Annotated in this window: 182 protein-coding genes and 1 other RNA gene (1 of these 183 running past the window's edge); 75 read left to right on the top strand and 108 right to left on the bottom strand. The window is 62.2% G+C overall.

Annotated elements, in window-relative coordinates:
* Nucleotides 1–51: 51 nt before the first annotated feature.
* A complete protein-coding gene (gene trxB / locus ACJRW5_RS03475) occupies nt 52–999 on the bottom strand; it encodes a thioredoxin-disulfide reductase (RefSeq protein ID WP_484569125.1) in 948 nt (315 codons plus the stop codon).
* Between the two features lie 238 nt (nt 1,000–1,237).
* On the opposite strand from trxB, the gene ACJRW5_RS03470 reads away from it, so the two are divergent.
* The 3 genes from ACJRW5_RS03470 (at nt 1,238) to ACJRW5_RS03460 (ending at nt 5,351) form a co-directional block, all read left to right on the top strand.
* Complete coding sequence (locus tag ACJRW5_RS03470; protein WP_484569124.1) at nt 1,238–3,208, top strand: sensor domain-containing diguanylate cyclase; 1,971 nt, start codon at nt 1,238–1,240, stop codon at nt 3,206–3,208.
* A 68-nt stretch (nt 3,209–3,276) separates the two neighbouring features.
* Nucleotides 3,277–4,029, top strand: a complete 753-nt coding sequence (cysZ, locus tag ACJRW5_RS03465) for a sulfate transporter CysZ (protein ID WP_484569123.1) — start codon at nt 3,277–3,279, stop codon at nt 4,027–4,029.
* 110 nt (nt 4,030–4,139) lie between these two features.
* A complete protein-coding gene (locus ACJRW5_RS03460; RefSeq protein WP_484569122.1) occupies nt 4,140–5,351 on the top strand; it encodes a glycosyltransferase family 4 protein in 1,212 nt (403 codons plus the stop codon).
* A gap of 148 nt (nt 5,352–5,499) precedes the next feature.
* Here the strand turns inward: ACJRW5_RS03460 and ACJRW5_RS03455 are convergent, their stop codons facing one another.
* From ACJRW5_RS03455 to rluD, 4 genes are all read right to left on the bottom strand, one after another.
* Nucleotides 5,500–6,609: an NADH:flavin oxidoreductase gene (locus ACJRW5_RS03455; RefSeq protein WP_484569121.1), complete on the bottom strand. Its 1,110-nt coding sequence runs from the start codon at nt 6,607–6,609 to the stop codon at nt 5,500–5,502.
* 24 nt (nt 6,610–6,633) lie between these two features.
* Nucleotides 6,634–7,227, bottom strand: coding sequence for a TetR/AcrR family transcriptional regulator (locus ACJRW5_RS03450; RefSeq protein WP_484569120.1), 594 nt, complete (start codon nt 7,225–7,227; stop codon nt 6,634–6,636).
* A 285-nt stretch (nt 7,228–7,512) separates the two neighbouring features.
* Nucleotides 7,513–8,244, bottom strand: coding sequence for a peptidoglycan editing factor PgeF (gene pgeF / locus ACJRW5_RS03445; protein ID WP_484569119.1), 732 nt, complete (start codon nt 8,242–8,244; stop codon nt 7,513–7,515).
* Nucleotides 8,241–9,215, bottom strand: coding sequence for a 23S rRNA pseudouridine(1911/1915/1917) synthase RluD (gene rluD / locus ACJRW5_RS03440; RefSeq protein ID WP_484569118.1), 975 nt, complete (start codon nt 9,213–9,215; stop codon nt 8,241–8,243). The genes pgeF and rluD overlap by 4 nt, the downstream gene beginning before the upstream one ends.
* Before the next feature lie 138 nt (nt 9,216–9,353).
* Between rluD and ACJRW5_RS03435 the strand changes: the two genes are divergently transcribed.
* From ACJRW5_RS03435 to ACJRW5_RS03420, 4 genes are all read left to right on the top strand, one after another.
* Nucleotides 9,354–10,346 (top strand): outer membrane protein assembly factor BamD, encoded by a 993-nt coding sequence (locus tag ACJRW5_RS03435; RefSeq protein WP_484569117.1) that lies wholly within the window; start codon nt 9,354–9,356, stop codon nt 10,344–10,346.
* A gap of 139 nt (nt 10,347–10,485) precedes the next feature.
* Nucleotides 10,486–10,722, top strand: a complete 237-nt coding sequence (locus tag ACJRW5_RS03430) for a PP0621 family protein (RefSeq protein ID WP_484569116.1) — start codon at nt 10,486–10,488, stop codon at nt 10,720–10,722.
* The gene (locus ACJRW5_RS03425; protein WP_484569115.1) at nt 10,712–12,304 is read left to right on the top strand and encodes a sensor histidine kinase; all 1,593 of its coding nucleotides are present in this window, start codon (nt 10,712–10,714) and stop codon (nt 12,302–12,304) included. The genes ACJRW5_RS03430 and ACJRW5_RS03425 overlap by 11 nt, the downstream gene beginning before the upstream one ends.
* 2 nt (nt 12,305–12,306) lie before the next feature.
* The gene (locus ACJRW5_RS03420; RefSeq protein WP_484569114.1) at nt 12,307–13,647 is read left to right on the top strand and encodes a sigma-54-dependent transcriptional regulator; all 1,341 of its coding nucleotides are present in this window, start codon (nt 12,307–12,309) and stop codon (nt 13,645–13,647) included.
* A gap of 75 nt (nt 13,648–13,722) precedes the next feature.
* Here ACJRW5_RS03420 and thiO read toward each other — a convergent pair whose 3' ends face one another.
* Nucleotides 13,723–14,820, bottom strand: coding sequence for a glycine oxidase ThiO (thiO, locus tag ACJRW5_RS03415; protein ID WP_484569113.1), 1,098 nt, complete (start codon nt 14,818–14,820; stop codon nt 13,723–13,725).
* Nucleotides 14,821–14,929: 109 nt separating this feature from the next.
* Here thiO and ACJRW5_RS03410 point away from each other — a divergent pair, with 109 nt between their 5' ends.
* From ACJRW5_RS03410 to ACJRW5_RS03380, 7 genes are all read left to right on the top strand, one after another.
* Entirely contained in the window at nt 14,930–15,451 is a 522-nt protein-coding gene (locus tag ACJRW5_RS03410; protein WP_484569112.1) for a GspH/FimT family pseudopilin, read from the top strand.
* Between the two features lie 96 nt (nt 15,452–15,547).
* Nucleotides 15,548–16,036, top strand: a complete 489-nt coding sequence (locus tag ACJRW5_RS03405) for a GspH/FimT family pseudopilin (RefSeq protein WP_484569111.1) — start codon at nt 15,548–15,550, stop codon at nt 16,034–16,036.
* On the top strand, nt 16,033–16,494 hold the full coding sequence (gene pilV, locus ACJRW5_RS03400) for a type IV pilus modification protein PilV (protein WP_484569110.1): 462 nt from the start codon (nt 16,033–16,035) through the stop codon (nt 16,492–16,494). The genes ACJRW5_RS03405 and pilV overlap by 4 nt, the downstream gene beginning before the upstream one ends.
* Nucleotides 16,491–17,525, top strand: coding sequence for a PilW family protein (locus ACJRW5_RS03395; protein WP_484569109.1), 1,035 nt, complete (start codon nt 16,491–16,493; stop codon nt 17,523–17,525). Before pilV ends, ACJRW5_RS03395 begins: the two co-directional genes overlap by 4 nt.
* A complete protein-coding gene (locus tag ACJRW5_RS03390; RefSeq protein ID WP_484569108.1) occupies nt 17,522–18,001 on the top strand; it encodes a pilus assembly PilX family protein in 480 nt (159 codons plus the stop codon). The genes ACJRW5_RS03395 and ACJRW5_RS03390 overlap by 4 nt, the downstream gene beginning before the upstream one ends.
* A 38-nt stretch (nt 18,002–18,039) precedes the next feature.
* Nucleotides 18,040–21,840 carry a pilus assembly protein gene (locus tag ACJRW5_RS03385; RefSeq protein ID WP_484569107.1) on the top strand — a complete coding sequence of 1,267 codons (3,801 nt, stop codon included), beginning with the start codon at nt 18,040–18,042 and terminating at the stop codon, nt 21,838–21,840.
* Nucleotides 21,840–22,298, top strand: a complete 459-nt coding sequence (locus tag ACJRW5_RS03380; RefSeq protein WP_484569106.1) for a type IV pilin protein — start codon at nt 21,840–21,842, stop codon at nt 22,296–22,298. The genes ACJRW5_RS03385 and ACJRW5_RS03380 overlap by 1 nt, the downstream gene beginning before the upstream one ends.
* A gap of 51 nt (nt 22,299–22,349) precedes the next feature.
* On the opposite strand, the gene ispH is transcribed toward ACJRW5_RS03380, so the two are convergent.
* From ispH to murJ, 6 genes are all read right to left on the bottom strand, one after another.
* Nucleotides 22,350–23,294: a 4-hydroxy-3-methylbut-2-enyl diphosphate reductase gene (ispH, locus tag ACJRW5_RS03375; protein ID WP_484569105.1), complete on the bottom strand. Its 945-nt coding sequence runs from the start codon at nt 23,292–23,294 to the stop codon at nt 22,350–22,352.
* 138 nt (nt 23,295–23,432) lie between these two features.
* Nucleotides 23,433–23,870 carry an FKBP-type peptidyl-prolyl cis-trans isomerase gene (locus ACJRW5_RS03370; protein WP_484569104.1) on the bottom strand — a complete coding sequence of 146 codons (438 nt, stop codon included), beginning with the start codon at nt 23,868–23,870 and terminating at the stop codon, nt 23,433–23,435.
* Nucleotides 23,867–24,370, bottom strand: a complete 504-nt coding sequence (gene lspA, locus ACJRW5_RS03365) for a signal peptidase II (protein WP_484569103.1) — start codon at nt 24,368–24,370, stop codon at nt 23,867–23,869. Before lspA ends, ACJRW5_RS03370 begins: the two co-directional genes overlap by 4 nt.
* 138 nt (nt 24,371–24,508) lie before the next feature.
* Entirely contained in the window at nt 24,509–27,343 is a 2,835-nt protein-coding gene (ileS, locus tag ACJRW5_RS03360) for an isoleucine--tRNA ligase (RefSeq protein WP_484569102.1), read from the bottom strand.
* Nucleotides 27,340–28,290 carry a bifunctional riboflavin kinase/FAD synthetase gene (ribF, locus tag ACJRW5_RS03355; protein WP_484569101.1) on the bottom strand — a complete coding sequence of 317 codons (951 nt, stop codon included), beginning with the start codon at nt 28,288–28,290 and terminating at the stop codon, nt 27,340–27,342. Before ribF ends, ileS begins: the two co-directional genes overlap by 4 nt.
* 61 nt (nt 28,291–28,351) lie before the next feature.
* Nucleotides 28,352–29,887, bottom strand: a complete 1,536-nt coding sequence (gene murJ / locus ACJRW5_RS03350; RefSeq protein ID WP_484569100.1) for a murein biosynthesis integral membrane protein MurJ — start codon at nt 29,885–29,887, stop codon at nt 28,352–28,354.
* 189 nt (nt 29,888–30,076) lie between these two features.
* Between murJ and rpsT the strand changes: the two genes are divergently transcribed.
* Nucleotides 30,077–30,355, top strand: a complete 279-nt coding sequence (gene rpsT / locus ACJRW5_RS03345; protein ID WP_003243036.1) for a 30S ribosomal protein S20 — start codon at nt 30,077–30,079, stop codon at nt 30,353–30,355.
* Between the two features lie 197 nt (nt 30,356–30,552).
* Here the strand turns inward: rpsT and ACJRW5_RS03340 are convergent, their stop codons facing one another.
* The gene (locus ACJRW5_RS03340; RefSeq protein WP_037046718.1) at nt 30,553–30,840 is read right to left on the bottom strand and encodes a PA4642 family protein; all 288 of its coding nucleotides are present in this window, start codon (nt 30,838–30,840) and stop codon (nt 30,553–30,555) included.
* Between the two features lie 172 nt (nt 30,841–31,012).
* On the opposite strand from ACJRW5_RS03340, the gene dauA reads away from it, so the two are divergent.
* Entirely contained in the window at nt 31,013–32,752 is a 1,740-nt protein-coding gene (gene dauA / locus ACJRW5_RS03335) for a C4-dicarboxylic acid transporter DauA (protein WP_484569099.1), read from the top strand.
* Nucleotides 32,753–32,823: 71 nt separating this feature from the next.
* Here the strand turns inward: dauA and ACJRW5_RS03330 are convergent, their stop codons facing one another.
* A complete protein-coding gene (locus tag ACJRW5_RS03330; protein WP_484569098.1) occupies nt 32,824–33,381 on the bottom strand; it encodes a hypoxanthine-guanine phosphoribosyltransferase in 558 nt (185 codons plus the stop codon).
* Between the two features lie 239 nt (nt 33,382–33,620).
* Here ACJRW5_RS03330 and upp point away from each other — a divergent pair, with 239 nt between their 5' ends.
* Nucleotides 33,621–34,259, top strand: a complete 639-nt coding sequence (gene upp, locus ACJRW5_RS03325; RefSeq protein WP_484569097.1) for a uracil phosphoribosyltransferase — start codon at nt 33,621–33,623, stop codon at nt 34,257–34,259.
* A 1-nt stretch (nt 34,260) separates the two neighbouring features.
* Nucleotides 34,261–35,523: a uracil-xanthine permease family protein gene (locus ACJRW5_RS03320; RefSeq protein ID WP_484569096.1), complete on the top strand. Its 1,263-nt coding sequence runs from the start codon at nt 34,261–34,263 to the stop codon at nt 35,521–35,523.
* Between the two features lie 68 nt (nt 35,524–35,591).
* On the opposite strand, the gene ACJRW5_RS03315 is transcribed toward ACJRW5_RS03320, so the two are convergent.
* Both ACJRW5_RS03315 and ACJRW5_RS03310 read right to left on the bottom strand, forming a co-directional pair.
* Nucleotides 35,592–36,605 (bottom strand): DUF481 domain-containing protein, encoded by a 1,014-nt coding sequence (locus ACJRW5_RS03315; protein ID WP_484569095.1) that lies wholly within the window; start codon nt 36,603–36,605, stop codon nt 35,592–35,594.
* Between the two features lie 145 nt (nt 36,606–36,750).
* Nucleotides 36,751–37,743, bottom strand: coding sequence for a DUF481 domain-containing protein (locus ACJRW5_RS03310; RefSeq protein ID WP_484569094.1), 993 nt, complete (start codon nt 37,741–37,743; stop codon nt 36,751–36,753).
* 16 nt (nt 37,744–37,759) lie between these two features.
* Here ACJRW5_RS03310 and ACJRW5_RS03305 point away from each other — a divergent pair, with 16 nt between their 5' ends.
* Nucleotides 37,760–38,134 (top strand): MGMT family protein, encoded by a 375-nt coding sequence (locus tag ACJRW5_RS03305; RefSeq protein ID WP_484569093.1) that lies wholly within the window; start codon nt 37,760–37,762, stop codon nt 38,132–38,134.
* 43 nt (nt 38,135–38,177) lie between these two features.
* Complete coding sequence (locus ACJRW5_RS03300; RefSeq protein WP_484569092.1) at nt 38,178–39,974, top strand: AmpG family muropeptide MFS transporter; 1,797 nt, start codon at nt 38,178–38,180, stop codon at nt 39,972–39,974.
* 57 nt (nt 39,975–40,031) lie between these two features.
* Here the strand turns inward: ACJRW5_RS03300 and ACJRW5_RS03295 are convergent, their stop codons facing one another.
* Nucleotides 40,032–40,859, bottom strand: coding sequence for a mechanosensitive ion channel family protein (locus tag ACJRW5_RS03295; protein WP_484569091.1), 828 nt, complete (start codon nt 40,857–40,859; stop codon nt 40,032–40,034).
* A 102-nt stretch (nt 40,860–40,961) separates the two neighbouring features.
* On the bottom strand, nt 40,962–41,441 hold the full coding sequence (locus ACJRW5_RS03290) for a YajQ family cyclic di-GMP-binding protein (protein ID WP_484569090.1): 480 nt from the start codon (nt 41,439–41,441) through the stop codon (nt 40,962–40,964).
* Between the two features lie 138 nt (nt 41,442–41,579).
* Between ACJRW5_RS03290 and ACJRW5_RS03285 the strand changes: the two genes are divergently transcribed.
* The 4 genes from ACJRW5_RS03285 to ACJRW5_RS03270 all read left to right on the top strand — a co-directional run bounded on the left by ACJRW5_RS03285 (nt 41,580) and on the right by ACJRW5_RS03270 (nt 46,124).
* Nucleotides 41,580–42,542 carry a GGDEF domain-containing response regulator gene (locus ACJRW5_RS03285; RefSeq protein ID WP_484569089.1) on the top strand — a complete coding sequence of 321 codons (963 nt, stop codon included), beginning with the start codon at nt 41,580–41,582 and terminating at the stop codon, nt 42,540–42,542.
* Nucleotides 42,539–43,450 carry a putative 2-dehydropantoate 2-reductase gene (locus tag ACJRW5_RS03280; RefSeq protein WP_484569088.1) on the top strand — a complete coding sequence of 304 codons (912 nt, stop codon included), beginning with the start codon at nt 42,539–42,541 and terminating at the stop codon, nt 43,448–43,450. The genes ACJRW5_RS03285 and ACJRW5_RS03280 overlap by 4 nt, the downstream gene beginning before the upstream one ends.
* Before the next feature lie 76 nt (nt 43,451–43,526).
* Nucleotides 43,527–45,545 carry an ATP-binding protein gene (locus ACJRW5_RS03275; protein WP_484569087.1) on the top strand — a complete coding sequence of 673 codons (2,019 nt, stop codon included), beginning with the start codon at nt 43,527–43,529 and terminating at the stop codon, nt 45,543–45,545.
* A gap of 3 nt (nt 45,546–45,548) precedes the next feature.
* Nucleotides 45,549–46,124 carry a cob(I)yrinic acid a,c-diamide adenosyltransferase gene (locus tag ACJRW5_RS03270; protein ID WP_484569086.1) on the top strand — a complete coding sequence of 192 codons (576 nt, stop codon included), beginning with the start codon at nt 45,549–45,551 and terminating at the stop codon, nt 46,122–46,124.
* 202 nt (nt 46,125–46,326) lie between these two features.
* Here ACJRW5_RS03270 and ACJRW5_RS03265 read toward each other — a convergent pair whose 3' ends face one another.
* From ACJRW5_RS03265 to ACJRW5_RS03245, 5 genes are all read right to left on the bottom strand, one after another.
* Complete coding sequence (locus ACJRW5_RS03265; RefSeq protein ID WP_484569085.1) at nt 46,327–47,268, bottom strand: Nudix family hydrolase; 942 nt, start codon at nt 47,266–47,268, stop codon at nt 46,327–46,329.
* Nucleotides 47,265–47,897: a glutathione S-transferase family protein gene (locus ACJRW5_RS03260; protein ID WP_484569084.1), complete on the bottom strand. Its 633-nt coding sequence runs from the start codon at nt 47,895–47,897 to the stop codon at nt 47,265–47,267. The genes ACJRW5_RS03265 and ACJRW5_RS03260 overlap by 4 nt, the downstream gene beginning before the upstream one ends.
* A 123-nt stretch (nt 47,898–48,020) precedes the next feature.
* Nucleotides 48,021–49,238, bottom strand: coding sequence for a bifunctional glutamate N-acetyltransferase/amino-acid acetyltransferase ArgJ (gene argJ, locus ACJRW5_RS03255; protein ID WP_484569083.1), 1,218 nt, complete (start codon nt 49,236–49,238; stop codon nt 48,021–48,023).
* A 304-nt stretch (nt 49,239–49,542) separates the two neighbouring features.
* Entirely contained in the window at nt 49,543–52,278 is a 2,736-nt protein-coding gene (secA, locus tag ACJRW5_RS03250) for a preprotein translocase subunit SecA (protein ID WP_484569082.1), read from the bottom strand.
* A gap of 239 nt (nt 52,279–52,517) precedes the next feature.
* Entirely contained in the window at nt 52,518–53,438 is a 921-nt protein-coding gene (locus ACJRW5_RS03245) for a M23 family metallopeptidase (protein ID WP_484569081.1), read from the bottom strand.
* Between the two features lie 77 nt (nt 53,439–53,515).
* Between ACJRW5_RS03245 and ACJRW5_RS03240 the strand changes: the two genes are divergently transcribed.
* Nucleotides 53,516–53,971: a DciA family protein gene (locus tag ACJRW5_RS03240; protein ID WP_484569080.1), complete on the top strand. Its 456-nt coding sequence runs from the start codon at nt 53,516–53,518 to the stop codon at nt 53,969–53,971.
* A 178-nt stretch (nt 53,972–54,149) separates the two neighbouring features.
* Here ACJRW5_RS03240 and lpxC read toward each other — a convergent pair whose 3' ends face one another.
* The 18 genes from lpxC to rsmI form a co-directional block, all read right to left on the bottom strand.
* Nucleotides 54,150–55,061 carry a UDP-3-O-acyl-N-acetylglucosamine deacetylase gene (lpxC, locus tag ACJRW5_RS03235; protein WP_484569079.1) on the bottom strand — a complete coding sequence of 304 codons (912 nt, stop codon included), beginning with the start codon at nt 55,059–55,061 and terminating at the stop codon, nt 54,150–54,152.
* Between the two features lie 111 nt (nt 55,062–55,172).
* A complete protein-coding gene (gene ftsZ / locus ACJRW5_RS03230) occupies nt 55,173–56,369 on the bottom strand; it encodes a cell division protein FtsZ (protein ID WP_484569078.1) in 1,197 nt (398 codons plus the stop codon).
* 42 nt (nt 56,370–56,411) lie between these two features.
* The gene (gene ftsA, locus ACJRW5_RS03225; protein WP_484569077.1) at nt 56,412–57,659 is read right to left on the bottom strand and encodes a cell division protein FtsA; all 1,248 of its coding nucleotides are present in this window, start codon (nt 57,657–57,659) and stop codon (nt 56,412–56,414) included.
* A gap of 16 nt (nt 57,660–57,675) precedes the next feature.
* Nucleotides 57,676–58,542, bottom strand: a complete 867-nt coding sequence (locus tag ACJRW5_RS03220) for a cell division protein FtsQ/DivIB (RefSeq protein WP_484569076.1) — start codon at nt 58,540–58,542, stop codon at nt 57,676–57,678.
* Between the two features lie 3 nt (nt 58,543–58,545).
* The gene (locus tag ACJRW5_RS03215; protein WP_484569075.1) at nt 58,546–59,487 is read right to left on the bottom strand and encodes a D-alanine--D-alanine ligase; all 942 of its coding nucleotides are present in this window, start codon (nt 59,485–59,487) and stop codon (nt 58,546–58,548) included.
* Nucleotides 59,484–60,884 carry a UDP-N-acetylmuramate--L-alanine ligase gene (gene murC, locus ACJRW5_RS03210; RefSeq protein ID WP_484569148.1) on the bottom strand — a complete coding sequence of 467 codons (1,401 nt, stop codon included), beginning with the start codon at nt 60,882–60,884 and terminating at the stop codon, nt 59,484–59,486. Before murC ends, ACJRW5_RS03215 begins: the two co-directional genes overlap by 4 nt.
* Nucleotides 60,885–60,918: 34 nt before the next feature.
* The gene (murG, locus tag ACJRW5_RS03205) at nt 60,919–61,989 is read right to left on the bottom strand and encodes an undecaprenyldiphospho-muramoylpentapeptide beta-N-acetylglucosaminyltransferase (RefSeq protein WP_484569074.1); all 1,071 of its coding nucleotides are present in this window, start codon (nt 61,987–61,989) and stop codon (nt 60,919–60,921) included.
* The gene (gene ftsW / locus ACJRW5_RS03200; RefSeq protein ID WP_484569073.1) at nt 61,979–63,196 is read right to left on the bottom strand and encodes a putative lipid II flippase FtsW; all 1,218 of its coding nucleotides are present in this window, start codon (nt 63,194–63,196) and stop codon (nt 61,979–61,981) included. The genes murG and ftsW overlap by 11 nt, the downstream gene beginning before the upstream one ends.
* On the bottom strand, nt 63,193–64,542 hold the full coding sequence (murD, locus tag ACJRW5_RS03195) for a UDP-N-acetylmuramoyl-L-alanine--D-glutamate ligase (RefSeq protein ID WP_484569072.1): 1,350 nt from the start codon (nt 64,540–64,542) through the stop codon (nt 63,193–63,195). The genes ftsW and murD overlap by 4 nt, the downstream gene beginning before the upstream one ends.
* Nucleotides 64,543–64,548: 6 nt before the next feature.
* Entirely contained in the window at nt 64,549–65,631 is a 1,083-nt protein-coding gene (gene mraY / locus ACJRW5_RS03190) for a phospho-N-acetylmuramoyl-pentapeptide-transferase (protein ID WP_484569071.1), read from the bottom strand.
* Nucleotides 65,632–67,002, bottom strand: coding sequence for a UDP-N-acetylmuramoyl-tripeptide--D-alanyl-D-alanine ligase (locus ACJRW5_RS03185; protein ID WP_484569070.1), 1,371 nt, complete (start codon nt 67,000–67,002; stop codon nt 65,632–65,634).
* Nucleotides 66,995–68,458, bottom strand: a complete 1,464-nt coding sequence (locus ACJRW5_RS03180) for a UDP-N-acetylmuramoyl-L-alanyl-D-glutamate--2,6-diaminopimelate ligase (RefSeq protein WP_484569069.1) — start codon at nt 68,456–68,458, stop codon at nt 66,995–66,997. The genes ACJRW5_RS03185 and ACJRW5_RS03180 overlap by 8 nt, the downstream gene beginning before the upstream one ends.
* On the bottom strand, nt 68,458–70,188 hold the full coding sequence (locus tag ACJRW5_RS03175; RefSeq protein ID WP_484569068.1) for a peptidoglycan D,D-transpeptidase FtsI family protein: 1,731 nt from the start codon (nt 70,186–70,188) through the stop codon (nt 68,458–68,460). The genes ACJRW5_RS03180 and ACJRW5_RS03175 overlap by 1 nt, the downstream gene beginning before the upstream one ends.
* Nucleotides 70,185–70,478, bottom strand: a complete 294-nt coding sequence (ftsL, locus tag ACJRW5_RS03170; protein WP_484569067.1) for a cell division protein FtsL — start codon at nt 70,476–70,478, stop codon at nt 70,185–70,187. Before ftsL ends, ACJRW5_RS03175 begins: the two co-directional genes overlap by 4 nt.
* Nucleotides 70,475–71,419, bottom strand: a complete 945-nt coding sequence (gene rsmH / locus ACJRW5_RS03165) for a 16S rRNA (cytosine(1402)-N(4))-methyltransferase RsmH (protein ID WP_484569066.1) — start codon at nt 71,417–71,419, stop codon at nt 70,475–70,477. Before rsmH ends, ftsL begins: the two co-directional genes overlap by 4 nt.
* Before the next feature lie 2 nt (nt 71,420–71,421).
* Nucleotides 71,422–71,877 (bottom strand): division/cell wall cluster transcriptional repressor MraZ, encoded by a 456-nt coding sequence (mraZ, locus tag ACJRW5_RS03160; RefSeq protein ID WP_047587012.1) that lies wholly within the window; start codon nt 71,875–71,877, stop codon nt 71,422–71,424.
* A 308-nt stretch (nt 71,878–72,185) separates the two neighbouring features.
* An RNA gene (rnpB, locus tag ACJRW5_RS03155) (RNase P RNA component class A) lies at nt 72,186–72,544 on the bottom strand.
* A 47-nt stretch (nt 72,545–72,591) separates the two neighbouring features.
* Complete coding sequence (gene rsmI, locus ACJRW5_RS03150) at nt 72,592–73,491, bottom strand: 16S rRNA (cytidine(1402)-2'-O)-methyltransferase (RefSeq protein WP_484569065.1); 900 nt, start codon at nt 73,489–73,491, stop codon at nt 72,592–72,594.
* An 89-nt stretch (nt 73,492–73,580) separates the two neighbouring features.
* Here rsmI and ACJRW5_RS03145 point away from each other — a divergent pair, with 89 nt between their 5' ends.
* Genes ACJRW5_RS03145 through ACJRW5_RS03130 form a run of 4 tightly spaced genes read left to right on the top strand, consistent with a single transcriptional unit; the run spans nt 73,581 to nt 76,894 of the window.
* Nucleotides 73,581–75,389, top strand: coding sequence for a penicillin-binding protein activator (locus tag ACJRW5_RS03145; RefSeq protein ID WP_484569064.1), 1,809 nt, complete (start codon nt 73,581–73,583; stop codon nt 75,387–75,389).
* Nucleotides 75,386–75,745, top strand: a complete 360-nt coding sequence (locus tag ACJRW5_RS03140) for a YraN family protein (protein WP_484569063.1) — start codon at nt 75,386–75,388, stop codon at nt 75,743–75,745. The genes ACJRW5_RS03145 and ACJRW5_RS03140 overlap by 4 nt, the downstream gene beginning before the upstream one ends.
* A 25-nt stretch (nt 75,746–75,770) precedes the next feature.
* A complete protein-coding gene (locus ACJRW5_RS03135; protein ID WP_484569062.1) occupies nt 75,771–76,364 on the top strand; it encodes a phosphoheptose isomerase in 594 nt (197 codons plus the stop codon).
* Nucleotides 76,361–76,894 (top strand): BON domain-containing protein, encoded by a 534-nt coding sequence (locus ACJRW5_RS03130; protein ID WP_484569061.1) that lies wholly within the window; start codon nt 76,361–76,363, stop codon nt 76,892–76,894. The genes ACJRW5_RS03135 and ACJRW5_RS03130 overlap by 4 nt, the downstream gene beginning before the upstream one ends.
* Nucleotides 76,895–76,943: 49 nt before the next feature.
* Here ACJRW5_RS03130 and ACJRW5_RS03125 read toward each other — a convergent pair whose 3' ends face one another.
* The 7 genes from ACJRW5_RS03125 to rplM form a co-directional block, all read right to left on the bottom strand.
* Nucleotides 76,944–77,351, bottom strand: a complete 408-nt coding sequence (locus tag ACJRW5_RS03125) for a ClpXP protease specificity-enhancing factor (protein WP_484569060.1) — start codon at nt 77,349–77,351, stop codon at nt 76,944–76,946.
* Nucleotides 77,352–77,365: 14 nt separating this feature from the next.
* Nucleotides 77,366–77,983: a glutathione S-transferase N-terminal domain-containing protein gene (locus ACJRW5_RS03120; RefSeq protein ID WP_484569059.1), complete on the bottom strand. Its 618-nt coding sequence runs from the start codon at nt 77,981–77,983 to the stop codon at nt 77,366–77,368.
* Nucleotides 77,984–78,198: 215 nt separating this feature from the next.
* Complete coding sequence (locus ACJRW5_RS03115; protein ID WP_484569058.1) at nt 78,199–78,981, bottom strand: cytochrome c1; 783 nt, start codon at nt 78,979–78,981, stop codon at nt 78,199–78,201.
* On the bottom strand, nt 78,981–80,192 hold the full coding sequence (locus ACJRW5_RS03110) for a cytochrome b (protein WP_484569057.1): 1,212 nt from the start codon (nt 80,190–80,192) through the stop codon (nt 78,981–78,983). The genes ACJRW5_RS03115 and ACJRW5_RS03110 overlap by 1 nt, the downstream gene beginning before the upstream one ends.
* Nucleotides 80,192–80,785 carry a ubiquinol-cytochrome c reductase iron-sulfur subunit gene (petA, locus tag ACJRW5_RS03105; RefSeq protein ID WP_484569056.1) on the bottom strand — a complete coding sequence of 198 codons (594 nt, stop codon included), beginning with the start codon at nt 80,783–80,785 and terminating at the stop codon, nt 80,192–80,194. The genes ACJRW5_RS03110 and petA overlap by 1 nt, the downstream gene beginning before the upstream one ends.
* 254 nt (nt 80,786–81,039) lie before the next feature.
* Complete coding sequence (gene rpsI / locus ACJRW5_RS03100; protein WP_161864970.1) at nt 81,040–81,432, bottom strand: 30S ribosomal protein S9; 393 nt, start codon at nt 81,430–81,432, stop codon at nt 81,040–81,042.
* Nucleotides 81,433–81,446: 14 nt separating this feature from the next.
* On the bottom strand, nt 81,447–81,875 hold the full coding sequence (gene rplM, locus ACJRW5_RS03095) for a 50S ribosomal protein L13 (RefSeq protein WP_003242947.1): 429 nt from the start codon (nt 81,873–81,875) through the stop codon (nt 81,447–81,449).
* A 247-nt stretch (nt 81,876–82,122) separates the two neighbouring features.
* Here rplM and ACJRW5_RS03090 point away from each other — a divergent pair, with 247 nt between their 5' ends.
* Nucleotides 82,123–83,160 (top strand): NADP(H)-dependent aldo-keto reductase, encoded by a 1,038-nt coding sequence (locus tag ACJRW5_RS03090; protein WP_484569055.1) that lies wholly within the window; start codon nt 82,123–82,125, stop codon nt 83,158–83,160.
* Between the two features lie 269 nt (nt 83,161–83,429).
* Here the strand turns inward: ACJRW5_RS03090 and ACJRW5_RS03085 are convergent, their stop codons facing one another.
* Nucleotides 83,430–84,569 carry an acyl-CoA dehydrogenase family protein gene (locus tag ACJRW5_RS03085; protein WP_484569054.1) on the bottom strand — a complete coding sequence of 380 codons (1,140 nt, stop codon included), beginning with the start codon at nt 84,567–84,569 and terminating at the stop codon, nt 83,430–83,432.
* 243 nt (nt 84,570–84,812) lie between these two features.
* Here ACJRW5_RS03085 and ACJRW5_RS03080 point away from each other — a divergent pair, with 243 nt between their 5' ends.
* Nucleotides 84,813–85,718, top strand: a complete 906-nt coding sequence (locus ACJRW5_RS03080) for a GlxA family transcriptional regulator (protein ID WP_484569147.1) — start codon at nt 84,813–84,815, stop codon at nt 85,716–85,718.
* A 122-nt stretch (nt 85,719–85,840) separates the two neighbouring features.
* Entirely contained in the window at nt 85,841–86,803 is a 963-nt protein-coding gene (locus ACJRW5_RS03075) for a hypothetical protein (RefSeq protein ID WP_484569053.1), read from the top strand.
* Between the two features lie 55 nt (nt 86,804–86,858).
* Here the strand turns inward: ACJRW5_RS03075 and zapE are convergent, their stop codons facing one another.
* From zapE to ACJRW5_RS03060, 3 genes are all read right to left on the bottom strand, one after another.
* Nucleotides 86,859–87,953 carry a cell division protein ZapE gene (gene zapE, locus ACJRW5_RS03070; protein WP_484569052.1) on the bottom strand — a complete coding sequence of 365 codons (1,095 nt, stop codon included), beginning with the start codon at nt 87,951–87,953 and terminating at the stop codon, nt 86,859–86,861.
* 114 nt (nt 87,954–88,067) lie between these two features.
* Nucleotides 88,068–89,414 (bottom strand): tryptophan--tRNA ligase, encoded by a 1,347-nt coding sequence (locus tag ACJRW5_RS03065; RefSeq protein ID WP_484569051.1) that lies wholly within the window; start codon nt 89,412–89,414, stop codon nt 88,068–88,070.
* A gap of 135 nt (nt 89,415–89,549) precedes the next feature.
* Nucleotides 89,550–90,179, bottom strand: coding sequence for an alpha/beta hydrolase (locus ACJRW5_RS03060; RefSeq protein WP_484569050.1), 630 nt, complete (start codon nt 90,177–90,179; stop codon nt 89,550–89,552).
* A gap of 265 nt (nt 90,180–90,444) precedes the next feature.
* Here ACJRW5_RS03060 and ACJRW5_RS03055 point away from each other — a divergent pair, with 265 nt between their 5' ends.
* Complete coding sequence (locus ACJRW5_RS03055) at nt 90,445–90,876, top strand: Z-ring associated ZapG family protein (RefSeq protein ID WP_484569049.1); 432 nt, start codon at nt 90,445–90,447, stop codon at nt 90,874–90,876.
* A 140-nt stretch (nt 90,877–91,016) separates the two neighbouring features.
* Here ACJRW5_RS03055 and cysN read toward each other — a convergent pair whose 3' ends face one another.
* The 3 genes from cysN to ACJRW5_RS03040 form a co-directional block, all read right to left on the bottom strand.
* A complete protein-coding gene (cysN, locus tag ACJRW5_RS03050; RefSeq protein WP_484569048.1) occupies nt 91,017–92,912 on the bottom strand; it encodes a sulfate adenylyltransferase subunit CysN in 1,896 nt (631 codons plus the stop codon).
* Between the two features lie 12 nt (nt 92,913–92,924).
* On the bottom strand, nt 92,925–93,842 hold the full coding sequence (gene cysD / locus ACJRW5_RS03045; protein ID WP_484569047.1) for a sulfate adenylyltransferase subunit CysD: 918 nt from the start codon (nt 93,840–93,842) through the stop codon (nt 92,925–92,927).
* Nucleotides 93,843–93,975: 133 nt separating this feature from the next.
* Nucleotides 93,976–94,734, bottom strand: coding sequence for a Nif3-like dinuclear metal center hexameric protein (locus tag ACJRW5_RS03040; protein WP_484569046.1), 759 nt, complete (start codon nt 94,732–94,734; stop codon nt 93,976–93,978).
* A gap of 110 nt (nt 94,735–94,844) precedes the next feature.
* Here ACJRW5_RS03040 and algW point away from each other — a divergent pair, with 110 nt between their 5' ends.
* The 3 genes from algW to ACJRW5_RS03025 all read left to right on the top strand — a co-directional run bounded on the left by algW (nt 94,845) and on the right by ACJRW5_RS03025 (nt 98,930).
* A complete protein-coding gene (gene algW, locus ACJRW5_RS03035) occupies nt 94,845–95,987 on the top strand; it encodes a Do family serine endopeptidase AlgW (protein ID WP_484569045.1) in 1,143 nt (380 codons plus the stop codon).
* Between the two features lie 88 nt (nt 95,988–96,075).
* Nucleotides 96,076–98,181 (top strand): TonB-dependent siderophore receptor, encoded by a 2,106-nt coding sequence (locus ACJRW5_RS03030; protein WP_484569044.1) that lies wholly within the window; start codon nt 96,076–96,078, stop codon nt 98,179–98,181.
* A gap of 23 nt (nt 98,182–98,204) precedes the next feature.
* The gene (locus tag ACJRW5_RS03025; RefSeq protein ID WP_484569043.1) at nt 98,205–98,930 is read left to right on the top strand and encodes a DUF4198 domain-containing protein; all 726 of its coding nucleotides are present in this window, start codon (nt 98,205–98,207) and stop codon (nt 98,928–98,930) included.
* 61 nt (nt 98,931–98,991) lie between these two features.
* Here ACJRW5_RS03025 and hisC read toward each other — a convergent pair whose 3' ends face one another.
* The 10 genes from hisC to ACJRW5_RS02975 all read right to left on the bottom strand — a co-directional run bounded on the left by hisC (nt 98,992) and on the right by ACJRW5_RS02975 (nt 106,987).
* A complete protein-coding gene (gene hisC, locus ACJRW5_RS03020) occupies nt 98,992–100,044 on the bottom strand; it encodes a histidinol-phosphate transaminase (protein ID WP_484569042.1) in 1,053 nt (350 codons plus the stop codon).
* A 128-nt stretch (nt 100,045–100,172) separates the two neighbouring features.
* Nucleotides 100,173–101,480: a histidinol dehydrogenase gene (hisD, locus tag ACJRW5_RS03015; protein WP_484569041.1), complete on the bottom strand. Its 1,308-nt coding sequence runs from the start codon at nt 101,478–101,480 to the stop codon at nt 100,173–100,175.
* Between the two features lie 135 nt (nt 101,481–101,615).
* Nucleotides 101,616–102,251, bottom strand: coding sequence for an ATP phosphoribosyltransferase (hisG, locus tag ACJRW5_RS03010; RefSeq protein ID WP_484569040.1), 636 nt, complete (start codon nt 102,249–102,251; stop codon nt 101,616–101,618).
* Nucleotides 102,252–102,313: 62 nt separating this feature from the next.
* The gene (murA, locus tag ACJRW5_RS03005) at nt 102,314–103,579 is read right to left on the bottom strand and encodes a UDP-N-acetylglucosamine 1-carboxyvinyltransferase (protein WP_484569039.1); all 1,266 of its coding nucleotides are present in this window, start codon (nt 103,577–103,579) and stop codon (nt 102,314–102,316) included.
* Between the two features lie 22 nt (nt 103,580–103,601).
* Nucleotides 103,602–103,841 carry a BolA family protein gene (locus ACJRW5_RS03000; protein WP_484569038.1) on the bottom strand — a complete coding sequence of 80 codons (240 nt, stop codon included), beginning with the start codon at nt 103,839–103,841 and terminating at the stop codon, nt 103,602–103,604.
* Between the two features lie 120 nt (nt 103,842–103,961).
* Nucleotides 103,962–104,267, bottom strand: coding sequence for an STAS domain-containing protein (locus ACJRW5_RS02995; RefSeq protein WP_484569037.1), 306 nt, complete (start codon nt 104,265–104,267; stop codon nt 103,962–103,964).
* Nucleotides 104,264–104,896 carry an MlaC/ttg2D family ABC transporter substrate-binding protein gene (locus tag ACJRW5_RS02990; protein WP_484569146.1) on the bottom strand — a complete coding sequence of 211 codons (633 nt, stop codon included), beginning with the start codon at nt 104,894–104,896 and terminating at the stop codon, nt 104,264–104,266. The genes ACJRW5_RS02995 and ACJRW5_RS02990 overlap by 4 nt, the downstream gene beginning before the upstream one ends.
* Nucleotides 104,897–104,910: 14 nt before the next feature.
* On the bottom strand, nt 104,911–105,381 hold the full coding sequence (mlaD, locus tag ACJRW5_RS02985; protein WP_484569036.1) for an outer membrane lipid asymmetry maintenance protein MlaD: 471 nt from the start codon (nt 105,379–105,381) through the stop codon (nt 104,911–104,913).
* Complete coding sequence (gene mlaE / locus ACJRW5_RS02980; RefSeq protein ID WP_484569035.1) at nt 105,381–106,178, bottom strand: lipid asymmetry maintenance ABC transporter permease subunit MlaE; 798 nt, start codon at nt 106,176–106,178, stop codon at nt 105,381–105,383. Before mlaE ends, mlaD begins: the two co-directional genes overlap by 1 nt.
* Nucleotides 106,178–106,987: an ATP-binding cassette domain-containing protein gene (locus ACJRW5_RS02975; RefSeq protein WP_484569034.1), complete on the bottom strand. Its 810-nt coding sequence runs from the start codon at nt 106,985–106,987 to the stop codon at nt 106,178–106,180. The genes mlaE and ACJRW5_RS02975 overlap by 1 nt, the downstream gene beginning before the upstream one ends.
* 241 nt (nt 106,988–107,228) lie before the next feature.
* Here ACJRW5_RS02975 and ACJRW5_RS02970 point away from each other — a divergent pair, with 241 nt between their 5' ends.
* The 10 genes from ACJRW5_RS02970 to ACJRW5_RS02925 all read left to right on the top strand — a co-directional run bounded on the left by ACJRW5_RS02970 (nt 107,229) and on the right by ACJRW5_RS02925 (nt 114,206).
* Entirely contained in the window at nt 107,229–108,203 is a 975-nt protein-coding gene (locus ACJRW5_RS02970; protein WP_484569033.1) for a KpsF/GutQ family sugar-phosphate isomerase, read from the top strand.
* Nucleotides 108,203–108,724: a KdsC family phosphatase gene (locus ACJRW5_RS02965; protein WP_484569032.1), complete on the top strand. Its 522-nt coding sequence runs from the start codon at nt 108,203–108,205 to the stop codon at nt 108,722–108,724. Before ACJRW5_RS02970 ends, ACJRW5_RS02965 begins: the two co-directional genes overlap by 1 nt.
* Nucleotides 108,725–108,731: 7 nt before the next feature.
* Nucleotides 108,732–109,298: an LPS export ABC transporter periplasmic protein LptC gene (lptC, locus tag ACJRW5_RS02960; protein ID WP_484569031.1), complete on the top strand. Its 567-nt coding sequence runs from the start codon at nt 108,732–108,734 to the stop codon at nt 109,296–109,298.
* Entirely contained in the window at nt 109,285–109,827 is a 543-nt protein-coding gene (lptA, locus tag ACJRW5_RS02955; RefSeq protein WP_484569030.1) for a lipopolysaccharide transport periplasmic protein LptA, read from the top strand. The genes lptC and lptA overlap by 14 nt, the downstream gene beginning before the upstream one ends.
* Nucleotides 109,827–110,552, top strand: a complete 726-nt coding sequence (gene lptB, locus ACJRW5_RS02950) for an LPS export ABC transporter ATP-binding protein (RefSeq protein WP_484569029.1) — start codon at nt 109,827–109,829, stop codon at nt 110,550–110,552. Before lptA ends, lptB begins: the two co-directional genes overlap by 1 nt.
* 134 nt (nt 110,553–110,686) lie before the next feature.
* Nucleotides 110,687–112,180: an RNA polymerase factor sigma-54 gene (locus ACJRW5_RS02945; RefSeq protein ID WP_484569028.1), complete on the top strand. Its 1,494-nt coding sequence runs from the start codon at nt 110,687–110,689 to the stop codon at nt 112,178–112,180.
* A 93-nt stretch (nt 112,181–112,273) separates the two neighbouring features.
* The gene (gene hpf, locus ACJRW5_RS02940) at nt 112,274–112,582 is read left to right on the top strand and encodes a ribosome hibernation-promoting factor, HPF/YfiA family (RefSeq protein ID WP_003242873.1); all 309 of its coding nucleotides are present in this window, start codon (nt 112,274–112,276) and stop codon (nt 112,580–112,582) included.
* A 12-nt stretch (nt 112,583–112,594) separates the two neighbouring features.
* A complete protein-coding gene (gene ptsN / locus ACJRW5_RS02935; RefSeq protein WP_484569027.1) occupies nt 112,595–113,059 on the top strand; it encodes a PTS IIA-like nitrogen regulatory protein PtsN in 465 nt (154 codons plus the stop codon).
* Nucleotides 113,060–113,061: 2 nt separating this feature from the next.
* The gene (gene rapZ / locus ACJRW5_RS02930; RefSeq protein ID WP_484569026.1) at nt 113,062–113,919 is read left to right on the top strand and encodes an RNase adapter RapZ; all 858 of its coding nucleotides are present in this window, start codon (nt 113,062–113,064) and stop codon (nt 113,917–113,919) included.
* A gap of 14 nt (nt 113,920–113,933) precedes the next feature.
* Nucleotides 113,934–114,206 (top strand): HPr family phosphocarrier protein, encoded by a 273-nt coding sequence (locus ACJRW5_RS02925; protein WP_484569025.1) that lies wholly within the window; start codon nt 113,934–113,936, stop codon nt 114,204–114,206.
* Nucleotides 114,207–114,272: 66 nt separating this feature from the next.
* Here the strand turns inward: ACJRW5_RS02925 and ACJRW5_RS02920 are convergent, their stop codons facing one another.
* The 6 genes from ACJRW5_RS02920 to pmbA all read right to left on the bottom strand — a co-directional run bounded on the left by ACJRW5_RS02920 (nt 114,273) and on the right by pmbA (nt 119,538).
* Complete coding sequence (locus ACJRW5_RS02920; RefSeq protein ID WP_484569024.1) at nt 114,273–115,175, bottom strand: ZIP family metal transporter; 903 nt, start codon at nt 115,173–115,175, stop codon at nt 114,273–114,275.
* Between the two features lie 20 nt (nt 115,176–115,195).
* Entirely contained in the window at nt 115,196–115,807 is a 612-nt protein-coding gene (locus ACJRW5_RS02915) for a superoxide dismutase (protein ID WP_484569023.1), read from the bottom strand.
* Between the two features lie 13 nt (nt 115,808–115,820).
* Nucleotides 115,821–116,255 carry a tetratricopeptide repeat protein gene (locus tag ACJRW5_RS02910; protein WP_484569022.1) on the bottom strand — a complete coding sequence of 145 codons (435 nt, stop codon included), beginning with the start codon at nt 116,253–116,255 and terminating at the stop codon, nt 115,821–115,823.
* Between the two features lie 27 nt (nt 116,256–116,282).
* Complete coding sequence (gene fumC, locus ACJRW5_RS02905; RefSeq protein WP_484569145.1) at nt 116,283–117,659, bottom strand: class II fumarate hydratase FumC; 1,377 nt, start codon at nt 117,657–117,659, stop codon at nt 116,283–116,285.
* A 4-nt stretch (nt 117,660–117,663) separates the two neighbouring features.
* Nucleotides 117,664–118,056 (bottom strand): FagA protein, encoded by a 393-nt coding sequence (locus ACJRW5_RS02900; RefSeq protein WP_484569021.1) that lies wholly within the window; start codon nt 118,054–118,056, stop codon nt 117,664–117,666.
* A 135-nt stretch (nt 118,057–118,191) separates the two neighbouring features.
* The gene (pmbA, locus tag ACJRW5_RS02895) at nt 118,192–119,538 is read right to left on the bottom strand and encodes a metalloprotease PmbA (RefSeq protein WP_484569020.1); all 1,347 of its coding nucleotides are present in this window, start codon (nt 119,536–119,538) and stop codon (nt 118,192–118,194) included.
* A 116-nt stretch (nt 119,539–119,654) separates the two neighbouring features.
* Between pmbA and yjgA the strand changes: the two genes are divergently transcribed.
* Nucleotides 119,655–120,173: a ribosome biogenesis factor YjgA gene (gene yjgA / locus ACJRW5_RS02890; protein WP_484569019.1), complete on the top strand. Its 519-nt coding sequence runs from the start codon at nt 119,655–119,657 to the stop codon at nt 120,171–120,173.
* Nucleotides 120,174–120,353: 180 nt separating this feature from the next.
* Here the strand turns inward: yjgA and tldD are convergent, their stop codons facing one another.
* The 8 genes from tldD to mreB form a co-directional block, all read right to left on the bottom strand.
* Entirely contained in the window at nt 120,354–121,796 is a 1,443-nt protein-coding gene (gene tldD, locus ACJRW5_RS02885) for a metalloprotease TldD (RefSeq protein WP_484569018.1), read from the bottom strand.
* A gap of 2 nt (nt 121,797–121,798) precedes the next feature.
* A complete protein-coding gene (locus ACJRW5_RS02880; protein ID WP_484569017.1) occupies nt 121,799–122,647 on the bottom strand; it encodes a carbon-nitrogen hydrolase family protein in 849 nt (282 codons plus the stop codon).
* Between the two features lie 49 nt (nt 122,648–122,696).
* Nucleotides 122,697–126,515 carry a YhdP family protein gene (locus tag ACJRW5_RS02875; RefSeq protein ID WP_484569016.1) on the bottom strand — a complete coding sequence of 1,273 codons (3,819 nt, stop codon included), beginning with the start codon at nt 126,513–126,515 and terminating at the stop codon, nt 122,697–122,699.
* A gap of 17 nt (nt 126,516–126,532) precedes the next feature.
* Nucleotides 126,533–127,990, bottom strand: coding sequence for a ribonuclease G (rng, locus tag ACJRW5_RS02870; RefSeq protein WP_484569015.1), 1,458 nt, complete (start codon nt 127,988–127,990; stop codon nt 126,533–126,535).
* 50 nt (nt 127,991–128,040) lie between these two features.
* Nucleotides 128,041–128,637, bottom strand: a complete 597-nt coding sequence (locus tag ACJRW5_RS02865; RefSeq protein WP_484569014.1) for a Maf family protein — start codon at nt 128,635–128,637, stop codon at nt 128,041–128,043.
* A 49-nt stretch (nt 128,638–128,686) separates the two neighbouring features.
* Nucleotides 128,687–129,166: a rod shape-determining protein MreD gene (gene mreD / locus ACJRW5_RS02860; RefSeq protein ID WP_484569013.1), complete on the bottom strand. Its 480-nt coding sequence runs from the start codon at nt 129,164–129,166 to the stop codon at nt 128,687–128,689.
* Entirely contained in the window at nt 129,166–130,128 is a 963-nt protein-coding gene (mreC, locus tag ACJRW5_RS02855; protein ID WP_484569144.1) for a rod shape-determining protein MreC, read from the bottom strand. Before mreC ends, mreD begins: the two co-directional genes overlap by 1 nt.
* A 152-nt stretch (nt 130,129–130,280) precedes the next feature.
* A complete protein-coding gene (mreB, locus tag ACJRW5_RS02850) occupies nt 130,281–131,318 on the bottom strand; it encodes a rod shape-determining protein MreB (RefSeq protein ID WP_013714086.1) in 1,038 nt (345 codons plus the stop codon).
* A 264-nt stretch (nt 131,319–131,582) separates the two neighbouring features.
* On the opposite strand from mreB, the gene gatC reads away from it, so the two are divergent.
* The 6 genes from gatC (at nt 131,583) to ACJRW5_RS02820 (ending at nt 136,846) form a co-directional block, all read left to right on the top strand.
* Nucleotides 131,583–131,870, top strand: coding sequence for an Asp-tRNA(Asn)/Glu-tRNA(Gln) amidotransferase subunit GatC (gatC, locus tag ACJRW5_RS02845; protein ID WP_484569012.1), 288 nt, complete (start codon nt 131,583–131,585; stop codon nt 131,868–131,870).
* Between the two features lie 14 nt (nt 131,871–131,884).
* Nucleotides 131,885–133,336 (top strand): Asp-tRNA(Asn)/Glu-tRNA(Gln) amidotransferase subunit GatA, encoded by a 1,452-nt coding sequence (gene gatA / locus ACJRW5_RS02840; protein WP_484569011.1) that lies wholly within the window; start codon nt 131,885–131,887, stop codon nt 133,334–133,336.
* Between the two features lie 11 nt (nt 133,337–133,347).
* Complete coding sequence (gene gatB / locus ACJRW5_RS02835) at nt 133,348–134,796, top strand: Asp-tRNA(Asn)/Glu-tRNA(Gln) amidotransferase subunit GatB (protein ID WP_484569010.1); 1,449 nt, start codon at nt 133,348–133,350, stop codon at nt 134,794–134,796.
* Between the two features lie 61 nt (nt 134,797–134,857).
* The gene (locus ACJRW5_RS02830) at nt 134,858–135,277 is read left to right on the top strand and encodes a septal ring lytic transglycosylase RlpA family protein (RefSeq protein WP_484569009.1); all 420 of its coding nucleotides are present in this window, start codon (nt 134,858–134,860) and stop codon (nt 135,275–135,277) included.
* A 91-nt stretch (nt 135,278–135,368) separates the two neighbouring features.
* Nucleotides 135,369–136,463 carry a calcium/sodium antiporter gene (locus tag ACJRW5_RS02825; protein ID WP_484569008.1) on the top strand — a complete coding sequence of 365 codons (1,095 nt, stop codon included), beginning with the start codon at nt 135,369–135,371 and terminating at the stop codon, nt 136,461–136,463.
* A gap of 2 nt (nt 136,464–136,465) precedes the next feature.
* Entirely contained in the window at nt 136,466–136,846 is a 381-nt protein-coding gene (locus tag ACJRW5_RS02820; RefSeq protein WP_484569007.1) for a carboxymuconolactone decarboxylase family protein, read from the top strand.
* A 47-nt stretch (nt 136,847–136,893) separates the two neighbouring features.
* Here the strand turns inward: ACJRW5_RS02820 and ACJRW5_RS02815 are convergent, their stop codons facing one another.
* From ACJRW5_RS02815 to ACJRW5_RS02805, 3 genes are all read right to left on the bottom strand, one after another.
* A complete protein-coding gene (locus ACJRW5_RS02815) occupies nt 136,894–137,835 on the bottom strand; it encodes an AEC family transporter (RefSeq protein WP_484569006.1) in 942 nt (313 codons plus the stop codon).
* Nucleotides 137,836–137,990: 155 nt separating this feature from the next.
* Nucleotides 137,991–138,551 (bottom strand): response regulator transcription factor, encoded by a 561-nt coding sequence (locus ACJRW5_RS02810; RefSeq protein WP_484569005.1) that lies wholly within the window; start codon nt 138,549–138,551, stop codon nt 137,991–137,993.
* Between the two features lie 15 nt (nt 138,552–138,566).
* Nucleotides 138,567–139,820 carry an ATP-binding protein gene (locus tag ACJRW5_RS02805; RefSeq protein ID WP_484569004.1) on the bottom strand — a complete coding sequence of 418 codons (1,254 nt, stop codon included), beginning with the start codon at nt 139,818–139,820 and terminating at the stop codon, nt 138,567–138,569.
* Nucleotides 139,821–140,014: 194 nt separating this feature from the next.
* On the opposite strand from ACJRW5_RS02805, the gene ACJRW5_RS02800 reads away from it, so the two are divergent.
* The 7 genes from ACJRW5_RS02800 (at nt 140,015) to ACJRW5_RS02770 (ending at nt 148,434) form a co-directional block, all read left to right on the top strand.
* Nucleotides 140,015–140,728: an SIMPL domain-containing protein gene (locus ACJRW5_RS02800; protein WP_484569003.1), complete on the top strand. Its 714-nt coding sequence runs from the start codon at nt 140,015–140,017 to the stop codon at nt 140,726–140,728.
* Between the two features lie 221 nt (nt 140,729–140,949).
* Complete coding sequence (locus ACJRW5_RS02795; protein ID WP_484569143.1) at nt 140,950–142,548, top strand: ABC transporter substrate-binding protein; 1,599 nt, start codon at nt 140,950–140,952, stop codon at nt 142,546–142,548.
* 41 nt (nt 142,549–142,589) lie between these two features.
* The gene (locus tag ACJRW5_RS02790) at nt 142,590–144,188 is read left to right on the top strand and encodes an ABC transporter substrate-binding protein (RefSeq protein WP_484569002.1); all 1,599 of its coding nucleotides are present in this window, start codon (nt 142,590–142,592) and stop codon (nt 144,186–144,188) included.
* A 143-nt stretch (nt 144,189–144,331) separates the two neighbouring features.
* A complete protein-coding gene (locus tag ACJRW5_RS02785; protein ID WP_484569001.1) occupies nt 144,332–145,342 on the top strand; it encodes an ABC transporter permease subunit in 1,011 nt (336 codons plus the stop codon).
* 117 nt (nt 145,343–145,459) lie between these two features.
* Complete coding sequence (locus ACJRW5_RS02780; protein ID WP_484569000.1) at nt 145,460–146,362, top strand: ABC transporter permease subunit; 903 nt, start codon at nt 145,460–145,462, stop codon at nt 146,360–146,362.
* 138 nt (nt 146,363–146,500) lie between these two features.
* Nucleotides 146,501–147,463 (top strand): ABC transporter ATP-binding protein, encoded by a 963-nt coding sequence (locus tag ACJRW5_RS02775; RefSeq protein WP_484568999.1) that lies wholly within the window; start codon nt 146,501–146,503, stop codon nt 147,461–147,463.
* Nucleotides 147,463–148,434: a peptide ABC transporter ATP-binding protein gene (locus tag ACJRW5_RS02770; RefSeq protein ID WP_484568998.1), complete on the top strand. Its 972-nt coding sequence runs from the start codon at nt 147,463–147,465 to the stop codon at nt 148,432–148,434. The genes ACJRW5_RS02775 and ACJRW5_RS02770 overlap by 1 nt, the downstream gene beginning before the upstream one ends.
* A 12-nt stretch (nt 148,435–148,446) precedes the next feature.
* Here ACJRW5_RS02770 and ACJRW5_RS02765 read toward each other — a convergent pair whose 3' ends face one another.
* Complete coding sequence (locus tag ACJRW5_RS02765; RefSeq protein WP_484568997.1) at nt 148,447–149,619, bottom strand: HD domain-containing phosphohydrolase; 1,173 nt, start codon at nt 149,617–149,619, stop codon at nt 148,447–148,449.
* 172 nt (nt 149,620–149,791) lie between these two features.
* Between ACJRW5_RS02765 and ada the strand changes: the two genes are divergently transcribed.
* The 5 genes from ada to ypfJ all read left to right on the top strand — a co-directional run bounded on the left by ada (nt 149,792) and on the right by ypfJ (nt 155,166).
* Nucleotides 149,792–150,820, top strand: coding sequence for a bifunctional DNA-binding transcriptional regulator/O6-methylguanine-DNA methyltransferase Ada (ada, locus tag ACJRW5_RS02760; protein ID WP_484568996.1), 1,029 nt, complete (start codon nt 149,792–149,794; stop codon nt 150,818–150,820).
* A gap of 346 nt (nt 150,821–151,166) precedes the next feature.
* The gene (locus ACJRW5_RS02755; RefSeq protein WP_484568995.1) at nt 151,167–152,459 is read left to right on the top strand and encodes an NCS2 family permease; all 1,293 of its coding nucleotides are present in this window, start codon (nt 151,167–151,169) and stop codon (nt 152,457–152,459) included.
* A 152-nt stretch (nt 152,460–152,611) separates the two neighbouring features.
* Nucleotides 152,612–153,700: a tRNA (uridine(54)-C5)-methyltransferase TrmA gene (gene trmA / locus ACJRW5_RS02750; protein ID WP_484568994.1), complete on the top strand. Its 1,089-nt coding sequence runs from the start codon at nt 152,612–152,614 to the stop codon at nt 153,698–153,700.
* Between the two features lie 117 nt (nt 153,701–153,817).
* On the top strand, nt 153,818–154,252 hold the full coding sequence (locus ACJRW5_RS02745; protein ID WP_484568993.1) for a DUF411 domain-containing protein: 435 nt from the start codon (nt 153,818–153,820) through the stop codon (nt 154,250–154,252).
* 53 nt (nt 154,253–154,305) lie between these two features.
* The gene (gene ypfJ, locus ACJRW5_RS02740; RefSeq protein WP_484568992.1) at nt 154,306–155,166 is read left to right on the top strand and encodes a KPN_02809 family neutral zinc metallopeptidase; all 861 of its coding nucleotides are present in this window, start codon (nt 154,306–154,308) and stop codon (nt 155,164–155,166) included.
* A gap of 12 nt (nt 155,167–155,178) precedes the next feature.
* Here the strand turns inward: ypfJ and ACJRW5_RS02735 are convergent, their stop codons facing one another.
* Entirely contained in the window at nt 155,179–156,348 is a 1,170-nt protein-coding gene (locus ACJRW5_RS02735; RefSeq protein ID WP_484568991.1) for a multidrug effflux MFS transporter, read from the bottom strand.
* A 174-nt stretch (nt 156,349–156,522) separates the two neighbouring features.
* Between ACJRW5_RS02735 and ACJRW5_RS02730 the strand changes: the two genes are divergently transcribed.
* On the top strand, nt 156,523–157,143 hold the full coding sequence (locus tag ACJRW5_RS02730) for a TetR family transcriptional regulator (protein WP_484568990.1): 621 nt from the start codon (nt 156,523–156,525) through the stop codon (nt 157,141–157,143).
* Between the two features lie 2 nt (nt 157,144–157,145).
* On the opposite strand, the gene ACJRW5_RS02725 is transcribed toward ACJRW5_RS02730, so the two are convergent.
* Complete coding sequence (locus tag ACJRW5_RS02725) at nt 157,146–157,343, bottom strand: heavy-metal-associated domain-containing protein (protein WP_484568989.1); 198 nt, start codon at nt 157,341–157,343, stop codon at nt 157,146–157,148.
* A gap of 114 nt (nt 157,344–157,457) precedes the next feature.
* Here ACJRW5_RS02725 and ACJRW5_RS02720 point away from each other — a divergent pair, with 114 nt between their 5' ends.
* From ACJRW5_RS02720 to cueR, 3 genes are all read left to right on the top strand, one after another.
* Nucleotides 157,458–157,850 carry a hypothetical protein gene (locus ACJRW5_RS02720; protein WP_484568988.1) on the top strand — a complete coding sequence of 131 codons (393 nt, stop codon included), beginning with the start codon at nt 157,458–157,460 and terminating at the stop codon, nt 157,848–157,850.
* A gap of 64 nt (nt 157,851–157,914) precedes the next feature.
* Nucleotides 157,915–160,284 carry a heavy metal translocating P-type ATPase gene (locus ACJRW5_RS02715; protein WP_484568987.1) on the top strand — a complete coding sequence of 790 codons (2,370 nt, stop codon included), beginning with the start codon at nt 157,915–157,917 and terminating at the stop codon, nt 160,282–160,284.
* Nucleotides 160,281–160,712: a Cu(I)-responsive transcriptional regulator gene (cueR, locus tag ACJRW5_RS02710; protein ID WP_484568986.1), complete on the top strand. Its 432-nt coding sequence runs from the start codon at nt 160,281–160,283 to the stop codon at nt 160,710–160,712. Before ACJRW5_RS02715 ends, cueR begins: the two co-directional genes overlap by 4 nt.
* An 85-nt stretch (nt 160,713–160,797) precedes the next feature.
* On the opposite strand, the gene ACJRW5_RS02705 is transcribed toward cueR, so the two are convergent.
* Nucleotides 160,798–161,685, bottom strand: a complete 888-nt coding sequence (locus ACJRW5_RS02705; RefSeq protein WP_484568985.1) for a PA4780 family RIO1-like protein kinase — start codon at nt 161,683–161,685, stop codon at nt 160,798–160,800.
* Between the two features lie 279 nt (nt 161,686–161,964).
* Entirely contained in the window at nt 161,965–162,852 is an 888-nt protein-coding gene (locus ACJRW5_RS02700) for a LysR family transcriptional regulator (protein WP_484568984.1), read from the bottom strand.
* Between the two features lie 100 nt (nt 162,853–162,952).
* Between ACJRW5_RS02700 and ACJRW5_RS02695 the strand changes: the two genes are divergently transcribed.
* Nucleotides 162,953–163,594, top strand: coding sequence for an NAD(P)-dependent oxidoreductase (locus ACJRW5_RS02695; RefSeq protein ID WP_484568983.1), 642 nt, complete (start codon nt 162,953–162,955; stop codon nt 163,592–163,594).
* A 62-nt stretch (nt 163,595–163,656) separates the two neighbouring features.
* Nucleotides 163,657–163,947: a DUF2218 domain-containing protein gene (locus tag ACJRW5_RS02690; protein ID WP_484568982.1), complete on the top strand. Its 291-nt coding sequence runs from the start codon at nt 163,657–163,659 to the stop codon at nt 163,945–163,947.
* Nucleotides 163,948–163,952: 5 nt separating this feature from the next.
* Here ACJRW5_RS02690 and ACJRW5_RS02685 read toward each other — a convergent pair whose 3' ends face one another.
* Nucleotides 163,953–164,696: a 5-oxoprolinase subunit PxpA gene (locus ACJRW5_RS02685; protein WP_484568981.1), complete on the bottom strand. Its 744-nt coding sequence runs from the start codon at nt 164,694–164,696 to the stop codon at nt 163,953–163,955.
* Nucleotides 164,697–164,920: 224 nt separating this feature from the next.
* On the opposite strand from ACJRW5_RS02685, the gene ACJRW5_RS02680 reads away from it, so the two are divergent.
* Nucleotides 164,921–167,152, top strand: a complete 2,232-nt coding sequence (locus tag ACJRW5_RS02680; RefSeq protein WP_484568980.1) for a TonB-dependent receptor domain-containing protein — start codon at nt 164,921–164,923, stop codon at nt 167,150–167,152.
* 109 nt (nt 167,153–167,261) lie between these two features.
* Here ACJRW5_RS02680 and ACJRW5_RS02675 read toward each other — a convergent pair whose 3' ends face one another.
* The 10 genes from ACJRW5_RS02675 to ACJRW5_RS02630 all read right to left on the bottom strand — a co-directional run bounded on the left by ACJRW5_RS02675 (nt 167,262) and on the right by ACJRW5_RS02630 (nt 181,246).
* Nucleotides 167,262–168,425, bottom strand: a complete 1,164-nt coding sequence (locus ACJRW5_RS02675; protein ID WP_484568979.1) for a type III PLP-dependent enzyme — start codon at nt 168,423–168,425, stop codon at nt 167,262–167,264.
* Between the two features lie 377 nt (nt 168,426–168,802).
* Nucleotides 168,803–169,081: a DUF2218 domain-containing protein gene (locus tag ACJRW5_RS02670; protein WP_484568978.1), complete on the bottom strand. Its 279-nt coding sequence runs from the start codon at nt 169,079–169,081 to the stop codon at nt 168,803–168,805.
* Nucleotides 169,065–169,868 carry an ABC transporter ATP-binding protein gene (locus ACJRW5_RS02665; RefSeq protein WP_484568977.1) on the bottom strand — a complete coding sequence of 268 codons (804 nt, stop codon included), beginning with the start codon at nt 169,866–169,868 and terminating at the stop codon, nt 169,065–169,067. The genes ACJRW5_RS02670 and ACJRW5_RS02665 overlap by 17 nt, the downstream gene beginning before the upstream one ends.
* Nucleotides 169,865–170,917 (bottom strand): FecCD family ABC transporter permease, encoded by a 1,053-nt coding sequence (locus ACJRW5_RS02660; protein WP_484568976.1) that lies wholly within the window; start codon nt 170,915–170,917, stop codon nt 169,865–169,867. Before ACJRW5_RS02660 ends, ACJRW5_RS02665 begins: the two co-directional genes overlap by 4 nt.
* Complete coding sequence (locus ACJRW5_RS02655; RefSeq protein ID WP_484568975.1) at nt 170,914–172,017, bottom strand: ABC transporter substrate-binding protein; 1,104 nt, start codon at nt 172,015–172,017, stop codon at nt 170,914–170,916. Before ACJRW5_RS02655 ends, ACJRW5_RS02660 begins: the two co-directional genes overlap by 4 nt.
* Nucleotides 172,017–173,969 carry a TonB-dependent receptor domain-containing protein gene (locus ACJRW5_RS02650; RefSeq protein ID WP_484568974.1) on the bottom strand — a complete coding sequence of 651 codons (1,953 nt, stop codon included), beginning with the start codon at nt 173,967–173,969 and terminating at the stop codon, nt 172,017–172,019. Before ACJRW5_RS02650 ends, ACJRW5_RS02655 begins: the two co-directional genes overlap by 1 nt.
* Nucleotides 173,970–174,057: 88 nt before the next feature.
* The gene (locus ACJRW5_RS02645; RefSeq protein WP_484568973.1) at nt 174,058–175,392 is read right to left on the bottom strand and encodes a histidine kinase sensor domain-containing protein; all 1,335 of its coding nucleotides are present in this window, start codon (nt 175,390–175,392) and stop codon (nt 174,058–174,060) included.
* The gene (locus ACJRW5_RS02640; protein ID WP_484568972.1) at nt 175,389–176,084 is read right to left on the bottom strand and encodes a response regulator transcription factor; all 696 of its coding nucleotides are present in this window, start codon (nt 176,082–176,084) and stop codon (nt 175,389–175,391) included. Before ACJRW5_RS02640 ends, ACJRW5_RS02645 begins: the two co-directional genes overlap by 4 nt.
* A 135-nt stretch (nt 176,085–176,219) precedes the next feature.
* Nucleotides 176,220–178,754, bottom strand: a complete 2,535-nt coding sequence (locus ACJRW5_RS02635; RefSeq protein WP_484568971.1) for a PepSY domain-containing protein — start codon at nt 178,752–178,754, stop codon at nt 176,220–176,222.
* Between the two features lie 164 nt (nt 178,755–178,918).
* On the bottom strand, nt 178,919–181,246 hold the full coding sequence (locus ACJRW5_RS02630) for a TonB-dependent receptor (protein ID WP_484568970.1): 2,328 nt from the start codon (nt 181,244–181,246) through the stop codon (nt 178,919–178,921).
* 177 nt (nt 181,247–181,423) lie between these two features.
* Between ACJRW5_RS02630 and ACJRW5_RS02625 the strand changes: the two genes are divergently transcribed.
* The 3 genes from ACJRW5_RS02625 (at nt 181,424) to ACJRW5_RS02615 (ending at nt 184,509) form a co-directional block, all read left to right on the top strand.
* Nucleotides 181,424–182,104, top strand: a complete 681-nt coding sequence (locus tag ACJRW5_RS02625; protein WP_484568969.1) for a Fe2+-dependent dioxygenase — start codon at nt 181,424–181,426, stop codon at nt 182,102–182,104.
* On the top strand, nt 182,101–182,829 hold the full coding sequence (locus tag ACJRW5_RS02620) for a tetratricopeptide repeat protein (RefSeq protein WP_484568968.1): 729 nt from the start codon (nt 182,101–182,103) through the stop codon (nt 182,827–182,829). The genes ACJRW5_RS02625 and ACJRW5_RS02620 overlap by 4 nt, the downstream gene beginning before the upstream one ends.
* Before the next feature lie 96 nt (nt 182,830–182,925).
* Nucleotides 182,926–184,509 (top strand): peptide chain release factor 3, encoded by a 1,584-nt coding sequence (locus ACJRW5_RS02615; protein WP_484568967.1) that lies wholly within the window; start codon nt 182,926–182,928, stop codon nt 184,507–184,509.
* A 35-nt stretch (nt 184,510–184,544) separates the two neighbouring features.
* Here ACJRW5_RS02615 and ACJRW5_RS02610 read toward each other — a convergent pair whose 3' ends face one another.
* From ACJRW5_RS02610 to urtA, 10 genes are all read right to left on the bottom strand, one after another.
* The gene (locus ACJRW5_RS02610; RefSeq protein WP_484568966.1) at nt 184,545–186,959 is read right to left on the bottom strand and encodes a membrane-bound PQQ-dependent dehydrogenase, glucose/quinate/shikimate family; all 2,415 of its coding nucleotides are present in this window, start codon (nt 186,957–186,959) and stop codon (nt 184,545–184,547) included.
* A 134-nt stretch (nt 186,960–187,093) separates the two neighbouring features.
* Nucleotides 187,094–188,116 carry an AAA family ATPase gene (locus ACJRW5_RS02605; protein WP_484568965.1) on the bottom strand — a complete coding sequence of 341 codons (1,023 nt, stop codon included), beginning with the start codon at nt 188,114–188,116 and terminating at the stop codon, nt 187,094–187,096.
* 122 nt (nt 188,117–188,238) lie between these two features.
* On the bottom strand, nt 188,239–189,279 hold the full coding sequence (locus ACJRW5_RS02600; RefSeq protein ID WP_484568964.1) for an aliphatic amidase: 1,041 nt from the start codon (nt 189,277–189,279) through the stop codon (nt 188,239–188,241).
* A gap of 192 nt (nt 189,280–189,471) precedes the next feature.
* Nucleotides 189,472–189,819, bottom strand: a complete 348-nt coding sequence (locus ACJRW5_RS02595; protein WP_484568963.1) for an FmdB family zinc ribbon protein — start codon at nt 189,817–189,819, stop codon at nt 189,472–189,474.
* 61 nt (nt 189,820–189,880) lie between these two features.
* Complete coding sequence (gene fmdA / locus ACJRW5_RS02590) at nt 189,881–191,110, bottom strand: formamidase (protein WP_484568962.1); 1,230 nt, start codon at nt 191,108–191,110, stop codon at nt 189,881–189,883.
* Between the two features lie 277 nt (nt 191,111–191,387).
* A complete protein-coding gene (urtE, locus tag ACJRW5_RS02585) occupies nt 191,388–192,077 on the bottom strand; it encodes an urea ABC transporter ATP-binding subunit UrtE (protein WP_484568961.1) in 690 nt (229 codons plus the stop codon).
* Between the two features lie 98 nt (nt 192,078–192,175).
* Nucleotides 192,176–192,937 (bottom strand): urea ABC transporter ATP-binding protein UrtD, encoded by a 762-nt coding sequence (gene urtD, locus ACJRW5_RS02580; protein WP_484568960.1) that lies wholly within the window; start codon nt 192,935–192,937, stop codon nt 192,176–192,178.
* Nucleotides 192,934–194,109, bottom strand: coding sequence for an urea ABC transporter permease subunit UrtC (urtC, locus tag ACJRW5_RS02575; protein ID WP_484568959.1), 1,176 nt, complete (start codon nt 194,107–194,109; stop codon nt 192,934–192,936). The genes urtD and urtC overlap by 4 nt, the downstream gene beginning before the upstream one ends.
* Before the next feature lie 163 nt (nt 194,110–194,272).
* Complete coding sequence (gene urtB / locus ACJRW5_RS02570) at nt 194,273–195,190, bottom strand: urea ABC transporter permease subunit UrtB (protein ID WP_484568958.1); 918 nt, start codon at nt 195,188–195,190, stop codon at nt 194,273–194,275.
* Between the two features lie 100 nt (nt 195,191–195,290).
* A protein-coding gene (gene urtA, locus ACJRW5_RS02565) for an urea ABC transporter substrate-binding protein (RefSeq protein ID WP_484568957.1) crosses the window boundary here: on the bottom strand, nt 195,291–196,485 show its 3' portion. It continues 38 nt past the right edge of the window; the window shows 1,195 of its 1,233 coding nt (coding positions 39–1,233); its start codon lies beyond the right edge, outside the window; the stop codon is at nt 195,291–195,293.

Below are 196,485 nucleotides of genomic sequence, written 5' to 3'. Positions count from 1 at the left end.
AATAAAAAGCCCCGTCATCTCGCGATAACAGGGCTTGATCCACAACAGGACTCAAAGCCCGTCGAGATAGCGCTCCACATCCAACGCCGCCATGCAGCCAGCACCGGCCGAAGTGATCGCCTGACGATAGACCGAATCGGCCACGTCTCCGGCGGCGAATACGCCGGGGATATTGGTTGCGGTGGCATTGCCCTCACGACCGCCGTCGACCACCAGGTAGCCATCCTTCAGCGTCAACTGACCTTCGAAGAGCCTGGTATTGGGCGTATGGCCAATGGCGACGAACAAGCCGTCCACCTTCAGCTCGCGATAGGCCCCGCCGTACTGCTTGAGACGTACACCGGTGACACCGCTGGCATCGCCCAGTACTTCGTCGACTTCAGCATTGAGCTGCAACTCGATCTTGCCCTCGGCAATACGCGCACGCAGTTTGTCCTGCAGGATTTTCTCGGCACGGAAGGTCTCGCGGCGGTGGATCAGCGTCACCTTGCTGGCGATATTGGCCAGATACAGCGCCTCCTCGACGGCGGTATTGCCACCGCCGACTACCGCCACCTCACGACCGCGGTAGAAGAAGCCATCGCAGGTCGCGCACGCCGAAACACCGCGCCCCATGAACGCCTCTTCGCTGGGCAGCCCCAGATAACGTGCACTGGCGCCGGTAGCGATGATCAGCGCGTCGCAACTGTAGGTGGCACTGTCACCCACCAGGGTGAAGGGCTTGCCGGCCAGATCGACGGCGTTGATGTGGTCGAAGACCACCTCCGTCTCGAAGCGCTCGGCATGCTCCTGCATGCGCTGCATCAGGACCGGGCCGGTCAGGCCATGAGGGTCGCCTGGCCAGTTATCCACCTCGGTGGTGGTGGTCAGCTGCCCACCAGCCTGGATGCCCGTGATCAGCAGCGGCTTGAGGTTGGCGCGTGCGGCGTACACGGCGGCGCTGTAGCCGGCGGGTCCCGAGCCCAGGATGATGACGCGGGCGTGACGAACGGCAGACATCTGCAACTCCTTGCCGGCTCGTCGCGCCGGCAGCAATAAAAACGGGACTTTCGAAGCGCTAGGGGAAGGCTTGTAAAGACTGAAAGCCCCGCAAAAAAGAAAGTGGCCTCAGACTATCGGCCAGCTTGCGACGGCGGAAATACCCATCGCCAATCCCTCGGATAGAGAGCGCCTATCGCCCCGGCAACGAGCCAGGTCCTCACTATACTGAGGCGGTAGCGACGAGGACGAAGCCCTGATGAGCCTGCGCAAACGCCTGTTCTCACTCTTTGCGCCGTTGCTGGTAGCGACCCTTCTGATCGTTCAGCTCCTGTCGGACCAACTGCTGCTACGCCGCTTCGACCAGCAGGACCAACAGGCGCTCTGGGATGCAGCCAGCAAGGCACAGCACATCCTGCTCGATCATATCGAGCAGGCTTCACAGCTGCTGCGCAGCTACGGCTGGTGGGACCAGAGTTATGACGTCGCCCTGGCCCGCAGCCCGCTGGACCAGTATCTGCAACAGGATCTCGATGCAGCCGAACTGGAGAACTACGACTTCGACTTCATGGCCATGTTCGACGCCCAAGGCCGCCTGCTGCTCGAGCGTTGGGCTCAGCTGGACACCGACGACCTCCTGCTACTGGGCTCAGCCGAGGCCCAGACCCGCGCCGACCTGCGCAGCGAGCTGTACACGCGCAGCGCGCAGATGGGCATCCTCAGCCCGAATGGCGACCCCGAGTTCACGACCGCCCAGTTCCTGTTGATTCGCGGTGTGCCAGTGCTGCTTTTGAGCAGCGCTATCAGCAACAACGGGGGCGAAGCACCGGCCGCAGGCACCTTTGTCGCCGGGCGTTTCTTCAACCCTTCACGCATGGCAACGCTGGGCCATCAGTTCACCGGCGAAGTCGAATTCCTTCCGGCGCCAGCAGACACAGAAGGCTGGCAGCACGAACATGGCAGCGAGGCACTCAGCGTCAAGATCAGCCCGCGACAGTTGCTGCCGGACAATCGCCAGCGCCTGATACTGCAGCTCGACACTCACCAGCACGCACCGGAACTGGCACTGCGCATTACCACGCAGCGCAGCAGTTACAGCGGCGGACGTGACGCCCTGCACTTCTTCCTGGCAATCAGTTTTTCCATCGTCCTCGGTGCGGCAGTGGCGGTCTATGCTGGCCTCGAATTCTGGCTGCTCAGGCGTCTCGAAGCGCTCAACCGTGAAGTCGACGGTATCGGCGACCAGGACAGACTGCCAAGGCTTACGGACCTGGGCCGCGATGAACTGGGCCAGTTGGGCAGCGCCCTGAATCGTATGCTCGAGCGCCTGGAACAGAGCGAGGAGCGTGACCGTGCCATTCTCGAGTCGATCCAGGATGGCTACTTCGAGGTGGACGAGAACGGCTGCTTCCAGCGGGTCAACAGCGCCATGAGCAAGCTGCTCGGTTACAGCAGCGAGGAACTGCTGGGCAGCCCGTTCACCCGGCTGCTGCTGCGTATCCATATCGCAAAGGCTTTGCAGTATTTCCACAATGCCCGCGACGACATCAGCCTGCGCACCCTCACCACGCCACTGCGCCGCAAGAATCGCAGCCTTGGCGACTTCGAGGCGCGCCTGTCGGTCATTCATGGCAGCGACGGCCAGTTCGCTGGCTATCGTGGCATTCTCCGCGATGTCAGCGCGCAAGCCTCGCAACAGCGCAAGCTGCACACCCTGGCCTACCACGACACGCTGACCGGTCTTGGCAACCGCAAGGCATTTCTCGAGCAGTTGCGCCAGGAGGTTGCCAACGCTCTGAACCAGAGCACCCAGCTGGCGCTGTTCTTCATCGATCTGGACCACTTCAAGCAGGTCAATGACCATTTTGGCCATGATGTCGGCGACGAATTACTGCGAGCCATCGCCCTGCGTCTGCAACACGCACTGCGCCAGCCGGACCGCCTCTACCGCCTTGGTGGCGATGAATTCACCCTGCTGGTTGCCGACACCTGCGTCGAGACCGCGCAGGTCGTCGGCGAACGCCTGATCAGCGCCCTGCAGAAGCCCTTCGAAATCGCCGGCCACTGCATCGACTTCGTCACACCGAGCATCGGCATCGCCCTCTGCCCGGTCAACGGCCAGGATCCGACCACACTGATCAAAGCGGCCGACAGCGCCATGTATCTGGCCAAGCGGCAACGCAACCACATCGTGATGGCGCAGATTGCGCAGAGCGCACCCCAGGAGTGAGCCACTGAACTTTCACCCCCGCACTGAAATCGGTATGGTCGCGCTCATTCATCATTCTGGAGTCTTCCATGCCAGCCGTTCCTGTACTGTCCGGCCCGCAATACCTGCGTGAAGGCCTGAAACTGATTCTGAGCCCCGGCCTGCGCCTGTTCGTGTTGTTACCGCTGGCGGTCAACCTGATCCTGTTCGCCACCATGATTGGCTTCGCCGTGCAGCAGTTCAGCGGCTGGGTCGATACCTTCATGCCCAGCCTGCCGAGCTGGTTGAGCTTTCTGCAGTACATTCTCTGGCCGTTGTTCGTGGTGCTGGTGCTGCTGATGGTGTTCTTCACCTTCACCATGCTGGCCAATATCATCGCCGCGCCGTTCAACGGTTTTCTCGCGGAGAAGGTGGAAGTGGTAGCGCGCGGCAAGGACCACTTCCCCCCCTTCAGCTGGGCTGAGCTGGCCGCGATGGTGCCACGGACCATGGGCCGCGAGATGCGCAAGCTGGGCTACTTCCTGCCCCGCGCCATTGGCCTGCTGATTCTCAGTTTCATCCCGGTGGTGAACCTGATAGCTGCGCCACTGTGGCTGTTGTTCGGTGTCTGGATGATGGCGATCCAGTACATCGACTACCCCGCCGACAACAACAAGATGAGCTGGCAGGACATGCTTGCCTGGTTGCGCGAGAAACGCTGGCAGAGCCTGAGCTTCGGCGGCATCACCTACGCCGCATTGCTGGTGCCGGGGCTGAACATTCTGATGATGCCGGCGGCGGTGGCAGGGGCCACGCTGTTCTGGGTCCGCGAACGCGGCGAGCAGCCACTGGCAGAACGCTGAACCTGGCGAGCGGACTGGCGTGCGCGTGCTAGGGCACGCCCCGCGCGCCTGACACACAAGCGCAACCAAAGCGTCATATCCACTACATGACCTGAGCAGAGACTGCGTGCATGAACGTATCTTCTCTGCACATAGCGCTGATCAGCGAAACCTTCCCGCCGGAAATCAATGGCGTCGCCAACACCCTCGGTCGTCTGGTCGATGGTTTGCGCTGCCGCGGCCATCGCGTACAACTGATACGCCCGCGGCAGGACACCGATCCAGCAGCGGTAGCCGAGGCCGATCTGCTACTTACGCGAGGCTGGCCGCTACCGGGGTATCCAGGCCTGCAATGGGGCCAGTCCTCACTGCACAAGCTGCTGCGCCGCTGGAAGAGGCAGCGCCCGGATGTGCTCTACATCGCCACCGAAGGGCCACTGGGGCTTTCTGCCCTGCGCGCAGCCAGGCGCCTGGCCATTCCGGTTATCAGCGGCTTTCACACCAATTTCCAGCAGTACACCGGCCACTACGGCGTCGGCCTGCTGACCCGGGCGATGACCAACTATCTGCGCTGGTTCCACAACCGCACGCAGATGACTCTGGTGCCGAGCAGCGGGCAAAAGGTCGAGTTGGAACGTCGCGACTTCGAACGACTGGCCCTGCTCGCCCGTGGCGTCGACAGTCAGCTTTTTCACCCCCGCAAGCGCAGTGACGCCCTGCGCGAAAGCTGGGGCCTGGGGCCTGACGACCTGGCCGTACTGCATGTTGGCCGGCTGGCGGCGGAAAAGAACCTGAGCCTGCTGGTGAAGGCCTATCAGGCACTGCAAAAGGCTCAGCCAGAGCGACGTATGCGCCTGATCCTGGTAGGAGATGGCCCGCTACGCGGCAGCCTTCAGGAGCAACTGCCTGACGCCCTGTTCTGCGGCTTGCAGCGTGGCGAGGCGTTAGCCACGCACTACGCTTGCGGCGATCTGTTCCTGTTTCCCAGCCTGTCGGAGACTTTCGGCAACGTCGTGCTCGAGGCACTGGCCTCGAGTCTGGGGGTGGTGGCATTCGACCAGGCCGCCGCTGCCCAGCACATTCACCACGGCCACAACGGCATGCTTGCCCGCCCGGCCGATGAAGCTGGATTCTGCGAAGCCGCCTGTGAACTGCTTGAAGATGGGGAGACTCTCCGTCGCATCCGCCTCAATGCCCGTCGCCACGCCAGTCACCTTGGATGGGACGGCATCGTGACGCAGTTCGAACAACACTTGCGCAGCGTCATGCGGCCAGAACCTCAGGACTGCGAAGTCGCCACAGCGGATGCAATGCGCAGCAAGATGCTCAACAAAGGCGGGTGATCCAGGCAAGCGCATGGCTGCAGGAGCCGCGCCACGAGGGGCGACGCCTGCACCACGAAGCCTGATCAGGTCAGAGTCCGTAGGGTGCGCCGTGCGCACCGGCAACTGCCGAAAAGGGCCACGCGGCGCGCCCTATAATCGGCGCACCTCAGACCAGCGTGGTCAGCGCATCCCGGCTGAACGGCAGGATGTCCTGCTCGCGACCTTCACGCACCTTCAGCGCCCAGTCCGGGTCGACCAGCAGCGCACGGCCTACAGCCACCAGGTCGAACTCCTCCTTGTTCAGGCGCTCGAGCAGGTTCTCGATGCTGGCCGGCGCCGCCACCTTGTCGGTCTTGACCATGAACTGCAGGAACTCGCCATCCAGGCCGACACTGCCGACGGTGATGGTCGGCTTGCCAGTGAGCTGACGCGTCCAACCCGCCAGGTTGAGATCGCTGCCTTCGAACTCAGGCTCCCAGAATCGACGGGTCGAGCAATGGAAGATATCCACGCCGGCCTCGGACAGCGGCTTGAGGAAGGCCTCCAGTGCTTCCGGGGTCTGCACCAGACGTGCGCTGTAGTCCTGCTGCTTCCACTGCGAGAAACGCAGAATGATCGGGAAATTCGGGCCGACCGCCGCGCGCACGGCCTGGATCAGCTCGATGGCGAAACGCGAACGCGCGGCCAGATCACCGCCGTAGCCATCGGTGCGCTGGTTGCTGCCCTCCCAGAAGAACTGGTCGATCAGGTAACCGTGGGCACCGTGGATCTCCACGCCATCCATGCCGATGGCCTTGGCATCACGCGCAGCCTGGGCGAAGGCGGCAATCACTTCGTCGATATCGGCCTGAGTCATGCCGTGCACCACCACCTGGCCGTCCTTGACCTTCTCCATCGGGCCATAGCCGGGCACGCTGGCATCCGGCTCGGTGCCCAGGCGGCGCACGTTACCGACGTGCCAGAGCTGCGGGACGATCTTGCCGCCCTCGGCGTGTACCGCATCGACCACCTGTTTCCAGCCGGCCAGCGCGTCCTCACCGTAGAAACGCGGCACGTTCGGGTAGCCATTGGCAGCCTTATGACCGACGGTGGTGCCTTCGGTGACGATCAGGCCCACACCCGCCGCAGCCCGGCGCCGGTAGTACTCGACGACCTTGGCATTGGGCACACCGCCCGGCGAGAAGGAGCGGGTCATCGGCGCCATGACCACACGGGTCGGCAGCTCCAGGTTACCGAGGCGAAACGGGGCGAACAGGGCTTGAACGGGAGCGCTCATGATCTTTCCTCTGGGATTTGATGGTTAGCAGGCCTGCAGCAAGCGCTCCAGGCGGGTGACGAAAGCGTCCAGCGGCTGCAGACTGCGGCCTACCTTGAGACGCGCCAGCACGCCCTGCCAGGCGTCGCTGATAAAGGTGGCGAGATTGCTGCAGTCCTCATCGACAGGTAGCTCACCGGCTGCCTGCGCTTGTGCCAGGCAATCACGCAGGATATCCACCGAGGCCTGCTGGATAGCAGCAACCTCGGCGCCGATGGCTGGCAGCATCTCGCTCATTTCGAAACTCAGGCTGCCGATGAAGCAGTGATACTGCGGCGTTTCCTGACGGGCGAAATGCGCCAGCAGCTCGCGGTAATAGCCGAGGATGCGCGCACGCGGGCTCAGTGCCGGGTCGTTCAATGCCTGGGCGTAACGCTGCAGACGCGGACGGTAGATAAACGCCAGCGCCTGCAAGGCAAAGTCTTCCTTGCTGGCGAAATAGTGATAGAAGCTGCCCTTAGGGATCCCGGCCGCCTGGACGATCTCCAGCACGCCGGTACCGTGATAGCCGCGACGGGTCATCACCGCCGAGCCTTTGCTCAGGATCAGGTCGCGCTTGTCGAGTCGAATGCTGTTCATGGCGCCGAGCATATGACCGGTCGTCTCGCCCGAAACAGCACTATTGATGATGGTGATTAAGAGCTAGAACAGAGTAATTGGATGAGAAGCCCCTTCCGAAGCCGATACCACGCTCATCGACGGGGCGTGATCCACTCAAATCTGTAGGAGCGGCTTCAGCCGCGAAACGCATCGCGGCTAAAGCCGCTCCTACAGCTCGCTCGGGGCGATCTGGCTGCTATTGGCCGGGCGAGCATAAGGACTGGACGGCACTGTTCTGGTGGACCGCGTGATCTAACCTCAGGCTCAGGGCTGCAGCCAGATCAGCGAAGCGAAGCGCCCGGTGCGGGGGCTGCGCCGATAAGAATAGAAGCGTGGATCGTTATAGGTACACAGCCCGCCGCCGAAGACCGCGTTGACGCCAATTGCCGCCAGACGAATGCGCGCCAACTGGTAGATATCGGCCATGAACTTGCCGGCGTTGACGCTGGGCAGGAATGCACCGGCCGCCTCGTCATGCTGGCGCACGAAGGCCTCACGTACCTCGGCGCCCACTTCGAACGCCGCTGGCCCGATGGCCGGGCCGAGCCACACCAGCAGTTCCTGTGGCGCGATATCCAGCGCCCACACGGCGGCCTCCAGCACGCCGCCGGCCAGGCCGCGCCAGCCGGCATGGGCCGCGGCAACACGGCTACCTGCGCGATCGCAGAACAGCGCCGGCAGGCAATCGGCAGTCATAGCCGTGCAGGCGATACCGGGCGTGGCCGTCCAGTTGCCGTCGGCTTCGATGACCACGGCAGGATCGGCTGGCGCCACGGCGATGCCGTGCACCTGGCGCAGCCAGGCTGGCTGGCAACCGAGCACATCGACCAGATGGGCACGGTTGCTCGCCACAGCAGCCGGGTCGTCATCGACATGATCGCCCAGGTTGAAGGTATCGAACGGCGCCGCGCTGACGCCGCCACTACGGGTGGTGACGCAGCTCCTTACGTTAGCCGGCGCAGGCCAGTCGGGCGTCAGCCAGTCGTGCGCGCTCACCCGACGAAGGCCTCACGATCCTGACGCAGCAGGGTGAGCAGCCAGACCAAGTCATCCGGCAACGGCGACTCCCACTTCATGCGCTTGCCAGTGGCCGGATGATCGAGCTCGAGAAAGCGCGCATGCAGGGCCTGACGCGGGAACTCCTTCAGGCTCTGCACCAGGCTCTGGCTGGCGGCAGGTGGGATACGGAAGCGCCCGGCGTAAACCGGATCGCCCACCAGCGGATAGCCGACGTGGCTCATGTGCACACGAATCTGGTGCGTGCGTCCGGTTTCCAGCTTGACCCGCACATGGGTGTGCGAGCGGTAGCGCTCCAGCACCCGATAGTGGGTAATCGCCGGTTTGCCGCCATCAGTCACCGCCATACGCTGACGCTGGCTGGAACTGCGACCGATAGGCGCATCGATGGTGCCGCCGGCGGTGATCACACCCACGCTGATGCACTCGTAGATACGACTGACGGTGCGCTTCTGCAGTTGTTCGACCAGGTTGGTCTGCGCTTGCAGAGTCTTGGCTACCACCATCAGTCCGGTGGTGTCCTTGTCCAGACGGTGAACGATGCCGGCGCGCGGCACGTTGACGATATCCGGCACGTGGTGCAACAGGGCATTGAGCAGGGTGCCATCGGCGTGCCCGGCGGCCGGGTGGACCACCAATCCAGCCGGTTTGTCGATCACCAGCAGGTGTTCGTCCTCATAGACGATGTTCAGCTCGATGTCCTGCGCCACCCACTCGCCCTGGGCCTCCTGCTCGGCATCGAGCACCAGGTTCGAGCCGGCATGCACGGTGTCACGCGGACGTGCCACGGCGCCATCGACAGTCAGACGTCCTTCCTTGATCCAGGTGGACAGACGCGAACGGGAGTACTCGCCAAACAGCTGCGCAGCCACCTGGTCGAGGCGTTGGCCGCCCTGTTCGAAGGGGACGACGGCCTGGAGTTGGATCAGCTGTTTGTCTATAGAAGTCATGTTCGGCAACGGCGGGAGCCTGGCCTTTGGTTTCGGCGTCAGGCTTGTGGTTAAATACGGCGTCTTTGCCCCAGGGTTTTCCGGGGGCGCTCATCATAACAGGACGGCCCCGCGGCCGTCACAGGGACGCAAGCCGCCATGCAAGTGAAACACCTGCTGCTGATCGCCATCCTCGCCCTTACCGCCGCCTGCTCCTCCAAGCAGCCGGAGGTCGATGAAAACCTCAGCGAGGTGGAGCTGTACCAGCAGGCTCAAGCCGACCTGGACAACCGCAGCTATACCCAGGCCATTTCCAAGCTGAAAGCGTTGGAGTCGCGCTATCCGTTCGGTCGCTACGCCGAACAGGCGCAACTCGAGCTGATCTACGCCTACTACAAGAATGCCGAGCCGGAAGCCGCCAAGTCTTCGGCCGAGCGTTTCATCCGCCTGCACCCGCAACATGCCAACGTCGATTACGCCTACTACCTCAAGGGCCTGGCTTCGTTCGATCAGGACCGCGGCCTGCTGGCGCGCTTCCTGCCGCTGGACATGACCAAGCGTGATCCGGGTGCCGCCCGCGACTCTTACAACGAGTTCGCCCAGCTCACCAGCCGCTATCCGACCAGCCGTTACGCACCGGATGCCAAGCAACGCATGATCTACCTGCGCAACCTGCTGGCGGCCTACGAAGTGCACGTTGCCCACTACTACCTGACCCGTCAGGCCTATGTCGCTGCTGCCAACCGCGGCCGCTACGTCGTGGAAAACTTCCAGGAAACCCCGTCGGTCGGTGACGGCCTGGCGATCATGACCGAGGCCTATCAGCGCCTGTCTCTGGACGACCTGGCCGCTGCCAGCCTGGAAACCCTCAAGCTCAACTACCCGGATCACCCAAGCCTGGAAAGCGGCGAGTTCGTACCGCGCGAGGAAGAAGCCGACAACCGCTCCTGGCTGGCCAAAGCCACCCTCGGCCTGATCGAAACCGACACCCCGCTGCCGCCGGGCGAAACCCGCGCCAGCCAGGATGTGATCCGCCAGTACGAAGAGGCCGAACAGCAGATTCCACGCGAGCTGCAGCAGGACGCCAAGACCGGCGAAACCGAGAAAAAACGCTCGTTCTGGAGCTATCTGACCTTCGGTCTGTTCGACTGACCGCCAGGTCACGCAACAAGGGAGGCCACGGCCTCCCTTTTTATTGCCCGGAAACAACGCACAGGCTGTCACCCAGCCACTGTGCCGATGCCTTCAGCTTGGCTAAACTGCCGCTTTCAAACGAACAAAAGAGCACGACATGGGCCTGTTTCGCCTGCTGTTCTGGATCGCGATCATCTTTGCCGCAATCTGGATCTGGCGCCGCTTCATCAGCAAACCCCGAACGACTCGCACCCGCGAGGATGCCGCGGCGCCAATGGTGCGCTGCGCTCACTGCGGGGTACACATCCCCAAGACCCAGGCCTTGAGCCAGGATCAGCAGTGGTACTGCAGCCAGGCTCACCTCGAACAAGGCTCGCGTACAGGTGACCGCTGATATAGACGTACAGGGCGGCGCCCAGGGGCGGCGCATCCTGCGGCTCTATCATTTCTATCGCCTGATCATCGGCCTGGCGCTGGTGCTGCTCATTTCCAGCAATCTCGATGAGCAGTTGCTGGACGTCGTGCATATCGGTCTGTTTCGTACCGCCAGCTGGATCTATCTGATCCTGAACATCTTCATCGCCGTGCTGGTACAGAAACCCAAGCACCTGGTGCAGTTGTTCAGCCTGGCGCTGGTGGATGTGATCTTCCTCTCCGGCCTGTTCTATGCGGCCGGCGGCACGCCAAGTGGCATCGGCAACCTGCTGGTGGTTGCCGTGGCGATCGCCAACATCCTGCTACGCGGGCGCATCGGCCTGCTGATCGCCGCAATAGCGGCCATCGCACTGATCTACCTGACCTTCTACCTCAGCCTCAGCCGCCCTGCTGCCGTCGCACAGTACGTGCAAGCCGGTGCCCTCGGCGCCCTGTGCTTTGCCGGTGCACTGTTCATCCAGGGCATCACCCGCCGCCTGCAATTGAGCGAGAGCCTGGCCGAACAACGCGCGGCCGACGTCGCCAACCTGGAAGAGCTCAACGAACAGATCATCCAGCGCATGCGCACCGGCATCCTGGTACTGGACACCCAACACCGGGTACTGCTGGCGAACCAGGGCGCGACGAAGCTGCTTGGGCGCGGCGAACTCAGCGGCAAGATCATCGACCCGCACTGCCCCGAACTGCTCAAACGCCTGCAGCAGTGGCTGCACAATCCGACCCTGCGCCCGGACAGTCTGCAGGCACAGGTCGACGGCCCCGTGCTGCAACCCAGCTTCATTTCCCTGCAACGTGGCGATCAGCAGCACACGCTGGTGTTTCTCGACGACATCTCGCAGATCGCGCAGCAGGCACAACAGCTCAAGCTGGCCTCACTCGGCCGCCTGACCGCAGGCATCGCCCACGAGATTCGCAACCCGCTCGGCGCCATCAGCCATGCCGCGCAACTGCTGCAGGAGTCTGAGGATCTGCAGGGGCCTGACCTGCGCCTGACGCAGATCATCCAGGACCACTCCAAACGCATGAACCTGGTGATCGAGAACGTCCTGCAGCTGTCACGTCGACGCCAGGCCGAACCACAGCTGCTCGACCTGAAATACTGGCTGCACCGCTTCGCCAGCGAATTCCGCAGCTCGGCGCCAGCCGACCGGCAGGTTCATCTGGAAACCCAGAGCGGCAGCCTGCAGACACGCATGGACCCGCACCAGCTGACTCAGGTACTGACCAACCTGGTGCAGAACGGGCTGCGCTACAGTGCCCAGCAACACAGGCTTGGTCAGGTCTGGCTACGCCTGTTCCGTGACGAGAAGAGCGATCTGCCGGTACTGGAGGTTCTCGACGACGGCCCTGGCGTGCCCGTTGAGCAGGAGCAACATATCTTCGAGCCCTTCTACACCACCGAAAACAAGGGTACCGGGCTCGGCCTGTATATTTCCCGTGAGCTGTGCCAGAGCAATCAGGCCCGTCTCGACTACAAACCCCGCGAAAGTGGTGGCAGTTGCTTCCGCATCACCTTCGCCCATCCGCGCAAACTGAGCTGACCATGACCCGCCAGAGAGCCCTGATCGTTGACGACGAACCCGATATCCGCGAGCTACTGGAAATCACCCTCGGGCGGATGAAGCTGGACACCCGCAGCGCCCGTAACGTCAAGGAGGCGCGCGAGTGGCTGGCACGTGAGCCCTTCGATCTGTGCCTCACCGACATGCGCCTGCCGGACGGTACTGGTCTCGATCTGGTTCAGCATATCCAGCAGCGTCACCCGCAAGTACCGGTGGCGATGATCACCGCCTACGGCAGCCTGGATACCGCGATCAACGCGCTCAAGGCCGGTGCCTTCGACTTCGTCACCAAGCCGGTGGACCTCGCTCGCCTGCGTGAGCTGGTCGCCGCGGCATTGCGCATTCGCTCTCCCGAAGGTGACGAGGCGCCGGTCGACAGTCGCCTGCTGGGCGACTCTCCACCGATGAAATCGCTACGCAAACAGATCCAGAAGCTCTCCCGCAGCCAGGCGCCGGTGTACATCAGCGGCGAGTCCGGCAGCGGCAAGGAGCTGGTCGCCCGCCTGATTCACGAACAGGGACCACGCGTCGAGCAGCCGTTCGTGCCAGTCAACTGCGGCGCCATCCCTTCCGAACTGATGGAAAGCGAGTTCTTCGGTCACAAGAAAGGCAGCTTCACCGGCGCCATCGAAGACAAACAGGGCCTGTTCCAGGCGGCCAACGGCGGGACCCTGTTCCTCGACGAGGTGGCTGACCTGCCCCTGCCGATGCAGGTCAAACTGCTGCGTGCGATTCAAGAGAAAGCCGTACGCGCCGTCGGCGGACAGCAGGAAGTCGTGGTCGATGTGCGCATTCTTTGCGCCACGCACAAGGACCTTGCCGCCGAAGTCGCGGCCGGCCGCTTCCGTCAGGACCTCTATTACCGCCTCAACGTCATCGAACTGCGCGTACCGTCGCTACGTGAACGCCGTGAAGACATTGCGCAACTGGCCGACGTCATGCTCGCACGCCTGGCCGAAGGCACTGGCCTGGCCGCGGCGAAGCTGCAACCCGATGCCCTGGAAAAACTGAAGAACTATCGTTTCCCCGGCAACGTGCGCGAGCTGGAGAACATGCTGGAACGCGCATATACGCTGTGTGAAGACGATCAGATCAGCCCGGCAGACCTGCGCCTGGCGGACACCAGCGGGCCGGGCAACGACAATGGTGAAACCAGCCTGGCGCAGATCGACAACCTTGAAGACTACCTGGAGGGCATCGAGCGCAAGCTGATCATGCAAGCGCTCGAGGAAACCCGCTGGAACCGCACCGCAGCGGCACAGCGCCTGGGCCTCACCTTCCGCTCGATGCGTTACCGCCTGAAAAAACTCGGCATCGACTGAGCGTCCCCTGAGGCGAAGCATTCGGCACGGCCCGCAACGCGCCAGTGCTTCGCTCTGCGAAGCGCGACTCCCAGCCTAAAGCTGCAGACGCCCCACTGGCGCGTAGGGAGCGGGCTCGATGATCGGCTCACGCCCAAGTATCAGATCGGCCAGCAATTGGCAGGACGCAGGTGCCAGCACCAGGCCGTTGCGGAAATGTCCGCAGTTGAGCCACAGGCCTGGATGCGAAGGCAACTCCCCAATAAAGGGAATGCCCTCCGGCGAGCCCGGTCGCAACCCGGCCCAATGCCCGACGACCTCGGCATCCCTGAGTGCAGGCAGTAACTCCTCTGCAGATGCCTTTAAGCTCCCAAGCGCATCGTCGGTCGGCGTCTTGTCGAAACCGGCATATTCCAACGTGCTGCCAACCAGAATATGCCCGTCGCGCCGCGGGATCGCATAACGCCCCTTGGCCAGCACCATGCTCGGCAGAAAGTCTTCTGCGCACTTGTACAGAATCATCTGGCCCTTTACCGGTTCGACTGGCAATTGCAGACCAAGCGTCTTGAGCAGCTCGCCACTCCAGGCACCGGCGGCCAGCACCACGCGATCAGCACGAATCTCGCCGTCTGCGGTGGTCACTCCGCGTACCTGCCCACCTTCCTGGATAAACCCCGTAACCGGGCACTGTTCGCGCAGCTCCACGTTCGGCATTGCGTCCAGAGCCGCGTGCAACGCCTTGACCAAGCGCGGGTTACGCACGTTAGCTACACCCGGCATATGAATGGCACAACCGAAGCCCTCACCCAGCACCGGAACCTGGCGATACACCTGGTCCATGGCCACTGCATCCAGAGGGCGCCCTTGCCGCCCGGCCCAGGCCAGTGCCTCAGCCTCATCATCCAGATCAAGCCAGTACAAACCGGTGACATGCACTTCGGGGTCGATCCCGGTCTCGTCCAGCAGTCGACGCCCGAACCCCGGATAGTAATCCTGAGACCAGTGCGCCAACGCACTGACCGCAGAGCTGTAGCGCCAGGGATAGAGTGGCGAAACGATACCTCCGCCAGCCCAAGAGGATTCGCGGCCTAGCGAGCTTATTTCCAAAAGGGAGACGGCTCGTCCAGACCTGGCCAAAATCAAGGCAGACAGCAAACCAATTGCACCTCCGCCAACAATCAAGAAACGATCCACACCTACCCCTCTGGAAATATGAATATCAAGGACTTGACACTTCGCTAGCCTGAGCTAAACCAGAAAAGGTCAGGATGACAATGATCAATAGTGCAAAAGAATGCTTGCCATGAATCATCATCAACGTGCTCAAACGTTGCCGGAACTACTCATCACGCTGAGTGTTCTCGCCATATTGCTGGCTTTCGTCACTCCCTCAGTTAGCAGCATGCTACAGAGAAACCGGCACGTGAGCGAAATCAACCAGTTACATAGCAGCATCAACTACGCTCGAGGCATGGCGATTCGTACCGGAACGATGATAAGCATATGCTCTGGAGAGAATACCTGCGTCGACTCCCGCCGCTGGCAGGGCAAACTTTTAATATTCATCGATATCGACGGAAATGGAAGCTTCAATAACAGAGACCTGCTTTTAAAGGTCGTGGATATCGATCCGCGCCACAGTTGGGAGTGGACAAATTTTCGCAGGCGTTCTTACCTGAGCTTTCGCCCAAATGGAATGACCCACAGCCTAAACGGTACGTTTACCCTTTGCGATGGCGATAGCGCGATTCGCGGTATCGTGATCAACATCACAGGCAGGGCCAAATCGAGCGACCAAGCCGATCCACAAAGGTGCGGAGGATAGCCGTTCAGCCCGACGAAGCGACCAAATGTCTCCGTGTGCTTCATCTTGAAAAGAAGCCCTGCAATGCTCTGCTGATCGACAATTCCGGAATCGGTCATGCATTACTCAAGAGCGTTCACCTTGATAGAACTCATGGTTACTCTCGCCGTGCTGGCAGTAGTCATCAGCCTTGCTGCACCCTCATTTAGCAATATGCTGCAGGAGAACCGCCTATCCGCCCTGACTAATGAGCTTCAGGGCGCACTGCAGCTTGCTCGGTCCGAAGCAGTAAAACGTCGTGCGAATGTCGCCATTTGTCGCAGCAATGCCGACCACGACGACTGTGAAAACGGTACGAACTGGGCTGGTGGGTGGTTGATGATGACTGGAAATGACGTTCTCAAGGTTTGGGATCCTGTACAGGGGGTTGTGGTGACAGGACCAAACACCGGAATCATTTTCAGAAGCAACGGTATGACAACCGCAGCGCCGGGCACTGATGAAGATTGGACCGTCACACACTCCAACTGCACCGGCCAACAGAAGCGAACCCTATCTGTAAGTGCAACCGGCAGCACCACCCTAGAAAAAGGCGCCTGCGAATGACCAACAAGCATCCCAGACATCAAAAGGGAGCGACCCTGATAGAGGTCCTTATTGCAGTGGTCGTTTTATCCATCGGATTGCTAGGTCTGGCCGGCCTACAAGTTACAAGCGTCCAGAGTAACCACAGTGCCTATCAGCGCTCACAAGCAACCCTCTTGGCCTATGACTTGGCCGACCGCATGCGGGCTAACCGTACGCAAGCCTTGACCAACGATTACCTGATCGATTACCCAACTTCATCCAGCACTAACTCTGTAACTGGTACACAGGCGGCGAAAGATATAGCCGAATGGCTCAACAACCTCGCGCTCAAACTACCGGAAGGCACCGGCAAAGTAGAGAAAGACGGCTCGATGGTGATAATCCACGTGCGCTGGAACGACAACCGCGGACGCATCGCTAAAAGTGATGCTGCAGCAAGTGATCCAGAAGTGTTTACCTACCGGACGGAAATATGACTCGTACCCTCCCAAACAAACAGTCCGGTCTCTCACTGGTTGAGTTGATGATTGCCATTACTCTCAGCTTGCTACTGATAGCTGGCGTCCTACAAATCTTCCTATCCAGCAAACAAACTTACAGCACGAACAACGCACTTTCTCGCGTCCAAGAAAGCGGCAGATTTGCTATAGATTTCTTGACATATGACATACGCAATGCCGGCTATAAAGGCCAATGCATGGGGGAGCCCAATAATATGTTGGACACCTCAGACGATCTTTTTGACTTGAACGATCCGATAGAAGGTTGGGATAACGAAGCCCCCTCTCACCTCGATGAGCAGAACGTAGTAGAAAACACAGATGTATTACTTCTGAAGCTCGCCACCGGACTGGGAGACTTCGTTGCTGATGGTGGTAACGATACCGGCCAACCTAGAATCGACGTAGACCCAGAACAAAGCGGCACCAACGGGACTGGTATTCCAGCAGGCACCATAACTCTCGTCTCAGACGCACTGGGTTGTGACATATTCCAGAACACCACCGACGACAGTGCCAATGTTCTACAACAGAGCGGAGGCAATGTAACTCCGGGCAATAAAAACCCACCCGGCGGACCAGACAAAGAATACTGGAGCCATAATTACACCGGAGAGATGGAAATATTGACGCTTCAAAATGCAATTTATTATTTGCAAGAGAACAATGGTCGACCACCATCGCTAGCTCGAAAGCGCTTACAGGTCTCTGGCACCACTTCAAATTTCATATCTGAGGAGCTCGTAGACGGGATCCAAGACATGCAAATCACCTACGGCATTGCTGGTATCAACAGACAGGTCACCGATTACATTGATGCTGGCGAAGTAAGCAATTGGGACAATGTGGTCTCAGTTCGTATCGAGCTACTAGTCGTCAGCCCAGATACCAACGTTGTCAGCGAAGATCAGGTTATCGCATTCAATGGTGCTGACGTCACCATAGCAAACCGCCGCCTGGCTCAAGTATTTTCTACCACCATCGGTGTTCGGAACCGCCTGCCATGAACCACATCGCAGTTGTTAGAAAACCAAAGCATCAACGTGGAGCTGTCTTGATCGTCGCATTGATCATGCTTCTCTTACTAACAATCATTGGATTAAGCAGCATGCGCGGCACGTCCTTACAAGAAAACATGGCTAGCAACATGCGTGACAGCAACCTGTCACTACAGGCATCGGAGGCCGCGCTACGCAAAGGTGAAGAAGAAGTAACCTCAAAGTTTCTGGACGGTACACTTAGCAGCCTAGAAACGGCAGACCTTACTGGCAGCTACGATGACTTCCCAGGGACAAGCAAGGACCCGGAGTACACCATTACCCTGCTAGCAAAGATTAGAACCAGTACCGAAGCAGGCGCTCCTATCGATGAAGAAGGAGCCATAGTCCGCGTTGAGTCTGACGGTTACGGCCTCAATGTTAACGACGATAACGCCCCCACATCACAAACACAACTTCGCTCCACCTTTTTGGTCGAGCAATAAGACGCTATTGCCGATCATTTTACCCACGGAGCCCTGTCATGAACTCCAGCCATACCATTTCAAATATAGTAAAAGCCAAAGCCAGCTTCATCATCTCAATGTGCATTGCGTTTGCGGCAACACCTAGCCATGCCGAAATTTCCCAAACACCTCTACTACTAGGGGGCGGCGGCGTGCCAGGAAATCTAGCACTAGTGCCCTCAGTCGAGTATCCAACAGTAATTTCTGTGGCAAATACCGGAAGGTACATACCCGCCAATACATATGTAGGCTACTTCAACTCTGCCAAGTGCTATGTCTACGATCAGACCAATGAATGGTTCGTACCTGACACTAATGCTTCGAACCATACTTGTTCTGGCAATAGACAATGGAGTGGAAACTTCCTCAACTGGGCTGCAACACCAACCATCGATCCATTTCGCAGCGCGCTCACCGGTGGCTATCGAGTTATAGACACAACCGCACAAACAGTTCTACAGAAAGCTCGCCATACGGGTGAAGACACTTTTGGTAATCGCATGACCGATGGCCAAGGCAGAATCGATGCTACAGATATCACTGGAGCCACACCCGTAAAGAGTGACTGGACCAACTTTTACATTCGTCTCCAAGGCATGGGGACAGATATGCTCTTCTCGAACTGGAACGATGGCATAGGAGGCGGAGGTTCGACTGGAGAAAAAACCCAGGAATGGGTTCCCTATACCCCGAATAACTCTGCCCAATGGGACAACAATAGACTACGTACCGCATACACTCCCTCAGGCACCAATCAGGTAAAAAGTGTCTACCGGGTAAGAATACGAGTCAAGGTATGTGATCCGAGCAAAGGCCTAGAAGCCAACTGCGAGCGCTATCCAAATGGGCAGTACAAACCTGTCGGATTGCTTCAGCAAAACTCTGCGACGCTACGCTACAGCGTTTTCGGCTACCTTAACGATGACAATATACGCCGAGACGGCGGGGTATTAAGAGCACAGCAAAAATTTATTGGCCCCGATGCAGCCCGCCCCGAGTGGGACGCAAACACTGGCATCTTCATCCAAAACCCTGAAAACATCACCAGCGCATTGGGAAGAACAATCAGCAACAGCGGCGTAATAAATTATCTTAATAAATTTGGCGAACTCAACACCAATACACACAAATATTACGACCCTGTAAGCGAGCTGTATTATACCGCGATACGCTACTTCAAGAACCAAGGTAATGTTGCAGCGTACACCACTGCTAGCCCGGCTCACAATCCCAACCCAAGTAATTCCACACTGGATCGCTGGCACGACAACTTCCCTGTAATCACCAACTGGAATGATCCCATTCAATATGCTTGCCAGAAAAATGTGCTGCTTGGTATCGGTGACGTCAATACCCACCGAGACAAGAATCTACCCGGAAATACCAATATGTCCGAGGAGCCCGCGAGACCAGCAGAGGTAAGTGCTGACAACACTATTAACGTCGTAACAGCCACCCAAAAAGTTGCACAACTTGAGGGCATTACGATAAACACAGAGTTTACTGGGCGCAACAACTCTGCATACATGGTTGGTCTTGCCTACGATGCAAATACAAAAGACATTCGTCCAGACTTTGCTGGCGACCAGACCGTGTCTACCTACTGGGTCGATGTCCGTGAAGGCGGAACCTTGGCAGGCCGCGCTCGGAATCAGTATTGGCTAGCAGCCAAATATGGTGGTTTTAAGGTACCAGAAGACTTTGGCAACCCATACGAACGCACAGATCCACTTGAAGTGGACTGGTGGAGAACCACCACCGATATGCTCTCTACAAACGACCCACGCCCCGATAATTTTTTCGTCGCCAGTGACGCCACCAATATGGTGGAAAGTTTGAGAAGAGCGTTTGCACAAATTTCAAAGGAAGTTCAAAGCACTACGGCCTCTTTGGCTACCAACTCTACCCGCCTCGAAACAGATACCGCGGTATTTCAGTCTCTCCTAGACAACCGTTATTGGAGTGGCGACCTGTTAGCTCGGCGCGTGAGTAACGATGGCACGGTAGAGGCTGATGAAGCCTGGAAGGCAGCAGCAAAACTCGACAACCAGAGTTCCCGAAACATATTCACTATCACTCCAGCCACCATAGCTGGCTCCTCTGACGAGCTTATAGCCAGCAGCGGTATCAATTTCGACTGGGGTAGTCTTCCCAGCAGCCTGCAAGACTTGCTGACCCGACCAACTGATACCGGCAATATAAACGGCGCTAATAGGTTGTCTTACTTACGTGGTGACCGAACGTTCGAAATCACCACTGACGACCGCACTAAGCCGTTCCGGCAACGCGGCAGTCTTCTGGGCGACATCGTGAACTCTGACCCACAGTTCATCCATAAACAGGACTTTGGCTACTCGCGCTTGAGCTGGAATAATGGCTCAATCGGTTCGGCCTATATCAATTTCCGCTCAGGTAGCAGTTATCAGAACCGCACCCCCATGGTGATCGTGGGCGCCAACGACGGCATGCTGCACGGATTCGACGCGCGCGTCGGCAATAGTTCCGAGACTAATGGCGGCGATGAACTCTTCGCCTATGTGCCCAACAGCGTTTTTAGGAATCTGATTAATCTGACGGATCCTGCTTACTCTCATCGTTATTATGTTGATGGCACACCACGCGTCTCCGACGTTTATATAAACGGCTGGAAGACCATGGTAGTCGGCACTACTGGCGCCGGAGGCAAAAGCGTTTTCGCACTAGACATTACAGATCCCAGCAGCATGAACGCCAGCAAGGTTATGTGGGAGTTCAGCCATCCTGATATGGGTTACACCATGGGACAACCGGCACTGGTCGCCCTTCCTAACGAAAAATTTGGTGTTATCGTCAGCAGCGGGTATCACGATAGCGCACCGACCAATGGAAAACTTTGGATTCTCGATGCAGCTGATGGCAGTATTATTCGCCAAATCACCTTGCCAACTACTGGAAATTTGGGCTCGCCTTTAGCTTCAGACACTAATTTCGATATGGTCGCAGACCGTGTCTATGTAGCAGATACATTAGGAAACCTCTGGAGAATCGATCTCAACGGCAGCAACCCATCCAGCTGGGACACTCCTAACAGCCTAGGAAATAACCCACTTTTTATTGCTAAGGACAGTAGTGGTAACCGTCAAGCAATCACTGCACCACTATCATCAGCATTCAATGATAAGAATGAACATATGGTATTGTTCGGTACTGGTAGTTTCTACCAAATCGGAGATAATGAAATACCGGACGACCCTTCAGTCGATACCTTTTACGGTATCATTGACAGGGGAGCACCTATCGATGGTCGAGGCTCCCTGCTTAAACAAGCAGTAATCAAAGAAGATACTGTAAATGGGAATAATGTCCGTGCGATTACGAATAACGCATTAACTACTGAGACTGGCTGGTATCTTGATCTCGGCTGGCTGGAAGGTACAGGTGCAACTGGCGCCAAAGGCGAGCGGGTTATTGCCAAAGCAACGCTGCGTACCGATCGAGTGATCTTCACCACCATGACACCTTCAGCCGATCCCTGCGCAGCCGGGGGTACGAGCTTTATCATGGCCATGAACCTGTCGAGCGGCTCGCGCTTGAACTATGTCTACTTTGACACAAGCGGCGACGGTAAACTGGATAACGACGATACATTTAGCGCCGGCAATGACAACATTCCGTGGTCAGGTATCTCAGATGATGATGATGGTGTTATCAAAGGCGTGAGCACTCTCTACAAATGGCTGTGCTTTGCCGACTCTAGCGGCGGCACACCTCAATGTATACCTGTTGCAGGATCACAGCGTTTTGGTCGCCACTCATGGCGTGAAGTGAGGAATAACTGATGCTTGGTAAACTTACGGGCAGCTCTAGTCTTGGTCGCAGGACTTCAGGCTTCACTCTGATCGAAGTAATGATTGTGGTGGCAATCATCGGCATCATTGCCGCCATTGCTTACCCGTCTTATCAGGAACACGTCCGCAAAACCAAGCGCGCCGATGCTCAAGCGGCGTTGATGGAGCTCTCGCAGTTCATGGAGAGGTTCTACACAGCCAACGGTAGATATCTGAAATCGGATGATAGTGCGCCAGACCTCCCCTTCGGTGAGGCGCCAAAAGATGGAGGAAATAAGTCTTACGACCTCGCGTTTGCTGAAAATACCCCCACAGCAAATAGCTATATACTTGAGGCAACTCCGAAGGGCTCCATGGCAAGCGATAGCTGCGGAACCTTGACGTTGAGCAATACAGGAGCGAAGGGCCAAGCTGACGGCGCAACACTTGCAGACTGCTGGCGGCGTTAAGATATAAAAAAGGTCGGCTACGCCGACCTTTTTTCATTTCGTCAGAAGGCGCTATAGGGCCTTCACCCTCAACTCCTTCGGCATGGAGAACGTCACATTCTCCGGCCGCCCTTCCAGCTCGCTCTCCTCGCTCGCTCCCCAGGCACGCAGTTGTTCCACCACGCCACGTACCAGCACCTCCGGAGCCGAGGCGCCGGCGGTGATGCCTACACCAGCAACACCGTCAAACCACTCGGACTTCAGGTCTTCGGCGCCGTCGATCAGGTAAGCGGGCGTTCCCATGCGCTCGGCAAGTTCGCGCAGGCGGTTGGAGTTGGAGCTGTTGGGGCTGCCGACCACTAGTAGCACGTCGCACTCGCTGGCCAGCTGTTTGACCGCGTCCTGACGGTTCTGCGTGGCGTAGCAGATGTCGTCCTTGCGCGGGCCGCCGATGGCAGGAAACTTGCCGCGAAGGGCGTCGATCACCTTGCTGGTGTCGTCCATCGACAACGTAGTCTGAGTAACGAACGCTAGGTTCTCCGGATTGCGGACCTCCAATTCGGCGACGTCCGCCTCATCCTCTACCAGGTAGATAGCGCCGCCGTTGCTGGCGTCGTACTGGCCCATGGTGCCCTCGACTTCTGGGTGGCCTTCGTGGCCAATGAGAATGCATTCACGGCCCTCGCGGCTGTAGCGCACCACTTCCATATGTACCTTGGTCACCAGCGGGCAGGTGGCATCGAAGACCTTGAGACCTCGATTGGCAGCCTCGTCACGAACCGCTTTGGATACACCGTGAGCGCTGAAGATGACGATGACGTCGTCCGGCACCTGATCCAGCTCTTCGACGAATACCGCGCCACGAGCACGCAGGTCTTCGACCACGAACTTGTTGTGTACCACTTCATGCCGCACATAGATGGGCGGGCCGAACACTTCCAGGGCGCGGTTGACGATTTCGATGGCGCGGTCGACACCGGCGCAGAAGCCACGGGGATTGGCGAGTTTGATATGCATACAAGGCGTCTCGCGATAAAACGAAGGATCGGCACAAGGTACTTGAGTGATCCCGAAAGTCGCAGCCTGCGCGGAATACGCGCAGGCTGCAAGAAGAGCTCGCGGCTGAAGCCGCTCCTACAGGGTCAGCACGACCGGTTAGAGCGCTTTGACCTCGATGATCTCCACGTCGAACTGCAGCACCTTGCCAGCCAGCGGGTGGTTGAAGTCGATGGTGACCTGAGCGTCGTCGAAGGCTTTGACCACACCCGGTAACTCGGTATTGGCAGCATCATTGAAGATAACCAGCAAGCCTTCGGACAGCTCCATGCCCTCGAACTGACTACGTGGCATGACCTGCACGTTCTGCGGGTTGGGCTGGCCGAAGCCCTGCTCCGGCTGCACCTGCACACTGCGCTTGTCGCCGGCCTTGAAGCCGTACAGCGCCTGCTCGAAGCCCGGCAGCAGGTTGCCGTCGCCGACCTTGAAGGTGGCCGGCTGCTTGTCGAACGTGCTGTCGACGACATCGCCGTTTTCCAGCTTGAGGGCAAAATGCAGGGTGACCTCGCGATCCGGGCCAATGCGTACATCTGTCATTGCGTAGCCTCCTTCGCGGACTTGTCGCTCTTGAACATATCCAGTGCCAACAGGATGGCGCCGAGGGTGATGAAGGTGTCAGCCAGGTTGAACGCCGGGAAAAACCAGCGGCTCTGCCAGTGCACCAGGATGAAGTCGACTACATGGCCGAGCACCACGCGGTCGTACAGGTTACCCAGCGCACCACCCAGGACCATGGCCAGGGCTACGGCCAGCAGTGTTTCATGACGCTTGAGGCGCTTGAGCCAGACCATCAACACACCGCTGACGACGATGGCGATGGCGGCGAAGAACCAGCGCTGCCAGCCATCGGCATCAGCCAGGAAGCTGAATGCCGCACCGGTGTTGTAGGCCAGGGTCCAGTCGAAGTAACCCGGAATGACTTCGATGCGCTGATACATGCTCAAGCCACCTTCGAAGATGTCCTTGGTCAGGCGGTCAACGATGAAGATCAGCAGGCTCAACAGCAGCCAGGGGAGCTTGCCGAGATTGGCAATCATAGGAGGTATTCCTCAGGCATGAAGCAGGCAAAGTGATCTCCCTCTCCCGCTTGCGGGAGAGGGCTGGGAAGAGGGAGCAACCAACGCCCCTCTCCCCCAGCCCCTCTCCCATTTATGGGAGAGGGGAGCAAAAACGCCTCAGGCATGCTTGCGCACCTCGCCGTCACCCTCGATATTGCTCACACAGCGGCTGCACAGCTCCGGGTGCGCAGCGTGGCTGCCGACGTCGGCACGCAGGTGCCAGCAGCGGCCACACTTGGCATGTGCGGATTTGACGATCTTCAGCTTCAGGCCCGGGACCTCGGTAGCTACGGCATCGGCCGGCGCATCGGCCAGAGGTGCAGTAGCGGCGGCCGAGGTGATCAGAGCGAAGCGCAGCTCGTCACCGAGCTTGGCCAGATCGCCACTCAACGCGTCATCACTGAACAGAGTGACTTCCGCCTGCAGGCTGGCGCCGATGGTCTTGCTCGCACGCATGGCCTCCAGCTCCTTGTTGACCGCGCCTTTGACGTCCATCACGCGCTGCCAATATGCCTGATCCAGCTCGAAACCTTCGGGCAGACGGGCCAGGCGCTCGTACCAGGTGGCCAGCATCACCGACTCGGCGCGCTCGCCCGGCAGGAACTGCCAGATTTCCTCGGCGGTGAAGGCCAGGATCGGCGCCACCCAGCGCACCAGCGCCTCGCTGATATGGTACAGCGCGCTCTGGCAGGAGCGACGGGCGACGCTGTCCGGCGCCGTGGTGTACTGGCGGTCCTTGATGATGTCCAGGTAGAAACCGCCCAGCTCCTGCACGCAGAAGTTGTGCACCTTGGAGTAGACGTTCCAGAAGCGGTATTCGCTGTAGGCCTCGGTCAGCTCGTCCTGCAGGCGCGCGGTGGCGTCCACCGCCCAGCGGTCGAGGTCGAGCATCTGCTCGGGCTGCAGCAGGTCCTTGGCCGGGTCGAAGCCGTTGAGGTTGGCCAGCATGAAGCGCGCGGTGTTACGGATACGGCGATAGGCATCGGCGCTGCGCTGCAGGATCTGGTCGGAAACCGCCATCTCGCCGGAGTAGTCGGTCGAGGCGACCCACAGACGCAGGATATCGGCGCCCATGCTGTCGATGACTTTCTGCGGCGCCACCACGTTGCCAAGCGACTTGGACTGCTTGCGGCCCTGCTCGTCGACGGTGAAACCGTGGGTCAGCAGTTCCTTGTACGGCGCATGGCCGTCGATGGCGCAACCGGTCAGCAGCGAGGAATGGAACCAGCCACGGTGCTGGTCGGAACCCTCCAGGTACAGATCGGCCACCGGGCCATCGGCATGCGCCAGCTCTGCGTGGGAGCCACGCAGCACGTGCCAGTGAGTGGTGCCGGAGTCGAACCATACGTCCAGGGTGTCGCGGCTCTTGTCGTACTGGTCGGCCTCGGCGCCCAGCAGCTCGGCGGCGTCGAGCTTGAACCAGGCCTCGATGCCCTCCTGCTCGACGCGCTTGGCCACTTCTTCCATCAGCTCGACGGTACGCGGATGCAGCTCGCCGCTTTCCTTGTGGGTGAAGAACGGAATCGGCACGCCCCAGTTGCGCTGACGCGAGATGCACCAGTCCGGACGACCGGCGATCATGCTGTGCAGACGCGCCTGGCCCCAGGCCGGAACGAATTTGGTTTCTTCGATGGCCGCCAGGGAGCGCTCACGCAGGGTGCCGCCCTCTTTCGGCTGGCTGTCCATGCCGACGAACCACTGCGCGGTGGCGCGATAGATCAGCGGCGTCTTGTGACGCCAGCAGTGCATGTAGCTGTGGCTGATGGTGGCGTGCTTGAGCAGCGCACCGACTTCTTCCAGCTTGGCGACGATGGCCGGGTTGGCCTTCCAGATGAACTGGCCGCCGAACAGCGGCAGCGACTCGGCATACACGCCGTTGCTCTGCACCGGGTTGAGGATGTCGTCGTTGCTCATGCCGTACGCCTTGCAGGTACGGAAGTCGTCCTCGCCGTAGGCGGGCGCGGAGTGGACGATACCGGTACCGGCGCCCAGCTCGACGTACTCGGCCAGGTAGATCGGCGACAGACGCTCATACAGCGGGTGGCGGAAGTTGATCAGCTCCAGCGCGGAGCCCGCGGCGGTGGCGATGACCTGCCCCTCGACGCCGTAGCGCTGCAGGCAGCTCTCGACCATTTCCTCGGCCAGCAGCAGCAGGCGCTCGCCGGTATCAACCAGCGCGTAGGTGAATTCCGGGTGGACGTTGAGCGCCTGGTTGGCCGGAATGGTCCACGGCGTGGTGGTCCAGATGACGATGGCGGCCGGCTTGCTCAGGCTGGCCAGACCGAAGGCGGCGGCCAGCTTGTCGGCATCGGCAACCGGGAAGGCAACGTCGATGGCTTCGGACTTCTTGTCCATGTACTCGACTTCGGCCTCGGCCAGGGCCGAACCGCAATCAAAGCAGAAGTTGACCGGCTTGAGGCCCTTGAACACGAAACCGTTCTTGACCATCTCGGCCAGGGCGCGGATTTCACCGGCCTCATTGGCGAAGTTCATGGTCAGGTACGGGTTGTTCCAGTCGCCCAGCACACCGAGGCGGACGAAACCGGCCTTCTGCTCTTCGATCTGCTCGGCAGCGTAGGCACGGCAGCGCTCGCGGGTCAGGTCGGCCGGCTGGTTCTTGCCGAAGGTGGTCTCCACCTTGTGCTCGATCGGCAGGCCGTGGCAGTCCCAGCCCGGCACGTACGGCGCATCGAAGCCGGCCATGGTCTTGGAGCGGGTGATGATGTCCTTGAGGATCTTGTTCAGCGCATGGCCGATGTGGATGCTGCCGTTGGCATAGGGGGGGCCATCGTGCAGGACGAATTTCGGGCGCGTCTCACCGGCCTTGCGCAGCTTCTCGTACAGACCAATATCAATCCAGCGCTGCAGGGTCTGCGGCTCGCGTTGCGGCAGGCCAGCCTTCATCGGGAAGGGGGTATCGGGCAGGTTCAGCGTGGCTTTGTAATCGGTCATGTCGGGCTCTTCATCAGCGGTTGGCGCTGCCAGTGGTCGCGGGCAGCGGCAATGTCGGCCGCAATGGCCGTCTTCAGTGCCTCGAGCGAGGCGAAACGCTGCTCATCACGCAGCTTGTGGTGGAAAGCCACCGAGAGACGCCGGCCATACAGATCGCCGGCAAAATCCAGAAGGTGCACTTCCAGATGGGCGCTGCCGTCGCCGGCAACGCTGGGGCGCACGCCGATATTGGCGACGCCCGGTTGAATCACGCCATCGATTGCACAGCTCACCAGGTAGACCCCGGTCAGCGGCACCTTGCGCCGCTTGAGCTGAACGTTGGCAGTGGGGGCATTCAGTTGGCGGCCGAGTTTCTGTCCATGCAGGACCCGCCCGGCGATGCGGAATGGACGGCCCAGTAACGCCTCGGCCAGGTCGAAGTCGCCATCGGCCAGCGCCTGGCGTACGCGAGTACTGCTGACCCGGCCACCACGCACCTCGACGGTGGTCGAGGCATCGACACTGAAGCCGTGGCGCAGACCAGCCGCCTTGAGAAACTCGAAGTCACCGGCCCGGTCGCAACCGAAGCGGAAATCGTCGCCGATCTCCAGGTCCTTGACCTTGAGTCCATCGACCAGCACGCGCTGCACGAACTCGGCCGCCGACAACTCACGTAGCCGGCGATTGAAGGCCAGGCATAGCACCATGTCGACGCCTTCGGCAGCCAGCAGGGCGAGCTTGTCGCGCAAGCGGGTCAGGCGCGCCGGTGCGGTATCCGGGCCGAAGAACTCACGCGGTTGCGGCTCGAAGATCACCACACAGCTGGGCACGGCCAATTCCGCGGCGCGCTCGCGCAGGCGCGCCAGAATGGCCTGGTGCCCACGATGAACGCCGTCGAAATTACCGATGGTGACCACACAGCCCCGCGCCTGGGGCTGCAGGTTATGAAGACCTCGAACCAGCTGCATAGCACGCTTCTTGTTCACAAAGTGGCCGATTATACGCACAGCAGGCCATGCACAACAGGCGTCAAAGCGCCCGCCGGGCAAAGTCGCGCGGACGAAATCCCAGCAACAGCAACATGCCGAAGTAGGTGATCAGGCCAGCGACCACCAGCCCCGCAAGGCGCAACAGACGCAACGGCATCTCGCCATCAGCCCAGGCCGGCATGACCTGCAGCAACGCCAGGAGCACCGCGACCATGGCCGCCACGGCCACTACCAGCTTGAGCAGAAACACGCCCCAACCCGGCAATGGCTGGAAGATATCGGCGCGGCGCAGTTGCCAGTAAAGCAAGCCGGCATTGAGGCAGGCGGCCAGGCTGATCGCCAGCGCCAGGCCGGCGTGCGCCAGCGGGCCAACCAGCGCCAGGTTCATCAGTTGGGTGAACACCAGAGTCACCACGGCGATCTTCACCGGCGTCTTGATGTTCTGCTGCGCATAGAAGCCTGGCGCGAGGATCTTCACCAGAATGATGCCGAGCAGACCAATGGAGTAGGCGATCAGCGCCTGCTGGGTCATCAGGGCGTCGGTGGCGGTGAACTTGCCGTACTGGAACAGCGACACGGTCAGCGGTTCGGCCAGCACCGCCAGCGCCAGCGCGCTGGGCAGAACCAGCAGGAAACACAGGCGCAACCCCCAGTCGAGCAGACGCCGGTACTCGTCACGGTCACGACTGGCGTAGGTCTTGGAAAGCGCCGGCAGGAGGATGGTGCCCAGCGCTACGCCCAGCACCCCGGAGGGCAGCTCCATCAGACGATCGGCGTAGTACATCCACGACACCGAACCGGCCACCAGGAACGAGGCGAAGATGGTGTTGATGATCAGCGAGATCTGGCTCACCGAAACGCCGAAGATCGCCGGCCCCATCTGTTTCAGCACACGCCACACGCCGGTATCACGCAGGCTCAGACGCGGCAGCACGAGCATGCCGATCTTTTTCAGGTGCGGCAGTTGCCAGAGCAACTGGGCCAGACCGCCGACCAGTACCGCCCAGCCCAGGGCCATGATCGGCGGGTCGAAATAGGGCGTCAGAAACAGCGCGAAGACGATCATGCTGACGTTGAGCAGTGTCGGCACGAAGGCCGGTACCGAGAAACGGTTCCAGGTATTGAGAATCGCGCCGGCCAGCGAGGAAAGAGAGATCAGCAATATATAAGGAAAGGTTACCCGTAGCAGGTCGACGGTGAGCTCGAAGCGCTCGGCCTCGTCGGCGAACCCCGGCGCCGAGGCCCAGACGATCCAGGGCGCGGCGAGCACGCCGATCGCCGTTACCAGCGCCAGCACCAGCGTCAGCAAGCCGGAGACATAGGCGACGAAGGTGCGCGCGGCCTCCTCCCCCTGCTGCATCTTGTACTCGGCCAGAATCGGCACGAACGCCTGGGAAAATGCCCCTTCGGCAAAGATCCGTCGCAACAGGTTAGGCAGTTTGAACGCCACGACGAAAGCATCCGACGCCACCCCGGCACCAAAGGTACGGGCGATGATGGTGTCACGCACAAAGCCCAGCACGCGGGAAACCATGGTCAGAGAGCTGACGGCAGCCAGGGATTTGAGCAGATTCATGGGGATCAGGGCTTTTCCGGACGGCGGCGAACGTGGACAATCCGCCGCTCGCAAAAGCGTCGAGTGTAGCGAGCCACCGCTGGTCAGGCCAGCAGCGAAAAGCACCCGCGGACTTGACAGCCGATAGTCATGTCGGCATGATTCGCGGCCTTAATTTGTGTAAACCCCCAGTTTTCGAGGAGCTTGACGGTGGCCAACTCACCTTCTGCCAAAAAACGCGCCAAACAGGCTGAGAAGCGCCGTAGCCATAACGCCAGCCTGCGCTCGATGGTCCGTACCTACATCAAGAACGTGGTCAAGGCTATTGCTGCCAAAGATCTCGAGCTTGCCAAGACCGCTTACACCGCAGCCGTTCCGGTCATCGACCGCATGGCTGACAAAGGCATCATCCACAAGAACAAAGCCGCTCGTCACAAGAGCCGCCTGAACGCGCACATCAAGGCGCTGGGCGAAGCTGCTGCCGCCTGATCGCGACAGGTTCTTGAAAAACCGGCCCTAGCGGCCGGTTTTTTATTGCCCGGAATTCATACGCCGCTGCTCATGAAAAATGGCCGGAAGCCATTTTCTACGTTGCTCCGCGACGCCCCACGGGGTGGCCACCACGGATGACAGGCCATAAAAAAGCCCGCACTCCCCGGGAGTGCGGGCTTTCTCATACAAGGCCCTCAGCCGCGCGCGGCCTTGATCACCTCGATATAAGGCTCGGCATTGCGCTGGTCCTGAATCAGCGCAACGAAGTCGTTGCCCTGCGCATCCGTAGCGGCAAGGTCATGGCCAGCCGCCACGAAGAAGCCCACGAAACGCTCGAAGTCATCGACGCGCAGACCACGATACGCCTTGACCAGCTTGTGCAGCGAAGGCGGCGTGGCGTCCGCCGGCTCTACCGCCAGGAACAGCTTGATCGAGTCATCGCTGATTTCTTCGCCAATCACCTGCTTTTTGTCTTTACGCATCGCCCGCTCCCGCCAGCATTACAGAGGGCCGGCAGTTTACCGCCGAGCCAGGCGCGGCTCAACGCGCAGCCGAACAGGCTAACAAGCACAGGGTCAATGCAACACACGACCTAGGTCATACCGCGCCCGACAAGCTGGCTCCTATAATGCGCCAAGCCACCCTGGAGCCAGCATGTCACGTCAATCGTTACCGCTGTTCACCGCCTGGCAGCAAACACTGCGTGCCGGTTACTCATGGAAAACCCTGCGCGGCGATCTGAGCGCTGGGCTGACGGTCGGCATCATCGCCATTCCCCTGGCCATGGCGCTGGCCATCGCGGTGGGCGTGGCGCCACAGCACGGCCTCTATACCGTATTGATCGCCGCGCCACTGATCGCCCTGTGCGGCGGCTCGCGCTTCAATATTTCCGGCCCCACCGCAGCCTTCGTGGTGATTCTGCTGCCGATCACCCAGCAGTACGGCCTGGGCGGACTGTTACTGTGCACCCTGATGGCCGGCGCCATTCTGATCATCCTGGGCTTGCTGCGCGCGGGGCGCCTGATCGAGTTCGTGCCATACCCGGTGACACTGGGTTTTACCGCCGGTATCGGCATCGTCATCGCCATCCTGCAGATCAAGGATATGTTCGGCCTGCACCTGGCCGGCTCACCGCAGCATCTGCTGGAGCAATTGAAGCTGCTGGTGCAGGCACTCCCCAGCCTGCAACCGGGTGACAGCCTGGTTGGCGCAGCAGCCCTGGCAACCCTGCTAATCTGGCCACGCCTGGTACCGAAAATCCCTGCACACCTGGTTGCTCTGGCGCTTGGTGCGCTACTGGCAGTTGTCCTGGAGCGGCTAGGGCTGCCCGTGGCGACACTCGGTGAGCGCTTCAGCTATCAACTCGACGGCGTCGAATACCCCGGCATTCCGCCTTTCCTGCCAGACCTGGCTTTGCCCTGGAACCTACCCGGCGCCGACGGCCAACCTCTGACACTGTCCTTCGAGCTGATCCGCCAACTGCTGGCCCCCGCATTCGCCATCGCCATGCTGGGGGCCATCGAATCACTGCTGTGTGCCGTGGTTGCCGACGGCATGACCGGCAGCAAGCACGATCCCAACGCCGAACTGATCGGCCAGGGGCTGGGCAACCTGGCCGCGCCCTTCTTTGGCGGCATCACGGCCACCGCCGCCATCGCTCGCACTGCGGCCAACGTACGCGCCGGCGCCTTTTCGCCACTGGCTGCCCTGATACATGCCGGCGTGGTACTGGCGGCAATTCTGCTTCTCGCACCACTGTTCAGCTACCTGCCGATGGCCGCGCTGGCGGCATTGCTGCTGATGGTGGCGTGGAACATGAGCGAGCCGCAGCACGTTGTGCATACCCTGCGCATCGCGCCACGCAGCGATGTACTGGTGCTGCTGACCTGCCTGGTGCTGACGGTGCTGTTCGATATGGTGCTGGCCGTGGGCGTCGGCCTGCTGCTGGCCGCCGGGTTGTTCATCAAGCGCATGAGCGAACTGACCGATACCGCTCCGCTTAATCGCCAGCAGCGTCAGGCCTTGCAGGACCTGCCCGAGCACGTGCTGGCGTACGCCATCCGCGGCCCGCTGTTCTTTGGCGCGGCAGAAAAGGCCCTGAGCGTGCTGCGCCGCTTCACGCCCGGCGTGCGCATCGTGATCGTCGACATCAGCGCCGTGCCCTTGCTGGACATGACCGCCCTCGCCGCTCTGGACAATGTTCTGCGCGACTATCGCCAGCAGGGCATTGCGCTGATTCTCAGCGGCCCCACAGCACAGGTGCGCCTGCAACTGCGCCGCGCCGGCATTCACCGGCAAGCCGGGCAGTTGGCATACGTGCACGATCTTCCACAAGCGAGGGAGAAAGCCTTGCGCTGGCTGGACGACACCCCGAAAGAGGTGCTGGCCAGGTAGGGTGCGCCGTGCGCACCGGCGAAAGCACCAGTAAAGCCGGTGCGCGCAGCGCACCTACGCACTACAAAGGCTTACAGCCCCTTGACCGCAAAGATGCCAGCGGCGTTACGCCAGTAGCCCTTGTAATCCATGCCATAGCCGAAGATGTAGCGGTCGATGCACTGCAGGCCGACGTAATTGGCCTTGAGGTCCGGACGCGCCTTGCGGTCGTGTTCCTTATCGATCAGTACGGCAGTGTGCACGGCGCGGGCGCCAGCATGGTGGCAGAAGTCGATGATGGCGCCGAGGGTATGCCCTTCGTCGAGGATGTCGTCGATGATCAGCACGTCACGATCGATGAACGAAATTTCCGGCTTGGCCTTCCAGAACAACTCGCCACCGCTGGTTTCATTGCGGTAGCGAGTGGCGTGCAGGTAGGACGCCTCCAGCGGGAAGTTCAGCTTCGGCAGCAGCTTGCCGGAGAAGATCAAGCCGCCATTCATGACGCAGAACACCACCGGATTGCTTTGCGCGAGCTCGGCATTGATCTGGCTGGCAACCCTGTCGATGGCCGCTTCCACCTGAGCTTCGGTGAACAGGCAGTCGGCTTCCGTCATCACTTGACGGATGTGCGCGAGATCGACGGGCATGGTGGCGTTCTCTCTTGGTCGGGCTGATGAATGACGCCTGCACAGTCTGAAAGCTGATCGAGCCGTCAAATAAAAGCGGGCAAAGGTACAGACCTGTGCGGCACTTGCCAAGCCTCGCCTGACCAGCGTAGCCGATGCATGACGACAAGTGCCGCGACTCGCAAGTCACCCACCACTTGGCACGAGCAATGCTTTAATCTAACGCGATTTTTCCCAGAGCCCGTTGGAGATCCCAGCCCATGCCCACTCGCGAGATCCGCCACCCGCTGATCCGTCACAAGATCGGCCTGATGCGCCGCGCCGATATCAGCACCAAGAATTTCCGTGAGCTGGCCCAGGAAGTGGGCGCCCTGCTGACTTACGAAGCGACCAACGACCTGCCCTTGGAAACCTACGAAATCCAGGGCTGGGCAGGCTCTGTGCAGGTCGAGAAGATTGCCGGCAAGAAGATCACCGTCGTGCCCATCCTGCGTGCCGGCATCGGCATGCTCGATGGCGTGCTCAGTCTGATTCCCGGAGCCAAGGTCAGCGCCGTGGGCGTGGCCCGCAACGAAGAGACCCTGCAGGCCCACACCTACCTGGAGAAGCTCGCGCCAGAGATCGACTCGCGCCTGGCGCTGATCATCGATCCGATGCTGGCCACCGGCGGCTCCATGGTCGCCACCATCGACCTGCTGAAGAAAGCCGGCTGCAAGGACATTCGCGCCATGGTCCTGGTCGCGGCACCAGAAGGCATCGAAGCGGTGGAGAAGGCCCATCCCGACGTGACCATTTTCACCGCGTCGATCGATCAGCGCCTGAACGAACAGGGTTACATCATTCCGGGCCTGGGCGACGCCGGCGACAAGATCTTCGGCACCAAGCAGAAGGACGCCTGACATGTCGCAGACGGAATTCAACGATCCGTTGTGGCGCCAGGGCATCTCCGGCGCGCAGATGCTCTTCGTGGCGTTCGGCGCACTGGTGCTGATGCCGCTGATCACCGGCATGGACCCCAACGTCGCACTGTTCACCGCCGGCATCGGCACCCTGCTGTTCCAGTTGGTGACCAAACGCCAGGTTCCGGTGTTCCTGGCCTCCAGCTTCGCCTTCATCGCGCCGATCCTGGCGGCCAAAGGTGAGTTCGGCCTGCCGGCGGTGACCGGTGGGATCATGGCAGCAGGCGTGGTCTATATCCTGCTTTCGGTACTGGTCAAACTACGCGGCCCGAACTTCATCGACCGCCTGCTGCCGCCGGTGGTGATCGCCCCGGTGATCATCTCCATCGGCCTGGCGCTGTCGCCGGTCGCGGTGAACATGGCCATGGGCAAGGCCGGGGATGGTAGCGTGGAGCTGGTGCCCTACCAGACAGCGATGCTGATCTCGATGCCGGCACTGATCACTACCGTGCTGGTCGCCGTACTCGGCCGCGGCATTTTCCGTCTGGTGCCGATTCTCTCCGGTATCGCCGTGGGCTGCTCGATCGCCGCCGTGCTCGGTGTAATCGACACCAGCGCCGTGAGCCAGGCCGCCTGGATCGCCATGCCCAACTTCATTGCGCCGGAGCTGCACTGGGGTGCCATTCTATACATGGTGCCCGTCGCACTGGCCCCCGCTATCGAGCACATTGGCGGCGTGGTGGCGATCGGCAACGTCACCGGCAAGAATTTCGTGAAGAAGCCCGGTTTGCATCGCACCCTGCTTGGCGATGGCCTGGCCACGTCGGCAGCCGGTCTGTTCGGCGGCCCACCCAACACCACCTATGCCGAAGTCACCGGCGCGGTGATGCTGACCAAGAGCTACAACCCGAAAATCATGACCTGGGCGGCGGTGTTCGCCATCGCCCTGGCCTTCATCGGCAAGTTCGGCGTGGCCCTGCAGAGCATTCCGGTGCCGGTGATGGGTGGCATTCTCTGCCTGCTGTTCGGCTCCATCGCGGTGGTCGGCCTGAACACCCTGATTCGCCATCAGGTCGACCTGTCCGAGGCGCGCAACCTGATCATCGTCTCGGTGACCCTGGTATTCGGCATCGGCGGCATGATCATCGGCGGCCAGGAGTTCGCCCTGTCGGGTATCTCGCTGTGCGCGATCAGCGCGCTGCTGCTCAACCTGGTGCTGCCGGGCGGCGCTGGCTGGCGCAACCGCGACCTCGAGCAGGAGTGAGGTCTAGGTAAAAAGAAAGCCCGCGACCAGGTCGCGGGCTTTTTCGTTGCAGAGCTTGGCGCAGGCACTTACCAGCCGACGCCGAAGCCCAGCGTGTAGCGGGTTTCGTCCAGGTCGCCTTCGGCGCCGCTGACCATGTCCTTCTCGGCTTTCATGTTCAACGAAGCCCACTCGGTGACCTTGTAGCGCAGACCGACCGCAGCATCCAGGCTGTACTCGGCGGCACCACTGAGCGGCCGGCCGACTTCGCCTTCACTGAACAGCTCGACGGTCTTGCCGAGCAGATAACGGTTGTAGTCCCACTTCACGCTCAGTGCGTAGAAACGGTCCTGCTCGCCATTGCTGTAACGGTAGTCGCTGCGGTTGACCAGGGTAGCGACGGAGAAGGCGCCCAGCTCGTCATCCCAGAACTGATAACCAGGGCCGGTACCCAGGGTACGCTGGCGCTCGATTTCCTCGACGCGGTCACGCTTGTATTCGAAGCGCCCCTGCCAGAACAGCTTCTCGGTGAGGAAGCGGTCGAGTGCGTACTCGGTGCTCCAGTTGTCGGTGCTGACCACATCGTCCTTAAGCTCGCGGTTGTAGTCGAGCAACGCATTGTGGCGCCAGCGACCATGGCGGGCCTGGGTCTTGATGTCGACATCGTAGTCGTCGGAGTCGCGCTCACCGCGCTTGTAGTCCAGGCCAAGGTCGATATTGCCCTTCCAGGAGAAGTCCTCCACCAACGGTTTGGGCTTCATGATCTGCTCGATCTGCGCCAAGTCGACGGTCTTCGGCGCCTCGCCATTGGCCAGTGTCACCTTGCCAGGCTCGGCGGCCAACAGCGACTTGGCGCGCTCACCGTCGACCGGCCCGAGTTTGACCAACAGTTCGTGCTCGCTTTCCAGGGTGGCGACCTTCTTCCAATCCAGCGGAATGGAGCCGCCGTAGTCGGTTTGCAGCAGCAGCCTGCTGCCATCGAACACACGGATGGTACCGGTGAGCCGGTCACCATTCTTCAACCAGACGGTATCAGCGAAGGAAGCGGAACTGCACAGAGCGATGCTCAGGCCAAGCAGGGACAATGATGTAGGGCGAGACATAAGTTGGACAACGAGCGTTGGTGGGCGAAGGCCGGGCATTATCCGCAAGCCCGACGCCAGAGCAACAGCTGACCGATACAGATACACAGAGTTCAGCTTTTTCTGTCGGGCGGCGATCTGTCGGGCGGCGATCCGCTGGGCGACATCACCAGCCCACGCCAATGCCGATCAGATAGTGCCGCTCAGAAACCGCCTGCCCCTGCGCACGCAACTGATCCAACTCATACAACAGCGACAGCCGCGCCCACTGGTTGAGGCGGTAGCGCAGGCCGAACTCACTGTCGAGCACATAATCGACCTCATCGATATGCGGAACCTGCAATTCGGCGCTGGCGTAGAACTCCAGTCGCGTGCCCCACAGCAAACGTTTGTAATCCAGCTCCAACGACGTGGTGTTGAACGCCAGGTCGGCGACGTCCGACTCCAGACGCACGCGATTGAACCGGCCGATCAAGTCAAAGCGCCCCAATTCGTTATCCCAGAAGCGGTAACCGGGCCCGGTACCGACCATGCGCTGACGGTCGATCGACTCGAACTCGTCTTCACTTTGCTGCAGGCCTGCCCGCCAGAACCAGTGTTCGGAGAGAAAGCGATCGAGGTCGTACTCCAACTCCCAGTTGTCCTCGACCTTTCGATCATTCTTGGTTTCGCGCTCCAGCTCACCGCTGAGAACGTGACGCCAACGCCCGTGCTCGACACGAGTATTGCCTTTCAACCTCCACTCATCGACGTCGTTCTGGTTGCGTTTCATGTCCAGCTTGGCGTCCAGGTTACCCTCCCAGAGGCGATCCTCCAGTACAGGACGCGGCGGTATCAGGCGCTTGATCTGGGCCAGTGGCAGGGTGTACTCACGCTCACCCTGCACGCGGACCATGCCGCTCCCTGCGGCCGCCAACCTTTCGCTGCGTTCGTTGTCGAAACCGTTACGCTGTACCAACAAGGGCTTGCTCGAGCTCAGCGTCTCGATATCCTTCCAGTCGATGAGCACCTGGCCGGCATAGCGGGTCTTGAGCGCCAGCTTGCCGCCGTCGAGCAGAATGATGTCGCCACTCAAACGGTCACCATTGTTCAACCACACGGTGTCGGCCAAGACCAAAGGCGCCAAGGCAATCAGGAAGCAGGCAAGCAGTACACGCATGATAAGGACGAATCTCATGGGCAAAACGCAACCGCCAGAGTCTGCATGGTCGGGATCACCACCGGCAAGCGCCGAGGCCAGACGCGAAGCGCTGTATCTGGTGCTGGCCCAGATTCCAGAAGGCAAGGTCGTCAGCTATGGCGAACTGGCACAGCTGGCTGGGCTGGGCCGCGCAGCTCGCTGGGTCGGTCGGACACTGAGCCAGTTGCCCGACGGCACCCGCCTGCCCTGGCATCGCGTCATCGCTGCAGGCGGACGTCTGAGCCTGAGCGCCGGCAGCCCATCCGGTGCCGAACAGCGCGCCCGTTTGCGTGCTGAAGGCATCAGTATCCTGAACGAACGTGTGGATATGCGCCGCCACGGCTGGCGCCCGATGGAGCGCAGCAGTTAGAGTGCGCGCTACCAACCTACCCCCGACCCCAGACTCGAGCCTGATGCCACGCAAATCCTGGCGAGAAGCCCTCGCGACCTACGCCAACCCCGCCACGCTGGCGCTACTGCTTCTGGGCTTCGCCGCCGGCCTGCCCTACATGCTGGTGTTCTCGACGCTTTCGGTCTGGCTGCGCGAAGCTGGCGTGGCGCGTGAAACCATCGGTTTCGCCAGCCTGATCGGCCTGGCCTACGCCTTCAAATGGGTGTGGGCGCCCATGCTCGACCAGTGGCGCCTGCCGCTGCTGGGCAAGCTCGGCCGCAGGCGCTCCTGGCTGGTTCTGTCACAGGCACTGGTCGCTGTCGGCCTGGTCGGCATGGCCAATTTCGACCCGCAGACACACCTCTCCTCGTTGATCGCCCTTGCCGTACTGGTGGCGTTCGCCTCGGCCACGCAGGACATTGCAGTCGATGCCTATCGCCTGGAGATTCTTGGCGACGAACATCAGGCAGCATTGGCAGCCGCCTACATGACCGGCTATCGCGTCGCCGCACTGTTGGCCACTGCAGGGGCCTTGTACTTCGCCGAAGGCTTCGGCTCGACAGCCGAGAACTACCAGTTCGGCGCCTGGACCGGCACCTATCTGGTCTTCGGCCTGTTGATGCTGCCAGGCCTGCTCACTTCCATCTGGATGCGCGAACCTCCGGCTCCTGCGCACATTCACGCCGCACCACCCAAGCACGGGTTCTTCCACCAGTTGCTGGCGATCATGGCGGTCATCGTCCTGGCGATATCCGTGCCCACCATGTTCATCCAGTTCTATCAGAGCGACCTGATGGAGATGTTCCAGGGGAACGTCAGTGCCCAGGTGCTGCTCTACAACGACCGCGCATTTCTGCGCGCCATGCTCTACACCACGCTGACCTGCGTCTGCGCTTCGGGGTTGTTCTGGGGCGGCCTGGCGCCGGTACTGAAAACCGCGGCTGCCAAGTACGGCTTCTTTCACCAGCTGCTGTCCGTGCTGCTGCTGATCATTCTGCTGATCTCCGTTCCGGCCATGGTCACTCAGTACTATGAAAGCGACCTGTACCTGATGCTTCAGGGGCAGATCAGTCTGCAGGATCTGCTCTTCTACGATCGCGCGTTCCTGCGTGCCCTGCTCTATACCCTGCTCACCGGTCTGTCGATTTCCAGCCTGTTCTGGGGCGGCATGGCACCGGTGCTGACACCGATCAACGACTTCATCGTGCGCTATCGCTGGCAGGCGCTGCTGCTGCTCAGTCTGATCGCGACTTATCGCCTGTCCGATACAGTGATGGGCGTGATGGCCAACGTCTTCTACATCGATCAGGGTTTTACCAAGGAGCAGATTGCCAGCGTCAGCAAGGTCTTCGGTCTGGTCATGACTCTGCTCGGCGCCGGTGCCGGCGGACTCTTGATCGTCCGTTTCGGCATCATGCCAATCCTGCTGATTGGCGCCGCTGCATCGGCAGCCACCAACCTGCTGTTCATGGCGCTGGTCGGTATGGGCCCGCACCTGAACATGCTGATCGTCACCATCAGCTGCGACAACTTCAGTGCCGGTTTGGCCACCTCGGCTTTCGTCGCCTATTTGTCGAGCCTGACCAACCTGAAGTTTTCCGCAACCCAATATGCCTTGCTGAGCTCCATCATGCTCTTGCTGCCACGCCTGATTGGCGGCTACTCCGGCGTGATGGTGGAAAGCCTGGGATACGCCCAGTTCTTCCTCGCCACAGCCCTGCTGGGCATACCGACGCTGATTCTGATCCTGATTCAGTGGCGGCGTGACAAGCGCCAGCCACAAATCGAAACGCCATCACCCGCTACAGAGCAGGCCTGACAAACAGACAAAAAGAAGCCCCGGATCAACCGGGGCTTCTTTTTGCGAGCCAGCAGCTCACTCGGCCTTGGCCAGGTGCACCACCCGCTGCGGGAAGGGAATGCCAATCCCGGCTTCGGTCAGACGCTCCTTGGCCAGCTCGGTGAATTCGAAAGTAACCGGCCAGAAATCCCCCGTTGCCACCCATACACGCAGCGACAGGTTCACAGCGCTGTCGCCCAGGCCAGTGACGAAAACCACCGGCGCTGGATCCAGATGAATCCGCGGATCCTTGGCAATGTCCAGCAGCACCTCACGCGCACGTTTGATATCACTGGAATAGTCGATGCCCACGGCAATCTCGGCACGCCGGCGCGGCTCGCGCGAGTAGTTGATGATGTGACCATTGGACAGATTACCGTTAGGCACGATCACCACCTTGTTGTCGGCGGTCTTCAGGGTGGTATGGAAAATCTGGATGCTGTCGACGGTACCGGAAACCCCTTGTGCCTCGATCCAGTCACCTGCGCGAAATGGCCGGAACAGCATGATCAACACGCCGCCGGCGAAGTTGGCCAGGCTACCCTGCAAGGCCAGGCCGATAGCCAGGCCCGCAGCACCGATCATGGCGATGAAGGAGGTGGTCTCCACACCAATCATCGAGGCCACGCTGATCAGCAGCAGAATACGCAGCACGATGCTGACCAGGCTGCCGATGAAGCTGCTCAGCGCGCGATCGACTTTACGTGCTTCGAGCAGGCGGCCAATGCTGGCGGTGAGTTTACTGATCAGCCACCAGCCGATCAGCAGAGTGACTACCGCCAAAGCCAGCTTGCCGCTGTACTCCAGCACGACAGGTAGCCAGGCCTCGGACAGCTTGACCAGTTCGTCGACGTTCATCTCCATGGAGTGCTCCTGTTTCCTGTGCATGAAACGAAACCGCCATGGCATGCCATGGCGGTCAAAATGCTATCAACCTAGCCTGCGACGCCTCTGCGCCGCGAAGGTTCAATCGCGGAAGTTGTTGTACTGCAGCGGCATGCCGAACTCATGACTGCGCAGCAAGGCGATGGCCTCCTGCAGATCGTCACGCTTCTTGCCGGTAACCCGTACCTGCTCGCCCTGGATGGCGGCCTGCACCTTGAGCTTGGCATCCTTGATATGCGCGACGATCTTCTTCGCCAGCTCCTTGTCGATGCCTTCACGGAAGGTGACTTCCTGTTTCATCACCTTGCCGGAGGCGTACGGGTCCTTGGTTTCCATGCACTGACAATCGATCTTGCGCTTGATCAGGCTGTTGCGCACGATGTCGAGCATCTGCTCGAGCATGAATTCGGCCTCGGCGGTCAAGGTCAGTGCCTTGTCCTTGCTCTCGATGCTGCACTTGCCACGCAAATCGAAGCGGCGGTCGAGTTCCTTGATGGCGTTATCGACCGCATTGGTCAATTCGTGTTTATCCAGTTCGGACACGACGTCGAACGAAGGCATGAGTAGGCTCCTGATGGACGGCGCGATACTCTTCACGGAGTGAGCGCGCCTGACTTGACGATAACTAAGACGGGCCCATTATAACCAGACTGATCCACGCCGTTTGGCGTCCTTCCTAACTGCCTACGAGTCTGCACCATGCCCAACCCCCATCTCAGCATCCTGGTGGTGGACGACGCCAAGTTCTCCAGCGCCATGATTGGCCGTGCACTAAGCCAGGCCGGTTACCAGGACGTGCGCTTCGCCAGCAGCGCCACGGAGGCTTTGCAGCAACTCGAACAACGCCCGGCCAGCGTGCTCCTGGCGGACTGGCTGATGCCCGAGATAGATGGGCTGGAGCTCACCGCCCGGGTGCGTCAGCTGGATGAGACCGCCGATCACTACACCTACGTCATCCTGCTCACCGGCAAGGAGGGCGAAAACGTACTGGGCGAGGCCTTCGACCGCGGCGTCGATGACTTCATCAGCAAGGCGGCGATGAACGAGCAATTGGTGCCGCGCGTTTACGCAGCAGATCGCCTGTGCAACACCTTGCAACGCCTGCTGCACGAGAACCGCATGCTGACCCAGAACATCGCCAGCCTGGAGCGACGCAATCTGGTCGATCCCCTCACGGGCCTCGGCAACCCCCGCTACCTGCGGCAGAAACTCACCGACAGCCTGCGCCAGGTGGAGTCACGCGGCGGCGCCGTGTGCTATCTGCTGATCGGCCTGCAGGACGCCAGCCAGCTGCGCAGCAAGTACAGCGATCGTTTCTTCAATGAACTGCTGCACGGTGCCGCACGCCGCCTGCAGCAACTGGTCAGGCCGCTGGACGTGCTGACTCGCCTGGACGACAACCACTTCGGCCTGATCACCCTGCTCGAAGACCTGCATGAATGTTCGCCGAGCAGCTTCAAACGCCTGCACGAAGGGCTCAACCTCAAGGCATTCAAGACCAGCGAAGGCTTCATCAGTCTGAAAGCGGGTATCAGCCTGGTCGGGCTTGACGCCAAGGCCCTGCCGATCACCCCCGAAGAGTTGATCGGGCATGCGGAAAAACTCCTGCCCGAATCCTATGCCAGTGGCCGGGTTGCAGCCATGCGCCTGCCTCTGCCGTGACCTGGCATATCCTCGGCGCCGGCAGCCTGGGCAGCCTCTGGGCCACTCGCCTGGCCCGCGTCGGCCTTCCCGTTCGGCTCATCCTGCGCAGCCCGCAACGCCTGGCGGCCTATCGCCAGGCAGGCGGCCTGACCCTGATAGAGGCGGGTCAGAGCAGCCAGTACGCGATCCCGGCAGAGTTGCCGCAGACCGATGCACCGATTCAGCGCTTGTTGCTGGCCTGCAAAGCCTATGACGCAGAAAGCGCGATAGCATCCATTGCCCCACGCCTGGTCGCCGGCGCCGAGCTGCTGTTGCTGCAAAACGGTCTGGGTAGCCAGGACGCCGTGGCCCAGCGCCTACCCGAACAGCGTTGCCTGTTCGTCTCCAGCACCGAGGGGGCGTTTCGTCCGGCCGATTTTCAGGTGGTGTTCGCCGGCCACGGCCACAACTGGTTGGGCGATCCCGCTAATCCCCAAGCGCCAGGCTGGCTCGATGAATTGCAGCGTGCCGACATCACCCATCAATGGAACCCGGATATCCTCGCCCGGCTATGGCGCAAGCTGGCACTGAACTGTGCGATCAACCCGCTCACGGTGCTGCATGACTGCCGCAATGGCGACTTGCGCCAACATCCTGCGGAAGTCGCCACGCTCTGCGCCGAACTGAGCGAACTGTTGCAGCAATGCGGTCAACCAGCGGCGGCTGAGCACCTGCATGAAGAAGTGCTACGGGTGATCGCGGCCACGGCAGCCAACTACTCTTCCATGCATCAGGACGTCGCTCAGAGGCGACGCACCGAGATCAGCTATCTCTTGGGGTATGCCTGCAAGGCAGCGCAGCGTCACCACCTGCAACTGCCTCACCTGCAACATTTGCAGCAGCGATTGCAGACCCATCTCGCCGCGCGCGACCTGCCTCTGGATTAGTCAGGGGCGGCCAGGCGTGGCAATGACCGCCGGGGCGCGCTAACCTGCCGCCTCCATCTGCTACAGCGACTCGACCATGAGACTGCGCCAACGCCTCGACAATCTGCCGGTCGGCCGCAAACTGCTCGTGGCGTTGCTGGTATTGCTCGCCACCGTCCTGCTGATCGCCAACCTGGCCTTCATCAGCGCCGCCTACTGGATCACCCAGGAAAGCATGGCACCGCAAGCGCTGCATACCCTTGGCCGTCTCATCGCCAGCCCGTCCCTGAGCAAGGAAGCGCTGCACTCACCGGCGTCCGCTCAGGCGTTGCTCAAACGCCTGGATGACTACGCACCACTGCGCGCGGCAGTGATCTATGACAGCAACGGCCTCAGCCTAGCGCAGCTGCAGCGCGGCGAGAAACTGCAGCTGCCGCAGGAACTGGGCGCCCTGGAGAACTGGCGCAACACCGCCTTTCGTACCAACCTGCTGGTGGACCTGCCGCATCCCAGCGGACGCCCGGGAGCCCTGCTGCTGGTTGCCTCGAGCGAGCTGCCCGGCGCGTTCTACACCGGCACCCTGACTGCAAGCCTGGTGATTCTGGCTTTCAGCGTGCTGCTCTGGCTGCTGGTGGCCAAGCAAGTCAAACGCCTGGTGACCAAACCGATCCGTCGCCTGGAGGAACTGTCGCGCCAGGTCACCCGCGAAGAGAACTATGCCCTGCGCGCCACACGCGGCAATCAGGACGAGATCGGCAGTCTGGCCGATGCCTTCAACACCATGCTGATGCGTATCGAAGCACGCGAACAACAGCTCAAGCGCGCTCGTGACGATGCCCAGCAGGCCTTCGACCAGGCCCAGAGCCTGGCCGAGGAAACCCGCCATTCCAACCGCAAGCTGGAACTGGAAGTGCAGGTGCGCAGCAAGATAGAGAAGAAGCTCACCGGATTTCAGAACTATCTCAACAGCATCATCGACTCGATGCCGTCGGCGCTGATCGCCCTGGATGACATGCTCTACGTGACCCAGTGGAATCAGGAGGCCAGTGCCCTGTCCGGCACGCGCCTGGAGGAGGCACTGAACCAGCCGGTCTTTCTCGCCTTTGCGCCACTCAAGCCGTTTCTGCAACAGCTCAAGCGCACTGCCGAACAGCACAGGGTGGAGAAGATCGAGCGCGTCACCTGGCCCAAGGACGACGAACCACGCCACTATGCCCTGACCTTCTACCCGCTGATGGGCGGCGCCGGTCGTGGCGTGGTAATCCGTATCGACGACATCACCCAGCGCCTGGCCCTGGAAGAAATGATGGTGCAGTCGGAGAAGATGCTCTCCGTTGGCGGTCTGGCAGCGGGCATGGCGCACGAGATCAACAACCCGCTCGGCGCCATCCTGCATAACGTGCAGAACATCCGTCGGCGCCTCTCCGCCGATCTCGAGAAGAATCTCGAGCAGGCTGAGCAGGCCGGTGTGAGCCTGCAAGCCATCGAGCACTATATGGCCGCCCGTGAGGTGCCACGCTTGCTCGACGGTATCCAGCAAGCCGGCCAGCGCGCTGCCAAGATCGTCAGCCACATGCTCAGTTTCAGCCGCCGCAGCGATCGCCAGCTCGCCCCCTGCGAGCTCCCTGCCTTGATCGATCAGGCGCTGGAGATCGCCGGCAACGACTTCGACCTGGCCGACAGCTTCGACTTCAAGACCCTGCAGATCGTGCGCAACTTCGACCCTCAGTTGGGGCCAGTCGCCTGTACCGCCAACGAACTGGAACAGGTCCTGCTCAACCTGCTGAAGAACGCCGCTCAAGCCATCCACCAACGTGACGACGACAGCGAACCCGGACGTATCACCCTGCGCACCAGACAGGCTGGCCAATGGGCGGAGGTGCAGGTCGAGGACAACGGTGTCGGCATGAAGGAAAGCGTGCGCAAGCGCATCTTCGAGCCCTTTTTCACCACCAAGGAGGTCGGTCAGGGCACCGGACTTGGCCTGGCGGTCTCCTATTTCATCGTCACCAACAACCACAAGGGGCAGATGGAAGTGCACTCCACACCGGGCCAGGGCACCTGTTTCACCCTGCGCCTGCCGCTGGCCAGCCTGCCCGACCATACAGGACACTGAACCATGGGTTTTCGCCTCTCCAAGATCTACACCCGCACCGGTGACAAAGGAGAAACCGGGCTGGCCGATGGCCGCCGGGTCGGCAAGGATCACCCGCGCATCGAAGCGATCGGCGAACTCGACACGCTCAACAGCCAGCTCGGCCTGCTGCTGGCCGAGCTGAACGAGGCAGCGACGACATGGCCCGGCCTGAAGGACGTCAGTGACGTCCTGAGCCTCTGCCAGCATCGCCTGTTCGATCTCGGCGGTGAGCTGGCCATGCCCGAGTATCAGGCGCTACAGCAGGAAGAGATCGAGCGCCTGGAAACGGCCATCGACCGCTGGAACGAGGAAGTGGGCCCACTGGAGAACTTCATCCTGCCCGGCGGTTCACGGCTGGTCGCTCAGGCCCATGTCTGCCGCAGCCTCGCTCGCAACAGCGAACGCCGCTGCCAACACCTCAACGCCGTGGAGCCACTGCGCGCCGAGGGCCTGGCCTACATCAACCGTCTTTCCGACCTGCTGTTCGTCGCTGCCCGCCTGATCGCCAAACGCCAGGACATTGCCGAAGTGCTGTGGCAGGCAGCGGACAAACCGTAGGAGCGAGCTCTGCTCGCGAAGCTTTTGCCCTGGGTTCGCGAGCAGATAGCCAGGCGGCCCCTCGCTCCTCTCAGGGCAATCGCGCCAGGCGTTCAAGGAGCCGAGGATGCCGCCCTACGAGTCTAAAGCCAGAGACCTGGGCGTAGGGTGCGCCGTGCGCACCTGGAATACTGCGATAGCGGCTCGGTGCGCACAGCGCACCCTACTGCGGCCAGAACGCTCGAATACCCGCCACGCCCTGGGCGCCGGTCTGCCAGGCGCGCTCGATATCGACCGGACCGACACCGCCCAGCAGGTATGCCGGTAGATTGAAGCCCGCGAGCAGTTCGCCGGCGGCGTCCCAGCCCAGCGGTTGTGCGTCGGGATGAGTAGCAGTGGCCTGCACCGGCGACAAGGTGACGAAGTCCACCCCCATCTGCGTAGCCAGCGCCAACTCCTCGGCATTGTGGCAGGAAGCAGCCAGCCAGCGCTGCTCCGGGAAAGGCCGGCCACTAGCCGCGTACTTGCGCAATTGCTCCGTGGTCAGGTGCCAGCCCGCAGCGGGAAAATCCCCCAGCCACTCCAGCGGGCCCTTGAGCATCAACTGTGCCTTGCCGGCACACAGCCCCTGCACGTCCAGCGCCAGGTCGCGGTACTGGGGATCGAACATGTTCGGCGCACGCAGTTGAATCAATCGAACGCCCGACTCCAACGCCTTACGTACACCGGCGAACAGCTCTGCGGGCTCCAGGCCATCGGGCGTGATCAGGTAGCGATCCGGCAGGCGCGCGGCGGCAACGATGGGTTTGTTCGCCGCCGGGAAGTCATACTCCAGCAACTGCCGCTCGCTAACCCAAGCCAGCGGCTGGCCCTCGGCGCCATGGGGCTCGCCCTTGAACGCCGCAACTTCCCAGACATCCAGCAGCACCTGCTTGTCCGGGTAATCATGGCGAATCTGGATCAGCGGACGAGTAACCGTAGGACGAATGGCCAACTCCTCCTCCAGCTCACGAGCCAGGGCCGCGCTCACCGCCTCGCCCTCTTCTACCTTGCCACCGGGAAACTCCCACAGCCCGCCCTGGTGCTTGTCCTCGGAGCGCCTGGCGATCAGGATGTGCCCATCGGCGCCCCGAATCACCGCTGCCGCGACATGAACACGCTTCACCGCTTTACCTCCTGCAATGCCGCCTGATACCAGCGCTGAAACGCTGGCCAGCGATAAATGGTTTCGACGTATGCAGCCGCCGCCGTCGGCAGCGCCACACGGTAACTGCGTAAACGCGCGGCGACCGGCGCGTAGAAAGCATCGGCGATGCTGGCAGGACCGAACAGGTAATTACCCTGCGCACCAAAACGCTCGCGGCAACCCGCCCAGATCGCGCAGATACGGTCGATATCGGCCTGGGCATCGTCCGGCAACTCGGCCAACGCCCTGTCGCGCGCCAGGTCCATCGGCAGGTGGCTGCGCAGGGCAACGAAGCCGCTGTGCATCTCCGCACAGACGCTGCGCGCAAGCGCACGAGCCTGGGGCTCCGCAGGCCACAGCTGCGCCTCGGGATAGCACTCGGCCAGGTATTCGGCAATAGCCAGGGAGTCCCATACAGCCCCCTGCTCGGAGACCAATACCGGCACCTTGCCAGTGGGCGAATGGCGCAGCAGCTGCGCTCGGCTATCTGGCTGGTAAAGACGTACCAGCACCTCTTCGCATTCCGCCCCCGCCAGCTCGACCGTCAACGCTGCACGCAGTGACCAGGACGAGTAGTTCTTGTCGCCAATAACCAGTTGCATTGCCATATCGCGTCTCCCGAGCATTCCTTCGTTGAAGTCGCTCGACGTTAAGAGCCCGCCAGCCCAATAGCAAATTCCCGCGCGTCATGGGCTCATGAGGCGCGGGAATAGTGTCCAGCCGGTAGGCGATCAGGTGCGATATTCGGCGTTGATCTTCACGTACTCGTGGGACAGATCGGTGGTCCAGATGGTCTCGCTGCAGGCACCACGACCGAGCTCGATACGAATGGTGATTTCCTCCTGGGCCATCACCGCAGCGCCCTGCTCTTCGGTATAGGTGGTCGCACGGCAGCCCTTGCTGGCGATACACACCTCTCCCAGGAATACATCGATCTTGCTGACATCCAGTTGCGGCACGCCGGCATAACCCACCGCGGCGAGGATGCGCCCCCAGTTCGGGTCGGAGGCGAACAGCGCGGTCTTGATCAGCGGCGAGTGGGCCACGGCATAGGCCACATCCAGGCATTCCTGGTGGGTACCACCACCGTTGACCTGCACGGTGACGAACTTGGTCGCCCCCTCACCATCACGGACGATGGCCTGGGCCACTTCCATGAACACCTCGAATACGGCCTGCTTGAGCTTGCTGAACAGCTCACCGGAAGCCTCGGTGATTTCCGGCACAGCAGCCTGACCAGTCGCGATCAGCATGCAGCAGTCGTTGGTCGAGGTATCGCCGTCGATGGTGATGCGGTTGAACGACTTGTTCGCCGCATCGCGCACCAGATCCTGCAGCACGCCCTGCGCGACCTTGGCGTCGGTTGCGATGTAGCCGAGCATGGTGGCCATGTTCGGGCGGATCATCCCGGCGCCCTTGGAGATGCCGGTCACGGTGACGGTCACGCCGTCGTGCCTGAACTGGCGGCTGGCACCCTTGGGCAGGGTGTCGGTGGTCATGATGCCGGTAGCGGCCGCTTCCCAGTTGTCGGTCTTGAGATCATCGAGGGCAGCCTGCAGAGCGCTCTCGATCTTCTCGACCGGCAGTGGCTCACCGATCACGCCAGTAGAGAATGGCAGCACGGCATTCTCCGTGACACCCACCAGCTCGGCCAGGCGCGCGCAGGCGCGGCGCGCACGGGCCAGGCCATCAGCACCGGTGCCGGCGTTGGCGTTGCCGGTATTGGTCAGCAGGTAACGCACCTCACCGCCCAGACGCTCACGAGTGATCAGCACAGGCGCGGCGCAAAAGGCATTGGTCGTCGTTACACCAGCAATGCGCGAACCCTCGGCGCAGCGCATCACTACCACATCCTTGCGCCCCGGGCGCTTGATACCAGCCGAAGCGATGCCCAACTCGAAACCAGGAACCGGGTGCAGGGTAGACAGCGGGCCAAGACCAACAGCCATGAGATGCGCTCCTTCAAATTACAGGGTGATCGCCAAGGCGACCGGATGAGATGGTAAAACGCCGCGAACGGCAGGGCCGTCGCGGCGTCATCGAGGGCGGCGACAGCATAGCCGAAGCCCTCTCTACTGCAAGCGCCTTGGCAGGCCGTTGAAAAGCGTAGGCGAGGCAGCCAGTGCAAGGCAAAAACAGGCGAAAAAGCGCAGTTTACGTGTTGTAAATGAGCATTTTGAGCCTGTTTTGAACGCAGTAATGGCAACGCAGGTAGTTTTTCAACAGCCTGTTAGCGGCGCACACCTGCCATGCTCAGCCAATCTGACCGTGGCAGTGCTTGTACTTTTTGCCCGAGCCACATGGGCAAGGCTCATTACGCCCGACTTTCTGCTCGCTGCGCACCGGCGCTGCGGCAACCGCGACATCACCCTCTTCGGCGCTACCCTCTTCGCTAGCCAGTGCCGAAGCCTCGGCGTGCTGGAACTGCATGCGCTCAGCCATGGCTTCGGCTTCGCGACGCAGGCGGGCTTCCTCTTCGGCCGGATCTTCGCGGCGCACCTGCACGTGGCAGAGCACGCGGATGGTGTCGCGCTTGATCGACTCCAGCAGCTCCTGGAACAGAGCAAAGGATTCGCGCTTGTACTCCTGCTTCGGGTTCTTCTGCGCATAGCCACGCAGGTGGATACCGTGACGCAGATGGTCCATGGTGGACAGGTGGTCCTTCCACAGGTCGTCGAGCACGCGCAGCAGAATCTGCTTCTCGAAGGTACGCAAGGCTTCGGCGCTGGCCTGGGTTTCCTTCTCGTTATAGGCGGCGAGCAACTCGGCGAGGATGCGCTCGCGCAGGGTTTCTTCGTACAGTTTGTCGTCTTCGTCCAGCCACTGCTGGATCGGCAGCTTGATACCGAAGTCGCTCTGCAGCGTGGACTCCAGCCCCGCCACGTCCCACTGCTCGGGCATGGACTGCGGCGGGATGTGGCCGTTGATGGCAGCGCTCAGCACTTCCTCGCGGAATTCGGCGATGGTGTCACCGACATTCTCCGCAGACAGCAGGCTGTTGCGCATGTGGTAGATCACCTTGCGCTGCTCGTTGGCCACATCATCGAATTCGAGCAGTTGCTTACGCATGTCGAAGTTGCGGCCTTCGACCTTGCGCTGGGCTTTCTCGATCGCGTTGGTAACCATGCGATGCTCGATGGCCTCGCCGGACTGCATGCCCAGGGCCTTCATGAAGTTCTTCACCCGATCAGAGGCGAAGATGCGCATCAGGTTGTCCTCCAGCGACAGGTAGAAGCGGCTCGAGCCCGGGTCACCCTGGCGGCCGGCACGACCACGCAGCTGGTTGTCGATACGCCGCGACTCATGACGCTCCGAGGCGATCACATGCAGACCGCCAGCCTCGATCACTTGCTGGTGACGCTTCTGCCATTCGGCCTTGATCTGCGCGACCTGCTCGTCGGTAGGATTCTCCAGTGCGGCGACTTCCACTTCCCAGTTGCCACCGAGAAGAATGTCGGTACCACGACCGGCCATGTTGGTAGCAATGGTCAGCGCGCCCGGACGACCTGCCTGGGCGATGATCTCGGCTTCCTTGTCGTGGAACTTGGCGTTGAGCACCTTGTGCTCGATGCCTTCCTTGTTCAGCAGCTGACTGACGTACTCGGACGTCTCGATGGTCGCGGTGCCGACCAGGATCGGCCGGCCCTGGGCCTGGCAATCCTTGATATCGGTGATGATCGCCTGGTACTTCTCTTCCTGGGTCAGGTAGACCAGGTCGTTGAAGTCCTTACGCGCAATCGCCTTGTTGGTCGGGATGACCATCACGTCCAGACCGTAGATCTGGCGGAACTCGAAAGCCTCGGTATCAGCGGTACCGGTCATGCCGGACAGCTTGTTGTACAGGCGGAAGTAGTTCTGGAAGGTGGTCGAGGCCAGCGTCTGGCTCTCGGCCTGGATGTTCACGCCTTCCTTGGCCTCGATGGCTTGGTGCAGCCCCTCGGACAGACGACGCCCAGGCATGGTACGACCGGTGTGCTCATCGATCAGGATCACCTGGCCGTTCTGCACGATGTATTCGATGTTGCGGTGGAACAGGGTATGCGCACGCAGGCTGGCATAGACGTGGGTGAGCAGGCCCAGGTTGTGTGCGGAGTAAAGGCTTTCGCCTTCAGCCAGCAGGCCGGCAGCGGTGAGCATCTCCTCGACGTACTGGTGGCCGGCCTCGTTCAACTCGACCTGGCGCGACTTCTCGTCGACCTTGTAGTGACCTTCCTGAGTCACCACACCCTCTTCTTCCTCGATGTGCTGCGTGAGGCGCGGGACCAGCTTGTTGATCTCGATGTACAGCTTGGAGCTGTCTTCGGCCTGACCGGAGATGATCAGCGGGGTACGCGCTTCGTCGATGAGGATCGAGTCGACTTCGTCGATCACAGCGAAATTCAGCTCACGCTGGAATTTGTCTTCCAGGCTGAACGCCATGTTGTCACGCAGGTAGTCGAAACCGAACTCGTTATTGGTGCCGTAGGTGATGTCCGCGGCATAGGCAGCTCGCTTTTCTTCCGGCGGCTGGAACGGCGTTACGATGCCGACACTCAGGCCGAGGAATTCATATAGCGGACGCATCCAGTTGGCGTCGCGACGCGCCAGGTATTCGTTGACCGTAACCACATGCACGCCCTTGCCGGACAGTGCGTTGAGGTAGACCGCCAGAGTACCTACCAGGGTCTTGCCCTCACCGGTACGCATCTCGGCAATCTTGCCTTCGTGCAGGGTCATGCCGCCGATCAACTGGACGTCGAAGTGACGCATACCCATGACCCGCTTGCCGGCCTCACGGGCCACCGCGAAGGCTTCAGGAAGCAGTTGGTCGAGGGTTTCGCCCTTGGCCAGACGGGCCTTGAACTCTTCGGTCTTGCCACGCAGTTGATCATCCGAGAGGGCGATCATCTGCTCTTCAAGGACGTTGACGGACTGCACCGCCTTGAGCATGCGTTTGACTTCACGCTCATTCTTGCTTCCGAAAAGTTTTTTCAACAGAGGCGCAAACATATCGACAGGACTTCCGGCGAATGGATTGAGGTCGGCGCAAATCGCGACCTGGCAGCCAGCATGGCTGCGGGCGAAGGGGGCATTCTACCCGGAAAAGCCGGGGAGGAAAGTGACGTTGTCAGCCCGTTGCTACAGCGTGATGGCGCAGGCCATCGATCCCCGGCCATGCCGAAGGCGCGGCATGGCCCTGTATGTGGGGGCGTTCGCAGACAATTCAAGAGACGGCTGAAAGCGCCTGGCTACTCGGCGCCATTGGCACGAGCGATATACAGCGCGGGGTTGACCTGACGGCCATCCTTGCTCACTTCGAAGTGCACGTGATAGCCGGTGGAACGCCCGGTACTTCCGACCTTGGCGATGGTCTGACCACGCTGCACCAGGTCACCGATCTGCACCGTGTTGCTGCGGTTGTGCGCATAAAGCGTCACGTAACCATCGGCATGACTGATTTCCACCGTGTTGCCATAACCGTTCTTGCGACCGGAGAAGGTCACCACGCCGGCAGCCACGGCCATCACGTCGCTGCCTGACTTGGCGGCAAAGTCGATACCCTTGTGAACGCTCACCCGGCCGGTCAGCGGGTGAACCCGCCGCCCGAATGGCGACGACACATAACCGTGCAGGACCGGGCGACCGGAAAGCGTCTCGGCCTCGCTCAGGCGACGCTCGCCAAGCAGTTGCTCAAGTACTTCGAGTTGTTGCTCACGGCTGTCGACACGCAGCGCCAACTCATCCAGCGCGTTCATGAACGGAGGCGGCGAATAGGCCGAAGCCCCCAGGGCATCCTCGGCGCCGCCCTGCCCCACGCTGAGCGAGAAGTCGAACTCACCTGCGTCCAGCTCGGCCAGCTCAGTAAGGCGCTCGCCCAGAGCGTCGAGACGTGTCAGGCGCGCCTGCAATTCCGCCACATGTGCAGCGAACGCGTCGAGCTGACGCTGTGCATCCAGACGCACGGCACCAACCTGTTTACGCTGTTGATCCAATGCCTCGGCCAGCGACGTGTCGACCACCGGTTCGGCGGTCAGCCACTTGGCGCCGAGCGCAGCACCTGCACCCAGACTCACCCCCAGCAGCAGAAACATCGTCAGCAACAACAAGCGCAGATCCAGATTGATCGTCCGCGCCGAGCCGTGACGGCTATTGAGCAAAATGATATGCATGGCTTCCCCTTTCGCGGAGCACAGACTGGCAGCACGCTCTGCTACCATGGTCGCTCTGCAACTTAAGGCCTCCTGCCATGACGTTTCGTCCCTTGCCGGCCCAGGCGCCCGCCACGCTGCTACGCGAAGCCAAGCCCCTGAAAGCGCTGTTCGGTCAGGCCCAACGCCTGACTCACCTGCAGCGTCTTGTTGAAAGCCAGCTACAACCTGCTGCCCGGGAACACTGTCATGTAGCGTCCTGGCGAGACGGCTGTCTGCTATTGATCGTGACCGATGGCCACTGGGCAACACGCCTGCGTTATCAGCAAAGAAGACTGCAACGACAACTGCAGGCACTCGAAGAATTCGCGACCTTAACGAAAATCCTGTTCAAGGTGCAACCTTCGACAGGTCAGAATCGTGGAACCGGTCGCAGCCTTTATCTGTCCAATAGCGCCGCGCAAAACATCAAGGCAAGTGCCGACGGCATCAGCAACCCGAGTCTGAAAGCGGCTCTTGAGCGTCTGGCCAGCCACACGCGCAAGGACGATTAACGACTTTTGCCACTCATCGACCGGCGCAGCGCTGCGACAAAAAGCCCCTGACTTCTTCTTCCGGAAGAAGCTTTCTCATTGTTCGGCAGTCCCTCTGGGATGACACCCATCGACGGCGCACGACAAAAAAAGAGGCCACCCGCAGGTGGCCTCAATTGAAGCTAGGAAGAGAGTTCGATTACACGGCCGCAACCGGGCGCATGTAAGAGATCGGAGCAAGCTTGGCGTCCTCGAAGGTCACCATTTCCCAGGCATCAGTCTGCTCCATCAGGGTACGCAGCAAACGGTTGTTCAGTGCGTGGCCAGACTTGAAGCCCTTGAACTCACCGATCAGGCTATTACCCAGCAGGTACAGGTCGCCGATGGCATCGAGAATCTTGTGTTTGACGAACTCGTCCTCGTAACGCAGGCCGTCTTCGTTGAGCACGCGATATTCATCGACCACGATGGCGTTTTCCACACTGCCGCCGAGCGCCAGGTTCTGCGAACGCAGGAACTCGATGTCACGCATGAAGCCGAAAGTGCGGGCCCGGCTGACTTCCTTGACGAAAGACGTGCTGGAGAAATCCACACTGGCGCTCTGCGTACGATTGCGGAACACGGGATGATCGAAGTCGATCTCGAAGCTCACCTTGAACCCGTCGAACGGCACGAAGGTGGCGCGCTTGTCGCCCTCTTCCACCGTTACTTCGCGCAGGATGCGGATGAACTTCTTCGGCGCTTCCTGCTCCTGCAGGCCAGCGGATTGAATCAGGAATACGAAAGGACCAGCACTACCGTCCATGATCGGCACTTCGGACGCGGAGAGCTCGACGTAGGCGTTATCGATGCCCAGGCCTGCCATGGCCGAAAGCAGATGCTCTACCGTATCCACCTTGACGTCGCCATTGATCAACGTGGTCGACATGGTGGTTTCACCGACATTCCCGGCCGATGCGCGGATTTCCACGACAGGGTCGAGATCGGTGCGACGGAACACGATACCCGTGTCCACCGGTGCCGGCTTCAGGGTCAGGTAAACCTTTTCCCCCGAATGCAGGCCAACGCCGGTGGCACGAATAATGTTCTTCAGGGTGCGTTGTCTGATCATGGCTTGGCCGCTATATCGCTAGTTGCGAACTGTTTTCAACAATGGTCGGAAATAATAGCAGAACCGACCTTTGCTGAACACCAATCACCGTCATAGCCCTGATAAATTCCATTAATCAGCCTGGCGACGCAGGAAAGCCGGAATATCCAGGTAATCGAGATCGTCCTGGGTATTGAGCTTGGCCGCAGTAGCTGCCCCGCTGTGGCTCTGACGCTGCACGGTCGGACGCTCGTAGTCCTTGTAGTTGACCGACTGCTCGCTGCGCGGTTGTTGCCCGGCGGGCTGCTGGGTAACCGGCTGGCTGACGGCGACCTGCACGGTGTTGTCGACCACCTTGACCGGTTTCTCCATGCGTGCACCCAGACCGGTGGCGACCACGGTGACATGTAGCTCGTCGCGCATGTCGGCGTCGATCACGGTACCGACCTTGACGGTAGCCTGCTCGGAAGCGAACTGCTCGATGATGTTACCCACATCGGAGTACTCGCCCAGCGACAGGTCCGGACCGGCAGTGATGTTGACCAGGATGCCGCGCGCGCCCTGCAGGTTGACGTCTTCCAGCAGCGGGTTGCGGATGGCCGCCTCGGTGGCTTCACGGGCGCGGTTCGGGCCGCTGGCGCAGCCAGTACCCATCATCGCCATACCCATTTCGCTCATCACGGTCTTCACGTCGGCGAAGTCGACGTTGATCATGCCCGGACGCTTGATGATGTCGGAGATACCGCGCACGGCACCGGCCAGCACGTCGTCAGCCTTGGCGAAGGCGGACAGCAGGCTGGCATCCTTACCGAGGATGGTCAGCAGCTTCTCGTTGGGGATGGTGATCAGCGAATCGACGCTCTCGGCCAGCGCACGGATGCCCTCGTCGGCGATGACCATGCGCTTCTTGCCTTCGAACGGGAACGGACGAGTGACCACGGCCACGGTCAGGATGCCCAGTTCCTTGGCCACTTCAGCGATCACCGGAGCAGCACCGGTACCGGTACCACCGCCCATGCCAGTGGTGATGAACACCATATCGGTGCCTTGCAGCACTTCAGCGATGCGCTCGCGGTCTTCCAGCGCGGCTTGACGGCCGACTTCCGGGTTGGCGCCAGCGCCCAGGCCCTTGGTCACGCCTGGGCCGAGCTGCAGCACGGTGCGTGCACCAATGTTCTTCAGCGCCTGCGCATCGGTGTTGGCGCAAATGAACTCGACGCCTTCGATGTTGCTGACAGCCATGTGATTGACCGCGTTACCGCCGCCACCACCGACACCGATGACTTTGATCACCGCACTTTGTGGAATGTTGTCTACTAGTTCGAACATGATCCCTCTCCTTCCTTTCTAGTTGTAACGCCTACTGCAAATTTAGAAATTGCCTTGTACCCAGCGCTTGATGCGCTCGAGTACCGGGGTCTTGTTTTCGTCCTGGTAAGGACTGCCCACCGACATGGAAATACCGTCGTGCTGCTTCTGCAGCCCGTACATCAGCAAGCCCACGCCAGTGGAATAAATCGGATTGCGCACCACGTCGGCCATGCCCTTGACGCTGTGCGGCACGCCCAGACGCACGGGCATGTGGAAGATTTCCTCAGCCAGTTCGACCGCACCTTCCATCTTCGCCGTACCACCGGTCATGACGATGCCGGCCGGAATCAGGTCCTCGTAGCCGCTGCGACGCAGCTCGGCCTGAATCAGGGTGAACAGCTCGTCGTAACGCGGTTCGACCACTTCGGCCAGGGACTGGCGCGAGAGGTCACGCGGCGGACGATCACCGACGCTCGGCACCTTGATGGTTTCGCCAGCGCCGGCCAGTTTGGCCAGGGCGCAGGCGTAGCGAATCTTGATTTCCTCGGCATACTGAGTCGGCGTACGCAGGGCCATGGCGATGTCGTTGGTGACCTGGTCGCCGGCAATCGGGATTACCGCGGTGTGGCGGATGGCGCCCTCGGTGAAGATGGCGATGTCGGTAGTGCCACCGCCGATATCCACCAGGCACACGCCCAGCTCCTTCTCGTCCTCGGTCAGCACCGAATACGCCGATGCCAGTTGTTCAAGGATGATGTCGTCGACTTCCAGACCGCAGCGACGCACGCATTTTTCGATGTTCTGCGCAGCGTTCACCGCGCAGGTGACCACATGCACCTTGGCCTCCAGACGCACGCCGGACATGCCCAGCGGTTCGCGCACACCTTCCTGGTTGTCGATCACGTAATCCTGCGCCAGGGTGTGCAGCACGCGCTGGTCGGCGGGAATGGCCACCGCCTGAGCGGCATCCAGTACGCGCTCGATATCGGCGCCGCTGACTTCGCGATCACGGATGGCGACGATGCCGTGGCTGTTCAGGCTGCGGATGTGGTTGCCGGCCACGCCGACGAACGCCGAGTGAATGCGGCAACCGGCCATCAGTTGCGCCTCTTCCACCGCGCGCTGGATCGAGGCCACGGTGGACTCGATGTTGACCACCACGCCCTTTTTCAGCCCGCGCGACGGATGGGTGCCGATACCGACGATTTCCAGCTGGCCGTCGGCCGTCACCTCGCCCACCAGCGCCACCACCTTGGAGGTGCCGATGTCCAGGCCAACGATCATCTTGCCGCTCTGCGCGCTACTCATTTCATCCTGCCTCTTCTCAATTCACTTTCTGCTCGGCCGCAGCCGGCTCCACCGGCTCACGCCAGGCCACGGCCAGGCCGTTGGCATAACGCAGGTCGATGCGCGCGATGTTCGCGCTCTGTTCTTTCAGCTCGCGCTCGTAAATGGCGGCGAACCGACGCATTTTTTCCACCACGTGATCACGCCCCAGCAGAATGTCGATGCGCTGGCCGCTGGCATTCTCGGTCGCCGAGAGGAACCAGCTGCCGCGCTCACGCAACTGCAAGCCGACCACGGTAAAGCCCATCGGACGCAACAACTGGCTGAGCATCTGGTACTGCTGCATCACCTTGGGCTGCGCACGCTTGGGTCCGGACAGCTGTGGCAGATGCTGATAGTTGTCCAGCTCCTGCGGAGCGAAGGCCTGGCCCTGGTTGTTGAGCAGCGCCTCGTCACCCCAGCGGGCAATCGGCAGTTGCTCTTCCAGGCGCACGTCGATCTGATCCGGCCAGACGCGACGCACTTCGGCATGCGCGATCCACGGCATGCGCTCCAGTTCTTCGCGCATGCTGCGCAAGTCAACGCTGAAGAAGCTGCCCTGAATAAAGGGGGCGATGCGACGTTGTACGGCCTGCTGACTGACATAAGCCAGGTCGCCCTGCACGCTGATGCGCGCTATCGGGCGGTCGGCATAGGGCAGCAGGCGCTGCGCGCCTTCATAGGCAGCAAAGCCCAGACCGACCAGCAGCAGCGGCCACAGCACACGACCGAGCCAGCTGAAGTCGGGCTTGGGCAGACGCAGGCGCATTGGCTCCTTGGCCACCAGACGGCTGGCGCCACGCGGCGCGGGCTTACCGCGTTGCGGAGCCCTCAGCGAGTCCTGATGACGCAGAGCGATACTCATCGCTTACCCCCTCGCCTCGACGCTGTCCGCCAGGATCGCCAGCACCAGCTGCTGGAAATCCAGACCGGCTGCGCGCGCGGCCATCGGCACCAGGCTGTGATCGGTCATACCCGGTACGGTATTCACTTCCAGCAGCCAGAACTGGCCACTGGCATCCTGCATCACATCAGCGCGTGCCCAACCCTGAGTGCCTACTGCTTCGCAAGCGCGCGCAGTCAGGTCCTTGAGCTCGGCTTCCTTCTCGGCGGACAGGCCAGAGGGAATGCGGTACTGGGTGTCATCCGCCAGGTACTTGGCGTCGTAGTCATAAAAGGTGTGTGGAGTGCCCAGGCCGATTGGCGGCAGCACTTCGCCACGCAGCACGGCGATGGTGTATTCAGGCCCGGCAATCCACTGCTCGACCAGCACCTGGCTGTCGTAGCGTGCCGCGTCCTGCCAGGCCGCGATCAATGCGGCGGCGCTTTCTACCTTGGCCATGCCGATGCTCGAACCTTCATGGGCCGGCTTGACGATCAGCGGGAAACCCAGCTCGGTCGCGGCAGCTTCGCAGTCGGCCTGCGAGGTCAGCACGGCATGCCGTGGCGTCGGCAGGCCAAGGCTGTGCCAGACCTGCTTGGTGCGCAGTTTGTCCATCGCCAGCGCCGAAGCCAGAATGCCGCTGCCGGTATAAGGGATGCCGGCGCATTCGAGCAGGCCCTGCATGGAGCCATCCTCACCACCACGGCCGTGCAGCACGATGAAGGCACGGTCGATCTTTTCGCTGCTCAGACGCTGCAGGAAATCGTCGCCGACATCGATACCGAAGGCATCCACGCCAGCAGCCTGCAGTGCACCGAGCACGGCATTGCCGGACTTCAGCGAGACTTCACGCTCGGCACTCTTGCCGCCGAACAGCACGGCGACGCGACCGAAAGCCTTGGGGTCGAGGGTGCTGTGCAAACTCATTTCGACTCCCCCACGAACAGCGGGTGCTTGATCATTTGCGGCGCCACCGCACCGATGTCACCGGCGCCCTGGCACAGCAGAATGTCGCCGGCACGCAGCAGCGGCTTGACCAGCGGCGCCAGGTCAACACCACGTTCGACATAGATCGGGTCGAGCTGGCCGCGCTGACGGATGCTGTGGCACAGCTGGCGGCTGTCGGCACCAGGGATGGGTTCTTCGCCGGCCGGGTAAACTTCCACCAGCAGCAGCACGTTGGCCTCACCGAGTACCTGCACGAAATCGTCGTACAGGTCACGGGTGCGGCTGTAGCGGTGCGGCTGATAGACCATCACCAAGCGGCGCTCCGGCCAGCCACCGCGCACGGCCTTGATTACCGCCGCGACTTCACGCGGGTGGTGGCCGTAGTCATCGACCAGCATCACGCTGCCGCCTTCGACCGGCAGCTCACCGTAGACCTGGAAGCGCCGACCGACGCCTTGGAAGCCCGACAGGCCAGCGACGATGGCGGCATCATCGATGCCCTCATCGGTAGCGATGGCTATGGTGGCCAGCGCATTGAGCACATTGTGATTACCCGGCATGTTCACCGACACGTCGAGTGGCTCGCAGTCGGGACGCAGCACGGTGAAATAGGTGCGCATGCCTTCCTGACGCACATTGATCGCGCGCACGTCGGCATCCTCGGCAAAACCGTAGGTCACGGTCGGACGACCGACCTGAGGCAGCAACTCACGCACCACCGGGTCGTCGACGCAGAGCACGGCCAGACCATAGAACGGCAGGTTATGCAGGAACTCGACGAAGGTTTTCTTCAGTTTGTTGAAGTCACCGCCGTAGGTGCTCATATGGTCGGCGTCGATATTGGTGACCACCGACACCATCGGCTGCAGGTGCAGGAAGCTGGCATCGCTCTCGTCCGCCTCGGCGATCAGAAAGCGACTGGAGCCCAACTGCGCGTTGGTGCCTGCAGCATTGAGGCGACCACCGATAACGAAAGTCGGATCAAGGCCGCCAGCGGCAAACACCGAGGCCAGCAGACTGGTGGTGGTTGTCTTGCCATGAGTGCCAGCCACGGCGATACCGTGCCGGTAGCGCATCAGTTCGGCGAGCATCTCGGCACGCGGCACGACCGGAATACGACGTTCCAGAGCAGTGGCGACCTCAGGGTTGGCAGTGTTGATGGCACTGGAGACCACCAGTACGTCGGCCTGCTCGGCATTCTCGGCGGCATGGCCAATGAAGATCTGCGCGCCGAATTTTTCCAGACGCTCAGTGACCGGCGAAGCCTTGAGGTCCGAGCCAGACACTTCGTAGCCAAGGTTCAGCAACACCTCGGCGATACCGCACATGCCCACACCGCCGATGCCGACGAAATGGATGCGACGGATACGGCGCATACGCCGAACCTCGGCCTTGACCGCAGCGGGAGACTTAGCCACGAATCACCTCCTGGCAGATGTCGACCACCGTACGGGTGGCATCGGGCTTGGCCAGGCGACGCGCGGTGGCGCCCATGACGTTTAGTTTTTCCAGGTGCATCAGAACCTCGGTGAGCTGCGCGGCGAGCTTGGCCGCGTCAGTAGCATGTTGCGGAAGAAGGACGGCAGCGCCCTCCTTCGCCAGATATTCGGCATTGCGGCTCTGGTGATCGTCGATTGCATGCGGCAGCGGCACCAGAAACGACGGCAGACCAGCCGCAGCGAGTTCGCTGACGGTCAATGCACCGGCGCGGCAGATCACCAGATCGGCCCAGCCATAAGCCCGTGCCATATCCTTGATGAACGGCGCGACCTCGGCTTCGACCGCAGCATCGCGATAACGCTCCGCAGTGATTTCGGCATGTTGCTTGCCAGCCTGGTGGAACACCTTGGGGCGCACGTCGGCGGGGATTTTTTCTAGAGCAGCCGGCAGCAACTTGTTCAGCGGCTCAGCGCCCAGGCTGCCCCCCAGCACCAGCAACTTCGGCTGACGGCCAGCCAAAGGCTCGCGCGGCGTTTCCAGGAACAGCTCCTCACGCACCGGGTTGCCGGTGGTGCGGCGCTTGTCCGATGCCTTGAAGGTATTCGGGAAGGCCTCGCAGATGCGGCTGGCGATGCGCGACAGCAGGCGGTTGGCGGTACCGGCCACGGCGTTCTGCTCGTGGATGACCAACGGTACGCCGGCCATTCTCGCGGCCACGCCACCAGGCCCGGTCACATAGCCACCCATACCGAGCACGCACACTGGCTGCAACTCACGCACGATACGGCGCGCCTGCAGCAGCGAACGCAGCAGCTGGAACGGTGCCTTGAGCAGCGACAGCTTGCCCTTGCCACGCAGGCCGCTGACATCAATCAGGTGCAGCGGCAGGTTGGCCTGCGGCACCAGCTCGTTCTCGATACCACGCGGCGTGCCCAGCCAGTGCACGCTGTAACCGCGGACCTGGAACTCGCGGGCACAGGCCAGCGCCGGGAACACATGCCCACCGGTGCCGCCCGCCATGATCAGAACATTACCGCGCATGGGCGACCTCCTCGCTCGGCTCGGCGAAATCCTCTTCGCTGAACTCGATGTCCTCGTTGCCCAATACGTTGCGCCGCTCCCATTCGATACGCAGCAGGATCGCCAGACTGACGCAGCAGATCACCAGCGACGAACCGCCATAACTGAGGAACGGCAGGGTCAGCCCCTTGGTTGGCAGCAGGCCGGTGTTCACGCCGATATTGATCAGGAACTGACCGATCCACAGGAACGACAGGCCGTACGCCACATAAGCCGAGAAGAACTGTTTGGCCTTCTCCGCCCACAGGCCGATGTACAGACCGCGCACACAGACGAAGACGAACAGCGCCAGGGTCGCCAGCGAGCCGATCAAACCCAGCTCTTCGGCCAGAACAGAAAATACGAAGTCGGTGTGCGCTTCCGGCAGATAGAACTGCTTCTGGATGCTGTTGCCCAGACCGACGCCGAACCATTCGCCACGACCGAAGGCAATCAGAGCCTGGGTCAGCTGATAACCGGAACCGTACTGGTCGGCCCAGGGATCGGTGAAGGTGATCAGACGCTGCAGGCGGTATTCCTGGGTCTGAACCAGCACGAACACGGCGCCGACGGCCAGCGCCACCATCAACCCGAAGCGCAGCATGCCGACACCACCGAGGAACAGCATGGCCATGGCCGAGCCCATCATCACCACGGTGGCACCGAAGTCCGGCTCCAGCAGCAGCAGACCGGCCATCGGCAACAGCACCACGAATGGCTTGAAGAAGCCCATCCAGCTCTCGCGCACTTCCTCCTGGCGCCGTATCAGATAACCGGCCAGATAGACCACCACGAAGACCTTGGCGATCTCCGACGGCTGTACGTTGAACGCACCGAAACCGATCCAGCGCCGCGCACCATTGACCTCGCGGCCAATCCCTGGGATCAGCACCAGCACCAGCAAGCCGATGGCGGCCAACAGCATCATCCAGCCATAGCGCTGCCAGAAACTCATGGGAATCATCAATACGACACCCGCAGCACCCAAACCGATGGCCAGATAAACCAGGTGGCGAATCATGTGGTACAGCGGGTTGCCGGACATCGCCGCAGCAACTTCCGACGAGGCCGAGGTGATCATCACCAGGCCCAGGCCGAGCAGGCCGAGGCAACCGGCGAGCATCGGAAAATCGACATCGAAACCGCGACCGAGCAGCGGCGAAGGACGAACGCGCAAGAAACTCATCATGCGCTCAGCCCTCCGACTGCCTGGGCGAAAAGGCGCCCGCGTTCTTCGAAGTTCTTGAACATGTCCAGGCTGGCGCAGGCCGGCGACAGCAGTACGGCATCGCCGGCCTCGGCCAGCTCGCTGCAGCGTTGTACCGCTTCCTCGAGGCTGCTAACGCGCAGCTGCGGTGCGGCATCGCCCAGCGCTTCGGCCAGGCGCTCGGCATCACGGCCCAGCAGCACCACGGCTCGGCAGAAGCGTGCGACCGGAGTCTTCAATGCAGAGAAGTCGGCGCCTTTACCATCGCCACCGGCGATCAGCACCAGCTTGCCGGCGATGTCCGCACCCAGGCCTTCGATGGCCGCCAGCGCAGCACCGACGTTGGTGGCCTTGGAGTCGTCGTAGTAGCTCACCCCGGCGCGCTCACCGACCCACTGGCAGCGATGCGCCAGGCCAGCGAACTGGCGCAGAGTGGCGAGCATGGCGTCCATCGGCAAGCCAACGGCATGACCGAGCGCCAGCGCCGCCAGGGCGTTGGACTGGTTGTGCGCGCCGCGGATCTTCAACTCGCCGACCGGCAGCAGCGCCTCAAAACGAAACGCCAGGGACTTCTCGCCATTTTCTTCGAGCAAGCCGAAGCGCTTGAAGTCCGGTTTGCCCAGGCCGAATTCCCAGCAGGTCACCTGATCGGCGATCAGCGGGCGCGACAGGGCGTCGTCACGGTTGATCACCACCTGCCGTGCACCCCGGAAAATCCGGTGCTTGGCCAGGTGATAGGCCGGCAGGCCGCTGTAGCGGTCCATGTGGTCTTCGCTGACGTTCAGGCAGGTGGCCACTTCAGCGTTGAGCTGGTCGGTGGTTTCCAGCTGGAAGCTGGACAGCTCCAGCACATACAGCTCGACATCATCGGCCAGCAGATCCAGCGCCGGCGTACCGAGGTTGCCACCGACGGCCACGCGTTTGCCGGCCGCGGCCGCCATCTCGCCGACCAGGGTAGTCACCGTGCTCTTGGCGTTGGAGCCAGTGATGGCAATGATCGGCGCCTTGGCGTGGCGGGCGAACAGGTCGATGTCACCGGACAGCTTCACTCCGCGCGCAGCCGCTTCGGCCAGCGCCGGCGTAGCCACGGCCAGACCCGGGCTCACGTACAGTTCCGAAGCGCGGCAGAGGAAATCCACATCCAGCTCACCGCAGCGTACTTCGACCTGCGGGTAGTCGCGCTTGAGCGTTTCCAGCTCCGGCGGATTCGCGCGCGTATCCGCCACAGCAAAGCGCACGCCCTGCTGCGCCAGGAAGCGCACCAGGGACATGCCGCTCTTGCCGAGGCCGACAACGATGCGGAATTGGTCGGAAGCGATCAACGACACGCGCAATTACCTCAGTTTCAACGTGGCCAGGCCGATCAGCACGAGAATCACGGTGATGATCCAGAAACGGACGATCACGCGCGGCTCAGGCCAGCCCTTGAGTTCAAAGTGATGATGGATCGGCGCCATGCGGAACACGCGCTTGCCGGTCAGCTTGAAGCTGGCGACCTGGATGATCACCGACAGGGTTTCCATGACGAACACGCCGCCCATGATGAACAGCACGATTTCCTGACGCACGATCACCGCGATTGTGCCCAGGGCGGCGCCCAGCGCCAGCGCGCCGACATCGCCCATGAACACCTGCGCCGGGTAGGTGTTGAACCACAGAAAGCCGAGGCCGGCACCGACCAGGGCGGCGCAGAACACGATCAACTCGCCCGAACCCGGCACGTAGGGAATCAGCAGGTATTCGGCAAAGTTCACGTTGCCCGACAGGTAGCAGAAGATGCCCAGCGCGCCACCGACCATCACCGTCGGCAGAATGGCCAGACCATCGAGGCCGTCAGTCAGGTTGACCGCGTTGCTCGAACCGACGATGACGAAGTAGGTCAGCACCACGAAGCCGATGCCCAACTGGATGCTCACGTCCTTGAGCAGCGGCAGGATCAGGGTGGTCTCCACCGGGTTCTGCGCAGTCATATAAAGGAAGAAAGCCGCGCCGAGGCCGAACACCGACTGCCAGAAGTATTTCCAGCGGCTCGGCAGGCCACGCGAGTTTTTCTCGATCACCTTGCGGTAGTCATCGACCCAGCCGATGGCGCCGAAGGCCAGGGTCACGGCCAGCACCACCCACACGTAACGGTTGGACAGGTCGGCCCAGAGCAGCGTGCTGACGGCAATAGCAGTCAGAATCAGCGCGCCGCCCATGGTTGGCGTGCCCTTCTTCGACAGGTGCGACTGCGGACCATCGTTGCGCACGGCCTGGCCGATCTGACGCACCTGCAGAGTGCGGATCATCCACGGCCCGAGCCACAGCGACAGCGCCAGGGCGGTCAGCACGCCGAGGATGCCGCGCAGGGTCAGGTACTGAAAGACCGCGAAGCCCTTGTGGAACTGTTGCAGGTACTCCGCCAGCAGCAGCAGCATTTAGTGACTCTCCCCAGCTACGCCACACAGCGCTGCCACGACCTTGTCCATGGCTGCGCTGCGTGATCCTTTGATTAGTAGTGTGCTGCCGGCCTGCTCGGCACGAAGCGCTGCGATCAGTTCGACCTGATCGGAAAAATGGCGACCTTTGACACCGAATTCTTCAACCGCATGGCGCATCAGCGGGCCGATGGCATACAGCGCATCGACCTTGCCGGCGGCGTGGCGACCGACGTCGCGATGACCCTGCTCGGCCCACTCACCCAGCTCGCCCATATCTCCAAGCACCAGAACGGTGCGACCGGAGAAGGCGGCGAGTATATCCACCGCCGCGCACATCGACACGGGATTGGCGTTGTAGCTGTCGTCGATCACTCGCACACCGTTGGCCGCGAGTTGCGCAACGGCGCGCCCCTTCACCGGCTGCAGGCTCTGCAAACCGTCGACCATGGCGTTTAGTGAGACACCCAGAGCGTGAGCCGCAGCGCAGGCAGCCAGGGCGTTGGCAACGTTATGCTCGCCCAGCAGGTTGAGCTGAATACGTGCACTGCCAGCCGGGCTGCGCAAGGTGAAGCCCTGACAGCCGCGCTCGTCGCGGGTCAGGTCAGTGCTGTGGAAGTCGGCACGGGTATCGCGCAGCGCGAAGCTGCACACCTGACGACCAGCAGCACGGCGCTGCCAGGTGGCGAAAGCCTTGTCATCCAGATTGAGGACGGCCACACCATCATTGGGCAGCCCCTCGAGAATTTCTCCCTTGGCTTCGACGATCTTTTCCGGACCGCCGAACTCGCCAACATGGGCATTGCCGGCATTGGTGATAATCGCCACCTGCGGCTTGGTCAGGCTGACGGTGTAGGCGATCTCGCCGACATGGTTGGCGCCCAGCTCGATCACCCCGGCGCGATGATCTGGCGCCAGTTCCAGCAAGGTCAGCGGCGCACCAAGATCATTGTTGAGGTTGCCACGAGTGGCCAACACCGCGCCGTCCAGGCCGGCACGCAGGATGGCCGCGAGCATTTCCTTGACGCTGGTCTTGCCACTGGAACCGGTCACAGCCGCCAGCGGGCCGGTAAAGGCCTGGCGATTCATCGCGCCCAGTTGCCCCAGCGCCAGGCGAGTATCGCTGACCAGCAATTGCGGCAGCGGTGCGTCCGTCACTTCGCGTTCGACCAATGCCGCGACCGCGCCCTTGGCGGCGACCTCGGCCAGATAGTCATGGCCGTCAAAGCGCGGCCCGGTCAGCGCCACGAACAACTGACCGGCGGCGATGCTGCGGCTGTCGGTGCCAACGGCGGAGAAAGCGACATCGGTGCCGACCAGCCGTGCATCCAGGTCACCTGCGACTTCGCTGAGCAGCCAGGGCTTAAGCATGGGCTGCCTCCCAGGCCGACAGGGCCTTGCTCGCTTCGCTGAGATCGGAGAACGGCTGACGTACGCCCATGATTTCCTGGTAGTCCTCGTGGCCTTTGCCAGCCAGCACCAGCACATCGGCGGCAGCGGCCTGGGCAATCAGGTTGGCGATGGCATCGCCACGGCCATGAACGAACTGCACCGCTTCCGGCTTAGCGAAACCGACGCGAATATCCTCGATGATCTGCGCCGGATCCTCGGTACGCGGGTTGTCGTCGGTCACCCACACCACGTCTGCCAGACGCTCGGCCACGGCAGCCATCAGCGGGCGTTTGCCGCGATCACGGTCACCGCCACAACCGAACAGGCAGACCAAGCGCCCTTCGACATGCGGGCGCATGGCTTGCAGCACTTTTTCCAGGGCGTCCGGTGTATGCGCGTAATCGACCACAACCAGCGGTTTGTCGCCGCCACCGAGGCGCTGCATACGGCCAGCCGGGCCTTGCAACTGCGGTAAGACCTTGAGAATTTCATCGAGGGCATAGTCCATGCCCAGCAATGCACCGACCACCGCGAGCAGGTTGCTCAGGTTGAAGCGACCCAGCAGGCTGCTACGCAGCACGCCTTCACCACGCGGCGTGACCAGACGTGCGCGCACGCCGTGGTCATCGAACTGTGCTTCGCTGCAATAAAGGTAGGCGGCACTGTCATCGAGGCTGTAGCCGATCAAACGCGACTCATGCGTCTGCGCGGCCAACTCGCGACCGAAGGCATCATCGAGGTTGATCACCCGGCAGCTCAGGTTCGGCCAGCTGAACAGCTTGGCCTTGGCGGCGCCATAAGCCTGCATGCTGCCGTGGTAATCCAGGTGATCACGCGACAGGTTGGTGAACACCGCCACGTCGAACTCCAGCGCTGCGACACGCCCCTGATCCAGACCATGGGAAGAAACCTCCATGGCGACGGCGCGTGCGCCGGCCTGTTTCAGCGCAGCCAGGGTGGCCTGCAGCCCGACCGGATCGGGCGTGGTGTGTTTGCCTTGCTCCAGCGCACCATGGAAGCCGTTACCCAGGGTGCCGACGATGCCGCACGGCTGGCCGAGCAGGTCGAGGGCCTGCGCCAGCAACTGGCTGACACTGGTCTTGCCATTGGTGCCCGTGATGCCGACCAGATGCAGGCCACGGCTCGGCTCACCATAGAAGCGTCCGGCGATGGCCGAAAGCTGGCCAGACAGGCCCCTGACCGGTACCAGCACGGCACTCTCGGCATGCATCTCGGCAGCGCCCTCGGCCTCGTAGGCAACCGCAGCCGCGCCACGGGCGATGGCGTCGACAATATGCACGCGGCCATCCTGCTGGGTGCCCGGCACGGCCAGGAACAGATCGCCCGGGCGCACTCTGCGGCTGTCCAGGGTCAGTTCACGAATCAGTACGCTGCCATCGGCTGCCGGCAACAATTGCGAGAGCGGCATGGGCATCAGTTACGCCCTCCTTGTGCAACGGCAACCGCCTTTTTCTCATCTTCGGCCGGCAGGTTGTCTGGCGCGATGTTCATCAAGCGCAGCGACCCAGCCATTACCCGGCTGAACACAGGTGCGGAGATGAGGCCACCGTAATAGGCGCCCTTGCCAGGTTCATCGATCACCACGACCAAGGCGATACGCGGATCCTGAGCCGGCGCGAATCCGGCGAACAACGAACGGTAGGAGTTGGTCTGGTAGCCCTTGGCACCGGCATTGGTCTTGCGCGCCGTACCACTCTTGCCCGCCACGTGATAGCCGGGCACCTGAGCACGGAAAACACCTCGCGGCGCCTCGATAACCTGCTGCAACATGCCTTGCAGGGTCTTGGCCACGTCGGCCGGCACAACCTGCATCGCGCTGGGTTTCTCGTCCACACGAATCATCGACAGCGGCGTCATGCCACCACCGTTGGCCAGCGCGGCATAGGCGTGCGCCAGCTGTACCGCGGTAACCGAAAGGCCGTAGCCGTAGGACAACGTGGCGGTTTCCGCCTCACGCCATTTGCGATGATTGGGCAGGTTGCCCACGCGCTCACCCGGGAAGCCCAGCCCGGTATCACGACCGAAGCCCAGCTGACTGAACGCCTGATACAGCTGCTCTCCGCCAACATCGAAGGCGACCTTGCTCATGCCCACGTTACTGGAGTTGATCAGAATGCCGGTCAGATCCAGCGCCGGTCCCTGGGTATGGGACACGTCGCGAATGGTGTAACGGCCAATCTGCAGCGTACCGTTGCCGACCTGAACAATATCGCTGGGTTTCCAGCGACCCGTTTCAAGCGCAGCAGCCATCGACAGCGGTTTGATGGTGGAACCGGGCTCGAACACGTCGATCATGGCGCGATTGCGCATGGCCGCGGGGGTCAGGCTACGGCGATTGTTGGGGTTGTAGGTGGGATGGTTGACCATGGCCAACACTTCGCCAGTCTTGACGTCGACCATCACCAGGCTGCCGGCCTTGGCATCGTTCTCCAGCAGCGCATTGCGCAGCTCGCGGTGGGCCAGGTATTGCAGACGCAGGTCGATGGACAGGGCCAGGGCCTTGCCAGCCTTGGCGTTCTGCGCCACCTGCACATCCTTGATCAGTTTGCCGCGACGATCCTTGAGCACCTGACGCTTGCCCGGTACGCCAGCCAGCCAGTCCTCGTAGGCCAGTTCCATGCCTTCACGACCGCGATCGTCAATATCGGTGAAGCCGACCACATGGGCCGCGACTTCGCCGGCCGGGTAGAAACGGCGGAATTCCTCGATGGCATAAACGCCCGGCACCTTGAGATCCAGTACGCTCTGCCCCTTTTCAGGTGTGAGGCCACGCACCAGATACATGAACTCGCGTTCCTTGTTCTGCTCCAGGCGCTTGGTAAAGTCGGCCGAGTCCTGCCCCAGTGCGGCGGCCAACGCAGGCCATTGCTCACGCCCAGCCTGCAACTCCTTGCCGTTGGCCCAGAGCGTGGTCACTGGCGTGCTGACGGCCAGCGGCTCGCCATTACGGTCGGTGATCAAGCCGCGATGCGCAGGAATCGGGATATGACGCACGCTACGCGCATCACCATGCGCCTTGAGGAAGTCGTGATCGAGCACCTGCAGATCGAGCATGCGCCAGGCAATGGCCGCTACCATCAGGGCGAGCAGCGCCAGCACCAGTCGGAAGCGCCAGGGATAGAGTGCGCCTTCGAGACCGATCATGGTCGCACCATACGTACGGCGGCAGGGTCGGGGATGTGCATCTTAAGCTGCTCACTGGCCAACGCCTCGATGCGGTTGTGCGCCGTCCAGGTACTTTGCTCGAGAATCAACCGGCCCCATTCGGCCTGGGCCTTGTCGCGCACACTCAGCTCACCGTACAACTCGTTGAGCAGCAGGCGATTCCAGTGCGCGCTGTACGACACGGCCACGGCAGAAACCAGCACGGCGATGAACAACAGCAGCATCAGGAAGCTGCCGCTGGGCATGGACTTGATGAGCCGGCGGTTCACCGCAACTTCTCCGCAATGCGCATCACCGCGCTGCGCGAGCGCGGGTTGGCCTTGAGCTCTGCCTCACCGGCGTAGACCGGCTTGCCGATCAGCTTGAGGCGCGGCTCGAAGGCCTTCGGAATGATCGGCAGATCGCGCGGCAGCTTGTCTGCCTCGCCCTTGGCCTGGCGCTTCATGAATTGCTTGACGATGCGGTCTTCCAACGAGTGGAAGCTGATCACCACCAGACGACCGCCTACTTCCAGTGCTTCAAGAGCAGCCTCGAGGCCACGCTCCAGATCACCGAGTTCGTTGTTAACGAAGATGCGGATGCCCTGGAATGCGCGCGTCGCCGGATTCTTGCCTTTTTCCCAGGCGGGATTGGCCTCGGTCAGGACTTTCGCCAGATCGGCGGTGCGGGTGAAAGGCTGTTCGGCACGGCGCTGTACGACTGCACGCGCCATACGCCTGGCGAAGCGTTCCTCACCGTAATCTTTCATCACGCGGGCTATTTCGTCTTCGTCCGCCGTGGCGATCCAGTCAGCCGCGCTCACGCCGGAGTCCGGATTCATGCGCATGTCCAGCGGGCCGTCATTGAGGAAGCTGAAGCCGCGCTCAGGATCGTCCAGTTGCGGCGAGGACACGCCAAGATCCAGCAGGATGCCGCAGACCTTGCCGGAAAGGCCGCGGACAACAGCCTCGTCGCCAAGTTCCGCAAAACTGCGCTGCACAACGACAAAGCGGCCGTCTTCGGCCGCCAGTGCTTCCCCGGTAGCTATTGCCAGGGGATCTTTATCGAATCCCAACAGCCGCCCATCTGGCCCGAGTTTCTGCAGGATCAACCGGCTGTGCCCGCCACGCCCGAACGTGCCATCCATATAGCAACCATCACCGCGCACGGCGAGCCCCTCGACGGCTTCGTCGAGCAGCACGGTGATATGGCGGTAGGCGGTATCGGTCATGGTCACAGGATCAAGTCACGCAAGTCATCGGAAAGAGCACCCGGCTGCTTGATGGCAGCCAGGTCGGCTTCGGCTACGGCATTCCAGGAGTCTTCATCCCAGAGCTGGAACTTGTTCAGCTGGCCAACGAGCATCGCCCGCTTGTCCAACTTGGCGTATTCGCGCAAACGCGGCGGCACCAGGAAGCGGCCACTGGCATCGAGCTCGAGATCGACAGCGTTACCGATCAGCAAACGCTGCAGGCGACGGTTCTCTTCACGAAAGGAAGCCAACTCGCGCAGCTTGTTCTCGATCAGCTCCCACTCGGCCAGGGGATAGACGCAAAGACAGGGATCGACGGCATCGATGGTCACGATAAGCTGGCCACCACAACGCGCAACGAGCTCATCACGATACCGACTCGGCATCGCGAGGCGCCCTTTGGCGTCGAGACTGATGGCGTTTGCTCCGCGAAACACGGCTGCGCTTCCCCTGTAATTAGCTTTCCATGCCCAAAAAAACCCACTTCATGCCACTTCCCACCACTTGCGCACACTATAGGAACGCGCACGCCCCACCGTCAAGGCGCGCCAGAAGGGAAAAATCCTTACAGGACGGAGATTTAGCGAACGAAAGCGAGGGGAAAAGCGATATAGGAAGAGCTATTCGACAGGCAAAACTCAGCCACAGCAGCAAGCTGAAATTCAAACTTAAAGTAATTTCTTAAGAGTAAGACTTTTTCGGCATCAGACGAGCGGGAGCTAGAAGCGCAGCGCGAGGAAGAAAGGAGGAGAGTCGATCTGTAAGCCGGGTTCTGTCGAGGACAGTCATTCCTCTACGGCGTACATCACTGCACGCCTTTAGCAACCTACCCGGTTCCAGCGCGGGCCACGCCAATGGAACCCTATTTGGTCTTGCTCCGAGTGGGGTTTACCTAGCCACGGACTGTTACCAGCCGTGCGGTGCGCTCTTACCGCACCTTTTCACCCTTACCGGCGCCGAAGCACTTAGGCGGTTATTTTCTGCGGCACTTTCCGTAGGCTCACGCCCCCCAGGCGTTACCTGGCACTCCGCCCTATGGAGCCCGGACTTTCCTCCCCCCCGTTTCGCGGAACGAAACAAGGCAGCGACTGTCCGATCGACTCTCCGCCGACAAGGGTACCGACAGGCGCCGCCAAGAACAAGCTCGGCGCTTACCCCTGACGCTGCAAAGCCGCCTGATAAAGCAGATTCTTGCGCACGCCGGTGATCTCCGCCGCCAGCGCTGCCGCGCGCTTGAGCGGCATTTCCGCCAGCAGCAGATCGAGCACTCGCAGCGCTTCAGCACTGACCGCCTCCTCGCCCTCCGGCGCCTGCCAACCTGCCACCAGCACCACGCACTCGCCACGCTGCTGGTTGCTGTCCGCCGCCACCCAATCGCACAACTCGGCCAACGGCAACCCCTTGAGCGTCTCGAAGGTCTTGGTCAGCTCGCGCGCCAGCAGCGCCGGGCGCTCGTCACCGAACACATCGCGCATATCCTGCAGACACTCGAGAATACGGTGCGGCGCCTCGTAGAAGATCAGCGTACGTGGCTCTTCGCGAACCTGCTCGAGGCGCGAGCGGCGTCCCGCTGCCTTGGCCGGCAGAAAGCCTTCAAAGATAAAACGATCCGACGGCAACCCGGCCGCGGAAAGCGCAGCTATCAGCGCACAGGCGCCAGGCACCGGCACTACCGGAAAGCCTGCGGCGCGCACCTGACGAACCAGATGAAAGCCCGGATCGGAAATCAGCGGTGTACCCGCATCGGAGATCAACGCGACATCCTCTCCGGCCTCCAGCCGAGCAAGAAAACGCCCTCCCTGCTCACGCTCATTGTGTTCGTGACAAGCCGCCAGCGGTGTCTGGATACCGAAGTGCTGCATCAGCCTGGCTGAGTGACGCGTGTCTTCGGCGGCGATCAACGCCACTTCGCGCAGAATGCGCAACGCCCGCGCACTGATGTCATCCAGATTGCCAATTGGCGTGGCAACCACATAAAGGCTGCCGGGCTGGACGCTGGTAACGGCGGACTGACTCACGGATAACACCTCGTAAATTGAAAGAGCGCTCATTCTAGCCGCTTACGGCCCAGCGGCATCGCACCATCCTTGGCGCTTGGGTACAATCGCCGCTTGTTTTGCTCAAGTATCAGGATGACCCGATGATCGCTAGTCTGCGCCCTCTTTCCGCCATCTTCCTGGCCGGCATGCTTGCGGCATGCGCCAGCTCGCCCAACAACGGCCTGGGTGAACTGCCACGCACGCCCAAGGCCAGCATTGAGCAGATGCTGCAACAAGCGACCGAGAGCAAGCCCGAACAAGCCGCCCTGCTGCGCCTGTCCGCTGCCGACCAAGCCTATCAGCAGAATGATGTGGCCGGCTCGGCACGCATTCTTGAGCAGATCGACCTGTCCAGCTTGCAACCTGCCCAGCAGATCTTTGCCAGCACCCTGAAGGCAGAGCTGGCAATGGCGCGCAAGCAGCCCAAGAGCGCACTGAAAGCCCTGCAGCACCCCAGCCTCGAGCGCTTGGGCGAACTGCCCGTCGAGCAGCAGACTCGCACCCAACTGGTGCGCGCGCGCGCACTGGAAGCCGATGGCCAAGCTCTGGCAGCCGCTCGCGAGCGCGTATTCATTGCGCCACTGCTGAGCGGTCAGGCGGCGACCGAGAATCATGAGAAAATCTGGGATCTGGTTTCCTCTCTACCAGAGCAGGCTTCCGCAGGCGCCGACGCCGACCTGGCTGGCTGGCTGGAACTGGCCCGCGTGACCAAGGGCGCCGGCACACTCGAACAACAGCAAAGCGCCATCGACCAGTGGGTTGCACAGAACCCGCAGCATCCGGCAGCGACACAGCTCCCGGAAGCCTTGGTCAAGCTACGCGAGCTGGCCAGCCAACCACTGACTCGCATCGCCCTGCTGCTGCCGCAGGAAGGCCAACTGGCCAGCGTGGCCCGCGCCCTGCGCGACGGCTTCCTCGCAGCTCATTACGAGGCACAACAGGCCGGCCAGACCCCACCGGACATCAAGCTTTACGACAGCGCCCGCATCGGTTCGCTGGAGGCCTTCTACCAGCAAGCGCAGGCCGACGGTGTGCAATTGGTGGTCGGCCCCCTGGAGAAGCCACTGGTCAAGCAGCTCAGCGATCGTGAGCAACTGCCGATCACCACCCTGGCACTGAACTACAGCGATGCCGGCCAGGAAGGCCCCGCACAGCTGTTCCAGTTCGGCCTGGCAGCAGAAGACGAAGCACGTGAAGTGTCCCGACGCGCCTGGAGCGACGGCATGCGCCGCGCGGTGGCCCTGGTACCGGCCGGCGAGTGGGGCGACCGCGTTCTGGATGCCTTCCGCCAGAGCTGGCAGGCCCAGGGCGGCACGCTGATCGCCGCCGAACACGTGGATCAGCCCGTCGAGCTGGCACGCCAGATCGCCGACCTGTTCCAGTTGCGCGAGAGCGAAGCCCGCGCCCGCCGCTTGCAAAACACCCTGGGCAGCAGCGTCGACGCACTGCCGGCACGCCGCCAGGACATCGACTTCATCTTCCTCGCCGCGACACCGCAGCAGGCGCAGCAGATCAAGCCGACCCTGGCCTTCCAGTACGCCGGCGACGTACCGGTCTATGCCACGTCCCACCTGTTCACCGGCACGCACAGCCAAGCTCAGTATCAGGACCTGGAAGGCATTCGCTTCTGCGAGACGCCGTGGCTGCTGGATACTCACGCCCCGCTGCGCCAGGAGGTCACCCAGCAATGGCCGCAAGCAGGCGGCAGCCTGGGCCGCCTGTACGCAATGGGCGTGGACGCCTACCGCCTGGCGCCGCGACTGGGCCAGCTCAAGGCACTGCCGGAATCGCGCATTGATGGGCTCTCCGGCTCCCTGAGCCTCAACCAGGCTCAACGCGTAGAACGCCAACTGCCTTGGGCCGAGTTCCGCGGCGGTCAGGTCCAGCGTCTTCCCGAAAGCCTCAATTGAGCGCCCACAACGACCTTGGACGAGCCGCCGAGCAGGCGGCTCGCCAGCATCTGGAACGCAATGGCCTGCGCCTGATCGAAGAGAACTGGAGCTGTCGCCGTGGCGAGCTTGATCTGGTCATGCTCGATGGCGATACAGTAGTATTCGTCGAAGTCCGCGCCCGCCGTCACAGCGCCTGGGGCGGCGCCCTGGAGAGTATCGATGCGCGCAAGCGCGGCAAGCTGGTGATCGCCGCCGAACTCTTCCTCCAGCAACAGTCTCGCTGGGCCCGCCACCCCTGCCGCTTCGACGTGGTCGCCATCAGTACTGAGGGCCCCACTCGCCTCGACTGGATCAAGAACGCTTTCGATGCCTGACAGCCGTACATTCAAGGTTTAACCGATGGACATGCAATCCCGAATCCGCCAGCTCTTCCAAGCCAGCATCGACACCAAGCAACAGGCCATGGAAGTCCTGGCACCTTACATCGAGCACGCCAGCCTGATCATGGTTCAGGCCCTGCTCAATGAAGGAAAGATTCTCTCCTGCGGTAACGGCGGCTCAGCCGGCGATGCCCAGCACTTCTCCTCCGAACTGCTCAACCGCTTCGAACGTGAGCGCCCCAGCCTGCCGGCCGTGGCGCTGACGACCGACAGCTCGACCATCACCTCGATCGCCAACGATTACAGCTACAACGAGATCTTCTCCAAGCAGATTCGCGCCCTAGGCCAACCGGGCGACGTACTGCTGGCGATTTCGACCAGCGGCAACTCAGCGAATGTCATCCAGGCCATTCAAGCTGCCCATGATCGCGAGATGACCGTTGTCGCTCTGACCGGCCGCGATGGTGGCGGCATGGCTTCACTGTTGCTGCCGGAAGATGTGGAAATCCGCGTTCCAGCCAAAGTCACCGCACGCATTCAGGAAGTCCACCTACTGACTATCCACTGCCTGTGCGACCTGATCGACAGTCAACTGTTTGGGAGTGAAGAATGAAGCGTTTCGCCCTGATCCTGGCCACCCTGGCCGTTACCCTGAGCCTGGCAGGCTGCGGCAGCCGCAGCATTGGCAACAAGATCGATGATCAGTTCCTCGGTCCGGACGTTGCCACGAGCATCAGCAACGCCCATGCCGACCTGTCCAGCCCCACCTCGCGGATTATCGTCACGGCTTACAATGGCGTCATTCTGATTGCCGGCCAGACACCGCGCAGCGAACTGAAAGATCTCGCCGCCCAGCGCGCCCGCAACGTCAGGGGCGTGAAGAAGATCTACAACGAGCTGCAGGTTCAGCAGCCCGCCTCGCTGCTCGCGCGCAGCAACGACTCCCTGCTGACCAGCAAGATCAAGACGCAAATGCTGGCTGACAGCAGCGTGCCGAGCACCAAGATCAAGGTCATCACCGAGAACGGTATCGTCTACATGCTCGGCGTGGTCAATCGCAGCGAGGCCAATGCAGCCACCGCCGTTGTGCAGGGCGTATCGGGCGTACAGAAAGTGGTGCGCCTGTTCGAGTACACCAACTAAACGTCAGCACACTCCATGAAAAGGGCGCCCTCGGGCGCCCTTTTCGTTGCTACTTGACCACTTTCAGACTTGGTCGACCGCTCGGACGCGGCGGCTCACCGCCCGACGGACCATCGTCATCCGGCCCCTCCGGGCCACCCGCAACCGGCGGCTCCATGTCGAACACCATGCCTTGCCCGTTTTCCCGCGCATAAATCGCCAGAATGGCGGCAGACGGGATGTAGAGCGTATGCGCCACACCGCCAAAACGCCCCTCGAAGCTGACGGCCTCGTTGTCCATGTGCAAGTGACGTACAGCACTGGGGGAAGCATTCAACACGATCTGTCCGTCACTGGAAAAACCTGGCGGCACCTGCACGCCTGGGAATTCAGCATTGACCAGCAGATGCGGCGTGCAATCGTTGTCGACGATCCACTCGTACAGAGCACGGACCATATAGGGACGACTGGAATTCATGGTTACCCTCCTTCTCAGCGCATTGCGCGCTCGACAGCGGAAAGACTGGCCTGAAAGGCCTCACGGGCGAACTGACGCTCCATATAGTCGAGCAATGGCTTCGCCGGACGCGGCAGCTCGATACCCAGCACCGGCAAACGCCAGAGGATGGGCAGCAGGCAGCAATCCACCAGGCTCAACTCATCGCTTAGAAAGAACGCCTTGTCAGCGAACAGCGGCGAAACCCCGGTCAGGCTCTCGCGCAGCTCCTTGCGTGCCAGCTGGCGCTCGGCCTCCTTGCTGCGCTTGTCGAGAATACGATCGACCAGCGCGCACCAGTCGCGCTGAATACGATGCATCAGCAGACGACTATTGGCCCTTGCCACGGGATAGACAGGCAACAAGGGGGGATGCGGATAACGCTCGTCCAGGTACTCCATCACCACAGACGATTCGTACAGCGCCAAGTCCCTATCAGCCAGGGTAGGCAGAGTACCGTAGGGGTTGAGCTCCGCGAGCTTGGGCGGGCATCGGCCCTGCTCGACATCGATGATCTCGACGCTGACACCTTTCTCGGCGAGCACCAGACGCACGCGATGGGAATAGTGGTCGGCGGGGTCGGAGTAGCAGGTCAACCTATTGGTCACCGCCATGGCGATCCTCCTCGCTTTTTTAGATTTTCCAGAAACACGAAAGAATAGTCAGGGGCAGTTTTGAAACCGCAACAACCAAAGCCTGGCCATAAAGCAAAACGATCCTGAGCAATCCTGGTACCTCGCTGACGACACTCCGAAGAGATGCGCCAGGATAAAACACAAAAACCTGCGCGCCCGTCAGGACGCGCAGGTTCGAGGCGAAGCGGAACGACTTAGTGCACGTCTTTCCAGTACTCGCGCTTGAGCAGGTAGGCGAACACGAAGAAGAACGCCAAGTACAGCAGCACGTAGGTGCCGATGCGCTGGGACTTCAGCTTGACCGGGTTGGCCGAATAAGCCAGGAAGGTCACCAGGTTCTTGATCTTCTCATCGAACTCGGCCTCGCTCAGCGTGCCGGTATTCGGCTCGATGGTCAGCTGATCACAAGCTTCGTGAGTGATCGGCGCACCGGTCAGCGGATCGAACTGCTTCTTGCCATCGGTCACGACCTGAACCTGCTTGCAACCAATGACCTGGTTACCTTGCAGGCCGACCAGGACGTTAGGCATACCGACGTTCGGGAACACCGTATTGTTGGCGCCCAGCGGACGAGTCGGATCCGCGTAGAAGCTGCGCAGGTAGGTATACAGCCAGTCGTTACCACGAACGCGAGCCACCAGAGTCAGGTCGGGCGGAGCCGCACCGAACCAGGCCTTGGCGTCATCAGGCTTCATGCCGATCTTCATGTGGTCACCGATCTTGGCATCGTTGAACACCAGATTTTCCAGCATGATTTCGTGAGGCACGCCGAGGTCGTCGGCAACACGCTCGTAACGCTGATACTTGGCCGAGTGGCAGCCCATGCAGTAGTTGGCGAACGTACGCGCACCGTCCTGCATGGCAGCCTTGTCGGTCAGATCGATGTCGACCTTGTCCAGGTGCACCTCATGACCGCCGGCAGCGAAACCGAGAGCCGGCAATGCAGCGAAAACAAATGCAGCAAATAGCTTTTTCATCAGCCCGTCACCCTTTCCGGAACCGGTTTGGTCTTCTCCATCCTGGTGTAGAACGGCATCAGGATGAAGTACGCGAAGTACAGGATGGTGCACACCTGCGACAGCAGGGTACGACCCGGAGTCGGTGCCAATACACCCAGCACGCCGAGGATGACGAAGGAAATGCAGAACACCAGCAGCCAGATCTTGCTCATCCAGCCCTTGTAGCGCATGGACTTGACCGGGCTACGGTCCAGCCACGGCAGGACGAACAGCACAGCAATCGCAGCACCCATGGCGATTACGCCCAGCAGCTTGTCCGGTACGGCGCGCAGAATCGCGTAGAACGGCGTGAAGTACCAAACCGGAGCGATATGGTCAGGGGTCTTGAACGGGTTGGCCGCCTCGAAGTTCGGTTTCTCGAGGAAGTAACCGCCCATTTCCGGGAAGAAGAACACCACGAAGCAGAACACGAACAGGAAGACCACTACGCCGACGATGTCCTTGACGGTGTAGTACGGGTGGAACGGGATACCGTCGAGCGGAATGCCGTTCTCGTCCTTCTTCTTCTTGATCTCGACGCCATCCGGGTTGTTCGAACCCACTTCGTGCAGCGCCAGAATGTGCAGCACGACGAGGCCGAGCAGCACGATCGGCAGCGCGATCACATGCAGGGCGAAGAAGCGGTTCAGGGTGATGCCGGAGATCAGGTAGTCACCGCGGATCCACTGGGTCAGGTCATCGCCGATTACAGGGATGGCACCGAACAGCGAGATGATCACCTGGGCGCCCCAGTAGGACATCTGACCCCATGGCAGCAGGTAGCCCATGAAGGCCTCGGCCATCAGGCACAGGTAGATCAGCATGCCGAAGATCCACACCAGCTCACGAGGCTTCTGGTAGGAGCCATAAAGCAGGCCGCGGAACATGTGCAGGTATACCACCACGAAGAACGCCGAAGCGCCAGTGGAGTGCAGGTAGCGGATGATCCAGCCGTACTCCACGTCGCGCATGATGTACTCGACGGAAGCGAAGGCCTCTTCGGCGGACGGGGTGAAGCTCATGGTCAGCCAGACACCGGTGAGGATCTGATTGACCAGCACCAGCAGCGCCAGGGAGCCGAAGAAATAGAAGAAGTTGAAGTTCTTCGGTGCGTAGTACTTGGAGAGATGGTCTTCCCACATCTTGGTGGCGGGGAAGCGCGCATCCACCCATTCCATGAATTTGCTCATCAGGCGTTCTCCTGGTCCACACCGATGACGATCACGTCATCCGTCTCGTAGCTGTACGGCGGTACTGGCAGGTTCAACGGAGCCGGCTGAGCCTTGTAGACCCGCCCGGCGAGGTCATAACGAGAACCATGGCAAGGGCAGAAATAACCACCGACCCACTCAGCCCCCAGGTCAGCCGGCGCCACTTCCGGACGGAAGGACGGCGAACAGCCCAGGTGAGTGCAAAGACCTACCAGGACCAGCAGCTCAGGCTTGATCGAGCGAGTTTTCTTGTCCACGTACTCCGGCTGCACGGACGCAGCGGACTCGGGATCAGCGACACTGCCTTCGATCTTGCTCAGATTGGCCAGGATCTCTTCGGTGCGGCGCACGATGAATACCGGTTGACCGCGCCATTCAGCAACCATCTGCTGACCAGCCTCGATCTTGCCGACGTTCACCTTCACCGGTGCACCGGCCGCCTTGGCCTTGGCACTGGGGAACCATGACCCCACAAACGGAGTCGCAGCACCTACCGCTCCTGCTGCACCCACCACGGAAGTGGCTGCAACCAGGAAGCGACGCCGGCCTGCATTCACGCCGTCATTGCTCATTCAGTCGTCTCCCATCAGCTTTGTGGCCTGTTGTTCAGGCCTCTACTAAGTAAAAATCGGGCCGCGCAAAAAATTCGCCAAATGGTAAAGAAAAGCCCCTTTTCTGACAAGGTAATTACCCCCGAAGAGCCAGGCGAAAGCCTTGACAGGCGCGGCTTACGGGCATGCGGCACGTTGTCGCATCACTTTGCCATACCCATAAAAAACGCCCAGCTCCGTAAGGAAACTGGGCGCTTTTGGAAGCGTAGTCGCGATTAACGCTTCGAGTACTGCGGACGCTTACGCGCTTTGCGCAGACCGACTTTCTTACGCTCGACTTCACGGGCATCACGAGTGACGTAACCAGCTTTACGCAGCGGGCTGCGCAGGGTTTCGTCGTACTCGATCAGAGCGCGGGTGATGCCGTGACGGATGGCACCGGCTTGACCGCTGACACCACCACCAGCAACGGTGACGAAGATGTCGAACTTCTCGACAGTCTCGGTCAGCTCCAGCGGCTGACGCACGACCATGCGAGCGGTTTCGCGACCGAAGAAGGTATCCAGGTTGCGATTGTTGATCGAGATGTTACCAGTGCCCGGACGCAGGAAAACGCGCGCGGTTGCGGTCTTGCGACGGCCAGTGCCGTAGTTTTGAGTCGCCGACATAATGAACTATTCCGTTAAATCTTCAGTTCTTGGGGCTGCTGAGCGGTGTGCGGGTGAGCGGCACCCTTGTACACCTTCAGCTTACGATACATGTCGCGACCCAGCGGGTTCTTCGGCAGCATGCCTTTGACCGCGGTCTCGATCACGCGCTCAGGAGCACGAGCGATCAGCTTCTCGAAGTTGATCTCTTTGATGCCGCCCGGGAAACCGGAGTGGGAGTAGTACTTCTTGTCGCTGGCTTTGGCGCCAGTTACACGCACCTGTTCAGCGTTGATCACGACGATGTAGTCGCCGGTATCAACGTGCGGGGTGTACTCAGGCTTGTGCTTGCCACGCAGACGGCTCGCGATTTCGGTGGCCAGACGACCCAGGGTCTGACCAGCAGCATCAACGACGAACCAATCGCGTTTTACTGTTTCCGGTTTAGCAGTAAAAGTTTTCATTCTTTATAGCCTCAGGGGCCGCCCAGCAAAAATAGACGGCGGATCTTACTGGATAGTGCGTACTTTGACAAGTCAAAGGCAGCCGTATACGGACGCTATCGGGGGCTCGGGTCAGCGCGTCCACGATACGGCAAGATTCTTCGGCAGGCGGCGCATCACTTCCACCGCAGAAAGAGGTGCCGGATTATCCTGATTGCGAAAAAAATTTCAACCTGCTTGTATGAGTCTTTTGCCAAAGGAGTACTCCATGGAATACCGCAAGCTAGGCCGAACCGATCTCGATGTCAGCGCACTGTGCCTGGGCACCATGACCTGGGGCGAGCAGAACAGCGAGAGCGAAGGCCATGCCCAGATCGAACGGGCCAAGGCCAGCGGCATCAATTTCATCGATACCGCCGAGATGTACCCAGTACCGCCGCGCGCCGAGACCTACAGCAAGACCGAACAGATCATCGGCAGCTACTTCAAACAGCGCGGCGATCGCGCCGACTGGATTCTGGCCAGCAAGATCGCCGGCCCCGGCAACGGCATCAGCCACATCCGCGACGGCCAGCTGGAGTTCAATCGCCAGCACATCGTGGCCGCACTGGATGCCAGCCTGAAACGCCTGCAGACCGACTGGATCGACTTGTACCAGTTGCACTGGCCAGAGCGTCCGACCAACTTCTTCGGTCAACTCGGCTACAAGCACCAGGACACGGACTTCACGCCACTGCAAGAAACCCTTGAGGTGCTCGACGAGCAGGTCAAAGCCGGCAAGATTCGCCACATCGGCCTGTCCAACGAAACGCCCTGGGGCACCATGAAGTTCCTGCAGTTGGCCGAGAGTCGCGGCCTGCCGCGCGCGGTGTCGATCCAGAATCCCTACAACCTGCTCAACCGCAGTTTCGAAGTAGGCCTGGCGGAAATCGCGATTCGCGAACAGTGCGGGCTGCTGGCCTACTCGCCTCTGGCATTCGGCATGCTCAGCGGCAAGTACGAAGGCGGTGCACGCCCCGAGGGCGCACGCATCAGCCTGTTCAGTCGCTTCACCCGCTACGCCAACCCACAAACGCTGTCAGCCTGTTCACGCTACGTGGCTCTTGCTCGCGAGCATGGTCTCGACCCGGCTCAGATGGCGCTGGCTTTTGTCACCGCACAGCCGTTCGTGACCAGCAATATCATCGGCGCTACCAGCCTGCAGCAACTGGACAGCAACCTGGCCAGCGCCGAGCTGAAGCTCTCCGAAGAAGTGCTGGCGGGCATCGAAGCGATTCACAAGGCGCAACCCAACCCGGCGCCCTGATGGACAGGTCGCCCGGATTTCATCCGGGCGACGCACTGGCACGGATAGTCTTTGCAGGGTGCGCCATGCTCACCAATGACGCTGGCACCGGCATTTCGGTGCGCACAGCGCACCCTATGCAGCCCTATCCTGACGCTTAACCGACTGACATACCCCGTAGCCCGGATGCAATCCGAGGATTGACTGAACCATGCCCCCGGATTTCATCCGGGCTACGGGCGCGGACAAACCGCAGCTTTCGCCCAACCTCCTGGGCTTTTATCGCCTTTTCACAGCAACGAGCGAGCAATGATCTCCTTCATGATCTCGTTGGTCCCGGCATAAATGCGCTGCACCCGTGCATCGGCCCAGGCACGCGCCACCGGGTACTCCCACATGAAACCGTAACCACCGTGCAACTGCACGCACTCGTCGAGCACCTTGCATTGCAGGTCGGTGCCCCAGTACTTGAGCATCGCCGCAGTAGGGACATCGAGCTTGCCCTGCAGATGCAACTCCAGACAGCGATCCACGAACACGCGCCCGACCTGGATCTCCGTGGCCATCTCGGCCAGCTTGAAGCGGGTGTTCTGGAAGTCCGCCACGGCCTTGCCGAACGCCTTGCGCTCGCGGGTGTAATCCAGCGTCCACTGCAGTGCAGCCTCAGCCGAAGCCAGGGCGCCGATGCCAACGGTCAGGCGCTCCTGCGGCAATTCCTGCATCAGGTAGGCGAAGCCCATACCCGGTTGGCCCAGCAGGTTTTCCCTGGGTACGCGCACATCCTGGAAGAACAGCTCCGAAGTGTCCTGCGCCTTCATGCCAACCTTCTCCAGGCGCTTACCCTTGGAAAAACCGGGCGTATTCGCCTCAACCAGGAACAGGCTGGTGCCCTTCGCCCCAGCCTTCGGGTCGGTCTTGGCCACCACGATCACCAGATCGGCCAGCCAGCCATTGGTGATGAACGTCTTCGAGCCATTGATCACATATTCGTCTCCGTCCAGCACGGCGGTGGTCTTCACGCCCTGCAGATCGGAGCCGGCCCCGGGCTCGGTCATGGCGATGGCGGTGACCATCTCGCCGCTCACCAGCTTCGGCAGGTAATGCTGCTTCTGCGCCTCACTGCCGTAATGCAGGATGTACGGCGCGACGATGTCCGAATGCAGCGAAAAACCTATCCCAGTGAGCCCCAGGCGCCCGATCTCCTCGATCACCACGGTGCTGTAGAGGAAGTCGGCTGCCATACCACCGTACTCTTCCGGGATGTGCGAACAAAGCATGCCGGCCTCTCCGGCCTTGTTCCACAGGGCCCGGTCGACATGCCCATCCTTCTCCCATTGCTGATGGAAGGGCACGGCTTCCTGCTCAAGAAACTTGCGTACGCTGTCGCGAAACAATTCATGGTCGGAGCTGAATATCGTTCTGGGGATCATGGCGCTACCTGTATGCGGCAAGGGGGAGCTCGGCCTCGACTTTAGCCAAGCAAACGCTTGCTTACACTGGACACAAGCGCCAAAAAATAAGACGATCCAGCCGCTGCTTGACCACTTAGCCTTGAACAAGAATAAAGAACCATGGTTATTTCCCAGTCGCGCGCGTCCTTGCATCGCGTCAGCATTCTCGCCACCGATGGCGTCTTCGCCTCCACCCTGATGCAGGCCAAGGATTTCTTTCATATGGCTGGCATTCGCTACGCCAAGCAACAGGGGCTTGGCCTGGAGCCGCCGTTCGAGATCCATCTGGTCAGCCCTGACGGGCTACCGGTGAACAGCTTCAGCAAGGTACAGGTGCCCGTGGACGGCGGCCTGGATGCCTGCGACGTGATCATCCTGCCGGCCTTCTGGGATGACTTCGATGCGCTCAGCCGCCGCTACCCGCAGGTACTGCAATGGCTCAGGCGCCAGCATGCCGCCGGCACCGCGATCTGCGGTGAGGCCAGCGGCGTATTCTGGATGGCCGAAGCCGGGCTGCTCGACGGCAAGGAAGCGACCACTTACTGGCGTTTCTTTCGCGAATTCAGCGAGCGCTTCCCCAAGGTTCTGCTCAATCAGGACAAGCATCTGTCCGATGCCGACAATCTGTATTGCGCTGGCGGCGTTACCTCCGCGTGCGATCTCTACATCTACTTGATCGAACGCTATTGCGGTGCGGGGGTCGCCCAAGGTGTGGCGCGCGACATTCTCTATGAAGTGCAACGCAGCTACACACCCGGACGCATCGGTTTCGGCGGACAGAAGCTGCATCAGGACGTCACCGTGCTGCAGATTCAGCACTGGCTGGAAGAGCACTACGCCGACAAGTTTCGCTTCGAGGACGTCGCCCGCGAGCACGGCATGAGCATCCGCAACTTCATGCGCCGCTTTCAGGGCGCCACCGGCGACAAACCCCTGCACTACCTGCAGCGCCTGCGTATCGAAACAGCCAAGAGCCTGCTGTCATCGACGCGCAAGAGCATCAAGACCATCAGCTATGAAGTCGGCTACGACGACGCCAGCTTCTTCGCCCGCCTGTTCCGCCAACACACCGAGCTGTCACCGAACCAGTACCGCCGCCAGTTCCAGCAGAAGGACAAGCAGACCTGAGCAGTGCAGAGCGCCGGCAGATGCGCGCCAGGCAAAAGGCCAGCCCACCCTTGGTTAGGTTGGCGCCCTGCTCAGTCCCCCTATGATCGGACGGTGAACATAACAACAACAGGTTCACCACCATGCGCCGTCTATTGATTGCCCTGCTTGCCGTCTGCAGCCTGAATGCTGTCGCGGCCGACAGCTGGAAACCCTTCCCGCTCGACCAGACTCCTTACGACTACAGCGGCGACAAGCTGCGCCAGGCATGGCCGCAGCTGACGCGCGGCTTCGGTGACTACCCCTTTCCCGACGCCGACTGGGTGATGAGCATGGCCGTCCGGCATCCACAAGCCCTGGAAAGCACCCTGGCAGCTGGCACCGGCTTTACCGGCCAGCCGGAAGAGGCCGAGGCCTATGCGCAGCAGCTGCAGGAGGTCTGGCGCCTGACCTTTCGTGGCGACTTCGCCGAAGCGAAAAAGCAAGGCATGGCACTGGGCGTTGGCGGGCAGGTACCCGCCCTGTTCGCCCAGGTCATCTACGCCATGTTCCTGGTGCCGGATCAGGCCGAGAAACACCGCCTGCTCGAAGAGGTGATCGCCTACACCGACCAGGCTGGCGACCTGGTACAGGCGGATATCGTCGCCCAGTTCGGTCGCACCTACGCCAAGGCACGCCTGGGTGAAGAGCTGTCAGTCCCGGTCGTACTCAAACGCGGCTACACCTCGCAGATTCCAGAAGAGCTGGATGCCCTGTTGGCCAAGCAGCCACAGCAGCCGTTCGCCCTGGCGCTATATGGCGGTTATGAAGCGGGCGTGATCCGCAAGGTCGGTAAACTGGTCGGCAAGATGACCTATGGGGTCAGCGCCGACAAGATGGAAAGCTACTTCAAGCGCAGCTTCCAGGCTCGCGACGACCTGCCCATCGGCCACTACGAATACGCCAACGCACTGGGCTACGTATATGGCGATGACGAGCAAGCCAAGGCCGTCGAACATCTGCGACGAGCAGTGGCGATCAAGCCGATCAGCGCCATGGAAGCGCTCGAGGTAGCCCGCGCGCAGAAACTGCTCGACCAACAGCAGAAGAAACTGGCCAGCCGCTGAGCGATAGGCAGAAATGAAAAAGGCGACCCGCGGGTCGCCTTTTCACCGTTACCGCTCAGGGTCTGTGCGGGCGCGAGAGGAATTCGTGCGACTGCATTTCCAGCAGACGACTCAGCGTGCGCTGGAACTCGAAGCTCAGGCGACCACCGGTGTACAGATCCTTCAGTTCCACTTCTGCGGAAATGATCAGCTTGACGTTGCGATCGTAGAACTCATCCACCAGGTTGATGAAGCGTCGCGCCATGTCTTCCTTGGCCACGCCCATCTGCTCGACGTTGGCCAGGATCACCGCATGGAAGATCTTGCCCAGTTCGATGTAGTCGTTCTGGCTACGCGGGCCATCACACAGCTCGCGAAACTCGAACCAGGCCACGTCCTCGCACACGCGCACAGCGTTGATGGCACGATTCTCGACCATCAGCGCCTCGTTCTCGAGCATGTGCGTGCAATCGGGCAGCAGGCTCTGGAAGCTCTTGCGCAGACTTTCTTCCGACGCTGCCCCCAGCGGGAAGTGGAACAGTTCGGCCTGCTCCAGCGCTCGTAGGCGATAGTCGACACCACTGTCGACGTTGACGATATCGGTGTGCTCCTTGAGCAGAGCGATGGCCGGCAGGAAGCGCGCACGCTGCAGGCCGTCGCGATAGAGACCGTCCGGCACGATGTTGGAGGTCGCCACCAGGCTCACGCCGTTCTTGAACAACTCTTCGAGCAGCGTGGCCAGGATCATCGCATCGGTAATATCGCTGACGAAGAACTCGTCGAAGCAGATCACCCGCGCCTCATCGGCGAAACGCTTGCCGATGATGGTCAGCGGATTCTTCTCGCCCTTGAGGGTTTTCATTTCTTCGTGCACGCGCTTCATGAAGCGGTGGAAGTGCGTACGCATCTTCTGCTCGAAGGGCAGCGCATCGAAGAAGGTATCGACCAGATAGGTCTTGCCGCGCCCTACTCCGCCCCAGAAGTACAAGCCCTTGACCGGCCCCTGCGGCTTCTTGCCGAACAGCTTGCCCAACAATCCGCCTTTGCCCTGCTCGGCAGCGACCAGATCGTCATACAGACGCTGCAGGTGGCGGACGGCGTTTTCCTGGGCCGCATCGTGGAAGAAGTCGGGCCGCTTGAGGTCGGCCTGATAGCGCTCGAGAGGAGTCATGTTCGTTAGCTGCGCAACTAAAACGGGGGCGCCACTTTAAGCGAGCGCCCCGCTGATTGGCAATCGGTCAACGCGCGGCGCAGCGGCAAAACGCCACACGAGCCGACCGACGACTCACTCGGAGGGAGCCAGAGCCTCACGCAGACGGGCAATCGCTGCCTCTACTGCCGCGGTATCGGCAAACTCGGGGCTGCTCGCCACGCTTTCGTCATCCAACCACACGGCAAAAGCAAGGCCGTCGATACGCACATCCAACGCCTCACTGGACTGCAGACGTTTACCCACCATACCGGCGGACTTGCCATCGGCGAAGGATTTCGACAGCAGCAGTTGCTCACCGGCGACATCCAGCAGGCGGAAGCGGAAACTGCCATCGTCGTCACGGAAGCTGACGAAGCGCGCACTCTTGGCCGATTTCTTCTTCTCGCTGCCGCCTGCTTGCACCTGCTCACGGAACGAACGCAGACCGACCGCCTCACGCAGCTCGCCGAGGAACGGCGTGGCGATGCGCCGGGCCTTGGCCGCGCCGGCAAGAAGAATATCTTCCAGATCGGCCGGCTTGGCGATCAATGCGTTGTAGCGCTCACGGGCTTCGCCCAATTCACCCTCGAGCAGTTGATAGAGGCGATTCTTCGCCTCACCCCAGGCCAGGCCGCCTTCCAGCTCAGCCCGGAACTCGGCCTGCTGGCTGGAGGTGGCAAAGGCCTGGTACAGGGTGAACAGGTGCGAGCCGTCGACATCCTTGGGTTCGCCGGGCAGCTTGGAGTCGGTGACGATACGCGCGATCGCCTCCTTGAGCTGCTTGCTGGTGCCGAACAGAGGAATGGTGTTGTCGTAGCTCTTGCTCATCTTGCGACCATCGAGGCCGGGCAATGTGGCCACTTCTTCCTCGATCACCGCCTCGGGCAGGACGAACAGTTCCCTGCCCTTGCCGAACAGGTGGTTGAAGCGCTGACCGATATCACGAGCCATTTCCACGTGCTGAATCTGGTCGCGCCCGACCGGCACCTTCTGCGCATTGAACATGAGAATGTCCGCCGCCATCAGCACCGGGTAGCTGAACAGGCCCATGGTCACGCCAGCGTCGGGGTCTTCGCCCTGCTCGACATTCTTGTCCACCGAGGCCTTGTAGGCATGAGCACGGTTGAGCAGGCCCTTGCCGGCGACGCAGGTAAGCAGCCAGCACAGCTCAGGAATCTCCGGGATGTCGGACTGGCGATAGAAGGTCGCCTTGTTGACGTCCAGGCCCAGCGCCAGCCAGGTCGCCGCAATTTCCAGACGCGAGCGCTGGATACGCGCGGGGTCGTCACACTTGATCAGTGCGTGGTAGTCGGCGAGGAAGTAGAACGAGTCGGCATCGGCGGCGCGGCTGGCGACGATGGCCGGGCGAATGGCGCCAGCGTAGTTGCCCAGGTGCGGCGTGCCGGTGGTGGTGATGCCGGTAAGGATACGGGTGGTCATGGTCGGATTCGCTTTGCTTGAACTATCTCGATGATCGCGCGAGCCGGGGCTGCGCGATGCCTCGAATGCCGGATTGATCTTAGGGTGTGCCGCGCACCAGCCTCTATGGTGCATACGGCACGCCCTACGCCAGGCTCACAGACGCGGCAGAAGGAGTTCCTTCAGCTCGGTCAGCTTGCCATGGAAGAAGTGGCCGCATTCTGCCACTTTCAGCAGTTCGTGGGCACGCCCGAGATTGGCCGACCAGTCGTAGACGACTTGCGGCTCTACCACTTCATCGGCCTCAGGCTGAATCACCACCAGCGGGCACTGGCTCGCAGGGGGCGTATCGCCAGTCAGGCGATGCACCGCTGGTGCCACCATGAACAGCTTGCTCGGCTGCACGCCCTGAGCCTCCAGACGCGCGCCAAGCGCTGCGGCGACGAAACCGCCGAAGGAGAAACCAAGCAGGGTGATGGGCAGGTTCGGGTACTTTTCCCTCAACCAGGCCGCGACGGCCTCGGCATCATCCACCTCACCAGCGCCCATATCGTGGTTTCCAGCACTGGCGCCAACACCGCGGTAGTTGAAACGCAAGGTGTGATAACCACAATCACGCGCAGTGCGCTGCAGAGTGGAAACCACCTTGTTGAGCATGGTGCCGCCCTGCACGGGGTTGGGATGGCAAACCAGGGCAACGCCACGGGCGTCGGGGACTTCGAAAAGAAGGGCTTCGAGCTGGCCCACCGGGCCGGCGATGGAAATGGGGGTTTCGCGACTGAGCAACACTGAACTCCGTGACCCCGCAACGGGTCGACTCGTCTAGCAAACTGCCTGTGTGGCAAATGAACCTGTTCAGCGTCTCGCAAGCTGGCGCAATGCACGGCAAAAACAGGAGAGGACGCGAAGTGTACTGTTGTACATGAGCATTCCGAACCTGTTTTTAACGCGGCAGTGCCGGCGCGCATTAGACTCCGAGCAGATTCTGGTCGTATACAGCACAGGCTCAAGCCGCTAACGTAAAGCAAAGCCGTTTTGAGAGGAAGGACTCGTGGAACAGACAGTTGCAGCCTGGTTGATACCCGCCCTGACCCTGGTGGTCGGCGTCGCCGTGGGTTTTCTGCTCGCCCGCCTTGCGCCCAACGCCGCGCCAAGCCGGACACAACGGCAGATGGATGAAATGCAGGCACGCTTCGAGGCCTACCAGAACGAAGTGGTGACCCACTTCAACACCACCGCCAGCCTGGTGAAGAAACTTACCCAGAGCTACCAGGACGTACAGGAACATCTGTCCGACGGCGCCAATCGCCTGGCCCTGGACGAGCTGACCCGGCAACGCCTGCTGGCCACGCTCAACAGCGCGGAAAGCAGCGAGAAACGTGAGCGCCTCACTCCGCCCAAGAACTACGAAATGCCCAAGGACTATGCGCCGAAAAGCGACGGCCCCGGCATGCTGGACGAGAGCTACGGGTTGAAGAAGTAACCCCGTTAGCCAGAAGCACCGAGCCCCGCCATTGCGGGGCTTTTTATTGGGCGCGATTGCGGGCTACGCGCGCCTACAAAAGACACTCCCCACAAACGACGAGCCCCGCGACTAGGCGGGGCTCGTTGCAATGCACGCGCTTAGATCGCGCCGCGGCTACGCAGCAGATCCAGCACGGCCTTGACACCCTCCTCGACCGACTGCGACTGGGTGTCGATCACCAGGTCGGCATCCAGCGGCACATCGTAAGGGAAGCCCTCACCCGGGATATTGTCGCCACCGGCAGCGTACAAACCCTGCGGGTCACGTTCGGCGCAGATCTGCGGCGAGGCCTGCACGTAGACGGTCAGCGCACGCTCGCGGCCGATCAGCGCCTTCGACTGCTCGCGACCCTCGGCATCCGGAGCGACGAAGGCGGCCAGCGCGATCATCCCGGCCTCGTTGAACTGACGCGCCACATGCGCAGCACGACGCCAGTTCTCGGCACGGCCGGCGCGATCCTGCGGCAGGCCCTTGTTCAGGTCATGACGCAGGTTCTGCCCGTCGAGCACATACACCGCACGGCCCATGTCGAACAGCTTGCGCTCCACGGCGTAAGCCAGGGTGCTCTTGCCGGCGCCGGAGAGGCCGGTGAACAGCACGGTGGCCGGCTGCTGACCGAAGCGCGCAGCACGCTCCTCGGTGGAAACGTGCGCCAGGCGACCATGCTGACCACTGCCGTGGGCAACCGGGTCGGCGATGATCATGCCAGCACCGACAGTGCCGTTGGTCAGGCGGTCGATGACGATGAAGGCGCCGGTGGTGCGGTTGTGTTCATAGCCGTCGAGGGCGATCGCTGCATCCAGCGCCACCTTGACTCGACCGATTTCATTGAGCTTCAACTCGCTGGCCGCGTCCTGCTCGAGTGTATTGACGTCAACCCGGTGCACGATGCTCGGCATGCTGCCCGGCACGTAGCTGGTGGCACGCTTGATGTCGTACTTCTTGCCCGGACGCATCGGCTCTTCGCCCATCCATACCAGCATGGCATCGAAGCTATCGGTCACCTGCGGACGGCTGTCGGCATGCACCAGCATGTCGCCGCGGGAGACGTCGATCTCGTCTTCCAGAGTCAGAGTGATGGCCTGCCCCGGACCGGCCTGCTCCAACTCACCTTCGTAGGTGACGATGGATTTGACCCGGCTGCTCTTGCCCGACGGCAGCGCGACGACTTCGTCGCCCTTGCGTACGATGCCGCTGGCCAGGGTGCCGGCGAAACCACGGAAGTTCAGGTTCGGGCGGTTGACGTACTGCACCGGGAAGCGCAGGTCGTCGAAGTTGCGGTCACCGGACACCTCGACGCTCTCGAGGATTTCCATCAGCGACTGGCCGCTGTACCACGGCGAGCGCTCGGACCTGTTGACCACGTTGTCGCCCTTGAGCGCCGACATCGGCACGAACTCGAGGGTGGTCGGCCGCAGGTTGATCTTCTCGGCGAAGGCTAGGTAATCGGCCTTGATCTGCTCGAAGACGCCCTGATCGAAGTCCTTGAGGTCCATCTTGTTGACGGCGACGACGATGTGCTTGATGCCCAGCAGCGAGGTGATGAAGCTGTGGCGCTTGGTCTGGGTCTGCACGCCGTAGCGGGCGTCGATGAGGATGATCGCCAGGTCACAGGTGGACGCACCGGTGGCCATGTTGCGGGTGTACTGCTCATGGCCGGGGGTATCGGCGATGATGAACTTGCGCTTGGCGGTGGAGAAGTAGCGGTAGGCCACGTCGATGGTGATGCCCTGCTCGCGCTCGGCCTGCAGACCATCGACCAGCAGCGCCAGGTCGACTTCTTCGCCAGTGGTGCCGCTCTTCTTCGAGTCGCGGGTGATGGCTTCCAGATGGTCTTCGTAGATCATCTTGGAGTCGTGCAGCAGACGGCCGATCAGCGTGCTCTTGCCGTCGTCAACGTTACCGCAGGTAAGGAAGCGCAGCAGTTCCTTGCGCTCGTGCTGAGCCAGGTAGGCGTGGATGTCCTGGCTGATCAAATCGGATTGATGACTCATGGTGCGTGATCCTCAGAAATAGCCCTGACGTTTCTTCTCTTCCATCGACCCGGCGGCGTCGTGATCGATCACGCGGCCCTGGCGTTCGGACGTACGGGTCAGGAGCATTTCCTGGATGATGTCGGTCAGGCTTTCGGCCTCGGACTCTACGGCGCCGGTCAGCGGGTAGCAGCCCAGGGTACGGAAGCGCACCTTCTTCTTCTGGATACGCGCCTTCTCCTCGTCGCTGAGGTGCTCGAGGATACGGTCGTCGTCGATCATGATCAGCGTGCCGTTCTTCTCGATCACTTCACGCTCCGCGGCGAAGTACAGCGGCACGATCGGGATCTGTTCCAGATAGATGTATTGCCAGATATCCAGCTCGGTCCAGTTGGACAGCGGGAAGACGCGGATCGACTCGCCCTTCTTGACCTTGCCGTTGTACACGTTCCACAGCTCGGGACGCTGGTTCTTCGGGTCCCAGCGGTGCTTGCTGTCACGGAAGGAATACACGCGCTCCTTGGCGCGCGACTTTTCTTCGTCGCGGCGGGCACCACCGAAGGCGGCGTCGAAGCCGTACTTGTCCAGCGCCTGCTTGAGGCCCTCGGTCTTCATCACGTCGGTGTGCTTGGCACTGCCGTAGGTGAAGGGGTTCATGTCCTGCGCCACACCATCAGGATTGATGTGGGTGATCAGGTCCAGGCCCATTTCGCTGACCATCTTGTCGCGGAAGCGATACATCTCCTGGAATTTCCAGCGGGTATCGACGTGCATTACCGGGAACGGCAACTTGCCTGGGAAAAACGCCTTGCGTGCCAGGTGCAGCATGACGGCGGAGTCTTTACCGATGGAATAGAGCATCACCGGGTTGTCGAATTCGGCGGCCACTTCACGAATGATGTGGATGCTTTCCGCCTCCAGCTGCTTGAGATGGGTCAATTTGTCGAGCATGGCTACTCACGGATTGCTGTATATGGGGCCGGCGGGCCGTGGACGATGGCGAACTCTATCACAGCATCTGCTTATACTCAGGACGCCGGTTAGACCGAAAAGATCTAGTGTTATACCTGCCCGTAAGCGTGACTCAGATCGGATTGGGACAATCGATGAACTGATGATCGAGGGCAAAACGCCGCGCCAGGTAGTCGCCCAGGGCCTGAACACCGTAACGCTCAGTGGCGTGATGACCGGCGGCGATAAAGCTCACGCCATTCTCGCGAGCGCTGTGGAAAGTCTGCTCGGAGGCCTCGCCGGTCAGATACAGATCGACGCCAGCGGCGATCGCTTGGTCGATGTAGCCCTGACCGCCACCGGTGCACCAGCCAACCCGACGTATCAGCCCCTGCCCCTCTACCAACAAGGGTTCGCGGCCAAGCGCTTGCTGCACATGGAGGGCAAAATCAGCAGCGCTCATCGCCTCGGCCAGTGAACCGACCAGGCCAACAGTGCGCGGATTATCCGGCTCCAGCGGCCCCTCGACGACAATGCCCAATTGCCGTGCGAGCTGCACGTTATTGCCGACTTCCGGATGCACATCGAGCGGCAGGTGATAGGCCAGCAGGCTGATATCGTGAGCCAGCAGAGCCTTCAGGCGGCGCTGTTTCATACCGGTGACGCAAGGGTTCTCACCCTTCCAGAAGTAACCGTGATGCACCAGCAGCACGTCTGCCTTGGCCTCGATGGCCGCGTCGATCAGCGCCTGGCTGGCGGTAACGCCACTGACGATACGACTTACCTGCGGACGCCCCTCGACCTGCAGGCCGTTGGGGCAATAGTCACTGATGCGCGAAGCATTGAGGAACGCGTCAGCTTCCTCGACCAGTGTGGAAAGGGCAATGGCCATGAAGATTCCTCTCAAGCTGTTGCGGGCCGCTGCCTTATTGGCGAGCACCTCACTATAATGCGCCACCTTAAGGGCGACCTTTTGCCCTCGCAACCCTCAGGATTGTCTCGATGCCCCAGGCACTGCGTTTTCTCAGTTGGCCCCTGCTGGTCGGTGTGCTGCTCGCACTGCTGCTGATTCAGCAGTACCCGGAATGGGTCGGTTTGCCACGCAAGGAAGTGCAACTGGTGCAGGCGCCCTCCTACAACCGCATGCAGGAAGGCCCCGTTTCCTATGCCGAAGCGGTGGATACCGCATCGCCTGCAGTCGCCAATCTGTACACCACCAAGCTGGTGAGCAAACCGGCTCATCCGCTGTTCGAAGATCCGACCTTCCGCCGCTTCTTCGGTGACAACCTGCCGCGCCAGCAGCGTATGGAGTCGAGCCTGGGTTCGGCGGTGCTGATGAGCAGCGAGGGTTACCTGCTGACCAACAATCACGTGGTCAGCGGCGCCGACCAGATCGTGGTAGCGCTCAAGGATGGCCGCGAGACCCTGGCACGGGTCATCGGCGCCGACCCAGAGACCGACCTGGCGGTGCTCAAGATCGACCTGCCGGACCTGCGCGCGATCACCCTCGGCCGCTCCGACGCGATTCGCATCGGCGATGTCAGCCTGGCCATCGGCAACCCGTTCGGCGTCGGCCAGACCGTGACCATGGGCATCATCAGCGCCACCGGGCGTAACCAGCTTGGCCTCAATACCTACGAGGACTTCATCCAGACCGATGCGGCCATCAACCCAGGCAACTCCGGCGGCGCACTGGTCGACGCACACGGCAACCTAGTGGGCATCAATACTGCGATCTTCTCCAAATCCGGCGGCTCGCAGGGCATCGGTTTCGCCATCCCGGTGAAACTGGCGATGGAAGTGATGCAGGCGATCATCGAGCATGGCCAGGTGATCCGCGGCTATCTGGGTGTCGAGGTACAGCCGCTGACTCCGGAACTGGCCGAGTCCTTTGGCCTGGAAGGACGCCCCGGCATCGTCGTCGCCGGCGTCTATCGTGACGGCCCGGCGCAGAAAGCCGGCCTGCAACCGGGCGACCTGATTCTCAGCATCGATGGCGAACCTGCCGGCGACGGCCGCCGCTCGATGAATCAGGTGGCACGCACCAAACCCGGCGACAAGATAAGCATCGAAGTGCTGCGCAACGGCAAGTCACTGCAGCTGACCGCCGAGATCGGTATTCGACCTCCAGTCAACGGTAACTAAGCAGTACCGCGACTTGCGCCTGTGAATGTTTCTCGACAAGTGATAACGTTACGTTATTACATAAAATGAAATTCACAGGAGCTTCACCTTGCGTACTGCCCACGCCCTGCTTGTCAGCAGCCTGCTCACTCCTTGCGCCTTCGCCAGCGAATCACCGGCAGAGCTGGCCGACAGCATCATCAGCGCCCCCGGCGAACAGGCCGACGGTCCGGTAAAGGGCTACCGAGCGAGTCGCTCGGCCACCGCCACCAAGACCGATACGCCGCTGCGTGAAGTGCCTCAGGCCATCAGTGTGGTCCCGGCCAAGGTGCTGCAGGATCTCGGCAGCGCCAACGTGGAACGGGCGCTGGACTATGCCGGCGGCGTATCCAAGCAGAACAACTTCGGTGGTCTGACCCTGTACGAATACAGCGTGCGCGGGCTGACCACCTCGGAGTTCTACCGCGACGGCTTCAGCGCCAACCGCGGTTATCCCAACAGCCCGGACGCTGCCACCCTGGAGCGCGTGGAAGTGCTCAAGGGCCCGGCCTCCAGCCTGTACGGCCGCGGCGACCCCGGCGGCCTGGTCAACCTGGTCAGCAAGAAGCCGCAGGACGACGAGTTTGCCCGCTTCTCCGCCAGTGCCGGCAGTTGGGATCGCTACCGCAGCACCCTGGATCTCAACGGCGCACTGGATGAGCAGCGCGATCTGCTCGGCCGCCTCAACCTGGTCACGGAAAACAACGGCAGTTTCCGCGATCACGCCAGCAACGAGAAATACCTGGTCGCCCCGAGCCTGAGCTGGCAGCTGAATGCCGACACCCGCCTGCTGATCGAGAGCGAGTTCGTGCGCAACAACAGCGTATTCGACCGCGGCATCAGTCTGCCCCAGGATGGCCGCCGCGCGCCCTCGCGCTCGACCTTCCTCGGCGAGCCGAATGAAGGCCACATCGACAACAACAACGACCTGCTGCAGGTGCGCCTGGAGCACTACCTCAACAACGACTGGCAACTGCGCCTGGCCAGCCACTACAAGCGCGGCCTGCTCAACGGCGCCGCCACCGAACCACGCCGTCTGAGCAGCGCCGACAGCAGCCTGCTGCAACGTCGCTACCGCCAGCGCGACATGGACTGGCACGACAGCATCAGCCAGGCCGAACTGCTTGGCCAGGTGCAGACCGGCAGCATCGAGCACCAGTTGCTGCTCGGCCTGGAGTACGAGAACTACCGCCTGAGCCAGCGCGTGACGTCGAGCAACTCGCCGGACAGCTATGCCGTCAACCCGTACAACCCGGTCTACGGTCAGCCCAAACCGGACGACCGCAATACCGGTACCGACTACACCGAGCGCACCCGCAACTACGCCCTCAACCTGCAGGATCAGCTGCTGCTCAGCGAAAAACTGCGCGGTGTTCTGGGCCTGCGCCTGGACCGCTACGAACAGCAGACGGACAACCAGCGCCCCGGCGGCAGCGAGAGCAGACAGAGCCACAACGAAGTCACCGGCCGCGCCGGCCTGCTCTATCAGCTGACGCCCGCCGTCGGCCTGTTCGGCAACGTCTCCAGCACCTTCAAGCCCAACAGCGGCCTGAGCCGAAGCGACCAGCCCTTCGATCCGGAACAAGGTATCGGTTACGAAGCCGGCACCAAGCTGGAACTGTTCGACGGCCGACTCGACGCCACCCTCGCCGCCTTCCATATCGAGAAGAAGAACGTACTCGGCGTCGACCCGCTCGATCCCAGCTTCAACCGCACCTCGCAGCAGGTCCGCAGCCAAGGCATCGACCTGCAGCTCAGCGGCCAGCTCAGCGATGCCGTGCGGGTGATCGGCAGCTACGCCTATATCGACGCAAAAACCACCAAGGACGATCCCGGCACGCCCAAGGGCAGCCGCCTCAGCGGCGTCGCCAGACACAGCGGCAGCCTGCTGGGAGTCTACGAATTCCAGCAGGGCTGGCTGCACGGCTCGGACCTCGGCGCCGCCGTCAATTACGTCGGCGACCGCTCCGGCAGCCCGACTGACAGCGGCTTCGAGCTGCCCGCCTACACCACCGTCGACTTGCTGGCCCACTACAAGGCCAGCGAGCAGCTGACCTTCGGCGTCAACCTGAACAACGTCTTCGACAAGAAGTACTACGAGCGCGCCTATGACTGGTACTGGGTCATGCCCGGCGAACCACGCAACCTGATGTTCAGCGTCAACCTCAGCCTCTAAGCACTTTTTCAGGGAGAGAATGCATGACAGCTCGCGTTACCCTCGCCGCCCTGCTGGCCGCCAGCTTCATCGCCGCGCAAGCGCAGGCCCACGGCCTGTGGACCGAACAGCGCCGCGGCAATATCGAGACCGTGTACGGCCATGGCGCCGAGGACAATCCGTTCAAGGCCGACAAGATCAGCGGCGCCTGGGCCTATGATACAGCCGGCAAGATGATCCCGGTGACGGTCGAGCGCCTCGCCGATCACGCCCGCCTGCAACCACTGCAGACCCCGGCCGTGCTCGCCGTGGCACTGGACAATGGTGCCTGGTCGAAGACCGCGGACGGCCGCTGGATCAACCAGGGCCGCAGCCAGGTCAGCGACTCCACCGAGTCGCTACACACCTGGAAGTACAGCCTGGCGATCTACCGCAGCGGCGCCCGCCTGCCGGCGCTGAAGCAACTGCAGCTGGTGATCCTGCCGGAGCGTGATCCCCTCGCAGTCGGCGTCGGCAACCCGCTGCCGGTGCGCGTGCTGGTGGACGGCAAGCCGCAGGCCGGGGTCGAACTGATCGGCGACTACCGCAGCGCTCCGCATCAGGTCAGCGCGGTCACCGACAGCGAAGGCCGGGCGCAGGTCACCGTGCGCAACGAAGGGCTGAACATCATCAGCGCCGAAGTCAGCCTGCCGGTCGAGGGCGATGCCGATATCGAAAGCCGCGGCCTGTTCAGCTCGCTGACCTTTGTCGGCGCGCCACACCACGAGTAAACCGCGCGCACAAAAAAGGCCGGTGCCGCTTACGCAGGCACCGGCCTTTTTTACGCCAGCCTTACAGCCCCTGCAGCGCGTCCAGCAGCGCCCGGTTCTGCTCCGGCGTGCCGATGGTGATGCGCAGGAACTGGGCGATGCGCGCCTGCTTGAAGTGACGCACGATCACCCCCTGCTCGCGCAGGCCGCCGGCCAGGGTGGCAGCGTCCTTCTGCGGGTGGCGGGCGAAGACGAAGTTGGCCGCCGACGGCAGCACCTCGAAGCCCAGCCCCTGCAGGCCGGCCACCACCTCGTCGCGGCTGGCGATGACCTGCTGGCAGGTCTGCTCGAAGTAGGCACGATCCTCGAACGCCGCGGCGGCGCCGGCGATGGCCATGCGGTCGAGCGGGTAGGAGTTGAAGCTGTTCTTGATCCGCTCCAGCGCCTCGATCAGGTCCGGGTGGCCCACCGCCAGACCGACCCGCAGGCCGGCCAGCGAGCGCGACTTGGACAGGGTCTGGGTGACCAGCAGGTTGGGGTATTTGTCCACCAGGCTGATCGCCGTCTCGCCACCGAAGTCGATGTAGGCCTCATCCACCAGCACCACCGAATCCGGGCTGTTCTGCAGCAGCTGCTCAACTGCTGCCAGCGGCAGCAGGCGGCCGGTAGGCGCATTGGGGTTGGGGAAGATGATGCCGCCGTTCGGCCGCGCGTAATCCTCGACGCGAATCTGGAACTCATCGTCCAGCGCGATCTGCTCGAAGTCGATGCCGTACAAGCCGCAGTACACCGGATAGAAGCTGTAGCTGATATCCGGGAACAGCAGCGGCGCGTCGTGCTGGAACAGGCCGTGGAAGGCATGCGCCAGCACTTCGTCGGAACCGTTGCCGACAAATACCTGCGCCGGCTGCACACCGTAGTACTCGGCCACCGCCTGCTTCAGGCGCTCGCCGTTGGGGTCCGGATACAGACGCAGATCATCGTTGATCGCGCCCTGCATGGCGGCAATCGCCCTGGGCGACGGGCCGTAGGGGTTCTCGTTGGTGTTGAGCTTGACCAGCTTGCTCAGCTTGGGTTGCTCACCCGGCACGTAAGGCACCAGGTCCTTGACGAAGGGGCTCCAGAATTTGCTCATCTGCCCTTCTCTCCTCGAATACATGACGTGGGCGACGGATATCGCTTCGCTCAACCCGCGAAGCGCGATCCCGTAGGGTGCGCCGTGCGCACCAGAATTTTCACAAGGTGCGCACGGCGCACCCTACCTCACTTGATGCGGTACTCGGCGCTGCGCGCGTGAGCGGTCAGCGACTCGCCACGGGCCAGCACCGAAGCGCTCTTGCCCAGCTCCGAGGCGCCGTCCGGCGAGCAGTAGATGATCGACGAACGCTTCTGGAAGTCGTACACGCCCAGCGGCGAGGAGAAGCGCGCGGTGCCGGAGGTCGGCAGCACGTGGTTCGGCCCGGCGACGTAATCGCCCAGCGCCTCGGCGGTGTAACGGCCCATGAAGATCGCGCCGGCGTGACGAATCTGCGGCAGCCAGGCCTGCGGATCGGCCACCGACAGCTCCAGGTGTTCCGGGGCGATGCGGTTGGCCACGTCGATGGCTTCGGCCATGTCGGCTACCTGAATCAGTGCGCCACGGCCTTCCAGCGAGGTGCGGATGATCTCGGCGCGCTCCATGGTCGGCAGCAGTCTGGCAATGCTCTCGGCCACGCGGTCGAGGAAGGCGGCATCCGGGCTGACCAGGATCGACTGGGCGTCCTCGTCGTGCTCGGCCTGGGAGAACAGGTCCATGGCGATCCAGTCCGGATCGGTCTCACCGTCGCAGACCACGAGGATTTCCGACGGGCCGGCGATCATGTCGATGCCGACCTTGCCGAACACGTGACGCTTGGCAGTGGCCACGTAGATGTTGCCGGGGCCGACGATCTTGTCTACCGGCGGCACGCTCTCGGTGCCGTAGGCCAGCGCGGCGACTGCCTGCGCGCCACCGATGGTGAACACGCGGTCGACGCCGGCCAGGGCGGCGGCGGCCAGCACCAGCTCGTTGAGCTCGCCACGCGGAGTCGGCACCACCATCACCACTTCCGGCACACCAGCGACCTTGGCCGGAATGGCGTTCATCAGCACCGAGGACGGGTAGGAGGCCTTGCCGCCCGGCACATAGAGGCCGGCGCGATCCAGCGGGGTGACCTTCTGACCGAGCACGGTGCCGTCGGCCTCGCGGTAATCCCAGGAGTCCTGCTTCTGTTTTTCGTGGTAGCTGCGCACGCGCTCGGCGGCTACTTCGAGGGCCGCGCGCTGCTCATCGGTGATGCTGGCCAGGGCCTGCTCCAGACGCGCGCGCGGCAGGATCAGGTCAGCCATGGAAGCGACTTCGAGGGCATCGAAGCGCTGGGTGTATTCGACCAGCGCGGCATCGCCACGCTCGCGCACCGCCTGGATGATCTCCAGTACGCGCTGGTTGACGCCGTCATCGGAGACGCTTTCCCAGGCGAGCAGATGATCCAGATGAGCCGCGAAGTCCGGATCGGCAGCATTGAGTCGGCGGATGGCAACGGGAGCGGTCATAGCGAAAGCCTCATCTGAATGGCAATTTCTCGGGCGCCGGTAATGTAGCAAGCCCACCGTGCGGGCACCCGAGAAAAATGGCTATGACACGGATAGGCTGATAGGCACCGCGCCATGAGGGCGCGGTGCGGTCAATCAGCCCTGATGTCGTGCTTCGACGGCCGTACGCAGGGTTTCGATCAGCGCCTGGATGCGCGCGTGCTGCATCTTCATCGAGGCCTTGTTGACGATCAGCCGCGAGCTGATGGTGGCGATAAGTTCTTGTGGTTCGAGACCGTTGGCACGCAGGGTGTTGCCGGTATCGACCACGTCGATGATCTTGTCGGCCAGGCCGACCAGCGGTGCCAGCTCCATGGAGCCGTACAGCTTGATCACTTCGACCTGACGGCCCTGTTCGGCGTAGTAGCGCTTGGCGACATTGACGAACTTGGTGGCCACGCGCAGACGGCCTTTCGGCTCGGCGGCGCCGACCTTGCCGGCGGTCATCAGCTTGCACTGGGCAATCTGCAGGTCCAGCGGCTCGTACAGGCCCTGGCCACCGTACTCCATCAGCACGTCCTTACCGGCCACGCCGAGATCGGCGGCGCCGTGCTCGACGTAGGTCGGCACATCGGTGGCGCGCACGATCAGCAGTTGCACGTCATCCTGAGTGGTGGGGATGATCAGCTTGCGGCTCTTGTCCGGATTCTCGGTCGGCTCGATACCGGCCGCCGCCAGCAGTGGCAGGGTGTCATCGAGGATACGGCCTTTGGACAGGGCGATGGTCAACATGAAACGGTTCCTTTAACGGAAGCGGCCGCCCCGACAGAGGGCGGCCTTACGGCAATGGAGACTCAGCCCGGTACGCGGCGAATCTTGGCACCTAGCAGCTGCAGCTTCTCTTCGATGCACTCGTAACCACGGTCGATGTGGTAGATGCGGTCGATCAGTGTGTCGCCATCGGCAACCAGCGCAGCCAGCACCAGACTGGCCGAGGCGCGCAGGTCGGTGGCCATCACTGGAGCGCCCTTGAGGTGCTCGACCCCGGTGACGATCGCGGTATTGCCTTCGACCTGGATGTTGGCGCCCATGCGCAGCATCTCGTAGACGTGCATGAAGCGGTTTTCGAACACGGTTTCGATCACCGTGCCGGTGCCTTCGGCCACCGCATTGAGGGCAATGAACTGCGCCTGCATGTCAGTGGGGAATGCCGGATAGGGAGCGGTACGCAAGTTGACTGCCTTGGCGCGCTTGCCTTTCATGTCCAGCTCGATCCAGTCGGCGCCGGTGGTGATTTCCGCACCCGCCTCCTGCAGCTTGGCCAGTACCGCTTCGAGCGTGCTCGGATCGGCATCCTTGACCTTGACCCGGCCACCGGTAACGGCTGCAGCCACCAGATAAGTGCCGGTCTCGATACGGTCGGGCATGACGCTGTAACGCGCGCCACCAAGACGCTCCACACCATCGATGGTGATGGTGTCGGTACCGGCGCCCTCGATCTTCGCACCCATGGCGATCAGGCAGTTAGCCAGGTCGACCACTTCCGGCTCGCGGGCGGCGTTTTCCAGCACGCTGCGGCCCTTGGCCAGGGCAGCGGCCATCATGATGTTCTCGGTGCCGGTCACGCTGACGGTATCGAAGAAGAAGTGCGCACCGCGCAGGCCGCCTTCCGGCGCCTTGGCCTTGATATAGCCGCCTTCCACGTCGATCTTCGCGCCCATGGCTTCGAGGCCACGAATGTGCAGGTCGACCGGACGCGAGCCGATGGCACAGCCGCCAGGCAGCGCCACTTCGGCTTCACCGAAACGCGCCACCATCGGCCCGAGCACGAGAATCGAGGCACGCATGGTCTTGACCAGCTCGTACGGCGCAACCAGGGTCTTGATGGTGCGGGCATCGACCTCGACCGCCAGCTTCTCGTCGATCACCGGCTCGATGCCCATGCGACCGAACAACTCGATCATGGTGGTGATGTCGTGCAGATGCGGCAGGTTGCAGATGGTGACAGGAGCGTCGCCCAGCAGGGTTGCGGCAAGAATCGGCAGAGCCGAGTTCTTGGCACCGGAGATGCGGATCTCGCCATCGAGGCGCGCACCGCCGGTAATGATCAGTTTGTCCATAGGAATCTCGTAGCCCGTGGGCTCAGGAACGCGCGGCCCAATCGGCCTTGCTGAAGAATTTCATGGTCACGGCGTGGATGCTGCCATCGGCGATCCAGGCGTTGAGGTGGGCATAGATCTGCTGCTGACGCTTGACCGGGCTGAGAGCGGCCAGCTCGTCGCCGATCAGGTTGAGCTGGAAATTGCAGCCTTCGCCTTCGACTTCCACCTGGGTATTCGGGAGTTTTTCCTCTAGGAGGCTTTTTACTTCTGCAGCCTGCATGCTCGACCTCGACTGACGCATTCGGGCACCTGAGCCCGCGGGTCGGCCATCATACAAAAAAGCCTCCCGCCTGCGAACCCCGCCAGCAGCGCTGCTGACGGAACGATGAGAGGCAATCCTCTATTCCAGCGGCAGCAGCTCCAGCAGCCCGCTGACCTGGGCGATCTGGCGCATGTCCTGCGGCAGCCCGCTGACCGACAACTCGCGCCCGGACGTGCGTGCATCGCGAATGAATGCCAGCAGCAGCGCCAGACCGACGCTGCTGGACTTCTCCACTGCACTGCAATCGAGCGACAGGCGCTTCGCACCGCAGGCCGCGATAAGACGCGCCCCCTGATCACGCAGCATGGGGCCTGTGCTGTAATCGAGCACCCCGGTCAGCTGTAGCTGACCCGGCGCTCGCTCGCTGATACTTGCCTGACTCACGAATCGCCTCGTGCTTCACGGGCTCTGGCCACGGTATCGGCCCAGGTATCGATGACCTTGTCCAGATCGTTGCGATTGTTCTGCATGGACTGGGCGAACTGGTCACGGAACAGCTTGCCAACGTTGATACCGTTGATCACCACGTTGCGCAGTTTCCAGGTGCCATCCTGGGAAACCATGGTGTAGGACAGCGGATAAACCACGCCCTTGCCGTCCCGGATCTCCATACCTACCGAGGTACGTTCGGCATCCTGCTTACCGCTGGCGGGCAGCACGCGAATGTCCTGATTGTCGTATTCGAGCAATGCATTGCCGTAGAACTGCATCAGACTGCGCTTGAAGTTTTCCTGAAAGCGAGTCATCTGCTCGTCAGAAGCCCGGCGCGAATAGCGCACGGTCATTACGCCACGGGAGATGCCGTCAACATCGACAACGGGACCGAGGATGTCGTTGAGCGACTGATAAAAGGCAGCCGGGTCACGAAGATATTGATCCTTGTTGGCCTTGAGGTCCGCCAGCAGGGTATCGGTGGTCTGCTGCACCACCTCATGAGCACTCGGCGCCGCCAGGGCGACCAGAGGCATGGCCGCCAGCAGGGTCAGCAGCAGGTTACGCAAGGTCTTGAGCATCTTGGGAGCCCTCATCAATTGGCTTCGTCTTTATTGACCGAATTGAGCAGAAATTTGCCAATCAGATCTTCCAGCACCAGCGAGGATTGAGTGTCGTGGATGGTGCTGCCGTCTTTGAGCACGTCCTCCTCCCCGCCAACGCTGATACCGATGTACTTCTCGCCAAGCAGACCCGCGGTCAGAATCGATGCCGTGGAGTCCTGAGGCAGGTTATTGACGTCACCATCGAGCTCTAGGGTCACCCGCCCCATGTAACTGTCACGATCCAGGTCGATGGCGGTCACCTTGCCGATACTGACACCCGCCATGGTCACCTTGGCGCGCACGGTCAGGCCGGCAATGTTGTCGAAATACGCATAGACCTTGTAGGTATCGCCCGCCGTCCCGACGCTCAAACCACTGACGCGCAGGGCCAACAGCAAGAGGGCCAGCACACCAGCCATGAGAAACAGGCCGACACCAATCTCCAGCGTGCGGTTTTGCATCAGAAATCTCCAAACATCAAAGCGGTCAAAATGAAATCCAGGCCTAGTACGGCCAACGAGGCATAGACGACGGTACGTGTCGTCGCGCGACTGATCCCCTCGGACGTGGGCTCGCAGTCATACCCCTGGAACACGGCAATCCAGGTCACCACAAAAGCAAAGACGACACTCTTGATCACACCATTGAGCACGTCGTCATAGAACGAAACACTGTTCTGCATGTTGGACCAGAACGACCCCTCGTATACGCCCAGCCAATCGACGGCGACCATGGCACCGCCCCATATGCCGACCACGCTGAAGATCATCGCCAGCAGCGGCATGGAAATGAAACCGGCCCACAGACGCGGCGCGACGATGTACTTGAGCGGATCGACGCCGATCATCTCCAGACTGGACAGCTGCTCGGTGGATTTCATGTTGCCGATCTCGGCCGTCAGCGCCGAACCGGCGCGCCCGGCGAACAGCAACGCCGTCACCACTGGCCCCAGCTCGCGCAACAGGGTCAGCGCGACCATCTGCCCGACCGCCTGCTCGGAGCCGTAGCTGACCAGGATGTTGTAGCCCTGCAGAGCCAGCACCATGCCGATGAAAATGCCGGAGACAACGATAATGGCCAACGACATGACGCCAACGGCGAACAGCTGCTTGATCAGCAACTGCAGCGGCTTGCCGGCACCGCTGCGCCCAAGCAGCGCGCCCAGCAGGAACAACACCGAGCGCCCCAGCGTCGCGACCACGTCGATACCCGCACGACCGAACAGACGCAGCCGCTCGAGCGGTGAAATTCTGCGCATCAACCTCTCCCCAACAGATCTTCGCGGTAGTCCGGCGCTGGATAATGGAAAGGTACCGGCCCATCCGGGATCCCTTTCATGAATTGGCGAATACGTGGATTCTCCGACTCCATCAATTCGGCGGGCGTGCCCTGACCCAATACCTGCGCATCGCCGACCACATAGATGTAGTCGGCGATACTGGCCGTTTCCGCCAGATCGTGGGAGACCACGACGCTGGTAATCCCCAGCGCATCGTTGAGCAGGCGGATCAAGCGCACCAGCACGCCCATGGCAATGGGGTCCTGGCCAACGAACGGCTCGTCGTACAGCAGTATCTGCGGATCCAGCGCGATGGCACGCGCCAGCGCCACGCGGCGCTTCATACCGCCGGAAAGCTCGTCCGGCATCAGCTCCAGAGCGCCACGCAGACCAACGGCCTGCAGCTTCATCAGGACGATGTCACGAATCATCTCTTCGGGCAGCTTGGTGTGCACACGCAACGGGAAGGCGACGTTCTCGAAGACATCGAGATCAGTGAACAGAGCGCCGCTTTGGAACAGCACGCCCATTTGCTTGCGCATGTCGAACAGCTCGTCACGCGACAGTTTCGGCAAGCTGACACCCGAGACACGAACATCGCCAGCCGACGGACGCAACTCGGCGGCGATCAGGCGCAACAGCGTGGTCTTGCCACAACCGGACGGCCCCATGATGCCGGTGACCTTGCCGCGCGGGATGCGGATATCGACGCTGTCGAAGATCGCCCGCGCCCCGCGACTGAAGCTGACGCCCTGCAACTCGATCGCGTACTCGTGCTCGGCGCTCATCTGAACTCCTTGAAAAACGGGCCATCCTGGAGACTCCATCGCCCACCTGTGGGGACACACCTGCAAGATGGCCGAAATGGCCGCGGACTATAGCATTTGCTGCTGTTGCCCCCCAATAGCGGCGCACCTCGGCGTTCAGAATTACGACAGCTTCATTGTTACGCAACATTCAGCAAAGGTGAGCGCTGTAAGCTTTTCCCGTTATAATCCTCGCCTTTTTCGCCCGAAAGCCCTGTGCCGCATGAACCAGTCCCGCGATCTGATTGACTCCGCCCAGCGTACCATTCGCCTCGAAATCGAAGCAGTACAGGACCTTTTGCCCCGAATCGACGCAGATTTCATCAAAGCCTGCGAACTGATTCTGAGCTGCAAGGGCCGCGTGGTCGTGGTTGGCATGGGCAAGTCCGGACATATCGGCAACAAGATCGCCGCCACCCTGGCCAGCACCGGCACAACCGCATTCTTCGTTCACCCGGCTGAAGCCAGCCACGGTGACATGGGCATGATCACCCGCGACGACATCGTTCTGGCCCTGTCTAACTCAGGCTCGACGGCGGAAATCGTCACCCTGCTGCCACTGATCAAACGCCTCGGCATTCGCCTGATCAGCATGACCGGCAACCCGAACTCGCCGCTGGCCAAGGCCGCCGAGGTCAATCTCGACGCACGCGTCTCGCAGGAAGCCTGCCCACTGAACCTGGCACCCACGTCATCGACCACGGCGAGCCTGGTACTGGGCGACGCCCTGGCCATCGCCCTGCTGGAAGCACGCGGCTTCACTGCCGAAGACTTCGCCTTCTCCCACCCCGGCGGCGCCCTCGGCCGTCGCCTGCTGCTGAAGGTCGAGAACGTCATGCACAGAGGCGACGCCCTGCCCCAAGTGAAGCGTGGCACCAGCCTGCGCGACGCACTACTGGAAATGACCCAGAAAGGCCTCGGCATGACCGTGGTATTGGAGAGCGATGGCCGCCTGGCCGGCATCTTCACCGACGGAGACCTGCGCCGCACCCTGGACAAGGGTATCGATGTACGCCAGGCGCTGATCGACGAGGTGATGACGCCACACGGCAAGACCGCTCGCGCAGAAATGCTCGCTGCAGAGGCTCTGAAAATCATGGAAGACCATAAGATCAATGCCCTGGTAGTCGTCGACGATCAGGACAACCCGGTCGGCGCACTGAACATGCACGACCTGCTGCGCGCGGGGGTGATGTGATGAACGACCTGTTGCAGCGCGCCCGCGCTATCAAACTGGCGATCTTCGACGTCGACGGCGTGCTCACCGACGGCCGCCTGTACTTTCTCGAAGACGGCAGTGAGTTCAAGACCTTCAACACCCTCGACGGTCACGGCATCAAGATGCTGATCAACTCGGGGGTACGTACAGCCATCATCAGCGGACGCAAGACGCCGGTGGTCGAGCGGCGTGCCAACAACCTGGGCATCCAACACCTGTTCCAGGGGCGCGAAGACAAACTGGTGGTTCTTGACGGCCTGCTTGCCGAACTCGGCCTAGAATATGGGCAGGTCGCCTACCTGGGTGACGATTTGCCGGATCTGCCGGTTATTCGTCGCGTTGGCCTGGGCATGGCGGTGGCCAGCGCGGACAGCTTCGTCCGCCAACACGCCCATGGCGTAACCCAGGCTCACGGCGGAGACGGTGCAGCCCGGGAATTCTGCGAACTGATCATGCGTGCCCAAGGCACGCTGGACGCGGCGCAAGCCGCCTACCTGTGAGCAAAGCATGCTGCGCAAAGCCATCAACACACTGATTTTCGCCCTGATTGCCGTCGTCGTGGCTGCACTCGGCTACTGGAACATTGCCCCGGAGAACGCCCAGCGCTCTCAGCCGGCCAACAACGACAACGTCGTTGACTTTTACGTGGTCGGCGCACGCACGGTGCAATACCAGGATGACGGGAAACTGCATTACCGCATGACCGCCGACAAGCTCGAGCACGTCAAGAGCACCGACATCACTTTGATCGACACCCCGAAGCTGGACCTTTACCGCGGCACCGAACTGCCGTGGAAAGTCACCAGCCAACGTGCCGAGGTATCGCCCGGCGGCACCGAGGTAGAACTGATCGATGACGTGCGCATCGCCCGCACCGATGCAAAGAACCGCCCGACCATCATCACCAGCAGCCGCATGACCGTTATCCCCGATAAGGAATATGCGCAGACAGAGCAAGCCGTTAGAATCGTCGCGGCCAATGGGGTGACCACGGCACAAGGAATGAAAGCGTACTTGAATGACAGCAGGATGATCCTGCAGTCCAACGTAAGAGGCCAGCATGAGGTTCGTTAACACCCTCCCCCTGATTCTCAGCCTCGGCGCCGCATTGGGAAGCGCGGCTGCCTGGGCACTGCCATCGGATCGTGACCAACCGATCCGCATCCAGGCCGATACCGCCGAGCTGGATGACAAGCAGGGTGTCGCCGTTTATCGCGGCGACGTAATCATCACTCAGGGCACCCTGAAGATTACCGGCGACACCGTCACCATCACCCAGACGGCCAGCGGCGATATCGACGTATTCACGTCCGTCGGCGACCTCGCCTACTACGAGCAGAAGCCAGCCGTGGACAAGGACATCGTCAAGGCCTACGGCAAGACCATCCAGTACTTCGCCAGCAACGAACGCATCGTGCTGATCGACCAGGCCAAGGTGATTCAGGAAGGCAATACCTTCGAAGGCGAGAAAATCGTCTATGACACCCGCCGCCAGATTGTCAACGCTGGCCGTGCCACGGGCAACAATGTCAGCACACCGCGCCCGCGCATCGACATGGTCATCCAACCGAAGAACAAACCCGCAGATCAGGCACCGCAGTAATGGCCATTCTCAAAGCCCAACACCTGGCCAAAAGCTACAAGAGTCGCCAGGTCGTTCGCGACGTCAGCATGAGCATCGAAAGCGGACAAATCGTCGGCCTGCTCGGCCCCAACGGCGCCGGCAAGACCACCTGCTTCTACATGATCGTCGGCCTGGTGCGCGCCGATCAGGGTCGCGTGCTGATCGATGATGTCGACGTCAGCCATCAGCCCATGCATGGCCGCGCCCGCGCCGGCATTGGCTATCTGCCGCAGGAAGCCTCGATTTTCCGCAAGCTGTCGGTGGCCGACAACATCATGGCCATTCTCGAGACCCGCAAGGATCTGGATCGCGCCGGACGCCAGGCCGAGCTGGAAAGCCTGCTGCAGGAATTTCATATTCACCACATCGCCGACAGCCTCGGCATGAGCCTGTCTGGCGGCGAACGCCGGCGAGTGGAAATTGCCCGCGCCCTGGCCACCAATCCCAAGTTCATCCTGCTCGATGAGCCGTTTGCCGGTGTCGACCCGATCTCGGTGGGCGATATCAAACAGATCATTCACCACCTCAAGACCAAGGGCATTGGCATCCTGATCACCGATCACAACGTGCGCGAAACCCTGGATATCTGCGAAACCGCCTACATCGTCAATGACGGGCAACTGATCGCCGAAGGTAATGCCGAAACCATTCTGGCCAACCAGACGGTCAAGGAAGTCTACCTGGGGCATGAATTCCGCCTGTAAGGCGCAATATTTCACACCGGAAATATTGCAACCCCTAGGCAAAAACCAGAAATTCAGGCATATAATTTGCTTCCTGGCGGCGCTTCGGCGCCCTGATGTGGAAGGCGTAACTCGCCGGTAAATTAAGGTCTGCAATGAAACCATCGCTAGTCCTCAAGATGGGCCAGCAGCTGACGATGACACCGCAGCTGCAACAGGCTATCCGCCTCCTCCAACTGTCGACCCTGGATCTGCAACAGGAAATCCAGGAGGCATTGGAGTCCAATCCCATGCTCGAGCGCCAGGAAGATGGCGACGACTTCGATAACAGCGACCCGATGGCCGACGGTGCAGAAAGCGCCACCCCCGCCCCCAGCAAAGAAGAGAGCTACCAGGAAACCACTCCGACCGTTGACAACCTGGACGACGGCGAATGGTCGGAACGCATTCCCAACGAGCTCCCTGTCGACACGGCCTGGGAAGACGTATACCAGACCAGTGCCAGCAGCCTGCCGAGCAACGACGATGACGAGTGGGACTTCACCACCCGTACATCCAGCGGCGAGAGCCTGCAGAGTCATCTGCTCTGGCAACTGAACCTGGCCCCCATGTCGGACAAGGACCGGCTGATCGCCGCCACCCTGATCGACTGCATCAACAACGACGGCTACCTCGAAGAAACCCTCGAAGAAGTCACCGAGTCATTCGACCCCGAGCTGGATATCGAACTCGACGAAGTCGAGGTCGTCCTGCATCGCATCCAACAGTTCGAACCGGCCGGTATTGGCGCGCGCGACCTGCGTGAGTGCCTGCTGCTGCAATTGCGTCAGCTACCTGCCAGCACACCTTGGCTGATCGAAACCCAGCGTGTAGTCGGTGATTTCCTCGAAGTGCTCGGCAGCCGCGACTACGCGCAACTGATGCGTCGCACCAAGCTCAAGGAAGACGAACTGCGTCAGGTCATCGACCTGATCCAGCGCCTCAACCCACGTCCCGGTTCGCAGATCGAGTCCAGCGAGCCCGAATACGTGGTACCGGACGTCATCGTGCGCAAGCACAACGACCGCTGGCTGGTTGAGCTCAACCAGGAGGCCATGCCGCGCCTGCGCGTCAACCCGCAGTATGCCGGCTTCGTCAAGCGCGCCGACTCCAGCGCCGACAACACCTTCATGCGCAATCAGTTGCAGGAAGCGCGCTGGTTCATCAAGAGCCTGCAGAGCCGCAACGAGACGCTCATGAAGGTGGCCACGCAGATCGTCGAGCACCAGCGCGGCTTCCTCGACTATGGCGACGAAGCGATGAAACCGCTGGTACTGCATGACATCGCCGAAGCTGTGGGCATGCACGAATCGACCATCTCGCGTGTCACCACTCAGAAGTTCATGCACACCCCGCGCGGCATTTACGAGCTGAAATACTTCTTCTCCAGCCATGTCAGCACCTCCGAAGGTGGCGAATGCTCGTCCACCGCGATCCGCGCCATCATCAAGAAACTGGTTGCCGCAGAAAACGCGAAAAAGCCGTTGAGCGACAGCAAGATCGCTGGTTTACTGGAGGCACAAGGCATCCAAGTCGCCCGTCGGACGGTCGCCAAGTATCGCGAGTCCCTCGGTATAGCGCCCTCCAGTGAGCGCAAGCGACTGATGTAGGCCAATTGGAGGCCTGGGCCTCCAAGCCAAAGTGTTCCGGTGGCGGGTCGAGCGAGACCCGTCTCTTACACAAGGCAACAAGGAGAAAGCGGTATGCAAGTCAACATCAGTGGACATCAGCTGGATGTGACCGACGCCCTGCGTGACTATATCGGCGAGAAACTGGGCCGACTGGAACGCCACTTCGACAAGATCACCAACGTACAGGTGACGATGGAGGTCGAAAAACTCAAGCAGAAAATCGAGGCTACTCTGCACGTCGCAGGCGGCGAAGTCGTCGCCAACGCTGAACATCAGGACATGTACGCGGCCATCGATCTCTTGGCCGACAAACTCGACCGTCAACTCATCAAGCACAAGGAAAAGCAGCTCGAACGCCTGCAAGGCGCCACAGCCCGCTGACATTCCCCATCCATGATCCGACTTGAAAACATCCTGACCCCCGGCCGTTCCCTGGTGAACGTGCCGGGCGGCAGCAAGAAGCGCGTGCTCGAACAGATCGCCAACCTGGTAGCCCGCGATCTTCCCGACCTGGACGCACAGGACATTTTCGAAAGCCTCATTGCCCGCGAGAAACTCGGTTCAACCGGTTTCGGCAACGGCATCGCCATTCCTCACTGCCGCCTGGCCGGCTGCAGTGAACCCATCAGCGCTGTCCTGCACCTGGAAGCAGCCGTTGATTTCGACGCCATCGACGGCGCACCGGTCGACCTGCTGTTCGTACTGCTGGTACCGGAAGCCGCCACCGATGCTCACCTCGAACTACTACGCCAGATCGCCAGCATGTTGGATCGCAACGACGTTCGTGAACGCCTGCGCCAAGCAGCAAGCGGCGAAGACCTTTACCAAGTGGTAGTGGACATTCAGAGCGGTCAATAAGCATGCGCCTGATCATCGTCAGCGGTCGTTCGGGCTCGGGCAAAAGCACCGCCCTCGGTGTTCTTGAAGATAACGGTTTCTACTGCATCGATAACCTGCCAGCGGGCCTTCTGCCTGATCTGGCTGAACGCTTTCTGCCGCACAGTGACATGCTGTTGCCGCAAGTCGCCGTTTCCATCGATGCGCGCAACCTGCTGAGCCAGCTCAAACGCTTTCCGGAACTCCTCGACGAAGTGCGCAAGCGCAACATCCGCTGCGACGTGCTCTATCTGGATGCCGAAGACGACACGCTGCTCAAGCGTTTCTCGGAAACCCGTCGCCGCCACCCGCTGACCAACGACAACCGCTCCTTGGCCGAGGCAATCGCCTATGAAAGCCAGCTGTTGTCCCCGATCACCGACCGTGCCGATCTGAAGATCGACACCACACGCCTGAACCTTTACCAGTTACGCGATACCCTGAAGCTGCGCCTGCTTGGCCAGGAACAGAGCGGAACGGCTTTTCTGGTCGAATCCTTCGGTTTCAAACGCGGCATGCCAGTGGATGCGGACCTGGTATTCGATGTGCGGTGCCTGCCCAACCCATATTGGAAACCCGAGCTCCGTGACTATTCCGGGCTTGAACAACCCGTGATCGACTACCTCCGCGCGCAACCGGAAGTAGAAGAAATGTATCAGGACACCCTCGCCTATCTGGACAAGTGGCTGCCGCGCTTCGCGGCCAGCAACCGCGCCTATGTCACCGTTGCCATCGGTTGCACCGGAGGCCATCACCGTTCGGTGTATCTGGCCAATCGCCTGAGCCAGGCGCTGAAAGAAAAACTGAAGAACGTCCAGGTGCGTCACCGCGACCTCAGCTAAGGAGCATTGCCGCGATGCCAGCACGCAACATCGTCATCATCAACAAACTCGGTCTGCATGCACGCGCAGCGGCCAAGTTCGTCGGCGTCGCTACGACTTATCCCTGTCAGGTTCGCATCGGACGTAGTCCCGAGAGTCTGGTAGACGGCAAGAGCATCATGGCCGTCATGATGCTCGCCGCCGGGAAGGGAACCGAGGTGCACCTGCTCACCGAAGGCGACGATGACCAGCAAGCCATGGATGCACTGGTCGGTCTTATCGAGAACTACTTCGAGGAAGGCGAGTAAGCCACCGCGCTCTGCCCGGTTTTCCTCCGGGCCACGCGCCACTGCAGCACCCTGGTTTCATCGAGCCTAAGCCAAGGCCGTATCCAGCAGCATCATCAGGCAGAAACCTGCCGCCAGAGCCAGACTGGCTTCACTGGCACGCCCCTGACGCTGGGACTCGGGAACGACCTCGTGGATCACTGCCAGCAGCATGGCTCCTGCTGCCAACGCCAGCCCCCATGGCAGCAGCGTATGCGATACACCCACCACCCAGGCACAAAGCACCGCGAACAGCGGCTCGACCAGGCCCGATGCGGCTCCGAGAAGCACTGAAACCCCGCGCCCCATGCCCGCACTCGCCAGCACCAACGCGACGATCAATCCTTCGGGCACATCCTGCAGCGCGATACCGATCGCCAGACCTTCGGCACCACTCACGCCAGCGCCAGCAGCGACACCGACAGCCATACCCTCAGGGATGTTGTGCAAGACGATAGCGATGATGAACAACAGCAGACCATGCGTAAGGCCTTCCTGTCGTTGATCCACCAGCGCGCTTGTCTGCCAGCGCGCCAGCACTCGTCCCAAGCCCAACAAGGAAGCAGCCCCTACCAGCAAACCAATACCGACCAGGCTCCCGGCACTCCATGGCGTGAATCCCTGCTCGCCAGCAATGTCGAGTGCTGGCACCAGCAGAGAGAACACCGCTGCCGCCAGCATCACGCCGCCACCAAAGCCAAGCAGCCTGGCCCGCCAATGATCGGACAGATCATTCATGAAAAGTACCGGCAACGCTCCCACGGCCGTTCCCGTAGCACAGAGCAACCCACCCTGTAGCGCTCGCAGCAATCGCGGCTCGACAGCCTGGTCGACCAACGCAGCCGTTTGAATGAACAGCAACAGGCCTCCGCAGAGCAGAATTGCCCCGCCTATCAGATAACGAAAAAACCGGCCATCGAGGCCGGGCAAGGAAGTCCGCAAGGTTCGCATCCTGTTCGCAGTCCGTCCGTTCAACTCAAGGCCTGTCGATATCGGCGCGCCACTTCGTTCCAGTCAACGACCTTGTAAAAGGCGCCGATATACTCCGGCCGTCGGTTCTGGTAGCGCAGATAGTAGGCATGCTCCCACACGTCCAGCCCCAGAATTGGCGTATTGCCATGCATCAGCGGGCTGTCCTGATTGGCGCTGCTTTCCACCAGCAGACGCTTGTCCGGCGTCACGCTGAGCCAGGCCCAGCCACTGCCGAAGCGGCTCAGTGCCGCTTTGGTGAATGCATCTTTGAACGCCTCGAAACCATCTAGTTCGGCCTCGATCGCCCGCGCCAGATCGCCATCGGGCAGGCCACCGCCATTTGGCGACATGATGGTCCAGAACAAGCTGTGATTGGCGTGCCCGCCACCCTGGTTGATGACTGCACCCTGCAGGTTCTGAGGGAGCTCCTTCACCTGGCGCAGCAGGTCTTCGATCGCCACCTCGGCGAAAGGCGTGCCCTCCAGGGCAGCATTGAGGTTATTGATATAGGTCTGATGATGCTTGCTGTAGTGAATCTCCATGGTTTGCGCATCGATATGAGGCTCCAGGGCATCGTAGGCGTAGGCCAGGGGAGGCAGGCTATGGGGCATGAGTAGTTCTCCTTCAGTGATAGGAACGGCGCTGGCTAACCTGTTCTGCGGTCCGGCTGGACGCACCCAACAGGCGCTCGGTGCGCGGGAAAGCGCCGTGCTCGGCAATGAACTGCAGCAGTTCGATGTAAGTACGGCGGCTGTGGTGCAGGGCGATATCCCGCAACGCCTGAGGCTGCTCGATATCGCTGATGGTCTGCAGCAGCCGTTCGTGGCTGACGCAGAGGTTTTCCGCAGCCTTCTCCGGCTGGCCGAGGGTCAGGTGCAGATCGGCCAGGTTGTGGTGGGAAATGACGAAGGCGGCCACCGCCAGGTTGTGATCGGGCCAGCGCCCGAACAGCACCTGCGCCTCGGCCAGCGCACGCAGATAGAGCTCGCGCGCCTGCACCCAGTCGCCGTCGCTGAAGCAGCGGTTACCCGCCTCGATGGTTTCTTGCCAGTGCTCCATTGCCACCTCCCGGCTACTCGCCTGTCGTTACAGTCCGCCTTCGGTGAGTTTTTCCGGATCGAGCAGGCGCTCCAGTTGCTGGCGACTCAGATCGGTGTTTTCCAGCGCCACCTCGATGATCGGGCGCTGCTCGCGATAGGCCTGCTTGGCGATTTCCGCCGCCTTGAGGTAGCCGATCAGGGGATTCAGCGCGGTGACCAGAATCGGATTGCGTTCCAGCGCCTCGCGCAGCTTCGGCTCATTGACCTTGAAGCTACTGATGGCGCGGTCGGCCAGCAGGCGACTGGCATTGCTCAACAGCTGCAGGCTCGACAGCAGGTTGTCGGCCACCAGCGGCAGCATCACGTTGAGTTCGAAGTTGCCGGACTGCCCGGCGATGGCGATCGCCGCGTCGTTGCCGATCACCTGCGCGGCGACCATCGCGGTGGCCTCAGGGATCACCGGATTGACCTTGCCGGGCATGATCGAAGAACCCGGCTGCAGCGCCTCCAGCTCGATCTCGGCGAGACCGGCCAGCGGCCCGGAGTTCATCCAGCGCAGGTCGTTGGCGATCTTCATCAGCGACACGGCTACCGTTTTCAGCTGGCCAGAGACCGCCACGGCGGTGTCCTGCGAGCCGATCAGGGCAAAGAAGTTGCTGCCCGTGGTGAAGCTGATGCCACTCAGCGCGCTGAGCTCCTGGCAGAACTGCTCGGCGAAACGCGGATGAGCATTGACCCCGGTGCCCACCGCCGTACCGCCCTGCGCCAGCGCCTGCAGCGCCGGCTGCAGATGGCGCAGGTGTTCGATGTTGGCCTGGATCTGCTGCGCCCAGCCGTCGAGCACCTGACTCATGCGCACCGGCATGGCGTCCATCAGGTGGGTGCGGCCGGTCTTCACGTAGGGATGCACTTCCAGCGACTTCTCGCATAGCGCCCGCAGCAGATGGCCCAGCGCCGGCAGCAGGCGCTCGTGCAGTTCGATGGCGGCGCTGACATGAATCGTCGTGGGGATGATGTCGTTGCTGCTCTGCCCGCAGTTGACGTGATCGTTGGCGCTCACCGTGTCGCCGAGCAGGCGGCTGGCCAGGGTGGCGATCACCTCGTTGGCGTTCATGTTGGAGCTGGTGCCGGAGCCGGTCTGGAACACGTCCACCGGGAAATGCGCCATGCACTCCCCTTCGAGCAGTTGCTGGCAGGCACTGACGATGGCATCGCCCATGGCCGCATCGAGCTGCTGCAGCTCGACGTTGGCCCGCGCCGCCGCCGCCTTGGCGAGGATCAGCGCGCGCACGAAGGGCTCCGGCATGCGCCGCCCGGAGATCGGGAAGTTGTTCACCGCGCGCTGCGTCTGGGCGCCATACAGCGCGGCGGCAGGCACAGCCAGCTCGCCCATGCTGTCGCGTTCGATACGGGTGCCATCCATCATCTCAGCCATGGAATTGTCCTTGTGCCGGTTCGTCATAGGAAATCGAAGGTGCCAGGTGCAGACGCGCCAGGCGGTTGCGCAGGCTGTCCAGGCGCTGCAGGCGCTCGCGGCTGCTGGCCAGTTGCTGCAGGGCGTAAAGCGGCCGCCACAGGCGGTCGAGGCACTGGCTGCGCCAATGCAGGGGCAGTGCCGGATCGGCGGCAGTGTCGAGCAGCAGCTCGGCTACCTGGCGCCACATCTGCCAGCGGTCAAGGCCGCCGCGGGCGGCAATCTGCCGGCCATGCGCCTCGTGCAGGTCGAACTGGCGCGGATCATCGGGCAGCAGCGCGCAACGAATGCGCAGGGCCTGCGCCTGCCAGCATTCAAGACAGTGTCTGAGTTGGGGGTTGTCCATACGGGTCCACTCCAGATTTCGTAATGATATTTATTCCCATTATCAGGAATTAATCAACACGTAATCCGTGTGGACTTGTGCGCGTCAGCTCACCTGACGCGCACACAAGACAGCCGGCCTTGCGCCGGCCGTGGCTCAGTTGCCGGCGACGGTCATGCGCTCGATCAGCACCGAACCGGTGCAGATGTTGCTGCGCTTTTCCAGGTCGCTGCCGACGGCAACGATCTGCCGGAACATGTCGCGCAGGTTGCCGGCGATGGTCACTTCCTGCACCGCAAACTGGATCTCGCCGTTTTCCACCCAGTAACCGGCGGCGCCTCGCGAGTAATCGCCGGTGACGAGGTTGAGGCCGTGGCCCATCAACTCGGTGACCAGCAGGCCACGGCCCATGCGCTTGAGCAGCGCCGCCTGGTTTTCGTCGCCGTGGCTGACGAACAGGTTGTGCACACCGCCGGCGTTGGCCGTGCTGGGCAGGCCCAGCTTGCGCCCGGAGTAGGTGCCGAGCACGTAGGAGACCAACTCACCCTTCTCCACGAAAGGCTTGGCATAGGTGGCCAGACCGTCGCCGTCGAAGGCAGCGCTGCCCAGCGCGCGTGGCAGGTGCGGACGCTCGTCGAGGCTCAGCCACTCGGGGAACAGTTTCTGCCCCAGCGCGCCTTCGAGGAACGACGAGTGACGGTACAGGTTGCCGCCGGAGATCGCCGCCAGCAGGTGGCCGAACAGGCCACCGGCCAGCTCCGCGGAGAACAGCACCGGCACTTCGCAGGTCGGCACCGGCCGCGCACCGAGGCGGCTGACTGCACGCTGCGCGGCGCGTTGGCCGATGGCCACGGCGTCATCGAGCAGTTCGTCCTGACGATTGACGTCGTACCAGTAATCGCGCTGCATCTGCCCGGCCTCTTCGGCGATCATCACGCAACTGAGGCTGTGCCGGGTGCTGGCGTAACCGCCGATGAACCCATGGCTGTTACCGTACACACGGCAGCCCTGATGGGTATTGAGGCTGGTGCCATCGGCATTTTTGATCCGCGAGTCGGCGGCAAAGGCCGCGGCCTCGCAGGCCAGCGCGCGCTCCACCGCCTGCTCAGGGCTGATCGCCCAGGGGTGATAGAGATCCAGCTGCGGCAGCTCGCGGGCCATCAGCGCGGCATCAGCGAGGCCGGCACAATCGTCCTCGCTGGCATGCCCGGCAATCGCCAGCGCCGCAGCCACGGTTTCGCGGATGGCTGCCGCGCCGGTGGCCGAGGTACTCGCCGAGCCCTTGCGCTGGCCGACATACAGGGTGATGCCGAAGCCCTGGTCGCGGTTGAATTCGACGGTTTCTACTTCGCCCTGGCGCACCGTGGTGGACAGCCCCTGGCCGGCCGACACGGCTACTTCACAGGCACTGGCGCCCTGGCGGGCCGCTTCGGCGAGAATCGCCTCGACCTGCTCCTGCAGGGCGGGCAGGGCCTGCGGCCCGATCAGTTCTACTTCGCTCATAACCACTCCTGATCCTCATGTCGCAGACGACAGTCTGCCTGCGGTCGACCACCCGCGCTGGGGCCGGCGGTCACGGTTGCTGCTATCATGGCGGCGTTTCCCTCTGGACCCGCCCCATGTCTGAATCCTTCGACGACTTCTCGCTCGAGAAGAGCAAATCCCAAGTCAAACGCGAGCTGCATGCCCTGCAGGACCTCGGCGAGCGCCTGACCACGCTCAAGCCCGACCTGCTGGCCAAACTGCCGCTGACCGATGCTCTGCGCCGTGCTCTGGCCGAAGCGCCGAAGCACACCGCCAACGCCGCGCGCAAACGCCACATCCAGTTCATCGGCAAGCTGATGCGTGAACAGGATGTCGAGGCGATCCTCGCCCTGATCGACCAAGTCGATACCTCCACCCGCGAGTACAACGAGCGCTTCCACGCCCTCGAACGCTGGCGCGACCGCCTGATCGCCGAGGGCGACGCGGCGCTGGAGGGCTTCGTCGAGCTCTACCCGGAGGCCGACCGCCAGCACCTGCGCGGGCTGATCCGTCATGCCCAGCACGAACTGGCGCGCAACAAGCCGCCAGCCGCCGCGCGCAAGGTGTTCAAATACATCCGCGAGCTGGACGAGATCCAGCGCGGCCTGCGCTAACAGGCCGCTGAAAAACTACCTGCGTTGGCAATACTGCGTTAAAAACAGCCTCAAAATGCTCATTTACAGCACGTAAACTGCGCTTTTTCGGCTGTTTTTGCGGGGCCGCCATCGGCCTTGTCTTGCCTGCCTCGCCTACGTTTTTCAACGGCCTGCCAGACATCGCCGCACCGGCGCGCTTCACGCGCCGGTGCCGCCTACGGTGATGGCATCGATCTTCAGCGTCGGCTGACCGACGCCCACCGGCACCGACTGACCGTCCTTGCCGCAGGTGCCGACACCGCTGTCCAGGGCCAGGTCGTTGCCGACCATCGACACCCGGCTCATCGCCTCCGGACCATTGCCGATCATCGTCGCGCCCTTGACCGGGGCGGTGATCCTGCCGTCCTCTATCAGATAGGCCTCGCTGGTGGAGAAGACGAACTTGCCGCTGGTGATATCCACCTGGCCGCCGCCAAGGTTGGCGCAGTACAGGCCCTTCTTCACCGAGCGGATGATTTCTTCCGGATCGCTCTCGCCGGCCAGCATGTAGGTGTTGGTCATGCGCGGCATCGGCAGGTGCGCGTAGGACTCGCGACGGCCGTTGCCGGTGGCGGCCACGCCCATCAGGCGGGCATTGAGCTTGTCCTGCATGTAGCCCTTGAGCACGCCGTTTTCGATCAGCGTGGTGCACTGGGTCGGCGTGCCTTCGTCATCGACACTGAGCGAGCCGCGGCGCTCGGCCAGGGTGCCGTCGTCGACGATGGTGCACAGGCTCGATGCCACTTTCTCGCCCATACGGCCGCTGTAGGCGGAACTGCCCTTGCGGTTGAAGTCGCCTTCCAGGCCGTGGCCGACCGCTTCGTGCAGCAGCACCCCGGACCAGCCGGCGCCCATCACCACCGGCAGGGTGCCGGCTGGCGCCGGTTGCGCTTCGAGGTTGACCAAGGCCTGGCGCAGCGCCTCGCGGGCATAGCCCATGGCGCGGTCTTCGGCGAGAAAGTAGCGATAGTCGGTACGCCCGCCGCCGCCATGACCACCGCGCTCGCGGCGGCCGTTCTGCTCGACGATGACGCTGACATTGAAGCGCACCAGCGGCCGCACATCGGCGCACAGGCTGCCGTCATGGGCGGCGACCAGCACCTGATCCCAGACCCCGGCCAGGCTCACCGTGACCTGCTTGATGCGCGGATCCAGCGCGCGGGTGGCGCGGTCGATACGCTGCAGCAACTCGACCTTCTCGGCGCGGCCGAGCACATCCAGCGGGTTGTCGGCGCTGTACAACGCGGTCACGTGCGGCGTGACGAAGGCCCGCACGCGGCCTTCCTGACCGGCGCGGGAAATCGACCGGGCAGCACGTGCCGCCTGGCTCAGGGCCTCGCGGGTGATGGCGTTGCTGTAGGCGAAACCGGTCTTCTCGCCGGACTGGGCGCGCACGCCAACACCCTGATCGAGGTTGAAGCTGCCTTCCTTGACGATGCCGTCTTCGAGCACCCAGCTTTCGGAAATCTGGCTCTGGAAGTACAGGTCGGCAGCATCGATGCCCGGGCCGGCGACTTCGCCGAGCACGCCGGACAGGCTATCGAGCGTGAGGTTACCGGGGGCGAGCAGCTGCTCGCTGACGGATTGCAACAGGCTATTCATGGTCACTCCACAGCAATCGGACGCGGCTGGTCCGATGAGAAAAGTCGGCGGTGCTGCTGCACCGGCATGCGTTGGCGAATGGCCGCCTGTTCGGCGCCATCGCGCGAGGCCAGCAAAGCCGCCTCGCCCTGATCCTGTTCGGCCAGTACGGCGCCCCAGGGATCGATAATGGCCGAGTGGCCAAATGTCCAGCGTGGCCCGGGATGCTCACCGCCCTGCCCCGCTGCCAGGATGTAGCACTGCGTTTCGATCGCGCGGGCACGGGTCAGCACCTGCCAGTGTGCCGCGCCCGTCAGGGCCGTGAATGCTGCCGGCACGCTGATCAACTCGGCCCCGGCTTCACGCAACACCCCAAACAGCTCGGGGAAGCGCAGGTCGTAGCACACGCTCATACCCAGGCGACCGACCGGCGTATCCGCGACCACGATGCGCTCACCATGGGAAAAGTCGTCGGACTCACGATAACGGCCACGGTTGTCGGCCACGTCAACGTCAAACAGATGCAACTTGTCATATCGGGCGACTCGCTCGCCCTGGTCATCGATCAGCAGCGAGCAGGCGCGAGGTTTACCCTTGGCATCGTCATCCGGCGGTAACGGCAGCGTACCGGCCACGATCCATAACCTGAGGTCGCGAGCGGTCTGTTTCAACCACGGCAGGATCGGTCCCTCGCCTTCCACCTCGGCACGACCAATGGCGGCCAGGTCACGCCGCCCCATCGCCGCAAAGTTTTCCGGCAATACGGCCAGGCGCGCACCAGCTTGCGCGGCACGCTCCAGCAGATCACCTGCCTGGGCGAGATTGGCCTGCACATCAGCCTGGCTGACCATCTGTATCACTGCGAGATTCATGGGAACGCTCGTTGCCTGTCACCGTGACAGGGTACGCCAAGGCAGAGCTTCATTGCGGTTTCTCGAAGGGTTTGTCGAAACTGAGCTTGGGATCCTGCAACGGCCCGCTTATGTCGTACTGCACGCTGGCAAAGCGCGCCACCTTATCGCCCAATAATCTGTCGGCGACGAACAAGGCACCGCCGATGGCCGGCGCGCCGACGATCAGTGCAGCCAGTGGCAGGTTGTTGGTCAGTGGCAGCGTCACCAGCAGCTTGGCGTCGATACGCTCATTGCGCATATCCAGATTGCCATTGATTTCCAGATTGCTCGAAGGGCCGACCAGGGTGATCGGCTCCTGGGTGACGAATAGACCATCGCTCGCCTGCAAGTTGCCCTTGACCCGGTCATAACTGAGCCCCTTGCCCAGCAGGTCGGAGAAATCCAGACGCAGACGCCGCCCGATCGAGTTGAAATTGAGCAAGCCGAACACGCGCAATGCCTGCGCCGAACCTTGCACCTCGACGAACTGACCGTTACGCAATGACGGATCCAGATTGCCGGAGAAGCGTTTCAGCGAGAACCACGCCGGTGACCCCGGCCAATTGCCATCGGCATCCAGCCGGAAGCGCTCGCTGGTCACGCTTGGAGCGAAATCCCAGGCCTGCAGGACCTTGCTCAGATCCTCGCCCTGCAGACGCCCCTTGTACCAGCTGCGAACATTGCCCGGCGTACCGCGCCAGCCCCCGCTGCCACCGATCTTCAAGCCCTGCAGATCGAGATCGAGATCATCGAAACGCACGCCCTGCTCTTCAGGCCGCACCTTCAGCGACCAGGCACCGAGCACCTTGTCGCCACGCTCTACCCGTTCGATATTGATGTCCAGCGCAGGAATCTGCCGCGGATCGACGTCCGCCAGCGGATCGGGAGCATCGATGGCCTGCGTTGCTTCGGGGTTGGGCGCCGGCAGCCGTACGCGCTGCAAATCGATACGAATCGGCACACCTTCAGCATCGGCCAGCAAGACTCGGCCAGCGGCCAGCTCGCTGTCGAGCTGCAACGCCCAGGCCTGCCCTGCTCGCTCAAGCCCGACACGCAACTGTTCGACTTCCTGGCCGAAACCGCTGAAGCGGCCGATATCCAGTTGCGCGCTCTTGAACAGGCGCTGGCTCTCGGCATCCACCTTGACCGGATGACTCGTGGCGAGTTGCTTCCAGGCATCGAGATCCAGCTCTGCCAGTCGTCCGCGCACCCGCAATCCCTGACTGGTAGGCAAGCGTGCCGGCTCACCGCCAAGCACCAGTTCGCCACGGCCATCCGCGAGCGCCCCCGCTGGCGCCGCCAAAGCCAGGCTGGCAAGCCCCTTGTAGTCAGCCCAATAGCGCCGTTCTGCACCCGACAAAGTCATGCGCCAGTCGGCGTAGGCTTCCTGCTCCGCCGTCTTGCCGAATGGCTCGGGCAGAGCGACGGTCACACCACGCAGGTTGGAGTCGACACGCAGCTGGCTGTCGTCGCCGTCCAGGTTCAGGCGTAGGCGATAAGGCAGCAATCCACTCACGGGAAGCTTCTGTGGCCCGCCCAGCCACTGGCTGAGCGTTTCCACCTGGACCTGCCCACGCAGGTCGAACGCTGTTCTGGCCTTGCCGCGCGCGCCCTCGGCGATGATCTTGCCGCGCACCTGACGGCCGAACACCTCGGCACGCACATCCGGCGCACTCAATCCCGCAGCGCTGTTGAAACGAAAGGCGCCCTGTACCTTGCTCAGCTGCAAATCGGGATTGGGTAGTTTGAGACTGGCGCCTTCGGTGGCGAAGTCCACCACCACGCCCGGCGCATCGCCCTTGTGCAGTGGGATATCCAGCTGCAGGCGGCCTGCCAGCGGCCCCTCGCCCTGCCAGCCAGCGAAAATCTCCTGCGTGCCCAGCGGCGCTTCCTGCAGCAGCTTGATCGCATCGCCCAGGCTGCTCTGTACATCGCCGTTGAGGTACAGGTGTGGTGCCTTGCCATCATGCAGCAGGGGGATATTGGCCGTAACGTCCGTGACCTGGCTGTCGAGCAAACGCCCCTGTTGCAGGCGTACACGCACGGCATCGTCCTCGATCAGCACCTCGCCAACGCCCTCGCGCAGCGACGGCCAGCCCGGCTGGAAGGCCAGCTCGGCGTCTTTGACCTTGAAGAACAGACTGAGGCTGCGAGCGCCCAGCGGCGCGCCCTTTTTCAGCGAACCCTGATACTGGAAGTAGCCTTCCTCGACATGACCAGCGCGTATCGCCGTCTTCAGCCAATGACTCAACTCCGGGCTCATGCCCGGCGCGCGGGTCGGCAGGTATTTCTCGGTGTAGGCGGCATCACCATCACGCATGCCGACACGCAGATCCATGTAACTCTCGGCTTCCGGATCGCGCATCAGGCGAATCAGCATATCGCCGGCGATCTGACCTTCTTCGCCATCCACCCGCATGTAGGGACTGGCCAGACTCAGACCAGCGTCGCTCCACTGCCATTGCAGTCGGGCCTGGGCATGGCGATAACGCCATGGCTGCGGAAACAGGTGATCCAGATGCAGCGCGAAATCATCGCTGTCGAGGCGCAGCTCCCCCTGGAACAGGTTGCCACTGATACTGCCACTGACGTTCTCCGCCGCCGGAGCACCGTGATAGGCCGAGAACCCAATGCGCTCCAGGTTGGCGGCGAAGCGCAAGCGCTCGGCCCCTTCGGTCTGTGGCGCATAATCGAGCGTCAGGTTGCTCACCACACCCACCGGAGCCACGGCCCGCAATGCCTCTTTCACAGCGTCGGGCATCGGCGCCAGGGCCTGCACCAGCGGCGCCCAGGCCGCCAGATCAAGGCGGTCGGCGGCCAGTGCCCAATGCTGGACGGCCTCGGCATGGCTCTGCGCAAGCGTCATATGCAGCTCACCGATGCGCTGCTCGCCATGCGTCAGTGCCAGTGAGTCGACCTGCGCCTGCATGCCGTCCTCGCCTTGCTGAAAAAACGCATTGAACGCCAGATCATCGAGACTGACGTCTTCACGCTCGGCATAACCACCGACCACCTGCGGCGCGTGCAGGCGCAGCGCGCCCTTCTGCGGAACCAGCCCCCGCGCATCGAGCCAGAGCTCGCCACCGGCCTGCAGGCGGGCCAGACGCCAGTCGCCAAGCAGGCCCTTCGGCAACCAGCTTGCCCAGTCACTCTGCGGCAAACTCAGATAGAGCTGCGATTGCACCTCACGCCAGTTGCTCGGCTGCATGCGTGTACGCAGACGCAGCGCTACCGGCTGACCATCCGGTAACAGCAGACGACCATCGAGACGCTGCGTGTTGCTGCCATAACGCAGGCTCAGATTGACGTAGCTGAGCAGCACCGGTTCCTGCCCCTGAGGCTGCAGCACAACGCGGCTGTCGAACAGGCCGATGCGATGCACCATCTGCAACTGCCTCAGTATCTGCTCGACGTCCAGCTTGCGCTCGCTGCGCTGTGGCCAGCCCTGCAAATGCCAGGCGCCCTCGGCACTCTGCTGCAAATTCAGTTGCAGGCCGTCGAACTGCAGGTGAGCGACGCGCGGCTGACGTGCCAGCAGGCTGCCCGCAACATCCGGCACCAGTTGCACGCGCTCCAGGCTCAGCCCCTCGCCCTCAGCGCCCAGACGAACATCCTGCGCCACCAGCACCGGCGAGAAGCCCTGCCAGCGCCCTTCCAGGCGGCCAATTCGCACCGGCACACCCAACTGAGCAGAGGCACGGTCCTCCAGCTCCAGGCGATACTCGGCGACCATCGGCACCAGCTCGCGCCCCAGGCTAACGTATAAAGCGGCCAATACCAGCAGCGCGGCACAGATGCCCAGGCCCCAGCGCAGCAAGGCCGTGAACAGGCGTGCCAGCCGATTCACTTCAGCATTCCCGGTGCTCAGAGCAGCACCACATCGTACTGTTCCTGGGAGTACATGCTTTCCACCTGGAACTTGATGGTGCGCCCGATGAAGGCTTCCAGATCGGCGACGTTGCCCGACTCTTCATCGAGCAGGCGGTCGACCACCTTCTGGTTGGCCAGCACACGGTAGCTTTCTGCCTGATAGGCACGCGCCTCACGCAGAATCTCGCGGAAGATCTCGTAGCAGATGGTCTCCGGCGTTTTCAGCTTGCCGCGCCCCTGGCACGCGCTGCACGGCTCGCAGAGGATCTGCTCGAGGCTCTCGCGGGTGCGCTTGCGGGTCATCTGCACCAGGCCCAGCTCGGTGATGCCGATGATGTTGGTCTTGGCGTGATCACGCTCGAGCTGCTTCTCCAGGGTGCGCAGCACCTGGCGCTGATGCTCTTCGTCCTCCATGTCGATGAAGTCGATGATGATGATCCCGCCCATGTTGCGCAGACGCATCTGCCGGGCGATGGCGGTGGCCGCTTCGAGATTGGTCTTGAAGATGGTCTCTTCGAGGGTACGGTGACCGACGAAGGCGCCTGTGTTGACGTCGATGGTGGTCATCGCTTCGGCCGGATCGACCACCAGATAGCCGCCGGACTTCAGCGGCACCTTGCGCTCCAAGGCACGCTGAATTTCGTCCTCGACACCGTACAGGTCGAATATCGGCCGCTCCCCGGGATAGTGTTCGAGGCGATCGGCGATCTCCGGCATCAGCTCGGCGACGAACTGAGTGATCTTCTGGAACGTCTCGCGCGAGTCCACGCGGATCTTCTCGGTACGTGGACTGACCAGATCACGCAGGGTGCGCAGCGCCAGGGACAGGTCCTCGTAGATCACCACCGGCGCCTTGGCGTTCTGGATCTGCGCACCGATCTGATCCCAAAGCCGGCGCAGGTAGCGAATATCGATGAGAATCTCGTCGGCACCGGCACCTTCTGCTGCCGTGCGCAAGATGAAACCGCCCGCTTCCTCGATGCCCTCGGCGGCCACGCAGTCGGCTACCACCTGCTTGAGACGCTCGCGTTCGGCTTCGTCCTCGATCTTCAGGGAAATACCGACATGACTGGTACGCGGCATGTACACCAGATAACGCGAGGGAATCGACAGTTGCGTGGTCAGGCGCGCGCCCTTGCTGCCGATGGGGTCCTTGGTGACCTGCACCACCAGACTCTGGCCTTCATGCACCAAAGCGCTGATCGGCTCGATCGCCGAGCCCTCGCGGGTGGAAATCTCCGAGGCATGAATGAACGCCGCGCGCTCCAGGCCAATGTCGACGAAGGCCGCCTGCATGCCCGGCAGCACGCGTACCACCTTGCCTTTGTAGATGTTGCCGACGATGCCGCGCTTTTGCGTGCGTTCGACATGCACTTCCTGCAGCACGCCGTTTTCCACCACGGCCACACGCGATTCCATCGGCGTGATGTTGATCAGAATCTCTTCGCTCATGCATCCATCCTGGTGATCATGCCGGTCGGACCCAAACGCCGCCCGCGGACTCAAGCTTTCGTCTGGGACTGCCAACAGGCAATCCCGAACTGGCCAAGCATTTCGGCAGTTTCGCACAATGGCAACCCCACCACCGCCGAATAGCTGCCCTCCAGCCGGCTGACGAACACCGCCGCCAGGCCCTGAATACCATAACTTCCAGCCTTGTCGCAGGGCTCGCCGCTGGCCCAGTAGGCTGCGATCTCCGCCTCGCTGAGCGCACGGAAACTCACTTCGCTGCTCACCACTTTCGATATCTCACGCCCGGCACCGACCACTGCCACAGCGGTCATGACCTGGTGACTGCGACCGGACAGGCTCAGCAGCATGTCACGCGAGTCGGCGAAGTCTGCCGGCTTGCCGAGAATCCGCCCATCGAGCACAACGGCCGTGTCTGCACCCAGCACCACGGCGTCGGCAGGCTCACCCAGAGCACGCAGCCCGGCTCGCGCCTTTTCCAGAGCCAGGCGCTCTACATAGACTGCAGCAGGCTCGCCCGGCAACGGGCTTTCATCTATCGAGGCAATTTGCGTGACACAAGGCACAGCGATCTGCGCCAGCAGTTCACGCCGACGAGGTGAAGCGGAGGCCAGAAACAGCTCGGCCATGCGGGTATCTCCGTTGACGAACCGCGACCAGCTGCAAAGCGGGTCGCGTTCAGTTGACGTTGAGGCGCAGGTGCAGACCACGCAGGATGGCGCAGATCCACGGCCACAGCAGCGCACTGACCAGCGCCGGCAGGATGAAGGCAAGCGTGGGCGGACGGCTACCGGTCAGGGCATTGAGCCACAGCTGTACCAGCTGAGCCAGACCGAAGACGACCATCAACACCATGCTCTGCTGCCACATGGGGAACATGCGCAGGCGCTGGTGCAGGCTCAGCACCAGAAAGGTGATCAATGTCAGGATCAGGGCATTCTGCCCAAGCAAGGTGCCGAACAGCACGTCCTGCGCCAAACCCAGAATCCATGCGGTGGTCATGCCGACGCGCTGCGGCAGGGCCAACACCCAGTAGGTCAGCACCAGCGCGACCCACAGCGGACGACCGATCTGCATGAACTCGGGCAGCGGTGAAACACTGAGCAACAAACCCAGCGCGAGGCTGAACCAGATCACCCAGCCATTACGACCCACCATCAGTTCGCCTCCTGTACGGCAGCATCCGCAGCCGGCGCATGTTCTGCCGGGGCTGGCTCAGCCTGCTCACGCGCCTGTTCAGCCTGGCGATCCGCAGCTTCCTGCGCTTCAGCAGAGTCATTGGCGCGCTGCTCCGGCGTACGCCGATCAGAAAACACCAGCAGCAGGTAGCGGCTGCGATTGAGCGCTGCGGTCGGTACCGCACGGACGATGGCAAACGGCTGACCGGAGTCGTGGACCACTTCCTTGACCGTGGCCACCGGGTAACCGGCCGGAAAACGCTGGCCCATGCCGGAACTGACCAGCAGATCGCCTTCCTTGATGTCCGCGGTATCAGCGACGTGGCGCAGCTCGAGACGCTCGGGGTTACCGGTGCCCACGGCGATGGCGCGCAGGCCATTGCGATTGACCTGCACCGGGATGCTATGGGTGTTGTCGGTGAGCAGCAGCACCCGCGAGGTATAGGGCATGATCTCGACCACCTGCCCCATCAGACCACGGGCATCGAGTACCGGCTGACCAAGGAACACCCCGTCCTTCTCACCTTTGTCGATCAGGATGCGGTGGGTGTAGGGGTTCGGGTCGACACCGATCAGTTCACTGACCAGCACCTCGTCGTCCACCAGCGCTGCGGAGTTGAGCAACTCGCGCAGACGCACGTTCTGCTCGGTTAGGGCCGCCAGTTTCTGCAGGCGACGCTGCAGCAGCAGCGCCTCGGCCTGAAGTTTCTCGTTCTCGGCCATCAGCTCGCTACGTGAGGAAATCTGCTGGGTCGCGCCGTCCCAGGCGCGCACTGGCAAATCTGCCATCCAGTAGAACGGTGTCAACACCAGGCCCATCTGACTGCGCAGCGGCTTGAGCGCCTCGAAACGCGCATCCACGACCATCAGTGCGGCCGATAGCACGGCCAGCACCAACAGGCGCATGCCCAGCGAAGGACCTTTGGCGAAGAGCGGCTTAATGACCGGCTCCTTGTGCGCCACGAGGGCGGAAAGCGCGCGAATTCATGCGAGATGCAAACAGTTCTGGCTAAGGTTGGGGCGAGTGTACTGCAATGCTCGAATATGCGCGTGCCGCCCGTAGGCGGCACGACAGCAAGCCAAGCGAGGAGCGCTTACTCGGTGGAGAGCAGGTCCATGGCATGGCGGTCCATCATTTCCAGCGCCTTGCCGCCGCCGCGAGCGACGCAGGTCAGCGGGTCTTCGGCGACGATCACCGGCAGGCCGGTTTCCTGGCTCAGCAGTTTGTCGAGGTCGCGCAGTAGCGCACCACCACCGGTCAGTACCAGACCACGCTCGGCGATGTCCGAAGCCAGCTCGGGCGGCGACTGCTCCAGCGCGCTCTTGACCGCCTGGACGATGGTCGCCAGGGATTCCTGCAGCGCTTCGAGCACTTCATTGGAGTTGAGAGTGAAGCTGCGCGGCACGCCTTCGGCCAGGTTGCGGCCGCGTACGTCGACTTCACGGATCTCGCCACCCGGGTAGGCGGTGCCGATTTCCTGCTTGATGCGCTCGGCGGTGCCTTCACCAATCAGCGAGCCGTAGTTGCGGCGCACGTAGGTGATGATGGCTTCGTCGAAACGGTCGCCACCGACGCGGACGGACTCGGCGTAAACCACACCGTTGAGGGAGATCAGCGCGATCTCGGTGGTACCACCGCCGATGTCGACAACCATCGAACCGCGGGCTTCTTCCACCGGCAGGCCGGCACCGATGGCGGCGGCCATCGGCTCTTCGATCAGGAACACTTCACGGGCACCGGCGCCCAGCGCGGATTCACGGATGGCACGGCGCTCGACCTGAGTCGATTTGCACGGTACGCAGATCAGCACGCGCGGCGACGGCTGCAGGAAGCTGTTTTCGTGCACCTTGTTGATGAAGTACTGCAGCATCTTCTCGCAGACGCTGAAATCGGCGATCACGCCATCCTTCATCGGGCGGATGGCGGAGATGTTACCGGGCGTACGGCCGAGCATGCGCTTGGCCTCGGTACCGACGGCGACGACGCTCTTCTGGTTGCCGTGGGTGCGGATGGCGACCACGGACGGTTCATTCAGGACAATACCGCGCTCGCGCACATAAATAAGGGTATTGGCAGTTCCCAGGTCGATGGACAGATCGCTGGAAAACATGCCACGCAGTTTCTTGAACATTAGGAAGTGACCCTAGGCAACGCGTGGGTAAAAGATCGAACGCGGAAAACGCGCAGGTAAAAAGTGCGGCAAACTCTATCAACGGCAGGGATTTTGAGCAAGGCGGCAATATGGTAGATTGCCTGTTTTTCCGGGCCTTGTAGCTGCACATAGCGGCCTTTGACCGCTGGCTCGTGACATCCGTTCCCTGCAGCCAACGCCGCATGGCCGAGCTCAGCAATTTGTAGACACCCGCCAACTCCCACTTCCCCTGGAGACTCCCCGATGGCGCTTGAACGCTCCGAGGTGGAAAAGATCGCCCACCTGGCCCGCCTGGGCCTGAATGAAGGCGATATTCCGCAAACCACCGAGACCCTGAACAACATCCTCGGCCTGATCGACCAGATGCAGGCGGTCGACACCCAGGGCATCGAGCCCCTGGCTCACCCGCTGGAAGCCACGCAGCGCCTGCGCGCCGACGTCGCCACCGAAAGCAACCAGCGCGACGCCTACCAGGCCGTTGCACCGGCTGTGGAAAGCGGTCTGTACCTCGTGCCGAAAGTCATCGAATAAAGGAAAGGGCTGACATGCATCAACTGACCCTGGCCGAGATCGCCAAGGGCCTCGAGGCCAAGCAATTCTCCGCCGAAGAACTGACCCGCAGTCTGCTGGCGCGCATCGAACAACTCGATCCGCAGCTCAACAGCTTCATCACCGTTACCCCCGAGCAGGCCGTCGCCCAGGCCCAGGCCGCCGACGCCCGTCGCGCCGCTGGCGAGAACGGCGCCCTGCTCGGCGCGCCGATCGCGCACAAGGACCTGTTCTGCACCGAAGGCGTGCTGACCACCTGCGCCTCGAAGATCCTCCAGGGCTTCAAAGCGCCGTACAACGCCACCGTGGTCGAGAAACTGGCCGCCGCCGGCACTGTGACCCTCGGCAAGCTGAACATGGACGAATTCGCCATGGGTTCGGCCAACGAATCCAGCCACTACGGCGCGGTGAAGAACCCCTGGGACACCAACCGTGTACCGGGCGGTTCCTCGGGTGGTTCGGCTGCGGCAGTGGCCGCGCGCCTGCTGCCGGCTGCCACCGGCACCGACACCGGCGGTTCGATCCGCCAGCCGGCGGCGCTGACCAACCTCACCGGGATCAAGCCGACCTACGGCCGCGTCTCGCGCTGGGGCATGATTGCCTACGCCTCCAGCCTCGATCAGGGCGGCCCGCTGGCCCGCACCGCCGAGGACTGCGCGCTGCTGCTCGGCGCCATGGCCGGTTTCGATGCCAAGGATTCCACCTCGGTCGAGCAGCCGGTGGACGACTACCTGGCCGCCCTCGCCCAGCCGCTGGCCGGCCTGCGTATCGGCCTGCCGAAGGAATACTTCGGCGCCGGCCTCGACGCCCGTATCGGCGAGAAGGTGCTGGCCGTGGTCGAAGAGCTGAAGAAGCTCGGCGCCACCGTCAAGGACATCAGCCTGCCCAACCTGCAGCACGCGATCCCGGCCTACTACGTGATCGCCCCGGCCGAGGCCAGCTCCAACCTGTCGCGCTTCGACGGCGTGCGCTTCGGCTACCGCTGCGAGAACCCGGTCAACCTCGAAGACCTGTACAAGCGTTCGCGCGGCGAAGGATTCGGTGCGGAAGTCAAACGGCGCATCATGGTCGGTACCTACGCGCTGTCGGCCGGCTACTACGACGCCTACTACATCAAGGCGCAGCAGATCCGCCGCCTGATCAAGAACGACTTCGTCGCCGCCTTCAATGACGTCGATGTGATCCTCGGCCCGACCACGCCGAACCTGGCGTGGAAACTCGGCGAAAAAGGCGGCGACCCGGTGTCGGCCTACCTCGAGGACATCTACACCATCACCGCCAACCTCGCCGGCATCCCCGGCCTTTCGATGCCAGCCGGCTTCGTCGATGGCCTGCCGGTGGGCGTGCAGCTGCTCGGCAACTACTTCCAGGAAGGCCGTCTGCTCAACATCGCCCACCAGTACCAGCAGGTCACTGACTGGCACACCCAAGCACCGACTGGTTTCTGAGGAATAGACAGATGCAATGGGAAACCGTGATCGGGCTGGAAATCCACGCCCAGCTCAGCACCCAATCGAAGATCTTCTCGGCCAGCGCCACCACCTTCGGCGCCGAGCCCAACACCCAGGCCAGCCTGGTTGACCTCGGCATGCCCGGCACCCTGCCGGTGCTCAATGCCGAAGCGGTGCGCATGGCCTGCATGTTCGGCCTGGCGATCGACGCTGAGATCGGCGAGCGCAACGTCTTCGCGCGCAAGAACTACTTCTACCCGGACCTGCCCAAGGGCTACCAGACCAGCCAGATGGATCACCCCATCGTCGGCAAGGGCCACCTGGACATCACCCTCGAAGACGGCACCGTCAAGCGCATCGGCATCACCCGCGCGCACCTGGAAGAAGACGCCGGCAAGAGCCTGCACGAAGACTTCCACGGCATGAGCGGCATCGACCTCAACCGTGCCGGTACGCCGCTGCTGGAAATCGTCTCCGAGCCGGACATCCGTTCGGCCAAGGAAGCGGTCGCCTACGTCAAGTCGATTCACGCCCTGGTGCGCTACCTCGGCATCTGCGACGGCAACATGGCCGAAGGCTCGCTGCGTTGCGACTGCAACGTGTCGGTACGCCCGAAAGGCCAGGAAGCCTTCGGCACCCGCGCCGAGATCAAGAACGTCAACTCGTTCCGCTTCATCGAAAAAGCCATCAACCACGAGATTCAGCGGCAGATCGAGCTGATCGAGGACGGTGGCAAGGTGGTGCAGGAAACCCGCCTGTACGACCCGAACAAGGACGAGACGCGCTCCATGCGCGGCAAGGAAGAAGCCAACGACTACCGTTACTTCCCCTGCCCGGACCTGCTGCCGGTGGTCATCGAACGCAGCTTCCTCAACGACCTGCATGGCCAGCTGCCGGAACTGCCGGTGCAGAAGCGCGAGCGCTTCGAGAGCCAGTTCGGCCTGTCCGCCTACGACGCCAGCGTGCTGAGCGCCAGCCGCGAGCTGGCCGACTACTTCGAAGCGGCCTGCCAGACCTGCTCCGATGCCAAGCTGTCGGCCAACTGGGTGATGGGCGAGCTGTCCAGCCTGCTGAATAAAGAAGGTCTGGAAATCGAACAGTCGCCGGTTTCCGCCGCGCAATTGGGCGGCATGATCCTGCGCATCAAGGACAACACCATCAGCGGCAAGATCGCCAAGATGGTCTTCGAAGCCCTGGCCGCCGGTGAAGGCACCACGGCCGACGAGGTGATCGAGAAGAAGGGCCTCAAGCAGGTCACCGACTCCGGCGCCATCGAGGCGATGCTCGACGAAGTGCTGGCGGCCAACGCTGAGCAGCTCGAACAGTACCGCGCGGCAGATGAAGCCAAGCGCGGCAAGATGTTCGGCTTCTTCGTCGGCCAGGCCATGAAGGCCTCCAAGGGCAAGGCCAACCCGGGCCAAGTGAACCAACTGCTGAAGAAAAAGCTCGAAGGCTGAGCCTCGACCCACCGAAACGACGCCGGGCTTGCCCGGCGTCTTTCTATCTGGAGACACCGCGATGATGACCCGTAGCCCGGATGCAATCCGCGAAACCGCTACGTCCCGGATTGCATCCGGGCTACAGACCTGCGCCTTGCTCGGCGCACTGGCCCTGCTTGGCGGCTGTTCGACCTTCGGCGGCGGTGGCAGCAGCGAAACCGGCAAGGCCTCTTATTACGCCCAGGCGCACCATGGCAAGCGCACTGCCAGCGGCGAACGTTTCGATCAGAACGCCCTGACCGCCGCACATCGCACCCTGCCGTTCGGCACCCGGGTACGGGTCACCAACCTGAACAATGAACGTAGCGTCGTATTGCGCATCAATGATCGTGGCCCCTTCGTTCGCGGCCGCGTGATCGACGTTTCACGTGCTGCAGCCGAGCGCCTGGACATGCTACGTGCAGGCGTGGTGCCGGTTCGGATCGAGCCGTTGGACTGACCAACAATTGGCAACAAATACCTTTCCTTGCCTCTGGCAGTCATCAACGCCATCGCTACACTAGCCGCACTTTTTCCGGAGCTTTACTGCAATGACCCTGATGACCTTTGTCTACCTGATCGCCGGCCTGGTGTTGCTGGTCGCCGGCGCAGAAGTGCTGGTACGCGGCGCCGCCAAACTGGCCGCACAGTTTGGCATTCCACCGCTGGTGATCGGCCTGACCGTGGTGGCCTTTGGCACCAGCGCCCCGGAAACTGCAGTCAGCGTGCAATCGGCGTTCAACGGTAGCGGCGACCTGGCCATCGGCAACGTGATCGGCAGCAACATCGCCAACGTCCTGCTGATACTCGGCGTCACCGCATTGGTGGCACCGCTGATCGTCTCGCGCCAGCTGATCCGCCTCGACGTGCCGATCATGATCGGCGCCAGCCTGGTGGTCTACGGCCTGGGTTGGGATGGCGAACTGAGCCGCCTGGACGGCGCCCTGCTGTTCGCCGGCGTACTGACCTATACCGCGTTCCTGATCTACAGCAGCCGCAAGGACAAAGGTAGCGATGACGACGAGTTCGCCAAGGAGTTCGGCCTCGACGAGCCAGCCAAACCTTACGCCTGGGCGGTGAACCTCGGCTTGCTGATCGCCGGTCTGGTGCTGCTGGTCGGCGGCTCCAACCTGCTGGTCGAAGGCGCCGTGCAACTGGCGCGCGCCCTCGGTCTGTCGGAACTGGTAATCGGCCTGACCGTGATCGCCATCGGCACCTCGCTGCCGGAGCTGGCCACCTCGATCATCGCCGCCTTCAAGGGCGAGCGCGACATCGCCGTGGGCAACATCGTTGGCAGCAACATCTTCAACCTGCTGTGCGTACTGGGCCTGGCCTCGCTGGTCTCGCCAAACGCCATTCCGGTGGCCGCCAATGCGCTGGCCTTCGACTTCCCGGTCATGATCGCTGTGGCCATCGCCTGCCTGCCGATCTTCTTCAGCGGCTACCGCATCAATCGTTGGGAAGGTCTGCTGTTCGTTGCCTATTACGTGGCCTACACCCTGTATCTGGTGTTGTTCGCCACCGGCCGCCCCATAGCCGATAGTTTTGGTGATGCGATGATCGGCTACGCCCTGCCGCTGACCGCCATCACGCTGGCAATCATCGGTGCACGTGCCTGGCACAAGCAACGCGGCCAGGAGATCTGAACATGAGCGAACACCACGAGCGTGGCCTGCAGGTACGCCGCGAAGTCATGGGCGAAGCGATCGTCGACCAGGCCCTGAGCGATGCTCCCGAGTTCAGCCAGCCCATGCAGGCGTTCATCAACGAGCATGCCTGGGGCGGTGTTTGGACACGCAGCGGTTTGCCGCGTGCGACCCGCAGCCTGATCACCCTAGCGGCACTTACCGCCCTCAAGTGCCCGCACGAACTAAAGGGGCACGTGCGCGGCGCGCTGAACAACGGTTGTACCGTTGAAGAAATTCGCGAAACCCTGCTGCATTGTGCGGTATATGCCGGAGCACCGGCGTGCATGGAAGCCTTTCGCGCCGCCCAGGAAGTGATCGACGAATATCAGCGCAACAGCTGAAATGCCCCGCGCCTGCCGCCCTCACGGTCGGCGCGCCTGATTCGTCCTCAGATCCAGCCGCCCCATTGCAACAGCAGCAGACCGACATTGGTGGTAACGACCGCCGCCAGTGTGGTGATGACGATGATGGCCGCTGCCAGCTCATGATTGGCGCCAACCGCGCGGGCCATGACGAAACTGGCCGCCGCCGTCGGGCTGGCGAAGTACAGAAAGAGGATCGCCAGATCCGCTCCGCGGAAACCGCAAAGCCATGCGCCCAGCGTGCTCAGCAAGGGCAACCAGACCATTTTCATCAACCCCGAGCCTATTGCAGTGCCGCTGCTGCGCTGCAAGGAAGCCAGGCTCAGAGTGCCGCCAATGCAGATCAGTGCCAGCGGCAGAGTCATCTGCGCGAAGTACTCTGCCGAGGTCAGCAACCACTGCGGCAGCGGTATTTTCCAGTAGGCGAAGGGCACCGCCAGCAGCACGCCGATGATCATCGGATTGGTGACGATACTGCGCGCAATGGCCTTGGGCCCGGTCTTCGCGCCAGGGCTGTAAATGGCCAGAACCATCGCAGACAGCGCGTTGTAACAGAGGATCACCAGCGCAGCGAGCACGGAGCCGAGCGACAGGCCGTAGTCGCCATACATGCTGGTGGCCAGTGCCAACCCGACGATACCGTTGTTACCGCGGAAGGCGCCCTGGGTGTAGACGCCGCGATCGACGAAGGGCACACGCCAGACAGCCCAGCCCCAGGCCAGGAAGAACGCGCCCACTGTGGCGATCACGTAGTAGGTGAGCAGTTCCGGCTGCATGGCAGCATTGAGGTCGGCCTTGACCACGCCAAGAAATAGCAAGGTCGGCATGGTGCCGCGAAACACCAGACTCGAAGCGGTATCGATAAAGCCGCCGTCGATCCAGCGCACGCGCTTGAGCACCACACCGAGGAACAGCATGGCGAATACGGGCGCAGTAATGGCGAGGGTTTGTGCAGCGACGGCGAGCATGGACCACCAGCAAGGTTGTCTGACGACCTATGTTAGCTGGCTAAGCATCCAACGGCTACGGGCAATCGCCTGTGTTTCGGACGCCCCCGTAGCCCGGAGGCAATCCGGGACACTCCGCACCAGCTGTCCCGGGTTGCAGCCGGGCTAGACAGAGCTCAGCGGCGTACCGGACGCTTCTGCAGCTTGCGCTGCAGAGTACGGCGGTGCATGCCCAACGCCCGCGCGGTCGCGGAGATGTTGCCCTCGTGCTCGGCCAGTACGCGCTGGATGTGTTCCCACTGCAGGCGGTCCACCGACATCGGGTTTTCCGGCACCAGACTGTCCAGGTCGGCATGCTCGGAGAGCAATGCGGTCAGCACATCATCGGCGTCGGCCGGCTTGCACAGGTAGTTGGCAGCGCCGCGCTTGATCGCCTCCACGGCGGTGGCGATGCTCGAGTATCCGGTGAGAATCACCACGCGCATCTCGGCATCGAGTTCCAGCAGCTTGGGCAGCAGCACCAGACCGGAGTCGCCTTCCATTTTCAGATCGACCACCGCGTAGTCAGGCAGGTCTTCCTTGGCCAGCGCCAGGCCCTCTTCGGCGCTGGAGGCAGTGGACACACGCAGACCACGGCGGCTCATGGCGCGCGCCATGACTCGGGTGAACGTCGGGTCATCGTCGACCAGCAGCAGATGGGGATGCTCTTCACCTTCGAACAGGGTTTCTTCGCTCATGCTGGGTTTTCCTAGTCAGGCCACGCCATAGGCGCGCGGCAACTTCAATTCGGTAAGGGTGCCGCCCTCTTCATGGTTATACAACTTAACCGTACCACCAGCACGGGTCACGCTGGCCTGACTGAGAAACAGACCGAGACCGAAACCCTTGCCCTTGGTGGTGAAGAACGGCCGTCCCAGCTGTTCGGCGATGGCCAACGGTACACCGGCACCATGGTCGCGAATGCTCAGACGCAGCCATTGGTGATCCCAGTCCAGACGAATGTCGAGCTTGTCCGGGCAGGCATCGGCAGCATTGTTCAGCAGGTTGAGCAGCGCCTGGGTAAGGTCGGCCGGCGGCATGAGTCGCGGCGGCGTGCCACGGCCCAGGCATTGATAGCGATAGCTGGCCTCAGGGCGCATCAGATGCCAGCGATTGAGAGTGGTCTCCAGCCATTCGACGCTGGACTGCTCCACCACAGCCTGGCGTCGGTCGTTCTCGGCGGCGCGCACCAGTTGCTGCAGGGTGTACTTGCAGAGTTTCACCTGCTCCTGCAGCAGCGCCAGATCGTCCTGCAGAGCCGGTTTGTCGCGGTGTTCCTGCCGCAGCTCCTTGAGCAGCACACTCATGGTGGCCAACGGCGTGCCCAGTTCATGGGCGGCGCCGGCGGCCTGGGTGGCCACCGCCAGCAGTTGCTGATCACGCAGCCCTTCTTCGCGACGTTCGGCGCGCAATTCGTCCTGACGACGCAGTTCCTCGGCCATCTTGGCGACGAAAAAGGTAATAAGCGCCGCAGCCAGGGCAAAACTCAGCCACATGCCATAGACCAGCAGGCTCTCGCGCGCCGCCGGCAGCTCCAGCGGGTGCGTCCACACCAGCAGCAGGGTGTAGCCGGCCAACGCCAGCCCGGACAGCACGATGGTGAACAGCCACGGCAGAGTGGCGGCAGCAATGGTCAGCGGCACCAGGTAATAGGAGACGAAGGGATTGGTCGAACCGCCCGAGTAATACAGCAGCACGCTGTGGATGATCAGATCACAACCAAGCTGTACCGCGTACTCGACCTCGGTCACCGGCCAGGGGCCACGCAGGCGCAGAGCCGTTCCCAGACACAGCAGCAGGGAAATGCCGAGCGTGACCGATAACTGCAACCAGGGCAGCGGTAGTATTCCCGACTTGTAGGCGAGGCCCACGGAACCGGCCTGAGCGGCGAGCACGAGAATACGAATGAGGGTCAGGCGCCAGAGATTCTGGCGACTGGCGGACAGTAACTGCACAGGTTCGAGCATGGCGACTCCAGTCAATGGACGCGAGTATAACCAAGCCTGGCGCGGCCTTCCGCCGCTGCGGCAACCGGACGCAGACCTTTTCCCCGCCCTCACCCACATCGGAAAAATATGCACCGGATTTAACCCGAACAGTCATTTGCCTTCGTCTACCCTCGGGAAACGGCCATAAAGGCCATCGAAAAAGGAACGCCATAATGCTCAGCATGCCCCGTATCGCCTCTGTCATCGCTCTGACCATCGCCAGCCTGGCCAGCACCGGCCTGCTGGCTGACGAAGCACGCTATAACCAGATTGCTCTGCGCGCGGAGGTGAATCAGGAGGTTGCCCATGACCTGATGCACGTCACCCTGTACACCGAGTCGCAAAATGCCGACCCGGCCAAACTGGCGGCTGAAATCACCAACACCCTGAACAAGACCCTGGAGCAGGTACGCCAGGTACGTGGCGTTTCAGTGAAACTGGGCAGCCGTCACAGCTACCCGGTCTACGACGACAAGGGCCAGAAAATCACGGCTTGGCGCGAACGCGCCGAAGTGCGCATGGAAAGCGCCGACTTCGCCCGCCTGTCGTCCCTGACCGGCGAACTGCTGCAATCGATGAAAATGGGTGGCATGGACTTCAGCATTGCCACCGACACCCGCAAGACTCGCGAAGATGCCATGCTCAAGGACGCAGTAAACGCCTTCAAGGCCCGTGCCCAATTGGCTACCGAAGCGCTCGGCGGCAAAGGCTACAAGCTGGTCAGCCTGAGCCTGAACACCGGTGGGTTCCAGCCGCCAGTGGCCATGCGTGGCTTCGAGGCCAAGAGCATGTCGATGATGGACGCGGCAGCCACGCCGCAAATCGAAGCTGGCACCAGCCAGGTCACGGTCAGTGCCGATGGCGTCATCGAAGTGCAGATGCCCTGACCCAAGCCCCGCGACAATGCAGCGCCGTTATCGCCAGATAACGGCGTTTCGCCATCTTTTCCCCGCAAAATTTCATAAATGCGACAGCAAGTTACACCGCTGTAGCGCTAACCATTTTCCGCCCGCCATAGCTCTTGCCTCAGGCACAAGGCCTGCATAGTTTGCCAGGAGGCCCCCACAAGGGACTCCTCAAAAACAAGCAAAACAACGATGAGGTCATGATGCGCAAGAACGCCGTTATCCAGGCTTTGCTTACCGCTGGGCTGATCGCCAGCGCCCCCCTCGCCAGTGCCGCCAACCTGGTGTTCTGCTCCGAAGGCAGCCCCGCCGGATTCGACCCGGGCCTGTACACCACCGGTACCGATTTCGACGCAGCAGCGGAGACCATCTTCAACCGTCTGACCCAGTTCGAGCGGGGCGGCACCAAGGTCACCCCTGGTCTGGCCGAAAGCTGGACGGTCTCCGATGACGGCCTGACCTACACCTTCAAACTACGCCCGGGGGTGAAGTTCCACACCACCGACTACTTCAAGCCCAGCCGCGAATTCAACGCCGATGACGTGCTGTTCACCTTCGAACGCATGCTCGACAAGGACCACCCCTTCCGCAAGGCGTACCCCACCGAGTTCCCCTACTTCACCGACATGGGCATGGACAGCAACATCGCCAAGCTGGAGAAGCTCGATGACCTGACCGTGCGTTTCACCCTCAATCAGGTGGACGCAGCGTTCGTGCAGAACCTGGCAATGAGCTTCGCCTCGATCCAGTCCGCCGAATACGCTGATAAGTTGCTCAAGGCCGGCAAGGCCGCCGATATCAACCAGAAGCCCATCGGCACCGGCCCCTTCGTGTTCAGCCGTTACCAGAAGGATGCGGTGATCCGTTACAAGGGCAACAAGGACTACTGGAAACCCGATGACGTGAAGATCGACAACCTGATCTTCGCCATCAACACCGACGCCTCGGTGCGCATGCAGAAACTCAAGGCCGGGGAGTGCCATGTCACCCTGTTCCCGCGCCCGGCAGACATCGAGTCGCTGCAGCAGGACAGCAACCTGCAGATGCCAGAACAGGCCGGTTTCAACGTCGGCTATATCGCCTACAACGTCACCCACCCGCCATTCGACAAGCTGGAAGTGCGCCAGGCTCTGGACATGGCGGTGAACAAGCAGGCCATTCTCGATGCGGTGTATCAGAAGGCCGGACAACTGGCCGTCAATGGCATGCCACCCACCCAATGGTCGTACAACGAGGACATCAAGGATCCGGCCTTCGACCCGGAGAAAGCCAAGGAGCTGCTCAAGGCCGCCGGCGTCAAGGAAGGCACCGAGATCACCCTCTGGGCCATGCCCGTGCAGCGCCCGTACAACCCCAACGCCAAGCAGATCGCCGAAATGCTGCAGGCCGACTGGGCCAAGATCGGCATCAAGGCACGCATCGTCAGCTACGAGTGGGGCGAGTATCTCAAGCGGGCCAAGGCCGGTGAACATGACGCCATGCTGATTGGCTGGAGCGGCGACAACGGTGACCCGGACAACTGGCTGGGCACGCTCTATGGTTGCGACGCGGTCGACGGCAACAACTTCTCCAAGTGGTGCTTCGAGGACTATGACAAGCTGGTCAAGGCCGCCAAACGCACCACCGACGTGGCCGAGCGTACCGAGCTGTACAAACAGGCGCAGGTGATCCTCAAGCGCGAAGTGCCGATCACGCCGCTGGCACACTCCACCGTGTACCAACCGATGCGCAAGGAAGTCCACGACTTTCGCATCAGCCCGTTCGCCCTCAACTCCTTCTATGGTGTAAGCATCGACAAGTGATGCACACGGCGCCCGCGAGGGCGCCGTTTCAAGGAGTGTTCATGTTATCCGCGCCCATGCTCCGTGGCGGCCTGTTGTTGGCCGCTCTGTTAGGTACGCACGTCCAGGCGGCAGATAGCCTGGTGGTATGCACCGAAGCCAGCCCGGAAGGTTTCGATATCGTCCAGTACACCGCAGCGACCACGGCCGATGCCACGGCAGAAACCCTGTTCGAGCGCCTGGTGGCTTTCGCCCCTGGCAGCACCGAGATCGTTCCTGCCCTGGCGCAGAGTTGGCAGATCAGCGACGACGGTCTGAGCTACACCTTCACCCTGCGTCAGGGGGTGAAGTTTCACGCCAACCGGGCGTTCACGCCGACTCGCGAGCTCAACGCCGATGACGTGCTGTGGAGCTTCCAGCGCCAGCTCGACCCAGCGCATCCCTGGCACAAATTGTCATTGCGCGGCTTCCCTTATGCCGAGGCCATGGGCCTGGCAGACCTGATCGAACGCATGGAAAAGCTCGATGAGCACCGTGTGCGCTTCGTCCTCAAGCATCCGGAGTCGCCGTTCCTGGCCAATCTGGCCATGGGGTTCGCCTCCATCTATTCGGCCGAGTACGCCGACCAACTGCTCGCCACGAACACCGCCGAACGCCTGAATCAGGCGCCCATCGGCACCGGCCCCTTTATCTTCGAACGCTATGCCAAGGACGCTCAGGTGCGTTTTAGCGGCAACCCCGACTACTGGGGCGGTGCACCGAGCATCGAGCGCCTGGTGCTGGCCATCACACCCGAACCCAATGTCCGCCAGCAGCGCCTCAAGGCCGGCGACTGCCAGATCGCGCTCTATCCCCGGCCGGTGGACATCCCCGCGCTGAAGGCCGACGCCAAGCTGCAGGTGCTGGAGCTCGATTCGCTGCTCACCGCCTATATCGGCATCAACACCCGTCACCCTCCGCTGGACGATGTACGCGTGCGTCAGGCGTTGAACCTGGCATTCGACAAGGCTGCCTACATCCGTGCGCAATATGGCGAGGGCAACGCCACACCAGCGGTGGCACCCTATCCGAATACGTTGTGGGGACATGATGCGCAGTTACAGGACTGGCCGCATGACGTCGAGCGCGCACGCCAACTGCTCGGTGAAACCGGGCGCAAGAGCGGCTTCAAGCTGTCGATCTGGACGCGTCCGGGCGGTGGCCCGACCAACCCCAACCCCGGTATCGGTGCACAGATGCTGCAGGCCGACCTGGCCAGGCTGGGTATCGCCAGCGACATCCGCGTATTCGAATGGGGCGAGCTGATCAAACGCGCGAAGAACGGCGAGCACGATCTGGTATTCATGGGCTGGGCTGGCGACAACGGTGACCCGGACAATTTCCTCACCCCCAATCTGTCCTGCGCAGCCGCCGAGAGTGGCGAGAACCAGGCCGGCTGGTGCAACGAGCAGTTCGATGATTTGATTCGTCAGGCCCGCCGAGAGTCTGAGCAGGAAAAGCGCGCCGCGCTGTATCGTCAGGCGCTGGCGATCTTCCATGAGCAGGCGCCATGGATTCCCCTGGCCCACCCGAAACAGTTCGTCGCGCTACGCAAGGGCGTCGAAGGTTTCGTGCTCAGCCCGCTGGGCTCGAACAATTTCGCCAGGGTGAAGGTGCCGTGAGCCCTAGACGTCCGTTTTTTGTGGGAGGGGCTTGCACCCGTCCAGCAGACCGCCCCGGATTGCATCCGCGCGCCACAATGCCTAAAACAACGCCGGGCCACGCAGTCCGACAGCCGCATCCCGTTATGGAGTAGAACCGCCTGATGTTGTCATTCATCGCCAGACGCCTGGGGCTGCTGATCCCCACTTTTTTCGGCGTCACCCTGCTGACCTTCGCCCTGATCCGCCTGATTCCCGGCGATCCGGTTGAAGTGATGATGGGCGAACGCCGGGTCGATCCGGAAATGCACGCCCAGGCCATGGAACGCCTGGGCCTGAACAAACCGCTCTACGCCCAATACTTCGACTATATCGGCCAGCTTGCCCAGGGCAATCTGGGCGAGTCATTGCGCTCGCGAGAGAGCGTGTGGCGCGAGTTTCTCACCCTGTTCCCGGCTACTGTCGAACTGGCGCTGGCGGCCCTGCTGTTCGCCGGCACGCTGGGTGTGATCGCTGGCGTGGTTGCCGCGTTGAAACGCGGCTCGCTGTTCGACCATGGCGTGATGGGCATCTCCCTGACCGGCTACTCCATGCCGATTTTCTGGTGGGGCCTGCTGCTGATCATGTTCTTCTCCGTCGGCCTGGGCTGGACGCCGGTTTCCGGGCGTATCGACCTGCTCTACGACATTCCTCCGGTCACCGGATTCATGCTGATCGACAGCCTGCTGGCCGATGAGGACGGCGCCTTTCTCGATGCCCTGCATCACCTGATCCTGCCCGCCATCGTGCTCGGCACCATACCGCTGGCGGTGATTGCACGCATGACGCGCTCGGCCATGCTCGAAGTGCTGCGCGAAGACTACATCCGCACCGCCAGGGCCAAAGGCCTTTCGCCGACACGCGTGGTGTTCGTCCACGGCCTGCGCAATGCGCTGATTCCCGTGCTGACCGTGTTCGGCCTGCAGATCGGCAGCCTGCTGGCCGGCGCGGTGCTCACCGAAACCATCTTTTCCTGGCCGGGCATCGGCAAGTGGCTGATCGAGGCCATCGGCGCCCGCGACTACCCGGTGGTGCAGAATGGCATCCTGCTGATCGCCTGCCTGGTGATCCTGGTCAACTTCACCGTGGATGTCCTGTATGGCCTGGCCAACCCACGTATTCGCCATCAGAAGTAAGGAAGGCGCCATGTATGAACACAGTGTTTGCCCAGGATGGATGACGCTCTTTTCATCCTCCATGAAACGCCTGCGGTGGACCGGTGAAGCGTCTTCCACCCTGCGTGAGGTGCGCCCATGACGACCTCCACCACACTCGATCAGAGCCTGCTTTACCCGTCACCGCTGAAGGAATTCTGGCAGGCCTTCTGCCACAACAAAGGCGCGCTCGGTGGCCTGGCGTTCATGCTGCTGGTGGTGTTCTGCGCCCTGTTCGCCCCCTGGATCGCCCCGCACGACCCCAGCGAGCAGTACCGCGACTTTCTGCTCACCCCACCGCTGTGGCTGGAGGGCGGTCAATGGCAGTTCCTCCTCGGCACCGACGAACTGGGACGCGACCTGCTCTCGCGCCTGATTCATGGCGCCCGCCTGTCGCTGCTAATCGGCCTGGCGTCGGTGGTACTGTCGCTGATTCCCGGTATTCTCCTGGGCCTGGCCGCTGGTTTTTTCCCGCGCCTGCTCGGCCCCGGCATCATGCGTCTGATGGATATCATGCTGGCGCTGCCGTCACTGCTGCTGGCGGTGGCCATCGTCGCCATCCTCGGCCCCGGGCTGATCAACACCATCTTCGCCATCGCCATCGTCTCGCTGCCGTCTTATGTACGCCTGACCCGCGCAGCGGTAATGGGCGAACTGAACCGCGACTATGTCACCGCCGCGCAACTGGCCGGCGCCAGCCTGCCACGACTGATGTTCGTCACCGTGCTGCCCAACTGCATGGCGCCGCTGATCGTGCAGGCCACCCTGAGCTTTTCCTCGGCGATTCTCGACGCCGCCGCGCTGGGCTTTCTCGGCCTTGGCGTGCAACCGCCCACGCCCGAGTGGGGCACCATGCTGGCCTCGGCGCGCGACTACATCGAGCGCGCCTGGTGGGTGGTCACCCTGCCCGGCCTGGCCATTCTGCTCAGCGTGCTGGCGATCAACCTGATGGGCGACGGCCTGCGCGATGCGCTCGACCCGAAACTGAAGAATGCGATCTGAGGAGGCCCGCATGCACAACGCAATTTCGGTGCTCACGGCGCACCCTACCTCGCCCCGTAGCCACGTAGCCCGGATGCAATCCGGGAACGCCCATCGCAGGATGCGCCATGCGCACCATCGCAAACTGGAGCACTCGCGATGAGCCTGTTGGACATCCACAACCTTTCCGTACGCTTCGGCGCGGGCGATGCCGTGCCGGTAGTCGATGGTCTCGACCTGTCTGTGGACAAGGGTGAAGTGCTGGCCATCGTCGGCGAGTCCGGTTCAGGCAAATCGGTAACCATGATGGCGCTGATGGGCCTGATCGACGCGCCTGGCATCGTCCACGCCGATTGCATGCAGTTCGATGGCACCGACATGCTGCGCCTGAAGGGACGCCAGCGCAGAAGCATCGTCGGCAAGGACCTGGCCATGGTCTTTCAGGACCCGATGACGGCCCTCAACCCCAGCTATACCGTGGGTTTCCAGATCGAAGAAGTGCTGCGCCAGCACCTCGGGCTCAAGGGCAAGGCCGCCCGTGCGCGCGCTCTGCAACTGCTCGAACGGGTCGAGATACCTGGTGCAGCCAGCCGTCTGGATGCCTACCCGCACCAGCTTTCCGGTGGCATGAGTCAACGCGTGGCAATCGCCATGGCCATCGCCGCCGAACCCAAGCTACTGATCGCCGACGAACCGACTACAGCGCTGGACGTGACCATCCAGGCGCAGATCATGGAGCTGTTGCTCGACCTGCAGCGCGACCAGGGCATGGCCCTGGTACTGATCACCCACGACCTGGCGGTGGTCGCCGAAACCGCTCAGCGTGTCTGCGTGATGTATGCCGGTCAGGCAGTAGAGCTGGGGCGCATCCCGACCCTGTTCGATGCCCCCAGCCATCCCTACACCGAAGCGTTGCTCAAAGCGATTCCGGAGCACAGCGCAGGCGCCAACCGCCTGGCCACGCTGCCAGGCATCGTGCCCGGTCGCTACGACCGCCCGCAGGGCTGCCTGCTGTCCCCACGCTGCCCTTACGTGCAGGAGCGTTGCCGCCAGCAACGTCCGACGCTGGACGCGCACGCCCATGGCGCCGCGCGCTGCTTCTTTCCCCTGGAGGTGGCCTGATGAGCACCGTACTGCAAGCCCATGAGCTGACCCGTCACTACAGCGTCTCGCGCGGCCTATTCAAGCCGGCCGCGACCGTTCAGGCGCTCAACGGCGTATCGTTCGAACTGCAGGCCGGCAAGACCCTGGCGGTGGTGGGGGAGTCCGGCTGTGGCAAGTCCACCCTGGCCCGCGCCCTGACCCTGATCGAGGAGCCCAGCTCGGGTACCCTGCAGATCGCCGGCCGCGCCGTAAGCGGAGCCAGCAGCGACGAGCGCAAGCAACTGCGCCGCGACGTGCAGATGGTGTTCCAGAATCCCTACGCCTCGCTCAACCCGAGGCAGAAGATCGGCGATCAACTGGCCGAGCCGCTGCTGATCAATACCCGCCTGGATCGCAGCGAACGCCGCGAGCGGGTGCAGGCGATGATGCAGCAGGTGGGCCTGCGCCCCGAGCATTACCAGCGCTTCCCGCACATGTTCTCCGGCGGTCAGCGTCAACGCATCGCCCTGGCCCGCGCCATGATGCTGCAACCCAAGGTGCTGGTGGCGGACGAACCGACCTCGGCGCTGGATGTGTCGATCCAGGCCCAGGTGCTCAATCTGTTCATGGATCTGCAGGAGCAGTTCGCAACCGGCTACGTGTTCATCTCACACAACCTCGCCGTGGTGCGCCATGTGGCCGACGACGTGCTGGTGATGTACCTCGGTCGCCCAGTGGAGATGGGCCCGGCCGCAGCGCTCTATGAGCGCCCGCTGCATCCGTACACGCGTGCGCTGCTGTCGGCGACGCCGGCCATTCATCCCGATCCTGACAAACTCCGGGTGAAGATCAGCGGCGAGTTGCCCAACCCGCTCGCCCCGCCATCCGGCTGCGCCTTTCACCAGCGCTGCCCGCACGCCGATGAGCGCTGCCGGAGCGAACGCCCCGAGCTGCGTCTGATCGATGCGCGGCAGGTCGCCTGCCATCATGTCGAGCGTATCGCCGACTGAGGACGATGTGCCTCAGGCCGCTGGTGGCAGGGTCAGCTCGATGCTTTCTGCCAGTGAGTCTTCCAGACGCTGCAGTTCGACCTCCACCGCCAACGCATCGTCGGCCAGCGACTCGGCGATGCGCAGAAACGCTGGTGTCGCCTCGACGAAGGCCAGGACCACCATAGGGTCGAAACGCGTGCCACTGGCCTCGCTGACCTGCGCCACGGCCTGCTCCTGGCTCACCCGGGGCAGGTACGGATGCTGGCAGGTCAGCTCCTCGAAGTAACCGATCAACGCCATCAGGCGGGCGGAAAGGGGAATCTGCTCGCCATGCAACCCCTGCGGGTAGCCCTTGCCATCCCAGCGCTCGTGCTGCCCGTAGACGATGTCCTTGGCATCGGAGAGAAAGCCGGTGCTGCTACCCAGCCTGCGCTCGGCGCGCAGCAATGCATCGCGCCCGGCCAGCACGCCCTCCCTGAGCAAACGCAGATCGCCCTCCTCCGGCTCGCTGTGGCTGAGCAGTATGCGGTCTGGCAGGGTCATGCGGTCGATGACGTGAAGCATGGCCGACTTGCCCAACTGGGCGATTCGCTCTTCGTTCAACTCGTCCGACAAGGCTGGCTGCTGCCGTGAGACCGCAGCAGCCAGGCAAATCATGTAGCGCTCGATACGCTCCAGACGGCGGCTTCGCGGGTTGTCGCGCATCACCGCAACACGCGCCATGGCCTCGATGGTCACATCCTGCAGCTTCTGGATGTCGCGCGTGCGCCGCTTGACCTCGAGTTCGAGATACTCGCTCTTGTCGCGCAGGTAATCGGTGGCAGCCTTGAGCTGCAGCTGCGCCTTGACCCGCGCCAGAACGATAGGCGGGCTGACCGGTTTGGTGATGTAGTCGGCGGCGCCAAGATCGAAACCCATCTGCTCATCGATGGCATCGCGCTTGGCCGTCACCAGAATCAAGGGTATGTGGCGGGTCTGCGGCTCGCGCTTGAACTGGCGACAGAGCGCGTAATCATCTTGCCAACCCAGCAGGACCAGATCCGGTTGCGGCTGCTCGCAAGCGGCACTCAGCGCCTCCTCACTGCCAACCAGCCTCACCTGATAGCGATCGACCAGCAACGCAGCGAGCCGCTCGCGTACGTCCTGCGCATCGTCCACTATCAGAATCAGTTCCTGTTCCGGCCTATCGAGCATCCCACGCATGGCGACCTCCGCTGGCACCTGCCTACCGATCATTAAAGGCGCAGAAGCGCATTTGCGCTCGCGTCCTCCTGCAACTGACCTGCGCATCGGTTTGAAAGTGCAATCCGCATTGGCAGCGCAGCGCTTGCCGCCGACAATCGGCATCACGTAGGCCACCAAAAGGGCACCGATCATGCTCACCCCGGAACGTTGCTGGCAGGCAATCTGCGAGCGCGATGCAAGTGTCGACGGACACTTCGTGTTCGCCGTACGCAGTACCGGCATCTATTGCCGGCCCAGTTGCCCGGCCAGACGGCCGCGAAAAGACAACGTCAGCTTCCATAGCGATGCGAGCGCTGCCGAAGCTGCAGGTTTTCGTCCCTGCAAACGCTGCTCGCCGCAGGGCCAGAGCCCGGCGCAGCATCTCGACACACTGGTCGCGGCAGCCTGCCAGCTACTGCGCGGTGAACAACGGCTGACACTGCCCCAGCTGGCGGCGCAGATCGGCTTGTCACCCTCGCACCTGGCCCGTGCATTCAAGGCGCGTACCGGCATGACCCCACACGCCTGGGCGGACGCCGAGCGACGTCGACGTCTGGATACCCAGCTCGCGCAATCGGACAGCGTGCTAGATGCCGCACTGGCCGCGGGTTACTCCGGCACCCGCGCACTTTACGCCAAGCCACAAGGCATGAGCCCGGGCCAGCGCCGCCTGCGCGGGGCCGGTGAACAATTGCGCTACAGCATCGCAGCCTGCCCGCTTGGCCTGGTACTGCTGGCGACCAGCGACAAGGGCCTCTGCGCCCTGCTGTTCGGCGACGAACCGGCAGCGCTGCTCGAAGAACTGCAACACCGCTTCGCCGCCGCTCGGCTGGAGGAGGATAGAGACGGCTTGCACGACTGGCTGCAGCAGGTGCTGGGGCAGCTACAGGAACCGGAACGGGCCGCCCACCTACCGCTGGATATTCGCGGCACGGCCTTCCAGCAGCGTGTCTGGCAGGCGCTGCAAAGCATTCCCAGCGGCGAGACGCGCAGCTACGCCGAGCTGGCCGGAGACGTGCACAGCCACCCGCGCGCGGTGGCACGTGCCTGCGCCAGCAACGCCATCGGCCTGCTGCTGCCCTGTCATCGCGTGGTTGCCAGCGACGGCAGCCTCGGTGGCTATCGCTGGGGGTTGCAGCGCAAGCAACAGTTGCTGGAGCGGGAAAGCCAGGAGCCATAGCCTAATCGCCCCAACGCACCGAACCTGTAGGAGCGGCGCCCCGCTGCGAATCTGTAAGACGCGAACTGGAACAGCTTCGCCCCGAGGCAGGGCTCCTACGAAAAGCCGCCTTGAGAGCCTTATCTCATCGGCATCAGGATAGGCACTGCAGTCCGGCTTATATCCAGGTTCCGCGGTGTCTGCTGGGTCACGAAATGGCCCTAAGCCCTTAAATTCACCCGGCAAAACCTTGCTGGTATGATGCGCGGCTTTTGCACAATCGGGCATTTTTCCGGTCAGTTCGGACGGATGTGCTTTGCTTTGAGCAGACCAATTTCGGTGCACTTGCGCCTTGGGGACCCCAACCATGCTGGAAAGACTGTTTCAACTCAAAGCCCACAACACCACGGTGCGTACCGAGGTGCTGGCGGGCATCACCACCTTCCTGACCATGGCCTACATCCTCTTCGTCAACCCCAACATGCTGGCCGAGACCGGCATGGACCATGGCGCAGTGTTCGTCGCCACCTGCCTAGCCGCGGCCATCGGCTCGCTGGTGATGGGGCTTGCGGCCAACTACCCGATCGCCCTGGCGCCGGGCATGGGCCTCAACGCCTTCTTCACCTACACCGTGGTGATGACCATGGGCTACAGCTGGCAGACCGCCCTGGGCGCCGTGTTCCTCTCCGGTGCGATCTTCTTCCTGCTGTCGATCTTCAAGATCCGCGAGTGGATCATCAACAGCATCCCGCTGGCCCTGCGCGCCGGCATCGCCGCGGGTATCGGTCTGTTCCTGGCGATCATCGCGCTGAAGAACGCCGGCATCGTGGTCGATCATCCGGCTACCCTGGTCGGTCTCGGCGACATGAGCAGCGGCGGCGCGTTGCTGGCCTGCCTCGGCTTCTTCGTTATCGCCGCACTGGCCTACCGCAAGATCACCGGCGCCGTGATGATCGGCATCCTGATGGTCACCGCGCTGTCGATTCTCCTCGGCCTGTCCGAGCTGCCCGGCGTGGTCTCGATGCCGCCGTCGCTGATGCCGACCCTGCTACAACTGGATATCGCCGGCGCCCTGGATATCGGCCTGATCAGCGTGATCTTCGCCTTCCTCTTCGTTGACCTGTTCGACACCTCCGGCACCCTGGTCGGCGTGGCGCAGAAAGCCGACCTGCTGGACAAGGACGGCAAGATGCCGCGCCTGGGCCGCGCCCTGCTGGCCGACAGCACCGCGACCATGGCCGGCGCCGCGCTAGGCACCAGCACTACCACCAGCTACATCGAATCCGCAGCTGGTATCAGCGCCGGCGGGCGCACCGGCCTGACCGCCTGCGTGGTCGCCGCGCTGTTCCTGCTCAGCCTGTTCTTCGCCCCGCTTGCTGGCTCCGTGCCGGCCTACGCCACCGCGCCGGCGCTGCTGTTCGTCGCCGTGCTGATGATGAGCAGCCTGGCGCAGATCGACTGGGACGACCTGACCGTCGCCGCGCCGGTGGTGATTGCCGCCCTGGCCATGCCGCTGACCTTCTCCATCGCCAACGGCATCGCCTTCGGCTTCATCGCCTGGACCGTCATCAAACTGCTGGCCGGCCGTGCCCGCGAGCTGAACGCGGCGATGTGGGTGCTCTCGGCCCTGTTCATCATCAAACTGGCCTACTTCGCCTGATCAGCACGCGTGATGCGATCATTCCCACGCTCCGCGTGGGAATGCCTCCCAGGACGCTCCGCCTCCCACGCCACCAATGATCGACGACAACGGCACGCCAGCAGCGGAATCGCTACAATGGCGCCCCGTTTTTCTGCCCGCATGAGTGACCGATGAGCCGCCCCGCATTCGACCCTGCCACCTACGACGCCCAACTCGCCGAGAAGAAGGCCCGCCTGGTCGAACTGTTGGCCCCCTTCGCCGCGTCCGAGCCGCAGGTGTTCGACTCGCCGCGCGAGCATTACCGTATGCGTGCCGAGTTCCGCCTGTGGCGTGAAGATGGCCAGCGCCATTACGCCATGTTCGCACCCGGCGACAAACACACACCGATCCTGCTCGACAACTTCCCCATCGCCAGCCTGCGCATCAACGAACTGATGCCTAAGCTGCGCGCCGCCTGGCAGGCCAGCGAAGCGCTGTCGTTCAAGCTGTTCCAGGTGGAATTTCTCACCACCCTGGCCGGCGATGCGCTGATCACCCTGGCCTACCACCGCCCGCTGGACGAGGCCTGGCAAGCCGAGGCGGAAAAACTGGCGGCTGCGCTCAACGTCAGCCTGGTTGGCCGCTCGCGCGGTCAGCGCCTGGTGATCGGCCGCGATTACGTCGAGGAAGAACTGAGCGTGGCCGGCCGCGTGTTCCGCTACCGCCAGCCGGAAGGCGCCTTCACCCAGCCCAATGGCAAGGTCTGCGAGAAAATGCTTGGCTGGGCCTATGACGTGCTCGGCGAGCGCAACGACGACCTGCTGGAGCTGTACTGCGGTAACGGCAACTTCACCCTGCCGCTGGCCACCCGCGTACGCAAGGCGCTGGCCACCGAGATCAGCAAGACTTCGGTGAACGCCGCACTGGCCAACCTGGCCGACAACGCCGTCGACAACGTCGAACTGGTACGCCTGTCCGCCGAGGAACTGACCCAGGCGCTGAACGAGGTACGACCGTTCCGTCGCCTGGCTGGTGTCGACCTGAAAAGCTATGACTTCGGTAGCGTCTTCGTCGACCCGCCGCGCGCCGGCATGGACCCGGACACCTGCGAACTGACTCGCCGCTTCGAACGTATCCTGTACATCTCCTGCAACCCGGAGACCCTGGCGGCCAACATCGCCCAGTTGCACGACACGCACAAGGTCAGCCGCTGCGCCCTGTTCGACCAGTTCCCCTACACCCACCACATGGAAGCGGGTGTACTGCTGGAGCGTCGCTGAGCCGGTACGCCTCCGTAGCCCGAATAGGCGCCTCCTGTCGCGACCCATGGTCGCAATGACTTGGGCGCCAGCCACGCCAGCGCTATGCTGAGCGCTCGATTTCCTGGGAACCCTGCCATGCGCCGTTCACTGCTCGCCCTCTGTCTCCTCACGGGTCTGGCCCAAGCCAGCGAACCACTGACCATCGACGTCCACCGTGATGCCAACTGTGGTTGCTGCAAGGCCTGGATCAGCCACTTGCAGGACAATGGTTTTACCGTCAACGACCATGTCGAGCAGGACATGAGTGCGGTCAAGCAGCGCCTCGGTGTGCCGCCGCGCCTGGCTTCATGCCACACCGGCGTGATTGACGGCAAGTTTATCGAAGGTCATGTTCCGGCTGCTGACATTCTCAAGCTGCGTGAGCGGCCTGACCTGATCGGCGCAGCCGTACCCGGTATGCCCATGGGCTCACCCGGCATGGAATACGGCGACCGGGTCGACGCCTATCAGGTCATCGGCCTGGACCGCGAACGCAAAGACCAGTTGCTGAGCGACTACCCCGCCAACTGAATCAGGCGCCAACGCAGCTACACTGCAGCGATCAGTCATCAGGGAGTGCCGCCATGCGTTGGCAGAAGGGCAGACGCAGTGACAATGTAGTGGACGCACGCGGCCGTTCCGGCCGGCGCGTGGGTGGCGGCCTGAGCCTGGCCGGAGTAGCGGTAATCGTCATCGTCGGCCTGCTGATGGGACAGGACCCGCTGCAGATTCTCGGCCAGATTGCCGGCCAGGCCACCCAGCCGCAGGTCACCCAGCAACAAGACACGCCCCCGGCCGGCGATGAACAGAGCGAATTCGTTCGCGCCATCCTTGGCGACACCGAGGACACCTGGCGCGAGCTGTTCCAGCAGGCCGGCCAGCAGTATCGCGACCCGCAACTGGTGCTGTTCTCCGGCGGCGTCAACTCGGCCTGCGGCTTCGCCAGTTCGGCGGTTGGCCCCTTCTATTGTCCCGGCGACAAGCGCGTGTATCTGGATATGGCGTTCTTCCGTGAGATGGAACAACGCTTCTCCGCTGCGGGGGATTTTGCTCAGGCTTACGTGATTGCCCACGAGGTCGGCCATCACGTACAGACCTTGCTCGGCGTGTCGGCGAAGGTCAATGCGGCGCGCCAGCGCGGTGAGCGGGTCGAAGGCGACGGTGGCCTGCTGGTACGCCAGGAGCTGCAGGCAGACTGCCTGGCAGGCGTCTGGGCGCATCACGCGCAACGCCGGCATGACTGGCTGGAGGCCGGCGACCTGGAAGAGGCCCTGAACGCGGCCAGCGCCATCGGCGATGATCGCCTGCAGAAGCAGGCGCGCGGTCAGGTGGTGCCCGACGCCTTTACCCACGGCACCTCACAGCAACGCGTACGCTGGTTCAGCACCGGCTTCGAAACCGGCCTGCCGGGGCGCTGTGACACCTTCAAGGCGGCGCGCCTCTAGCCGCTGCCACCCTCAAATCACGAAGCGCCGGCTCCACCAGGCAAATGCACTGGCTGCACCTGCGCATAGCGCGATCACCAGCGCCATCGGCACAGCCGAACCATCATGCAGGAAACCCACCAGCGCCGAGGCACTGGCCGCCACGGTGAACTGCATGCTACCCAGCAGACCTGATGCGCTGCCGGCATGACGCCCCTGCCCGGCCATGGCACAAGCCGTGGCGTTGGGCAGCACGCAACCGAGGCTGGCGACACAGATGAACAGCGGGATCATCAGTGGCCAGAGGTTTTCCGGTCGCCACCATGCCAGCACCAGCAGGCACAGGGCACTGATCAGATACACCTGCACCACGCGGCGCAACCACAGCGCCGGGCCACCGGCGCGCACCAGACGCGCATTGATCTGCGCCACGATCACGAACCCGGCCGCATTACTGCCGAACAGCCAGCCGTAATGCTCGGCCGGTACACCGTAAAGTTCGATGAAAACGAAAGGTGAACCGGCGATATAGGCGAACATTCCGGCCATCGCCACACCGCCAGCCAGGCTGTAACCCATGAAAGGCGCATTGCTCAGCAGCGCCCGATATTGCGTAAAGGCACCACTCAATGGCGCCGGCTGCAGATTCTGCGGCCGCGTCTCCGGTAGCCACAGCAGTACGGCAAACAGGCATAGCCCCGCGAAAATCGCCAAGCTGTGGAAAATCCACGGCCAGCCCAGGGTATCGAGCAGCAAGCCACCGCCCAATGGTGCGAGTATGGGCGCCAGCCCCATGACCAGCACCAGCTGCGAGAAAACCTTGGCCGACGCCATTGGATCGCAGAGGTCGCGCACCACCGCACGGGTGATGACCATGCCGGCACAACCACCCAGTGCCTGGACGAACCGTGCGCCAACCAGCCACTCCAGCGTCGGCGCCAGGGCACAGCCCAGCGAGGCCAGGGCGAACAGCGTGACGCCGACCAACAGAGGCATGCGGCGCCCATAGCGGTCGCACAATGGCCCGTAAAACAGCTGGCCAATGGCGATGCCGATGAAGTAAGCCGCCAGCGACAACTGAATATGTTCGACATCGGTAGCGAACTGCTGCGCCAGCGTGGGGAAGCTTGGCAGGTAGAAATCGATAGCCAGAGGGCCAAAGGCACTCAAGGCACCGAGAATCAGGAGGGTTCTCAGGTTCATGAAAAATCCGGGCTTTTGTTAGCCGGCTAATCATCTCATCGCGCATATGGATGACGAAAGCCCTGTACCTGCCATCCAAGGTTGCCGATGCGACGATCATCGTGCATCACCAGCAATCCAGGCAAAGCCGTTAAACTGGGCAGCATCAGCTCAGCACCAATCAGCCGGACCACCATGCGTAGAACCAAAGAAGATGCGGAGAAAACCCGTTGCGCCATCCTCGCCGCCGCCGAACATCTGTTCCTCGAGCGCGGGGTCGCACATACCAGCCTGGACCAGATCGCCAAGCAGGCCGGTGTAACGCGCGGCGCGGTCTACTGGCACTTCCAGAACAAGGCGCACCTGTTCCACGAGATGCTCAACCAAGTACGTCTGCCGCTGGAGCCGCTGGCCCAGCAACTGGCCGAGGTAGATGGCCTCTCGTCCCTGCAGTTGCTGCGTGACCTGTGCATCGAGGCCATGGCCAATCTGGTGCTGGATGAACAGCGCCGGCGCATCCTCACCGTACTGCTGCGCCGCTGCGAGTTCACCGAAGACCTGCGCGAAGCCGAGGAGCGCCACGAGGCCTTCGTCAATCAGTTCATCGCCCTTTGCGAGCAACAATTCGCCCTGCCCAGCGTTCAACCTCTGCTGCAGCCTGGCATCACGCCGCGCCTGGCATCACGCGCGCTGCACGCCATGCTGGTCGGTCTGTTCAGCGACTGGTTGCGCGACCCGAACCTGTTCGATGCCCAAACCGACACACCGGCGATGATCGACAGCTGTTTCCGCGGCCTGCTGCTGCGCTGGCCGTAACGCTACTGCGCGATAACCTCATACCCCTCATCGCGGATCGCAGCCGCGACCTGCTCAGCCGTCAGGCCTGCTTCTACCCGGACCAAGCCTGCGGCGAGGTCGACATCCACCCACGCCCCCTGCTCCAGCGCCTGAATGGCATGTGTGATGGCCTTGACGCAATGACCGCAGGACATTCCACTAACCTTGAACTGCTGCATCTGCTGACTCCTTGATCCAATGAGCGATGGGTGTAGTCTCGACCTTGCCACAGTGGCAAGGTCAAGCTCTTGCTGCATGTCATCCAGACCGATACGGAGAAAAGGACTCTCGCCATGCGCCTGCCCACTCTGCTACTCAGCCTGCTGCTAGGGCCTTCGGCTCTTGCCGAGCCACTCGCACCGCTGCCATCGAGCGCCCAGGGAGAAGGTTATGCCGTGCTGATCGTTTCACGCGAACGCCTGGAGGTTGCCACCACCTGCGAAGTGGCGCTGTACCTGCACGACCAGATGGCGGCGCGCCTGCACCAGGGCCAGTCGGTGTCCTTCAACCTGCCGCCGGGCAAAGTCTCGCTGCGGCTGGGCCTGACAGGCACCGGCCCCTGCCAGGATGGCATCACCCAACTGAGTGCGGAGTCGCTGGAACTTTACGCCGGCGAGGTGCGCCGCTACCGCATCGCCATGGGCAACGACGGCCTGCGACTGCATGCCGCGCCCGCATTGAACTGAAGGCTTGACCTTACCATGGGGTCAAGGTTGATCCTGTAGCCATCGAGCTACAGGGAGCACGCGCATGACCACCTTCGACCTGCCAATTCAGGGCATGACCTGCGCCAGTTGCGCCGGCCGTGTCGAACGCGCCTTGCGCAAACTGCCAGAAGTTGCCAACGCCAGCGTCAACCTGGCCAGCGAACATGCACGCATCGAAGCGCCGGCTGGCAGCCTGAATCAGCTGATCAATGCCATCGAAGGCGCAGGCTATGCCGTGCCCAGTCACGCGCTGGAGCTCGGTATCGAAGGCATGACCTGCGCCAGCTGTGTCGGCCGCATCGAGCGCGCACTCGGCAAGCTACCGGGCGTGACCCGAGTTGCGGTCAACCTGGCTGACGAGAAAGCGCGTTTGCAAGTGCTTGCCGGCTTCGATCCGCAGCAGGCGCTGCAGGCCGTTGCCGCAGCGGGATACCAGGCGAACGTGATCGATGACGACACCCCCGTCGACGCCGGTGCAGCCCGCCTGCGCCGCGAGCGACTGACGTTGCTGGCGGCCATTGTCCTGACCCTGCCACTGGTACTGCCGATGCTGGTCGAGCCCTTCGGCCTGCACTGGATGTTGCCGCCATGGCTGCAGTTCCTGATCGCCACGCCCGTGCAATTCATCTTCGGCGCACGCTTCTACCGCGCCGCCTGGCAGGCGCTCAAGGCCGGTGCCGGCAACATGGACCAACTGGTCGCCATCGGCACCAGCGCCGGTTACGGCCTGAGCCTGTACCAGTGGGCCGTGACCCCGGCTGGGCAGATGCCGCACCTGTACTTCGAAGCCTCGGCGGTGATCATCAGCCTGATCCTGCTCGGCAAATACCTGGAGAGCCGCGCCAAACGCCAGACCGCCAGCGCCATCCGCGCCCTGCAGGCGCTGCGCCCGGACCACGCCGTGCGCCTGGTCGATGGCCGCGAAGAGCAAGTCAGCATCGATGCGCTGGCTCTCGGCGATCAGGTGCTGGTCCGACCCGGTGAACGCTTCCCGGTGGATGGCCAGGTGCTGGAAGGCAGCAGCCACGCCGACGAAGCCCTGATCAGCGGCGAGAGCCTGCCGGTAGCCAAGCAGCCAGGTGACAAAGTGACTGCCGGCGCCATCAACGGCGAAGGGCGCCTGCTGGTGGAAACCACTGCACTCGGGGCGGAAACTGTACTGGCGCGCATCATTCGCCTGGTCGAGGACGCCCAGGCGGCCAAGGCACCGATCCAGAAACTGGTGGACAAGGTCAGCCAGATATTCGTCCCCGCCGTGCTGCTGATCGCCCTGGCGACACTGCTGGGCTGGCTACTGTTCGGCGCCAGCGTCGAACAGGCCCTGCTCAACGCCGTGGCTGTACTGGTGATTGCCTGCCCCTGCGCGCTCGGCCTGGCTACCCCAACGGCAATCATGGCCGGTACCGGTGTTGCCGCCCGTCACGGTATCCTGATCAAGGACGCCGAGGCGCTGGAGGTGGCGCATGCTGTGCAGCACATTGCCTTCGACAAGACCGGCACCCTTACCGAAGGCAAACCTCGCATCATCCATATTGGCCTGGCCGAAGCCAGCGAAGAGGAACTGCTGCGCCTGGCTGGCGGCCTGCAGCAGGGTAGCGAACACCCACTGGCCAAGGCCGTGCTGGAACGCTGCGGCGAGCAACAGATCGCCCTGCCCGTTCTGAGCGACAGCCGAGCGCTGGCCGGTCGCGGCATTGCCGGCACGCTCGAAGATCGCCAGTTGCAGTTGGGCAGCAGCCGCCTGCTGGAGGAACAGCGACTGCAGGCCGGCATCCTAAGCGAATCAGCCCGCGCCTGGGAGGCTGAAGGACGCACGCTGTCCTGGCTGATCGAAACCGGCGAAACGCCACGTCTGCTCGGCCTGCTGGCCTTTGGCGACCAGCTCAAGGACGGCGCCGCACAAGCCATTGCCGCACTGCGCGAACAAGGCATCACCAGCCACCTGATCAGCGGCGACAACCAGGGCAGCGTCGCTGCAGTGGCCAGCACGCTGGGCATCGACCAGCCGCATGCCCAGGTACTGCCCGCGGACAAGGCGCGCCTGATCGATGAACTGCGCCAGCAAGGCACCGTGGCCATGGTCGGCGATGGCATCAACGACGCACCGGCACTGGCCGCTGCTGATGTCGGCATCGCCATGGGCGGTGGCACCGATGCGGCCATGCACGCAGCCGGCATCACCCTGATGCGCGGCGACCCGCGCCTGGTGCCGGCCGCACTGGAGATCAGCCGACGCACCTACGCGAAGATCCGCCAGAACCTGTTCTGGGCCTTCATCTACAACCTCATCGGCATTCCCCTGGCTGCCGCAGGGCTACTCAACCCAATGTTCGCCGGCGCCGCCATGGCCCTGTCCAGCGTCAGCGTGGTGAGCAATGCCCTGCTACTCAGCCGCTGGAGACCCAAGGCATGAATATCGGCCAGGCTGCCAAACACACCGGCCTCAGCGCCAAGATGATTCGCTATTACGAGTCCATCGACCTGTTGCCCCACGCCGGGCGCTCGCAGAGTGGCTACCGCCAGTACAGCACGGACGACCTGCACCGCCTGGCCTTTATCAAACGCGCTCGGGACCTGGGGTTTTCCCTGGAAGAAGTCGGCCGACTGCTGGCGTTGTGGCAGGACAAGCAGCGCGCCAGCGCCGATGTGAAGGCGCTGGCCGAAGAGCATATCGCCACACTGTCGCGCAAGATCGCCGAGATGACGGCCTTACGCGACACGCTGATGCAGTTGGCGGATAGCTGCCAAGGCAACGACCGCCCGGACTGCCCGATATTGAAGGGGATCGAGGAGGGCGTGAGCTGCGGCGCATCGAAATGCGCGCACGGAGGCAGTATGTAGCCGGATGAAATCCGGGGGAGGTTGCAAAAACCGCCCCGGATTTCATCCGGGCTAAGGCAAGGCGCAGTCCCCCGATAACCGCAGCTCAACGCATCCAGGGCGGTGTCGGCTCGCTGTCCTTGGGCTCGTCTTCGGCGTTGCGCAACGCCTGCTTCTTCGCCTCTTCGGCCAGGGCCGCCTTGATCTCGCGCATCACCGCGTCGATGTCGGCAGCGTCGTCAGGCTCGGCGAACTCTCCCGTCAACTGCGTGTGCGGCTGCAACTTGCCAGCCTCGTATAGCGCCCACATTTCCTTGGCGTACTTGGTGTACCTGAGCTCCGGGGCGAACTGGCCGAAGTACTCGGCCATGTTGCGCACGTCGCGCTCGAGCATGCTGAAGGCATGGTTGTTGGCCGCCGCATCCACCGCCTGGGGCAGGTCGATGATCACCGGCCCGTCAGGGCCGAGCAGCACGTTGAATTCGGAAAGGTCGCCATGCACCAGGCCAGCGCAGAGCATCTTGACGATCTCCTGGATCATGAAGGCGTGAAACTCACGCGCGTCATCCGGGTGCAGATCGACGTCATTGAGCCGTGGCGCGACATCACCTTCACCGTCGTCCACCAGCTCCATCAGCAACACGCCATCGAGAAAGTCGTAGGGCTTGGGCACGCGAACTCCGGCATTGGCCAGGCGGAACAGCGCGGAAACCTCGGCGTTCTGCCAGGCCTGCTCCTGCTCCTTGCGCCCATACTTGCTGCCCTTGGCCATCGCCCGCGCCTGGCGACTGCCACGCACCTTGCGTCCCTCCTGATACTCGGAGGCCTGGCGAAAACTGCGTTTATTGGCTTCCTTGTAGACCTTGGCGCAGCGTAGCTCGTCGCCGCAACGCACCACATAGACCGCCGCCTCCTTACCACTCATCAGTGGTCGCAGCACCTCGTCCACCAGGCCGTCCTCGACCAGGGGTTCAATACGTTTGGGCGTCTTCATCGGAGTGAATCACGGGTCCTTTGTGGCCGGTAATTGGATTGCTGGCCCATCCTCGCACAGCCGAGAACCTGTTCAAAGGCTCACGAGCCAGAGCCAGGCAAGGCTTAATCGGGTGAAAAAGCCGAGTTCACGTGTTGTAAATGGGCATGACTCACTTCGCTCGCCCTCCGGGCCGCGCTGAAGCACGTTAGCCGCAAGCGGCTTGCTGAGCCCTATTTCAACGCAGCAAGGCCAGCACGCAGCAAGCCTTAAACCGGTTCCGATGCCGATAGTCGTTCGTCATGCATTGGCCAGATGGCGTCTCAGCGCCTCGATGGCATAACGCACCTTGGCCGGTTGGGCGTCGCGACGTGGCGTGACGATATACAGGCCCACCGGCTCCAGTTGCCAATCAGGCAGCAAGGGCAGCAACTCGCCACTGGCTAACAGCCCACGGACTTCGGCCTCGGGTTGCAGCGATACGCCCATACCGGCCAGGGTGAACTGACGTGCAGCGAGGATATTGTTGCAGGTAACGCGACTCTCCAAACGCAGCCGCTGCTGAAGTCCGCCAGGACCGTGCAGGGACAGGTGCTGAATCCGCTCCAGGTGCATACCGATCCAGTCCAACTTGAGCAGTTGCTGCGGATCGCCAGGCCAGCCGGCGCGGGCCAGGTAGGCCGGCGCCGCACATAACAGCATGCGCCACTGAGCGACGTGGCGGGCGACCAGGCTGGAGTCTTCCTGGCGCCCAACACGAACGGCCAGGTCGATGCGCGACTCGACCAGGTCGATATGTTCATCCTGATAGAACAGCGTGAGGCTAAGGCCGGGATGGGCACTGAGCAGCGGTGCCAGCGCCTCGCACAACAGCGGCCCGGAAAAACCAATCGGCGCGGCGATGCGCAGCTCACCCACGGGCGCATCGCGCTGCTCGGCCAGACGTTGCTCGGCCTGCTGCGCCAGCTCGACGATCTGCTTGCAGCTGTCGTAGAACGATGCCCCCGCTTCGGTCAGGGTCAACTTGCGCGTAGTGCGGTGCAGCAGCGTGACCCCGGTAGCCTCCTCCAGCCGTCGCACCTGCTGGCTGACGGCCGATGCCGACATTCCCAGGACGTCTCCTGCGCCAACCATCGAGCCCTTTTCCACCACCGTAGCGAACAGAGCCATCCGCTTGAGCTGCTCCATTGTGAAGCTCCGCTTAAGTATCCAAGTTCATGAAGCCACTTTTTCCGGCGTTTATCCAGCAGCGATCATGTGTTCACCGTCACCACTTGAGATTTAACTCATGAAGATTGCCCTGATCGGCGCCACTGGCTATGTCGGCGCTCCCTTGCTGCAAGAAGCCTTGAATCGTGGCCACCAGGTCACGGCACTGGTGCGTCATCCGGAAAAACTGAGCGCCCACGCTCAGCTGACCGCCCTACAGACTGATGTGCACGATGCCTCTGCCCTCGCCGAGCAGTTGCGCGGACACGACATCGTGATCAGCGCCTTCAACCCCGGCTGGGGCGTGGCAGATATTCGTCAGCAGTTCATTGCCGGCAGCCGCGCCATCATCGCCGCAAGCAAGCAGGCTGGAGTCAAACGTCTGCTGGTAGTCGGCGGCGCTGGCAGCCTGTACGTAGCGCCAGGCTTGCAACTGATCGACACCCCGGACTTCCCTGACGCGTACAAGGAAGGCGCCGAAGGCGCACGTCAGGCACTGGACATGCTGCGCAGCGAGCAAGAGCTGGAGTGGACCTTTGTCTCCCCCGCCGCCCTGCTCGTTCCCGGCCCGCGAACCGGCAAGTTCCGTCTGGGCAATGACGAGTTGCTGATGAACGGTGCAGAACCCGGCAGCATCTCCGTCGCCGACCTGGCCGTGGCCTTGATCGACGAAGCCCAACAGCCACAACATGTCCGCCAGCGTTTCACCCTGGCGTACTGAGCCACCCCGACAGACTGAACCGACAGAGATGGCGCGCAGCGCGCGCCCTACCAGGAGCATGCATGAACTCATTGACCAGCAGCGCATTCGTCACCACCGACACGCCCGCCCGCTATATCAGCCGACTGTGCAAACACTTCGCACACAAGATCCCGGTCAGCTTCGACGAGCAGCAGGGGCGTATTGAATTCACTGCAGGCCTGGCCACCCTGCAAGCAGAAGAACAGGGACTGCGCCTGCAAGTGGAAAGCGCCAACAACGACGACCTGCAGCGCCTGCAGGGCGTTGTGGCCAGCCACTTCGAGCGTTTCGCCTGGCAGGAAGAACTGACGCTGGACTGGCAGCCCCGCTAAGTCAGTCAGAGCGCATCGAGCTGAGCGCGCAGACGACGTAACACGGCCAGCGACTCGGGATTGTCACCGTGCACGCAGAGGCTGTCGGCGCGCAGCAGCAGCGGCTTGCCATCAATATCGGCAAAAGCCACACCGCGGGCAATCGCTGTTCCCTGGGCAAGAATACGCTCAGGGTCCTGATGCACAGCGCCACTCAGGCGCCGCGGCGCAAGCTGGCCGTCGGAGAGGTAGGTTCGATCGGCGAAGGCTTCGAACATCAGCGGCACATCCGCCTCATCCGCCAGCCTCAACTCCCGGGCGTTATCGGCCAGCGCCAGCACCATCAGCGGTAGTCCCTGACGATAACTGGCGCAGGCATCGAGAACCGCCATCAGCAGCGCGTCGTTCAACACCAGATCGTTATACAGCGCACCATGAGGTTTGACGTAAGCCAACTGGCTGCCGGCTGCGCGGCAGAACGCATCCAACGCACCGATCTGATACAGCACCTGCGCTCGGACTTCCTCGGGCGAGCATTGCAGATGGCGCCGTCCGAAACCCTGCAGGTCAGGATACGAAGGGTGTGCACCGACACTCACACCATGCTCCACAGCCAGTGCAACGCTGCGCGCCATGATCAGCGGGTCACCCGCGTGAAAGCCACAGGCCAGGTTGGCCTGATCGATCAAGGGCATGGCCAGCGCATCGTCACCCATGCGCCAGGCACCGAAGCCCTCACCCATGTCGCAGTTGAGCAGAATTCGATTCATAGCGGCAGCTTAAGACGCGGCGCAAACCTCTGCAAAGAAAGGTTTCACTTGAGAAATAATCGCACTTACAAAATTTACACTCCGTTGTAAGCCAGAGCCTACGGCCATTACAGGCAACCAGGACGGTCAATGGCAATAGGCGCAATTGAACCTTATATGCAAATCACTATCATCCCGGCCGTCAGAGCGTCCCACGCTCGTTTCACTTCGCCAGGAGTAGCTCGATGTCCGCCGTCAATTCCCGTACCGCCTTGGCCAGTGCCATCGCTCTGGTTACCAGCCTTGGGGTTCATGCCGATGAACCCATTGCCCTCGGCGACGTGGTGGTCAGTGCCGCCGGTTTCGAGCAGAAAGTCACCGATGCCCCGGCCAGCATCAGTGTGATCGGCCGCGAAGAGCTGCAGCAGAAACGTTACAACAACCTGGCGCAAGCGCTGGAAGACGTGGAAGGCATCGACGTGCGTCAAGGGACCGGAAAAACTGGCGGTCTGAACATCAGCATCCGCGGTATGCCCAGCGACTACACCCTGATCCTCATCGACGGCCGCCGGCAAAACACCGCCGGTAACGTCACCCCCAATGGCTTCAACGAGACCTCCACCAGCTTCATGCCGCCGATGTCGGCCATCGAGCGCATCGAGGTGATCCGCGGCCCGATGTCGACACTGTATGGTTCCGACGCAATGGGAGGCGTGGTCAATATCATCACTCGCAAGGTGGCCAAGGAATGGGGGGCAAGTGTGACTCAGGACTATACCTTCCAGGAAAACAGCGATTACGGTGAAACCCGCAATACCAGCCTCTATGCCAGTGGTCCCCTGGTTGACGGCCTATTGGGCCTGGCTGTGCGCGGTAGCTTGTACGACCGAGGAGAGTCGGACCTGCAATTCGATAACGACGGCGCAGTCAGCAGGCGAGGCGCCTCTCCGGTAGAAGGCAGTAACACGACATTCGGAACGCGCCTGAGCTTCACCCCGAACTCAGATCACGACTTCGTTTTCGACTTCGAGCGTGGCCGCCAAGTCTATGAAAATGATGACTGCCAACTCGGCAATCTGGACGGCAAGAACGGCGGTAGTGCGACTGACGGGTGCACCACGGATGCACCACTGCGCGCCAACGGCTACAAGGATGAACTGCGCTTCGAACGAGATCAGTTCGCTCTGAGCCATACCGGGCGCTTCAGCTTCGGCACGCTAGAAAGCAGCATCACCCATAACACCACGGAGACCTTTGGCCGAACCATACCCGGGACCCCAATCGGTAACGCATACACAGGCTTTCCCTCGATCATCATCGGCGATGACCGCAAGCTGAAATCAACCGATTTGGTGGTAGACAGCAAACTGGTAGCTCCCATCGGCGACGCTCACATTGCAACGGTCGGTGCACAGTGGTGGGACGCAAAGGTAGCTGACAGCATTGCCGATGAAGATTTCCAACAAACCTCTTGGGCTCTGTTCTTAGAGGACGAATGGCGCCTCCGCGATGACTTGGCTCTGACGTTGGGAGCACGCTATGAGGATCACGAAGCATTCGGTGGCCACGTCAGCCCGCGTGCTTATCTGGTGTGGAATACCAGCGACACCTGGACACTCAAAGGCGGTGTAAGCCGTGGCTATAAAACTCCGTCGCTCAATCAGCTACACGACGGAATTAACGGCGTAACCGGCCAGGGTTCAACCATTACCATTGGCAGCCCAGACCTAGATCCCGAAATAACCACCAACACCGAAATCGGTGCTTACTACGACAACCTCTCGGGCTTCAATGCGAACGTCACCCTGTTCCACAACAAGTTCAAGGACAAGATCGACAGCGGTACGCCCATCGCTAACTGCTTTTACACAGCCAGCCCCAATCAACCTGGCTGTGTGAGCTACGGTTCGGGCTTCACTCAGGAAAACTTCGCGCAAAGCATCAATATCGGTGAGGCGGTTACCCAAGGCATGGAAATCGCCGGCCGCTGGGAGTTTGCCCCCGCTTGGGCCCTGTCTGTTAATTACACCTATACCGACAGCGAACAAAAGAGCGGCGAAAACAAAGGTGAGCCTTTGACCAATACACCGGAGCACATGGCCCATGCCCGCATCAGTTGGACTGCTAATGACCGACTGACTCTCTGGTTCAAAGGCGAGTATCGCGGCGAAAGAGCACGTTTCACGGATCGCTACGAAAATCTAACAGCCGCCAACCAAGCGCTCTTGGATGCAGCCGGAGACTTGAAGGCATATGAAGTCTTTCACCTTGGAGGCTCCTTCAAGGCCTCTGAAAATCTGACCCTCAACGCTACCATCTACAACCTGTTCGATAAGGACTTCACCAGCGGTAGCTACTACACCACCAATACGGGAACCCAGGGTTGGGCATCGGATTACACTCAGATTGCACAGTCCACTAGCGGCACTCTGGAAGAAGGCCGTCGCCTGTGGGTCTCGGCGATCTTCGAATTCTGATCGCGGGCTGAAATGCAAAAGCCGCCACCCCGCAAGGGCTGGCGGCTTTTCTTGCCTGCAGAAACAACAACGCCCACACAAGGTGGGCGTTGTCGGCGCAGCGGCAGTCTTACAGGTAGTAGGACTTCAGCGGCGGGAAGCCATTGAACTCAACGGCGCTGTAGCTGGTGGTGTAGGCACCGGTGGACAGCCAGTACAGGCGGTCGCCGCTGGCCAGGTTCAGCGGCAGGCCGTACTTGTAGTGCTCGTACATGATGTCGGCGCTGTCGCAGGTCGGGCCCGCGATGACGACCTCTTCCATCTCGCCCTTCTTCTCGGTCCAGATCGGGAACTTGATGGACTCGTCCATGGTTTCGATCAAGCCGCTGAACTTGCCCACGTCGGCGTAGACCCAACGCTCCACGGCGGTACGCGATTTACGCGCAACCAGTACCACTTCGGAGACCAGCACACCGGCGTTGGCGATCAGCGAACGACCCGGCTCGAGAATGATTTCCGGCAGTTCGTCACCGAAGTCTTCCTTGAGGAAGCGGGTGATTTCCTCGGCGTAGGTTTCCAGGTCGTTGGTGCGCTGGATGTAGTTGGCCGGGAAACCGCCACCCATGTTGATCATCTGCAGGGTGATGCCGTCTTCTTCTTTCAGGCGCTCGAAGATCACCTTGACCTTGGCGATAGCGGCGTCCCACACGTCGATATCACGCTGCTGCGAACCGACGTGGAAGGAGATACCGTACGGTACCAGGCCCAGCTGCTTGGCCAGGATCAGCAGATCCAGGGCCATGTCCGGCTGGCAGCCGAACTTGCGGCTCAGCGGCCAGTCGGCGCTGGTCGAGCCTTCGGTGAGAATGCGCACGTAGACCTTGGAGCCCGGCGCAGCCTTGGCGATGTTGCGCAGGTCGGCCTCAGAGTCGGTGGCGAACAGGCGCACGCCCTTCTCATAGAAGTAGCGAACATCACGCGCTTTCTTGATCGTGTTGCCGTAGCTGATGCGTTCCGGGCCGACGCCGGCGCTCATGACCTTGTCCAGCTCGTAGATCGAGGCGATGTCGAAGTTCGAGCCCTTGTCACGCAGCAGCTCGATGATCTCGATTGCCGGGTTGGCCTTGACCGCGTAGTAGGTCTTGGCGAACGGGAAGCAGTTGCCCAGTTGATCGTAGGCGTCGGCGATGATCTGCCGGTCGATCACCACGAACGGGGTTTCGTGCTGGTCGGCAAATGCCTTCATGCGCTGGAAAGTGGCGGGTGCGTAGTAGTCTTCGACCTTGATCGACATGCTAGGACTCCATTGGCTAAACCGGGAATACATGGATTCGGGCAGCAGAACCGGCAACAGGTTCCGCCACGTGTAGGGGGTGGCCGCGTGCGACGCGAGCCTGAACGCCTGACAGTTTCCCCACTTTGGTTCGCCTACTTCCCAAGGCATGTCGCCGAGCATCACTGATCGCGGTGGGCCACCAGCGATCTCTCGTCGTCAGTACTTGAGCCGGATGGATCGTTTCCAGCATGGACGTTCGGGCGCGGACTTTAAGACCATGTGCCCCTCAGATCAACCGGAAATTCTTTCTAATTTCAGCACGTTCCGGATATCACACAAAACGTCCTGAAATGCTGAACAGGCGCGGCTTTCAGCCAGTTTAGCGCAGCTGTATTTCAGTGCCATTGCAACACTAGGTCATCCACCTGCGCGAAGCCCTGCAGATGCCGGCGCAACACCTCCTGCAATTCGTCCAGCTCCTTCGCGCTGGGCGCATTGCAGCGCAGATGCAGGTGCGCGTCGTCTGCGTGCAGCATGCACTCGCCGATGGAGAAACGCAGTTGCCCTTCTCGATCGCCGTAGCTCGCTTCGATCTTGTGCGCGAAGTGCTTGCACAGGCGGGTGAGCAGGCGCGGCGCCTGGGTACAGGGGAAAGCACTATGGCTGGTCGGCATGAGGCATGGGTTCCTTGATCAGTGGACGGTCAGCCAGCACCAGCGGCTGGCCGAGAGAGCAGTGTTCGAGGCGCGCCTCGATGCCGTATGCGCGGCGCAGCCAGGCGGTATCGAGCACGTCCCGAGCCGGACCGAAGCGATAGGCCCCATCCGGTGCGAGCAACAGCAGGTGACTGCAGAAACGCAGCGCCAGATTGAGGTCATGACAGGCCACCAGGGCGATGCTGCGCTCAGTACGGCAGCGCTCGGCGACACAATCGAGTACGCGCAGTTGCCAGTGCAGATCGAGCGCGCTGGTCGGTTCGTCGAGCAGTAACAGCTGCGGCTCACCGACCAGCGCCTGAGCCAGCCCCAGCAGTTGCCGCTGTCCACCGGACAGGCGATCCATGCGCTGCAGGGCCAGATGTTCGATGCCCAGGCGCTGCAGGACATCTTCCACACGACTCGACAGCCTGCTGGCCGGCAAACCGGGGCAACGTGCCCGCGCCGCCGCCAGCAAACTCTCATAGGCCAGCAATGACACCGCCTGCGGCAGCTGCTGTGGCAGGTAAGCCACCTGCACCTGTTGCCGCCAGGGCGGGACCCCGCTGAGCAGTGCCTCGTTCAGACGGGCTCGCCCCTGACACGACTGCAAGCCTGCGATGGCGCGTAGCAGCGAGGACTTGCCCACCCCGTTAGGACCGAGCACACCCACCAGACTGCCAGCCTCGATTGCTGGCAGGGTCAGTTCCTGCAATACCGTACGCGCGCCGTAGCTCAGACTCAGCGCTTCGATCAGCAGGCTCATGCGTGACGCCCTCGCGCCAGAATCAGCGCAATGAACAGCGGCACCCCAACCACGGCGGTGACCAGGCCTACCGGCAGAATCACCCCAGGCAGCAACGCGCGACTGGCCAGTGACGCCAACGACAGCAGCAAGGCTCCGGCCAACGCGCTGCCGGGCAGATAGAAACGGTGGTCCTCGCCCAGCAGCAGGCGCGCCACATGTGGACCGACCAGGCCGATGAAGCCGACCTCACCGACGAAGGCGGTGGCCACACCGGTCAGCAGGCTGACTCGCAGCAGCACGAAGGTGCGCAGGCGACCGACACGTATGCCCAGGCTGCGTGCCTGTTCTTCGCCGCCACGCAGACTGGTCATCGCCCACGCCTGACGCAGCGCGAGGGACAGGCAGACGACAAGTACCAGCGTCACCAGCGCAACGCGCTGCAGATCGGCGCGCGCCAGACTGCCCAGCGTCCAGAACACGATCTGCTGCAGCGCGTCGGCATCGGCGATGAACTGCAGCAAACCAACCAGCGCGTTCAGTCCGAACAACAGGGCGATGCCGAACAACACCAGAGTGTGCAGTGCCTCGCCCAACATACGTGCCACCAGCAGCAACAGCAGGCAGGAGAGAAATGCGCAGGCGAACGCCGCCAACGGCAACAGCAGATCGGCGCCAAGCCCGGCAAGATTGGGCCGCAGCAGGATCACCAGCGCCGCGCCCAGGGTAGCCGCCGCACCAACCCCCAAGGTGAATGGGCTGGCCAACGGGTTGTTCAATGCCGTCTGCATTTCGGCGCCGGCCAGGCCCAGACTGGCGCCGACCACCACGGCCATCAGCGCGTAGGGCACGCGAATATCCAGGATGATCACCGCCTGCGCCGGGTCCAGAGCTCCGGGTTGCAACAGGCCATGCAGCACGTCCCACCAACCCAGGCCAGCCGGTCCGGTAGCCAGGTCGGCGATGAAGGTGGTCAGCAGCGCCGCCGCCAATACCGCCAGGCAGGCCCAACGGCGCCAGAGCGTTCGACGGTAGGCGCGAGCGAGCGCTTGTGTGGCCTGACTATTCACAGGCTGATCCAGTACTGACCGTTCAGCACGACCGGCTGGAACTCGCCGTAAAAGTGCTCGAGCGTGCGCTGCGGGTCGAGATCGACGAATGCTTCGGGGTATAGCCACTTGGCGAAGACCTGCACCGCGACCACGTTGAACGGGCTGTTGTAGAAGCCGTGCCAGATCGCGTGCGCCCTGCCCTCGCGTACCGCTGCCAGATGCTGCAAACCGCCACGGCCGACCAGGCGCTGCAGGGAAGCCCGTGCCGCATCGGCCGCCACGCCAGGCCCAAGTGCGATATAGGGCGCGTCCTCCGCCAGGCTGTCGGCCGAACCCACCGCACTGGCGATATACAGCTCGGGCGGCTGGCTGAGGAGCAGTTCCAGGCTCAGAACGCCAGCATGCCCCGGCAAGCGCTCCCTGGCGATGTTGTCGCCACCCGCTGCGACCAACAGATCGGCGAGCATGCCTCGCGCCATGCTTTCACAGCAGCCATCGCCAAGGCCGGCGCGGCTATGCAGAAACACCAGCGGTCGTTGCTGTTGAGGCAGATGCCCACGCACCGCGGCCAGCGCTTCGGCATGTGCCGCGTTGAACGCCTCGGCACGTGCCTCGCGGCCCAGGGCCTGACCGAGCAGACTCATGCTCCGCGGCGTGCCGGTCAGCGGCTGCTCACGGAAATCGACGAACAGCACGGCCACACCGGCGCGCTGCAGCTGTTCGATCAGCCGGCCCTGAGTACTGCCCGGGCCATGCCCGGACAGGCTGAAGATTGCCAGATCGGGGCGTAGCGTCAGCACCTGCTCCAGGCTGAAGGTATCGGCCGCGCCCTGGCCAATGCGCGGCACCTTGGCCAGATCGGGAAAGGCCTGCTGATATTGCCGCGCGCTACCGGGGTCGACCAGCGCCAGATCCGCCGGCATTCCGACCAGGCGGTCCAGCAACTGCTCACCTTCGAGGATGGCTAACACCGGCAGCAGACGCCCCTCGCCCAGCACGATGCGCTCGACCTTGTCGGGCACCTCAACCTCGCGCCCGGCCAGATCGGTCAGCATCTTCGCGTGCACCGGGGCCAGCATCGCCAGCCCCAGCAAGCCCCCCAGAGCCCACCGACGCATCAGATACGCCATGCCACCCCCAGGCGCAGCTCACGACCCGGCTCGTAGGAACCGCGGACGATGTCGTAGCCGGGGATGTGGGTGAAATCCTCGTTGCTGGCATGATCCAGGTACTGCTTATCCAGCAGGTTCTTCAGGGTCAGGGTAAAGGTCAGTTGCTCGGGCAACGCCTGCCACTCGGCATACAGATCGTGCACGCCGTAACCCGGTTTGGAGATATCGCCATCGGCGGTATGCAGCGAATCGATACCGCGCACGAAGCGCCCCTGCCAGCCGAGGGTCAGGTTATCGCTGGCCCGATAGTCGGCGAAGGTCGTCCAGGTATTGCCCAGGCTGTTGCCCAGCCCATTGTGCTCGTAGGCATTGAGCCGCCGACCATCCAGGCGGGCCAGGTTGCGGTGAAAACTCAGGCCGAGGCTGAGCTGCTGCCAGTGATAGGCACTCTGCAGCAGCACGCCTTTGCTTTTCAGGTCACCCAGATTGCGGTACAGACTGGTCAGTTCGGGGGTGTAGGAAATGGCATCGCGGATACGCGTGACGTAGCCCTTGGCCATGAACTCCAGGCCGCCGTTGCGGTAGTCGAAACCGATCTCCTCGGTGCGCGCCTTCTCCGCTTTCAGGTCCGGATCGTTGCCGGCCACGTCGAGCTTGAAGGCATCGCGCACCTGCGGACCACGCAGTGCCTGAGAATGCCCGGCGAATACCGTCAGTTCGGGCGTGAGCTGATAGCGCAGGCTCAGGTTGGGGCTGAAGCCCTTTTCCTTGAACGTCTGATCGTCGCGATCGTCCAGCTCGTAGCGGTCATAGCGCAGGCCGGCATTGAGCAACAGCCGCGAAGTGATCTGATAGGCATCCTGCACGTAAAAGCCGAGCACCTCGCCGTTCTCACTGTCCAGCTCGCGATCGTCTTGCGGGCCGAGGGTGGTACGGTCATCGCGGTAGTCCAGGCCGTAAGTCAGCTTGTGCGAGGCGAAACGACTGGTATTACGCAGGTCGAAACCGCTGCTGCGGGTATCGCCGAAGTACAGCCCGAAACGGCCGTCCTGCTGCAGTTCGTTGGTGGTGTGAAAGGTCGTCAGCTCAAGATCGAACAAGTCGTTGTTCAGCGGCTGCCAGGCATAGTTGAGCGTCCAGGTCTCCCGCTCGGTCTGCAGGGGATAGGCCGCGTTGCGCGGCGCCAGCACCATCCACTGCGGACGCTGCGGGCGCTCCCCTTCATCGAGACGGCGCTCGTAGCTCAAGCGCAGGGTCTGCGCCTCGTCGAGTTTGCCGACCAGTTTGGCGTAACCGAATTTCTGCCGCGAACCGGTGCCGAGCACGTCGTCGTTGCGGCCGTCCTCGTAGTCGTTCTGATCCTGATAGCTGGTCATGGCCAGCGCCGACCAGTTGTCATTGAAACGGCCGAACACACTGGCGCTGGCCTTGTAGCCCTCACCGGTGCTGAAGTAACCGGTCTTGAGCAGCGCACCGAGCCCTTCACCTTCACGCAGCAGGTCGTCAGGGTCCTTGGTCACGAAACGGATCGCACCACCGAGCGCGCCCGGCCCGGCGGTGGCATCGCCGGTGCCGGCCTGCACCTCGGCACGCTTGAGCAGTTCCGGCTCGATGCTGATGCGGCCAGTGTGGTGGAAGGTCTGCCCCGGCTGGCTGGCGCCGTCGATAGTGATGTTCAGCAACGTATCTTCGAAGCCGCGCAGGTACAGCTTCTGCGCCGCCGTTGAGCCACCGGCCACGGCGACTTCCGGGTTGGACTCGAACACTTCCTGCAGGTCATTGGCCTGGTAGCGCTGCAGCTGCTCGGCTTCGACGCTCTCGCTGCGATCCAGCGCCGCCGCCGTGATTTCCTGCGCATCGAGTTCCAGCAGTGAGTCGGCTGCCTGGGCCTGGGCGGCCAGCAGGCCGCTGAAAGTCATGGCCCCAAGCAGGCTCAGGCGATATGGGCATTGCAGCATGGTCGTTCCTCCCCGGAAGAAATGTGAATACTTCGCATTTGCGAATTTTCATCACAACCCTCTGAGCAGGGAATCACTTTTACAACTGTTACACCGCCGTGCGTGGCAGCCGTATCGCCATGCGCAACCCGCCTTGCGCTCGATTGCTCGCAGCAATGGCGCCTCCCGTTGCCTTGATCTGACGCTGCGCCAGTGCCAAGCCAAGGCCGTAGCCGGCCCGCTCGCTGCCGCCGCGGAAGAACGGCTGAAAAATGCGCTCCAGCCATTGTTCGGCTACACCGGGCCCCTGATCGGCGACACACAGCAACCAGTCATCTGCATCCTGGCTCAGGCTGACCTCCACCTGCCCGCCCTTGGGCGTATGGTCGAGCGCATTGCGCACCACATTTTCGATGGCCTGGCCCAGTGCCCGGCTGCTGCTGCCATGCAGCGGTGCACTATCGGGAAGATCGCAGACGACCTGCCGGTCCGCGTACTCGAAGCGGGCGTCGTCGACGATACTGTCGATCAGCTCGGACAGATCCAGACTCTCGTCACGCAGTTCGGGACGTTCATTCTCCAGCCAGCTGAGGGTCAGGGCATCCTCGACGAGGCGACGCATCCCGGCGCAGTCCTCGCGGATACGCTCAAGCAACTGCCGGTGCCCGCCATCCTGTTCGGCCAGGCTCACCGCCATCTCGATACGAGTGAGCGGCGTGCGCAACTCGTGAGACATGTCCGCCAAACGCTGACGCTGGTCGATGATCAGTTGCCCGGTACGTGCAGCCATGGCGTCGAAGGTATCGGCCAGGCGCGCCAGCTCGTCATTGCGCGAGCCCAGCAGCGAACGCACGCGCACATCCAGACGGCCATCGCTGAACTGCCGGGTCGCCTGCTCAAGACGCCCCAAGGGCTGCATCAGGTGGCGGTAGAGCACCAGACAGACAATCAGCATCAGTACCAACGGCACCACCAGCTGCAGCATCAGCTTGGCATAGTGCCAATTGAGGCCGGGGCGCATACGCTGCGGAAGGATGATCAAAAAGTGCGTCTTACCGTCGGCGAACGGCAGATCCATGATGGGGTTTTCCTGAAAGTACAGGTGGATCTTCCAACTCACGTCGCGCCCCAGGCCGAAGCCTTCGTAGAAGCGCTCGGTCAGCACACTGCCGGCCAACGGTCGCACGTCCGACTCGACCACCGCAGCCCAGGTCTGCTCCTGTTGCTGCAAGGTCACCAGCCAGCGCGCCAGCGCCTGGTGATCGCCGGCCAGAAACATCGCCTCGGCCTGCTCACCATAGTGACGCAGCGTGCGCTGGTGCTCGGCGTCGATGAAGCTCATGCGCTCCTCGGTTTGCCAGGCGACGCGGGCGATGATCCAGAACAGCAGCACGCTGCCAAGGCCGATGACCAGGCACAGCTTCCAGAACAGGCGATGATTCATGTGAAGGCGTAACCGCGACCGTGCACCGTCTGCAGGCGGTCGGCGCCGAGGCCGGCATCGACCAGACGCCGACGAATACGGCTGACGTGCATATCCAGACTGCGGTCGTACTGGCTGTATTCGCGCTCCAGCGCCAGGCGATAGAGATAAGGCTTGCTCAGCGCCTCGCCCCGATGGCTGACCAGTAGCCAGAGCAGACGGAACTGTAACGGCGTCAGCGCCAGATCACAGTCGCCGACTCGCGCCTGCTGAACATGTCGATCGAGATGCAGTTCATCGACCTGCAAGCGTTGCAACTGGCCGCCACGCACCTCCTGCGGGCGACTGCGACGCAACACGGCGTCAATGCGCAGTTGCAGCTCGGTGATGTTGAAAGGCTTGGGCAGGTAGTCATCGGCGCCATGCCGCAGACCACGAATGCGCTCCTCCTCAGCGCCACAGGCCGTGAGCATGATCACCGGCGTCTGCTGTTGCTCACGCAAACGACGCAGCACGGAGAAGCCATTGACGTCCGGCAGCATGACATCCAGCAGCAGCAGGTCCGGCTGTTCGCTCAGGGCCAGATCGAGCCCCATTTCCCCCAGATGACTGGTCGAGGTGGCGTACCCCTGCCCCTGCAACAACTCGCCCAGTTGCGACGCGAGCGTGCGGTCGTCTTCAACTATAAGGATGCGAGCCAGACTGGCAGTCATAGGGATTACCCAAGCCGATTAAGGCGAATGATTCTCATATATAAGAATCACTTCGGCAACTCTACCCTGCAAATTGCGCTGCGCACGTCGTTATCTGGTTGAACCATTGCTAGCGAACACCACAGATTGCTCCGATCAATACACGTCGCGCCGGTAACGGCCATCCTCGATCAACTGCTGCACGCCCTCGTCACCGATCAACTCGCGCAGCACCGCATCGACACCACCGGCCATGCCCTCAAGGCTGCCGCACACGTAGATCGCAGCCCCCTCGCTCAGCCAGGCACGCAGGCGCTCGCTATGCTCACGCAGCAGATCCTGCACATAGCGTTTCTGCTCCTGATCACGGGAAAACGCCAGGTCGAGGCGCTGCAGGTCGCCAGTAGCCAGGGCGGCCTGCAGCTCGTCGCCACAGAAGAAGTCCTGCGCCCGGTTGCGCTCGCCAAACAGCAGCCAGTTACGTGTCTGCCCAGCCAGAGCTCTGGCCCGCAGCAGCGAGCGCAGCCCCGCCAGACCGGTGCCATTGCCGATAAGAATCAGCGGACGGTCGTCATCTGGCAGATGGAAACCACTGTTGCGTCGCACCCGAGCGAGCACAGGCGCAGTCTCGGGCAGGTACTCCGTCAGCCAGCCAGAACCCAGGCCAAGACTGCCGTCGACCTGCACGGCCTGGCGCACGATCAGTTCCAGCACGCCATCGGCCGCTACCGAAGCGATGGAATACTCACGCGCGCCGAGCGGCGCCAGCGCCTCGACCAGCGCCTGTGCGTGCAGGCCAACCAGATGGGCGAAGCTTTCCGGCAACTGACGCTCACTCAGCGCCTCGGCGAGCGTCATGGCCTGTTCATCGATGATGACCTCGGCCTGCTCATCAAGACCATAGCGCTGCAGCCAGTGCAAAACGCGGGCCTGTGGCTGGCGCGGCAAAATCTCGAGAATGTCGCCCGCCTGCCAACTGCTGGATGCCGGCGGTTGCAAAGCGAGGCGGTAGACCGCAGCCCCCTGGCTGGCAGGGTTGAGCAACGTGCGCTGCTGCAGGGTCCAGCTCTGCCAGGGAGCCTGCTCGAAAGTCAGCGGCGCGGTACCGGTCAGCTCACCGAGCTGCTGCTGCCAGCGTTGCAGTGCTGCCGGGTCATCACCGTCGACCTCGATGCTGTCGAACAACGGCTGCGCGCCCTGACGCCCCAGCCAGTCGCCGACACGGCGAGCAAAACCGCAGAAATGCTGGTATTGCCGGTCACCTAGCGCCAGCACGGCGTAACTGAGCTGTTGCAGCGGCAGGCTGCTGCCGAGCAGTTTGCGCTCGAACCCCAGCGCAGTATCCGGCGCCTCGCCATCACCGAAGGTGCTGACCACGAACAACGCCTTCTGCGCCTGACTCAGGCTGGCGGCGTCGATGCGCGACAACGGTTCCACTCGCACCGGGATACCGGCGGCCTGCAGTTGCCCTGCACTCTGCCAGGCCAGTTGCTCGGCGTAGCCGCTCTGACTGGCGAAACCGACCAGCCATCCCTCGCTGCCAGCACTGTCGTTAACCGCGCCACGCGCAGCCTGAGCGGCGCGCTTCTTGCGACGACGGTCCAGATACAGCAACCAGCCGGTGATGAAGAACAGCGGCATGGCAGCCGACGCCAGCATCATCAGGATGCGCCCAGGCATGCCGAAATACTCACCGACATGCAGGGCATAGATGCTGGCCAGCAATTGCGCCTTGAAGCTCTTGTCGGCATAGCGCTCATGGCGGCTGACTTCGCCGGTCTTGGTATCGATCTGCAACTGATTGAAGGCACGGACGTGCTCGGCATCGTCGAGTATGTAGAACACCGTCGCCGGCTGCCCGGCAACCGGCGGCAGACGCAGATTCCAGCCGACCATATGCGGGCCAGCTGCCTCACGGAGGCCCTGCCACAGCGCAACATAATCCACCTCCGGTGCGGGTCCGGAAGGCTGCCCGCGTCCACCAGGACCACCGCGCCCCTCGCCACGCGGCTGACTCTTCTCGTCGGAGAGCAATTGCGTCAGCCCCTGACGGTACCAGTCATAGGACCAGTACAACGCCGTCAGACTGGCGCACAAATAGAACAGCAGCGCCCAGGTACCGGCCACCGCATGCAGATCCCAGTTGAAGCCGCGACCTTTCTTCTTCCAGTCCAGGGTCAGCCAGGTACGCCAGCTGAGCGCCTGCCGCGGCCAGCGCAGGTAAATACCGGAGAGGCAAAAGAAGATCAGCGCAACGGTACTGGCAGCAGTGATCTGCTTGCCCACCTGCCCCATGGCCAGGAAGCGGTGCAGTTGCAGCATCAGGCCGAAGAATTGCTGCCCGAGCGGATTTTCGAGCACCTGCCCGGTATAGGGGTCGAAAGTGACCCTGGGACCTCGACGCTCGCCCGGAGGCGGAGCCAGGAAGGCCATGCCCGGGCCATCGTGACGGCTATCGACCCACAGACCGCTGACACGATCGCCGGTCGCAGCCTCGATTTTCGCCACCAGTTCCACTGGCGCCAGCGGGCCACTCTCAAGCTTCTCGATCTGCCAGCGATCCGCGTTCAGCGCACGCAGTATCTCGCCCTCGAAGCTGTACAGCGCGCCGGTCAACCCGACGATGGCAAGCACCAGGCCGGCAGTGATGCCAAGAAACCAGTGCAGTTGGAATAGGACTTTCTTGAACACGTCGATCACTCTTGCATCACGATTGAGAATGCCACCCTGGCAAACGAGATGCGATTCTATTTGAGAGAGGTTTTCAAGGAATAGGCTTTACATCGAATTTACTCAGCCCCGGACGCAGAAAATCCCCGGCACGGAAAACCGCACCGGGGATCAGCGTCACAGCATCAGAAACTGTAATCGGCAGTCAGAATCGCCGCACGACCATCGCCCGGAGTCGCCCAGCCGTTGTTGCGGATGCGGGTCAGGTACTGCTTGTCGAACAGGTTGTTGACGTTCAGACGCAGGTTCAGGTTGCGGTTGACCTTGTAGCCCAGCATCGCCCGGTGCACGGTGTAGCCGGCAGCAGTCGGAGCGCCGTCGGCGCTGGCCAGGTACTGCTTGCTCTGGGTGGTCAGGCCGTAACCGATCTGCAGGTTGTAGGGCAGATCGTAGGTGGTCCAGATGCTCGCCGCATGCTTGGGCGTGTAAGTCAGCGGCTTGCCTTTCTGCGCATCGACACCGGTGCTCTGACGGGTGTAGTCGCTCACGCTCTGCAGCACTTCGGTGTGCAGGTAGGTGTAGTTGGCGAAGACCTTCCAGCGGTCGCTGATCGCCCCCATCATGCCCAACGCCACACCATCGACACGCGCCTGACCGTCGAGCGCCTGCTCGCCGGAGAGGTTGCTCGGGTCATTGCTGGCGACCTTGTAGTTGGTGCGGTCGTTGCGGAATACCGCTGCGGTGAGCGACAGGCGCTCGTCGAGCAGATCCCACTTGGTACCGATCTCGTAGCTGACGGATTTTTCCGGATCGGCGTCGCAGTTGTTGCTGCTCGGGTTACTACCACGCCCGGCACTGAAGCAGCTGCCGTTGACCGTGGCCTGCGAAGCGGTCTGGCTGTTGCCATAGGCCACGTAGATGCTGCCGTGCTCGGCTGGCTTGTAGACCAGGCCCAGACGGTACGACACCAGGTCGTCACTGTTGTGATAACGAGGGTTGCGCGTCACTGCGCCAGTTTGGGCGTTGATCGCATTGGTCGCCGAGCTACCCTCGTTGCGCTCGTAGCGTACGCCGCCATTGAGTTCCCATTGTTCGTTGAACTTGAGGGTATCGAAGGCATACACGGCGCGGTTGTTCAATTCGCCGTCGATCTTCGCCGTCTTGATGAAGTTCACCGGCCCGTTCCAATGCGAATCGGGGTTGCTGATGCTGACTGGCGGCGGGGTAACCGTGGTGCCGGTCGAGTCATAGCGCCAGTTGCCGGTGCCGGCCTCGTATTCTTCACGGCTCAGGGCGAAACCAGTGACCAGGGTATGGTCGATGAAGCCCGTCGCGAAGCGGCTGGTCAGATCAGTCTGGTTGGTGAAGATGCGGTTTTCGGTATCGCGGGCATTACCCAGCGAGCCGCCACTGGGCTGGAAGAAGCCCGGCGCCAGACCGCCAGTACAGGCCGTGCCATCTGGACGCACGCCGCTGGCCAGACAGGCAGTCGACGCCCCTTCCGGACCAGACACCCAGGTCTCCTGACGCACGCGCGCCACCCGGCTGAAATTACGCAGCGACAGTGCATCGTTGAAGTCGTGCTCCAGCTTGAGGCTGAAGGCATCGGTGGTGATTTCCTGCTTGTTGACGTTGCGATAACCGTAGTAGTTATCCCAATCCGCGCCCTGCATGATCTTGCCGTCGTAGATCGGCACGCCGAATTGCGGCAGGTTGTCGTCTTCCTGGTGTTCGAAGGCAGCAGTCACGCGGGTCGCCGTGCCCAGACCGAAGGCGATCGACGGGGCGATGCCCCAGCGCTCGTAGTCTTCGTGATCGCGGCCCGGCGCATCGTTGCCGTGAGCCATCAGGTTCAGGCGAAACGCCGTGGTGTCGTTGAGCTTGTGGTTGCTGTCGAGGGTGATGCGCTTGTAGCTGTCGGTGCCGACACCGGCACTGACGGTGTTGAAGTCACGCAACTGCGGGCTCTTGGTCACCAGGTTGATGGTGCCGCCCACCGAGCCGCCGCCGGAATACACCGAGCTGGCGCCATTGACCACCTCCACCTGCTCCAGGTTGAACGGGTCGGTACGGCTGTACTGAGCACTGTCGCGCACGCCGTCGACCTGGATGTCGTTGTTGGCGGAGAAACCACGCAGGTTGATGCTGTCGCCATAACCGCCACCGCCCTCACCGGCGCCGAAGGTGATGCCCGGCACGGTGCTGAGAATGTCACGCATGGTCAGCAGGTTCTGATCTTCGATCACCTGCTTGGGCACCACGGTGATGGTCTGCGGAATGTCACGCAGCGGCTCGGTGTACTTCGGCGACGCCGGAGCATCGGACTGGTAGTCGTCGGCTTCGGCAGTACCCGTGACTGACACGCTCTCCAGCTCGACCTGAGAGGTCTTCTTCGTATCCGCCTCGGCAGCGACCACGGCAGTGCCGTGGGAGACGATGGCTAAACCGATGGCAGAAACCAGCAGCGATTTTTGTGGCAGCGCAGCAGGCAGTGTTTGCTCGTTTTTATGCATTGGCGTGTGCTCAGTGAAAAGGCGGGCGAATCTTATTTGCAACAAATTGTATTTTTCAATACAAATGCGAATAATTAGCAAACATTTTCGCAAACACATCAAAAAACTTCGTTTTCAGCACCGCCAAAGAACGGCAAGAAAAGCGAAGATGAGCCCTGATAACGCCTGGATAGCTCCATGATTCTTCACATTCCTCAGCTTTTCTCCCGCGACGAAGTCCTCAACATCCGCCAGGCGCTGGAAGCCACCGAGTGGATGGATGGCAAGGCCACCGCCGGTTATCAGTCGGCCAAGGCCAAAAACAACCTGCAGCTGGCCGACGACAACCCGCTGGCCATCGAGCTGCGCGAGGCCATCGTCCAGCGCCTGCAGCACAACGCTCTGTTCATGTCGGCGGCGCTGCCGCGCAAGATCTTCCCGCCGCTGTTCAATTGCTACCGCACCGGCGATGCCTTCGGTTATCACATCGACAACGCGGTGCGTGCCGTGCGCGAGACTGGCGAGCGGGTGCGCACCGACCTGTCCTCGACGCTGTTCTTCAACGATCCGGACGACTACGACGGCGGCGAGCTGGTGATCCAGGACACCTACGGCACCCGCGAGATCAAACTGCCGGCCGGCGACCTGCTGCTCTACCCGGCCACCAGCCTGCACCGCGTACAACCGGTGACCCGCGGCATGCGCCTGGCCTCGTTCTTCTGGACCCAGAGCCTGGTGCGTGAGGACAGCCAGCGCGCCCTGCTGTTCGACATGGATGTGGCGATCCAGACTCTTACCCGCGACGTGCCCGACCACCCTTCGCTGATCCAGCTCACCGGCACCTACCACAACCTGCTGCGGCGCTGGGTGGACGTATGAGTGCAGACAACCCTCGCGCGACCGCCAGCCAATTGATCGCGGCCTCCGGCCGCGGTGAAAGTGATGCCCAGGTGATGCTCGGGCAGATTCTGCTCGAGGGTTATGGCATCGCCCGCGATGCCAAACTGGCCTTTACCTGGTTCGGTATTGCCGCACGCCAGGGTCACGGCATGGCCCTGAACATGCTCGGCCGCTGCCTGGAACACGGCTGGGGTTGTCCGGTCGATCTGCCATCTGCCATCCAGCACTATCAACGCGCCGCGCAACTGGGACTGGACTGGGCCATGTACAACCTGGCCAACCTGCTCGCCACCGGCCGAGGTGTCGCACAGGATCACGCCGCAGCCTTGACGCTGTACCGACGCGCCGCCGAGTTGGGCCATGGCAAGTCGATGAATCTGCTCGGCCGCTATCTCGACGAAGGCGTGCTCGCCGCGCCGGACCGCGAGGCCGCGCTGCAATGGTTCCAGCGTTCGGCGCAGGCCGGGGATTTTCGCGGGCAGTTCAGCTACGCCCAGCGTCTGCTCGAACGAGGCCAGACTGAAGAGGCCCGCCACTGGCTGCAGCAGGCGCTGGCCGGCGGCAACCTCAACTTCCTGCGTGCCGCTCGTGGCCGCGTGCTGGCGATGCCGGGCTTTGCCGATCTGGGCATTGCCTACTACCAGCGTGCGGCCGAGCTGGGTGATGACGATGACCGGATCGCACTGACAGCCGTGATGCCCTGACGCGAGTGCCAGGCGGCCACCGCGCCGGCACTTTTTGCCGGTATAATCGCGGCTTTTTTCGACAGCTCGACCGATCGTCGACAGGACCTCTCCGCCATGACCACCCAGGCCGCCGAAGTCGCCAAGCGCCGTACTTTCGCCATCATCTCCCACCCGGACGCCGGTAAGACCACCATCACCGAGAAGCTGCTGCTGATGGGCAAGGCCATCGAGGTGGCCGGGACCGTGAAGTCGCGTAAATCCGACCGCCACGCCACCTCCGACTGGATGGAGATGGAGAAGCAGCGCGGCATCTCCATCACCACCTCGGTGATGCAGTTCCCCTACCGCGAGCACATGATCAACCTGCTCGACACCCCCGGCCACGAAGACTTCTCCGAAGACACCTACCGCACCCTGACGGCAGTGGACTCGGCGCTGATGGTGCTCGACGGCGGTAAGGGTGTAGAGCCGCGCACCATCGCCCTGATGGACGTGTGCCGCCTGCGCGACACGCCCATCGTCAGCTTCATCAACAAACTCGACCGCGACATCCGCGACCCGATCGAACTGCTCGACGAGATCGAGGCGGTGCTCAACATCAAGGCCGCGCCGATCACCTGGCCGATCGGCTGCTATCGCGACTTCAAGGGCGTCTACCACCTGACCGGCGACTACATCATCGTCTACACCCCCGGTCACGGCCACGAGCGCACCGAAGCCAAGATCATCCAGAACCTCGACTCCGACGAGGCGCGCGCGCACCTCGGCGACATGTACGAGCGCTTCGTCGAAGAGCTGGAGCTGGTCCAGGGCGCCTGCCATGAGTTCGACCCCGAGGCCTTCCTCAAGGGCGCCATGACCCCGGTGTTCTTCGGTACCGCACTGGGCAACTTCGGTGTCGACCACGTGCTCGACGCCGTCGTCGACTGGGCGCCGCGCCCGCTGGCGCGCGTGGCCAACGAGCGCAGCGTGGAGCCGACCGAAGAGAAATTCTCCGGCTTCGTGTTCAAGATCCAGGCGAACATGGACCCGAAACATAGGGACAGGATTGCCTTTATGCGCATCTGCTCGGGCAAGTACACCCAGGGCATGAAGATGCGCCACGCGCGCCTGGGCAAGGACGTGCGCGTCGGCGACGCGCTGACCTTCTTCTCCAGCGAGCGTGAGCACCTGGAAGAAGCCTACGCCGGCGACATCATCGGCCTGCACAACCACGGCACCATCCAGATCGGCGACACCTTCACCGAAGGCGAAAACCTCGGCTTCACCGGCATCCCCCACTTCGCCCCGGAACTGTTCCGCCGCGTGCGCCTGAAAGACCCGCTGAAATCCAAGCAGCTGCGTCAGGGTCTGCAGGAACTGGCCGAAGAAGGCGCCACCCAGGTGTTCTTCCCCGAGCGCAACAACGACATCATCCTCGGCGCGGTCGGTGTGCTGCAGTTCGACGTGGTCGCCAGCCGCCTGAAAGAGGAATACAAGGTGGAATGCGCCTACGAGGCGATCAACGTCTGGTCGGCGCGCTGGATCGAATGCAGCGACGAGAAGAAGCTCAAGGAATTCAAGGACAAGGCCCATGAGAACCTCGCCGTTGACGGTGGCGGCCACCTCACCTACCTGGCGCCGACCCGAGTCAACCTGAGCCTGATGGAAGAGCGCTGGCCGGACGTGAAATTCCGCGCCACCCGCGAGCATCACTGACAACGAACAAGGCCCGCTCTGCGGGCCTTGTCGATCTACTCCTCTTCCTCCAGCGTCCAAGCGACCAGCGAGTCGCCCAGTTTGGTGCCGAACGAGCCATGCCCGCCGGCCATCACCACCACGTACTGCTTGCCGGTCTTTTCCGAGACATAGCTGATCGGGGTTGCCTGGCCGCCTGCCGGCAACCTGTCCTTCCACAGCTCCTCGCCGGTGCGCATGTCGTAGGCGCGCAGGTAGTAATCCAGCGTGCCGCTGAGAAAGCCCAGGCCACTGGCGGTGATCAACGGACCACCTAGGTTCGGCACACCGACGGTCAGGGGAATACCCAGTGGCGCGCTGTCGCGGCTGGTGCCGTTCTTGTGCTGCCAGACCTTCTCCATGCTGCGCAGATCGACCGCCGTGACGTAACCCCATGGCGGCGCCTGACATGGCAGCCCCAGCGGTGACAGGAACGGTTCCAGGCTGACCATATAAGGTGCGCCGTGGTTGGGTTGCAGGCCTACCTCGCTGCCGCCCTGACCGGCTTCGCGGACATCCTCACGCCGGACCAGACGCGAGACAAATGCCAGGTAATTGGGCGCGCCGAACAGGATCTGCCGCTGCGGATCGACCGCTACCGAGGGCCAGTTGAACACCCCTACATTGCCCGGATAGATCAGCGAGCCCTGCTCCGAGGGCGGCGTGAAGTCGCCCTCGTACCGCAGGCGGTGAAACTGGATGCGGCAGATCAACTGGTCGAACGGCGTACCGCCCCACATGTCGCGCTCATGCAACGGCTCGTCTGGCGCGTAGGTAAGCGTGGAAACCGGCTGGGTCGGTGCGGCGAAGTCACCCTCCACCGTTCCCTGCGGCACCTGTCGCTGGTTGACCGGCACGATGGGCTCGCCATTGCGCCGATCCAGCACGTACAAGTCGCCGCGCTTGGTCGGCTGGATGATCGCCGGCACCGGCCCGTCAGGGCCTTCGACATCCACCAGGGTGGGCTGCGATGGCAGGTCGCGATCCCACAGGTCATGGTTGACCGTGCGAAACTCCCAGCGTACCTGCCCGGTAGCCAGATCCAGCGCCACCAGCGCCGCGGTGAAACGCTCGGCCTCGGGACTACGCTGCACCGCCCACTGATCGGGCGTCTGGTTGCCCATGGGGATGTACACCAGCCCCAGCGCCTCGTCCGCCGTGGCGATGGTCCAGGAGTTCGGCGTGCTGCGCACGTAGGTCTCGCCGGCTGGCAACGGCTCGGTGGCATCAGGACGGCCAGGATCGAAGTTCCACACCAGCTCGCCCGTTCGCACATCGTAGGCGCGGATGACGCCGCCCGGCGAATCCACCGAACCGTTATCGGTGATCGAACCGCCGACGATGACCAGTTTCTCGGTCACCACCGGTGGCGAGGTCGGCAGGTAAACGCCCAGCGCATCGTCGCCCAGTCCCACCTTGAGGTCGACCATACCGCCCTCGCCGAAGTCCTCACAGGGCTTACCGTCATGCAGGTCGAGCGCGTAAAGGGTGGCATCGTTGGTGGGCAGGAAAAGCCGCTGTGTACAACGCGGCGGCGCCTGCGGCGGGACCTCGGGCAGCGCGTCATCACGTACCGCGATCAGCGGGCCGGCGTAGGCAGCGGCATCGTGAAAGGCCAGGCCGCGGCAGGTCATGTGCTGGTAATACTCGGCCTGACGGTTGATTGCCGGGTCGAAGCGCCAGCGCTCCTCACCGGTATCGGCGTCCACGGCGATGGCGATGCTGTGCGGCGTGCAGATGAACAGGTTGTCGCCGATCTTCAGCGGCGTCACCTGATTGGTGATCTCGCCGGGGTCGCCCTCGCCGGGCAGGTCGCCGGTGTGAAACTCCCAGGCCTTCTTCAGCTTGCCGACATTGGCCGGGGTGATCTGCTCGGCGCTGGCGTAGCGATCGCCACGCGCTGAACCGCCATAGGCCCGCCATTCGTTGGCCCAACGGTTGGGCGCCGCGGTAGCAGTTGCCATGCGCGGTTCATCGAGATGACCGGGTAGACGATGGTAGTCCTGCGTCAGCGAATAAACCGCCATACCCGCGCCCAGCAGCAGGCCGATTCCCAGCACCCCGCTGGCACCGTCACGCCAGGGCTGCCCGGGAGCGATATGCCGGTTGATCCATGGCAGCAGCAGCCAGAGGCCGAGCACGCACCACAGATCGATGCGCGGCGCCATCTGCCACCAGTCGAAGCGCACTTCATGAATCGTCCAGGCCAGGCTTGCCAATAGCACCGCCGCATAGAGCCACAGCGCCGCGCGCAGACGACGATGAATAAGTACGCCTACCAACAGCAAACCGAGGCCGGCCAGCAGGTAATACCAGGATCCGCCCAACCAAAGCAGATAGGCGCCGCCCAGCGCCATTAATGTACCCAGCGCGGCAGTCACCCAGGCGGTCAAGACCACGCGCAGAGGCTGCGCCGCGTAACGCTCTGTCATCCTTCTCATCCCCAGCCTTCGCCCCTCATGCATCGGGGCCATGAACTGTGGATACGAGGCCGACCGCAGAGTTCAGGGTTTCTTGCCAAAGAGCTTTCCGCAACGTGCTACCCGCTTTGCGGAAATACCGGTTTCTACCGGATCAACAATCGCCCATGCTGATACGCACAGGACAACAGGGTGACCGCCGGCTCGGCCAGCAGCCTCTCGACAATAACCGGCTCCAGCTCGGTACGAATCCGACGCGCCAAGGCGCGGGCGCCGAAACGGATATCGTGATCGCGGCACAACCAGGCACGAGCGTCTGCCGCCACCTGCAGCGAGCGTCCCTGGCGCCCCAGGCGCTGATTGAGCTTGTCCAGTTCGATCTCCAGCAAGGCGTCCAGCCAGCGTTCGTCGACCCGTTCGAACACCAGGATGCGGTCGATACGGTTGAGCCATTCCGGCTCGAAGCGCTCGTGTAGCACCTGCTCCAGCAACGCCGCCTCACCTTGTGGGGCCAGGCCCAGCCAGCGCCGCCAGCCACGACTGAAGCGCTCACGGTAGCGCTGCGCCTGCTGCGCCCCGGCATTGCTGGTCATGAAGATCAGGCTGTTGCGAAAGTCCAGGGTGCGGCTGCCGGCGGTCAGGGTCAGCCGGCCATGCTCGAGAATGCCGAGCAGGCTGCGCAGCACCTCCGGGCTGGCCTTCTCCAGCTCGTCGAACAGCACGATACCGGGTCGCCCGAAACTGCCGGCGATGGCTTCGCCATCGAACAGCGTGGTGCCCTCCTTGCTGCCGACGTATCCCGGTGGCGCGCCGGTCAGCGCCGCAGCGTAATGCTCCTGGGCCAGGGTGTGCATGTCGATGCGGCACATCGCGTCGGCGCGGCCGTGAATGGCCTGGGCCAGCAGGCGCACGATCTCGGTCTTGCCGACACCGGTCGGGCCCATGAACAGGTTGACCGTCAGCGGTCGCTCACGCTCACCGATATCGACCTTGATTACCTTGAGCATGGCCTCGACCTGCGCCAGTACGGCGTCCTGGCCAACGATACGTGAGCGCAGCAGGGCCATTACGGTTGCGGGGTCGAACAGGAAGCGTGATTGCAGACGCGCAACGCCCTGATCCTCCAGACGCTCGCGATTGCTGTCGACCAGGTCGTTAACGAATGGCATGCCAGGGTTCCTAATGACGAAGCGCCTCCGTAGGGTGCGCCGTGCGCACCGGTATAAGTGGCAGCGTTGCTGCAATCGGTGCGCACAGCGCACCCTACAAGAGCACGCCCATGCACAGCGGCTCAGGCCATGCGTTCGTTGCCCGGATGCGGCAACTCGCCCACCGGACAGTCGGCCACGCCGACGGTCGAACGGGTCATCTTCTCCACGTCTTCCTGGGCCTTCTGCGCATCCAGCACCCAGGTGCGGTAGAACTCGAACGGGCAGTCGGCCACGCCCTTGTCGCCATCGCCGGAGTTGTAGACGCCGGTGTAGCCACGGTGCAACAGCTTGAACAGGTGGTTCTGCGACTGGTCATTGGCCCGAGCATCACGGATCTGCGACACCGACAGCTGGGCGTACTGGATGCCCATTTCCTCTTCACCGCACTCGCCCAGCGTGCGGCCGTCGAAACCGATCAGCGCCGAGTGGCCGAAGTAGCTGTACACACCGTCGAAGCCGGCAGCATTGGCCACCGCCACGTAGCAGTTGTTGGCCCAGGCCATGGTCTTGGCCATCAGCACCTGCTGATCCTTGGCCGGATACATGTAGCCCTGGCAACGGACGATCAGCTCGGCGCCCTTCATCGCGCAGTCGCGCCAGATTTCCGGGTAGTTGCCGTCATCGCAGATGATCAGGCTGATCTTCATGCCCTTGGGGCCTTCTGAGACATAGGTGCGGTCGCCTGGATACCAACCCTCGATGGGGCACCAGGGAATGCACTTGCGGTACTTCTGCACGATCTCGCCCTGGTCGTTGATCAGAACGAGGGTGTTGTAGGGCGCCTTGTGCGGGTGTTCTTCATGCCGCTCGCCGGTGAGCGAGAAGATGCCCCAGGTCTTCGCCTCGCGGCAGGCGGCGGAGAAGATCGCAGTTTCCTCGCCGGGAATGGTCGCGGCGGTGGCCATCATCTCGTCCTTGTCGTACATGATGCCCATGGTGCTGTACTCGGGAAACACCACCAGATCCATACCGGGCAGACCGAGCTTCATGCCCTTGATCATCTCGGCGATCTTACGCGCGTTGTCGAGCACCTCGGCCTTGCTGTGCAGACGCGGCATCTTGTAATTGACGACGGCGACGCCGACGGTATCTGGGCTGCTGGAAATATCGCCGTGGCGCATGGAAAACCTCCGTTTGCGATGTATTTCGTAGGAGCGGCTTTAGCCGCGATCTCATACAAAAGCTTCGCGGCTAAAGCGCAATGCCGCCCAGCCGCTCCTACAGTGAAAGCTGCGAACTGGATTCCCGCCTTCGCGGGAATGACGGCGAAAACCCACGTCATCCCCGCGCAGGCGGGGACCCAATGAACAGCCTCAGTGGCTGATCATCCACGGCCGAGCCGATGGGCTGGCCTTGAGGCCGTGAGGGTTGGCCTTGGTGCGTTCGACCGGTTTGCTCGGGCCGCAACAACTGCAGCCAGCCGGGTGCTTGCGGTTGGCCTTGTACTCTTCCAAGCTTTGCGGCGCGTGGGCACTGCGCTCGTTGGTTTCATGGGCGCGGCGCTGGCTGCCGGCCATGCTGGTCAGGCCCGGCGCGCTGAGAATCACCCGCTCGCTCGGTGTTTCGCAGTAGGGGCAGGCGCAGGCGGCGTCACGCTCGGCCATCGGCCGTAGCACGGTGAAATCGCCACAACTCGGGCAGTCGTATTCGTAGATGGGCATGGCAATACCTCGATAAATTCGGTGCGCACGGCGCACCCTACGGTGGCCGTGCGCGCGAGCATCACTTGTCGTAGGCGATGGGCATGTCGATGCTGCCGTCGAGGAACTTGGTCGGACCGCTCGCACCGGGGTTGATATCGAACTCGAAGATGTCGGTGGGCAACCACAGCGTGGCGCAGGCGTTGGGGATGTCGACCACGCCGCTGATGTGCCCCTGGACCGGCGCGGAACCGAGCAACGAGTAGCCCTGGGCCGGCGAGTAGCCGAACTTGGTCAGGTAATTGATGGCGTTCATGCACGCCTGCTTGTAGGCCAGGTTGACGTCGAGGTAGTGCTGCTTGCCGTCGTCATCCACCGAGATACCTTCGAAGATCAGGTAGTTGTTGTAGGTGGGTACGATCGGGCTGGGCTTGAAGATCGGATTCTTGATGCCGTACTTGGCCATGCCGCCCTTGATCAGCTCGACCTTCATATGCACCCAGCCTGCCATTTCAATGGCGCCGCAGAAGGTGATCTCGCCATCGCCCTGGCTGAAGTGCAGGTCACCGACCGACAGGCCGGCGCCGTCGACATACACCGGGAAGAAGATCTTCGAGCCACGCGACAGGTCCTTGATGTCGCAGTTGCCGCCATGTTCGCGCGGCGGCACGGTGCGCGCGCCAGTGGCCGCTGCCATGTCGCGGGCAGAGCCGGTGAGCTTGCCCATGTGCGCGGTGGAGGCGAACGGCGGGTTGGCCAACGGCGGCACACGGGTCGGGTTGGTGTCGATCAGCGCCTGCTCACGCTTGTTCCAGTCGGCGAGCATCTTGTGGTCCGGCAGGCAGCCGATCAATCCGGGATGGATCAACCCAGCGAAACGCACGCCGGGGATGTGCCGGCTCTTGGTGAACATGCCTTCGAAGTCCCAGATCGACTTCTGTGCGGACGGGAAGTAGTCGGTGAGGAAACCGCCACCGTTGTTCTTCGAGAAGAAGCCGTTGAACCCCCACATCGACTCAGCCTTGGCACCGATATCGAGCAGTTCGACGATCAGCAGGTCACCCGGCTCGGCGCCCTTCACACCCACCGGCCCGGACAGGTAATGCACGGTGGACAGATCGACGTCACGCACGTCGCTGGCATCGTCGTCATTCTTGATCGCGCCACCGGTCCAGTCGTAGGTTTCGAGGATGAAGTCGTCACCCGGCTTGACCCAGCAGGCCATGGGAATGTCCGGGTGCCAGCGGTTGTGCACCTGTTCGTTATCGGTAGCAGCCTGGTTGATGTCGACCTTGATCAGGGTATCGGTCATGACAAAGCTCCATAGGACCTGTGAGAAATGCCGGCCTGTGTGTGCCGGGTACGGAGCCAGTCTCAAGGGCGCGGAGATTTCGGCAAATACGTTGGATGACGTATGCCGGGAAGGCAGACAGAACGGGGCCTGCAGGCATTTTTCGCGGACGCGAAAAAGCGGCCACTGCATGGAGAACACAGCGGCCGTAAAGCGGGAAAATTGTGTAGCCCGGATGCAATCCGGGGACAGATCGAACCTCTGCCCCGGATTGCATCCGGGCTACAAGAGCGGGCCGTCACACCGACAGATAACGGCTGATGCTCGCCTCGTCGACCTTGTCGCGACTCTCTTCGACCACGAACTTGCCCTTCTCGATGACCAGGAAGCGGTCGGCGATTTCCATGGTGAACGACAGCACCTGCTCGGAGACGACGATGGTCAGGTCGCGCATGTTGCGAATCTCTTTCAGGCTGCGGGCGATGTCCTTGATGATCGAGGGCTGGATACCCTCGGTCGGCTCATCGAGCAGCAACACCTTGGGATTGGTCGCCAATGCACGGGCGATGGCCAGCTGTTGCTGCTGGCCACCGGACAGGTTGCCGCCCTTGCGATGACGCATGTCATGCAGCACCGGGAACAGCGAGTAGAGATCATCCGGCACCTTGCCACCGGCGGATGCCGGCAAGCCGGTCTGAATATTCTCCAGCACGGTCATGCTGGGAAAAATCATCCGCCCCTGCGGCACGTAGGCAATGCCACTCTCCACCCGCTGGTGGGTTTCCAGCTTGGAAACGTCCTTGCCGTCCACATGAATCTGCCCGCCCCATTGCGGCAGGATGCCCATCAGGCTCTTGAACAAGGTGGTCTTGCCCATGCCGTTGCGGCCCATCACCGCGACGATTTCCTTCTTCGCCACATCAAGGTTGAGTTCGTGCAGGATCTGGCTCTGGCCGTAGCCGGAGGCGAGGTTGCTGATCTGGAACATGCTTGTCACTCCAACAATAGGCGGTGCGCATAGCGCACCCTACGGTCTGATACCCGGGTGTAGGGTGCGCCGCGCGCACCGTTGCGTAGCCATGACCGTCAATGCCCCAGATACACCTCGATCACCTTGGGGTTGCTCTGCACCGCCTCCATGCTGCCCTCGGCCAGCACCTTGCCCTGGTGCAGCACGGTGACGCGGTGGGCGATGCTCTTGACGAACTCCATGTCGTGCTCGATGACCAGCACCGAGCGCCCCTGGCTGATGCGGTTGAGCAGCTCGGCGGTGGCCACGCGCTCGGATACGCTCATGCCAGCGACCGGCTCGTCGAGCATCAACAGTTGCGGGTCCTGCATCAGCAGCATGCCGATCTCCAGCCACTGCTTCTGCCCATGTGAAAGCAGGTCAGCCTGGCGATGCAGGTGTTCGCCAAGCATGATCTCCTGCGCCACCTGCTCGACCCGCTCGATGACGGCCTGCGTACGCTTGAAGAACAGCGCGCCGAATACCTTGCGCCCGGCCGGGTAGGACATCTCCAGATTCTCGAACACCGTCAGGTTCTCGTAGATCGACGGGTTCTGGAACTTGCGCCCGACGCCGGCGCGGACGATGTCGTACTCGCGCATCTTGGTCAGCTCGCGTCCGTCGAAATCGATGCTGCCGGTGGTGGCGCGGGTCTTGCCGCAGATCAGATCAAGCACCGTGGTCTTGCCCGCCCCATTGGGGCCGATCACCACATGCACCTCATTGCGGTCGACGTAGAGGTTGAGATCGTTGACCGCCTTGAAGCCGTCGAAGGACACGGTCAGCCCCTCGATGGCCAGTACCGGCTTGGCGGCCTGGAAGCCTGCTGGGCTGTTCATGGCGTGGTCTCCAGTTCAGGGGCGGGGCGTTTGCTCGGTGCAGCCTCGACAGCGGGCGCTGCAGCGGTGGCCAGCACCTTGGGTTTGCTCCGCAGACGCGCCAGCCAGCGTTTGCCATGGCTTTCCCACAGGCCGGCAAGGCCATTGGGGAAATACATCACCACGACGATGAACAGCCCGCCCATCAGGTACAGCCACAGCTCGGGAAAGCTCTCGGAGAAGTAGGTCTTGCCGAAGTTGACCAGCAACGCACCGTACACCGCACCGAGCAGCGACAGGCGCCCACCGACGGCGGCGAAGATGACCATCTCGATCGACGGCACGATGCCGACGAAACTCGGTGACATGAAGCCCACCTGCAAGGTGAACATCGCCCCGCCGATGCCGGCGAAGGCGGCACCCACGCAGAACACGAAGACCTTGAAACTGGCCACGTCATAACCGGAGAAACGCACCCGTTCTTCCTTGTCACGCATCGCCAGCAGCAGCCGGCCAAGCTTGGAGGCGACGATGAAACGCGCGATCAGAATGCAGCCAAGCAGCAGCACCGCACTGACGAAATAGAGGATCAGCTTGGCTTCGTCCGTGCGGATGTCCCAGCCCTTGAGCGTGCGCAGGTCGGTAATGCCGTTGACCCCACCCGTCAGGCCCTGCTGGCCGATGATCAGCACCGTGAGAATCAGTGCGATGGCCTGGGTGACGATGGAGAAATACACGTCGCCGACACGCCGCTTGAACATCGCCAGACCAATCACCAGCGCCAGCAGCACCGGCACCGCCACCACGGCGAGTAGGGTGAAACCCAGGCTGTGGAACGGTTCCCAGAGCAGTGGCAACTCGGTGATCTGGTTCCAGTCCATGAAGTCCGGAATACCGGGCGTGGACTGGATCTTGGTGCTCTCCGGGTCGGATGCCTCGAGCTTGAGGAACATCGCCATGCAGTAGCCACCGAGGCCGAAGAAGATGCCCTGGCCCAGGCTCAAGATGCCGCCATAGCCCCAGCACAGCACCAGGCCAACGGCGACGAAGGCGTAGGTCAGGTACTTGCCCACCATGTTCAGGCGAAAGGCATCGAGCGCCAGCGGGAACACCACCAGGATCAGCGCGGCGAGCAACGCCAGACCGATGGCGCCCTGCTTGCCGCCGAGTAGTTTGTCGAGTGTCGGATTCATCAGTAGCCCTCCGTGCATTCAAAAAGTCGCTTTGAACCGTACCGAGCAGCTCCAGCGGCAAGAAGCCCGGAGCGCAGTGACGAAGGCGTACACGCAGTACGTCGAGGAAACGAGCACCGCGCGACGCCGCAGATGGAGCGCGCAGTAGGTTGAAAGTGACTTTTCATTTGCGCACCTTGTTCGAGAACAGTCCCTGCGGGCGCAGCATCAGGATCAGCACCACGGCGGACAGGGTCAGAACCTTGGCCATCGAGCCACTGGTGAAGAACTCCAGGATCGATTGCGCCTGGGCGATGCTGAATGCCGAGGCGATGGTACCGAGCAGGCTGGAAGCGCCACCGAAGACCACCACCAGGAAGGTGTCGACGATGTACAGCGAGCCTGCCGTCGGCCCGGTCGAACCGATGGTGGTGAAGGCCGCGCCAGCCACGCCGGCCACGCCGCAACCGAGGGCGAAGGTCATACGGTCGACGCGCTTGGTGTTGATCCCGACGGAGCGCGCCATCACCCGGTTCTGTACCGTGGCACGCACCTGCAGCCCCCAGCGCGAGCGATAGAGCATGAGGAACAAAGTGGCCGTCAGGACGATGGTCAGGCCCATGACGAACAGGCCATTACGCGGGATGTCGATGGTTTCGGTCGGGTTCCACGAGCCCATCAGCCACTCCGGCAGGGTCGCGCTGACTTCCCGCGCGCCGAACAGCGAGCGAAAGCCCTGCTGCATCACCAGCGACAGCCCCCAGGTGGCCAGCAGCGTATCCAGCGGTCGCTGGTAGAGCTTGCTGATCATCGCCCACTCCACCAGCCAGCCAATGGCCCCGGCGATGAAGAACGAGAGGATGATCGCAAGGAAAAAGTAGTAAGGCCCGAAGGCCGGCGCGTATTGCTCGGTGAGGGTCGAGACCACGAAGGTGGTGTAAGCGCCGATGGTGAGGAACTCACCATGCGCCATGTTGATCACCCCCATCTGGCCGAAGATGATCGCCAGCCCCAGCGCCATCAGCAGGAGAACGCAGAACACGGACAAGCCGTTGAACCCCTGCATGGCCGCGATGGCGCCGAATTCCGATAGCCATTCCATGTCGATGGTCTCCAGTAGAGAACGGTGGAAAGCCCTGTAGGAGCCGGCTTGTCAGCGATCCATTCATCGCCAGCAAGCCAGCTCCCACACGAGGGTTTGCTTACTGGTAGCCTTCCGGGAAGGGGTTAGGCTCGATCAGGTCGGACTCATAGACCACCTTGAACTGGCCGTCCTTCTGCACTTCACCGATGCGCGTCTTGCTCCACAGGTGATGGTTGTCGTGCACCTTGACGTAGCCTTCCGGCGCAGTGGTCAGCTCGATGCCAGGCGAGGCAGCCACCACCTTGTCGACGTCGAAGCTGCCGGCCTTCTCGACGGCGGCTTTCCACAGCCAGGGGCCGAGGTAGGCTGCCTGGGTCACGTCACCGATCACCGCATCCTTGCCGAACTTGGCCTTGAAGGCCTCGACGAAGGCGGCGTTGTTCGGGTTGTCCAGACTCTGGAAGTACTTCATCGAAGCGTAGAAACCTTCCATGTTCTCGCCGCCGATGCCGAGCAGCTCGTCCTCGGTGACGGACAGGGTCAGCAGGTTCTGTTTGGCCGAGGTCACACCGGCCGCCTTCATCTGCTTGTAGAACGCCACGTTGGAACCACCGACCACGGCAGCGAAGACTACGTCAGGCTTTTTCAGCTTGATCTTGTTGATCAGCGAGCCGAACTGGGTGTTGCCCAGCGGGTAGTACTCCTCGCCGACCACCTTGCCGCCGAGTACGTTCTCGATGTGCTTGCGCGCGATCTTCATCGAGGTGCGCGGCCAGATATAGTCCGAGCCGATCAGGTAGAAGCTCTTGGCGCCCTTCTCCTTGGCCACCCAGTCCAGGCCCGCAAGAATCTGCTGGGTCGCTTCCTGGCCGGTGTAGATGACGTTCTTCGACTGCTCCAGGCCCTCGTAGAAGGTCGGGTAGTAGAGCAGGCCGTTCTCTTTCTCGAAGACCGGCAAGACGGCCTTGCGCGAGGCCGAAGTCCAGCAGCCGAATACGGCCGCAACCTTGTCGCCGACCAGCAACTTGCGCGCTTTCTCGGCGAAGGTCGGCCAGTCGGAAGCCCCATCTTCCTGAATGACCTTGATCTGCCGGCCGAGAATGCCGCCACTGGCGTTGATCTGCTCGATCGCCAGACGCTCGGCCTGAATCGAGCCGGTTTCGGAGATGGCCATGGTGCCGGTAGCCGAGTGCAGCTGACCGACGATCACCTCGGTATCGGTCACAGCCAAGCCGGTGGTATTCACCTCGGCACTGGCCATGTGGCTGAACAGGCTGGCGGCCAGCAGCGAGAGCGCTGCGGCCCCCGTCGCC

Origin of the sequence: Pseudomonas pichavaramensis (assembly GCF_050473265.1) — a bacterium.
In the GTDB taxonomy this organism is placed as follows: Bacteria; Pseudomonadota; Gammaproteobacteria; order Pseudomonadales; family Pseudomonadaceae; genus Aquipseudomonas.
This window is presented reverse-complemented; position numbering and strand designations above follow the sequence as displayed.

Coding starts and splice junctions, on each gene's coding strand:
- trxB (WP_484569125.1), bottom strand. CDS start 999: ATGTCTGCCGTTCGTCACGCCCGCGTCATCATCCTGGGCTCGGGACCC.
- ACJRW5_RS03470 (WP_484569124.1), top strand. CDS start 1,238: ATGAGCCTGCGCAAACGCCTGTTCTCACTCTTTGCGCCGTTGCTGGTA.
- cysZ (WP_484569123.1), top strand. CDS start 3,277: ATGCCAGCCGTTCCTGTACTGTCCGGCCCGCAATACCTGCGTGAAGGC.
- ACJRW5_RS03460 (WP_484569122.1), top strand. CDS start 4,140: ATGAACGTATCTTCTCTGCACATAGCGCTGATCAGCGAAACCTTCCCG.
- ACJRW5_RS03455 (WP_484569121.1), bottom strand. CDS start 6,609: ATGAGCGCTCCCGTTCAAGCCCTGTTCGCCCCGTTTCGCCTCGGTAAC.
- ACJRW5_RS03450 (WP_484569120.1), bottom strand. CDS start 7,227: ATGAACAGCATTCGACTCGACAAGCGCGACCTGATCCTGAGCAAAGGC.
- rluD (WP_484569118.1), bottom strand. CDS start 9,215: ATGACTTCTATAGACAAACAGCTGATCCAACTCCAGGCCGTCGTCCCC.
- ACJRW5_RS03435 (WP_484569117.1), top strand. CDS start 9,354: ATGCAAGTGAAACACCTGCTGCTGATCGCCATCCTCGCCCTTACCGCC.
- ACJRW5_RS03430 (WP_484569116.1), top strand. CDS start 10,486: ATGGGCCTGTTTCGCCTGCTGTTCTGGATCGCGATCATCTTTGCCGCA.
- ACJRW5_RS03420 (WP_484569114.1), top strand. CDS start 12,307: ATGACCCGCCAGAGAGCCCTGATCGTTGACGACGAACCCGATATCCGC.
- ACJRW5_RS03410 (WP_484569112.1), top strand. CDS start 14,930: ATGAATCATCATCAACGTGCTCAAACGTTGCCGGAACTACTCATCACG.
- ACJRW5_RS03405 (WP_484569111.1), top strand. CDS start 15,548: ATGCATTACTCAAGAGCGTTCACCTTGATAGAACTCATGGTTACTCTC.
- pilV (WP_484569110.1), top strand. CDS start 16,033: ATGACCAACAAGCATCCCAGACATCAAAAGGGAGCGACCCTGATAGAG.
- ACJRW5_RS03395 (WP_484569109.1), top strand. CDS start 16,491: ATGACTCGTACCCTCCCAAACAAACAGTCCGGTCTCTCACTGGTTGAG.
- ACJRW5_RS03390 (WP_484569108.1), top strand. CDS start 17,522: ATGAACCACATCGCAGTTGTTAGAAAACCAAAGCATCAACGTGGAGCT.
- ACJRW5_RS03385 (WP_484569107.1), top strand. CDS start 18,040: ATGAACTCCAGCCATACCATTTCAAATATAGTAAAAGCCAAAGCCAGC.
- ACJRW5_RS03380 (WP_484569106.1), top strand. CDS start 21,840: ATGCTTGGTAAACTTACGGGCAGCTCTAGTCTTGGTCGCAGGACTTCA.
- ispH (WP_484569105.1), bottom strand. CDS start 23,294: ATGCATATCAAACTCGCCAATCCCCGTGGCTTCTGCGCCGGTGTCGAC.
- ACJRW5_RS03370 (WP_484569104.1), bottom strand. CDS start 23,870: ATGACAGATGTACGCATTGGCCCGGATCGCGAGGTCACCCTGCATTTT.
- lspA (WP_484569103.1), bottom strand. CDS start 24,370: ATGATTGCCAATCTCGGCAAGCTCCCCTGGCTGCTGTTGAGCCTGCTG.
- ileS (WP_484569102.1), bottom strand. CDS start 27,343: ATGACCGATTACAAAGCCACGCTGAACCTGCCCGATACCCCCTTCCCG.
- ribF (WP_484569101.1), bottom strand. CDS start 28,290: ATGCAGCTGGTTCGAGGTCTTCATAACCTGCAGCCCCAGGCGCGGGGC.
- murJ (WP_484569100.1), bottom strand. CDS start 29,887: ATGAATCTGCTCAAATCCCTGGCTGCCGTCAGCTCTCTGACCATGGTT.
- ACJRW5_RS03340 (WP_037046718.1), bottom strand. CDS start 30,840: ATGCGTAAAGACAAAAAGCAGGTGATTGGCGAAGAAATCAGCGATGAC.
- dauA (WP_484569099.1), top strand. CDS start 31,013: ATGTCACGTCAATCGTTACCGCTGTTCACCGCCTGGCAGCAAACACTG.
- ACJRW5_RS03330 (WP_484569098.1), bottom strand. CDS start 33,381: ATGCCCGTCGATCTCGCGCACATCCGTCAAGTGATGACGGAAGCCGAC.
- upp (WP_484569097.1), top strand. CDS start 33,621: ATGCCCACTCGCGAGATCCGCCACCCGCTGATCCGTCACAAGATCGGC.
- ACJRW5_RS03320 (WP_484569096.1), top strand. CDS start 34,261: ATGTCGCAGACGGAATTCAACGATCCGTTGTGGCGCCAGGGCATCTCC.
- ACJRW5_RS03315 (WP_484569095.1), bottom strand. CDS start 36,605: ATGTCTCGCCCTACATCATTGTCCCTGCTTGGCCTGAGCATCGCTCTG.
- ACJRW5_RS03310 (WP_484569094.1), bottom strand. CDS start 37,743: ATGCGTGTACTGCTTGCCTGCTTCCTGATTGCCTTGGCGCCTTTGGTC.
- ACJRW5_RS03305 (WP_484569093.1), top strand. CDS start 37,760: ATGGGCAAAACGCAACCGCCAGAGTCTGCATGGTCGGGATCACCACCG.
- ACJRW5_RS03300 (WP_484569092.1), top strand. CDS start 38,178: ATGCCACGCAAATCCTGGCGAGAAGCCCTCGCGACCTACGCCAACCCC.
- ACJRW5_RS03295 (WP_484569091.1), bottom strand. CDS start 40,859: ATGGAGATGAACGTCGACGAACTGGTCAAGCTGTCCGAGGCCTGGCTA.
- ACJRW5_RS03290 (WP_484569090.1), bottom strand. CDS start 41,441: ATGCCTTCGTTCGACGTCGTGTCCGAACTGGATAAACACGAATTGACC.
- ACJRW5_RS03285 (WP_484569089.1), top strand. CDS start 41,580: ATGCCCAACCCCCATCTCAGCATCCTGGTGGTGGACGACGCCAAGTTC.
- ACJRW5_RS03275 (WP_484569087.1), top strand. CDS start 43,527: ATGAGACTGCGCCAACGCCTCGACAATCTGCCGGTCGGCCGCAAACTG.
- ACJRW5_RS03270 (WP_484569086.1), top strand. CDS start 45,549: ATGGGTTTTCGCCTCTCCAAGATCTACACCCGCACCGGTGACAAAGGA.
- ACJRW5_RS03260 (WP_484569084.1), bottom strand. CDS start 47,897: ATGGCAATGCAACTGGTTATTGGCGACAAGAACTACTCGTCCTGGTCA.
- argJ (WP_484569083.1), bottom strand. CDS start 49,238: ATGGCTGTTGGTCTTGGCCCGCTGTCTACCCTGCACCCGGTTCCTGGT.
- secA (WP_484569082.1), bottom strand. CDS start 52,278: ATGTTTGCGCCTCTGTTGAAAAAACTTTTCGGAAGCAAGAATGAGCGT.
- ACJRW5_RS03245 (WP_484569081.1), bottom strand. CDS start 53,438: ATGCATATCATTTTGCTCAATAGCCGTCACGGCTCGGCGCGGACGATC.
- ACJRW5_RS03240 (WP_484569080.1), top strand. CDS start 53,516: ATGACGTTTCGTCCCTTGCCGGCCCAGGCGCCCGCCACGCTGCTACGC.
- lpxC (WP_484569079.1), bottom strand. CDS start 55,061: ATGATCAGACAACGCACCCTGAAGAACATTATTCGTGCCACCGGCGTT.
- ftsZ (WP_484569078.1), bottom strand. CDS start 56,369: ATGTTCGAACTAGTAGACAACATTCCACAAAGTGCGGTGATCAAAGTC.
- ftsA (WP_484569077.1), bottom strand. CDS start 57,659: ATGAGTAGCGCGCAGAGCGGCAAGATGATCGTTGGCCTGGACATCGGC.
- ACJRW5_RS03220 (WP_484569076.1), bottom strand. CDS start 58,542: ATGAGTATCGCTCTGCGTCATCAGGACTCGCTGAGGGCTCCGCAACGC.
- ACJRW5_RS03215 (WP_484569075.1), bottom strand. CDS start 59,487: ATGAGTTTGCACAGCACCCTCGACCCCAAGGCTTTCGGTCGCGTCGCC.
- murC (WP_484569148.1), bottom strand. CDS start 60,884: ATGCGCCGTATCCGTCGCATCCATTTCGTCGGCATCGGCGGTGTGGGC.
- murG (WP_484569074.1), bottom strand. CDS start 61,989: ATGCGCGGTAATGTTCTGATCATGGCGGGCGGCACCGGTGGGCATGTG.
- ftsW (WP_484569073.1), bottom strand. CDS start 63,196: ATGATGAGTTTCTTGCGCGTTCGTCCTTCGCCGCTGCTCGGTCGCGGT.
- mraY (WP_484569071.1), bottom strand. CDS start 65,631: ATGCTGCTGCTGCTGGCGGAGTACCTGCAACAGTTCCACAAGGGCTTC.
- ACJRW5_RS03185 (WP_484569070.1), bottom strand. CDS start 67,002: ATGCTTAAGCCCTGGCTGCTCAGCGAAGTCGCAGGTGACCTGGATGCA.
- ACJRW5_RS03180 (WP_484569069.1), bottom strand. CDS start 68,458: ATGCCCATGCCGCTCTCGCAATTGTTGCCGGCAGCCGATGGCAGCGTA.
- ACJRW5_RS03175 (WP_484569068.1), bottom strand. CDS start 70,188: ATGATCGGTCTCGAAGGCGCACTCTATCCCTGGCGCTTCCGACTGGTG.
- rsmH (WP_484569066.1), bottom strand. CDS start 71,419: ATGACCGATACCGCCTACCGCCATATCACCGTGCTGCTCGACGAAGCC.
- rsmI (WP_484569065.1), bottom strand. CDS start 73,491: ATGAGCGCTCTTTCAATTTACGAGGTGTTATCCGTGAGTCAGTCCGCC.
- ACJRW5_RS03145 (WP_484569064.1), top strand. CDS start 73,581: ATGATCGCTAGTCTGCGCCCTCTTTCCGCCATCTTCCTGGCCGGCATG.
- ACJRW5_RS03135 (WP_484569062.1), top strand. CDS start 75,771: ATGGACATGCAATCCCGAATCCGCCAGCTCTTCCAAGCCAGCATCGAC.
- ACJRW5_RS03130 (WP_484569061.1), top strand. CDS start 76,361: ATGAAGCGTTTCGCCCTGATCCTGGCCACCCTGGCCGTTACCCTGAGC.
- ACJRW5_RS03125 (WP_484569060.1), bottom strand. CDS start 77,351: ATGAATTCCAGTCGTCCCTATATGGTCCGTGCTCTGTACGAGTGGATC.
- ACJRW5_RS03120 (WP_484569059.1), bottom strand. CDS start 77,983: ATGGCGGTGACCAATAGGTTGACCTGCTACTCCGACCCCGCCGACCAC.
- ACJRW5_RS03115 (WP_484569058.1), bottom strand. CDS start 78,981: ATGAAAAAGCTATTTGCTGCATTTGTTTTCGCTGCATTGCCGGCTCTC.
- ACJRW5_RS03110 (WP_484569057.1), bottom strand. CDS start 80,192: ATGAGCAAATTCATGGAATGGGTGGATGCGCGCTTCCCCGCCACCAAG.
- petA (WP_484569056.1), bottom strand. CDS start 80,785: ATGAGCAATGACGGCGTGAATGCAGGCCGGCGTCGCTTCCTGGTTGCA.
- rpsI (WP_161864970.1), bottom strand. CDS start 81,432: ATGTCGGCGACTCAAAACTACGGCACTGGCCGTCGCAAGACCGCAACC.
- rplM (WP_003242947.1), bottom strand. CDS start 81,875: ATGAAAACTTTTACTGCTAAACCGGAAACAGTAAAACGCGATTGGTTC.
- ACJRW5_RS03090 (WP_484569055.1), top strand. CDS start 82,123: ATGGAATACCGCAAGCTAGGCCGAACCGATCTCGATGTCAGCGCACTG.
- ACJRW5_RS03085 (WP_484569054.1), bottom strand. CDS start 84,569: ATGATCCCCAGAACGATATTCAGCTCCGACCATGAATTGTTTCGCGAC.
- ACJRW5_RS03080 (WP_484569147.1), top strand. CDS start 84,813: ATGGCTGGCATTCGCTACGCCAAGCAACAGGGGCTTGGCCTGGAGCCG.
- ACJRW5_RS03075 (WP_484569053.1), top strand. CDS start 85,841: ATGCGCCGTCTATTGATTGCCCTGCTTGCCGTCTGCAGCCTGAATGCT.
- zapE (WP_484569052.1), bottom strand. CDS start 87,953: ATGACTCCTCTCGAGCGCTATCAGGCCGACCTCAAGCGGCCCGACTTC.
- ACJRW5_RS03065 (WP_484569051.1), bottom strand. CDS start 89,414: ATGACCACCCGTATCCTTACCGGCATCACCACCACCGGCACGCCGCAC.
- cysN (WP_484569048.1), bottom strand. CDS start 92,912: ATGAGTCATCAATCCGATTTGATCAGCCAGGACATCCACGCCTACCTG.
- cysD (WP_484569047.1), bottom strand. CDS start 93,842: ATGCTCGACAAATTGACCCATCTCAAGCAGCTGGAGGCGGAAAGCATC.
- ACJRW5_RS03040 (WP_484569046.1), bottom strand. CDS start 94,734: ATGGCCATTGCCCTTTCCACACTGGTCGAGGAAGCTGACGCGTTCCTC.
- algW (WP_484569045.1), top strand. CDS start 94,845: ATGCCCCAGGCACTGCGTTTTCTCAGTTGGCCCCTGCTGGTCGGTGTG.
- ACJRW5_RS03025 (WP_484569043.1), top strand. CDS start 98,205: ATGACAGCTCGCGTTACCCTCGCCGCCCTGCTGGCCGCCAGCTTCATC.
- hisC (WP_484569042.1), bottom strand. CDS start 100,044: ATGAGCAAATTCTGGAGCCCCTTCGTCAAGGACCTGGTGCCTTACGTG.
- hisD (WP_484569041.1), bottom strand. CDS start 101,480: ATGACCGCTCCCGTTGCCATCCGCCGACTCAATGCTGCCGATCCGGAC.
- hisG (WP_484569040.1), bottom strand. CDS start 102,251: ATGTTGACCATCGCCCTGTCCAAAGGCCGTATCCTCGATGACACCCTG.
- murA (WP_484569039.1), bottom strand. CDS start 103,579: ATGGACAAACTGATCATTACCGGCGGTGCGCGCCTCGATGGCGAGATC.
- ACJRW5_RS03000 (WP_484569038.1), bottom strand. CDS start 103,841: ATGCAGGCTGCAGAAGTAAAAAGCCTCCTAGAGGAAAAACTCCCGAAT.
- ACJRW5_RS02990 (WP_484569146.1), bottom strand. CDS start 104,896: ATGCTCAAGACCTTGCGTAACCTGCTGCTGACCCTGCTGGCGGCCATG.
- mlaD (WP_484569036.1), bottom strand. CDS start 105,381: ATGCAAAACCGCACGCTGGAGATTGGTGTCGGCCTGTTTCTCATGGCT.
- mlaE (WP_484569035.1), bottom strand. CDS start 106,178: ATGCGCAGAATTTCACCGCTCGAGCGGCTGCGTCTGTTCGGTCGTGCG.
- ACJRW5_RS02975 (WP_484569034.1), bottom strand. CDS start 106,987: ATGAGCGCCGAGCACGAGTACGCGATCGAGTTGCAGGGCGTCAGCTTC.
- ACJRW5_RS02970 (WP_484569033.1), top strand. CDS start 107,229: ATGAACCAGTCCCGCGATCTGATTGACTCCGCCCAGCGTACCATTCGC.
- ACJRW5_RS02965 (WP_484569032.1), top strand. CDS start 108,203: ATGAACGACCTGTTGCAGCGCGCCCGCGCTATCAAACTGGCGATCTTC.
- lptC (WP_484569031.1), top strand. CDS start 108,732: ATGCTGCGCAAAGCCATCAACACACTGATTTTCGCCCTGATTGCCGTC.
- lptA (WP_484569030.1), top strand. CDS start 109,285: ATGAGGTTCGTTAACACCCTCCCCCTGATTCTCAGCCTCGGCGCCGCA.
- lptB (WP_484569029.1), top strand. CDS start 109,827: ATGGCCATTCTCAAAGCCCAACACCTGGCCAAAAGCTACAAGAGTCGC.
- ACJRW5_RS02945 (WP_484569028.1), top strand. CDS start 110,687: ATGAAACCATCGCTAGTCCTCAAGATGGGCCAGCAGCTGACGATGACA.
- hpf (WP_003242873.1), top strand. CDS start 112,274: ATGCAAGTCAACATCAGTGGACATCAGCTGGATGTGACCGACGCCCTG.
- ptsN (WP_484569027.1), top strand. CDS start 112,595: ATGATCCGACTTGAAAACATCCTGACCCCCGGCCGTTCCCTGGTGAAC.
- rapZ (WP_484569026.1), top strand. CDS start 113,062: ATGCGCCTGATCATCGTCAGCGGTCGTTCGGGCTCGGGCAAAAGCACC.
- ACJRW5_RS02925 (WP_484569025.1), top strand. CDS start 113,934: ATGCCAGCACGCAACATCGTCATCATCAACAAACTCGGTCTGCATGCA.
- ACJRW5_RS02920 (WP_484569024.1), bottom strand. CDS start 115,175: ATGCGAACCTTGCGGACTTCCTTGCCCGGCCTCGATGGCCGGTTTTTT.
- ACJRW5_RS02915 (WP_484569023.1), bottom strand. CDS start 115,807: ATGCCCCATAGCCTGCCTCCCCTGGCCTACGCCTACGATGCCCTGGAG.
- ACJRW5_RS02910 (WP_484569022.1), bottom strand. CDS start 116,255: ATGGAGCACTGGCAAGAAACCATCGAGGCGGGTAACCGCTGCTTCAGC.
- fumC (WP_484569145.1), bottom strand. CDS start 117,659: ATGGATGGCACCCGTATCGAACGCGACAGCATGGGCGAGCTGGCTGTG.
- ACJRW5_RS02900 (WP_484569021.1), bottom strand. CDS start 118,056: ATGGACAACCCCCAACTCAGACACTGTCTTGAATGCTGGCAGGCGCAG.
- pmbA (WP_484569020.1), bottom strand. CDS start 119,538: ATGAGCGAAGTAGAACTGATCGGGCCGCAGGCCCTGCCCGCCCTGCAG.
- yjgA (WP_484569019.1), top strand. CDS start 119,655: ATGTCTGAATCCTTCGACGACTTCTCGCTCGAGAAGAGCAAATCCCAA.
- tldD (WP_484569018.1), bottom strand. CDS start 121,796: ATGAATAGCCTGTTGCAATCCGTCAGCGAGCAGCTGCTCGCCCCCGGT.
- ACJRW5_RS02880 (WP_484569017.1), bottom strand. CDS start 122,647: ATGAATCTCGCAGTGATACAGATGGTCAGCCAGGCTGATGTGCAGGCC.
- rng (WP_484569015.1), bottom strand. CDS start 127,990: ATGAGCGAAGAGATTCTGATCAACATCACGCCGATGGAATCGCGTGTG.
- ACJRW5_RS02865 (WP_484569014.1), bottom strand. CDS start 128,637: ATGGCCGAGCTGTTTCTGGCCTCCGCTTCACCTCGTCGGCGTGAACTG.
- mreD (WP_484569013.1), bottom strand. CDS start 129,166: ATGGTGGGTCGTAATGGCTGGGTGATCTGGTTCAGCCTCGCGCTGGGT.
- mreB (WP_013714086.1), bottom strand. CDS start 131,318: ATGTTCAAGAAACTGCGTGGCATGTTTTCCAGCGATCTGTCCATCGAC.
- gatC (WP_484569012.1), top strand. CDS start 131,583: ATGGCGCTTGAACGCTCCGAGGTGGAAAAGATCGCCCACCTGGCCCGC.
- gatA (WP_484569011.1), top strand. CDS start 131,885: ATGCATCAACTGACCCTGGCCGAGATCGCCAAGGGCCTCGAGGCCAAG.
- gatB (WP_484569010.1), top strand. CDS start 133,348: ATGCAATGGGAAACCGTGATCGGGCTGGAAATCCACGCCCAGCTCAGC.
- ACJRW5_RS02830 (WP_484569009.1), top strand. CDS start 134,858: ATGATGACCCGTAGCCCGGATGCAATCCGCGAAACCGCTACGTCCCGG.
- ACJRW5_RS02825 (WP_484569008.1), top strand. CDS start 135,369: ATGACCCTGATGACCTTTGTCTACCTGATCGCCGGCCTGGTGTTGCTG.
- ACJRW5_RS02820 (WP_484569007.1), top strand. CDS start 136,466: ATGAGCGAACACCACGAGCGTGGCCTGCAGGTACGCCGCGAAGTCATG.
- ACJRW5_RS02815 (WP_484569006.1), bottom strand. CDS start 137,835: ATGCTCGCCGTCGCTGCACAAACCCTCGCCATTACTGCGCCCGTATTC.
- ACJRW5_RS02810 (WP_484569005.1), bottom strand. CDS start 138,551: ATGAGCGAAGAAACCCTGTTCGAAGGTGAAGAGCATCCCCATCTGCTG.
- ACJRW5_RS02805 (WP_484569004.1), bottom strand. CDS start 139,820: ATGCTCGAACCTGTGCAGTTACTGTCCGCCAGTCGCCAGAATCTCTGG.
- ACJRW5_RS02800 (WP_484569003.1), top strand. CDS start 140,015: ATGCTCAGCATGCCCCGTATCGCCTCTGTCATCGCTCTGACCATCGCC.
- ACJRW5_RS02795 (WP_484569143.1), top strand. CDS start 140,950: ATGCGCAAGAACGCCGTTATCCAGGCTTTGCTTACCGCTGGGCTGATC.
- ACJRW5_RS02790 (WP_484569002.1), top strand. CDS start 142,590: ATGTTATCCGCGCCCATGCTCCGTGGCGGCCTGTTGTTGGCCGCTCTG.
- ACJRW5_RS02785 (WP_484569001.1), top strand. CDS start 144,332: ATGTTGTCATTCATCGCCAGACGCCTGGGGCTGCTGATCCCCACTTTT.
- ACJRW5_RS02780 (WP_484569000.1), top strand. CDS start 145,460: ATGACGACCTCCACCACACTCGATCAGAGCCTGCTTTACCCGTCACCG.
- ACJRW5_RS02775 (WP_484568999.1), top strand. CDS start 146,501: ATGAGCCTGTTGGACATCCACAACCTTTCCGTACGCTTCGGCGCGGGC.
- ACJRW5_RS02770 (WP_484568998.1), top strand. CDS start 147,463: ATGAGCACCGTACTGCAAGCCCATGAGCTGACCCGTCACTACAGCGTC.
- ACJRW5_RS02765 (WP_484568997.1), bottom strand. CDS start 149,619: ATGCGTGGGATGCTCGATAGGCCGGAACAGGAACTGATTCTGATAGTG.
- ada (WP_484568996.1), top strand. CDS start 149,792: ATGCTCACCCCGGAACGTTGCTGGCAGGCAATCTGCGAGCGCGATGCA.
- ACJRW5_RS02755 (WP_484568995.1), top strand. CDS start 151,167: ATGCTGGAAAGACTGTTTCAACTCAAAGCCCACAACACCACGGTGCGT.
- trmA (WP_484568994.1), top strand. CDS start 152,612: ATGAGCCGCCCCGCATTCGACCCTGCCACCTACGACGCCCAACTCGCC.
- ACJRW5_RS02745 (WP_484568993.1), top strand. CDS start 153,818: ATGCGCCGTTCACTGCTCGCCCTCTGTCTCCTCACGGGTCTGGCCCAA.
- ypfJ (WP_484568992.1), top strand. CDS start 154,306: ATGCGTTGGCAGAAGGGCAGACGCAGTGACAATGTAGTGGACGCACGC.
- ACJRW5_RS02735 (WP_484568991.1), bottom strand. CDS start 156,348: ATGAACCTGAGAACCCTCCTGATTCTCGGTGCCTTGAGTGCCTTTGGC.
- ACJRW5_RS02730 (WP_484568990.1), top strand. CDS start 156,523: ATGCGTAGAACCAAAGAAGATGCGGAGAAAACCCGTTGCGCCATCCTC.
- ACJRW5_RS02725 (WP_484568989.1), bottom strand. CDS start 157,343: ATGCAGCAGTTCAAGGTTAGTGGAATGTCCTGCGGTCATTGCGTCAAG.
- ACJRW5_RS02720 (WP_484568988.1), top strand. CDS start 157,458: ATGCGCCTGCCCACTCTGCTACTCAGCCTGCTGCTAGGGCCTTCGGCT.
- ACJRW5_RS02715 (WP_484568987.1), top strand. CDS start 157,915: ATGACCACCTTCGACCTGCCAATTCAGGGCATGACCTGCGCCAGTTGC.
- cueR (WP_484568986.1), top strand. CDS start 160,281: ATGAATATCGGCCAGGCTGCCAAACACACCGGCCTCAGCGCCAAGATG.
- ACJRW5_RS02705 (WP_484568985.1), bottom strand. CDS start 161,685: ATGAAGACGCCCAAACGTATTGAACCCCTGGTCGAGGACGGCCTGGTG.
- ACJRW5_RS02700 (WP_484568984.1), bottom strand. CDS start 162,852: ATGGAGCAGCTCAAGCGGATGGCTCTGTTCGCTACGGTGGTGGAAAAG.
- ACJRW5_RS02695 (WP_484568983.1), top strand. CDS start 162,953: ATGAAGATTGCCCTGATCGGCGCCACTGGCTATGTCGGCGCTCCCTTG.
- ACJRW5_RS02690 (WP_484568982.1), top strand. CDS start 163,657: ATGAACTCATTGACCAGCAGCGCATTCGTCACCACCGACACGCCCGCC.
- ACJRW5_RS02685 (WP_484568981.1), bottom strand. CDS start 164,696: ATGAATCGAATTCTGCTCAACTGCGACATGGGTGAGGGCTTCGGTGCC.
- ACJRW5_RS02680 (WP_484568980.1), top strand. CDS start 164,921: ATGTCCGCCGTCAATTCCCGTACCGCCTTGGCCAGTGCCATCGCTCTG.
- ACJRW5_RS02675 (WP_484568979.1), bottom strand. CDS start 168,425: ATGTCGATCAAGGTCGAAGACTACTACGCACCCGCCACTTTCCAGCGC.
- ACJRW5_RS02670 (WP_484568978.1), bottom strand. CDS start 169,081: ATGCCGACCAGCCATAGTGCTTTCCCCTGTACCCAGGCGCCGCGCCTG.
- ACJRW5_RS02665 (WP_484568977.1), bottom strand. CDS start 169,868: ATGAGCCTGCTGATCGAAGCGCTGAGTCTGAGCTACGGCGCGCGTACG.
- ACJRW5_RS02655 (WP_484568975.1), bottom strand. CDS start 172,017: ATGCGTCGGTGGGCTCTGGGGGGCTTGCTGGGGCTGGCGATGCTGGCC.
- ACJRW5_RS02650 (WP_484568974.1), bottom strand. CDS start 173,969: ATGCTGCAATGCCCATATCGCCTGAGCCTGCTTGGGGCCATGACTTTC.
- ACJRW5_RS02645 (WP_484568973.1), bottom strand. CDS start 175,392: ATGAATCATCGCCTGTTCTGGAAGCTGTGCCTGGTCATCGGCCTTGGC.
- ACJRW5_RS02640 (WP_484568972.1), bottom strand. CDS start 176,084: ATGACTGCCAGTCTGGCTCGCATCCTTATAGTTGAAGACGACCGCACG.
- ACJRW5_RS02630 (WP_484568970.1), bottom strand. CDS start 181,246: ATGCATAAAAACGAGCAAACACTGCCTGCTGCGCTGCCACAAAAATCG.
- ACJRW5_RS02625 (WP_484568969.1), top strand. CDS start 181,424: ATGATTCTTCACATTCCTCAGCTTTTCTCCCGCGACGAAGTCCTCAAC.
- ACJRW5_RS02620 (WP_484568968.1), top strand. CDS start 182,101: ATGAGTGCAGACAACCCTCGCGCGACCGCCAGCCAATTGATCGCGGCC.
- ACJRW5_RS02615 (WP_484568967.1), top strand. CDS start 182,926: ATGACCACCCAGGCCGCCGAAGTCGCCAAGCGCCGTACTTTCGCCATC.
- ACJRW5_RS02610 (WP_484568966.1), bottom strand. CDS start 186,959: ATGACAGAGCGTTACGCGGCGCAGCCTCTGCGCGTGGTCTTGACCGCC.
- ACJRW5_RS02605 (WP_484568965.1), bottom strand. CDS start 188,116: ATGCCATTCGTTAACGACCTGGTCGACAGCAATCGCGAGCGTCTGGAG.
- ACJRW5_RS02600 (WP_484568964.1), bottom strand. CDS start 189,279: ATGCGCCACGGCGATATTTCCAGCAGCCCAGATACCGTCGGCGTCGCC.
- ACJRW5_RS02595 (WP_484568963.1), bottom strand. CDS start 189,819: ATGCCCATCTACGAATACGACTGCCCGAGTTGTGGCGATTTCACCGTG.
- fmdA (WP_484568962.1), bottom strand. CDS start 191,110: ATGACCGATACCCTGATCAAGGTCGACATCAACCAGGCTGCTACCGAT.
- urtE (WP_484568961.1), bottom strand. CDS start 192,077: ATGTTCCAGATCAGCAACCTCGCCTCCGGCTACGGCCAGAGCCAGATC.
- urtD (WP_484568960.1), bottom strand. CDS start 192,937: ATGAACAGCCCAGCAGGCTTCCAGGCCGCCAAGCCGGTACTGGCCATC.
- urtC (WP_484568959.1), bottom strand. CDS start 194,109: ATGAATCCGACACTCGACAAACTACTCGGCGGCAAGCAGGGCGCCATC.
- urtB (WP_484568958.1), bottom strand. CDS start 195,190: ATGGAATGGCTATCGGAATTCGGCGCCATCGCGGCCATGCAGGGGTTC.